General features: G+C 69.0%; 219 protein-coding genes, 2 tRNA genes, 1 pseudogene and 1 riboswitch (2 of these 223 only partly in view). Of the genes and pseudogenes, 117 read left to right on the top strand and 105 right to left on the bottom strand.

Features of this window, described 5'->3' with window-relative positions:
- On the bottom strand, positions 1–1,005 hold the 5' portion of the coding sequence (locus H6927_13460; GenBank protein MCP5219104.1) for a glutamine--tRNA ligase/YqeY domain fusion protein. It extends 819 nt beyond the left edge of the window; only the first 1,005 of its 1,824 coding nucleotides appear in the window; the start codon lies at positions 1,003–1,005; the stop codon falls past the left edge of the window.
- Positions 1,006–1,201: 196 nt separating this feature from the next.
- Between H6927_13460 and H6927_13455 the strand changes: the two genes are divergently transcribed.
- From H6927_13455 to H6927_13445, 3 genes are all read left to right on the top strand, one after another.
- Positions 1,202–1,567 (top strand): hypothetical protein, encoded by a 366-nt coding sequence (locus H6927_13455; GenBank protein ID MCP5219103.1) that lies wholly within the window; start codon positions 1,202–1,204, stop codon positions 1,565–1,567.
- 207 nt (positions 1,568–1,774) lie between these two features.
- Complete coding sequence (aroC, locus tag H6927_13450; protein MCP5219102.1) at positions 1,775–2,857, top strand: chorismate synthase; 1,083 nt, start codon at positions 1,775–1,777, stop codon at positions 2,855–2,857.
- 6 nt (positions 2,858–2,863) lie between these two features.
- Complete coding sequence (locus H6927_13445; GenBank protein MCP5219101.1) at positions 2,864–3,547, top strand: HAMP domain-containing histidine kinase; 684 nt, start codon at positions 2,864–2,866, stop codon at positions 3,545–3,547.
- On the opposite strand, the gene H6927_13440 is transcribed toward H6927_13445, so the two are convergent.
- The 5 genes from H6927_13440 to H6927_13420 form a co-directional block, all read right to left on the bottom strand.
- On the bottom strand, positions 3,522–4,115 hold the full coding sequence (locus H6927_13440; GenBank protein ID MCP5219100.1) for a response regulator transcription factor: 594 nt from the start codon (positions 4,113–4,115) through the stop codon (positions 3,522–3,524). The genes H6927_13445 and H6927_13440 overlap by 26 nt on opposite strands.
- A gap of 157 nt (positions 4,116–4,272) precedes the next feature.
- A complete protein-coding gene (locus tag H6927_13435) occupies positions 4,273–5,577 on the bottom strand; it encodes a tryptophan--tRNA ligase (GenBank protein ID MCP5219099.1) in 1,305 nt (434 codons plus the stop codon).
- A gap of 174 nt (positions 5,578–5,751) precedes the next feature.
- Positions 5,752–6,420: a site-2 protease family protein gene (locus H6927_13430; protein ID MCP5219098.1), complete on the bottom strand. Its 669-nt coding sequence runs from the start codon at positions 6,418–6,420 to the stop codon at positions 5,752–5,754.
- Between the two features lie 35 nt (positions 6,421–6,455).
- Positions 6,456–7,079 (bottom strand): threonylcarbamoyl-AMP synthase, encoded by a 624-nt coding sequence (locus H6927_13425; protein ID MCP5219097.1) that lies wholly within the window; start codon positions 7,077–7,079, stop codon positions 6,456–6,458.
- Positions 7,080–7,158: 79 nt separating this feature from the next.
- Complete coding sequence (locus tag H6927_13420; protein ID MCP5219096.1) at positions 7,159–8,028, bottom strand: PHP domain-containing protein; 870 nt, start codon at positions 8,026–8,028, stop codon at positions 7,159–7,161.
- Between the two features lie 247 nt (positions 8,029–8,275).
- On the opposite strand from H6927_13420, the gene H6927_13415 reads away from it, so the two are divergent.
- The gene (locus tag H6927_13415; protein ID MCP5219095.1) at positions 8,276–8,824 is read left to right on the top strand and encodes a sterol desaturase family protein; all 549 of its coding nucleotides are present in this window, start codon (positions 8,276–8,278) and stop codon (positions 8,822–8,824) included.
- Here the strand turns inward: H6927_13415 and H6927_13410 are convergent.
- The 15 genes from H6927_13410 to H6927_13340 all read right to left on the bottom strand — a co-directional run bounded on the left by H6927_13410 (position 8,818) and on the right by H6927_13340 (position 22,324).
- Entirely contained in the window at positions 8,818–10,230 is a 1,413-nt protein-coding gene (locus H6927_13410) for an amidase (GenBank protein ID MCP5219094.1), read from the bottom strand. The two genes, H6927_13415 and H6927_13410, sit on opposite strands and share 7 nt — an antisense overlap.
- Positions 10,231–10,407: 177 nt before the next feature.
- Complete coding sequence (locus H6927_13405; protein ID MCP5219093.1) at positions 10,408–11,901, bottom strand: ABC transporter substrate-binding protein; 1,494 nt, start codon at positions 11,899–11,901, stop codon at positions 10,408–10,410.
- 51 nt (positions 11,902–11,952) lie between these two features.
- Positions 11,953–12,777 (bottom strand): ABC transporter ATP-binding protein, encoded by an 825-nt coding sequence (locus H6927_13400; GenBank protein ID MCP5219092.1) that lies wholly within the window; start codon positions 12,775–12,777, stop codon positions 11,953–11,955.
- The gene (locus tag H6927_13395; GenBank protein ID MCP5219091.1) at positions 12,774–13,787 is read right to left on the bottom strand and encodes an ABC transporter ATP-binding protein; all 1,014 of its coding nucleotides are present in this window, start codon (positions 13,785–13,787) and stop codon (positions 12,774–12,776) included. Before H6927_13395 ends, H6927_13400 begins: the two co-directional genes overlap by 4 nt.
- A gap of 1 nt (position 13,788) precedes the next feature.
- The gene (locus H6927_13390; GenBank protein ID MCP5219090.1) at positions 13,789–14,277 is read right to left on the bottom strand and encodes a PIN domain-containing protein; all 489 of its coding nucleotides are present in this window, start codon (positions 14,275–14,277) and stop codon (positions 13,789–13,791) included.
- A complete protein-coding gene (locus tag H6927_13385; protein MCP5219089.1) occupies positions 14,274–14,537 on the bottom strand; it encodes a CopG family transcriptional regulator in 264 nt (87 codons plus the stop codon). The genes H6927_13390 and H6927_13385 overlap by 4 nt, the downstream gene beginning before the upstream one ends.
- Before the next feature lie 66 nt (positions 14,538–14,603).
- Positions 14,604–15,449, bottom strand: coding sequence for an ABC transporter permease (locus H6927_13380; protein ID MCP5219088.1), 846 nt, complete (start codon positions 15,447–15,449; stop codon positions 14,604–14,606).
- Complete coding sequence (locus H6927_13375; protein MCP5219087.1) at positions 15,446–16,414, bottom strand: ABC transporter permease; 969 nt, start codon at positions 16,412–16,414, stop codon at positions 15,446–15,448. The genes H6927_13380 and H6927_13375 overlap by 4 nt, the downstream gene beginning before the upstream one ends.
- Before the next feature lie 40 nt (positions 16,415–16,454).
- Positions 16,455–17,090 (bottom strand): aminoacyl-tRNA hydrolase, encoded by a 636-nt coding sequence (gene pth, locus H6927_13370; GenBank protein ID MCP5219086.1) that lies wholly within the window; start codon positions 17,088–17,090, stop codon positions 16,455–16,457.
- 90 nt (positions 17,091–17,180) lie between these two features.
- Positions 17,181–17,822, bottom strand: a complete 642-nt coding sequence (locus H6927_13365) for a 50S ribosomal protein L25/general stress protein Ctc (GenBank protein ID MCP5219085.1) — start codon at positions 17,820–17,822, stop codon at positions 17,181–17,183.
- Between the two features lie 94 nt (positions 17,823–17,916).
- A complete protein-coding gene (locus H6927_13360) occupies positions 17,917–18,894 on the bottom strand; it encodes a ribose-phosphate pyrophosphokinase (GenBank protein ID MCP5219084.1) in 978 nt (325 codons plus the stop codon).
- Positions 18,895–18,974: 80 nt separating this feature from the next.
- A tRNA-Gln gene (locus tag H6927_13355) sits at positions 18,975–19,051 on the bottom strand.
- 37 nt (positions 19,052–19,088) lie between these two features.
- Positions 19,089–19,949 carry a 4-(cytidine 5'-diphospho)-2-C-methyl-D-erythritol kinase gene (gene ispE / locus H6927_13350; protein ID MCP5219083.1) on the bottom strand — a complete coding sequence of 287 codons (861 nt, stop codon included), beginning with the start codon at positions 19,947–19,949 and terminating at the stop codon, positions 19,089–19,091.
- Positions 19,950–19,961: 12 nt separating this feature from the next.
- The gene (locus H6927_13345) at positions 19,962–20,363 is read right to left on the bottom strand and encodes an outer membrane lipoprotein LolB (GenBank protein MCP5219082.1); all 402 of its coding nucleotides are present in this window, start codon (positions 20,361–20,363) and stop codon (positions 19,962–19,964) included.
- A gap of 125 nt (positions 20,364–20,488) precedes the next feature.
- Positions 20,489–22,324, bottom strand: coding sequence for a tetratricopeptide repeat protein (locus tag H6927_13340; protein ID MCP5219081.1), 1,836 nt, complete (start codon positions 22,322–22,324; stop codon positions 20,489–20,491).
- A 39-nt stretch (positions 22,325–22,363) separates the two neighbouring features.
- Here H6927_13340 and mutM point away from each other — a divergent pair, with 39 nt between their 5' ends.
- The 3 genes from mutM to mutY are packed head-to-tail and all read left to right on the top strand — an operon-like array spanning position 22,364 to position 26,285.
- Positions 22,364–23,179: a bifunctional DNA-formamidopyrimidine glycosylase/DNA-(apurinic or apyrimidinic site) lyase gene (gene mutM, locus H6927_13335; GenBank protein ID MCP5219080.1), complete on the top strand. Its 816-nt coding sequence runs from the start codon at positions 22,364–22,366 to the stop codon at positions 23,177–23,179.
- A 44-nt stretch (positions 23,180–23,223) separates the two neighbouring features.
- Positions 23,224–25,200, top strand: coding sequence for a dynamin family protein (locus tag H6927_13330; protein ID MCP5219079.1), 1,977 nt, complete (start codon positions 23,224–23,226; stop codon positions 25,198–25,200).
- A 38-nt stretch (positions 25,201–25,238) separates the two neighbouring features.
- Complete coding sequence (mutY, locus tag H6927_13325; GenBank protein ID MCP5219078.1) at positions 25,239–26,285, top strand: A/G-specific adenine glycosylase; 1,047 nt, start codon at positions 25,239–25,241, stop codon at positions 26,283–26,285.
- Here the strand turns inward: mutY and rapZ are convergent.
- From rapZ to H6927_13310, 3 genes are read right to left on the bottom strand one after another with little or no spacing between them, the layout of a single operon-like run.
- Complete coding sequence (gene rapZ, locus H6927_13320; GenBank protein MCP5219077.1) at positions 26,254–27,117, bottom strand: RNase adapter RapZ; 864 nt, start codon at positions 27,115–27,117, stop codon at positions 26,254–26,256. The genes mutY and rapZ overlap by 32 nt on opposite strands.
- The gene (gene recN, locus H6927_13315) at positions 27,114–28,850 is read right to left on the bottom strand and encodes a DNA repair protein RecN (GenBank protein ID MCP5219076.1); all 1,737 of its coding nucleotides are present in this window, start codon (positions 28,848–28,850) and stop codon (positions 27,114–27,116) included. The genes rapZ and recN overlap by 4 nt, the downstream gene beginning before the upstream one ends.
- A 1-nt stretch (position 28,851) precedes the next feature.
- Positions 28,852–29,748: an NAD kinase gene (locus tag H6927_13310; protein ID MCP5219075.1), complete on the bottom strand. Its 897-nt coding sequence runs from the start codon at positions 29,746–29,748 to the stop codon at positions 28,852–28,854.
- A gap of 76 nt (positions 29,749–29,824) precedes the next feature.
- Between H6927_13310 and hrcA the strand changes: the two genes are divergently transcribed.
- Together hrcA and H6927_13300 are read left to right on the top strand one after the other, a co-directional pair.
- On the top strand, positions 29,825–30,841 hold the full coding sequence (gene hrcA, locus H6927_13305; GenBank protein ID MCP5219074.1) for a heat-inducible transcriptional repressor HrcA: 1,017 nt from the start codon (positions 29,825–29,827) through the stop codon (positions 30,839–30,841).
- A gap of 403 nt (positions 30,842–31,244) precedes the next feature.
- Positions 31,245–31,871 (top strand): riboflavin synthase, encoded by a 627-nt coding sequence (locus H6927_13300; protein MCP5219073.1) that lies wholly within the window; start codon positions 31,245–31,247, stop codon positions 31,869–31,871.
- On the opposite strand, the gene H6927_13295 is transcribed toward H6927_13300, so the two are convergent.
- Positions 31,832–32,779 (bottom strand): DMT family transporter, encoded by a 948-nt coding sequence (locus H6927_13295; GenBank protein MCP5219072.1) that lies wholly within the window; start codon positions 32,777–32,779, stop codon positions 31,832–31,834. The genes H6927_13300 and H6927_13295 overlap by 40 nt on opposite strands.
- 118 nt (positions 32,780–32,897) lie before the next feature.
- On the opposite strand from H6927_13295, the gene H6927_13290 reads away from it, so the two are divergent.
- The 4 genes from H6927_13290 to H6927_13275 all read left to right on the top strand — a co-directional run bounded on the left by H6927_13290 (position 32,898) and on the right by H6927_13275 (position 36,957).
- Positions 32,898–34,367: a phosphomannomutase/phosphoglucomutase gene (locus tag H6927_13290; GenBank protein MCP5219071.1), complete on the top strand. Its 1,470-nt coding sequence runs from the start codon at positions 32,898–32,900 to the stop codon at positions 34,365–34,367.
- On the top strand, positions 34,364–35,707 hold the full coding sequence (locus H6927_13285; protein ID MCP5219070.1) for a 3-deoxy-D-manno-octulosonic acid transferase: 1,344 nt from the start codon (positions 34,364–34,366) through the stop codon (positions 35,705–35,707). The genes H6927_13290 and H6927_13285 overlap by 4 nt, the downstream gene beginning before the upstream one ends.
- Positions 35,708–35,795: 88 nt before the next feature.
- On the top strand, positions 35,796–36,308 hold the full coding sequence (xrtH, locus tag H6927_13280; protein MCP5219069.1) for an exosortase H: 513 nt from the start codon (positions 35,796–35,798) through the stop codon (positions 36,306–36,308).
- Between the two features lie 13 nt (positions 36,309–36,321).
- A complete protein-coding gene (locus H6927_13275; protein MCP5219068.1) occupies positions 36,322–36,957 on the top strand; it encodes a hypothetical protein in 636 nt (211 codons plus the stop codon).
- Positions 36,958–37,013: 56 nt separating this feature from the next.
- Here the strand turns inward: H6927_13275 and H6927_13270 are convergent, their stop codons facing one another.
- The 7 genes from H6927_13270 to H6927_13240 form a co-directional block, all read right to left on the bottom strand.
- Positions 37,014–38,396: a TolC family outer membrane protein gene (locus tag H6927_13270; GenBank protein MCP5219067.1), complete on the bottom strand. Its 1,383-nt coding sequence runs from the start codon at positions 38,394–38,396 to the stop codon at positions 37,014–37,016.
- 19 nt (positions 38,397–38,415) lie between these two features.
- On the bottom strand, positions 38,416–38,757 hold the full coding sequence (locus H6927_13265) for a sulfurtransferase (protein ID MCP5219066.1): 342 nt from the start codon (positions 38,755–38,757) through the stop codon (positions 38,416–38,418).
- Positions 38,758–38,801: 44 nt separating this feature from the next.
- Positions 38,802–39,476, bottom strand: a complete 675-nt coding sequence (locus H6927_13260) for a protein-L-isoaspartate O-methyltransferase (protein MCP5219065.1) — start codon at positions 39,474–39,476, stop codon at positions 38,802–38,804.
- 39 nt (positions 39,477–39,515) lie between these two features.
- Positions 39,516–42,707, bottom strand: a complete 3,192-nt coding sequence (locus tag H6927_13255; protein MCP5219064.1) for an efflux RND transporter permease subunit — start codon at positions 42,705–42,707, stop codon at positions 39,516–39,518.
- Positions 42,708–42,805: 98 nt separating this feature from the next.
- On the bottom strand, positions 42,806–43,945 hold the full coding sequence (locus H6927_13250; GenBank protein MCP5219063.1) for an efflux RND transporter periplasmic adaptor subunit: 1,140 nt from the start codon (positions 43,943–43,945) through the stop codon (positions 42,806–42,808).
- Entirely contained in the window at positions 43,942–44,598 is a 657-nt protein-coding gene (locus tag H6927_13245) for a TetR/AcrR family transcriptional regulator (protein ID MCP5219062.1), read from the bottom strand. The genes H6927_13250 and H6927_13245 overlap by 4 nt, the downstream gene beginning before the upstream one ends.
- 52 nt (positions 44,599–44,650) lie before the next feature.
- Positions 44,651–45,691 (bottom strand): serine/threonine protein kinase, encoded by a 1,041-nt coding sequence (locus H6927_13240; protein ID MCP5219061.1) that lies wholly within the window; start codon positions 45,689–45,691, stop codon positions 44,651–44,653.
- 86 nt (positions 45,692–45,777) lie between these two features.
- On the opposite strand from H6927_13240, the gene msrA reads away from it, so the two are divergent.
- From msrA to H6927_13130, 22 genes are all read left to right on the top strand, one after another.
- Entirely contained in the window at positions 45,778–46,314 is a 537-nt protein-coding gene (msrA, locus tag H6927_13235; protein MCP5219060.1) for a peptide-methionine (S)-S-oxide reductase MsrA, read from the top strand.
- A 6-nt stretch (positions 46,315–46,320) separates the two neighbouring features.
- Complete coding sequence (locus tag H6927_13230) at positions 46,321–48,192, top strand: hypothetical protein (GenBank protein MCP5219059.1); 1,872 nt, start codon at positions 46,321–46,323, stop codon at positions 48,190–48,192.
- 169 nt (positions 48,193–48,361) lie between these two features.
- Positions 48,362–48,544 (top strand): 50S ribosomal protein L32, encoded by a 183-nt coding sequence (gene rpmF / locus H6927_13225; protein MCP5219058.1) that lies wholly within the window; start codon positions 48,362–48,364, stop codon positions 48,542–48,544.
- 156 nt (positions 48,545–48,700) lie between these two features.
- Positions 48,701–49,732 carry a phosphate acyltransferase PlsX gene (plsX, locus tag H6927_13220; protein ID MCP5219057.1) on the top strand — a complete coding sequence of 344 codons (1,032 nt, stop codon included), beginning with the start codon at positions 48,701–48,703 and terminating at the stop codon, positions 49,730–49,732.
- A 21-nt stretch (positions 49,733–49,753) separates the two neighbouring features.
- Positions 49,754–50,734 carry a ketoacyl-ACP synthase III gene (locus H6927_13215; protein ID MCP5219056.1) on the top strand — a complete coding sequence of 327 codons (981 nt, stop codon included), beginning with the start codon at positions 49,754–49,756 and terminating at the stop codon, positions 50,732–50,734.
- Between the two features lie 62 nt (positions 50,735–50,796).
- On the top strand, positions 50,797–51,747 hold the full coding sequence (fabD, locus tag H6927_13210) for an ACP S-malonyltransferase (protein MCP5219055.1): 951 nt from the start codon (positions 50,797–50,799) through the stop codon (positions 51,745–51,747).
- Between the two features lie 15 nt (positions 51,748–51,762).
- Positions 51,763–52,515: a 3-oxoacyl-ACP reductase FabG gene (gene fabG, locus H6927_13205; GenBank protein MCP5219054.1), complete on the top strand. Its 753-nt coding sequence runs from the start codon at positions 51,763–51,765 to the stop codon at positions 52,513–52,515.
- A 102-nt stretch (positions 52,516–52,617) separates the two neighbouring features.
- On the top strand, positions 52,618–52,854 hold the full coding sequence (gene acpP, locus H6927_13200; GenBank protein MCP5219053.1) for an acyl carrier protein: 237 nt from the start codon (positions 52,618–52,620) through the stop codon (positions 52,852–52,854).
- A 6-nt stretch (positions 52,855–52,860) separates the two neighbouring features.
- A complete protein-coding gene (gene fabF / locus H6927_13195) occupies positions 52,861–54,105 on the top strand; it encodes a beta-ketoacyl-ACP synthase II (protein MCP5219052.1) in 1,245 nt (414 codons plus the stop codon).
- A gap of 45 nt (positions 54,106–54,150) precedes the next feature.
- On the top strand, positions 54,151–54,639 hold the full coding sequence (locus H6927_13190; protein MCP5219051.1) for a hypothetical protein: 489 nt from the start codon (positions 54,151–54,153) through the stop codon (positions 54,637–54,639).
- 30 nt (positions 54,640–54,669) lie between these two features.
- The gene (rpoE, locus tag H6927_13185) at positions 54,670–55,296 is read left to right on the top strand and encodes an RNA polymerase sigma factor RpoE (protein MCP5219050.1); all 627 of its coding nucleotides are present in this window, start codon (positions 54,670–54,672) and stop codon (positions 55,294–55,296) included.
- A gap of 18 nt (positions 55,297–55,314) precedes the next feature.
- Positions 55,315–55,941, top strand: a complete 627-nt coding sequence (locus H6927_13180; protein MCP5219049.1) for a sigma-E factor negative regulatory protein — start codon at positions 55,315–55,317, stop codon at positions 55,939–55,941.
- A 38-nt stretch (positions 55,942–55,979) separates the two neighbouring features.
- Positions 55,980–57,032, top strand: coding sequence for a MucB/RseB C-terminal domain-containing protein (locus tag H6927_13175; protein ID MCP5219048.1), 1,053 nt, complete (start codon positions 55,980–55,982; stop codon positions 57,030–57,032).
- A 209-nt stretch (positions 57,033–57,241) separates the two neighbouring features.
- Positions 57,242–58,759 carry a DegQ family serine endoprotease gene (locus H6927_13170; GenBank protein ID MCP5219047.1) on the top strand — a complete coding sequence of 506 codons (1,518 nt, stop codon included), beginning with the start codon at positions 57,242–57,244 and terminating at the stop codon, positions 58,757–58,759.
- Between the two features lie 494 nt (positions 58,760–59,253).
- On the top strand, positions 59,254–61,062 hold the full coding sequence (gene lepA, locus H6927_13165) for an elongation factor 4 (GenBank protein MCP5219046.1): 1,809 nt from the start codon (positions 59,254–59,256) through the stop codon (positions 61,060–61,062).
- The gene (gene lepB, locus H6927_13160) at positions 61,062–62,030 is read left to right on the top strand and encodes a signal peptidase I (GenBank protein MCP5219045.1); all 969 of its coding nucleotides are present in this window, start codon (positions 61,062–61,064) and stop codon (positions 62,028–62,030) included. Before lepA ends, lepB begins: the two co-directional genes overlap by 1 nt.
- 14 nt (positions 62,031–62,044) lie before the next feature.
- Positions 62,045–62,413: a DUF4845 domain-containing protein gene (locus H6927_13155; protein MCP5219044.1), complete on the top strand. Its 369-nt coding sequence runs from the start codon at positions 62,045–62,047 to the stop codon at positions 62,411–62,413.
- A 22-nt stretch (positions 62,414–62,435) separates the two neighbouring features.
- Positions 62,436–63,119, top strand: coding sequence for a ribonuclease III (gene rnc, locus H6927_13150; protein MCP5219043.1), 684 nt, complete (start codon positions 62,436–62,438; stop codon positions 63,117–63,119).
- Positions 63,116–64,111: a GTPase Era gene (gene era, locus H6927_13145; GenBank protein MCP5219042.1), complete on the top strand. Its 996-nt coding sequence runs from the start codon at positions 63,116–63,118 to the stop codon at positions 64,109–64,111. Before rnc ends, era begins: the two co-directional genes overlap by 4 nt.
- A gap of 308 nt (positions 64,112–64,419) precedes the next feature.
- On the top strand, positions 64,420–65,331 hold the full coding sequence (locus H6927_13140; GenBank protein ID MCP5219041.1) for a DNA repair protein RecO: 912 nt from the start codon (positions 64,420–64,422) through the stop codon (positions 65,329–65,331).
- Positions 65,328–66,065 carry a pyridoxine 5'-phosphate synthase gene (locus tag H6927_13135; protein MCP5219040.1) on the top strand — a complete coding sequence of 246 codons (738 nt, stop codon included), beginning with the start codon at positions 65,328–65,330 and terminating at the stop codon, positions 66,063–66,065. The genes H6927_13140 and H6927_13135 overlap by 4 nt, the downstream gene beginning before the upstream one ends.
- Before the next feature lie 57 nt (positions 66,066–66,122).
- Positions 66,123–66,518, top strand: coding sequence for a holo-ACP synthase (locus H6927_13130; GenBank protein MCP5219039.1), 396 nt, complete (start codon positions 66,123–66,125; stop codon positions 66,516–66,518).
- On the opposite strand, the gene H6927_13125 is transcribed toward H6927_13130, so the two are convergent.
- The 13 genes from H6927_13125 to fdnG all read right to left on the bottom strand — a co-directional run bounded on the left by H6927_13125 (position 66,515) and on the right by fdnG (position 79,189).
- A complete protein-coding gene (locus H6927_13125; GenBank protein MCP5219038.1) occupies positions 66,515–66,820 on the bottom strand; it encodes a DsrE family protein in 306 nt (101 codons plus the stop codon). The genes H6927_13130 and H6927_13125 overlap by 4 nt on opposite strands.
- Positions 66,783–68,198 carry an ISL3 family transposase gene (locus H6927_13120; protein MCP5219037.1) on the bottom strand — a complete coding sequence of 472 codons (1,416 nt, stop codon included), beginning with the start codon at positions 68,196–68,198 and terminating at the stop codon, positions 66,783–66,785. Before H6927_13120 ends, H6927_13125 begins: the two co-directional genes overlap by 38 nt.
- A 24-nt stretch (positions 68,199–68,222) precedes the next feature.
- Positions 68,223–68,618: a hypothetical protein gene (locus H6927_13115; protein MCP5219036.1), complete on the bottom strand. Its 396-nt coding sequence runs from the start codon at positions 68,616–68,618 to the stop codon at positions 68,223–68,225.
- Positions 68,619–68,684: 66 nt separating this feature from the next.
- Positions 68,685–69,107, bottom strand: coding sequence for a hypothetical protein (locus tag H6927_13110; GenBank protein ID MCP5219035.1), 423 nt, complete (start codon positions 69,105–69,107; stop codon positions 68,685–68,687).
- 64 nt (positions 69,108–69,171) lie between these two features.
- Positions 69,172–69,321 carry a hypothetical protein gene (locus H6927_13105; protein MCP5219034.1) on the bottom strand — a complete coding sequence of 50 codons (150 nt, stop codon included), beginning with the start codon at positions 69,319–69,321 and terminating at the stop codon, positions 69,172–69,174.
- The gene (locus H6927_13100; GenBank protein ID MCP5219033.1) at positions 69,318–69,785 is read right to left on the bottom strand and encodes a glycine cleavage system protein H; all 468 of its coding nucleotides are present in this window, start codon (positions 69,783–69,785) and stop codon (positions 69,318–69,320) included. Before H6927_13100 ends, H6927_13105 begins: the two co-directional genes overlap by 4 nt.
- A 194-nt stretch (positions 69,786–69,979) precedes the next feature.
- A tRNA-Sec gene (locus H6927_13095) sits at positions 69,980–70,072 on the bottom strand.
- 7 nt (positions 70,073–70,079) lie between these two features.
- Positions 70,080–71,993 (bottom strand): selenocysteine-specific translation elongation factor, encoded by a 1,914-nt coding sequence (selB, locus tag H6927_13090; GenBank protein MCP5219032.1) that lies wholly within the window; start codon positions 71,991–71,993, stop codon positions 70,080–70,082.
- Between the two features lie 7 nt (positions 71,994–72,000).
- Positions 72,001–73,485 carry an L-seryl-tRNA(Sec) selenium transferase gene (locus H6927_13085; GenBank protein MCP5219031.1) on the bottom strand — a complete coding sequence of 495 codons (1,485 nt, stop codon included), beginning with the start codon at positions 73,483–73,485 and terminating at the stop codon, positions 72,001–72,003.
- On the bottom strand, positions 73,485–74,483 hold the full coding sequence (fdhE, locus tag H6927_13080; GenBank protein ID MCP5219030.1) for a formate dehydrogenase accessory protein FdhE: 999 nt from the start codon (positions 74,481–74,483) through the stop codon (positions 73,485–73,487). Before fdhE ends, H6927_13085 begins: the two co-directional genes overlap by 1 nt.
- Before the next feature lie 63 nt (positions 74,484–74,546).
- A complete protein-coding gene (locus H6927_13075; protein MCP5219029.1) occupies positions 74,547–75,194 on the bottom strand; it encodes a formate dehydrogenase subunit gamma in 648 nt (215 codons plus the stop codon).
- Complete coding sequence (fdxH, locus tag H6927_13070; GenBank protein ID MCP5219028.1) at positions 75,191–76,105, bottom strand: formate dehydrogenase subunit beta; 915 nt, start codon at positions 76,103–76,105, stop codon at positions 75,191–75,193. Before fdxH ends, H6927_13075 begins: the two co-directional genes overlap by 4 nt.
- Before the next feature lie 3 nt (positions 76,106–76,108).
- Positions 76,109–79,189, bottom strand: coding sequence for a formate dehydrogenase-N subunit alpha (gene fdnG / locus H6927_13065; GenBank protein ID MCP5219027.1), 3,081 nt, complete (start codon positions 79,187–79,189; stop codon positions 76,109–76,111).
- A gap of 229 nt (positions 79,190–79,418) precedes the next feature.
- Between fdnG and H6927_13060 the strand changes: the two genes are divergently transcribed.
- The 5 genes from H6927_13060 (at position 79,419) to H6927_13040 (ending at position 85,444) form a co-directional block, all read left to right on the top strand.
- Entirely contained in the window at positions 79,419–80,177 is a 759-nt protein-coding gene (locus H6927_13060; GenBank protein MCP5219026.1) for a 3-hydroxyacyl-CoA dehydrogenase, read from the top strand.
- Between the two features lie 309 nt (positions 80,178–80,486).
- A complete protein-coding gene (locus tag H6927_13055; protein ID MCP5219025.1) occupies positions 80,487–81,851 on the top strand; it encodes a substrate-binding protein in 1,365 nt (454 codons plus the stop codon).
- 173 nt (positions 81,852–82,024) lie between these two features.
- Complete coding sequence (locus H6927_13050) at positions 82,025–82,900, top strand: branched-chain amino acid ABC transporter permease (protein ID MCP5219024.1); 876 nt, start codon at positions 82,025–82,027, stop codon at positions 82,898–82,900.
- 19 nt (positions 82,901–82,919) lie between these two features.
- Positions 82,920–84,746: a branched-chain amino acid ABC transporter ATP-binding protein/permease gene (locus H6927_13045; protein ID MCP5219023.1), complete on the top strand. Its 1,827-nt coding sequence runs from the start codon at positions 82,920–82,922 to the stop codon at positions 84,744–84,746.
- Complete coding sequence (locus tag H6927_13040; GenBank protein MCP5219022.1) at positions 84,746–85,444, top strand: ABC transporter ATP-binding protein; 699 nt, start codon at positions 84,746–84,748, stop codon at positions 85,442–85,444. The genes H6927_13045 and H6927_13040 overlap by 1 nt, the downstream gene beginning before the upstream one ends.
- 42 nt (positions 85,445–85,486) lie before the next feature.
- Here the strand turns inward: H6927_13040 and H6927_13035 are convergent, their stop codons facing one another.
- The 3 genes from H6927_13035 to H6927_13025 all read right to left on the bottom strand — a co-directional run bounded on the left by H6927_13035 (position 85,487) and on the right by H6927_13025 (position 88,338).
- Positions 85,487–87,166 carry a PhoH family protein gene (locus H6927_13035; protein MCP5219021.1) on the bottom strand — a complete coding sequence of 560 codons (1,680 nt, stop codon included), beginning with the start codon at positions 87,164–87,166 and terminating at the stop codon, positions 85,487–85,489.
- A 147-nt stretch (positions 87,167–87,313) separates the two neighbouring features.
- The gene (locus tag H6927_13030) at positions 87,314–87,790 is read right to left on the bottom strand and encodes a peroxiredoxin (protein MCP5219020.1); all 477 of its coding nucleotides are present in this window, start codon (positions 87,788–87,790) and stop codon (positions 87,314–87,316) included.
- A gap of 149 nt (positions 87,791–87,939) precedes the next feature.
- Positions 87,940–88,338 carry an Mth938-like domain-containing protein gene (locus tag H6927_13025; protein MCP5219019.1) on the bottom strand — a complete coding sequence of 133 codons (399 nt, stop codon included), beginning with the start codon at positions 88,336–88,338 and terminating at the stop codon, positions 87,940–87,942.
- A gap of 79 nt (positions 88,339–88,417) precedes the next feature.
- Between H6927_13025 and H6927_13020 the strand changes: the two genes are divergently transcribed.
- The 6 genes from H6927_13020 (at position 88,418) to H6927_12995 (ending at position 94,669) form a co-directional block, all read left to right on the top strand.
- On the top strand, positions 88,418–89,692 hold the full coding sequence (locus H6927_13020; protein ID MCP5219018.1) for a pyridoxal phosphate-dependent aminotransferase: 1,275 nt from the start codon (positions 88,418–88,420) through the stop codon (positions 89,690–89,692).
- A 46-nt stretch (positions 89,693–89,738) separates the two neighbouring features.
- Positions 89,739–91,064 carry a homoserine dehydrogenase gene (locus tag H6927_13015; protein ID MCP5219017.1) on the top strand — a complete coding sequence of 442 codons (1,326 nt, stop codon included), beginning with the start codon at positions 89,739–89,741 and terminating at the stop codon, positions 91,062–91,064.
- A 42-nt stretch (positions 91,065–91,106) separates the two neighbouring features.
- Positions 91,107–92,534, top strand: a complete 1,428-nt coding sequence (locus H6927_13010; protein ID MCP5219016.1) for a threonine synthase — start codon at positions 91,107–91,109, stop codon at positions 92,532–92,534.
- 69 nt (positions 92,535–92,603) lie between these two features.
- Complete coding sequence (gene mobB / locus H6927_13005) at positions 92,604–93,134, top strand: molybdopterin-guanine dinucleotide biosynthesis protein B (protein MCP5219015.1); 531 nt, start codon at positions 92,604–92,606, stop codon at positions 93,132–93,134.
- Positions 93,135–93,191: 57 nt separating this feature from the next.
- Positions 93,192–94,415 (top strand): molybdopterin molybdotransferase MoeA, encoded by a 1,224-nt coding sequence (locus H6927_13000; GenBank protein MCP5219014.1) that lies wholly within the window; start codon positions 93,192–93,194, stop codon positions 94,413–94,415.
- A 2-nt stretch (positions 94,416–94,417) separates the two neighbouring features.
- Positions 94,418–94,669, top strand: coding sequence for a MoaD/ThiS family protein (locus tag H6927_12995; protein ID MCP5219013.1), 252 nt, complete (start codon positions 94,418–94,420; stop codon positions 94,667–94,669).
- A 37-nt stretch (positions 94,670–94,706) separates the two neighbouring features.
- Here H6927_12995 and H6927_12990 read toward each other — a convergent pair whose 3' ends face one another.
- The gene (locus tag H6927_12990) at positions 94,707–95,483 is read right to left on the bottom strand and encodes a transporter substrate-binding domain-containing protein (protein ID MCP5219012.1); all 777 of its coding nucleotides are present in this window, start codon (positions 95,481–95,483) and stop codon (positions 94,707–94,709) included.
- Positions 95,484–95,552: 69 nt separating this feature from the next.
- On the opposite strand from H6927_12990, the gene H6927_12985 reads away from it, so the two are divergent.
- Positions 95,553–96,056 (top strand): molybdenum cofactor biosynthesis protein MoaE, encoded by a 504-nt coding sequence (locus H6927_12985; GenBank protein ID MCP5219011.1) that lies wholly within the window; start codon positions 95,553–95,555, stop codon positions 96,054–96,056.
- 36 nt (positions 96,057–96,092) lie between these two features.
- On the opposite strand, the gene H6927_12980 is transcribed toward H6927_12985, so the two are convergent.
- Positions 96,093–97,019 (bottom strand): LysR family transcriptional regulator, encoded by a 927-nt coding sequence (locus H6927_12980; protein MCP5219010.1) that lies wholly within the window; start codon positions 97,017–97,019, stop codon positions 96,093–96,095.
- A 198-nt stretch (positions 97,020–97,217) separates the two neighbouring features.
- Here H6927_12980 and dmpE point away from each other — a divergent pair, with 198 nt between their 5' ends.
- The 5 genes from dmpE (at position 97,218) to H6927_12955 (ending at position 101,154) form a co-directional block, all read left to right on the top strand.
- Positions 97,218–98,000, top strand: coding sequence for a 2-oxopent-4-enoate hydratase (dmpE, locus tag H6927_12975; GenBank protein MCP5219009.1), 783 nt, complete (start codon positions 97,218–97,220; stop codon positions 97,998–98,000).
- A 14-nt stretch (positions 98,001–98,014) separates the two neighbouring features.
- A complete protein-coding gene (locus H6927_12970; GenBank protein MCP5219008.1) occupies positions 98,015–98,929 on the top strand; it encodes an acetaldehyde dehydrogenase (acetylating) in 915 nt (304 codons plus the stop codon).
- Positions 98,930–99,064: 135 nt separating this feature from the next.
- Complete coding sequence (gene dmpG / locus H6927_12965; protein ID MCP5219007.1) at positions 99,065–100,099, top strand: 4-hydroxy-2-oxovalerate aldolase; 1,035 nt, start codon at positions 99,065–99,067, stop codon at positions 100,097–100,099.
- 12 nt (positions 100,100–100,111) lie between these two features.
- Positions 100,112–100,900 (top strand): 2-oxo-3-hexenedioate decarboxylase, encoded by a 789-nt coding sequence (gene dmpH, locus H6927_12960; protein MCP5219006.1) that lies wholly within the window; start codon positions 100,112–100,114, stop codon positions 100,898–100,900.
- A 20-nt stretch (positions 100,901–100,920) separates the two neighbouring features.
- Positions 100,921–101,154 (top strand): hypothetical protein, encoded by a 234-nt coding sequence (locus H6927_12955; GenBank protein MCP5219005.1) that lies wholly within the window; start codon positions 100,921–100,923, stop codon positions 101,152–101,154.
- Positions 101,155–101,200: 46 nt separating this feature from the next.
- On the opposite strand, the gene H6927_12950 is transcribed toward H6927_12955, so the two are convergent.
- On the bottom strand, positions 101,201–102,052 hold the full coding sequence (locus H6927_12950) for a phosphatase PAP2 family protein (GenBank protein ID MCP5219004.1): 852 nt from the start codon (positions 102,050–102,052) through the stop codon (positions 101,201–101,203).
- A 161-nt stretch (positions 102,053–102,213) separates the two neighbouring features.
- Between H6927_12950 and clpB the strand changes: the two genes are divergently transcribed.
- The 4 genes from clpB to H6927_12930 all read left to right on the top strand — a co-directional run bounded on the left by clpB (position 102,214) and on the right by H6927_12930 (position 108,624).
- Positions 102,214–104,817, top strand: a complete 2,604-nt coding sequence (gene clpB, locus H6927_12945; GenBank protein MCP5219003.1) for an ATP-dependent chaperone ClpB — start codon at positions 102,214–102,216, stop codon at positions 104,815–104,817.
- 144 nt (positions 104,818–104,961) lie between these two features.
- Positions 104,962–105,783: a DUF169 domain-containing protein gene (locus H6927_12940; GenBank protein ID MCP5219002.1), complete on the top strand. Its 822-nt coding sequence runs from the start codon at positions 104,962–104,964 to the stop codon at positions 105,781–105,783.
- Positions 105,780–107,240, top strand: a complete 1,461-nt coding sequence (locus H6927_12935) for a coniferyl aldehyde dehydrogenase (GenBank protein MCP5219001.1) — start codon at positions 105,780–105,782, stop codon at positions 107,238–107,240. The genes H6927_12940 and H6927_12935 overlap by 4 nt, the downstream gene beginning before the upstream one ends.
- Positions 107,241–107,370: 130 nt before the next feature.
- Complete coding sequence (locus tag H6927_12930; GenBank protein MCP5219000.1) at positions 107,371–108,624, top strand: MFS transporter; 1,254 nt, start codon at positions 107,371–107,373, stop codon at positions 108,622–108,624.
- A 6-nt stretch (positions 108,625–108,630) separates the two neighbouring features.
- Here H6927_12930 and H6927_12925 read toward each other — a convergent pair whose 3' ends face one another.
- The 11 genes from H6927_12925 to H6927_12875 all read right to left on the bottom strand — a co-directional run bounded on the left by H6927_12925 (position 108,631) and on the right by H6927_12875 (position 120,285).
- Positions 108,631–109,509 carry a sugar phosphate isomerase/epimerase gene (locus H6927_12925; protein MCP5218999.1) on the bottom strand — a complete coding sequence of 293 codons (879 nt, stop codon included), beginning with the start codon at positions 109,507–109,509 and terminating at the stop codon, positions 108,631–108,633.
- Positions 109,510–109,531: 22 nt separating this feature from the next.
- Positions 109,532–110,590, bottom strand: a complete 1,059-nt coding sequence (locus H6927_12920) for a dihydrodipicolinate synthase family protein (GenBank protein ID MCP5218998.1) — start codon at positions 110,588–110,590, stop codon at positions 109,532–109,534.
- A complete protein-coding gene (locus H6927_12915) occupies positions 110,577–111,596 on the bottom strand; it encodes an NAD(P)-dependent oxidoreductase (GenBank protein MCP5218997.1) in 1,020 nt (339 codons plus the stop codon). The genes H6927_12920 and H6927_12915 overlap by 14 nt, the downstream gene beginning before the upstream one ends.
- 4 nt (positions 111,597–111,600) lie before the next feature.
- A complete protein-coding gene (locus tag H6927_12910; GenBank protein MCP5218996.1) occupies positions 111,601–112,788 on the bottom strand; it encodes a dihydrodipicolinate synthase family protein in 1,188 nt (395 codons plus the stop codon).
- Between the two features lie 67 nt (positions 112,789–112,855).
- A complete protein-coding gene (locus tag H6927_12905; protein MCP5218995.1) occupies positions 112,856–114,031 on the bottom strand; it encodes a Gfo/Idh/MocA family oxidoreductase in 1,176 nt (391 codons plus the stop codon).
- 52 nt (positions 114,032–114,083) lie between these two features.
- Positions 114,084–115,523 (bottom strand): mandelate racemase, encoded by a 1,440-nt coding sequence (locus tag H6927_12900; GenBank protein MCP5218994.1) that lies wholly within the window; start codon positions 115,521–115,523, stop codon positions 114,084–114,086.
- Positions 115,513–116,364: a sugar phosphate isomerase/epimerase gene (locus H6927_12895; GenBank protein MCP5218993.1), complete on the bottom strand. Its 852-nt coding sequence runs from the start codon at positions 116,362–116,364 to the stop codon at positions 115,513–115,515. The genes H6927_12900 and H6927_12895 overlap by 11 nt, the downstream gene beginning before the upstream one ends.
- 19 nt (positions 116,365–116,383) lie before the next feature.
- Entirely contained in the window at positions 116,384–117,922 is a 1,539-nt protein-coding gene (locus H6927_12890) for a tripartite tricarboxylate transporter permease (protein MCP5218992.1), read from the bottom strand.
- Positions 117,923–117,965: 43 nt separating this feature from the next.
- Complete coding sequence (locus tag H6927_12885) at positions 117,966–118,520, bottom strand: tripartite tricarboxylate transporter TctB family protein (protein MCP5218991.1); 555 nt, start codon at positions 118,518–118,520, stop codon at positions 117,966–117,968.
- A gap of 30 nt (positions 118,521–118,550) precedes the next feature.
- Positions 118,551–119,561 (bottom strand): tripartite tricarboxylate transporter substrate binding protein, encoded by a 1,011-nt coding sequence (locus H6927_12880; GenBank protein ID MCP5218990.1) that lies wholly within the window; start codon positions 119,559–119,561, stop codon positions 118,551–118,553.
- 76 nt (positions 119,562–119,637) lie between these two features.
- Entirely contained in the window at positions 119,638–120,285 is a 648-nt protein-coding gene (locus H6927_12875; protein MCP5218989.1) for a TetR family transcriptional regulator, read from the bottom strand.
- A gap of 189 nt (positions 120,286–120,474) precedes the next feature.
- Here H6927_12875 and H6927_12870 point away from each other — a divergent pair, with 189 nt between their 5' ends.
- Positions 120,475–122,187, top strand: a complete 1,713-nt coding sequence (locus H6927_12870) for a thiamine pyrophosphate-binding protein (protein MCP5218988.1) — start codon at positions 120,475–120,477, stop codon at positions 122,185–122,187.
- A 101-nt stretch (positions 122,188–122,288) separates the two neighbouring features.
- Here the strand turns inward: H6927_12870 and H6927_12865 are convergent, their stop codons facing one another.
- Positions 122,289–122,642, bottom strand: coding sequence for a hypothetical protein (locus H6927_12865; protein MCP5218987.1), 354 nt, complete (start codon positions 122,640–122,642; stop codon positions 122,289–122,291).
- Between the two features lie 220 nt (positions 122,643–122,862).
- Between H6927_12865 and rraA the strand changes: the two genes are divergently transcribed.
- Positions 122,863–123,363 (top strand): ribonuclease E activity regulator RraA, encoded by a 501-nt coding sequence (rraA, locus tag H6927_12860; protein ID MCP5218986.1) that lies wholly within the window; start codon positions 122,863–122,865, stop codon positions 123,361–123,363.
- A 7-nt stretch (positions 123,364–123,370) separates the two neighbouring features.
- On the opposite strand, the gene H6927_12855 is transcribed toward rraA, so the two are convergent.
- Positions 123,371–124,270, bottom strand: a complete 900-nt coding sequence (locus H6927_12855) for a DMT family transporter (GenBank protein MCP5218985.1) — start codon at positions 124,268–124,270, stop codon at positions 123,371–123,373.
- Between the two features lie 408 nt (positions 124,271–124,678).
- On the opposite strand from H6927_12855, the gene aceA reads away from it, so the two are divergent.
- Positions 124,679–126,007 (top strand): isocitrate lyase, encoded by a 1,329-nt coding sequence (aceA, locus tag H6927_12850; GenBank protein ID MCP5218984.1) that lies wholly within the window; start codon positions 124,679–124,681, stop codon positions 126,005–126,007.
- Between the two features lie 85 nt (positions 126,008–126,092).
- Here the strand turns inward: aceA and H6927_12845 are convergent, their stop codons facing one another.
- Positions 126,093–126,986 carry an EamA family transporter gene (locus H6927_12845; protein MCP5218983.1) on the bottom strand — a complete coding sequence of 298 codons (894 nt, stop codon included), beginning with the start codon at positions 126,984–126,986 and terminating at the stop codon, positions 126,093–126,095.
- Positions 126,987–127,220: 234 nt separating this feature from the next.
- On the opposite strand from H6927_12845, the gene ipdC reads away from it, so the two are divergent.
- Positions 127,221–128,870: an indolepyruvate/phenylpyruvate decarboxylase gene (gene ipdC / locus H6927_12840; protein MCP5218982.1), complete on the top strand. Its 1,650-nt coding sequence runs from the start codon at positions 127,221–127,223 to the stop codon at positions 128,868–128,870.
- Here ipdC and H6927_12835 read toward each other — a convergent pair whose 3' ends face one another.
- Both H6927_12835 and H6927_12830 read right to left on the bottom strand, forming a co-directional pair.
- A complete protein-coding gene (locus H6927_12835) occupies positions 128,871–129,890 on the bottom strand; it encodes an AI-2E family transporter (GenBank protein MCP5218981.1) in 1,020 nt (339 codons plus the stop codon).
- Between the two features lie 33 nt (positions 129,891–129,923).
- The gene (locus H6927_12830) at positions 129,924–130,997 is read right to left on the bottom strand and encodes a phosphoribosylformylglycinamidine cyclo-ligase (GenBank protein ID MCP5218980.1); all 1,074 of its coding nucleotides are present in this window, start codon (positions 130,995–130,997) and stop codon (positions 129,924–129,926) included.
- A gap of 144 nt (positions 130,998–131,141) precedes the next feature.
- Between H6927_12830 and hda the strand changes: the two genes are divergently transcribed.
- From hda to H6927_12795, 7 genes are all read left to right on the top strand, one after another.
- Positions 131,142–131,828: a DnaA regulatory inactivator Hda gene (gene hda / locus H6927_12825; protein MCP5218979.1), complete on the top strand. Its 687-nt coding sequence runs from the start codon at positions 131,142–131,144 to the stop codon at positions 131,826–131,828.
- 54 nt (positions 131,829–131,882) lie between these two features.
- The gene (locus H6927_12820) at positions 131,883–132,560 is read left to right on the top strand and encodes an HAD family phosphatase (GenBank protein ID MCP5218978.1); all 678 of its coding nucleotides are present in this window, start codon (positions 131,883–131,885) and stop codon (positions 132,558–132,560) included.
- Positions 132,557–134,128 (top strand): polynucleotide adenylyltransferase PcnB, encoded by a 1,572-nt coding sequence (gene pcnB, locus H6927_12815; GenBank protein MCP5218977.1) that lies wholly within the window; start codon positions 132,557–132,559, stop codon positions 134,126–134,128. The genes H6927_12820 and pcnB overlap by 4 nt, the downstream gene beginning before the upstream one ends.
- 4 nt (positions 134,129–134,132) lie before the next feature.
- Positions 134,133–134,624, top strand: a complete 492-nt coding sequence (folK, locus tag H6927_12810; protein ID MCP5218976.1) for a 2-amino-4-hydroxy-6-hydroxymethyldihydropteridine diphosphokinase — start codon at positions 134,133–134,135, stop codon at positions 134,622–134,624.
- Positions 134,621–134,983 (top strand): DMT family protein, encoded by a 363-nt coding sequence (locus H6927_12805; GenBank protein ID MCP5218975.1) that lies wholly within the window; start codon positions 134,621–134,623, stop codon positions 134,981–134,983. Before folK ends, H6927_12805 begins: the two co-directional genes overlap by 4 nt.
- Positions 134,984–135,071: 88 nt before the next feature.
- Positions 135,072–135,719 carry a DUF47 domain-containing protein gene (locus H6927_12800; protein MCP5218974.1) on the top strand — a complete coding sequence of 216 codons (648 nt, stop codon included), beginning with the start codon at positions 135,072–135,074 and terminating at the stop codon, positions 135,717–135,719.
- Entirely contained in the window at positions 135,719–136,729 is a 1,011-nt protein-coding gene (locus H6927_12795; protein ID MCP5218973.1) for an inorganic phosphate transporter, read from the top strand. The genes H6927_12800 and H6927_12795 overlap by 1 nt, the downstream gene beginning before the upstream one ends.
- Positions 136,730–136,734: 5 nt before the next feature.
- Here the strand turns inward: H6927_12795 and H6927_12790 are convergent, their stop codons facing one another.
- Complete coding sequence (locus H6927_12790) at positions 136,735–137,193, bottom strand: hypothetical protein (protein ID MCP5218972.1); 459 nt, start codon at positions 137,191–137,193, stop codon at positions 136,735–136,737.
- Between the two features lie 187 nt (positions 137,194–137,380).
- Between H6927_12790 and rpsP the strand changes: the two genes are divergently transcribed.
- Positions 137,381–137,641, top strand: coding sequence for a 30S ribosomal protein S16 (rpsP, locus tag H6927_12785; GenBank protein ID MCP5218971.1), 261 nt, complete (start codon positions 137,381–137,383; stop codon positions 137,639–137,641).
- 10 nt (positions 137,642–137,651) lie between these two features.
- The gene (rimM, locus tag H6927_12780) at positions 137,652–138,221 is read left to right on the top strand and encodes a ribosome maturation factor RimM (GenBank protein ID MCP5218970.1); all 570 of its coding nucleotides are present in this window, start codon (positions 137,652–137,654) and stop codon (positions 138,219–138,221) included.
- On the opposite strand, the gene H6927_12775 is transcribed toward rimM, so the two are convergent.
- The 5 genes from H6927_12775 to H6927_12755 form a co-directional block, all read right to left on the bottom strand.
- Positions 138,215–138,514, bottom strand: coding sequence for a septum formation initiator family protein (locus tag H6927_12775; protein ID MCP5218969.1), 300 nt, complete (start codon positions 138,512–138,514; stop codon positions 138,215–138,217). The genes rimM and H6927_12775 overlap by 7 nt on opposite strands.
- Positions 138,515–138,557: 43 nt before the next feature.
- Positions 138,558–139,844, bottom strand: coding sequence for a phosphopyruvate hydratase (eno, locus tag H6927_12770; GenBank protein ID MCP5218968.1), 1,287 nt, complete (start codon positions 139,842–139,844; stop codon positions 138,558–138,560).
- A gap of 101 nt (positions 139,845–139,945) precedes the next feature.
- Complete coding sequence (locus H6927_12765; GenBank protein ID MCP5218967.1) at positions 139,946–140,236, bottom strand: DUF1330 domain-containing protein; 291 nt, start codon at positions 140,234–140,236, stop codon at positions 139,946–139,948.
- A gap of 10 nt (positions 140,237–140,246) precedes the next feature.
- Positions 140,247–141,104, bottom strand: coding sequence for a 3-deoxy-8-phosphooctulonate synthase (kdsA, locus tag H6927_12760; protein ID MCP5218966.1), 858 nt, complete (start codon positions 141,102–141,104; stop codon positions 140,247–140,249).
- On the bottom strand, positions 141,101–142,786 hold the full coding sequence (locus tag H6927_12755; GenBank protein MCP5218965.1) for a CTP synthase: 1,686 nt from the start codon (positions 142,784–142,786) through the stop codon (positions 141,101–141,103). Before H6927_12755 ends, kdsA begins: the two co-directional genes overlap by 4 nt.
- Positions 142,787–142,877: 91 nt before the next feature.
- Between H6927_12755 and coaBC the strand changes: the two genes are divergently transcribed.
- The 3 genes from coaBC (at position 142,878) to H6927_12740 (ending at position 145,175) form a co-directional block, all read left to right on the top strand.
- Positions 142,878–144,119 carry a bifunctional phosphopantothenoylcysteine decarboxylase/phosphopantothenate--cysteine ligase CoaBC gene (gene coaBC, locus H6927_12750; protein ID MCP5218964.1) on the top strand — a complete coding sequence of 414 codons (1,242 nt, stop codon included), beginning with the start codon at positions 142,878–142,880 and terminating at the stop codon, positions 144,117–144,119.
- Positions 144,116–144,562 carry a dUTP diphosphatase gene (dut, locus tag H6927_12745; protein ID MCP5218963.1) on the top strand — a complete coding sequence of 149 codons (447 nt, stop codon included), beginning with the start codon at positions 144,116–144,118 and terminating at the stop codon, positions 144,560–144,562. Before coaBC ends, dut begins: the two co-directional genes overlap by 4 nt.
- A gap of 139 nt (positions 144,563–144,701) precedes the next feature.
- Positions 144,702–145,175, top strand: coding sequence for a glycine zipper 2TM domain-containing protein (locus H6927_12740; protein ID MCP5218962.1), 474 nt, complete (start codon positions 144,702–144,704; stop codon positions 145,173–145,175).
- Positions 145,176–145,237: 62 nt separating this feature from the next.
- Here the strand turns inward: H6927_12740 and H6927_12735 are convergent, their stop codons facing one another.
- A complete protein-coding gene (locus H6927_12735; GenBank protein MCP5218961.1) occupies positions 145,238–145,762 on the bottom strand; it encodes an FKBP-type peptidyl-prolyl cis-trans isomerase in 525 nt (174 codons plus the stop codon).
- Positions 145,763–145,818: 56 nt separating this feature from the next.
- Here H6927_12735 and H6927_12730 point away from each other — a divergent pair, with 56 nt between their 5' ends.
- From H6927_12730 to H6927_12720, 3 genes are all read left to right on the top strand, one after another.
- Complete coding sequence (locus H6927_12730) at positions 145,819–146,946, top strand: cupin domain-containing protein (protein ID MCP5218960.1); 1,128 nt, start codon at positions 145,819–145,821, stop codon at positions 146,944–146,946.
- On the top strand, positions 146,933–147,442 hold the full coding sequence (locus H6927_12725) for a hypothetical protein (protein MCP5218959.1): 510 nt from the start codon (positions 146,933–146,935) through the stop codon (positions 147,440–147,442). The genes H6927_12730 and H6927_12725 overlap by 14 nt, the downstream gene beginning before the upstream one ends.
- 184 nt (positions 147,443–147,626) lie before the next feature.
- Positions 147,627–147,974, top strand: coding sequence for a hypothetical protein (locus H6927_12720; protein MCP5218958.1), 348 nt, complete (start codon positions 147,627–147,629; stop codon positions 147,972–147,974).
- A gap of 79 nt (positions 147,975–148,053) precedes the next feature.
- Here the strand turns inward: H6927_12720 and H6927_12715 are convergent, their stop codons facing one another.
- The 4 genes from H6927_12715 to H6927_12700 all read right to left on the bottom strand — a co-directional run bounded on the left by H6927_12715 (position 148,054) and on the right by H6927_12700 (position 151,572).
- Entirely contained in the window at positions 148,054–148,830 is a 777-nt protein-coding gene (locus H6927_12715) for an MBL fold metallo-hydrolase (GenBank protein MCP5218957.1), read from the bottom strand.
- Between the two features lie 24 nt (positions 148,831–148,854).
- Positions 148,855–149,949 carry an outer membrane protein assembly factor BamC gene (gene bamC / locus H6927_12710; GenBank protein MCP5218956.1) on the bottom strand — a complete coding sequence of 365 codons (1,095 nt, stop codon included), beginning with the start codon at positions 149,947–149,949 and terminating at the stop codon, positions 148,855–148,857.
- Positions 149,950–150,046: 97 nt separating this feature from the next.
- Positions 150,047–150,943, bottom strand: coding sequence for a 4-hydroxy-tetrahydrodipicolinate synthase (locus tag H6927_12705; GenBank protein ID MCP5218955.1), 897 nt, complete (start codon positions 150,941–150,943; stop codon positions 150,047–150,049).
- Positions 150,944–150,999: 56 nt separating this feature from the next.
- Positions 151,000–151,572 (bottom strand): class I SAM-dependent methyltransferase, encoded by a 573-nt coding sequence (locus H6927_12700; protein ID MCP5218954.1) that lies wholly within the window; start codon positions 151,570–151,572, stop codon positions 151,000–151,002.
- A 96-nt stretch (positions 151,573–151,668) separates the two neighbouring features.
- On the opposite strand from H6927_12700, the gene H6927_12695 reads away from it, so the two are divergent.
- From H6927_12695 to H6927_12670, 6 genes and pseudogenes are all read left to right on the top strand, one after another.
- Complete coding sequence (locus H6927_12695) at positions 151,669–153,633, top strand: type IIA DNA topoisomerase subunit B (GenBank protein ID MCP5218953.1); 1,965 nt, start codon at positions 151,669–151,671, stop codon at positions 153,631–153,633.
- 36 nt (positions 153,634–153,669) lie between these two features.
- Positions 153,670–153,987 (top strand): BrnT family toxin, encoded by a 318-nt coding sequence (locus tag H6927_12690; GenBank protein MCP5218952.1) that lies wholly within the window; start codon positions 153,670–153,672, stop codon positions 153,985–153,987.
- On the top strand, positions 153,953–154,216 hold the full coding sequence (locus H6927_12685; protein ID MCP5218951.1) for a BrnA antitoxin family protein: 264 nt from the start codon (positions 153,953–153,955) through the stop codon (positions 154,214–154,216). Before H6927_12690 ends, H6927_12685 begins: the two co-directional genes overlap by 35 nt.
- A gap of 10 nt (positions 154,217–154,226) precedes the next feature.
- Positions 154,227–155,265 (top strand): annotated as a pseudogene (locus H6927_12680) (DUF1016 domain-containing protein).
- Between the two features lie 57 nt (positions 155,266–155,322).
- Complete coding sequence (parC, locus tag H6927_12675; GenBank protein MCP5218950.1) at positions 155,323–157,716, top strand: DNA topoisomerase IV subunit A; 2,394 nt, start codon at positions 155,323–155,325, stop codon at positions 157,714–157,716.
- Positions 157,716–157,910 (top strand): hypothetical protein, encoded by a 195-nt coding sequence (locus H6927_12670; GenBank protein ID MCP5218949.1) that lies wholly within the window; start codon positions 157,716–157,718, stop codon positions 157,908–157,910. The genes parC and H6927_12670 overlap by 1 nt, the downstream gene beginning before the upstream one ends.
- 10 nt (positions 157,911–157,920) lie before the next feature.
- Here H6927_12670 and H6927_12665 read toward each other — a convergent pair whose 3' ends face one another.
- Genes H6927_12665 through H6927_12655 form a run of 3 tightly spaced genes read right to left on the bottom strand, consistent with a single transcriptional unit; the run spans position 157,921 to position 159,171 of the window.
- Positions 157,921–158,268 carry a carboxymuconolactone decarboxylase family protein gene (locus H6927_12665; protein MCP5218948.1) on the bottom strand — a complete coding sequence of 116 codons (348 nt, stop codon included), beginning with the start codon at positions 158,266–158,268 and terminating at the stop codon, positions 157,921–157,923.
- Between the two features lie 20 nt (positions 158,269–158,288).
- Positions 158,289–158,759 carry a carboxymuconolactone decarboxylase family protein gene (locus H6927_12660; GenBank protein ID MCP5218947.1) on the bottom strand — a complete coding sequence of 157 codons (471 nt, stop codon included), beginning with the start codon at positions 158,757–158,759 and terminating at the stop codon, positions 158,289–158,291.
- Positions 158,760–158,781: 22 nt separating this feature from the next.
- The gene (locus H6927_12655) at positions 158,782–159,171 is read right to left on the bottom strand and encodes a DUF488 family protein (protein ID MCP5218946.1); all 390 of its coding nucleotides are present in this window, start codon (positions 159,169–159,171) and stop codon (positions 158,782–158,784) included.
- 125 nt (positions 159,172–159,296) lie between these two features.
- A riboswitch (TPP riboswitch) is annotated at positions 159,297–159,406 on the top strand.
- 74 nt (positions 159,407–159,480) lie between these two features.
- Between H6927_12655 and thiC the strand changes: the two genes are divergently transcribed.
- Genes thiC through H6927_12615 form a run of 8 tightly spaced genes read left to right on the top strand, consistent with a single transcriptional unit; the run spans position 159,481 to position 168,525 of the window.
- Positions 159,481–161,361, top strand: a complete 1,881-nt coding sequence (thiC, locus tag H6927_12650) for a phosphomethylpyrimidine synthase ThiC (protein ID MCP5218945.1) — start codon at positions 159,481–159,483, stop codon at positions 161,359–161,361.
- A gap of 1 nt (position 161,362) precedes the next feature.
- Positions 161,363–162,511, top strand: a complete 1,149-nt coding sequence (locus tag H6927_12645; protein MCP5218944.1) for an FAD-dependent oxidoreductase — start codon at positions 161,363–161,365, stop codon at positions 162,509–162,511.
- Positions 162,508–162,738, top strand: coding sequence for a sulfur carrier protein ThiS (gene thiS / locus H6927_12640; GenBank protein ID MCP5218943.1), 231 nt, complete (start codon positions 162,508–162,510; stop codon positions 162,736–162,738). The genes H6927_12645 and thiS overlap by 4 nt, the downstream gene beginning before the upstream one ends.
- Positions 162,739–162,743: 5 nt before the next feature.
- On the top strand, positions 162,744–164,174 hold the full coding sequence (gene arcD, locus H6927_12635) for an arginine-ornithine antiporter (protein MCP5218942.1): 1,431 nt from the start codon (positions 162,744–162,746) through the stop codon (positions 164,172–164,174).
- 15 nt (positions 164,175–164,189) lie between these two features.
- Positions 164,190–164,990: a thiazole synthase gene (locus tag H6927_12630; protein ID MCP5218941.1), complete on the top strand. Its 801-nt coding sequence runs from the start codon at positions 164,190–164,192 to the stop codon at positions 164,988–164,990.
- 13 nt (positions 164,991–165,003) lie between these two features.
- Positions 165,004–166,596, top strand: coding sequence for a bifunctional hydroxymethylpyrimidine kinase/phosphomethylpyrimidine kinase (locus tag H6927_12625; GenBank protein ID MCP5218940.1), 1,593 nt, complete (start codon positions 165,004–165,006; stop codon positions 166,594–166,596).
- A 42-nt stretch (positions 166,597–166,638) separates the two neighbouring features.
- Positions 166,639–167,481, top strand: coding sequence for a bifunctional hydroxymethylpyrimidine kinase/phosphomethylpyrimidine kinase (thiD, locus tag H6927_12620; protein MCP5218939.1), 843 nt, complete (start codon positions 166,639–166,641; stop codon positions 167,479–167,481).
- 9 nt (positions 167,482–167,490) lie between these two features.
- Positions 167,491–168,525 carry a histone deacetylase family protein gene (locus tag H6927_12615; protein MCP5218938.1) on the top strand — a complete coding sequence of 345 codons (1,035 nt, stop codon included), beginning with the start codon at positions 167,491–167,493 and terminating at the stop codon, positions 168,523–168,525.
- Positions 168,526–168,824: 299 nt separating this feature from the next.
- Here H6927_12615 and H6927_12610 read toward each other — a convergent pair whose 3' ends face one another.
- On the bottom strand, positions 168,825–169,697 hold the full coding sequence (locus tag H6927_12610) for a hypothetical protein (GenBank protein MCP5218937.1): 873 nt from the start codon (positions 169,695–169,697) through the stop codon (positions 168,825–168,827).
- Between the two features lie 209 nt (positions 169,698–169,906).
- Here H6927_12610 and H6927_12605 point away from each other — a divergent pair, with 209 nt between their 5' ends.
- The 6 genes from H6927_12605 to H6927_12580 all read left to right on the top strand — a co-directional run bounded on the left by H6927_12605 (position 169,907) and on the right by H6927_12580 (position 174,147).
- Positions 169,907–170,329: a hypothetical protein gene (locus tag H6927_12605; GenBank protein ID MCP5218936.1), complete on the top strand. Its 423-nt coding sequence runs from the start codon at positions 169,907–169,909 to the stop codon at positions 170,327–170,329.
- Positions 170,330–170,395: 66 nt separating this feature from the next.
- Complete coding sequence (locus H6927_12600; GenBank protein ID MCP5218935.1) at positions 170,396–170,791, top strand: hypothetical protein; 396 nt, start codon at positions 170,396–170,398, stop codon at positions 170,789–170,791.
- A gap of 24 nt (positions 170,792–170,815) precedes the next feature.
- Positions 170,816–172,231, top strand: coding sequence for an ISL3 family transposase (locus H6927_12595; protein MCP5218934.1), 1,416 nt, complete (start codon positions 170,816–170,818; stop codon positions 172,229–172,231).
- 107 nt (positions 172,232–172,338) lie between these two features.
- Complete coding sequence (locus tag H6927_12590) at positions 172,339–173,472, top strand: NAD(P)/FAD-dependent oxidoreductase (GenBank protein MCP5218933.1); 1,134 nt, start codon at positions 172,339–172,341, stop codon at positions 173,470–173,472.
- 55 nt (positions 173,473–173,527) lie between these two features.
- Positions 173,528–173,743, top strand: a complete 216-nt coding sequence (locus tag H6927_12585) for a type II toxin-antitoxin system VapB family antitoxin (protein MCP5218932.1) — start codon at positions 173,528–173,530, stop codon at positions 173,741–173,743.
- A complete protein-coding gene (locus tag H6927_12580) occupies positions 173,740–174,147 on the top strand; it encodes a PIN domain-containing protein (protein MCP5218931.1) in 408 nt (135 codons plus the stop codon). The genes H6927_12585 and H6927_12580 overlap by 4 nt, the downstream gene beginning before the upstream one ends.
- An 8-nt stretch (positions 174,148–174,155) precedes the next feature.
- On the opposite strand, the gene H6927_12575 is transcribed toward H6927_12580, so the two are convergent.
- On the bottom strand, positions 174,156–175,508 hold the full coding sequence (locus tag H6927_12575) for a D-serine ammonia-lyase (protein MCP5218930.1): 1,353 nt from the start codon (positions 175,506–175,508) through the stop codon (positions 174,156–174,158).
- Between the two features lie 143 nt (positions 175,509–175,651).
- Here H6927_12575 and H6927_12570 point away from each other — a divergent pair, with 143 nt between their 5' ends.
- From H6927_12570 to ubiD, 5 genes are all read left to right on the top strand, one after another.
- The gene (locus H6927_12570; GenBank protein MCP5218929.1) at positions 175,652–176,695 is read left to right on the top strand and encodes a U32 family peptidase; all 1,044 of its coding nucleotides are present in this window, start codon (positions 175,652–175,654) and stop codon (positions 176,693–176,695) included.
- Between the two features lie 181 nt (positions 176,696–176,876).
- Positions 176,877–177,776 (top strand): U32 family peptidase, encoded by a 900-nt coding sequence (locus tag H6927_12565; GenBank protein ID MCP5218928.1) that lies wholly within the window; start codon positions 176,877–176,879, stop codon positions 177,774–177,776.
- Positions 177,777–177,797: 21 nt separating this feature from the next.
- Positions 177,798–178,292 (top strand): SCP2 sterol-binding domain-containing protein, encoded by a 495-nt coding sequence (locus H6927_12560; GenBank protein ID MCP5218927.1) that lies wholly within the window; start codon positions 177,798–177,800, stop codon positions 178,290–178,292.
- Entirely contained in the window at positions 178,289–178,864 is a 576-nt protein-coding gene (locus tag H6927_12555) for a UbiX family flavin prenyltransferase (GenBank protein MCP5218926.1), read from the top strand. Before H6927_12560 ends, H6927_12555 begins: the two co-directional genes overlap by 4 nt.
- 5 nt (positions 178,865–178,869) lie before the next feature.
- Positions 178,870–180,354, top strand: a complete 1,485-nt coding sequence (ubiD, locus tag H6927_12550; GenBank protein MCP5218925.1) for a 4-hydroxy-3-polyprenylbenzoate decarboxylase — start codon at positions 178,870–178,872, stop codon at positions 180,352–180,354.
- Positions 180,355–180,357: 3 nt separating this feature from the next.
- Here the strand turns inward: ubiD and H6927_12545 are convergent, their stop codons facing one another.
- Positions 180,358–181,428, bottom strand: a complete 1,071-nt coding sequence (locus H6927_12545; protein ID MCP5218924.1) for a quinone-dependent dihydroorotate dehydrogenase — start codon at positions 181,426–181,428, stop codon at positions 180,358–180,360.
- Between the two features lie 43 nt (positions 181,429–181,471).
- On the opposite strand from H6927_12545, the gene rpiA reads away from it, so the two are divergent.
- Together rpiA and H6927_12535 are read left to right on the top strand one after the other, a co-directional pair.
- Positions 181,472–182,161 carry a ribose-5-phosphate isomerase RpiA gene (rpiA, locus tag H6927_12540; GenBank protein ID MCP5218923.1) on the top strand — a complete coding sequence of 230 codons (690 nt, stop codon included), beginning with the start codon at positions 181,472–181,474 and terminating at the stop codon, positions 182,159–182,161.
- Between the two features lie 249 nt (positions 182,162–182,410).
- The gene (locus H6927_12535) at positions 182,411–183,532 is read left to right on the top strand and encodes a hypothetical protein (protein ID MCP5218922.1); all 1,122 of its coding nucleotides are present in this window, start codon (positions 182,411–182,413) and stop codon (positions 183,530–183,532) included.
- A gap of 19 nt (positions 183,533–183,551) precedes the next feature.
- Here the strand turns inward: H6927_12535 and H6927_12530 are convergent, their stop codons facing one another.
- Positions 183,552–184,316: a zinc ribbon domain-containing protein gene (locus H6927_12530; protein ID MCP5218921.1), complete on the bottom strand. Its 765-nt coding sequence runs from the start codon at positions 184,314–184,316 to the stop codon at positions 183,552–183,554.
- Between the two features lie 139 nt (positions 184,317–184,455).
- On the opposite strand from H6927_12530, the gene H6927_12525 reads away from it, so the two are divergent.
- Positions 184,456–185,727 (top strand): Nramp family divalent metal transporter, encoded by a 1,272-nt coding sequence (locus tag H6927_12525; protein ID MCP5218920.1) that lies wholly within the window; start codon positions 184,456–184,458, stop codon positions 185,725–185,727.
- A 6-nt stretch (positions 185,728–185,733) separates the two neighbouring features.
- Here H6927_12525 and H6927_12520 read toward each other — a convergent pair whose 3' ends face one another.
- The gene (locus H6927_12520; GenBank protein MCP5218919.1) at positions 185,734–187,116 is read right to left on the bottom strand and encodes a tRNA 5-hydroxyuridine modification protein YegQ; all 1,383 of its coding nucleotides are present in this window, start codon (positions 187,114–187,116) and stop codon (positions 185,734–185,736) included.
- A gap of 138 nt (positions 187,117–187,254) precedes the next feature.
- Between H6927_12520 and H6927_12515 the strand changes: the two genes are divergently transcribed.
- The 5 genes from H6927_12515 to H6927_12495 all read left to right on the top strand — a co-directional run bounded on the left by H6927_12515 (position 187,255) and on the right by H6927_12495 (position 193,792).
- The gene (locus H6927_12515) at positions 187,255–187,764 is read left to right on the top strand and encodes a macro domain-containing protein (protein ID MCP5218918.1); all 510 of its coding nucleotides are present in this window, start codon (positions 187,255–187,257) and stop codon (positions 187,762–187,764) included.
- A gap of 64 nt (positions 187,765–187,828) precedes the next feature.
- Complete coding sequence (locus tag H6927_12510) at positions 187,829–188,443, top strand: DUF3617 domain-containing protein (protein MCP5218917.1); 615 nt, start codon at positions 187,829–187,831, stop codon at positions 188,441–188,443.
- A gap of 191 nt (positions 188,444–188,634) precedes the next feature.
- Entirely contained in the window at positions 188,635–191,502 is a 2,868-nt protein-coding gene (locus H6927_12505; protein ID MCP5218916.1) for an aconitate hydratase, read from the top strand.
- A gap of 39 nt (positions 191,503–191,541) precedes the next feature.
- Positions 191,542–192,753, top strand: coding sequence for an FAD-dependent monooxygenase (locus H6927_12500; protein MCP5218915.1), 1,212 nt, complete (start codon positions 191,542–191,544; stop codon positions 192,751–192,753).
- Between the two features lie 40 nt (positions 192,754–192,793).
- The gene (locus tag H6927_12495; protein ID MCP5218914.1) at positions 192,794–193,792 is read left to right on the top strand and encodes a D-glycerate dehydrogenase; all 999 of its coding nucleotides are present in this window, start codon (positions 192,794–192,796) and stop codon (positions 193,790–193,792) included.
- A 7-nt stretch (positions 193,793–193,799) separates the two neighbouring features.
- Here the strand turns inward: H6927_12495 and lysS are convergent, their stop codons facing one another.
- Positions 193,800–195,359, bottom strand: coding sequence for a lysine--tRNA ligase (gene lysS, locus H6927_12490; GenBank protein ID MCP5218913.1), 1,560 nt, complete (start codon positions 195,357–195,359; stop codon positions 193,800–193,802).
- 264 nt (positions 195,360–195,623) lie between these two features.
- Between lysS and H6927_12485 the strand changes: the two genes are divergently transcribed.
- Positions 195,624–196,193, top strand: a complete 570-nt coding sequence (locus H6927_12485; protein ID MCP5218912.1) for a YggT family protein — start codon at positions 195,624–195,626, stop codon at positions 196,191–196,193.
- Positions 196,194–196,220: 27 nt separating this feature from the next.
- On the opposite strand, the gene H6927_12480 is transcribed toward H6927_12485, so the two are convergent.
- From H6927_12480 to H6927_12425, 12 genes are all read right to left on the bottom strand, one after another.
- Positions 196,221–197,093 (bottom strand): acetyl-CoA carboxylase carboxyltransferase subunit beta, encoded by an 873-nt coding sequence (locus tag H6927_12480; protein MCP5218911.1) that lies wholly within the window; start codon positions 197,091–197,093, stop codon positions 196,221–196,223.
- Positions 197,094–197,125: 32 nt separating this feature from the next.
- On the bottom strand, positions 197,126–197,935 hold the full coding sequence (locus H6927_12475; protein MCP5218910.1) for a tryptophan synthase subunit alpha: 810 nt from the start codon (positions 197,933–197,935) through the stop codon (positions 197,126–197,128).
- Complete coding sequence (gene trpB, locus H6927_12470; protein MCP5218909.1) at positions 197,932–199,179, bottom strand: tryptophan synthase subunit beta; 1,248 nt, start codon at positions 199,177–199,179, stop codon at positions 197,932–197,934. Before trpB ends, H6927_12475 begins: the two co-directional genes overlap by 4 nt.
- Entirely contained in the window at positions 199,176–199,979 is an 804-nt protein-coding gene (locus tag H6927_12465) for a phosphoribosylanthranilate isomerase (GenBank protein MCP5218908.1), read from the bottom strand. The genes trpB and H6927_12465 overlap by 4 nt, the downstream gene beginning before the upstream one ends.
- On the bottom strand, positions 199,976–200,761 hold the full coding sequence (gene truA / locus H6927_12460; protein ID MCP5218907.1) for a tRNA pseudouridine(38-40) synthase TruA: 786 nt from the start codon (positions 200,759–200,761) through the stop codon (positions 199,976–199,978). Before truA ends, H6927_12465 begins: the two co-directional genes overlap by 4 nt.
- A 93-nt stretch (positions 200,762–200,854) precedes the next feature.
- Positions 200,855–203,536, bottom strand: coding sequence for a fimbrial protein FimV (locus tag H6927_12455; protein ID MCP5218906.1), 2,682 nt, complete (start codon positions 203,534–203,536; stop codon positions 200,855–200,857).
- Between the two features lie 197 nt (positions 203,537–203,733).
- Positions 203,734–204,864 (bottom strand): aspartate-semialdehyde dehydrogenase, encoded by a 1,131-nt coding sequence (asd, locus tag H6927_12450; GenBank protein MCP5218905.1) that lies wholly within the window; start codon positions 204,862–204,864, stop codon positions 203,734–203,736.
- A gap of 206 nt (positions 204,865–205,070) precedes the next feature.
- Complete coding sequence (leuB, locus tag H6927_12445; GenBank protein MCP5218904.1) at positions 205,071–206,141, bottom strand: 3-isopropylmalate dehydrogenase; 1,071 nt, start codon at positions 206,139–206,141, stop codon at positions 205,071–205,073.
- Positions 206,142–206,205: 64 nt separating this feature from the next.
- A complete protein-coding gene (leuD, locus tag H6927_12440) occupies positions 206,206–206,859 on the bottom strand; it encodes a 3-isopropylmalate dehydratase small subunit (protein ID MCP5218903.1) in 654 nt (217 codons plus the stop codon).
- 20 nt (positions 206,860–206,879) lie between these two features.
- On the bottom strand, positions 206,880–207,005 hold the full coding sequence (locus H6927_12435) for an entericidin A/B family lipoprotein (GenBank protein ID MCP5218902.1): 126 nt from the start codon (positions 207,003–207,005) through the stop codon (positions 206,880–206,882).
- 24 nt (positions 207,006–207,029) lie between these two features.
- On the bottom strand, positions 207,030–208,484 hold the full coding sequence (leuC, locus tag H6927_12430; GenBank protein ID MCP5218901.1) for a 3-isopropylmalate dehydratase large subunit: 1,455 nt from the start codon (positions 208,482–208,484) through the stop codon (positions 207,030–207,032).
- A gap of 33 nt (positions 208,485–208,517) precedes the next feature.
- Entirely contained in the window at positions 208,518–209,438 is a 921-nt protein-coding gene (locus H6927_12425; protein ID MCP5218900.1) for a LysR family transcriptional regulator, read from the bottom strand.
- 346 nt (positions 209,439–209,784) lie between these two features.
- Here H6927_12425 and H6927_12420 point away from each other — a divergent pair, with 346 nt between their 5' ends.
- On the top strand, positions 209,785–210,216 hold the full coding sequence (locus H6927_12420) for a thermonuclease family protein (protein ID MCP5218899.1): 432 nt from the start codon (positions 209,785–209,787) through the stop codon (positions 210,214–210,216).
- 18 nt (positions 210,217–210,234) lie between these two features.
- Here H6927_12420 and speE read toward each other — a convergent pair whose 3' ends face one another.
- The 5 genes from speE to H6927_12395 form a co-directional block, all read right to left on the bottom strand.
- Positions 210,235–211,488: a polyamine aminopropyltransferase gene (gene speE, locus H6927_12415; GenBank protein MCP5218898.1), complete on the bottom strand. Its 1,254-nt coding sequence runs from the start codon at positions 211,486–211,488 to the stop codon at positions 210,235–210,237.
- Between the two features lie 220 nt (positions 211,489–211,708).
- On the bottom strand, positions 211,709–214,300 hold the full coding sequence (gene acnB / locus H6927_12410) for a bifunctional aconitate hydratase 2/2-methylisocitrate dehydratase (GenBank protein MCP5218897.1): 2,592 nt from the start codon (positions 214,298–214,300) through the stop codon (positions 211,709–211,711).
- A 74-nt stretch (positions 214,301–214,374) separates the two neighbouring features.
- Positions 214,375–214,932, bottom strand: coding sequence for a hypothetical protein (locus tag H6927_12405; protein ID MCP5218896.1), 558 nt, complete (start codon positions 214,930–214,932; stop codon positions 214,375–214,377).
- 54 nt (positions 214,933–214,986) lie between these two features.
- The gene (locus H6927_12400; GenBank protein MCP5218895.1) at positions 214,987–215,964 is read right to left on the bottom strand and encodes a CoA ester lyase; all 978 of its coding nucleotides are present in this window, start codon (positions 215,962–215,964) and stop codon (positions 214,987–214,989) included.
- A gap of 31 nt (positions 215,965–215,995) precedes the next feature.
- Positions 215,996–216,982, bottom strand: coding sequence for a malate dehydrogenase (locus H6927_12395; protein MCP5218894.1), 987 nt, complete (start codon positions 216,980–216,982; stop codon positions 215,996–215,998).
- A 205-nt stretch (positions 216,983–217,187) separates the two neighbouring features.
- On the opposite strand from H6927_12395, the gene H6927_12390 reads away from it, so the two are divergent.
- The 7 genes from H6927_12390 (at position 217,188) to gltA (ending at position 223,189) form a co-directional block, all read left to right on the top strand.
- Positions 217,188–217,994: a GntR family transcriptional regulator gene (locus tag H6927_12390; protein ID MCP5218893.1), complete on the top strand. Its 807-nt coding sequence runs from the start codon at positions 217,188–217,190 to the stop codon at positions 217,992–217,994.
- Positions 217,995–218,137: 143 nt separating this feature from the next.
- Positions 218,138–218,569, top strand: a complete 432-nt coding sequence (sdhC, locus tag H6927_12385; protein ID MCP5218892.1) for a succinate dehydrogenase, cytochrome b556 subunit — start codon at positions 218,138–218,140, stop codon at positions 218,567–218,569.
- Positions 218,570–218,591: 22 nt separating this feature from the next.
- On the top strand, positions 218,592–218,957 hold the full coding sequence (gene sdhD, locus H6927_12380; protein ID MCP5218891.1) for a succinate dehydrogenase, hydrophobic membrane anchor protein: 366 nt from the start codon (positions 218,592–218,594) through the stop codon (positions 218,955–218,957).
- A 56-nt stretch (positions 218,958–219,013) separates the two neighbouring features.
- On the top strand, positions 219,014–220,822 hold the full coding sequence (locus H6927_12375) for a succinate dehydrogenase flavoprotein subunit (GenBank protein MCP5218890.1): 1,809 nt from the start codon (positions 219,014–219,016) through the stop codon (positions 220,820–220,822).
- Positions 220,823–220,850: 28 nt separating this feature from the next.
- Positions 220,851–221,555, top strand: a complete 705-nt coding sequence (locus tag H6927_12370; GenBank protein ID MCP5218889.1) for a succinate dehydrogenase iron-sulfur subunit — start codon at positions 220,851–220,853, stop codon at positions 221,553–221,555.
- 25 nt (positions 221,556–221,580) lie between these two features.
- Positions 221,581–221,850, top strand: a complete 270-nt coding sequence (locus H6927_12365) for a succinate dehydrogenase assembly factor 2 (protein MCP5218888.1) — start codon at positions 221,581–221,583, stop codon at positions 221,848–221,850.
- Positions 221,851–221,893: 43 nt separating this feature from the next.
- The gene (gene gltA / locus H6927_12360; protein MCP5218887.1) at positions 221,894–223,189 is read left to right on the top strand and encodes a citrate (Si)-synthase; all 1,296 of its coding nucleotides are present in this window, start codon (positions 221,894–221,896) and stop codon (positions 223,187–223,189) included.
- Positions 223,190–223,293: 104 nt separating this feature from the next.
- Here the strand turns inward: gltA and H6927_12355 are convergent, their stop codons facing one another.
- On the bottom strand, positions 223,294–223,313 hold the 3' end of the coding sequence (locus H6927_12355; protein MCP5218886.1) for a glutaredoxin family protein. Its footprint extends 631 nt past the window's final position; only the last 20 of its 651 coding nucleotides appear in the window; its start codon lies off the right edge, out of view; its stop codon occupies positions 223,294–223,296.

Genomic DNA, 223,313 nt, shown 5'->3' with positions numbered 1-223,313 from the left:
CGGGTCGTCCCAGCCGCTGACGTGGCGCTCTTCGACCAGCTGGCGCAGCTTGCGCTTGCTGGTGATGACGTGGCCGACGTTCAGGCGCGCAAACTCGTACTGGCGCGGCGGCGGGGCGGTGAGCAGGCCGGCTTCGCACAAACGTTCGAGCAGCCAGTCGTAGAAGGGGCGCTGGTCTTCGAACTCCAGCGTGCAGATGCTGTGGGTGATCTGCTCCAGCGCATCCTCGATCGGATGCGCGAAGGTGTACATGGGGTAGATGCACCAGCGGTCGCCCGTGCGGTGGTGCGTGGCGTGGCGGATGCGGTAGATGGCCGGGTCGCGCAGGTTGATGTTGGGGCTGGCCATGTCGATCCTGGCGCGCAGCACCATGGCGCCGTCGGGGTGCTGGCCACCCCGCATCTCGCGAAAGCGCGCCAGGTTCTCGGCCGGCGTGCGGCTGCGGTACGGGCTGTCGGTGCCGGGCGTGCCGAAGTCGCCGCGGCCGGCGCGCATCTGCTCGGGCGTTTGCTCGTCGACGTAGGCGTGGCCGGCCTCGATCAGGGCTTCGGCCGCGCGGTACATGAAGTCGAAGTCGTCGCTGGCGAAGTATTCGTGCGGCTGCGGCACGCCGGGCTGCGCGGGGTTGTCGGCAAAGGCGTGGCTCCAGCCCAGCCAGTGCACCATCTCGCGGATGGAGTCGACGTATTCCTGCTCTTCCTTCTCGGGGTTGGTGTCGTCGAAGCGCAGGTGGCACACGCCGCCGTATTCCTGCGCCAGGCTGAAGTTCAGCCAGATGCTCTTGGCGTGGCCGATGTGCAGGTAGCCATTGGGCTCGGGCGGAAAGCGGGTGCGGATGCGGGCCGGATCGGGTGCGCCGGCCTGGTGGCTGGCGCCGTCGCCGGGGCCGCCGCCCCAGCGGCGCTGGGCGTAGGTGCCGGCCTGTAGGTCGTGCTCGATGGCCTGGCGGATGAAGTGGCTGGGCTTGGCGGCGTCGGCCGGCGCTGCCGATTTGGGGTTTGACATGCCTGGATTCTAGGTGTAGGCGGCCGGTGTGCCCGCACTGGGTGACGGGCGCGCGCGTGGCCATCATGGCGGCTATGTGCGTGGTCTTTCGGGTTACGCGTCGATACGGGTTTCACGTTCGCTTGGTGCTCCGCGGGGCCCATTGGCGCGTTTAATCGATACGCGGCTGCCGATGGTGCAGCCAGACTTTCATTCGATGGAGAGAACCATGAGATCCATGCAAGCTCTGGCCGTTGTCGGCACCCTGGTCATCGGCGCGCTCGGCTTTGCCGGCACGGCGCAGGCGCGCGACGACGTGTACTGGTCGCTGGGCGTGGGCGCGCCGGGCGTGGCCGTGGGCGTGGGCAACGTGCCGCCGGTGGTCTACGCGCCGCCGCCGGTGTACGTGGCGCCGCAGCCGGTCTACGTGCGCCCGCGTCCGGTCTACGTCGCGCCGCCGCCGGCCTACTATGCGCCGCCGGTGGTCTATCGCCCGGCGCCGGGCTACTACTACGGCCCGCGGGGCGAGCACGGGCGCCGCGGATGGCATCGCCGCCATCACCACGACCGCGACTGGGATTGATTGCCGGCTGAGAGGCTGAGAGTCTTTTGTTCATGCCCGCTGCTCACGCCCCAACGCGCCCACTCGGCGTTGCAAATGCTCGCCGTAGCCCGAGCTACGGCTGTGCTTTGCGCCTTGATTGGGCGCGTTGGGACGCGCTCCTCGGGCACGCCCAAAAAACTCTCAGCCTCTGAGGCCGCGCCGGGCGCTCTGGAATAATCGGGCGCCATGAGCGGCAACACCCTCGGCAAGCTGTTTGCCGTCACCAACTTCGGCGAATCGCACGGGCCGGCCATCGGTTGCGTGATCGACGGCTGCCCGCCGGGCATGGCTCTGTCGGAGGCCGACATCCAGCCCGAGCTGGACCGGCGCCGGCCCGGCACCAGCAGGTTCGTCACCCAGCGCAACGAGGCTGACCAGGTCGAGATCCTGTCGGGCGTGTACCAGGGCCAGACCACGGGAACGCCCATCTGCCTGCTGATCCGCAACCAGGATCAACGCAGCAAGGACTATGGCGAGATCGCGCAGCGCTTTCGGCCCGGCCACGCCGACTACACCTACTGGCGCAAGTTCGGCATTCGCGACCCGCGCGGCGGCGGGCGCTCGTCGGCGCGGCTGACGGCGCCCACGGTGGCGGCCGGCGCGGTGGCGCGCAAGTGGCTGCGCGAGAAGTACGGCACCACGTTTCGCGGCTGCATGACGCAGGTGGGCGAGCTGGCCATCGGCTTCGAGGGCTGGGAGCACGTGGACCGCAACCCCTTCTTCGCCCCCGTGGCCGACGTGTCGGCCATCGAGGATTACATGGGCGCGCTGCGCAAGTCGGGCGACTCCTGCGGCGCGCGCCTGCGCGTGACGGCGCAGCACGTGCCCGTGGGCCTGGGCGAGCCCATTTACGACCGGCTGGACGCCGACATCGCCCATGCGTTGATGGGGCTCAATGCCGTCAAGGGCGTGGAGATCGGCGACGGCTTTGCCAGCGTGGCGCACCGGGGCAGCATGCACGGCGATTCGCTGCGGCCGGGCGGCGGCTTTGCCAGCAACCACGACGGCGGCGTGCTGGGCGGCATCAGCAGCGGGCAGGACCTGGAGGTGGCCATTGCCATCAAGCCCACCAGCTCGATCCTGGTGCCGCGCCAATCGGTCGACGTAACGGGCGCACCCGTCGAGCTGGTCACCAAGGGCCGGCACGACCCCTGCGTGGGCATTCGCGCCACGCCAATCGTCGAGGCGCTGCTGGCGCTGGTGGTGATGGAGCATGCGCTGCGCTGGCGCGCGCAGTGCGCCGACGTGCCGGTGCCCGACGGGTTTTGAGCGCCGGTGGCCGAGCCCGACCTGAGCCATTCCGACGAGGCCCGCCGACTGGCCGGCGTGGCGCACGACCTGCGCCAGCCGCTGGATGCCCTGGCCATCTACGCCGAGCTGCTGGTGCAGGACCCGGCGCAGGCCGCCGAGCTGGCGCCGCGCATGGCGCGCGCCATCGCTCTGGCGCAGGGCCTGGCGCAGTCGCTGCAGGACTTTGCCGCGTGGCGCGGGCAGGCTGCAGCGCCGGTTCGCGTGGGCGTTCATGTCCCCACGCTGCTGGCCGAGCTGGCGGCCGTCTACGAGCCGCAGGCACGCCGCAAGGGCCTGCGCTGGCGCGTGCGCGGCATCGACGCCACGTTCAGCAGCGACCCGGTCTGGCTGCGCCGCATGCTGGGCAATCTGCTGGCCAACGCCATCCGCTACACCGCGCACGGCGGCGTGCTGCTGGCGGTGCGCCGCCGCGCGGCGGGGCTGGTGTTGGAGGTGTGGGACACCGGGCCCGGCCTGGCGGCGGCCGACCGGCAGCGCGTTTTCGAGCCCTTTGTCCGCCTGTCCGCGGCGGGCGAGGGCACCGGCCTGGGCCTAGCCGTGGTGCGCGAGGGCGCACGGCGGCTGGGCTGCGAGGTGACGCTGCGCTCACGCCCGGGGCGCGGCAGCGTGTTCGGGTTGGTTTTCAGTACGTCGTCAGCAGGCCGTTGACGCGGGCGTAGTGCAGCGTCTGCGTGCGGCTTTTGACGCCCAGGCGGCGGAACAGCCGCCACAGGTGCACCTTGACGGTGTGCTCGCTGATGCCCAGGCGCTCGGCGATGTCGCGGTTGGACAGGCCCTCGTCCAGCATCAGCAGCAGCTGCTTCTGGCGCTTGGACAGGCGGGTGACGTCGTCCAGCCCGCCCATCTCGCTGTCGCCTTGCAGCATCAGGCGCAGGGTGTTGACGATCTCGGCCGCGCCGGCGGACTTTTCGATGTAGACGTCGGCGCCGGCCTCGCGGCACCATTCCTCGACGTCGCTGGCCGGGGTGGCGGAGATGACGGCCAGGGGCACGCCGGGATATTGGGCCGACACCAGGCGCACGCCGGACAGGCCCAGGGTGTCGGGCAGCTTCAGGTCCAGGCAGAACAGTTCGGGCTGGCCGCGCGTGGCGATGGCCGGTTCGAGCTCGGACAACTGGCTCAGCTCCACCAACTCGGTGCCCGGGCGCAGGCGGCGCAGCAGCATGACGATGGCCTCGCGCATCAGCGGATGATCGTCAATCACGTAAATGGCCAAAATCAGTCTCCCCGGTTGGTTCAACTCGATTATTGGCTGGAATACCGTTCTTGTTACACCGAAATGATTAAGACGCCACGGTCAGCGTGAGAATTCGGTACAAGTTCACGAAAGCCCTCGGCGCGGCCGGTGCGCGAGTGCGAATCGGGCGCGGTCTTCACGCCTGGCTGGCGGCGCTCAGTAACTGATCCAGTGCCTGCCGCAGCGCCGGCGCCGCAGGGTCGGGCGTGGCCTGCAGCTGCGGCGCCAGCGCCTGCAGCGCGGCGGCGCCTTCGGCCTGCAGGCGCTTGACGGCCTGGCCGGCCTCGCGCGGCGACGCGAAGCCCTGGCTTTGCAGCAGCACGGCGCCGTGCGCGTCGGTCAGCTTGAAGTAAAAGCGCCCGTCGGCCTCGCGGTATTGCTTGAAGCCGGGCAGGCCGGCGGCGGCCTTCCTGCTGGCGGTGGGCGAGGCCTGCGCCGTCAGCGCGCGCAGGCCGACGGCCTGGCGCAGGTTCTGCATGAAGGGCGTGGCCAGGGCGCGCGCCTTGCGGGCGCCGGCCTGCAGGATGACCTCGACCTCCTCGGGGTGCGCCATCAGGTGCTCGTAGCGCGCGCGCATGGGGCCGATCTCGCGCTCGATGCGCTCGAACAGCTGCTGCTTGGCGTCGCCCCAGGCGATGCCGTCCTTGAAGGCCTGGGCAAAGGCGGCGGCCTCGGCATCGTCGGCAAAGGCGCGGTAGACGGCGTACAGCGCCGAGCCTTCGGTGTCCTTGGGCTCGCCGGGCGCGCGCGAATCGGTCACGATGGACATGATCTGCTTGCGCAGCTGCTCGCGCGGGCCGAACAGGGCGATGGTGTTGTCGTAGCTCTTGCTCATCTTGCGCCCGTCCAGGCCGGGCAGCAGGGCCACGTTGTCGTCGATCAGCGCCGCCGGCGGCACAAGGTGCTCGCCGTACAGGTGGTTGAAGCTGGCGGCCATGTCGCGCGCCATCTCGATGTGCTGGATCTGGTCGCGCCCCACCGGCACCTGGTGGGCGCTGAACATCAGGATGTCGGCGCCCATCAGCACCGGGTACATGAACAGGCCCGCGCTGACGTCGGCGTCGGCGTCCTGGCCGGCCGCCTGGTTCTTGTCCAGCATGGCCTTGTAGGCGTGGGCGCGGTTGAGCAGGCCCTTGCCGGTGACGCAGGTGAGCAGCCAGGTCAGCTCGGGGATCTCGGGGATGTCGGACTGGCGGTAGAAGGTGACGTGCTCCGGGTCCAGTCCGGCGGCCAGCCAGCTGGCGGCGATCTCCAGCGTGCTGCGCTGCACGCGCGCCGGCTCCTGGCACTTGATGAGCGCGTGGTAGTCGGCCAGAAAGTAGAAGCTTTGCATGCCCGGCTGGCGGCTGGCGCGCACCGAGGCGCGGATCGAGCCGACGTAGTTGCCCAGGTGCGGCGTGCCGCTGGGGGTGATGCCGGTGAGGACGCGGATGGAGGACATTTCAGTGATTCGTGGTGTTGCACGCCGCCGACATCGCATGAAATGCAAGGAGTCGAAGGGCCGCGGAGCAGGCCGCGCCAGCGATCGTCGTGGCCGGGGTTTCCCCGGCCACTGGCGATGCCCCCTTGAGGGGGGAGGCGCAACAACGCGCAGCGTGTGGAGACTGGGGGTGTTTCATGACAGCAGGAGCTTGAGCGGCGTGAGCGCCGCGTCCAGGAAGGCGAAGGTGAGTTGCATCAGCGGGCGCATCCACAGGTTGCTGATGACGCCGGCGACGATGAGCGCCATGACGATGAAGAAGCCCCAGGGCTCGATGCGGCTGACGGCCATGGCCTGGCGCGCCGGCAGCAGGCCCACCAGCACGCGCCCGCCGTCCAGCGGGGGCAGGGGAAACAGGTTGAAGACGAACATCACCACGTTGACCAGCACGCCGCCGCGGCACATCTCGAGGAAGAAGCGCTCGTCCACGCCGGCGGCGATCAGCACGTACAGCAGGATGCCCCAGCCCAGCGCCATCAGCAGGTTGGACAGCGGGCCGGCCAGCGCCACCCAGACCATGTCGCGCTTGGGGTTGCGCAGCTGCCCGAAGTTGACCGGCACCGGCTTGGCGTAGCCGAAGATGAAGGCGCCGCCCGTCATCAGGTACAGCGCCAGCGGCATGACGATGGTGCCGATGGGGTCGATGTGCTTGAGCGGGTTGAGCGTGACGCGCCCCAGGAAGGACGCGGTGCCGTCGCCGAAGTGGCGCGCCACGTAGCCATGGGCCGCCTCGTGCACGGTGATGGAAAACAGCACCGGCAGGGCGTAGGTGGCGATGGTCTGGATGATGTCGTTGAAGTCCACGGCGCGGATTGTCTCAGAGGCCGGTCACAGGCCCATCACAGGCCCAGCCGCGCCGGATCGCCCCGGCCGCGGCGCAGCAGCGCAGGCGCGTCGCCGCTCAGGTCCACCACCGTGGTGGGTACCAGTGGGCAGGCGCCGGCGTCGATGACGGCGGCAATGTCGTGCTCCAGCCGCTCGCGGATGGCGGCGGGCTCGTTCAGCGGGGTGTCGTCGTCCGGCAGGATCAGGGTGGTGGCCAGCAGCGGCGCGCCGTGCAGCGCGATCAGGCCCTGCACCACCGGGTGCTCGGGCACGCGCAGGCCGATGGTCTTGCGCTGCGGGTGGCTGACGCGCCGGGGTACTTCCTTGCTGGCCTCCAGGATGAAGGTGAAGGGTCCCGGCGTGCCCAGCTTGAGCAGGCGAAACTGCGCGTTGTCCACCCGCGCGTAGCTGGCCAGCTCGCCCAGGTCGCGGCACAGCAGGGACAGCAGCTGCTTGTCGTCCAGCTGGCGGATGCGGCGCAGGCGGTCGGCCGCGGCCTTGTCGTCCAGCTGGCACACCAGGGCGTAGCTGGAGTCGGTGGGCACGGCCAGCACCTCGCCGCGCCGCAGCAGATCGGCCGCCTGCTTGAGCAGGCGCGGCTGCGGGTTGTCGGGGTGCACGGTGAAAAGCTGGGCCATGGGGTAGGGTCGAAAACTATGAAAACGATAGCTGCTGGCGCTTGTTCGATGGGCGCCAGAGGCTTGTTTGGCTTGAAAATCAGGCCACGCTGGCGGCGTGGATGCGCTCGGCCAGCCGGCTCCAGACCGTGGGCAGGTCGGCCGGCAGCGGCGGCAGGTGGCCCAGGTCGATGTGGCTCTCGACGGGGCTATGAAAGTCGCTGCCGCGCGAGGCGAGCAGGTCGAACTCGCGCGCTACGTCGGCGTAGCGCAGTGCCTCGGCGGTCGAGTGGCTGCCGGTGACCACCTCGACCCCCTGGCCGCCATGCTGCTTGAACTCGGAGAACAGCGCGTATTCCTCGGTCGGGCTGAAGTGGTAGCGCGCCGGATGCGCCACCACGGCCACGCCGCCGGCCTGCGTGATCCAGCGCACCGCGTCGCCCAGGCGGGCCCAGCGATGCGGCACGTAGCCGGGCTTGCCCTCGGTGAGGTACTTGCGAAACACCTCCTGCGTGTCGCGGCACACGCCGGCCTCGACCAGAAAGCGCGCGAAGTGCGTGCGCGAGATCAGCGCCGGGTTGCCCACGTACCTGAGCGCGCCCTCGTAGGCGCCGGCAATGCCGGCCTGCGCCAGCTGCGCCGCCATGTCGCGCGCGCGCGGCGCGCGGCCGTCGCGCGTGTCCGCCAGGCCCTGCACCAGCTGCTCATCGGCAGGATCGAACCCCAGCCCGACGATGTGCACCGTGGTGTCGGCGAAGGTGACCGAGATTTCGACGCCGCTCAGGTAGTCCATCCCCTGGGCCTGGGCCGCCGCCAGCGCGCGTGGCTGGCCGCCCACCTCGTCGTGGTCCGTCAGCGCCCACAGGTCCACGCCGCCGCTGCGCGCGCGCGCGGCCAGGTCTTCGGGTGTCAGGGTGCCGTCGGAGACGACGGAGTGGCAGTGCAGGTCGGGGTTGGTGTAGGCGCTCACCGGGCCATTTTACGAAGCACCTCGATTGCGCGCTGACGGCCCGCGGCACGGCGCGCAAGGGGCGTGGCGACTATACTTTTCATTGGCACCGGGAGCCGTTCGCCCAACCCTGGCGGCGGTCTCAGCATCGGTGCCCACAAGAAGGGGCTTGGCCATGGTGCGCAGACCCGAATCGCCGGCGAGACACAGGCGTTTCGCCGGCCTGGCCCGCTGGGCCTTGGCGCCGTTTCAAGGGCTCGCCCGCCCGTTGGCGCAGCTGTCGACCACGCGCCTGAACCTGCGCCTGGGCCTGGCGGCCGACAGCCTGACCGCCGCCGCGCTGATCCTGGCGGCGATCGCCGATGGCGGCCTGCGCTGGCCGTGGGCGCTGCTGACGGTGCTGCTGGGCCTGGCGGTGTTCAGCTTCATCGAATACGCCGCGCATCGCTGGCTGTTTCATGGCCGCCACACCGGGCCGTTCAAGCGCGGGCATGCCCATCACCACCGCAACCCGCTGGGCTACGACGCGCTGCCGTTCTTTTTGCCGCCGCTGTTGATGGGCGCGCTGGCGGGCCTGCTCATGCTGGCGCTGCCGGCCGACTACGCGCTGTTGCTGGCGGGCATGGTGGCGGCCGGCTACGCGGCCTACGGCATCGGCCACCTGCTGATGCACGTGCACCCCTTCAAGAGCGCGCTGGCGCGGCGCTGGGTGGCGTTTCACGACGAGCACCACCGGCATGCCGACACCAACTTCGGCGTGACCAGCGGGCTGTGGGACGTGATCCTGGGCACGCGCCACCGGCCGCGGCCTCATTGAGGCTGGGGCCAGGGCCGCTGGGCGCCGCGAATCTGCTCGAACGCACGCGCCACCTTCATCACCCCCACGTCGTCGAAGCGGCGCCCGGCGATCTGCAGGCCGATGGGCAGGCCGCTGGCCGAATAGCCGCAGTTGATGGATGCGGCCGGCTGCTCGCTCATGTTCCAGGGCACGGTGAAGGCGATGTGCTCCAGCGGGCGCAGCGGGTCGTTGGTGGGTGCGGGGTCTTGCGCGGATGCGGGCAGGTTGGGCGCGACGGGCGAGAGCACGTAGTCGAACGGCGCGCTGGCGGCCACGGTGGCGACGCGGGTGGCGTGGGTCTGGCTGTAGGCCTTGAAGACGTGCGGGCCGTCGAAGGCGGCGGCGCTTTCGGCCCACTGGCGGATGAAGGGCAGCACTTTGTTTTTCCGCTCGGGCGGCAGTGCCTGCAGATCGAGCCAGGAGCGCATGCGCCAGAAGTGGTCCATGCCGTTGAGCATCTCGCGCGTGAGAAAGGGCTGCATGGGCGTGACGTGGGCGCCGGCGGCCTCGAACCGTCGGGCGGCGGCCTGCACGGCGGCGGTGATCTCGGGCTCCACCGGCAGGCCGCAGCCGGCATCCAGCAGCAGGCCGATGCGCAGGCCCTTCAAGTACTCGGGCGGCGTGGCCGCCACGCCGGCCCAGTCCAGCGCCTGCGCGGGCAGGCTCATGCTGTCGCGCGCGTCGGGCTGGCTGAGCACCTGCAGCATCAGCGCGGCATCGCTCACGCTGCGCGTCATGGGGCCGGCGGCGCGGCCCATGTAGGGCGGGTCGATGGGCACGCGGCCCAGGCTGGGCTTGAGGGTGAAGATGCCGCACCAGCTGGCCGGCAGGCGCAGCGACCCGCCGATGTCGGTGCCCACGTGCAGCGGGCCGTAGCCGGCAGCGGCTGCGGCGCCGGCGCCGGCGCTGCTGCCGCCGGGGGTGCGCGCCAGGTCCCAGGGGTTGCGCGCCAGGCGGTGAAAGCTGGACAGGCCCGAGCTGAGCATGCCCCAGTCGGGCATGGTGGTCTTGCTGAGCCGCACCATGCCGGCCTCGCGCAGGCGGGCGGTGGGCGGGGCGTCCTGCGCGGCCAGCGGCGCCAGCGAGGCGGCGGTGCCGGCGGGCATGGGATCGCCCGCGGTGGCGATGTTTTCCTTCAGCGTGCCGGGCACGCCGTCGAGCGGGCCGCAGGGCGCATTTTTTTGCCAGCGCGCTTCGCTTTGGCGCGCCTGCTCCAGCGCCTGCTCGGGCCGATAAAGGTAGGTGGCCTGCAGGCGCGGCTCCCAGCGCTCGACGTGGGCGATGACGGCCTGGGTGACTTCGACCGGGGAGAAGGCGCGGCTTTGGTAGCCGGCCAGCAGCTCATGGGCACTCAGTTCGTGCAGTTCGGCGTGCAGTTCGGGCATGGAATTCAATGGCGCTTGCTTGTCATCGGCGGCGCATCACATTCAAAGAGTCAAAAGGCCGCGGGGCAGGCCGCGCCAGCGATCGCCGTGGCCGGGGTCTCCCCGGCCACTGGCGATGCCCCCTGATGGGGGGAGGCGAAACAACGCGAAGCGTGTGGAGACTGGGGGTGAGTCATTTCACGACCAGCTGAGTGTCGACAGGTCGTTGACGAAGATGGGAAAGTCCTTCCACAGCCCATGCACGCGCTTGTTGGCCACCGTCACCCACTGCGGGGCGTACAGCCAGGCCAGCACGGCGTCGTTGGCCAGCATCTTTTGCGCCTCGCCCAGCAGCTTGGTGCGCTCGGCGGGGCTGGGGTTGGTCTTGATGCGCGTGAACAGCTCGTTGAACTTGGGATTGTTGTAGCCCCAGTAGTAGTCGGGCTTGGTGAAGTTGCCCAGGTCGAACGGCTCGACGTGGCTGATGATGGTCAGGTCGTAGTTGTGCGCGCCGCCGTACACGTTGGCCAGCCACTGCGCCCACTCCACGTTCTGCACCTTGGCGGTGATGCCGATCTTGGCCAGCTCGGCCACGATGACCTCGCCGCCCTGGCGCGCGTAGGGCGGGGGCGGCAGCACCAGCGACAGCTCCAGCGGGGTGGTGACGCCGGCCTCCTTGAGCAGGGCCTTGGCCTTTTCGGGGTCGTAGGGGTTGATGCCGGTGGTGTCGACGTAGCCGGGCGCGCTGGGCACGTAGTGGCTGCCGATGGGCTGGCCCAGGCCGTCGCCGGCGCCCTGGATGACGGCCTTGCGGTCGATGGCCATGCTGATGGCGCGGCGCACGCGCACGTCGTTCAGGGGCTTCTTGGCGTTGTTCATCGCCAGGATGGTCTTGGCGCGCGAGCCGCAGATCAGCGTCTGCAGGCGGGGGTCGCGCTTGAACTGGGCCAGTCCGCGCGGGGTGACGCGGGGGAAGGCGTCCACGTCGCCCGAGAGCACGGCGGCCACCTGCGCGGCTGGGTCGGTGATGAAGCGGAAGGTGACGCGCTTGATCTTGATGGCGGCGGCGTTGCGGTAGCCCGGCCAGGCCTTGAGCGTGATGGACGAGCCCTTGGCCCAGCTGTCGAGCAGGTAGGGGCCGGTGCCGGTGGGCTTGGCGTTGTTGTCCGCGGCGCTCTTGGGCTCGACGATGGCGGCGGTGGCCTGGCCCAGGTAGAACAAGAAGTCCGGGTCGGGCTCCTTGTTGATGATGACGACGGTGTGCTCATCGATGGCGCTCACGCTTTCCATGGCGGCGAAGGTGCGCTTGTCCTTGTTGGTGCTTTTCTCGCCCGCCGCGCGCTCGAAGCTGAACTTGACGGTCTGCGCGTTGAAAGGCTCGCCGTTGCTGAACTTGACGCCCTTGCGCAGGTAGAAAGTGGTGGTGCGCAGGTCGGGCGAGACCTCCCAGCGCTCGGCCAGCATGGGCGTGACGCTGCCGTCGGCGTTGATCTTGGTCAGCGTCTCGAAGACGTTGTCCTGCACCACCTCGGCGATGGCGGCGGCCGCGCCCGCCGTGGGGTCCAGGCCCGGCGGTTCCAGCGTCATGCCCAGCACCATGCTGCTCTTGCCCGACTGCGCCAGCACGGGCAGGTGGGCCGCGGCGGCCAGGGTGGGCAGCGACAGGGCGAAGTGGCGGCGTTTCATGGGCATGGTTCTCCTCGGTTGAAAACGGTGGCGAGCATGGTAGCGCAGGGGCCCGGTTCAGGGGCTTGGCTCGGGCACGGCCATTTCGGGCACCGCGTCCAGCAGCGTGCGGGTGTAGGGGTGGCTGGGCGCGCCCAGCACCTGGCGCACAGGCCCGTGCTCGACGACCAGGCCGCCCTGCATCACGGCCACGTCCTGGCACAGGTGGCTGACCACGGCCAGGTCGTGGCTGATGAACAGGAAGGTGACGCCGTGCGCGTCGCGTAGGTCGGCCATCAGGTTGAGCACCTGCGCCTGCACCGAGACGTCGAGCGCGCTGACGGCCTCGTCGGCCACGATCAGCTTGGGCCGCGTGATGAGCGCGCGCGCGATGGCGATGCGCTGGCGCTGGCCGCCGGAAAACTCGTGCGGGTACTTGTCCAGCGCATCCAGGCGCAGGCCGACGGCGGTGAGCATCTCGGCGGCGCGCTCGCGCTGCTGGGCGCGGCTGGCGCCTTCGAGCGCGGCCGCTGGCTCGGCCACGGTGCGCCAGACCGGGCGGCGCGGGTCGAGCGAGCCATAGGGGTCCTGGAACACCATCTGGAAGTCGCGCCGGGCGCGGCGCAGCTCGTCGGGCGCCAGCGCATGCAGGTCGCGCCCCTCCAGCAGCACCTGGCCGCTGGTGGGCCGCTCCAGCGCCATCACCAGCCGCGCCAGCGTGCTCTTGCCCGAGCCCGATTCGCCGACGATGCCCATGCTGCGCCCGGCCGTGACCTGCAGCGACACGCCCTTGAGCGCCCGCAGCACGGCGGGCGGCGCCAGCAGCGACTCGCGCGGCAGCGCGTAGTCGCGCGTGACGTTGCGAACCTCAAGCAAAAAGTTGCTGTAGCCGGCGTCCATCATGCGTGGGTAGCTATTGAATTGGAAGCATCAAGCACCACCTCGGCGCGCCGGCACTTGAAGGCGTGGGTGGGCGAGAGCTCGACCCGGGGCGGCGCGTCGCGGCTGCAGGCCGGCTCCTCGGTGAAGGGGCAGCGCCCGGCAAAGGGGCAGCCGGACGGCAGGCCGAACAGGTCGGGCACGGTGCCGGCAATGGTGGGCAGGCGGTCGCTGCGGTGGGCGTGCAGGCGCTGCGCCAGGTTGGGGCGTGCCGCCAGCAGGCCGCGCGTGTAGGGGTGGGCCGGGTGCTTGAAGACCTCGTCGGCGCTGCCCGATTCAACCACGCTGCCACCGTACATCACCAGCATGCGCCGCACGTTCTGCGCCACCAGGCCCAGGTCGTGCGAGATCAGCACCAGGGCCATGCCGCGCTCGGTGACCAGCTCGCCGATGAGGGCCAGGATCTGCTTTTGCACCGTGACGTCGAGCGCGGTGGTGGGCTCGTCGGCGATCAGCACGTCGGGCTTGCAGGCCAGCGCCATGGCGATCATCAGGCGCTGGCGCTGGCCGCCGGAGAACTGGTGCGGGTAGGCGTCCACGCGCCGCGCCGGGTCGGGGATGCCCACGCGCTCCATCAGGGCGATGGCCTGCTGGCGCGCCTCGGCGGCCGACAGGCCCTGGTGCAGGCGCAGCGGCTCGGCAATCTGCGCGCCGACGCGGTGCACCGGGTTGAGCGCCGTCATCGGCTCCTGAAAGATCATGGCGATGCGGTTGCCGCGCAGCGCGCGCCAGCCGCGGTCGGGCAGGCCCACCAGCTCCTGCCCGTGCAGGCGCACGCTGCCGCTCACGCTGGCGTTGTCGGGCGCCAGGCCCATCAGCGCCAGCGCCGTCATCGACTTGCCGCAACCCGACTCTCCGATCAGGCCCACGGTGTCGCCGCGCTCGAGCGCGAAGCCCACGTCGCGCACGGCGGTGGCGCTGCCGCGGTGGGTGCGCAGATCGACGCGCAGGTTCTGGACTTCGAGCAGGGGCATGTCAGGGGTGCAGCAGATTGACCAAAGGGCGACCCCGCGCATCGCGGTACACGTCGAAGTCGGCGTCCACGCTCAGGATGCGGCGCAGGCCCAGGCGCTCGGCGGCTTCGGCGATGGAGGCGTCGGCCAGGTCCAGCGGCAGGCTGGCAAAGCGCTGGGCCGTGCGGCGCATGGCGGGCAGGCTGGTGTCGTTGGGCGTGTCCACCCGCAGGCCGCCGCGCTCGATCCACAGCAGAAAATCCAGCGCCGCCTGGTTGTGGATGCGCCGCGCCAGCAGGGCGCAGACTTCGGTCAGCACGGGCCAGGTGCTGATCAGGCCGACGTCGGGGTTGTGCTGCAGCCAGGCCAGTACGCGCGCGTGCCAGCTGTCGGCGGCGTTGAACAGGGCCAGCAGGGGGCCGCTGTCGACCAGCACCGGGCCCTGGGGCAGGGCATGCCACGGCGGCGGGGGCTCGGCCACGTGCTGCGGTGCGGGGGCCGATGAGCTCATGGCGGGCTGCGGCGGCTGTGCTTTTGCTCCCAGACCTCGGCGGCGTGCGCGTGGCGCGCCGCGGCCAGGTCGGCCGGGCCGGCGTGGCGGCCGAACAGGTCGGCCCCCAGCGACCAGGCCGAGGGCGGCGCCGTGGGCACCTGGGCCAGGTAGGCGGTGAGGGCGTCGCGCATGACCTCGCTGATGCTGCGGCCCTCTGCCGCGCACTGCCGGCGCAGCGACTGCTCGAGGCCCGGCGGGAGTTTGACGGTGGTGGTCATGGCGTGGTTCGGATGAGTAATAAATAAAATATTACCAACGAAGTGCCGGCTTGGCAAGAGGGCTGTTCAGCGTTTTTGCAGGCGCGGGTCGAGCACGTCGCGCAGCCCGTCGCCCAGCAGGTTCAGGCCCAGCACCGACAGCATGATCGCCAGGCCGGGCCACACGGCCAGCAGCGGCGCGTCGAACATCAGCGTCTGCGCCTCGCTCAGCATGCGCCCCCAGCTGGGTTGCGGCGGCTGCGTGCCCAGGCCCAGGTACGACAGCGCGGCCTCGGCCAGGATGGCGACGGCAAAGCGGATGGTGGCCTGCACGATCAGCACCGCCGCGATGTTGGGCAGCACGTGCTGGGTGGTGATGCTGAGCGCGCCCTTGCCGCAGCTGCGCGCGGCCAGCACGTAGTCGCGGCTCCACACCGCGTTGCCGGCGGCGCGGGTGATGCGCGCGAAGGTGGGGATGTTGTACAGGCCGATGGCGACGATGGCGTTGACGATGCCCGGCCCGTACACCGCCGTCAGCATGATGGCCGACAGGATGGCCGGAAAGGCAAAGCCGAAGTCGCAGGCGCGCATGATGGCTTCCTCGACCCAGCCGCGCCGCGCCGAGGCCAGCAGGCCCAGGGCGGTGCCCGCGACCAGGCCGATGCCGACCGCAATCACGCCCACCAGGATGGAGGCGCGCGCGCCCACCAGCAGCAGCGAGACCACGTCGCGCCCGAAGGCGTCGGTGCCCAGCCAATTGAGCGTGCTGGGCGGCAGCAGCTTGGCGTCCATGGCCACGTCGTAGACCGAATGCGGCGTCCACACATAGGACAGCGCCGCCGCCAGCAGCAGCAGCGCGGTCAGCACGCCGCCGATCATGAAGCCCGGATGGCGCCGCGCGCGCTGCCAGAAGCCAGGGGCGGCGGCGTTCATATCTCGCTGGCCTTCACGCGGGGGTCGATGACCGCATACAGCACGTCGACGATGAAGTTGACCACCACCACCATGCCCGCCAGCAGCATCACGCAGTTGCGCACCACGATCAGGTCGCGGTTGGCGATGCTCTGGAAGATCAGGCGGCCCAGGCCGGGCAGGTAGAACACGCTCTCGACCACGATGGTGCCGGCCAGCAGCTCGGCAAACTGCAGGCCCATGACGGTGATGACCGGGATCATGGCGTTGCGCAGCACGTGGCCCCACAGCGTGGCGCGGCGGCTCAGGCCCTTGGCGCGCGCGGTGCGCACAAAATCTTCGCGCAGCACCTCCAGCACCGCCGAGCGCGTAAAGCGCGCCAGGATGGCCGCCTGCACCACGGCCAGCGCCACGGCCGGCAGGATCAGCGCCTTCAGGCCGTCCCACAGGCCGGCCCACACGCCGTCGTCGAAAACCCAGCCGTCGAAGCCGCCGGCCGAAAACCACTGCAGCTTGACCGAAAACAGCAGGATCAAGAGGATGGCGAACCAGAAGTTGGGCACCGCGATGCCCAGCTGCGCCAGCGCCATCAGGCCGGTGTCGCCGGCCTTGTTGTGCTGCGAGGCGGCGTACACGCCCACCGCCAGCGCCAGCAGCGCCGTCAGCGCCATGGCCAGCACCGCCAGCGGCACCGTGAGCTGCAGGCGCTCGCCGATCAGCTCGGCGACCGAGGAGCCGTAGGCGTAGGACAGGCCCATGTCGCCGCGCAGCAGCCCGCCGATCCAGTGCAGGTAGCGGGACAGGGCGGGCTGATCCAGCCCCAGCTCGACGGCCTTGGCGGCGACGGCGGCCGGGTCGGCATCAGGGCCCATCAGCACCTGGGCGGCGTTGCCGGGCAGGATCTCGAGGACGGCAAACACGATCACGCTGGTCGCCACCAGCGTGATGATCAGCGTGAGCAGGCGCTTGACGAGGAAGAAGCCCATGGGTGGCCGGCATTATCACCACGAAAGCCGGCCCCCTGGCTCAGCCTTCCTGTCGCGTGCCGGACTCGGCGGGCGGTGGCTTGCGCTCGGGCTTGGGCCGCGGCGGTTTGCTGGTGTGGATGCGCTGAGTGGCGGCGTTCATGTCGCCGGCGGCCAGCAGCTCGAAGGCGGCGGCGGCGCGGTCGATGGCCTGCTCGATGGCGATCTGCTCGTCCAGCGGGGGTTTTTTGAGCACCCAGCCCACCACCTCGTGGCGCGCGCCGGGGTGGCCGATGCCCAGGCGCAGGCGCCAGTAGTCGGCCGTGCCCAGCTGCGCGTGGATGTCGCGCAGGCCGTTGTGGCCGGCGTGGCCGCCGCCGAACTTGAGCTTGGCCTCGCCCGCGGGCAGGTCCAGCTCGTCGTGCGCCACCAGAATTTCGGCGGGCGCGATCTTGAAGAAGCGCGCCAGCGCCGCCACCGACTGGCCCGACAGGTTCATGAAGGTCTGCGGCTGCAGCAGCCACACGCTCTGGCCCGCCACGCTGGCGCGCGCCACCCGGCCCTTGTAGGCCCGCTCGAGGACGAGATTCGCGTTCAGGCGCCGGGCGAGCTCGTCGATCCACCAGAAGCCCGCGTTGTGGCGCGTGGCGGCGTACTCGGGGCCCGGGTTGCCCAGGCCGACAAACAGCTTGATCATGGAAGGCGATTATCGAGCGCCACAAAGGCTGACGGCCCGCGCGAGGCGAGCCGTCGGGCAGGGCAGGCGGCCGTCAAAGGGCCGCGGCCATCACTTCTTGTCGCCAGCCGGGGCGGGCGCGGCGGCAGGCGCTGCCGCGGCATCGGCTGCGGGCTCGGCTTCCTCGGCGACCGGGTTGGCCACCGACACCAGCACGAAGCCCTCGGCCGTGTGGCCGCGCAGCACGGGCTCGACGCCCTTGGGCAGCGGCACGTCCTTGAGCGTCAGCGTCGTGCCTTGCTCCAGCTTGGACAGGTCGACCGTGATCGACTCGGGCAGGTCGGCCGGCAGACAGCTGATCTCGAGCTCGGTCTGCACATGGTTGATCAGGCACTTGCCCAGCTTGACCGCGGGCGACTCTTCCTCGCCCTGGTAGTGCAGCGGTACCTTCATGTGGATCTTGTGCGTGGCCGACACGCGCAGGAAGTCCACGTGCAGGATCTGCTGGCGGTAGGGGTGCACCTGCACGTCGCGCAGCAGCACCTGGCTTTCCTTGCCGGCCAGTTCCATGGTCAGCACGCTGGAGTGGAAGGCCTCTTTCTTGAGGGCCTGCCACAGGGCGTTGTGATCGAGCTCGATCAGCTGGGGCTGGCCTTCGCCCCCGTAGACGATGCCGGGCGCCTTGCCGGCGTTGCGCAGACGGCGGCTCGCACCCGTACCCTGCTTGTTGCGCTCGAAAGCGACGAATTTCATGTTGAACTCCTGAATGGGACCGACCGCGACCAGTGCGACCCCGTTTGAAAAGGATGGCTCGCCCGACAGGCTGGCGCCACCCGCGAAATGCTCCTCAGAACAGGTTCTCCTGCTCGCGGAACAAACTCATGACCGACTGCCCGTGCGCGATGCGCTGGATGGTTTGCGCAAACAGCGGCGCCACGGACAGCTGGCGAATCTTGGGGCACTGTGCGGCGGCCGGGCTGAGCGGGATGGTGTTGGTCACCACCACCTCGTCCAGCGCCTGGCCCTGCGTGATGCGATCGACCGCGGGCCCCGAGAAGATGGGGTGCGTGCAGTAGGCGTACACCTTCTTGGCGCCGCGCTCCTTGAGCACCTCGGCCGCCTTCACCAGCGTGCCGGCGGTGTCGATCATGTCGTCCATGATCACGCAGTTGCGCCCGTCGATGTCGCCGATGACGTGCATCACCTCGCTCACGTTGGCCTTGGGCCGGCGCTTGTCGATGATGGCCAGGTCGCACCCCAGCTGCTTGGCCAGCGCGCGCGCGCGCACCACGCCGCCCACGTCGGGGCTGACGACCAGTAGGTCGTGGTAGTTCTTTTGCCGCAGGTCGGCCAGCAGCACGGGCGAGGCGTAGATGTTGTCGACCGGGATGTCGAAGAAGCCCTGGATCTGGTCGGCGTGCAGGTCCATGGTGAGCACGCTGTTGACGCCCACCGCCTGCAGCATGTTGGCCACCACCTTGGCCGAGATCGGCACGCGGGTGGAGCGCGGGCGGCGGTCCTGGCGGGCGTAGCCGAAGTAGGGGATGACGGCGCAGATGCGCTCGACCGAGGCGCGCTTGAGCGCATCGACCATCACCAGCAACTCCATCAGGTTGTCGTTGGTGGGCGCGCAGGTGGGCTGCACCACGAAGATGTCGCGCGCGCGCACGTTCTGCTTGAGCTCGACCGTGACCTCGCCGTCGGAGAAGCGCCCCACGTCGGCGGCGCCCAGGCTGATGTCCAGGTTGCGGGCGATCTCGGCGGCCAGCGCGGGGTTGGCGTTGCCGGTGAAAACCAGGAAGTCGGGGGGTTGCGACGGGTGCATGGGGTTTGCGGCAGATCGGAAGATCAGAGGATCGTGAGATCCAGTTGCGGCCCACGGGCTACCCGCCCGGGATGGGGTTTTGGCAGGGGAGGAAGGACTCGAACCCTCGCATGCCGGAATCAAAATCCGGTGCCTTAACCAACTTGGCGACTCCCCTACGCAGGAGCCCGGTCAACACCGCCGACCAAGCACCTTCAATCGTCGCTGGAGGCCCAGCCGCAAAGCGGATGAACCTCCATATTGCTGCACAGACGCATCGACCAGCCGGGCGGCACACTGGACGCGAGGCGAACGATGACGTCTGCCTCTTGCGCCAGCGGTGCGAACACCGCACTGCCCGACCCGGTCATCCTGCCCCTGAGACCGTGCCGCGCCAGCAGCAAGATCGCCTGGGCCACCGGCGGACAAAGCCGCTCGGCAACCGGTTGCAGATCATTTCGGCCATAGGCCAATGGGTCTGCAGCAAAGCCCAAGATTATAGCAGGTTCTGAATCGCGTTTCAGCTCAGGCGCGCGAAAAATCGCGCTGGTGTCGAGCCCGGCCTGTGGCTTGATGACGACGAAGCGCGCCGCCGGCACGCTCAAGGGGCGGATTTGCTCGCCGATGCCCTCGACCCAGGCGTTGCCGCCGTGGATGAAAAAGGGCACGTCGGCGCCCAGTTGCAGCCCGATGGCCGCCAGTTGCGCGCGCATCAGGCCCAGGCCCCACAGGCGGTTGAGCGCCAGCAGCGTGCTGGCGGCGTCCGACGAGCCGCCGCCCATGCCAGCCTGGGCCGGGATGCGCTTTTGCACGGCGACGTGCACGCCCAGGGCGCAGCCCGTGGCCTGCTGCAGGGCCCGCGCCGCGCGCACGATCAGGTCGTCGGCCGGCAGCGGCTCGCCCAGGTCCTCGCGCGAGACCTGGCCGTCGGTGCGCCGCTCGAAATGCAGGGTGTCGCACCAGTCGATCAGCATGAAGGCCGATTGCAGCAGGTGGTAGCCGTCGGCGCGCCGTCCCGTGATGTGCAGAAACAGGTTGAGCTTGGCCGGCGCCGGCACGTCGTACAGGGCTTGCACGGATCGATGCTCTTAGGCTGGGTCCAGGATGACGCGCAACTCGGCGCTGGGCAGCGGGCTCAGGCGCCGTGCCAGCAGGCGGCCGTCCGGCAGGCCGCTCAGGTCGGCCCGCCAGCCCGGCACCTCCTCGGGCACGCCGCGCAGCCAGGCAAACAGCGCCCGCAGCGGCACGGCCGTGCCGGTGACGGCGGCCGACAGGGCATCGACGGAAGGGTAGGCGCGCGTCTGGTCGTTTTGCACCAGCAGCGCCTCGCCGGGGCGCCATTTCAGTTCAGCCAGGACGCTGCCCAGCGGGGTGCTGAGGCGCAACTCGCCGTGCTGCGCGTCGCCCGTGAGTTCGAAGCCGGCGTGAAACTGCTGCGGCGGCTCGCTGGCGATGACCAGGCCCAGGCGGCCGCTCCAGCTGGAGGCCATGTTGTCGGGCGGTGATGGCTGCGGCGGGCGGGTGGCGCAGCCCGTCAGTGCCAGCACGGACAGGCCGAGCGTGCTCAGGGCGAGCAGCACGGTGCGGCGCCGCGCCCGCGCCCTGGGCGTGGCGCTCACGGCGTGACCTGCAGGCGCTTGAGGGTCTTGTTCAGCGTCGGGTTGCGCGGGTCCAGGCGCAGGCCTTCGCGCCAGGTGGACAGCGCAGAGTCGCGCTCGCCCAGGGCCCACAGCACCTCGCCCAGATGGGCGGCGATCTCGGGGTCCGGGCGCTTGTCGAAGGCGGCTTGAAGCGTGCGCTGCGCGCGCCCGAGCTGGCCCTGGCGGAATTCGGCCCAGCCCAGGCTGTCCTGGATGTAGGCGTCGTCGGGCGCCAGCTGCACGGCCTTCTCGATCAGGGTCCTGGCCTCGGGCAGGCGCACGCCGCGATCGGCCAGCGAATAGCCCAGCGCGTTGTAGGCCTGGGCCGAGTCGGGCTTGAGCTTGATGACGCGGCGCAGCAGGCGCTCCATCTCGTCCGTGCGGTCCAGCCGCTCGGCCGCCATGGCGGCGTCGTACAGCAGGGCGTCGTCGTCGGGACTTTGCTTGAGCGCCACGTTCAGCAGGCGCAAGGCCTGCTGGGCCTGCCCGTTCTCGCGCAGCAGCTGGGTTTCGGCCAGCAGCTTTGAGCGGGCATCGTCGGGCTCGCGCTCGGGCACGGCCTGGATGGCCTGCCGGGCCTCGTCCAGGCGCCCCTGGCGGGCCAGCAGGTTGGCGCGCTCGACCTGCGCGGCCAGGAGCTGCTCGGGCGAGTCGATCCGGTCGAGCCACTTCTTGGCCCCTGCGTCGTCCCCGCGCCGCGCCGCGATGCGGGCCAGGGTCAGCTCGGCCTGGTTGCGGCCGGCGGCGCGCACGTCACCGGGTTGCTCGGCCTCCTTGTCCAGCAGGTCCAGATAGTGCTTGAGCGACTGCTCGGCCGGGTTGTCGTGCCGGTCGTCGGCGGCCAGCAGGCCTTGCAGCAGCCAGCCATCGGGGTACTGCGGCCAGCGCGCCACCAGCGACGTGAGTTCGGTTTTCGCATCGGCGCGGCGACCACGCTCGAGCAGGGCGCGCACGTAGTCGAGCTGGATTTCGGGCTTGGCCTGGGCGCCCGCCAGGTAGCGCTTGATCAGGGGCTCGGCCTGGTTTTCGCCGGTGCCGGAAAACAGCTGCAGCGCCAGCAGGGCCGGCCACTGCGATTCGGGCCCGGCGTCCAGGCCCAGCGTGGCCGCCACCAGGGCGCCCGTGCGGTCGCCCTGCTGCAGGCGCAGGCGCCCGACGGTGGTCCAGGCCGCGGGCGCCAGCGCCGGGTCCTTCAGTGCGTCGGCCAGCGCGGTTTCGACCGCCTGCAGCGCTTCGTCCTTGCTGGCCACGCGTTGATAGAGGGCGGGCAGCGCCGCGATGAAGCTGACTTTCTCGGCCGCAGGCAGCGCGTCCAGCAGGGTCTTCACGGGCTTGGCGGTTTCGCTCACGCGGCCCAGCGCCAGCAGCACCTGCAGTTCGTAGCGGGTGGCCTGCAGCGATTGCGGAAAGGCCTGGCGCCAGGCACGCACCGCCTCCAGCGCGGCCGGACCGGCGCGCGACTGGATGGCCATGTCGGTGGCCCGCTGGTACACCGTCTCGTCGTCGGCGCGCCGGGCGGCATCCAGCAGGTAGGCCGTGCCTTGCTGCGGATCGCCCAGGTCGAACGACATCTCGCCCACCAGCAGCTCATACATCAGCCGGGCCGTCAGGCCCGACTGCACCGGGGCGCCAGCCACCGCCTTGGGCGTGGCCTCGGCCTGGGGCGGCGCGCTGGCCGGCGATGCGGGGGGGCTGCTCGACGTCGCGACCTGGGCGGCTGCAGGGGCCGCGGCGGGCGCCTGCGGCGCGCACCCGATCAGGGCGGCCAGGGCGAGCGTCGAACAGACCAGGACGGGTGCAGGGTAAGGCATCGAATCATAATAATCCATGCCCGAACCTTGTTTGCCCCCATGCCCGAGTTGCCCGAAGTCGAAGTGACGCGCCGCAGTTTTGCGGACCGTATCCGGGGCGCCCGCATCGAACGCGTGCAAATGGGCAAGCCCCTGCGCTGGCCGCTGGGCGTGTCGCCCGAGGCCCTGGCGGGGCGCCTGATCCACGGCGTGCGCCGGCGCGGCAAGTACCTGCTGATGGATCTGGACGAGGGCCTGTTGCTGCTGCACCTGGGCATGTCGGGCCGGCTGCAGTTCGCGCCTGCCTTGCCGCCGCCGGGCGTGCACGACCACATGGACATGCGGACCGACCATGGGGTGCTGCGCCTGCACGATCCACGCCGTTTCGGCGCCGTGGTGTGGGCCGCGGGCGAGGCGCTGGCGCCGGCGCGCAAGCTGCTGGCCGGCCTGGGCGCCGAGCCGCTGGACGAGGGGTTCGACCCCGCCGTCTTCCACGCCGCCCTCAAGCGGCGCCGCGCGCCCATCAAGCAGGTGCTGCTGGCCGGCGACGTGGTGGTGGGCGTGGGCAACATCTATGCCTCGGAGGCCTTGTTCATGGCCGGCATTCGCCCCACGGTGCGCGCCGATCGCCTGTCGCGTGCGCGCTCCGACCGTTTGCATGCCGCCGTGCGCGCCGTGCTGGGGCGGGCGGTCGAGCGTGGCGGCACCACGCTGCGCGACTTTGCCAACGCCATGGGCGAGACGGGGCACTTCCAGCTCGACGTGGCGGTCTACGGCCGCGCGGGCCAGCCCTGCGTGGTCTGCGCGACGCCGATCCGGCTGCTGCGCCAGGGGCAGCGCTCCACCTTTTATTGCCCGGTGTGCCAGCGCGCGTGAGGCCGTGCCGGCGCCGCCGCGCAAGGCGATAAGATGGCGCGATCATGCAAACGGGCGCGGCGCTGGCCGGATTCAACGAGCAGTACGACCGTCACGGAGCGTGGCGGCGCGAGACGGCGCTGCGCCTGAAGGCGCTGGGCGACTGGCTGCGCGAGCATCAGTTGCTGGACGGCGGCGCCAGCGAGGGCTTGCAGCGGCTCACGGAGCAGTTGCAGTCCGACAAGCTGATGGTGGCCTTCGTGGCCGAGTTCTCGCGTGGCAAGTCCGAGCTCATCAACGCGGTGTTCTTCGCGGGCTATGGGCGGCGCATCATGCCGGCCAGCGCGGGGCGCACCACCATGTGCCCGACCGAGCTGGGCCATGACGCCAGCGTGCCGCCGTGCCTGCGCCTGCTGCCGATCGAGACGCGCCTGCAGCCGCAGGCGCTGATGGAGTGGCGCCTGGCGCCCGAGCGGTGGACGCGAGTGGACCTGGACGTGAACGATCCGGCACAGCTGGCGGGCGCGATGGAGATGGTCTCCGAGGTCAACCATGTGCCGGTCGAGCAGGCGCGGGCGCTGGGCTTCTGGCACGACGAGCATCCGCAGGACAACCCGCCCGTCGATGCGCAGGGCCTGGTCGAGGTGCCGCGCTGGCGCCATGCGCTGATCAACATGGCGCACCCCTTGCTCAAGCAGGGCCTGGTGGTGCTGGACACGCCGGGCCTGAACGCGATCGGCGCCGAGCCCGAGCTGACGGTGAACCTGATCGCGCAGGCCCAGGCCGTGGTGTTCGTGCTGGGCGCCGACACCGGCGTGACGCGCTCCGACCTGGCCATCTGGCAGGAGCACCTGGCGCCGGCGCGCAGCGGCATCGGCTCGCAGCTGGTGGTGCTCAACAAGATCGACACGCTGTGGGACGAGCTGCGCACGCCGGCGCAGATCGAGGCGGAGATCGCGCGGCAATGCGCCTCGACCGCGCAGACGCTGGAGGTCGACGCGCGGCAGGTGATGGCCTTGTCGGCGCAAAAGGGCCTGCTGGCCAAGGTGCGCGGCGACGCCGCCTTGCTGCAGCTCAGCCGCTTGCCGTCCTTCGAGGCCCTGCTGGCGCGCATGGTGCTGGGCGAGCGCCAGCAAGCGCTGGAGCGGGCGGTGGGCCACGGATTGGAGCGCCTCCAGGCCGATGCGCTGCGCGTCATTGGCGTGCAGCGGCGCGAGTGGGTCGAGCAGGTGCAGGAACTCAAGGGCCTGCGCGGCAAGAACCACGCCGTCATTCGGCACATGCGCCGGCGCGTCGAGAGCGAGAAGCAGGCCTTCGATCGCAGCGCCGCCGGCGTGCTGGCGGTGCGTTCGGTGCACGTCAAGCTGCTGCGCGAGGTGTTTGCCCTGCTGGGCAGCGCCAGCATCAAGCGGGAGCTGGCAGGCCTGAACGAGGCCTTGCGTGAGCCGGGGCTGAAGCTGGGCGTGCGCAAGGTGTATGCCGAGGGCTTCGACCGCCTGCGCGCGGTGGTGCGCCACGTGGTCGTGCAGGTGGCGGAGATCGACGCCATGCTGGGCAGCGCCTTTCGCAAGCTCAACACCGAGCACGGTTTTTCGTTGCAGGTGCCGCCAGCGCCCGACCTGCACCGGCTCGAGCGCGACCTGGCGGCGGTGGAGCAGAGCCACGTGCAGTACCTGGGCGTGGGCAACCTGATCCACCTGGTGCGCGCCGAGTTCACCGACAAGCTGATCCGCTCGCTGTTCGCCCGCGTGCGAGCGATTTTCGAGACCGCCGTGGGCGAGATCGAGCTGTGGAACAAGGCGGCCTCCGGCCAGCTGGACGTGGAACTGCGCGAGCGGCGCCGGGCCTTCAGCCGCCGCATCGAGGCCATCCAGCGCATTCAGGACGCGGCCAGCGGCCTGGACACCCGGCTGGAGGAGCTGGACCAGCAGTTGCAGGCCTTGCAGGCCCGCGAGCTCCAGCTGGGGCACAGGGTGCGCGAGCTGCGGGAGTCGGCGGCGCCGACCCACGGCGCCTTGCCGGCCGAGACCGTCCTCGCGTGAGTACACCGGCGCCGGAACACGGCGACTTCGCCGCGCTCATCGTTGCCTGGCAACGTCGGCACGGTCGCCACGACCTGCCCTGGCAGGGCACGCGCGATCCGTACCGGGTGTGGCTGTCGGAGATCATGCTGCAGCAGACGCAGGTGGCGACGGTGCTGGCCTATTACCCGCGCTTCGTGCAGCGCTTCGGCGACGTGGCCGCCCTGGCGCAAGCCAGCGAGGACGAGGTGCTGGCCCTGTGGAGCGGCCTGGGCTACTACCGCCGCGCGCGGCTGCTGCACCGCTGCGCGCAGCGCGTGATGGCCGATTTCGGCGGGCGGTTTCCGACGCAGGCTGCCGTGCTGGCGACCTTGCCCGGCATCGGCCGCTCGACGGCGGCCGCCATTGCCGCCTTTTGCTTCGGCGAGCGCAGCGCGATCCTGGACGGCAACGTCAAGCGCGTGCTGGCGCGCGTGTTCGCCATTGGGGACGACCTGGCGCAAGCCACTGCCGTGCGGGCCCTGTGGGAGCGCGCCGAGGCCCTGCTGCCGACCACGCGACTGCACAGCCGCATGCCGGCTTACACCCAGGGCCTGATGGACCTGGGCGCCACCGTGTGCCTGCCGCGGCAGCCGCAATGCGGGCACTGCCCCGTGGCCGGCCTGTGCCGTGCCCATGCCCAGGGCCAGCCGCAGGACTACCCCGTCAAGACGCGCAAGGCGGCGCCGCGGCCGGTCGTTCCCTTGTGGCTGGTGCATGCGGTGGACGGCCGGGGGCGCGTCTGGCTGGAGCGTCGGCCGCCGCGCGGTATCTGGGCCGGCCTGCACGGCCTGCCGGCGTTCGAGACCCGCGCGCAGGCCCTGGCGTGCCTGCCCGAGGCCGCGCGCGCTCAGGTGGTGGAGCACCCATCCTTCACCCACATGCTGACGCACCGCGAGCTGCACCTGCACGTGCTGGCGGTGGCCGTGGACGCCGCCACCGCATGGGGCGAGGCGGGCGCCTGGTTCGCCGAGCCGCAATGGTCGCAACTGGGCCTTCCGGCGCCGGTACGCCGGATCCTGTCCGGGCCGGGTGTCAGCTCTCGTCCAGCTCGCGGTGGCGCTTGAGCGCCAGCCACCGGTCGCTGAAATGCGCCGCCAGGCGCTCGACGAGATAGACCGAGCGGTGCTGCCCGCCCGTGCAGCCGATGGCGACCGTGACGTAGCTGCGGTGGTCGCGCGCCATCGCGGGCAGCCAGGTTTGCAGAAAGTGGGCGATCTGCTCGAACATCAGCGTCACCTCGGCCTGCTGCTCCAGAAAGGCGGTCACCGGTGCATCGCGCCCGGTCAGCGCGCGCAGGGCCGGGTCGTAGTGGGGGTTGGGCAGCATGCGCACGTCGAACACGTAGTCGGCGTCCAGCGTGATGCCGCGCTTGAACGCGAAGGACTCGAACACCAGGGTCAGCTGGGCCGACGGCGCGGCGATGAGCGTCTTGACGTAGTCGAGCAGTTGCGCCGGCCGCAGCTGGCTGGTGTCGATCCGGTGCGAGCGCTCGCGCAAGTCGGCCAGCAGCACGCGCTCGCGCGCGATGGCCTGCATCAGCCCCGCCTGGGCGCCGGCGTCGCCCGGCTTGGACAAGGGGTGGCGCCGGCGCGTTTCGGAAAAGCGCCGCACCAGCGTCTGGTCGCTGGCGTCCAGGAAGATCAGGCGCAGGTCGATCCCGCCGTCGCGCAGACTGTGCAGCAGCAGGGGCAGCTGGGGCAGGGCGTGGCTGCTGCGCACGTCGATGGCGATGGCCAGCTTGTTGGCGTTCAGGCCATCCTCGATGGAGACGAAGGGCTTGAGCAGCTCGGGCGGCAGGTTGTCCACGCAGTAGTAGCCGGCGTCCTCGAGCGCGTGCAGGGCCACCGACTTGCCGGAGCCCGACATGCCGGTGATCACCACCAGTTCGGTGCTCATCGGCTCGATCCCAGGCTCGCGCGCCGCGGCGGCCTGTGAGGCGGTCGGTCGTGGGTGGCGTTGGCGGGCGCGGGCGTTGCCTGGCCCAGCAGCTCCCGCGCGTGCGCCAGGGTGGCGGGGGTGATCTGCTCGCCGCCCAGCATGCGGGCCAGCTCCTGCGTGCGTGCGGCGCCGGTGATGGGGGCGACCCGGCTTTGCGGGCTGCCGTCGCCGGCCGTGGCCTTGCTGACGTGCAGGTGATGGTCGGCGCAGGCGGCCACCTGCGGCAGGTGCGTGACGCACAGCACCTGGCGGTCGCGCCCCAGGCGCTGCAGCAGGCGCCCCACGGTGGCGGCCACGGCGCCGCCCACGCCGGCGTCGACCTCGTCGAAGATCAACGTGGCAGCCGGGCCCAGCGTGCTGGTGGTGACGGCAATGGCCAGCGACAGGCGCGACAGCTCGCCGCCCGAGGCCACGCGGTCGATGGCGCGGGGCGTCACGCCGGCGTGCGCGGCCACCAGGAACTGCGTGCTTTCCAGTCCGTGCGCGGCCGGCGCCGACAGGCGCTCCAGCTGCACCTGGAAGACGCCACCGGCCATGCCCAGCTCCTGCATGGCCGCCGTGACCGCGGCCGACAGGCGCGGCGCGGCCTGCGCGCGGGCGCGGCCGACCTGCCCGGCCAGCCTGTCGTAGGCGGATCGGGTCTGGTCGAGCTGTGCTTGCAACTGCTCCAGATCGCCGGCCGACTCCAGGCGATCCAGCTCGGCGCGCCAGCTCGCCAGCAGGGCGGGCAGCTCGGCTGGCGGACGGCGGTGGCGGCGCGCCAGCGCGTGCCACTGGCCGATGCGCTCGTCCAGCGCGGCCAACTGCTCGGGGTCGGGGTTGGCGCGGCGCAGATAGGCGTGCAGGCTGCGCGCGGCGTCGCGCAGCTGCGATTCGGCGGCCTGCAAGGGCTCGAGCAGGGCGCTGAACTCGGGCTCGATCGCGGCCGAGGCCTGCAGGGCCTCCTGGGCCTGCGCCAGGGCGGGCAGCGCGCCGCCGTCGTCCTCGTCGCTCTCCAGCGCGCGGCTGGCGGCCAGTGCGGCGTCGATCAGGCTTTGCGCGTTGGACAGGCGCGCGTGCTGCTGGCTCAGCTCGTCCCATTCGCCCTCGCGCGGTGCCAGCTTGTCCAGCTCGCTGATCTGCCACAGCAGGCGCTCGCGTTCCTGGGCCAGGCTGTCCTGCGCGCTGCGTGCCGCGTCCAGCACCGCCTGCGCTTGCTGCCAGGCGTGCCATGCCGCCAGCAGCGGCGTGCCGTCGACGCCGGCGTAGGCGTCCAGCAGGGTGCGCACGGCGGCCGGGCGGGTGAGGCTTTGCCAGGCGTGCTGGCCGTGGATGTCCAGCAGCTGCTCGCTCAGCTCGCGCAGCTGCGCCACCGTGGCGGCCGAGCCGTTGATCCAGGCGCGGCTGCGGCCGGCGCGGTCGATGCTGCGGCGCAGCAGCAGGGCGCCGTCGCCACTGTCCATGCCGTTGGCCTGCAGCCAGGAGGCGCTGGCGGGCGGGGCGTCGAACTCGGCGCTGATCTCGCAGCGCGCCTGGCCCTCGCGCACCCACAGCGCGTCGCCGCGCCCACCCAGCACCAGCTGCAGCGCGTCGATCAGGATGGATTTGCCGGCGCCGGTCTCGCCCGTCAGCACCGAGAAGCCGGCCTGCAGCTCCAGCTCGAGGGCGGGCACGATGACGAAGTCGCGCAGGCTGAGGTGACGCAGAGCCATCTCAGGTGCTTCCCTTGTTCCAGTGCAGCTTCTCGCGCAGGGTGTCGAAGTAGCTCCAGCCCTCGGGATGCAGGAAGCGCGCGCGGTGCTCGCTGCGGCGCACGATGATGCGGTCGCCCCGGTGCAGCGAGGTGAGCGTCTGCATGTCGAAGCTGGCGCTGGCGTCGCGCGCGGCCACGATCTCGATGGCGATCTCGCCCGGGTCGGCCAGCACGATGGGCCGGTTGGACAGCGCGTGCGGCGAGATGGGCACCAGCGCCAGGCCCGGCAGCAGGGGGTGCAGCAGCGGCCCGCCGGCCGACAGCGAGTAGGCCGTCGAGCCCGTGGGCGTGGCGATGATGATGCCGTCGGCGCGGTAGTTGGCCACGAAGTGCCCGTCCACCTCCACGCTCAGCTCGACCATGCCCGAGGCCGCGCCGCGGCTGACCACCACGTCGTTCATGGCCAGGGCCTCGAACACGCAGACGCCGTCTCGCCTGACCCAGCCCTGCATCAGCGCGCGATGGTCGTCCTCGAAGGCGCCCGCCAGCATGGCCGGCAGCAGCCGCGCGTAGTCGCCCAGGGGAATGTCGGTGATGAAGCCCAGGCGCCCCTGGTTGATGCCGATCAGCGGCGTGCCGTGGCGCGCCAGCTCGCGGCCCACGCCCAGCATGGTGCCGTCGCCGCCCACCACCACGCACAGCTCGCAATGGCGGCCGATGCCCGCCAGGTCGAGTGTCTGAAACTGCGTCAGCCCGGTGCTTTCCGCGGTGCGCTTTTCCAGGCTGACCTGGCAGCCCTGCTGCTGCAGGAAGGTGCCGATCTCGGTCATCAGCTCGCGCGCCGGCTGCGCCGCCGAAGCGCTGGCAGCGTCTTGGTATTTGCCCACCAGGGCAACGCGCGTGAACTTCAGGGCCATGAGGAAATTACATCATAATGGGCTGCGATGACGGCCTCTTTTTGGTGCGATTGAACTGGTGAAATCCCCCGGCTCCATGCTCGATGACCGGTCGCGGCGCTTGCTCAAGATCCTGATCGAGCGCTACATCGCCGACGGCCAGCCGGTGGGCTCGCGCACGTTGTCGCGGGCCTCGGGGCTGGAGCTGTCGCCCGCCACCATCCGCAACGTGATGTCGGACCTGGAAGAGCTGGGCCTGATCGCCTCGCCCCACACCTCGGCCGGGCGCGTGCCCACGGCGCGCGGCTACCGCTTGTTCGTCGACACCATGCTGACGGCGCAGCGCGCGCAGCTGAGGGCGCCCGAGCTGCCCGCCGAGCAGCCGCAAAAGGTCATCGCCAGCGCGGCGCAGCTGCTGTCCAATCTGTCGCAGTTCGTCGGCGTGGTGATGGCGCCGCGGCGCAGCACGGTGTTCCACCACATCGAGTTTTTGCGCCTGTCGGAGCGGCGCCTGCTGCTCATCATGGTGGCGCCCGATGGCGACGTGCAGAACCGCGTGCTGTTCACCGAGGCGGACTATTCGGCGTCGGAGCTGACGCAGGCGTCCAACTACCTCAACGCCCATTTCTCCGGCATGACCTTCGAGCAGGTGCGCGCGCGCCTGACGCAGGAGGTCGACCGCCTGCGCGCCGAGATCGCCACGCTGATGCAGGCGGCGGTGCAGGTGGGCTCCGAGGCGGCCAGCCAGGCGCAGGGCGAGGTGGTGATCTCGGGCGAGCGCAACCTGCTGGCGGTGAGCGATTTTTCCAGCGACATGGGCCAGCTGCGCCGCGCCTTCGATCTGTTCGAGCAGAAGGCGCAGCTGATGCGGCTGCTGGACGTGTCCATGCAGGCCGAGGGCGTGCGCATCTTCATCGGCGGCGAAAGCCAGACCGTGCCGGTGGAGGAGCTGTCGGTGGTCAGCGCGCCCTACGAGGTCGACGGCCAGGTGGTGGGCACGCTGGGCGTGATCGGCCCCACGCGCATGCACTACGACCGCATGATCCAGATCGTGGACATCACCTCGCGGCTGGTGAGCAATGCCTTGAGCCAGGGCAAGCCGGCCAGCCCCTAGAATCCACGGTTGGCGGGCCTTGGCCCGTGTGAATGGGCCGTTAGCTCAGTTGGTCAGAGCAGAGGACTCATCAAACAGGTGACCTTGCCGTGAGAGCGGCAATGGAAAAACCGGGTGAATTCAGGGAAACCGTCAGCCAGTCGATGGCCCGGCAATCCTGAGCCAAGCTCGCCGAAGGCAGGTCGCACGACCGGTAGGCGGGAAGGTGCAGAGACTAGGGTGCGAGGAGCCGATCCGATAAGCACCCCCAGAGCGCCCGGCACCCCAACGCGCGGAGCGATCCGCGGCGCGGGTGATGAGATAGTCCAGGGAGTGGGGAAACCCACGCCAACCTGAATCCTTTGGTCGTTGGTTCAAGTCCAACACGGCCTACCATTCACAACCGCGAAAGAATCTCCCCCTCATGTTCACAGGCATCATCACCGCCGTCGGCCGCATCGCCCAGGTGCGCGACCTGGGCGCCAGCAGCGCGCATGGCAAGCAGCTCGCCATCGAGGCGCCCCAGGGCTACCTGGACGACGTGGGCCTGGGCGACAGCATCGCCATCAACGGCGCGTGCATGACGGCCACCGCCATCGACGCGGCGGCCGGGCGCTTTGGCATCGACATTTCGGCCGAGTCGCTGGCGCGCACCGCGGGGCTGGACCAGGCCGGCCCGGTCAACCTGGAAAAGGCCTTGCGCGCGCAGGACCGGCTGGGCGGTCACATCGTCTCCGGCCACGTGGATGGCATCGGCCGCGTGACGCAGTTCGAGCCGGTGGGCGAAAGCTGGGCGCTGCGCGTGCTGGCGCCGCCCGAGCTGGGCAAGTACCTGGCCTACAAGGGCTCGATCACCGTCAACGGCGTAAGCCTGACGGTCAACCAGGTGCAGGACGGGGCCACGGGCTGCGAGGTCAGCATCAACCTGATTCCGCACACGGTGCAGAACACCGCGCTGCACACGCTGGCGGTGGGCCGCGCGGTCAACCTGGAGATCGACCTGATCGCGCGCTATGTGGAGCGAATGCTGTCGGGCATCGAGCGCCGCTGAAGCGGCAGCCTGACCACGCCGGTGGCCAGCGCCGTGCCGCACAGCACCACGGCGCCGCAGCCTAGCATCCAGGGCGTGACGGCCTCGCCCAGCAGCGAGGCGCCGTACAGAATGGCGAACACCGGCACCGTGAAGGTGACCGTGAGCGCGCGCGCCGGGCCCAGGTTCTCGATCAGGCGAAAGTACAGCACGTAGGCCACGCCGGTGCACAGCACGCCCAGCGCGACGACCGAGGCCCAGGCCTTGGGGCCTGGCATGTGCGCCGGCCACAGATACAGCGCGGGCAGCGCCAGGCCCAGCGTGGCGCCGATCTGGCTGCCGGTGGCGGTCATCAGGGGGTTCAGGCCGCTCAGGTATTTGTGGGTGAAGCTGGCCGCCAGCGCGTAGCACAGCGTGGCGCCCAGGCAGGCCAGCACGGCCCAGGCGGCCATGGGGCCGCCGCCGTGGCCCGCGCCCACCTTGTCCCAGGCCAGCAGCGCCACGCCGACGAAGCCCACCAGCAGTCCCACGCTGCGCGAGGCGCCCGGGTTCTGCCCCAGCCAGGCCCAGGCCACCAGCGCGCCGAACAGCGGCACGGTGGCGTTCAGGATGGACGACAGGCCGGTGTTGATGTACTGCAGCGCAAAGCTGAACAGCGCAAACGGAATGCCCGAGTTGAGCAGCCCGCAAAACAGCACCGGGCGCCAGTGGCGGCGCAGCTGCGGGCCCAGGCCCCGCGCGATCAGCAGCGGCAGCAGGAACAGCGAGGCCACCGCCACGCGCACGGCGGCGGTGGGCAGGGGGCCGAACTCGTGCACCGCCTGCTGCATGAACAGAAAGGAGGCGCCCCAAGTCATGGACAGCAGCAGGAAGGGCCAGGCCTCGCGCATGGGCGAGGCCTTGGCGGGTGCAAGGGCGGCGGGGGGCATGCGGGCGAGTATCGCCCAGCCCGGGCCCCGGTCGCGGCGGCATTGATGACGAATGGGCGGTGCATTGATGCGCGCCGTGGATTGGGCGGCGATCGGGCGCTGCCTACAATCCCCGGCCATGCAAGTGACACCCAGCATCTTCAAGGCCTACGACATCCGCGGCACCACGCCCACCACCCTGAACGAGGCCGTGGCCGAGGGCCTGGGCCTGGCCTTCGGCACCCAGGCGCTGGCGCTGGGCGAGCGCGTGGTGGCCGTGGGGCGCGACGGGCGCCTGTCCGGCCCCGCGCTGGCGGCGGCGCTGGTGCGCGGGCTGGTGGCCGCCGGCGTGCAGGTGTTCGACATCGGCATGGTCACCACGCCCATGCTGTACTTTGCCGCGCACACGCTGTGCAGCAGCGGCATCCAGGTGACGGGCAGCCACAACCCGCGCGACGACAACGGCTTCAAGATGGTGCTGGCCGGCCGCGCGATCTACGGCGAGGACATCCAGGCCCTGCGCCGCATGATGGAGGCCGAAAGCTGGCAGCGCCGCGCCGGCGGCTCGGTGCGCGCGCACGACGTCTATCCGGCGTACCGCGATCGCATCGCCCGCGACATCCACCTGGCACGCCCGATGAAGCTGGTGGTGGACTGCGGCAACGGCGTGGCCGGCGCGTCGGCGCCCGCCGTCCTGCGCGCCATCGGCTGCGAGGTGCTGGAGCTGTTCACCGAGGTGGATGGGCGCTTTCCCAACCACCACCCCGATCCGTCCAAGCCCGAGAACCTGCGCGATGTCGTCGCAGCCCTGCAAGGCACCGACGCCGAGCTGGGCCTGGCCTTCGACGGCGACGGCGACCGGCTGGGCATCGTCACCAAGGACGGGCAGACCATCTTTCCCGACCGGCAGATGCAGCTGTTCGCGCAAGACGTGCTTTCGCGCGCGCCCGGCGGCACCATCGTCTACGACGTCAAGTGCACGCAGCGCCTGGGCCCGGCCATCGCCGCGGCCGGCGGCGTGCCGCTGATGTACAAGACCGGCCACTCGCTCATCAAGGCGCGCATGAAGGAGCTCGACGCGCCCCTGGGCGGCGAGATGAGCGGCCACATCTTCTTCAAGGAGCGCTGGTACGGCTTCGACGACGGCACCTACGCCGGGGCCCGCCTGCTGGAGATCCTCAGCCGCTCGCCCGACGCCAGCGCGGTGCTGAACGCGCTGCCCACCAGCTTCTCCACCCCCGAGCTGAACGTGGCCTGCGCCGAGGGCGAGCCGCACCGCCTGGCGGCCGAGCTGCAGGCGCTGGCGGCCAGCGTGTTCGCGGCCCCCGCGCTGAGCGCCGCCGGGCCGCCCCAAGGCGCGAACGCCCCCTCGGGGGGCAGCGAACCACGCGAAGCGGGGAGCGTGGGGGCCGTTGTTAGCACGATTGACGGCCTGCGCGTGGACTGGCCCGACGGCTTTGGCCTGATCCGTGCCAGCAACACCACGCCTGTGCTGGTGCTGCGCTTCGAGGGGCAGACGCCCGAGGCGCTGGCGCGCATCCAGGCCGACATGATGGCCTTGCTCCAGCGCGTCAAGCCCGATGCGCGGGTGGGCGCCGCAAGCCATTGATCCACGCGCTCTACGACCTGGCCACCCGGCTGGCGCAGCCGCTGCTGCGGCGCAAGCTGCGCCGCCGCGCCCTGGCCGAGCCGGGCTACGGGCAGGCCGTGCCCGAGCGCTTCGGCCGCTACGGCGCCGCGCCCGCGCGCCCCGTGCCGCAGGCGGGCGCGCCCCTGGTGTGGATCCACGCCGTCTCGCTGGGCGAGACGCGCGCCGCCGCCATCGTGCTGCCTCATCTGCGCGCGCAGTGGCCCGGCATGCGCCTGCTGCTGACGCACGGCACGGCCACCGGCCGGGCCGAGGGTGCCAGGCTGCTGGCGCCGGGCGACGTGCAGCTGTGGCAGCCCTGGGACACGCGCGCGGCCACGCGCCGTTTCGTGCAGGCCTACCGGCCCGACATCGGCGTGCTGATGGAGACCGAGGTCTGGCCCAACCTCGTGCGTGCCTGCACCGACGCCGGCATGCCCCTGGTGCTGGCCAACGCGCGCCTGTCCGACAAGTCCCTGCGCGGCGCCCGGCGCACCGCCGGCCTGTTGCCGGCGGCCTACCGCGCGCTGACGGCCGTGTACGCGCAGACCGAGCCCGACGCCGCGCGCTTTCGCGCCCTGGGCGCGCCGGTGGCTGGCGTGCTGGGCAACCTCAAGTTCGACGCCCGGCCGGCCGAGCCGCTGCTGGCGCTGGGGCGACGCTGGCGCGATGCGGCGGCCGGGCGGCCGGTGCTGATGCTGGCCAGCTCGCGCGAGGGGGAGGAGCTCGAGTTTTTCAAGCAAATTAGGGCTGCAGCCCGCGCCGAATCTGCGCAAGCAGCTACAAATAACGCAGTTCACCGGCCGCAATGGCTGGTCGTGCCGCGCCACCCCCAGCGCTTCGACGCCGTGGCCGCCCTGGCCGCGCAGCAGGGCCTGAGTGTGAGCCGGCGCAGCCAATGGGGCGCCGGCGCGCCACCGGGTGCCGACGTCTGGCTGGGCGACAGCTTGGGCGAGATGGCCGCCTACTACGCGCTGGCCGATGTGGCCCTGCTGGGCGGCAGCTTCGAGCCGCTGGGCGGGCAGAACCTGATCGAGGCCGCCGCCTGCGGCTGCCCGGTGGTGATGGGGCCGCACACCTTCAACTTCAGCCAGGCGGCCGAGCAGGCGCTGGCCGCCGGCGCGGCGTGGCGCGTGGCCGATCTGCAGGAAGGCGTGCGCGCGGCGCAGGCGCTGGCGGCTGACACAGCGGCTCGCGCGGCCATGGCACGCGCCGGGCAGGCCTTTGCCAGCCGGCACCAGGGCGCGGCGCAGCGCACGGCGGATGCCTTGCGGGGGCTGTGGTCGCCTGGCCCGCGGCACGGCGGTGCAACCACGGGATGACCCACCCCGTTACACTTGGCATCAAGAGAGGCGGCACGTGGTTTGCCGACTCGTGTGATTCGCTTGGCCTGGCCGATGGGTGGATGCCATGAAACGTTTTTTCCTGATTTTCCTGACCGTGCAGGCGCTGCTGTTCGGCATCGAGATGCTCAACCCCGTGCAGGCCGCCGTGGTGCACCCGTGGACGGGCTGGCTGGCTCGGGCCAGCGCGGCCATCGTGCACGTCATCGACCCCTCGGTGATTTCGTACGACCGCGTGCTGCAAAGCGCCAAGACCGGCTTTGGCGTGTCGATCGAGGCCGGCTGCAACGGGGTGGAGGCCACCATCGTGCTGGTGGCGGCGATGCTGGCCTTTCCGTCCAGCTGGGCGATGAAGTTCTGGGGCATCGCGCTGGGCTTTCTGGCGGTGCAGGGCGTCAACCTGCTGCGCATCGTCAGCCTGTTCTTCATCGGGCAGTGGAACTTCAAGGTGTTCGAGTTCGCGCACCTGTACATGTGGCAGGCGCTGATCATGCTGGACGTGCTGGTGGTGTGGCTGCTGTGGATGCGCGTGGTGGCCAAGCGCGACAAGCCCACGCCGCCGCCGGGCGCGGCCGCCTGACGGAGACGCTGGCATGCGCAACACGCTGATCGGCCGCTTCCTGCTGCTGTCCATCCTGTGGCTGGTCGTGCTGCTGCCGCTGTGGTACGTGCTGGCGCGCTGGTTCGCGGCGCCGGCCATCTGGCTGGCGGGCGCGGTGATGAAGGCGTGCTTTGCCTGGGTGGACGGCTGGCACCAGGAGGGCGTGACGGCAGTGCTGCACACCCTGGTGCAGGTGCGCATGAAGGGCCCGCAGGGCGACGTGCTGGGCGAGCTGGCGCCCGAGGCCAGCTACCCCACCTACGGCTACGGCCTGGTGCTGCTGTGGGCCATGCTGCTGGCCTCGCGCACCGAGCGCTGGTGGCTCAAGGGCCTGATCGGCAGCCTGATTCTGATCCCCGTGCAGGCCTGGGGCATCGGCTTTCAGTGGCTGCGCGACGTGGTGCTGCTGTCGGGCCCCTACGGCGCGGCCTACCTGAAGTATTCGCCGCTGGCGGCCAACGCCGTGGCCTACGGCTACCAGTTCGGCTTTCTGATGCTGCCGCCGGTCACGCCCATCCTGCTGTGGCTGGCGTTCAACAAGCGCTTCGTGGCGGCGCTGTGGCTGGAGGCGGCGCTGGAGGCCACGCCCGAGCAGCGGCGCGAGGCGCCGACCAAGGCGGTCGACTAGACAGCTATTGATTCAAGAGCTGCCTGCGCTTGATCGGCGCGGGCCAGCGCCCGATTTTATTGGGTTTTCTCGGCCGCGGGCGCGGCCTTGGCCAGCAGCGCGTCGACGCCCGCCAGGTCGTCCACCGACAGCGCGCCGGCCGCCTGCTTGAGGCGCAGCAGGCCCACCAGCACGTCGTAGCGCGCGCGCGCCAGGTCGCGCTGCGTCTGGTAGAGCTGGCTTTGCGCGTTCAGCACGTCGATGTTGATGCGCACGCCCACCTGGTAGCCGATCAGGTTGGCCTGCAGCGCGGTCTGGCTGGAGTGCTCGGCCGCTTCCAGCGCCTTGACCTGGCTCAGGCCCGACTGCACGCCGAAGAAGGCCGCGCGGGCCGACTGCGACACCGTGCGCTGCAGGCTGTCCAGGTCGGCGCGCGCCTTGTCCTGCAGGGCCAGGGTTTCCTTGACGCGGTTTTCGATCGCGTAGCCGGCGAACAGCGGCCAGTTCAGCACCACGCCGATGCTGGCGTTGTTGGTGCGCGCGCCGGTGGTGGGCGCAAGGGTGATGCTGGGGTTGCCGTTGGGGTAGCGGCTCGTGCCCACGCTGGCCTGCAGGTCGACCGTGGGCTGGCCGGCGGCGCGCGCGCGGTCGGTTTCCAGCCGGGCGATGTCCAGCGCCATGCGCGCCTGCACCACGCCGGGATGCTGCTCGGTGGCCTGGGCGACCCAGGCGTTCACGTCGGCCGGCTGGGGCGCCGGCAGCACGATGGGCTGGGCCAGCGCCAGCGGGTGGATGCCGGCCTGGCCCACCAACTGCTCCAGCGCCAGGGTCTTGACGCGCAGGTCGTTCTCGCTGGCGATCTCCTGCGCGCTGGCCAGGTCGAACCGCGCCTGCGCCTCGCGGCTGTCGGTGATGGTGGCGTTGCCGACCTCGAAGTTGCGCTGCGCGGCGGCCAGCTGCTGGCTGACGGCGGTCTTGAGCGCGCGCACCGAGGCCAGCGCGTCCTGCGCGGCCAGCACGTCGAAGTAGGCCTGCGCCAGGCGCACGATCAGGTCCTGCCCAGCGCCGGCCAGGTTGACGCGCGCCGACTCGTAGGCGCGCTGGCCCTGGTCCCAGGCGATGCGGTTGGCGGGGCGGTACAAGGGCTGGCTGCCCACCAGGCCGGCCGTCAGCACGTTGAACGAGCTGTTGCTGCCCAGGCTGCCGACGCTGGTGTCGACCCAGTTGTGCTGCGCGCCGGCCTGCAGGCCCAGCTGCGGCAGCAGGCCGGCGCGCGCCTGCTCGGCCCGCGCCTGGCTGGCCTGCAGCTGCGCGCTGGCCGACTGCACGGCGGCGTCGTAGCCCTGGGCCTGCGGGTACAGCTGCAGCAGGGACTGGGCATGCGCGCCGCCGCCGGCCAGGGCCAGCAACGCCGCCAACGTCAACGATATCCGGCGTGGGGGGCGGGCGGGCAGGCGCATGAAGGGCAATGGGGGAGGGTCAGTAACGCGGAACGCTGGGGTCGAGCTGCAGGGCCCAGGCGTCGATGCCGCCGGCCACGTTGGCCAGGCGGTCGAACCCCTGCTGCTGCAGGAACAGCGCCACCTGCATGCTGCGCCCGCCGTGGTGGCACAGCACGGCGATCGGCCGGGCGCGGTCCAGCTCGGCCAGGCGCGCCGGAATGGTGTGCATGGGCCACTGGCGCAGCTCGGCGCCCTGGGGGTGGACGCTGGCGGCGTGCCATTCGGCCGGCTCGCGCACGTCCAGCAGCAGGGGCTGGCCGGCACTGGCGGCGGCGGCCAGCCAGGCCTGCAGATCGATGGGGGGCACTTGCTCGATCATGATGAAAGGGGGCTGCGGCGCTTGGCGGTCGTGCGCGGCGTGCTTCAGAAACGAAAGCGCTCGGGCTCGGGAAAGTGCAGCAGGCGCGGCGCGTTGCAGTCCCAGGGCTGGGTGACGACCATGCCGTTGCCGGCGTGCTGCACCAGCGTGGCGCGCATCACCGGCTCGTCGCCGACGATGCCCATCAGGCGCCCGCCGGGCTTGAGCAGGGCCAGCAGCGACTCGGGCAGCTCGGCCACCGAGCCCGACAGCACGATGACGTCGAACGGGCCGTGGGCCGACAGGTCGGCGCGGGCGGCGTCCTGCTGGCGCACCTCCACGTTCAGCACGCCGGCGCGCTGCAGGTTGGCGCGGGCGGTGGCGGCCAGCTCGGTGTCGATCTCCAGCGTCAGCACGCGCTGGGCGCGGTGGCCCAGCAGCGCCGCCATGAAGCCCGAGCCGGTGCCCACCTCCAGCACTTTCTCGTGCTTGGCCACCTGCAGGTCCTGCAGCATGCGCGCCTCCACGCGCGGGGGCAGCATGACCTGGCCGGCGGCCACCGCGGCCTCGCCGGGCTTGAGCGGCAGCTCCAGGTCGGCGAAGGCCAGGGCGCGGTGGGCCGGCGGCACGAAGTCCTCGCGCCGCACCACGGCCAGCAGCTCCAGCACGCGGGCGTCCAGCACGTCCCAGGGACGGATCTGCTGCTCGATCATGTTGAAGCGCGCTTGCTCGACGTTCATCTCAAAGGCTCCGGTAGGCGTATTCAAATCAACCCTGGATTATCGGTCAGGCGCCGGCGTCTCCACCGGCGTGGCATGGCGCAGGCGCCGCTTGAGCCAGCCGGCCAGGTCGTCCAGGTAGCAATAGACCACGGGCACCACCACCAGCGTCAGCAGCGAGGAGGTGATGACCCCGCCGATGACGGCCTGGCCCATGGGCGCGCGCTGCTCCGAGCCCTCGGACACGGCAAAGGCCAGCGGCACCATGCCGAACACCATGGCCAGCGTGGTCATCAGGATGGGGCGCAGGCGTACACGCGCGGCCGCCAGCAGCGCCTGCTCGCGCGGCAGCGGCTCGGTCACGCCGCCTTCGCTGGCGCGGCCCTCGCGCGCGCGGATGGCGAAGTCCACCAGCAGGATGGCGTTCTTGGTCACCAGGCCCATCAGCATGACCACGCCGATGATGGAGAACATGGACATGGCCGAGCCGAACATCAGCAGCGCCAGCACCACGCCGATCAGCGTCAGCGGCAGCGAGGTCATCAGCGCCATGGGCTGCAGGAAGCTCTTGAACTGGCTGGCCAGGATCATGTAGATGAAGATGACCGCCATGGCCAGCGCCTGCAGCGCGTAGGCAAACGATTCCTGCATGTTCTTGGTGGCGCCGCCGAAGCTGAAGCTGTAGCCGGGCGGAAAGGCGATCTGCTGCAGCTGCGCGCGGATGTCGCCCGACACCTCGCCGGTGGCGCGGCCGTAGGTGTTGGCGGTGATCTGGATCTCGCGCAGCATGGCGCGGCGGTTGATCTGGTTGGTGCCGGTGCTCTCGCGCAGGCTGGCGAGCTGGTTCAGGCGCACGATGCGCGGCGTGCCGTCGGCATTCAGGCCGGCGGTGAGCGGCAGGCGCTCGAGCTCGCCGGGCGTGCGGCGCAGCTCGGGCGGCAGGCGCACCACCACGTCGTAGGTCTCGTCGTCGGGCGCGCGCCAGTTGCCCACCGTGGTGCCGGCCAGCAGGGTGCGCAGCGGGGTGGCGATCTGCGCCGTGGACAGGCCCAGCTCGGAGGCGGCCTGGCGCTTGACGACGATGTCCAGCGTGGGCTTGTCGGGCTTGCTGCTGGTGTCCAGGTCGACCAGGCCGGGGATGGCGCGCAGGCGCTCCATCAGCGGCGCGGCCAGGCGCTCCAGCTCGGCCTGGTCGGGCCCCTGCAGCGAGAACTCGATCTGCTTTTGCCCGCCCACCGGCTCCAGCAGGCCGGCCTGGGTGACGGTGATGCCCGGCACCTGGCGCAGGCGCTCGCGCAGCTCGGCCGACAGCGCCTCGGCGCTGCGCGCGCGCTGCTCGCGCTCGGTCAGGCGGATGTAGATGCTGGCGTTGGTCTTGCCCTGCGCCGCGCCGGTGTTGAGCGTGGTCAGGGTGTAGCGCACCTCGGGGTAGCCGCGGATGATCTCGTCCACCACGCGCGCCTTGGCCTCGGTGGCCTCCAGCGAGGAGCCCTGCGGGGTGTAGAAGGCGACGTTGGTCTCCGAGAAGTCGGCCTTGGGCACGAACTCGGTGCCCAGCAGCGGCACCATCACGATGCTGGCGGCGAAGATGGCGGCGGCGATGACGAGCGTGAGCAGCTTGTGCCCCAGCGCCCAGCCCAGGATGAGCTGGTAGGCGGCGGCCAGCCGGTCGGTGGCGTGGTCGAACCAGCCCGTGATGCGGCCGATGGTGCGCTCGTAGAGCGTGCGCGGCGGCCCCTGCCGGCCGTGGGCGTGCATGGCCGGGTCGTGCCAGACCGAGGACAGCATGGGGTCGAGCGTGAAGCTGACGAACATCGAGATCAGCACCGCCGCCACGATGGTCAGGCCGAACTCGTGGAAGAACTTGCCGACGATGCCCTGCATGAAGCCGATGGGCAGGAACACCGCCACGATCGACAGCGTGGTGGCCAGCACCGCCAGGCCGATTTCCTTCGTGCCCTCCATGGCGGCCAGGAAGGCGTTCTTGCCCATCTGCGCGTGCCGCACGATGTTCTCGCGCACCACGATGGCGTCGTCGATCAGCAGGCCCACGCACAGGGAGAGCGCCATCAGCGTGATCATGTTGATGGTGAAGCCCAGCAACTGCATGAAGAAGAAGGTGCCGATGATGGAGATCGGCAGCGTCAGCCCGGTGATGACGGTGGAGCGCCAGGAGTTGAGGAACAGGAAGACGATCAGCACCGTCAGCAGGGCGCCCTCGACGAGGGTCTGGCGCACGTTGGTGACCGCCACGCGGATCGGGCGCGAGGTGTCCTGGATGGGCACCAGCCGCACGCCCTCGGGCAGCTCGGCCTGCAGCGCGCGGGTGGCCTGCTCCAGGCCGTCGACCACCTCGATGGTGTTCTCGTCCTGCGCCTTCTGCACCGTCAGCAGCAGGGTGCGCTGGCCGTTGTACAGTGCGCTCGAGTCGAGCTCCTGCGCGCCATCGCGCACGCTCGCCACCTGCTCCAGGAACACGGGCGCGCCGCCGCGGCGCGCGACGATGATGCGGCCGAACTCGCGCGGGCGCTCGATGCGCCCGTCCAGCTGCACCACCAGCTCCTGGGTGGCGGTGCGCAGGGTGCCCAGCGGCAGGTCCTGGTTGTCGCCGCGCACGGCGTTCATCACCTGGTCGGGCGTCACGCCCTGCGCCTCCATGGCGGCGGGGTTCAACTCGATGTGGATCTCGCGCCGGGTGCCGCCCACCAGGTTGACGGCGCCCACGCCGCGCACGTTCTCCAGGCGCTTCTTCAATACCTGGTCCGCCCAGTTGGTCAGCTCCACGGAGGAGGGCGCCGTCTGCCCCGCCTTGGCGTCCGGCAAAACGGCCAGCGACCAGACGGCGCGGCTGGCCGGATCGAAGCGCAGCACGCGCGGCTCCTTGACCTCGTCGCGCAGCAGCGGGCGCACCTGGCCGATCTTCTCGCGCACGTCGTCGGCGGCCTTGCGCCCATCGATCTGCAGCTGGAACTCGACGATGACCACCGACTGGCCTTCGTAGCTGCGCGAGTACAGCGCGTTGATGCCGGCGATCGAGTTGACGGCTTCCTCGATCTTCTTGGTGACCTCGCTCTCGACGATGGCGGGTGCCGCGCCGGGGTATTCGGTGGTGATCACCACCACCGGGAAGTCCACGTTGGGGAACTGGTCGACCTTGAGCTGCGCCAGCGAGAACAGGCCCAGCACCACGAAGGCCAGCATCACCATGGTGGCGAACACGGGATTGCGCAGGCTGACCTGGGTGAACCACATGGCAGGGCGGGCGCTTCAGCGGGGTTTTGAAGAAAAAAGGCCGGTGGCGGGCGTCAAGCAATCCCGGCAAGCTATCAAAACGATAGTTTTTGGCCGGCTCATGACGCCGCCCCGGCGGACAGCCGCACGCGGGTGCCGGCGCGCAGCGCACCGGCGGCGGCGCGCAGCACGCGGTCGCCCTCGGCCAGGCCGGTGACGGCGACCCAGGTCTCGCCCTCGTCCGTGGCGCGCGCGCCGGGCGTCACCGTGCGGTGCGCGATGCGCGCCTGCTCGCCCGTGCCCTCGACGATCTGCACGTAGGGCTGGGGCTTGTCGGTGCGCACGGCCGCCAGCGGCACGGCCAGCGCGCGCTCCTGGCCCACGGCCAGCCGGCCCTGGGCGAACAGGCCCTGGCGCAGGCCGGGCGCGGGCTGCACCGCCAGGTAGACCGTCACGCTGCGGCTGCCGGCCTGCGTGCTGGGGTTGATGCGCGCCACCGTGGCCGCGATGGGCGCGCTGGCGCCTTCCACCTGCAGCGTGGCGCGCTGGCCCACGCGCACGGCGACCGAGTCGGCGGGGCTGAGCGCGGCCTCCAGCTCGAGCTGGCTGGCGTCGACGATCTCGACGATGCGGGTGTCGGGCGCCACGCGCTCGCCCGGCTGCGCCAGGCGCTGGGCGATCTGGCCGCCGATGGGCGCGCGCAGCACCGTGTCGGCGACCGCCTTGCCCGCCACCCCGGCGCCGGCCTGCGCGGCGCGCAGGTTGGCGCGCGCGGCGCTCAGGTTGGCGGCCGAGGTGTCCAGCGCGGTGCGCGAGATGAAGCCCTGGTCCACCAGCGCGCGGTTGTTGTCGTACTGGCGCTGGGCGATGTCCACCTGCGCCTGCGCGGCGCTGGCCTGCTGCTGGGCCTGGCGCAGGCGGTCGTCGTACTCGCTGGACTCGACGCGCGCGATCACCTGGCCGGCCTGCACGCGGTCGCCCTCGCGCAGCGTCAGGCCCTGCAGCTCGCCCGGCACGCGCGCCTTGACCATGGCCGAGCGCACGGCGCGCAGCGTGCCCGACAGCGGCACCTCCAGCGCCAGCTCGCGCGACTGCACGGTCACCACGTCCAGCGCGCGCAGCTCGATCACCGGCGCCGGTGCCGACGCGGCCTGCGCCTGCTGCACCGCCTGGCGCGCGCGGATGCCGCGCCAGGCCAGCGCGCCGGCGGCCAGCAGCGCCAGCAGCACCACCAGCGCGGTGAGCGTGCGGCGCGTCATGGCGCGCCCTCCACGCGCAGGGCGCGAATCAAGAGGTCGGCATGCAGCTCGATCAGGGCCATGGGTTGCTCGTCTTTCAGCCAGGGGCCGTGGCCCGGGGTGTGGCGCCAGGTCACCATCTGCACCAGCGGGGCCATCGCCAGCAGGACCAGGCGCGACAGGTCGACGGCCCGGAACTCGCCGCGGTCGATGCCGCGCTGCAGCACGCGGCGCAGCAGCGCGTGGCTGGGCTGGACCACCTCGGCCTCGAACCAGCGCGCCAGCTCGGGAAAGTGCGCCGCCTCGCTCAGCATCAGCTTGGTCAGGCCGGCGGCGGGCGTGCCGCCGTACAGCCGCCACCAGCGGCGCAGGTACTCGCGCAGCAGCTCGGCGCTGGGGCCGGCGAAGTCGTCCACCTCGCGCACGGCCTCGTGCAGGTGGCGGCTGGCGTTCTCGCGCACCACGGCCTTGAACAGCTCGTCCTTGCTGGCGAAGTACAGGAACAGGGTGCCCTTGGCGACGCCGGCGCGCGCGGCCACGTCCTCCACGCGGGTGGCGGCAAAGCCCTTTTCGACGAACAGGGCCAGCGCCGCGTCCAGCAGCTCGCCCGGGCGCGCGGCCTTGCGGCGCGTGCGGCCGGGGTGGGCGCGTGCGGGGGAGGCGGCGAGTGGCATGGGTGGGTTAATAACCCGTAGGTCATTAACTATACCGCGAAGTCGGCCGGGTTCAGGCCACGAGCGGCGGCTCCTGCATGGCCTCCAGCTGCGCGTGCAGCACGTCGATCTGCTCGCGCCAGTAGGCCGGGGTACCGAAGTGCGGAAACGCGGCGGGAAAGGCCGGGTCGTCCCAGCGCCGCGCGATCCAGGCGCTGTAGTGGATCAGGCGCAGCGTGCGCAGCGGCTCGATCAGCGCCAGCTCGCGCCGGTCGAAGTCGCGCACCTGCTCGTAGCCGTCCAGCAGCGCGCCCAGGGCCTGCTGGCGCTCGGCGCGCTCGCCCGGCAGCAGCATCCACAGGTCCTGCACCGCCGGGCCGCTGCGGCAGTCGTCCAGGTCGACGAAGTGCGGGCCGCCGCCGGGGCGGTCGGTGGGCGTCCACAGGATGTTGCCGGGGTGGCAGTCGGCGTGCAGGCGTAGCGTGGCGATCGAACCGGGGTCATTCTGGCCTGCAGCCCCCATGGGTAATGCGCTGGCAGCTACTGTTTCAATAGCTTTCTGGCTTGCTTCGGCCCACGCGCGCTCCACCTCCAGCGGCAGCGCGCCGTGCGCCAGCAGCCACTGGCGCGGCTCGCGGCCGTAGCTGTCCAGGTCCACCGCGGGCCGGTGCGCAAACCGTGCCTGCGCGCCCACCGTGTGCAGGCGCGCGATGAAGCGGCCGATCCACTCCAGCGCCTCGGCGTCGCCCAGCTCGGGCGTGCGCCCGCCGCGCCGCGGGCTGACGCTGAAGGCAAAGCCGCCGTGGCTGTGCAGGGTGCGGCCGGCCAGCTGCAGCGGCGCGACCACCGGCACCTCGGCCGCGGCCAGCTCCAGCGCGAAGGCGTGCTCCTCCTCGATCTGCGCCGTGCTCCAGCGCCCCGGCCGGTAGAACTTGAGCACCACCGCCGGGTGCGCGTCGGCCAGCGCCGTGCCGGGCTCCAGGTGCGCCAGGTAGACCCGGTTCTCGTACGAATTGAGCGCGCTCAGGCGTCCGTCGCCCATCAGGCCGATGCCCGCCAGCGCGTCCAGCACGTCGTCGGGGGTGAGGGTGGCAAAGGCGGCGGCGTCGGTCATGCCGCCGATTGTCCGCGCAGTCCGGCGCTGCCGAGGAAGCCGCCCGGTGGCATGATCGGCGGTGACCCGATCGATTGGAGTTGGAGATGAGTGCAAGCGAAACCATCGTGCTGGCCGGCGGCTGCTTCTGGTGCACCGAGGCGGTGTTCAAGGAAGTGCGCGGGGTGCTGGACATCGAGTCCGGCTACAGCAACGGCCAGGCCGAGCGCCCGACCTACGAGGAGGTCTGCACCGGCCGCACCGGCTGCGCCGAGGTGATCAAGCTGACCTTCGATTCGGCGCAGATCGGCCTGCGCCAGGTGCTGGAAATCTTCTTTCTGGTGCACGATCCGACGCAGGTGGACGGGCAGGGCAACGACCGCGGCACGCAGTACCGCAGCGGCATCTATTTTTCGACGCCCGCGCAGCAGGCCCTGGCCGAGGGCATGATCGAGGAGATGGCGCGCGAGAAGCTGTACGCGCGCCCCATCGTCACCCAGGTGCAGCCGCTGGCCCACTATTGGCCGGCCGAGGACTACCACCAGGACTTCTTCGAGCGCAACCCCGAGCAGGGCTACTGCATGGCGGTGGCGGCGCCCAAGGTGGCCAAGTTCCGCAAGACCTTTCGCGAGTGGGCGCGCTGAGCACGCATGCCTGAGCTCGATCCCGCGGCGCCGCCGGCCGGCCGAGGGCGCCTGATCGGCGCGCTGTGCGTGCTGCTGGCCGGCGCCATCGTGCTGGCGCTGGCCGCGCTGACCGTGGCGCTGTGGCAGGGCGGGCGCCAGCCCCTGCTGCTGGCGCCCGCCATCGGCGGCCTCAATCCCTGCCTGGACGTGGCCGCGCCCACCCCCGGCGCGCCGCTGCCCGACGCCGCCTGCGCCGGTGCCCAGGGCTCGGCCGCCGGGCAGGTGGAGTCCATCCTGTCGGCGCTGGGGCCGCGCCAGAGCCCCGACGGGCGCCTGCAGGTGGGCTACACCCTGGTGGTGCCGCTGCTCAACCTGTTTCGCCCCGACGCGGCCGTGGCGGGCGGCTGGCGCATCGACGACGAAGCCGTGCAGCGCGTGGCGCGCACGGTGCAGGGCGTCGACCGGCCGGTGGTGCTGTACCTCTTTTCGTCGCACTTCTCGGAGGGCGCGCCGATCGAGCCGGTGCTGGCCGGCGACCCGGCCAACCTGGCGCAAACCCCGCAAGGCCCGCTGCCGGTGGACCGCTACATGGGCCTGCCCATGTACCCCTGGAGCGTGGCGCGGCTGGACAACGGCATCACCCGGCGGCGCGACGAGGCCATGCGCGCGGTCAGCGGCGCGCTGTGTCGCCTGCCCGCGGCCACGCGCCAGCGCCTGGCGGGCATCAACCTGCTGGGCGAGACGCATCAGCTGTATCCCGCCTTCGAGACCGGCATGGGCACCGACCAGCCCTACGTCGTCACCGACTATTCGCCCACCTCGCGCGCCGGCTTTGCCGCCGCGCTGCGCCAGCGCTTCGGCACGGTGGCGGCGCTCAATCGCTACCTGGGCTCCTCGTTTGCCAGCTTCGACGCGGTGCAGCCGCCTTCGCGCGACATCCGCCGCGAGCGGCTGGACAACTTCTGGCAGCACATCGACGACGCCGCCGCCGGCCGCGTGGCCGTGAGCGGCTGGGTGCACGACGGCGCGCAGCCGCCGGGGCGCTCGTCCTGGGTGCGTATCTACCTGGACGGCCAGTGGGTGGGCCGCGCGGCGGCACGTTTCGAACGGCAGGACGTAGCGCAGGCGCGCCCCGACCTGGGCACGTCTCGGCTGGGCTGGCGTTACGACCTGCGCTTTGCCGAGCTGCCGCCGGGCCGCCACCGGCTGGACGTGGCGCTGGAAGGCGCGGGCGGCGGCCTACAGCACCTGGGCACGCGCCACATCAACGTCATGGGGCGCGAGCAGCGCCCGCCCGTGGCTCTGCCCATGCGCATGGACCTGCCGCCGATGCGCCCGGCCGACCCGCGCGTGGCGTTCTGGATCGACGCGCCGGCCGACGAGCGCGCGCTGTTCTACAACCCGCTGGTGCCGCTGTGGGACGACTTTCGCGCCCGCCAGGTGGTGCGCTACCTGGAGCATTTCGACCGCCTGCTGGCGGCCACCTGCCTGGCCGACGTGCCGCGGCGCACGCAGCAGATCTACCCGGCCGAGAAGGCCGGCTGGGACGCCAGCCGCTTTGCCGCCGGCCAGTCCCTGCTGCCCTTCGGCCAGGTGCAGCTGGGCATCAACCTGTACGGCGAGGCCACCGACGACGCCAGCTTCTTCGACTGGCTGGCGCGCTCGCGCCAGCCCGGCTACAGCGTGACCGAGTTCCACCCCCTGCGGGGCCTGAGCGCCGCCGAGCTGGGCGCCGTGTTCGAGGAGCACCGCCGCCACGGCGCGCGCACGCTGTCCTTCTTCCTGCACCCCGTGGCGCCCGGCGAGGCGCCGGCCAACCCGTTCGCCTTCGATCCGAACAACCCGCGTTTCGGCTCCGACCGCCTCTACGCTGCCACGCAGGCGCTGCTGCGCTGACATGGCTTGGCGCGCTCTCAATTTCGCACTATAATCAAAGGCTTTTCGCGCAATGCGTGCGGGTGAAATGCCTGCGGCGCGCGATGCATTCAACCATTCATGGGTCTTCGGGCGGCGGGTCGGCATCTGACTTGCGTGCGCGGATCCCGCCAACGAAGAAGGAGCCATCATGGCTGTTCAGCAAAACAAGAAGTCGCCGTCCAAGCGCGGCATGCACCGTTCGCACAACGCGCTGGCCGTGCCCGGCATCGCGCTGGAGCCCACCACGGGCGAGACGCACCTGCGCCACCACATCAGCCCCAACGGCTACTACCGTGGCCGCCAGGTGATCAAGCCCAAGGCCGAAGCCTGACCGGCTGATCGGGCCGCCGGCTCGCGGGCCGGCGGCCTGGCCTTCTATACTTTCCAGGCCCGGTGCTACACCTGTAGCCTCGGGCCTGTGTCGTTGGTGGCGCATATTTCCTGACCGAATCAGCGGGTGCCCGCGCAGGCATTCGCGGGAGCTTGCATGATCGTTCTGGCTGTCGATTGCATGGGCGGTGACCATGGGCCCCAGGTCACCCTGCCAGCCTGCCGCCAGTTTCTCGATCGCCATGCCGACGCCCGCGTGCTGCTGGTCGGCCAGCCCGAGGCCCTGGGCGCCTTTCGCCACGAGCGCGCCAGCGTGGTCGCCGCCAGCGAGGTGGTGGGCATGGACGACGCCATCGAGGTGGCGCTGCGCAAGAAGAAGGACTCGTCCACCCGCGTGGCGATCCAGCAGGTCAAGGACGGCGTGGCGCAGGCGGCGGTGTCGGCCGGCAACACCGGCGCGCTGATGGCCATCGCGCGCTACCTGCTCAAGACGCTGGACGGCATCGACCGGCCCGCCATCGCCACCCAGATTCCCAACGCCAAGGGCGGCGCCACCACCGTGCTGGACCTGGGCGCCAACGTGGACTGCACGGCCGAGCACCTGCTGCAGTTCGCCGTCATGGGCTCGGCCCTGGTGTCGGTGCTCAACAACGATCCGCAGCCCACGGTGGGCCTGCTCAACATCGGCGAGGAGGCCATCAAGGGCAGCGAGGAGATCAAGCGCGCCGGCGAGCTGCTGCGCGCCGCCGCCACCACGGGCGACCTGAATTTCGTCGGCAACGTCGAGGGCAACGACATCTTCAAGGGCACGGCCGACATCGTGGTGTGCGATGGCTTTGTCGGCAACGTGGCGCTCAAGACCATCGAGGGCCTGGCCTCGATGATTGGCGGCTTCATGAAGGAGGAGTTCTCGCGCAACCTCCTGACCAAGGCCTCCGCCCTGGTGGCCTACCCGGTGCTGCGCGCGCTCAAGCGCCGCATGGACCACCGCCGCTACAACGGCGCGGCCCTGCTGGGCCTGCGCGGGCTGGTGTTCAAGAGCCACGGCTCGGCCGACGCGCTGGCCTTCGAGCAGGCCATGGCCCGCGCGTATGATGCAGCGCGCAACCAGTTGCTGGAGCGCGTGCAGGGCCGCATCGCCCATGCGCTGCCCCTGCTGCAACCCCGGGCCGCTGGCGCCGGGGCCTGATCAAGATTTCAAGCAAGACCGATGACGCGACGCTTTTCCCGCATCACGGGCACCGGCAGCCACCTGCCCGCGCGCCGCGTGACCAACGACGATCTGGTGGCCGAGCTGGCCCAGCGTGGCGTCGAGACCTCCGACGAATGGATCGTCGAGCGCACCGGCATCCACGCCCGCCACTTTGCCGCGCCCGGCGAGGGCGCCAGCGACTTGGCCGTGCCGGCCGCGCAGGCCGCGCTGCAGGCGGCGGGCCGCCAGGCGTCGGACATCGACCTCATCATCGTCGCCACGTCCACGCCGGACATGGTGTTTCCGTCCACCGCCGCCATCGTGCAGCACAAGTTGGGCATCGCCGGCTGCCCGGTGTTCGACGTGCAGGCGGTGTGCAGCGGCTTCATCTACGCGCTGACGGTGGCCGACGCGATGATCGCCAACGGCACCGCCACGCGCGCGCTGGTGATCGGCGCCGAGGTGTTCTCGCGCCTGCTCGACTTCAACGACCGCGGCACCTGCGTGCTGTTCGGCGACGGCGCCGGCGCCGTGGTGCTGGAGGCCAGCGACGCGCCCGGCATCCTGGCCACCGACCTGCACGCCGACGGCAAGCACGTGGGCATCCTGTGCGTGCCCGGCCATGTGTCGGGCGGGCAGGTGCTGGGCGATCCGCTGCTCAAGATGGACGGGCAGGCGGTGTTCAAGCTGGCCGTGGGCGTGCTGGACAAGGCCGCGCGCGCGGTGCTGGACAAGGCCGGCGTGCAGGCGAGCGACATCGACTGGCTGATTCCGCACCAGGCCAACATCCGCATCATGCTGGGCACGGCCAAGAAATTGCACCTGCCGCCCGAGAAGGTGGTGGTGACGGTGCACGAGCACGGCAACACCTCGGCCGCCTCGATCCCGCTGGCGCTGGACCACGGCGTGCGCGCCGGCCAGGTCAAGCCGGGCCAGACGGTGCTGCTGGAGGGCGTAGGCGGCGGCTTCACCTGGGGTGCAGTACTCCTTAAAATGTAGCTGACTGCGCTTGATCGATGCGGGCTGAAGCCCTGTTTGATTCATATTTGGTATCCGAAGCCATGACTTCCTTTGCTTTTGTCTTCCCCGGCCAGGGCTCGCAGTCCGTGGGCATGCTGGACGCCTGGGGCGACCACCCCGCCGTGCGCCAGACGCTGGCTGAGGCTTCCAGCGCGCTGGGCGAGGACGTGGGCGCGCTGATCGCCGCCGGCCCCAAGGAGGCGCTGGCGCTCACCACCAACACCCAGCCGGTGATGCTGGTGGCCGGCGTGGCCTGCTGGCGCGCCTGGCGCGCCGAGGGCGGGGCGCTGCCGGCGGCCGTGGCCGGGCATTCGCTGGGCGAGTATTCGGCCCTGGTCGCCGCCGAGGTGCTGAGCCTGGCGCAGGCAGTGCCCCTGGTGCGCCTGCGCGCCGCCGCCATGCAGCAGGCGGTGCCGGTGGGCACGGGGGCCATGGCCGCCATCCTGGGTCTCGATGCTTCTAAAGTGATAGCTGGTTGCGCGGATGTGACGCAGGCCATGGGGCAAAACAGTGCCGAAGTGGTGGAGGCCGTCAACTTCAACGACCCGGTGCAGACCGTGATCGCTGGCAGCAAGGCCGCCGTGGACAAGGCCTGCGAAGTGCTCAAGGGCCTGGGCGCCAAGCGCGCGCTGCCGCTGCCGGTGTCGGCGCCGTTCCACTCCAGCCTGATGAAGCCGGCGGCCGAGCAGCTGAAGGCCGCGCTGGAAAAGATCGAGCTGGCCGCGCCGAGCATGCCGGTCATCAACAACGTGGACGTGGCGGTGGAAAATGACCCGGCCCGCATCCGCGACGCGCTGGTGCGCCAGGCCGCCGCCCCCGTGCGCTGGGTCGAGTGCGTGCAGGCCATCAAGGCGCGCGGCATCACCCACGTCGTCGAATGCGGCCCCGGCAAGGTGCTGGCCGGCATGACCAAGCGCATCGACGCCGAACTGGTGGGCGCCAGCCTGTACGATCCGGCGACGCTGGCCGAAGTCAAGACGCTTCTGGCCTGAAGGAGAACCATCGACATGGCAGACACGACCCCCATGGCCGGCCAGGTGGCCCTGGTGACCGGCGCCTCGCGCGGCATCGGTGCCGCCGTGGCGCAAGAATTGGCCGCGCGCGGCCTGAAGGTGATCGGCACCGCCACCACCGACGAGGGCGCGGCGCGCATCGGCGCGGCGCTGGCCGCTTACCCCGGCTGCCGCGGCGCGGCGCTGAACGTGAACGACCTGGGCGCCGCCGAGGCCCTGATCGACGGCATCGTCAAGGACCACGGCGCGCTGCACGTGCTGGTCAACAACGCCGGCATCACGCGCGACATGCTGGCCATGCGCCTGAAGGACGAGGACTGGGACGCGGTGATCGACACCAACCTGAAGGCGGTGTTCCGCCTCTCGCGCGCCGTCATGCGCCCGATGATGAAGCAGCGCTACGGCCGCATCGTCAACATCACCAGCGTGGTCGGCGCATCGGGCAACCCGGGGCAGGCCAACTACGCGGCGGCCAAGGCCGGCGTGGCGGGCATGACGCGGGCGCTGGCGCGCGAGCTGGGCAGCCGCGGCATCACCGTCAACTGCGTGGCGCCGGGCTTCATCGCCACCGACATGACGGCGGCGCTGTCCGACGAGCAGAAGACGGCGCTGACGACGACGATCCCGCTGGGCCGCCTGGGCCAGCCGGCCGACATCGCGCACGCCGTGGCCTACCTGGCCAGCCCCGACGCCGGCTACGTGACGGGGCAGGAGCTGCACGTCAACGGCGGCATGTTCATGGCGTGAGCATCAACCCAGGCCAGCCCTTTTCTTCATCCGGTACAACCGGCCGTTTCGGGCGCAAGCCCGGGTAAAATCCGCATCTTTTACAACCCTCAGAGGGAACCCATGAGCGATATCGAAGCACGTGTCAAGAAAATCATCGCCGAGCAGCTCGGCGTGGAAGAGTCCCAGGTGACCAACGAGAAGGCCTTCGTGGCCGACTTGGGCGCCGACTCGCTCGACACCGTCGAATTGGTGATGGCGCTGGAGGACGAATTCGGCATCGAGATTCCCGACGAGGACGCCGAGAAGATCACCACGGTGCAGGCCGCGATCGATTACGCCAACAGCAAGAAAGCCTGATCGCCCATGAGCCGGCGCCGAGTCGTCGTCACCGGATTGGGTTGCGTCAGCCCCGTGGGCAACACGGTGGCCGAATCCTGGGCCAGCCTGCTGGCCGGGCGTTCGGGCATCGACGCGATCACGCAGTTCGACGCTGCGGCGTTTGCCTGCCGCTTCGCGGGCGAGGTCAAGGACTTCAAGGTCGGGGACTACATCCCTGAAAAAGAAGCCCGCCACATGGACCGCTTCATCCACCTGGGCCTGGCCGCCGCGGCGCAGGCGGTGGCCGATTCGGGCCTGCCCACGGGCGATGCCCTCAGGCCCGAGCAGGCCGAGCGCATCGGCTGCAACATCGGCTCGGGCATCGGCGGCTTGCCCTTGATCGAGGCGACGGCGGGCGAATACGCGGCCCGCGGTCCGCGCCGCATCTCGCCCTTCTTCGTGCCGGCCTCGATCATCAACATGATCTCGGGCCACGCGTCGATCCGCTTCGGCTTCAAGGGCCCCAACATCGCCACCGTGACGGCCTGCACCACGGGCCTGCACGCCATCGGCCTGTCGGCGCGCATGATCCAGTACGGCGATGCCGACGCCATGGTGGCCGGCGGGGCCGAATCCACCGTCTCGCCGCTGGGCGTGGGCGGCTTTGCCGCGGCGCGCGCGCTGTCCACCCGCAACGACGACCCCAAGACGGCCTCGCGCCCCTGGGACAAGGACCGCGACGGCTTCGTGCTGGGCGAGGGCGCGGGCGTGGTGGTGCTCGAGGAATACGAGCACGCCAGGGCCCGCGGCGCGCGCATCTACGCCGAGCTGATCGGCTTCGGCATGAGCGGCGACGCCTACCACATGACCGCGCCCGACGTGGACGGGCCGCGCCGCTCCATGGTCAATGCCCTGCGCGACGCCGGCGTCAACGCCGACCAGGTGAACTACCTCAACGCCCACGGCACCAGCACCCCGCTGGGCGACGTCAACGAGACCAACGCCATCAAGGCGGCGCTGGGCGACGCGGCGCGCCGTGTGGTGGTCAACTCCACCAAGTCGATGACCGGCCACCTGCTGGGCGGCGCCGGCGGCATCGAGAGCGTGTTCACCGTGCTGGCCATTCACCACCAGAAGAGCCCGCCCACCATCAACATCTTCAGCCAGGACCCCGAGTGCGACCTGGACTACTGCGCCAACACGGCGCGCGACCTGAAGATCGACGTGGCGCTGAAAAACAACTTCGGCTTCGGCGGCACCAACGGAAGCCTGGTGTTCCAGCGCATCTGACGGCGTGGGCGGCGCTGGCCTGGCGCTGCCTGCGCGGCGAACCTCATGCACGCTGCCCCTGCCGTCACCCATCCCACCGGTCGCACACCGCAGCTGGCAGCCCTGCTGCTGGGCCTGTGGGCCCTGGGCTTGGCGGCCGAGGTGGTAGCGCTGATGCTGCAGCCGAGCCTGGCCGCCCCGGGCTGGCAGGCGGCCGCGCTGCTGGGCGCGCCGCTGCTGGCGGGCGCCGCCTTGGCCCGCTGGTGGCGGACCCAGCGCCCGCGGCGCTTGAGCTGGGACGGCGCGCAGTGGCGGCTGGACCCCGGCGCCGCGGATGCATGGGGCGACCTCGCCGTTCAGCGGGTGGAGGTGCGCCTGGACCTGCAATGGGCCCTGCTGTTGCGCGCGAGCGGCCCTGAGCTGGGGCGCGGCCGCTGGCTGTGGGCGCAGGCCGGACGCGATGCGGCCGGCTGGCACCTGCTGCGCTGCGCCGTGCATGCTGGCACGCCGGCACCGGCCTCGGCCGCCGATCTGGGGGAGGGCGCGCGGGCCTGAGCGCTTGTAGCGCCGGGCTGCGGGCCGACCGTGTCGGTGTCATCCTCCACTCCACCCCCCGAAAACGAAGCGCTGCTGGTGCAGCGCGCCGCCGCGGGCGACGCCCGGGCCTACGAGTTGCTGGTCATCAAGTACCAGCGCCGGATCACGCGCCTGATCGGGCGCCTGGTGCGCGACGTCGACCTGGTGGACGACATCGCGCAGGAGACCTTCATCCGCGCCTGGCGGGCGCTGCCGAAGTTTCGGGGCGACGCGCAGTTCTACACCTGGCTGTACCGGATCGCCGTCAACACCGCCAAGAAGGCGCTGCTGGAGCTCAAGCGCGACCCGATCGTCACCGAGGCGGCGCTGCGTTCGGTCGACGACGACGATGAAACTTCGCGCCGCGAGAACGAACTAATTTCCGAGTCCACGCCGGAATCCGAGCTGGCGGCCCGGGAAATCGCCGCCGCCGTGAATGCCGCCATGGAAGCCCTGCCCGAGGATTTGCGCCAGGCCATCACCTTGCGCGAGATCGAAGGCCTGAGTTACGAAGAGATTGCCGAGACCATGAACTGTCCCATCGGAACCGTACGCAGCCGGATCTTCCGGGCGCGTGAGGCGATCTCGGCCAAGGTCAAACCCTTGCTCAGTCACCAGTCCGGCAAACGCTGGTGACGCTGGAGGTGTGTCGTCATGAACTGCGATCGTGAACAGATTTCTGCCCTGATGGATGGCGAGCTGACGCCCGCGCAGGCCGCGGCCGTGCTGGCGTCGGCCGACGACGTGCAGGCCCGCGAGAGCTGGCACCTGTACCACCTGATCGGCGACGTGCTGCGCGCGCCCGACTTGGGCGACGGGCGGGGCGACGCGGCCTTCGTGGCGCGCCTGCGCCAGCACCTGCCGCCGCAGGAGGCGCCGCAAGGGCTGGCCATCGCCCCGGCGGTGAGCGTGGTGGCCGAAACGCGGCACGATGCGGCCAACGACGGCGTGTTTCGCTGGAAGATGGCGGCCGGCTTCGCCTCGCTGGCGGCCGTGGCGGCCATCGGCTGGGGCGTGCTCGGCGGCATCGGCCCGCAGGCGCCGGCGGGCGGGGCGAAGCTGGCCCTGAGCACGAGTCCGGCGGTGCCCGCCGCGGCCGTGGTGCCGGTGGCCGACCAGAGCCTGGCGGCCGCGACACCGGCCCCCGCCGCGCCCGTGATGCTGCGCGACCCCGAACTCGACCAGTTGCTGGCCGCGCACCGCCAGGCGGCCGGGGTGTCGGCGTTCGGCAACACGGCGGGCTTCCTGCGCGCCGCCACGTTCGAAGGGTCCGCGCGTTGAACCGGCTGGCCGGGGAGGGCGCCGAGCGCCTGGCAAGCTTGGCCGACGCGCCGTGGCGCCGCGGCTGGATGCGCCGCATGAGCGCGCTGGCGCTGCTGTGGTGCGCCGGCGGCGTGCTGAGCGCGGCCGCCGCGCAAGGCGCGTTCGGCGGCGGCTCCGGCCGGCCCGTGGGGCCGCCCCAGCGCAGCGTGGACGAATGGCTGGTGCGCCTGCAGCAGGGCTCCAGCGTGCCGTCCTTCGTCGGCACCTACGTGGTCAGCGCATCCAACGGCGCCATGGCCAGCGCGCGCATCTGGCACCTGTGCCAGGGCGACGTGCAGCTCGAGCGGGTCGATGCGCTGTCCGGCCCGCCGCGCTCGAGCTTCCGGCGCAACGACGAGGTCAGCCTGCTGCTGCCCGACGCCCACGTGCTGCGCTCCGAACAGCGCGCGCCCGGCGGGCGCTTTCCCAACCTGCTGCGCCCCGGCGCCGACCAGGCCGCGGCCCAGCACTACACGGCCGAGGAGACGGGCCAGGACCGCGTGGCCGGCATGGTCACCGACGTCGTGGTGCTGAAGCCGGTCGATCCGTGGCGCTTTGGCTACCGCATCTGGAGCGAGCGCCGCACGGGCCTGGTGTTGAAGACCCAGACGCTGGACGCCGCCGGCAAGGTGCTGGAGCAGTCGGCGTTTTCGGAGGTGCAGCTCGATCCGCCGCAGCAGGCCGTCAAGACCCAGCTGGCGATGCCCAGCACCGAGGGCTGGCGCAACGTGCGCATCGAGCGCGTGCGCATCGACGCCGCGCGCGAAGGCTGGCGCCTGGAGCAGCCGGTGCCCGGTTTCGAGCCGCAGGGGTGCTTCCGGCAGTCGATGGGTGCGTCCAGCTCGGTCGTGCAGTGGGTGTTTTCGGACGGCCTGGCGACGGTGTCGGTGTTCATTGAGCCGTTCGACGCCAAGCGCCACGTGCATGCCGGGGTGTCCAGCCTGGGCGCCACGCATGCCATGAGCCGCCGCTGGCCCGGCGCCCAGGGGCCCTGGTGGGTCACCCTGATCGGCGAGGTGCCGCGCCAGACCCTGACCGCGCTGCTGGACAACCTCCGGCATGACAAATGAAACACCCCCAGTCTCCACACGCTGCGCGTTGTTGCGCCCGGTGCTCGCCGCCAGAGGCGGCGGCCCTTCGGTCTGTCCAGACCTGCGCAGGCAGGTCTGGAGCCGCAGACCTCAGCCCCCTCAAGGGGCATCGCCTCTGGTCGGGGAAACCCCGACCACGGCGCTCGCTGGCGTGGCCTGCTCCGCGGCTCTTTGGCTCTTTGCGTTTCATGCGCAAATGGATCATTGACATGATGAAAACCGCTGTCTCCAGTCGAACCCGGCTCGCGGGCCTGATCGTGCCGCTGCTGATGAGCGCTGGCGCCTGGACCGCCGCGCTGCCCGCGTTGGCCCAGCCGGCGCCCGTGGTGCGCACCCTGCCGGACTTCACCGACCTGGTCGACCAGGTCGGCCCGGCGGTGGTCAACATCCGCACCATGGAGCGGGCGAGCGCCAAGGGCAGCGAGGACGGGGCGATGGACCCCGAGATGCAGGAGTTCTTCCGGCGCTTCTTCGGCGTGCCCATGCCCAACCTGCCGCGCCCCGGCCGGCCCAACCGGCCGGCGCCGCAAATGCCCGACGAAGAGGTGCCGCGCGGCGTGGGCTCGGGCTTCATCCTGTCGGCCGACGGCTATGTCATGACCAATGCGCACGTGGTCGATGGCGCCGACGAGGTCATCGTCACCCTGACCGACAAGCGCGAGTTCAAGGCCCGCATCGTGGGGGCCGACAAGCGCACCGACGTGGCGCTGGTCAAGATCGCTGCCACCGGCCTGCCGTTCGTCAAGGTGGGCGACGTGGGCCGCCTGCGCGTGGGCGAGTGGGTGATGGCCATCGGCTCGCCCTTCGGGCTGGAGAACACCGTCACCGCCGGCATCGTCAGCGCCAAGCAGCGCGACACGGGCGACTACCTGCCCTTCATCCAGACCGACGTGGCCGTCAACCCCGGCAACTCGGGCGGGCCGCTGATCAACATGCGCGGCGAGGTGGTGGGCATCAACAGCCAGATCTACTCGCGCTCGGGCGGCTTCATGGGCATCTCGTTCGCCATTCCCATCGACGAGGCCATGCGCGTGAGCGATCAGCTGCGCGCCAGCGGCCACGTCACGCGCGGGCGCATCGGCGTGCGCATCGACCAGGTCACGCGCGAGGTGGCCGAGTCCATCGGCCTGGGCAAGCCGCAGGGGGCGCTGGTGCGCAACGTCGAGAGCGGTTCGCCCGCCGAGAAGGCCGGGGTCGAGGCAGGCGACATCATCGTTCGCTTCGACGGCAAGACCATCGACAAGGCGAGCGACCTGCCGCGCCTGGTGGGCAACACCAAGCCGGGCACGCGCAGCACCTTGACGGTGTTTCGCCGTGGCCAGAACCGCGACCTGAGCATCACCATCGCCGAGCTGGAGCCCGATACGGTGGCGGCTGCCGGCGGCAAGCCGGCCGCGCGCGGCAGCGAGCCGGCCAAGGCCGCCGGCACGGTGCAGGCCCTGGGCGTGACGGTGGCCGAGCTGAGCGACGCGCAGCGCAAGGAGCTCAAGGCCAGGCACGGCGTGCGCGTGACGGCGGTGGCCGACGCCGCCGCGCGCGCCGGGCTGCGCGAGGGCGACGTGATCCTGGCCGTGGGCAACACCGAGGTCGCGAATGTGCGCGAGTTCGAGGCCGCCGTGGCCAAGGCCGATCGCGGCAAGCCGGTCAACATGCTGGTGCAGCGTGGCGACATGGTGCAGTTCGTGCTGGTTCGGGCGGCGCGCTGAAGGGAGGCCGGATCGGCGCCGAAAAACCCCAGGAAAGAGTCGAGTTTGACGGGTTTGCCACGGCCGGCGAGCCGGCCAGGCGGCTGGCAAGGGGTTCGAAGGGCGCCGGCCCATGTGGATCAAGCGCCGGGCGCTCAGATGAAGTTCGGTAAAATCGAGCCCGACGTTCTACGCATTTCGGCATATCACGGCGGGTTGAGCCCACGATGCGCAAAGCGCCGTGCTTTTTCACAAGGTGTGCACGTTCAAATCACAGCTTGTTCACGGCACTTGATGCGAAAACTGTGGATAAGTTGTTGATGAATTTTCCGTTGTGACCTCGCAACGCCCTCGCCATTTGTATTTTCGATCTTGGCACCCGCGGTTTTTGCCTACAATGAAGCTCCAACCATCGCAGTTGCCATAGATTGTTGGTTGAGGGCGCGTCACATTCAGGACGCGCCCTTTTTTCATGCGCGATCAAAGCGCAATCAATTACTTGCCCTCGTTCGTTGATGGATCACATCAGAAATTTTTCAATCATCGCGCACATCGACCACGGCAAATCGACGCTGGCCGACCGCCTGATTCAGCGCTGCGGTGGACTGGCCGAGCGCGACATGCAGGCGCAGGTGCTCGACTCGATGGACATCGAGAAGGAGCGGGGGATAACCATCAAGGCACAGACCGCGGCGCTGCAATACACGGCGCGCAACGGGCAGGTCTACAACCTCAATCTGATCGACACGCCGGGCCACGTGGACTTCTCGTACGAGGTCTCGCGCTCGCTGTCGGCGTGCGAGGGCGCGCTGCTGGTGGTCGATGCCTCGCAGGGCGTGGAGGCGCAGACGGTGGCCAACTGCTACACCGCGCTCGAGCTGGGCGTGGAGGTGCTGCCGGTGCTCAACAAGATGGATCTGCCGCAGGCCGATCCGGAAGGCGCCAAGGCCGAGATCGAGGATGTGATCGGCATCGACGCCAGCGAGGCGATCGCCATCTCGGCCAAGACCGGCATGGGCATCGACGACGTGCTCGAGCAGATCGTGGCCAAGGTGCCGGCGCCGCGCGGCAAGCCCGATGCGCCGCTGCGTGCCATGATCATCGACAGCTGGTTCGACGCCTACGTGGGCGTGGTGATGCTGGTGCGCGTGGTCGATGGCGAGCTGAAGAAGGGCGAGCGCTTTCGCATGATGGCCACCGGCGCCGCCTACGAGGCCAACCAACTGGGCGTGTTCACCCCCGCCAACGTGCAGCGCGAGCAGCTCAAGGCCGGCGAGGTGGGCTACATCATTGCCGGCATCAAGGAGTTGAAAGCCGCCAAGGTAGGTGACACCATCACCATCGACAAGAAGCTGCCCAACAACCTGGGCCCGGCAAGCCAGGCGCTGCCCGGCTTCAAGGAGGTGCAGCCGCAGGTGTTTGCCGGCCTGTATCCGACCGAGGCCAACCAGTACGACCAGCTGCGCGACAGCCTGGAAAAATTGCAGCTCAACGACTCGTCACTGCGCTTCGAGCCCGAGGTCAGCCAGGCGCTGGGCTTCGGCTTTCGCTGCGGCTTTCTGGGCCTGCTGCACATGGAGATCGTGCAGGAGCGCCTGGAGCGCGAGTTCGACCAGGACCTGATCACCACCGCGCCCAGCGTGGTCTATCAGGTGGAGAAGGGTGACGGCGAGGTGATCCTGGTGGAGAACCCGGCGAAGATGCCCGACCAGGCGCGCATCCAGGAAATCCGCGAGCCCATCGTCACCGTGCACCTGTTCATGCCGCAGGACTACGTGGGCCCGGTGATGACGCTGTGCAACCAGAAGCGCGGCGTGCAGCTGAACATGCAGTACCACGGCCGCCAGGTGATGCTGACCTACGAGCTGCCGCTGGGCGAGATCGTGCTGGACTTCTTCGACAAGCTCAAGTCCGTCAGCCGCGGCTATGCGTCGATGGACTACGAGTTCAAGGAGTACCGCGCCTCCGACGTGGTGAAGGTCGACATCCTGCTCAACGGCGAGCGCGTGGACGCGCTGTCCATCATCGTGCACCGCAGCCAGGCGCAGTACCGCGGGCGGGCGGTGGCCGCCAAGATGCGCGAGATCATCAGCCGCCAGCAGTTCGACGTGGCGATCCAGGCGGCCATTGGCGCCAACATCATCGCGCGCGAGAACATCAAGGCGCTGCGCAAGAACGTGCTGGCAAAATGCTACGGCGGCGACATCACGCGCAAGCGCAAGTTGCTCGAGAAACAAAAAGCAGGCAAGAAACGCATGAAGCAGATCGGTTCGGTCGAGGTGCCCCAAGAGGCATTTCTGGCCATTTTGCAGGTGGAGGAATGATGCCCATCCTCACCGCCATCATTCTGGCTGCCTTCGTGGGCTACGCCGCGGCCTGGTACACCGGGTCGATCGAGGGCAACTTTGCCCTGCTGCTGTTTCTGGCCACCGTCGTCACCGGCCTGTACTGGCTGGCCGACCGCTTCATCTTTCTGCCGCGCCGCCGCGCCGCCGCCCAGGCGCTGACCGAGCAGCGCGCGCGCCGGCGCGCCGAGCTGGCGGCGCAGGGCATCAGCAAGGTCGACGACGAGGACCTGGACGGCGCGCGCGAGCGCCTGCTGGCCCAGCCCTGGTGGCTGGACTGGACGGCGGGGCTGTTCCCGGTCATCCTGATCGTGTTCATGCTGCGCTCCTTCGTGGTCGAGCCGTTCAAGATTCCGTCCGGCTCGATGATCCCGACGCTGCTGGTGGGCGACCTGATCCTGGTGAACAAATTCACCTACGGCTTGCGCCTGCCGGTGGTCAACACCCAGGTGACGCAGGGCAGCCCCATCCAGCGGGGCGACGTGGTGGTGTTCCGCTACCCGCCCAAGCCCAGCGTGGACTACATCAAGCGCGTAATCGGCTTGCCGGGCGACGAGGTGTCTTACCTCAACAAGCGCCTGACCATCAACGGCAAGGAAGTGCCCCAGGCGGCGGTGTCGGACTTCTTCGACGAGTCCAGCATGGAGTACTTCAAGCAGTTCAACGAGCAGCTCGGCGACGTGCACCACGACATCATCGTCGACACGCGCCGCGCCGCCTTCATCGGCAACCCGGACCAGTTCCCGTACCGCGACCAGTGCCGCTACAGCATCGAGGGCGTGACCTGCAAGGTGCCGGAGGGGCACTACTTCATGATGGGCGACAACCGCGACAATTCGCTCGACTCGCGTTACTGGGGTTTCGTGCCCAACGGCAACATCGTCGGCAAGGCCTTCTTCGTCTGGATGAATTTCGGCAACCTGGGCCGCATCGGGCCCTTCAAATAATGGGGAGAGCACACATGAAGCACACGTCACCCGCGTCGCAGCGCGGCATCTCGTTCATCGGCCTGCTGTTTCTGGGCGTGGTGCTGGCCTTCGTGGCCATCGTCGGCGCCAAGGTGGTGCCGACCGCGAGCGAGTACATGTCCATCGTCAAGGCGGCCAAGAAGGCCGCGGGCGACGGCGACACGGTGCCGGCGGTGCGGGCCTCCTTCGACCGCACGGCCTCGGTGGACTACATCACGTCCATCACGGGCAAGGACCTGGACGTCACCAAGGTGAACGACAAGGTGGTGGTGCGCTTTGCCTACGACAAGGAAATCCCCTTGTTCGGCCCGGCCTACCTGCTGATCAAATACCGGGGCTCTTCGGCCGGTGGTTACGACTAAGAAAAAAACCGCAGGGCCGGCGCTGCCCCCCGAGCTGCAGGCCCTGCAGCAGCGCTTGCACCATCGCTTCGCCAACCCGGCCTTGCTGCAGCGCGCGCTGACGCATCGCAGCCATTCGGCCGACCACAACGAGCGCCTGGAGTTCCTGGGCGACTCGGTGCTGGGGCTGGGCGTGGCCCACATGCTGTACGAGGCCCTGGGCGACGGCGCCGAGGGCGACCTGTCGCGCCTGCGCGCTCAGCTGGTGCGCCAGGACAGCCTGCATCGCCTGGCGCTCGAGCTGGGCCTGCCGCCTCTGCTGCGCCTGGGCGAGGGCGAGATGCGCTCGGGCGGCCAGCGCCGGCCCTCGATCCTGGCCGATGCACTGGAGGCCATCATCGGCGCCGTCTATCTGGACGGCGGACACCTTGCTGCCGACGCGCTGATCCGCCGCCTGTTCGAGCGGGTGGAGATCACGCCGGCCCTGTCGGCCGCCGCCAAGGACGCCAAGACCAGCTTGCAGGAATGGCTGCAAGGCCGCAAGATGCATTTGCCGCAGTACGAAGTGGCCCAGGTGCTGGGCGCGGCGCACCAGCAGACCTTCGAGGTGATGTGCCGCATCGCCGAGCTCGATCTGCAGGCCCTGGGCCAGGGCCCCTCGCGCCGCGCCGCCGAGCAGGACGCGGCAGCAGCCATGCTGCGGCAGCTGGAAACACGTTCATCATGATTGCTACTGAAAAAATAGCTGATGGCGCACATCCCGAGCGCGCCGAAGACCCATCGGGCTTGAAATCGCCCGAGGCCGCCACGGCCCAGCGCTGCGGCCTGATCGCCATCGTGGGCCGGCCCAACGTGGGCAAGTCCACGCTGCTCAACGCCCTGGTGGGCCAGAAGATCAGCATCACCAGCCGCAAGGCGCAGACCACGCGCCACCGCATCACCGGCATCCGCACCGTGGCCGATGCGCAGGGCGGCGGCACGCAGTACGTGTTCGTCGACACGCCCGGCTTTCAAACCCGCCACAGCAGCGCGCTCAACAAGTCGCTCAACAAGACGGTGCTGGGCGCCATCGACGGCGTGGACCTGGTGCTGTTCGTGGTCGAGGCCGGCAACTTCACCCTGGGTGACGCCAAGGTGCTGTCGCTGCTCAAGCCCGGCACGCCGACGCTCCTGGTGGCCAACAAGCTGGACACCGTGCACCGCCGCGCGGAGCTGGCGCCTTGGCTGAAGGGCATGCAGGAGCGCCACCCCTTTGCCGAGTTCGTGCCCCTGTCGGCCAAGAACCCGCGCGACGTGGCCCGGCTGCTGGAGGTGTGCGCGCCCTACCTGCCCCAGCAGCCCTGGTGGTACGGCGAGGACGAGCTGACCGACCGCAGCGAAAAGTTTTTGGCCAGCGAGGTGGTGCGCGAAAAGCTGTTTCGCCTGACGGGCGACGAGCTGCCCTACACCTCCACCGTGGTGATCGACCAGTTTGCCGAGGAAAAAAGCCGTGCGCACGGCCGCCTGGTGCGCATCGCCGCCACCATCGTGGTCGAGCGCGACGGCCACAAGGCCATGATCATCGGCGAGAAGGGCGAACGCCTCAAGCGCATCGGCACCGAAGCACGCCAGGAGCTGGAAAAGCTGATGGACTGCAAGGTGTTCATCGAGCTGTGGGTCAAGGTGCGCTCGGGCTGGGCCGACGACGAAGCGCGCGTGCGCAGCTTTGGCTACGAATAACGCGGGCGGCCCATGCGCCTGTGGACGCTGCATCCGGGTTATCTCGATCCCCAGGGCCTGGTGGCGCTCTGGCGCGAGGCGTTGCTGGCGCAGGCCGTGCTGGCCGGGCGCACGCAAGGCTACAGGCATCATCCCCAGCTGCAACGCTTTGCCGCGCAGCCCGACGCGCTGATGGCCGTCAACGCCTATCTGGCCGAGGTGCTGGCCGAATCGCAGCGCCGGGGCTACCGTTTCGATGCGAGCAAGGTTCCTCCGGTGCCTGCGCCAATGTCCTTGATCGCTGCCACGACGGGGCAGCGCGACCACGAATGGCGCCACCTGCGCGCCAAGCTGGCCGCGCGCAGCCCGGCCTGGCACGCCCGCTGGGACGGGGTGGACACGCCGCGCCTGCACCCGCTGTTTCGTCTGGAGCCCGGTGGCGTGGCCGACTGGGAGCGGCCTTGAAACGCGTCCTGCACGAGCCGGCCTACGTCCTGCACCACTACGACTGGAGCGAGTCCAGCCTGATCGTGGAGGCGTTCACGCGCAGCCACGGCCGCATGGCGCTGGTGGCCAAGGGTGCCAAGCGGCCCTCGTCCAACTTCCGTCCGGTGCTGCTGCCGCTGCAGCCCCTGCTGCTGTCCTGGGGCGGCGAGGGCGAGATCCGCACGCTCAAGGGCGCGGAGTGGGGCGGCGGGCTGGTGATGCCCACCGGCGACGCGCTGCTCTCGGGCTACTACGCCAACGAGTTGCTGATGAAGCTGCTGGCGCGCGAGGACGACCACCCCCGCCTGTTCGATGCCTACGCCGCCCTGGTGCACGTGCTGGCCGCGCCCGAGGCCGAGGCCCTGGGCGCGGCGGCCCTGCGTGCCTTCGAGCTGCTGCTGCTGCGCCACACCGGGCACCTGCCGGCGCTGGACGTGCAGACCCTGACCCTGGCGCCGCTGCAGGACGATGGGCGGTATCGCCTGGTGCTGGAAGGGGGCCTGCGCGCCGCGCACGGCGACGACGAGGCCTGGCTGGCTGGCGCGGACTGGAACGCCCTGTCTGCCGCACTGGACGAGCATGCCGCCTTCACCGCGGCCTTGCAGGCAGTGGCCAGCTGGCCCGCCGCCGAGCAGGCTCGCCTGCGCCAGCAACTGCGCGCGCTGCTGCACTACCATTGCGGCGGCAACACCTTGCGCACGCGCCAGCTCATGCTGGAGGTGCAGCGCCTGAAATCCCCGGTGGCTTTCTCATGACCGTCCAGCTGTCCGTCAACGTCAACAAGGTTGCCCTGGTGCGCAACACGCGCCACCTGGGCATTCCCAGCGTCACCCGCGCCGCCGAGCTGTGCCTGCAGGCCGGCGCGCAGGGCATCACCGTGCACCCGCGGCCCGACCAGCGCCACATCCGCCCGCAGGACGTTTATGAGCTGGCCGAGTTGATGAAACGCTGGCCGCGCGCCGAGTTCAACATCGAGGGCAACCCCACGCAGAACCTGCTGGAGTTCATCCGCCGCGTCCGTCCGCATCAGGCCACCTTCGTGCCCGACAGCGAGGCGCAGTTCACCAGCGACCACGGCTGGAGCTTTCCGCAGGACGCCGAGCGCCTGCGGCCCTTGATTGCCGAGTGCCGCGGCCTGGGCGCGCGCGTGAGCCTGTTCATGGATCCCATCCCCGGGCAGATGGCCGCCGCGCGCGCCGTCGGTGCCGACCGCGTCGAGCTGTACACCGAGCCCTACGCGGCCGCCTGGGGCTCGCACGACCAGGCGGCGCAGCTGCAGCGCTACGCGGCGGCTGCGCAGGCCGCGCTGGACGTCGGCCTGGGCGTCAACGCCGGGCATGATTTGAACCAGGACAACCTGCCGGCCTTCGTGCGCGCCGTGCCGGGCCTGGCCGAAGTTTCCATCGGCCATGCCTTCGTGGCCGACGCGCTGGAGCTGGGTTATGCGGCCACCACGCAGGCGTATCTGCGTTGCTGCGAAAAGTCCTGATTTGATAGCTGCTTGCCCGCATTGCATGTGGACCCAAGGGCTTTTTGGTTTGAATCCATGATCCACGGCATCGGCACCGACATCTGCGACGTGCGCCGCATCCGCGCCAGCGTCGAGCGTCACGGCGAGCGCTTTGCGCAGAAGATTCTGAGCGAGGCCGAGCTGGCCGTGTGGCACCGGCGCAGCGCCCGCTGGCCCGAGCGCGGCCTGCGCTATCTGGCCACGCGCTTTTCGGCCAAGGAGGCGTTCAGCAAGGCCGTGGGCCTGGGCATGCACCTGCCCATGCACTGGCGCCGCTGCGAGATCGGCAACGCCCCCGGCGGTGCGCCCTGCATCGTGCTGCACGGCGAGCTGAAGACGTGGTTCGAGGCGCAGGGATTGACGGCGCACATCACCCTCAGCGACGAGAGCGACTACGCGGTGAGTTTTTGCGTGGTGGAGCGCCTGGCTTAAAACACCAGCACGCGCCAGTCGCGGTCGATGGCACGGGCCATGAACTGCACCGCGCCGCCTCGCTGCACGCCCGGCATCAACTGAGCTGCCTCGATGCCTTGGGCGTGCAGTGCGTCGCTGCAGGCAAACAGTTGCGCGCCCAGCGCCGTGGCCTCGCGCAGGTTGTCGGCGATGGTCTTGTCCACTCGGGGGCTGGCGCGCAGGCCGGCGGCCACGCCGGGCAGCAGCAGGCGTACGCTGGCGGCGCTGAAGTAGATCTCCAGGCTATCCGGATTTCTGTGTTGAAGGAGGCTTCCGGTGATTGAGTGCCTCCGTGTGGAAACCGACGTTGCACAGCCCGCAAATGAGCTGCTGCCGGCGGGTGTTGCCGCGCACCAGAACGACCACGTTCGCCTTGTCGTCCTTGGTCCGTCCCAGCTCGCAGCCGCAGCTCTGGCACCGGTTGCCCTGTTCCCGCTTCAGGAGCTGCAACTGGGTGGGGTTGGCAGGGTAGACGGTCGCCAGCCGCCACGGCTCCAGCGGCCCCTTGCCGTACAGGAGACGGGCGCGCAGCACCTCGAAGGTGTACCCCCGGCCCTGCCGGTTGATGGTCTTGGCGACCCCGTTCAGCGCCTCGGTGTAGGCGTTGGTGATGGGGTGGTCGAAGTACGCCAGAATCTCCGTCCGCCAGTTCTTCATGGCGGTCGTGAGAGTCTTGAAGTCCGCCTTCAGGCTGGCTGGGATGGTCCCCGGGAAGGCGTCGAAGGCCGCCACGGCCTGCGCCTTGGGCAGGTCGTAGATGTTGTAGAACGCCTCTTTCAGCCCGTAGGCGGCGGCCAGCTCGGGCTCGTTGGCCAGCCACATGTCCAGATTGAACCGGCCCTTCTCGGCCAGCTTGGCGTACCGCATGTTCAGCATCGCCTTGGACTGGAGCCACAGGCGCCGCTCGCCAGCCTTGCGCTGCTTCTGGAGCCGGATGCGGACCCGCTCCATGCAGTAGTTCGCCATGCGGACGACGTGGAACTTGTCGATGACCACCGGTCGGCCAGGGAACATCTGGTGCGACACGTCCCGGTACGGCCGCCACATGTCGATGGCCACGCCCTTGACCCAGTGCCGGTCCTTGAACCGGTGCAGCCACCCCGCCAAGGTCGCCTTGTCCCGGTCCGGCAGCATGTCGAGGATGCGGCGCTCCCCGATGTCCGTCAGGACGCAGCGCATCTTCCCGTCGATTTGGGTCTCGTCGATGCCCAGCCAGTCTGGCATCTCCGGCCGGTGGCTGGCCTCCAGTTCGGCCATGTACTCCGCCCCCAGCGTCCGGACCGTCTTGTCGTCGCACCCCACGTTCTCCGCGATGCGGGTGAAGGTGTCCCGCAGGCTGTGGGCCTTGATGTAGGTGGCGCAGCGCTCCGTCATGCGCCGGCCCTCCAAGATGCCGCCCAGCGGCTGCAGGAAGGTCTCCTTGCAGGAGGTGCACCGGTATCGCTGGACCTTCGCCCGCAGCTTGGCCGGCTTCCCGCGCATCGGAATGTCGACGTAAGTAGTAGCTTTGGTGCCGTGCCGGTAGATGCAGTCGAGGGTGCCGCACTTTGGGCAGGCGGTAGGCATGGGCAGCGGGTACTCCGCCTCCAGCACGTCCGCCCCGTCCTCCTCGGTGCGACCCAGCACCGTCCAGCCCTTCAGGTCGAGGATGTCCGTCATCCCCGGATTGTCGTGTGGATGGGGTCACCGCTTGTCAATGGCGGCGAGGTACTTGGCTCGGGCGGCGTTGGCTCCCGCTGCGTAGTCGGTATCACCGTCACAGCGGTCGGAAGCGATGACAGCCCGGATGCGAGACAGCTCGCGCACCAGCATTTGCTGGGTGAAGGTGGCAATCCACACCGGCACATCGTTCTCCAAGACCGTGCCCTTGATGTACTTGGGGAAGGCGGGCTTCTGCCGGACGAGCTGCTCGGCAGCGCCCAACACGTCCTGCCAAGCCGGCAGCGCCGGCCTCTGGGGCGTGTCGATGCCCATTGGCGGGTCGCACACCTCCTCTTTGCCATGCTTCGCCATCGTCTGCCGGGCCAGTTTCCTTGCAGCGTCAATCTTGGCCAGCGCGCCCTCGTAATTCTCGTTCATAGCAGGAACCTCAGGATGAACCACGCGCAGTACAGGGCTGCGCAGATGAAGAAAAAGGCAGTCAATTCACTTCTCTCGGACCAAGACTTGAGCCGCCCGGAGAACCTCGCGTGCGAAGGTGCTGGGCAGGATATTCCCCGCCGCATCGAACGACCGACCCAAGCAGTCGGCCACATCTTGGTCCGTCAGCCGAGGCATCCGGTCATCGCATCCGTTCGCGCAGGAGCCCGTCTCGTTGCAGTAGTCTGCGTGCGGACATGGGCCGGTGGTCGCCTCGCCGTGATGCCACAGGAATGCGCAGTAGGCCGCCACATCCAGTGGGTCCCCTTTTGCAACGTGCTTCCGCAGTTCCTTGCGACACTCGCCCATCCAGTCGTCAGTCGCCCACCCGTCGGAGTAGCCGTACTTCTCCTCTGCGGCGGCGAGTTTTTCCTTCAGAGCTGCGGCGAACCGGTCCACAAGGGCGGCGGTCTTAGGATGCAGTTTCACTTGGTTTCCTTTCCACACGAAAATCCGACTCAGGAGGATACTGCATGGTCACCTGTTCCACAAGTTATTCCGGAGAGCCGATCTCCACCGGTACGTCCATGGCAGCGGCGGCGGCGGCGTGAAAAAACGGCGTGGCCAGGCGCTCGGGCACGCTGGCGTCGGCTGCCCACAGCAGGATGGCGACGCCGGCAACGCTGTGTTCGGCAAAGCTCATGGCTGGGCTTTGGGTGCCGTGCTGGTGGCAGGAATCAGCTCGGACGCAAAGCGCCGCGCATGCTCGGCCATGGCTTCGCTGGCCGCCGCGCCATGCAGCAGTTGCGCCTGATCGGTGGCGAAGTCGTCCAGCCGCAGGCGCGCGATCCAGCCCGCGCCGTAGGGGTCGCGGTGCACCCAGTCGGGCCGGTCTTCCAGTGCGGGGTTCACCTCGACAATCGTGCCGGTGACGGGTGACTTGACGGCCACGATGGACTTGGACAACTCCACCACCGCCACCGTACTGCCTTGCACCACCGCGCTGCCCACGCGCCTGGGCCGGCACATGTAGATCTCGCCCGACAGCGCGATGCCCAACTGCGTGATGCCCACCGTGGCCGTGCCGTCGCCCTGCACCCGCGCCCAGACCTGATGCTCGATCAGCACGTGCAGATCGGCGGGCAGGGTGATGAGCGAGGAAGTCAAGGCGTTACTCATAGCCGTGACCCAGACCATATCTATCGTCAGCAGCGCAAACACCCAAAGAGCCAAAAGGCCGCGAAGCAGGCCATGCGCGTAAGACCCTGGCCGGGGTTTCCCCGGTCAGAGGGCGTGCCCCCTCCAAGGGGGGAGGCGCAACATCGCGAAGCGAGTGGAGTCTGGGGGTGGACACGTCCAGGCGGAAAGGCATGGGAGTCGAACCCACCCGGCGGCGCTTGGCGCCACCCACCGGGTTTGAAGCCCGGCCCACCCACCAGGATGGTTGCCTTTCCGTTTTGATCATTGCAGTAGTGCGCTGTCGGCCCGCAGGCGGTGCGTGTCGCCCACGCGCCGGGTCAGGCCGATGCGGTCGAAGTATTCCAGAACTTGAATGGCCCGCTTGCGCCCCAGGCTGGTGGCGTCGCGAAAGTCGGCGGCCTGCACCTCGTCGGCGTGGCTGGCGGCCACCTGGCGGGCCAGCGCGGCCAATTGCTGCATGGCGGCGGCCGGATAGAACAAATCCTTGACGACCTGGTGCAGTTCGCCGCGCCGCGCCAGCCGCGCCAGGGTGGTGCGCACCAGCGGCTCGGGCTCGTGGGCGTCGCGGGCCAGGTCGCGCGCCCAGGCGCCCTCGAAGCCGGCGGCGTGCAGCGCGGGGGCCACTTTTTGCGCGATGCGCGTTTCGGTGGCCGACAGCTCGGCCCCGTGCGTGGGCAGGTGCAGCACCGGGCCATGGCGCTGGATGCGGCCTTGCGCGGCCAACCGCGCCAGCAGCACCTGCCACAGCGGGGCGGGCAGGCGCGGCGCGGCCAGGCGGCGCAGGCGGGCGGCGTCGGGGCCCAGCTCGTCGGGCTGCTGGTCATGAAAGGCCTGCAGCGCGCCCAGCGTGGCGGTGGCGCATGCTTCGGTTTGGATAGCGCCCAGCGCAAACCCATCGTGCGCCAGCGTATCGGGGGGCAGATCGGCGTGCGGGGGCTGTGCCAGGCCTTGGGCGGCGGCAAAGCGGGTCAGATCAACACCATGAGGGGCGACGGCCAGCAGGGCGTGCAGGCGCTCACTGGTGCTGGGCTGGCGCAAGGCTTGCAGCTCGGCCAGGCGCTGCGGCGTGCGCCGGTAGCGCGTGGGGGCGAAGGGGTCGAGCACCATCGCGCCGGCCAGGGTGCGGCTGGCGGCGGCGTCGCGCAGCAGCACGCGCTCGCCGTGCCAGGCGCCCACCGGGGCGGCCAGCACCAGTTGGGCCAGCGCGGTGCCGCCGGGGGGCAGGGCGTCGGTATCCAGCAGGGCCACGGTGGCGTTGACGTGCGCCGCGCCAATGTGGGCCTGCACGTGCGCGCCCGAGCGCAGGGCCTTGGCTTCGCCCGGCCACAGGTGCAGGCGCACGTCCATGCGTGTGGTCGCGATCGCCACGGCGGGGTCGGTCAGCCATTGGCCGCGCGTGACGGCGTCGCGCTCGATGCCGGCCAGGGCCAGGGCGCAGCGCTGGCCGGCGTGGGCGCTGGTGACGGCCTGGTCCTGCGCGTGCAGGCTGCGCACGCGGGCGCGCAGGGGCTGGCCGCGCTCGCCGGGCAGCAGGGCCAGCTCGTCGCCCACGTTCACCGTGCCGGCGTGGATGGTGCCGGTGACCACGGTGCCGATGCCCGCCAGGGTGAAGGCGCGGTCGATGGCCAGGCGAAAGGCGTTTGGGTCTTTTGGGCCTGCAGCCGGCGCGGATGTTGCGCGATTCGCTTCAAAAAGAAGAGCGCGCAGGGCGTCGATGCCGGCGCCGGTGTGGGCCGACACGGCGACCATGGGCGCGTTGGCCAGCGGTGTGTCTTGCAACAACGCGGCCATCTCGGCCTGCACCGCCTGCACACGCTCGGGCGTGGTGCGGTCGCTCTTGGTGATGACGACGGTGCCGTGCGCGATGCCCAGCAGCGACAGCACGGCCAGGTGCTCCAGCGTCTGCGGCATGGGGCCGTCGTCGGCGGCCACCAGCAGCAGGGCGTGGGCTATGCCGCTGGCGCCGGCCACCATGGTGTGCACCAGGCGCTCGTGGCCGGGCACGTCGATGAAGCCGATGCGCTCGCCCGTGGGGGTGTCGAGGTAGGCGTAGCCGAGCTCGATGCTGATGCCGCGCTTTTTTTCCTCGGGCAGGCGGTCGGTGTCCACGCCGGTGAGGGCGCGCACCAAGGTGGTCTTGCCGTGGTCGATGTGGCCGGCGGTGCCGATGATCATGGCGCTATCAATCGGAGAGCTGCTTGCGCAGATTGGATGCCGGCAAGAGGCCGATTTGATCCAAAAACAGGCTGGCATCCTCGAGGCAGCGCAGGTCCAGCAGCAGGCGCTCGTCCTGGATGCGGCCAATCACCGGCGTGGGCAATTGGCGCAGCGCCTGGGTCAGTTGCAGCAGAGCACGGCCAGCGCCTTTTTTGTCGACCGGGGCAATGGCTAGGCCCGCCGAAGGCAGGCGCTCGACGGGCTGCGAGCCCGAGCCGATCTGGCTGTGCAGCGCCACGGTGCAGGCGGCAAAGCGCGGCGCCAGCGCGGCCAGCACGGCGGGCAGCACGGCCTGGGTGGTGGCCTGGATGTCGGCCAATGGGCGCGTGAGCAGGCGCAGCGTGGGCAAGTCTTGCGTCAGGCGCTCGGGCCGCAGGTACAGGCGCAGCGTGGCCTCCAGCGCGGCCAGGGGCAGTTTGCTCAGGCGCAGGGCGCGCTTGAGCGGGTGCTTGCGGATACGCTCAATGGCGGCGCGGGTGCCGACGATCAGGCCGGCTTGCGGGCCGCCCAGCAGCTTGTCGCCGCTGAAGGTGACCACGTCGCAGCCGGCTTCGATCATCTGGCGCGGCGTGGGCTCGCGCGGCAGGCCGTGCGCGCCCAGGTCGATCAGCGCGCCGCTGCCCAGGTCGGTCACCAGGGGCAGGCCGTGCGCGTGCGCCAGGGGGGCGAGCGTGGCCTCATCCACCGCGGCGGTGAAGCCCTGCACGGCGTAGTTGCTGGTGTGCACCTTCATCAGCAGCGCGGTGCGCGGGCCGATGGCACGCTCGTAGTCGGCCCGATGGGTGCGGTTGGTGGTGCCCACTTCCAGCAGGCGCGCACCGGCGCTTTTCATCACGTCGGGGATGCGAAAGGCGCCGCCGATTTCGACCAGCTCGCCGCGCGAGATGACCACCTCCTTGCGCGCGGCCAGCGCCGCCAGCACCAGCAGCACGGCGGCCGCGTTGTTGTTGACCACGGTCGCGGCTTCGGCGCCGGTCAGCTCGCACAGCAGGGGCTCGATGAGGTGGTCGCGCTCGCCGCGCCCGCCGCTGGCCAGCTCGTATTCGAGGTTGTTGGGCGCGGCCATCAGCGCCTGCACCTGCGCCAGCGCGTTGGCGGGCAAAAGGGCGCGGCCCAGGTTGGTGTGGATGACCGTGCCGGTGAGGTTGAGCACGGCCCGCATGCGCGGGGCCAGGTGGGCTTGTACCTGCTGCGCCAGGGCGGCGGCGAGGGCGTCGGGCGCGATGCGCGGTGCGGGCAGGGTGCCGGCCACGGCCTGCTCGCGCAGCTCGCCCAGCAACTGGCGCGCCTGCGCCGCCACCAGGGTGTGGCCATGTTCGGCGATGAGGACGGCAACTGAAGGCAGGCGCAGCAGCCTGTCGAGCGCGGGCAATTCGTGCGGCTGGGCTAGGGCCTGGGCACTGCGGGAGGCCTGCGAACCGTGGACCACGGATTCTTCGGGCCGGGGCATCAGGCAGGCTCCGGCGTAGCGGGTTCGCTGTCGCCAAACAGCAGCAGCAAGTTGGTGCCGTGGCGCTGGTAGCCGGCATCGGACACCAGCAGATCGAGCGTGAGTGTGGCCAGGTCATCGGCCACGGGCTCGACATGCGCGTTGCGCTCCTGGTGCACGATTTTCAGGTAGTGATGGCAGGCCTCGCAGGTTTCGGCTTCGACCGCGGCGCGTGTGGCGGGGGCGCCAGTTTCTTCGGCCGCCTGCAGCGCCTGGTACCGAATGTCCTTGTGCGTGCCGCAGTGGCTGCACTGCACCATTTCCAGGCGCCACTGCGAGCTGCACACTGAGCAATGCAGGTAACGTTGGCCTTTAAAGCCCTGGCCCGAGCGGGTGATGCTGGCCGTGGGCAGGCTGCCGCAGCAGGGGCAGCGTGAGCGGTCGGCGGGGGCATCGAAGGCCTTGGGGTGGGCGGCGGCGGTGGCTGCCGCCCACTGCGCCCAGTACAGCTGCAGTCCGGCGGCGATGAAGGGCGCAGCGGCCAGGTCCAGGCCCAGGGTGATGCCAGCCAGCAGGCGGTCGGCCTGCTGCTCCAGCGTCGCATCGGGCAGGGCGATGACGGCCTGCACGGCGGCGCGGGCCGGGCTGTCTGCGGGCAGCTTGTTCAGCACTTGGCTCAGCGCGGCACGCAGCCCGGTGCGCCAATGGGCCAGACGCGCCCCCTGTCGGGGCAACAGCAGCGGCTGGTCGCTGATCTGCGCAGCAGCCAAGGCGTTGGCATTGGGCGCTTCGGGGGTGGGCTGGGTCTGCGCGCGCTCATGCAGGGCCTCGCACACCACGGCCATCAGCAGCAGGTAGTCGCGCAGGGCGTGCCCGGCTGCAAGCTGGCGCAGGCGCAGCGCGCGTTCGGCAAACAGCGTGGCCGGCCTGGGTGCGATGAAGGGCGGAATGTCGATGCCCGCGCGCAGAACGATTTGCTCGGGGGAGGGCAGCTCGGGTGGGGTGCTTGGGGTGGTCAAGGCAATGAAAACGGCCGTCGATGCGGGGCACCGGCCGGCCGTGTCGAGAAGGTTAATACGAACTCACTTGGACGGGGCCTTGGCCGTGCGGCCCTGCACCTGCTCACGGTACCACAGCGGGTGGTGGTGCCGCGCCCAGCCGGCGCTGACGGTGCCGCGCGTCATGGCCTGCACGGTGCCTTTGACCCAGATGGCGGCATAGGCGTGCACGATGACCGTGAGCACCAGGCCGAAGGCGGCCAGCGCATGCAGCACCACCGCGATGCGTTGCAGCCAGATCGGCACGCTGGGCGCGAACCAGGCCTGCCAGAACAGCGCGCCGGTGACCAGCAGCACGATCAGGCACAGGGCGAACAGCCAGAACACCAGCTTTTGTCCGCCGTTGTACTTGCCCACCGCCGGCATCTGCGCCGCGTTGCCCTCGGACACCAGCTTGCCGGCCGAGCCCAGCCACTGCGAGTCTTCCTTGCGCCAGACGTTGGCGCCGGCAAAGGCGAAGAACAGGCCCAGGAACAGCACGAACATGGCAATGCCCAGGTAGGGGTGCAGGATGCGCGCCCATTGCGGGCCGCCCACCAGCGCCGTCAGCCAGAACAGCGCCGGGTGGAACAGCGCGAAGCCCGAGACCGCCGCCAGCACGAAGCAGGTGGCGACGGCCCAGTGGTTGGAGCGCTGGCCAGCGCTGTAGCGCTGCAGTTGGAGCTTTTTCATCGCGGCTCTCCTTGCGTGGGGTTGGCGGCGTCGGCGGCGGCCAGGGCCTCGTCTTCGTCGGAGACTTCCAGCGGGCCCTTGCGCAGGTAGTGGAACCAGCCGGCCAGCGCGGCGCCGGCCATGACGGCCAGGCCGACCGGCTTGGACAGGCCCTTCCACATCGACACCCAGGGGCTGATGCTGGGGTTGGCGGGCAGGCCCGTGAGCGCCGGCTGGTCGGCGTGCTTGAGCACGTACATCACGTGCGTGCCGCCCACGCCGGCCGGGTTGTACAGGCCGGCGCTCTTGAAGCCGCGCTCCTTCAGATCGGCCGCGCGCTGCTCGCCATAGGTCACCATGTCGTCCTTGGGGCCGAAGGTGATGGCGCCGGTGGGGCAGGCTTTGACGCAGGACGGCTCCAGGCCCACACCCACGCGGTCGGAGCACAGGGTGCACTTGTAGACCTTGTTGTCCACCGGGTTCATGCGCGGGATGTCGAACGGGCAGCCCTTGATGCAGTAGCCGCAGCCGATGCAGTGCTCGCTGATGAAGTCGACGATGCCGTTGGCGTACTTGACGATGGCGCCGGGCGAGGGGCAGGCCTTGAGGCAGCCCGGGTCGTCGCAGTGCATGCAGCCGTCCTTGCGGATCAGCCACTCGAGGTGATTGGGCTCGGGCTCGACCTCGTAGAAGCGCATCAAGGTCCACGACTGGGCCGACAGGTCCATCGGGTTGGTGTAGACGCCGACGTTGGTGCCGACGTCGTCGCGCAGGTCGTTCCACTCCATGCACGCCACCTGGCAGGCCTTGCAGCCGATGCACTTGGAGACGTCGATGAGCTTGGCGACCTCGGGCACGTGCGAGCGTGCCTGGGGCGGGGGCGTGGTGGTGGCCGAGCGGGCGACCACGTCTTGCGATTGCAGACTGGACATGGCTTACACCTTCTCGATGTTGACGAGGAACGCCTTGAACTCCGGCGTCTGCGAGTTGGCGTCGCCCACGAAGGGCGTGAGCGTGTTGGCGATGTAGCCGTTCTTGGTCTGCCCCTTGAAGCCCCAGTGGAACGGAATGCCTACCAGGTGCACCTTCTGGTCGTTCACGTTCCAGGGCTTGATGCGCTTGGTGACCACCGCCTTGGCGACGATGTGGCCGCGGTTGCTGCTGACCTTGACGTTGTCGCCGAGCTGGATGCCCTTTTCCTTGGCCAGCTCCTCGCTGATCTCGACGAAGGCCTCGGGCTGGACGATGGCGTTCAGCCGTGCATGCTTGGTCCAGAGGTGGAAGTGCTCGGTCAGGCGGTAGGTGGTGGCCGAGTAGGGGAACTCCTCCTTCTTGCCGAAGGCGTCCATGTCGCCCTTGAACACGCGGGCGCAGGGGTTGCTGAGCGCCTTGGGGTTGTCGGGGTGCAGGGGGTTGACGCCGATGGGGGTTTCGAACGGCTCGTAGTGCTCGGGGAAGGGCCCCTCGGCCATGCCGATGGCGTGCAGGCGCGCCACGCCCTCGGGGTTCATGATGAACGAGCCCATGCCCATCTCGGGCGCGGCCGTGGGCATCATGTCGGGCACGTCGGCGCCGGTCCAGGCCTTGCCGTTCCAGTACTCGTACTTCTTGTTGGGCGCCCAGGGCTTGCCGCTGGGGTCGGCGCTGGCGCGGTTGTACAGGATGCGGCGGTTGGCCGGCCACGAATAGCCGAAGCTGCCGTACACGCCCAGGCCGGTCGGGTCGTCCAGGCTGCGGCGCGCGGTCAGGTTGCCGGCCTCCGACCAGGCACCGCAGTACAGCCAGTTGCCGCAGGCGGTCGAGCCGTCGTCGCGCAGCATGGCAAAGCCCGGCAGCTGCTGCCCGGCCTTGACCAGCACCGCGCGCGGCGCCGTGGGGTTGGCCGGGTCGGCCGGGGCCTGCACGTCGGCCAGGGCCTTGCCGCTGATCTCGCGCAGCAGCTCGGCCGAGGAGGGCTGCCTGGGCTGCACGTAGTCCCAGGCCAGGTTGAGGATGGGCTCGGGGAAGGCGCCGCCGTCCTTGGCGTACATCTCGCGCAGCTTGACGAACAGCAGCGCCATGATCTCCGAGTCGACCTTGGCCTCGCCCGGCAGGCCGATGGAAGCTTCCTTCCAGATCGCCACGCGGCTGGAGTTGGTCAGGCTGCCTTCCTCCTCGGCAAAGCAGTTGCTGGGCAGGCGGAACACCTCGGTCTGGATGCTCTCGGGCTTGGCGTCGTTGAAGGGGCCGTGGTTCTGCCAGAACTCGGAGGTTTCGGTCTCCAGCGGGTCGATGATGACCAGGTACTTCAGCTTGGCCAGCGCCGCCGACAGCTTGTTCTTGTTGGGCACCGTGGCCAGGGGGTTGAAGCCCTGCGACAGAAAGCCGTTCATCTTGCCCTGGTGCATCAGCTCGAACAGGTGCATGGCGTCGAAGCCGCCCTCCAGCTTGGGTACCCAGTCGTAGCAGAAGTTGTTCTCTGGCGTGGCGGCCTTGCCGAAGTAGGACTTCATCAGGCTGTTGAAGAAGCGCGGGAAGTTGCTCCAGTAGTTGAACTGGTTGGGCCGCAGGGGCTTGGGCGTGCAGCGCTTGAGGTACTTCTCGTAGCTGTCGTCGTTGTCGGTGGGTGCGCTGAGGTAGCCCGAGAACACCTCGGCATAGGCGTTCATGTCGGTCACGCCCTGCACGTTGGAGTGCCCGCGCAGCGCATTCACCCCGCCGCCCGGTCGGCCGATGTTGCCCAGCAGCAGCTGGATCATGGCCATGGTGCGGATGTTCTGGCTGCCCACGGTGTGCTGCGTCCAGCCCAGCGCGTACAGGATGGTGCTGGTCTTGTCGGGCGCGGACATCTCGCCCAGCATCTCGCACACCTTCAGGAACTTGTCCTGCGGCGTGCCGCAGATCTTGCTGACCATCTCGGGCGTGTAGCGGCTGTAGTGCTTCTTGAGCTGCTGCAGCACGCACGCGGGGTCCTGCATGCTGTCGTCGACCTTGACGTACCCGTTCTCGTCCAGCTGGTAGCCCCAGGTGGACTTGTCGTACTTGCGCTTGGCCTCGTCGTAGCCGCTGAACAGGCCGTTTTCAATGCCGTAGCCGGGCTTGGTCAGGAAGGTGGCGTCGGTGTTGAACTTGACGTATTCGTGGTGAATCTTGTCGTGGCTCAGCAGCCAGTTGATCACGCCGCCCAGGAAGGCGATGTCGGTGCCGTTGCGGATCGGCGCATAGAAGTCGGCCACGGCCGAGGTGCGGTTGAAGCGCGGGTCGACCGAGATCAGCTTGGCCTTGCGCTTTTCCATCGCTTCCACCACCCACTTGAAGCCAACGGGGTGGGCTTCGGCGGCATTGCCGCCCATGACGAGAACGAGATCCGTGTTGCGGATGTCGGTCCACGAGTTGGTCATCGCTCCGCGACCGAAAGTCGGGCCCAGACTGGACACCGTCGGCGCGTGTCAGACGCGTGCTTGTGTATCGATCCCCACCATCCCCAAGCCGCGCGCCACCTTCACCGTGAGGTAGCTGGACTCGTTGGAGGATGAACTGCACATCAGGAAACCGGTGGTGGTCCAGCGGTTGACCGGGGTGCCGGCCGCGTTCTTGGCCTGGAAGTTGGCGTCACGGTCGTCCTTCATCCGCTTGGCGATGCGCGTGAGCGCCTCGTCCCAGCCGATGCGTTTCCACTCCTTGCTGCCGGGTTCGCGCACGGCGGGGTACTTGACCCGGGCGGGCGAGTTGATCATGTCCATGACGCCCGAGCCCTTGGGGCACAGCGAGCCGCGGCTGACGGGGTTGTCCGGGTCGCCCTCGATGTGGATCACCCGCTCGTGCACGTTCTTGGCCTCGTCGCCCAGCTTGTAGATCATCATGCCGCAGCTGACGGAGCAGTAGGGGCAGATGCTGCGCGAGAGGGTGGCGTGGGTCAGCTTGAAGGCGCGTGTTTCAGCCAGCGCGGCGGTGGGTGAAAAACCCAGGGCCACCAGGCTGGACGCCGCCAAGCCAGCCCCGCTCACGCGGAAAAACTGGCGTCGGTTCATGTCCATGGACGTTTTCTCCTCGTTGCCATGCACCGCCCAGAGCCCGAGATGCGCCCCTTTGGATGCATTGAGTGACAGTCTAGGTGCGGGGTGGGATTTCCACTACCTAAGGTAAACCCTCAATCGAACGTTCGTGCCGGTGCCGGGCTGGCGGCGCTGCAGGCGCGCCTGGCTCCGCTCGCTGCAGACCGGCCAATAATGAAGGTTTCGTGGCATCAACAGACAGGAGCATTCCATGCAGATCAAGGGCAACGTTTTCATCGTCACGGGCGGCGCATCGGGCCTGGGCGAGGGTACGGCGCGCATGCTGGCGGGCGAGGGCGGCAAGGTGGTCATCGCCGACATGCAGGCCGACAAGGGCGAGGCGGTGGCGCGCGAGATCGGCGGCGCCTTCGTCAAGTGCGACGTCGGCAGCGAGGCCGATGGCCAGGCCGTGGTGGCCAAGGCCACGTCGCTGGGCAAGCTGGCGGGCCTGGTCAACTGCGCCGGCATCGCCCCGGCCGAGAAGACCGTGGGCAAGAACGGGCCGCACCGGCTCGACGTCTACACCCGCACCATCATGGTCAACCTGGTGGGCAGCTTCAACATGATCCGGCTGGCGGCCGACGCCATGTGCAAGAACGAGCCCGAGGCCACGGGCGAGCGCGGCGTGCTGATCTCGACCGCCAGCGTGGCTGCCTACGACGGCCAGATCGGTCAGGCGGCCTACGCGGCCAGCAAGGGCGGGGTGGTGGGCATGACCTTGCCGATCGCGCGCGACTTGGCGCGCAGCGGCATCCGCAACATGACCATCGCGCCCGGCATCTTCGGCACGCCCATGCTGTTCGGCATGCCCAAGGAAGTGCAGGATGCGCTGGCTGCCGGCGTGCCCTTCCCCAGCCGCCTGGGCACGCCCCAGGACTACGCCAAACTGGTGCGCCACATCCTCGAAAACGACATGCTCAACGGCGAGGTGATTCGTCTGGATGGCGCGATCCGGATGGCGCCCAAGTGAGATCGGCCTTGGCGCCGGCCCCGATCGCTCCTGCCGCGCCTTGTCTTACAAGCGCCTGACAAATCGTTGGGCAAACAGCTGATTTTGTTCAGGGTTTTCGAGCTTTTGCCGTTGACTTGCACGGGCATACATTCAGCAATACATCATGACTTGACCTGGTCGGCGGGTATTCGATCCGCTCTCAAAGGGTTGCTGCAATGGTGCGGTTTCGGTTGGCTTGGCGGCCTTGTTGGGCGTGCCAGGCGTTCGGGGCGGCGTTGGGCGCTGCTCCGCAACCGGTTCAAGAAGTCACGAAAGGAGACTGTCGATATGTCCAAGCCTGAATTTGAACAAGAGGGTGTGTTTGCCCTGTCGCGCCGGGGCGCGCTGCAGCGGGGCGCGCAGGTGGCGGGCGCCACCGTGCTGGCCAGCGTGGGCGGGGTGCAGTGGGCGTTTGCCGCCGACAAGCCGGCCATGGGCACCTGGCCTGCCGGCTCGCAGGGCGACACGGTGTACGTGGGTGCGGCGGTGCCGCTGACCGGCACCTATGCGGTGCAGGGTGCCGACGAGCTCAAGGGTTGGGAACTGGCCGTGGAGCACATGAACACGGATCACCCGCTGATGAAGAAAATCGCGCCCAAGATCAACAAGGGCGTGCTCGGCAAGAAGGTGGCGCTGGTCTCGGCCGACTCGGCGGCCAAGCCCAACCAGGCGGTGCAATCGATTCAGACCTTCATCAACCAGAACAAGATCATCCTGGCCACCGGCTCGACCTCGTCGGCCGTGGCCGTGGCGCTGAACAAGTTCTGCGACCGCGAAAAACTCCTCTACATGCCCGGCATCTCGGGCTCGAACGACACCACCGGCAAGGACTGCGTGCGCTACGGCTTCCGCCAGGGCTACTTCGGCGAGATGGCGGCCAATTCCATCGGCCCGATCCTGCTGAAGACCTTCGGCAAGAACCGCAAGATGGCGTTCATGACGCCCGACTACACCTACGGCCACACCACCACCGAGTCAACCGAGCGTTTTCTGAAGGAAAAGGGCGGCTGGACCACGGTGACCAACCAGGTCTCGCCGCTGGGCACGCAGGACTTCAGCCAGTACCTGACCAACATCGCCAACTCGGGCGCCGAGTTCCTGATGAACGTCAACTGGGGCCGCGACGCCATCCTGTCGAGCCAGCAGGCCAAGCAGTTCGGCCTGCTGCCCAAGATGACCCTGGTGCTGCCCTACCAGATCCCGTTCTTCGCGAAGGAGGCAGGGGTGGACATCAGCGAGGGCGTGTTTGCCGCCACCGAATTCTGGTGGGAGCTGGAAGACAAGTACCCCATGGTCAAGGAGTTCGTCGATGCCTTCTACAAGAAGTACGGCTACCGTCCGGAGTGGGGGGCTGAAAACGCCTACGTCAGTTTCGCCCACTGGGCGCGGATGGTGACCGAAGCGGGCAGCTTCTACCCGCCCGACGTGATCAAGCAGTGGGAGAAGGGCGAGAAGATCCCGTCGCTGTTTGGCGACGTCTATTACCGGCCCCAGGATCACCAGTGCGTGCGTCCGGTGTTCGTCGTCCGCGGCAAGGCCAAGAAGGACATGAAGAACCCCGAGGACTTCTGGACGGTGGTCGACATGCAGAAGGGCGAGGACGTGATCCAGTCGCCCACGGCCTTCGGCTGCAAGCTCGGCAGCTACACCTGACTTCCAGCCGGATCCCATCGCCCGCACCGGCGCGGGCGATGGGCCTGGCCATGTCTGACCGTCATGTCGGGCGCCGGAGTTGCGCGCGATCGGTTGCTGTCGGACCGATCGCCGCGTCACATTCGGAGCCGACATGATAAACATTCCACCAACCAGCATCAGGGCGGTCGCGCGTGCTTAACTGGGCCAACTTCATTTCACAACTGTTCAACGGGCTGGTGCTCGGCGCCCTGCTGGCGCTGATCTCCTCCGGCCTGACGATCATCTACGGCACGCTGGGCGTGCTCAACCTGGCGCATGGCGCGATGTTCATGCTGGGCGGATATGCCGGCTGGATGGCGTTCACCTACACCAACTCCTTCGTCGTTGCCGTGATCTGCGGCGCGCTGTTCGTGATGGTGGTCGGCATCGTGATCGAACGCGTCATCATCCGTCACTTTTATTCCCGCCCTCCGGAAGACCAGTTGCTGGTGACGTTCGGCCTGAGCATCGTGATGGTGGAGCTGGTGCGCTTTGCCTTCGGCAGCATGTCCAAGGCGGTGCCGCCACCGGGGCCGTTGATGGGCATCACGAACCTGGGCTTCATGGTCTACCCGACCTACCGCATCGGCCTGCTGGCCATCGTCACCGTGGCCTTGCTGGCGCTTTATTTCGTGCTCTATCGCACGCGCATCGGCATGATCGTGCGCGCCGGCATCGAGGACGCCGTGATGGTCGATTCGCTGGGCATCAACGTCTATCGCGTGTTCATGCTGGTGTTCGGCATCGGCGCCATGGCCGCGGGCTTTGCCGGCATCGTGAATGCACCGGTGGTGTCGCTGGCGCCGGACGTGGGCGAATCGATCCTGGTGCAGACCTTCGTCGTGGTGGTGATCGGAGGCGTCGGCTCGTTCCCCGGCGCGGTGCTGGGGGGCTTGATCGCCGGCGAGCTGATCAGTCTGACCTCGATGGTGAACCCGGCGTATTCCTACGTCGTGCTGTTCGTGGTGATGACGCTGGTGCTGATGTTCCGTCCCCGCGGTCTGCTGGGCGCGGTCGGCCGTGAATAAGGACAGGGTGGATTTTTCGATGCGCAGACCATTTCCATACCGTGCAGAGGCGCTGACGCTCCTGGCCCTGATCGCGGCGCCGTTCATCCTGCCGCACCTGGGTTTCACACCGACGACGATCAACCGGATCCTGATCTGGGGCATGGTCGGCATCGGCTTCGACCTGTTGTTCGGCTACACCGGGTTGCTGTCGTTCGGCCAGTCGGCCTTCTTCGGCTCGGGCGGCATGTTCGCCGCCTACCTGCTGACGCAGTCGCCGCTGCAGAACACCCTGCTGGCGCTGCTGATCGGCACCGTCGCCGCCGGCGTGCTCGGCTACCTGGTGGGCATGGTGGCGCTGCGGCGCACCGGCATTTACTTTGCCATGATCACCGTGGCCATCGCCGAGGTGTTCTTCTACCTGGAGTTCAACCCGCTGTCCGATTTCACCGGCGGCGAGAACGGCCTGGCGGGCGTGCCCTCGCCCAGCGTCAACCTGGGCTTCACCTTGCTCAAGTTCGACAGCAACCTGTCGATGTACGCGTTCTTCGCGTTCTGGTATTTCGTCGCGCTGGCGCTGGCGTTGCGCATCGTACGTTCGCCCTTCGGCCTGGTGCTGCGCGCGATCCGCGAGAACCCGCTGCGGGCGGAGGCGCTGGGGCACGACATCCGGAAATACAAGCTGGCGGTGTTTGTCGTCGCTGCCATGTACGCCGGCTTTGCCGGCGGGCTGCTCGGCATGATGCAGGGCTTCATGCCGCCCGACGCCTTCATGTTCGCCACCTCGGGCGAGATCGTCATGCAGACGGCCATTGGCGGCGCCGGCACGCTGTTCGGCCCGCTGCTGGGCGCCGCCGTGTGGCTCTACCTGAGCGACTTCTTCCAGGTCACCCTGAAGCTGGGCGCCACCTGGAAGCTGATCCTGGGCGTGGTGTTCGTGCTGCTGGTGGTGTTCCTGCGCCGCGGCCTGGCGGGGGGCATCATCGACCTGTGGAACCTGGCGCGGCCCAGGCCGGCAAAGGTGGCCGCTGCTCCCCGGCCCACCCAGGCAAGCGGTGCCGAGACGGCCGAGATGCAGGTGGCGCGCAAGGGCACGCAGACGCACGAGGGCCCAATCCTGCAAGTGACCGGTCTGACCAAGCGCTACGGCGGCCTGCTGGCCAACAGCGACATCGACTTCAGCGTCGATCACGGCGAGATTCGCGGCATCATCGGCCCGAACGGCGCCGGCAAGAGCACCTTCTTCAAGATGCTCACCTGCGAGGTGCAGCCCACCAGCGGCAAGATCGTGTTCGATGGCCGCGACATCACCGGCATGGGCGTGATCGACGCCTGCCAGCAGGGCCTGACCAAGAGCTACCAGATCAACCAGCTGTTCGAGAAGCTCACGGTGCGCCAGAACCTCGAAATCGCCGCGCTCGGCGAGCTGCGTGGCAAGTTCAAGCTCGACCTGTTCAAGAACCTGCACAAGGTGGGCAAGCTGGATGCGCACGTGGGCGGCACGGCGGCGCTGGTGCACCTGACCGAGCGCCTGGACACGCAAGTCTCCGAACTGGCCTACGGCGAGAAGCGCCGGTTGGAAATCGGCCTGGCGCTGGCCACCACCCCAAGCCTGCTGCTGCTCGACGAGCCGCTGGCCGGCATGAGCGCGGAGGAACGCGTCGAGACGGTGGCCTTGCTCAAGTCCATCGCGCAAGGCCGCACGCTGGTCATCATCGACCACGACATGGACTCGCTGTTCGAGTTGGTGAGCAAGGTGACGGTGCTGCAGGAAGGACGCCTGCTGGTCGAAGGCACGCCGGACGAGATCAAGAGCAATGCTCAGGTCCAGGAAGCCTATCTCGGCGGCGTGATGGAGGAAGTGTGATGAGCCTGCTCGAAGTCAAGGACCTGAACAGTTACTACGGCGACAGCCACATCCTGTTCGATGTCTCGCTGCATGTGGACAAAAATGAAGTCGTGGCCCTGCTGGGGCGCAACGGCGCGGGCAAGTCCACCACCTTCAAGAGCCTGATGGGCGTGGTCACGCCGCGCTCGGGCAGCGTCAGGCTCGATGGGCAGGAGCTCGCCGGCAAGAAGGCGCACGAGATCGCCCGCGTGGGCATGCAGCTGGTGCACGAGGAGCGGCGTATCTTCGGCAGCCTCAACGTCGAGGAAAACATCGTTCTGGCAGGTCTGACGGCGGCCAAGAAATGGCCGCTGGAGCGGATCTACGAGATGTTCCCGCGGCTGAAGGAGCGACGCACCAGCCGCGGCACCGACCTGTCGGGCGGCGAGCAGCAGATGCTGGCGATCGCCCGCGCCCTGGTGCGCGATCCCAAGATCATCCTGCTGGATGAGCCTTTCGAAGGCTTGGCACCGGTGATCGTGCAGAACCTGGTGCGCGTGTGCCGCGAACTGGCGCGCTCGGGCCAGACCATCGTGTTGATCGAGCAGAACATTGCCGCCACACTGGCGCTGGCCACGCGGGTCTACATCCTCAACAATGGCCACATCGTGCACGAAGGGCCGGCGGCCGAACTCAAGAAGCAGCCCGAATTGCTGCAGCGCTACCTGTCGGTTTGACGGCTCGAGCGGGCATGGCGCGGCAGCGCCATGCCCGAGGCATCACAGCACTTCGCTGGCGAAATCGGCCAGCCTTGAGCGCTCGCCGCGCGCCAGCGTCACGTGGCCGCCGTGCGACCAGCCCTTGAAGCGGTCGACGGCGAAGGTCATGCCCGAGGAGCCCTCGGTGAGATAGGGCGTGTCGATCTGCGCCAGGTTGCCCATGCAGATGATCTTGGTGCCGGGGCCGGCGCGGGTGATGAGGGTCTTCATCTGCTTGGGCGTGAGGTTCTGCGCCTCGTCGATGATGATCCACTTGTTCATGAAGGTGCGCCCGCGCATGAAGTTCATGCTCTTGATCTTGATGCGGCTGCGGATCAGCTCGTTGGTGGCCGCGCGCCCCCATTCGCCGGCGTTGCCGCCGTCGCCCTTGGCCAGGAACTCCAGGTTGTCGTCCAGCGCGCCCATCCAGGGGCCCATCTTTTCTTCCTCGGTGCCGGGCAGAAAGCCGATGTCCTCGCCCACGCTCACGGTGGCGCGGGTCATGATGATCTCGGTGTAGCGCCGGTCGTCCAGCACCTGCGTCAGGCCCGAGGCCAGCGCCAGCAGCGTCTTGCCGGTGCCGGCCGTGCCGGCCAGGGTGACGAAGTCGATCTCCGGGTCCATCAGCAGGTTGAAGGCGAAGTTCTGCTCGCGGTTGCGCGCCGTCACGCCCCAGACGCCGTTTTTCAGGTGGGTGTAGTCCTTGAGCGTGCGCAGCACCGCGGTCTTGCCCTGGATCTCGGTCACGCGGGCGTACAGGCTGGGCTCGCCGGGCGCCTCGAAAAAGGCGAACTGGTTGATCTGCAGGCTGGCCACGATGGGCCCGCCGATGCGGTAGTAGGTGGCGCTGCCGCTTTGCCAGCTCTCGATGGTCTTGCTCTGGCGCGTCCAGAAATCGGGCGGCAGCTGCAGGGTGCCCGAGTACAGCAGGTCGCCGTCGTCCAGCGTCTTGTCGTTCTGGTAGTCCTCGGCGATCAGGCCCAGGGCGCGCGCCTTGACGCGCATGTTGATGTCCTTGGACACCAGCACCACGTCCACGCCGGCCTGCTGCTGCTTGAGCGCAGCCACCACGCCCAGGATCTGGTTGTCGGCCTTGCCCTGGGGCAGGGCGGCCAGCAGCTTGGATTCGAGCGGGGTGGTCTGCAGGTGCAGCTTGCCCATGGCCTCGGCGTGGCCGGTGGCGCTCAGCCGCAGGCCCTGTGCGATGTCGGCACCCTTGACGCCCGCCAGCGCGTCCAGCAGGCGGCTGGTCTGGCGGCCGTTGCGCGCCACCTCGGTCATGCCCTTCTTGTGGGCATCGAGCTCTTCCAGCACGATCATGGGCAGGAAGATGTCGTGCTCCTCGAAGCGAAACAGCGCCGTCGGGTCGTGCAGCAGGACGTTGGTGTCCAGCACGAACAGGCGCGGCGTGCCGTTGCCGGGGCGGGCCTTCGACGGGCGCGCGCCGGCCTTGGGCGCGCGTGCGCGTGGTGTTGCCGTGGGGGCGGCAGGGGCGGGGGCTGGCGCCAGCGGTGCGCGCGCCACGGCCGGGCTGGGCGCGAGCGCGACGGCGGGGCTGGTCAGGGCCGGTTTCTGGAGGCTGGGCTTGGGCGCCGGGACCGGCGCGGTGCTGCTGCCGGCGGGGGCGCGGCGGGCGGACAGGTCGATGACGTCGGACGACAGACGGGTGCCACGCTTGGCGGGAGGGGGCGGCAGGGGCATGGGGACGGGCTCAATACCAGGAACGGGGCAAAGAAAAAGCCGCCGGGCTGTGCCGGGCGGCTTGGCTTGACGCGGAGTCGGGTACAGCGGTGTGCTTGCACATTGCGGCCCATTATGCATGAGCCGGCGGCGCCGTCCGTGCGTCGATCAGGCGGCCTTCTTGAGGATCTTGACGGCCTTCAGGACTTCCTCGACGTGGCCCGGGACCTTCAGGCCGCGCCACTCCTGCACCAGGATGCCTTCGGGGTTGACCAGGAAGGTGCTGCGCTCGATGCCCTTGACCTTCTTGCCGTACATGATCTTGTTCTTGACCACGCCAAACATGTGGCACATCTTTTCCTCGGTGTCGGCGATCAGCTCGAAGGGCAGCTCCAGCTTGGCCTTGAAGTCGTCGTGCGACTTCATGTTGTCGCGGCTGACGCCGAACACGATGGCGCCGGCCTTGACGAAGTCCTTGTACTTGTCCCGAAACTGCATCGCCTCGGTGGTGCAGCCCGGCGTGTTGTCCTTGGGATAGAAGTACAGGATGAGCGCTTGCCCGAGATGGGTGGTGTTGGTGACCTTGACGCCGCCGGTGGCGTTGGCTTCGAATTCGGGCAGGGGCTTGTTGACAACAATCGCCATAGGAACGCTGATCTCCGGACGTGTTTTGGACAGAAAACGGCGGGGCGACGTGAAGGCACGGCCACCCACAACGCCGCGCCGGCGGGCAAGGCCTGCCGGCGGTTGCAGCGCTTGCGGGCCAACGGCCGCCGGCAACCGTTGCAAGGCTTTTATTTTAACCGATCCGGGGTTTCCTCGCCCGCGGGCAGCAGCAGCAGCGCGGCGATCACGCGGCGGCCTTCGCCGGCCAGGATGTTGTAGGTGCGGCAGGCGGCGGCCGTGTCCATGGTTTCGACGCCGATGCCGGCCTCGATCAGCGGGCGGATCCAGGCTGGCTGCGGAAAGCGCAGGCGCGCGCCGCTGCCGAACAGGACCAGCTCGGGGCGCTGCAGCGCCAGCGGCTCGAAGTGCTGGCTGTCCAGATCCTCGAAGCGCGTGCAGGGCCAGGCGCTGCGCTCGCCGCTGCTGTGCAGCAGCACGCTGTGCGTGATGCGCTCGCCGCGCACGGTGATCCAGCCCGGGCCGTAGCCGGTGATGGCCGTCTCGAAAAGGTCGGACTGGAATTTCATCGCGTTTGTGCAGTGCACCAAATGTGTTCCAATTCTATGTTTCGCGCGCGATCCCTGCCGCGTGTTCGAGGTTTTGCCCATGAAGACCATCGCCAAATCCAGCAAGCTGGCCAACGTGCTGTACGACGTGCGCGGGCCCATCGTCGACGCCGCGCGGCAGATGGAGGACGAGGGCCAGAAGATCATCAAGCTGAACATCGGCAACATGGCGCCGTTCGGCTTCGATCCGCCCGAGGAGGTGATGCAGGACATGATCCGCAACCTGCCCGAGTCGGCCGGCTACTCGGACAGCAAGGGCATCTTTGCCGCGCGCAAGGCGGTCATGCACTACACGCAGCAGCAGGGCATCGCTGGCGTGACGCTGGACGACATCTACCTGGGCAACGGCGCCAGCGAGCTGATCCAGATGGCCACCAACGCGCTGCTCAACGACGGCGACGAGCTGCTGGTGCCTGCCCCCGACTACCCGCTGTGGACGGCCGTGACCAGCCTGGCCGGCGGCCATCCGGTGCACTACATGTGCCGCGAGGACGACGGCTGGATGCCCGACCTGGCCGACATGCGCGCCAAGATCACGCCGCGCACGCGCGGCATCGTGGTCATCAACCCCAACAACCCCACTGGCGCGCTGTACAGCGACGAGCTGCTGCTGGGCATCGTGCAGCTGGCGCGCGAGCATGATCTGGTGCTGCTGGTCGACGAGGTGTACGACAAGGTGCTGTACGACGGCGTGAAGCACACGGCCATGGCCAGCCTGTCGACCGACGTGCTGACGCTCACCTTCAACTCGCTGTCCAAGGCCTACCGCTCCTGCGGCTACCGTGCCGGCTGGATGGTGGTGTCGGGCGACAAGGCGGCCGCGCGCGACTACATCGAGGGGCTGAACATGCTGGCCAACCTCAAGCTGGGCTCCAACGTGCCGGGCCAGTGGGCCATCCAGACCGCGCTGGGCGGCTACCAGAGCATCAAGGACCTGGTGGGCGAGGGCGGGCGCCTGCGCGAGCAGCGCGACCTGGCGTATGAGCTGATCACCCAGATTCCGGGCGTCAGCTGCGTGCGGCCGCAGGCGGCGCTGTACATGTTTCCGCGGCTGGACCCGGCGCTGTACCCGATCGACGACGACCGCCAGTTCTTCATGGAGGTGCTGCGCGCCACGCGCGTGATGCTGGTGCAGGGCTCGGGCTTCAACTACCCGGACAACCAGCACTTTCGCATCGTGTTCCTGCCGCACAAGTCGGACCTGCGCGAGGCCATCGGGCGGCTGGCGAAGTTTCTGGAGCAGTACCGCCAGCGCCGCGCCAAGCCCGCCAGCGTGCATGCCATTGCTGCAAAAAAAGAAGCTGCTCGCGCTTGATTGGCGCTGGCCAGAATGGGTTTTGTTTGGATTTTAGGTATTTGAGATGAAGCCAATCCAAGTCGGCCTGATGGGGCTGGGGACAGTCGGAGCCGGGGTGTTCGAGGTGCTGCGCCGCAATCGGGAGGAGATTTTCCGTCGTGCCGGGCGAGGCATCGAGTTGACCATGGCGTCGCGCCGCGACCTGGCCAAGGCACGTGCCATCGTGGGCGATGCGGTGGCCGTCACGGCCGATCCGCGGGACATCATTCGCAATCCCGACATCGACATCGTGGTCGAGCTGATTGGCGGCTATGACCTGGCGCGTGAACTGGTGCTGGAGGCCATTGCCGCTGGCAAGCACGTGGTCACGGCCAACAAGGCGCTGCTGGCGGTGCATGGCACCGAGATTTTCAATGCGGCGCAGCAGCGCGGCGTGATGGTTGCCTTCGAGGCCGCGGTGGCCGGCGGCATCCCCATCATCAAGGCGCTGCGCGAGGGCCTGACGGCCAACCGCATCCAGTGGATCGCCGGCATCATCAACGGCACCACCAACTTCATCCTGAGCGAGATGCGCGACAAGGGCCTGGACTTCGACGCCGCCCTGAAGGACGCGCAGCGCCTGGGCTACGCCGAGGCCGACCCCACCTTCGACATCGAGGGCGTGGACGCCGCGCACAAGGCCACGCTGATGAGCGCCATTGCCTTCGGCATCCCGGTGCAGTTCGACAAGGCCTACGTCGAGGGCATCACCAAGCTGGCCGCCACCGACATCAAATACGCCGAGCAGCTGGGCTACCGCATCAAGCTGCTGGGCCTGACGCGCCGGCGCGAGGGCGAGGGCGTGGAGCTGCGCGTGCACCCCACGCTGGTGCCGGCCAAGCGCCTGATCGCCAACGTCGAGGGCGCCATGAACGCCGTGGTCGTCAACGGCGACGCGGTGGGCACCACGCTGTACTACGGCAAGGGCGCCGGCAGCGAGCCCACGGCCAGCGCGGTGATTGCCGACCTGGTGGACGTGGCGCGCCTGGCCACCAGCGACCCCGAGCACCGTGTGCCGCACCTGGCGTTTCAGCCCGGCGCGGTGCGCGACGTCAGCGTGCTGCCGGTGGAAAAAATCATCACCAGCTACTACCTGCGCCTGCGCGTGGCCGACGAGGCCGGCGTGCTGGCGCGCGTGGCCACCATCCTGGCCGACGCGGGCATCAGCATCGACGCGCTGCTGCAGCGCGAGGCCGACGAGGTGGGCGGCGAGGGCTCCACGCAGACCGACCTGATCATCCTCACCCACGAGGCCCGCGAAGGCGCCATGAACGGCGCGCTGGCGCAGCTGCAGGCGCTGCCGACGGTGCTGGCGCCGATCGTGCGCATCCGCAAGGAAGAATTGAATTGAACGTGGTGGCGCCGCGTGCGCCCCTGGCTCGACACCGATCCCATGAGATACCTGTCCACACGCGGTGAAGGCGCATCACGCCGTTTTTGCGACATCCTGCTCGAAGGCCTGGCGCCCGATGGCGGGCTGTACCTGCCGGAGCATTACCCGCCCATCGACGCCGCCGGGCTGGCCCGCCTGCGCCGCGTGCACGCCGAGCAGGGCTATGCCGCGCTGGCCTTCGAGATCCTGTCGCTGTACATCGACGACATTCCGCCGGCCGACCTGCAAGCCCTGTGCGCCAGGACCTACACCGCCCAGGTCTTCGGCACACCGGCCATCGTGCCCCTCAAGCCACTGGAGCCGGGCCTGAGCCTGGAAGCGCTGTCCAACGGTCCCACGCTGGCCTTCAAGGACATGGCCATGCAGCTGCTGGGCAACCTGTTCGAGTACGAACTGGCGCGCCGCGGCGAGTCGCTCAACATCCTGGGCGCCACCAGCGGCGACACCGGCAGCGCGGCCGAATACGCCATGCGCGGCAAGAAGGGCATCCGTGTGTTCATGCTCAGCCCGCATGGGCGCATGAGCGCGTTCCAGCAGGCGCAGATGTTCAGTCTGCAAGACCCCAACATCCACAACATCGCCATCGAGGGTGTGTTCGACGACTGCCAGGACATCGTCAAGGCCGTCAGCAACGACCTGGCCTTCAAGCGCCAGTGGCGCATCGGCACCGTCAACTCCATCAACTGGGCGCGGCTGCTGGCGCAGGTGGTGTATTACTTTGCCGGGTATTTCCAGGCGACGACGGACAACGGCCAGCGCGTCAGCTTCACCGTGCCCAGCGGCAACTTCGGCAACGTCTGCGCCGGCCACGTGGCGCGCATGATGGGCCTGCCCATCGCGCAGCTGGTGGTGGCCACCAACGAAAACGACGTGCTCGACGAGTTCTTCCGCACCGGCGTGTACCGCGTGCGCGGCAGCGCTGACACGCACGAGACCAGCAGCCCCAGCATGGACATCAGCAAGGCCAGCAACTTCGAGCGCTTCGTGTTCGACCTGCTGGGCCGCGACGGCGCGCGCGTGAAGGCGCTGTTCGACGAGGGCCTGCGGCGCGACGGGCGCTTCGACCTGAGCGGCGACGCCGCCTTCCAGCAGGCGCGCGAGCGCTACGGTTTCGTCAGCGGCAAGAGCACGCATGCCGACCGCGTGGCCACCATCCGCGCCGTGCAGGCCGCGCATGGCCTGACGATCGATCCGCACACCGCCGACGCGGTGAAGGTGGCGCGCCAGCACCTGCAGCCCGGCGTACCCATGATCGCGCTGGAGACGGCCCTGCCCATCAAGTTTGCCGCCACCATCGAAGAGGCGCTGGGCCACTCGCCCGAGCGGCCGCCGGCCTTCGAGGGCATCGAGCAGCTGCCGCGCCGCGTGCGCGTGCTGCCGGCCGATGCGGCCCGGGTCAAGCAGCTGATTGCCCAGGAATGTGAATGAAAACGGATTCTTGCCCGCATGCAACAAGCGCGGGATGCTTTTGATTTTGTAGCATCTGGGGGTGATTGAATGAAGGTGGTGGGCTTTGCCGGTTATTCCGGCGCGGGCAAGACCACGCTGCTCGAGCAGGTCATTGCGCAGTTCAAGGCGCGCGGCCTGCGCGTGTCGGTGATCAAGCACGCGCACCACCGCTTCGACATCGACCGCCCCGGCAAGGACAGCTTTCGCCATCGCGAGGCCGGCGCCGTCGAGGTGCTCATCGCCTCGCGCCAGCGGCTGGCGCTGATGCGCGAGTTCGAGCGCGAGACCGAGCTGACCGCACAGCAGCTGATTGCCGAGCTGCAGGCCGACGTGGACTGGGTGCTGCTGGAAGGCTTTCGCGGCAGCGATCTGCCCAAGATCGAGGTCTGGCGCGCCGAGACCGGGCACCCGGCGCGCTACCCCGACGACGCATTCACCGTGGCGATTGCCACCGACGATGCGGCCAGGTTGCCCGTTCCTCCAGGGCGCCCCGTGCTCGATCTGAACCAGCCCGCCGTTGTGGCCCAGTGGCTGCTCGACCAGGGCGAGCGCTTCGCGTACGCCGCTGCGCGGTCTTAAGATCGGGTCATGATGACCGACGCTTCAGCCCCCACGCCGCCCGCACGCCAGCCCCTGATGCCGCTGGACGATGCCATGGCCCGCCTGCTGGCGCAGGCCGGCCCCGGGCTGGACGCCGAGTCCGTCTCCACCTTCGACGCCGACGGCCGCGTGCTGGCGCAGGACGTGGTGGCGGGCCTGACGGTGCCGCCGGCCGACAACAGCGCCATGGACGGCTATGCCGTGCGCAGCGCCGACTGCGCCGCCCCCGGCGCCGAGCTGCCGGTGAGCCAGCGCATCCCGGCCGGCAGCGTGGGCCGGCCGCTGGCGCCGGGCAGCGCCGCGCGCATCTTCACCGGCGCGCCCATGCCACCGGGCGCCGACGCGGTGGTGATGCAGGAAGACACCGAGGCCCTGCAGGAGGGCGCGCGCGTGCGCATCCGCGTCGCGCCGAAGGCCGGCCAGTCTATTCGCCGTGCCGGCGAGGACGTCATGCGCGGTGCCGTCGTGCTCTCGAAAGGAGAGCTTCTCACGCCCGCCAGCACCGGGCTGGCGGCCGGAATCGGCCTGGACCGCCTGAGCGTGGCGCGCCGCCCGCGGGTGGCCATGTTCTCCACCGGCGACGAGCTGGTGACCCCCGGCACGGTGGCCCCCGAGGCTCTGCCACCGGGCGCCATCTACAACAGCAACCGCTATTTTTTTCGTGCGCTGCTGCAGCGCCTGGGCTGCGAGGTGACCGACCTGGGCATCGTGCCCGACAGCCTGGACGCCACGGTCGATGCCCTGCGCGGCGCGGCGGCGGCGCACGACCTGATCCTGACCAGCGGCGGCGTGTCGGTGGGCGAGGAAGACCACGTCAAGCCCGCCGTCACGCGCCTGGGCGCGCTGGACCTGTGGCAGATCGCCATCAAGCCCGGCAAGCCCTTCGCCTATGGCCACGTCGAGCGTGCCGGTGGCGGCGCGGCGCACTTCATCGGCCTGCCGGGCAACCCGGTGTCCAGCTTCGTCACCTTCGTGCTGCTGGTGCGGCCCTTTGTGCGGGCGCTGCAGGGCGCCACCCGGCTGGATGCGCCGGCCTTTGCCTTGCGTGCCGACTTCGCCGTCGCCAAGGCCGACAAGCGCCGCGAGTTCCTGCGCGTGCGGCGCAACGCGCAGGGCGGGCTGGATTTGTTCGCCAACCAGAGCTCGGGCGTGCTCACCTCCATGCACTGGGCCGATGGCCTGGTGGACAAGCCGGCCGGCGGCACCATTGCCGTGGGCGACATGGTGCGCTTCATCCCCTTGACGGAGCTGATGGAATGAGCCTGCACGTCACCGTGCGTTACTTCGCTTCGCTGCGCGAGGCGCTGCAGCGCGGCAGCGAAGAGGTGGCTACCCGCGCCGCCACGCTGGGCGAGCTGCGCCGCGAGCTGGCCGCGCGCGGCGGCGCGTACGCCGAGGCGCTGGCGCCCGAGCGCGCCGTGCGCATGGCGCTGAACCAGGTGATGGCGGGCGAGGGCGAGGCCTTGGCGGCGGGGGCCGAGGTGGCTTTCTTCCCGCCCGTGACGGGCGGCTAGGCCTGGGCCTGCTCCCGCCAGCGGGCGGGGCAAGCGTTTACTTGAGCCACTTGTCGTCGATGGCCTTGAGCGTGCCGCGCTTGTCCAGCAGGTCCCACGCAAAGTTCATCTCGCGCAGGTAGTCCGCATCGTCCGTGGGCAGCAGGAAACCCAGGTAGTTGGTGGGCGTGAGCGGGGCGTTGACGAACAGGGCCGCCAGGCGCGGGTCGGCCTTGGCGTAGTGCAAAGCTTCATACGTCTCGGTGATCATCACGTCGCCTTTGCCCTCGGCAATCAGGGCCGGGATTTCGGCGTTCTTGTCGTGCGTGCCGATCTGTGCGGAACCCAGGTTTTGCAGCACGAAGGTTTCGTTGGTGCCGCCCGGATTCTTGATGACGCGCACGCCGGGTTGGTTCAGGTCCTGCACGCTCTTGAACTTGTCCTTGTCGGACGCGCGCACCAGCGCAACCTTGCCGAAAGGCGCGTAGCCCGGCAGCATGGCCGCCACGCGCATGCGCGCGGCGTTGCGCGTGATGCCGCCCACGGCCACGTCAAACCGGTTGGCCTGCAAGTCCTTGAGCAAATTCGGCCAGCTGGTCGGAACGTACTCGACCTTGGCGCCCAGTTCCTTGGCCAGTGCCTCGATGGTGTCGATGTCGTGGCCGGTATAGCCGGTGCCGTCCTTGATGGCAAAAGGACGGTAGTCGCCCGGCGTGCCCACGCGCAGGACCTTGGCGTCCATGATCTTGTCCAGGCGCTCGGCGGCGTTGGCGACCGGGCCGATGGCGCAGGCGCCCAGAAGGAGGGCGGGCAGCAGGTGCTTGAGTGGTGGCATGGCAGGGATTCCTGGTTGGTGTCGAGGGATCGGCAGCTTACCGCGCCAGGCGGTGCCACAATCGTCCGCATGAGCGAAAGCCCAACACCGCGCCTCACCCGGGTGCGCATTCAGTCCGCCGACTTCGACGTGGCGCAGGAGCTGGCGCAGTTGCGCGCCCTGGACGCCCGCGTGGGCGCCGTGTGCGCCTTCGTCGGCACCGTGCGCGACCGCCATGCCGATGCCGGCGCCGGCAGCGTGAGCGCCATGGAGCTGGAGCACTACCCGGGCATGACCGAGAAGGCCATCGAGGCCATGATCGATGCCGCGCAGCAGCGCTTTGCCATCCTGGGCGCGCGCGTGGTGCACCGCATCGGCCTGCTGCAGCCGCTCGAACAGATCGTGCTGGTGGCGGTCACGTCGATGAACCGGCGCGAGAGCTTTCAGGCCTGCGAATTCCTGATGGATTACCTCAAGACGCAGGCGCCGTTCTGGAAGAAGGAAAGCACCCCCGAAGGCGCGCGCTGGGTCGATGCGCGCGTGAGCGACGACGAGGCGCTGGCGCGCTGGGGACTGGATCTTGACAACGCCTGACATTGCTCGGCGGATTGGCTCACGCGCGCGGGCGCTTCAAATCTTGCGGGCGACCGAGCGGCGGGTCATTTTTTCCTGCTGGGCAGAAAATGCCCGCACCACGTCCAGAAAAGCCGCCAGCACGGGAGAGTGGTCGTCCGAGCGGTGCAGGCAGCACAACTCGATGTCCTGCAGGTGGCGCGAGCGCAGCGGCCGGTAGACCACCCCGGGCAGGCGCAGGCTCATGGCCGATCGGGTGGTGATGCAGCAGCCAAAGCCGCTGGCCACCAGTGCCACGCAGGTGAGCACGTCCTCCACCGTCTGCGCCACTTCCAGCCGGGCGCCCTCGTGCAAAAAGGCTGCAGTGACTTCCTCGGCCAGACCAGGCAGCGGCGTGTTGGGGTAGAGAATCATGGGAACGTTGCTGAGCTGGTGCAACTGGATGGCGGCCTGCGTGCACAGCGGGTGGCCGTCGGGGATGCCGACCATCAACGGCTCGCGCAGCACGGTCAGTACGCCCAGGCCGGGCTCGGCCGGCACCAGTCGGTTGAAACCCACGGTGATGCGGCGCTCGCGCAGGGCCTGCAGTTGCTCCACCTTGGTCATGTTGTGCAGCTCCAGCCGCACGTCCGGGCGCTGGCGGTGAAAGTCGGCCAGCAGGCGCGGAATGACGTCCAGCACACCCGAGCCGAAGATACCCACGTCCAACCGGCCAATCAAACCCTCTCCCGCCAACTGCGCCCGCTCGCGCGCACGCTGCGTCAGCGCCAGCACGTTGGGCACTTCGTCCAGCAACGCCTGGCCCGCGGCCGTCAGTTCGACCCCCTTGGGTGTGCGCCGAAACAGCACCGTGCCCAGCTCGTTTTCCAGCGCACGGATTTGCCGCGTGAGCGGCGGTTGCGCCATGTGCAGGCGTTGCGCCGCGCGACCAAAGTTCAACTCCTGTGCCAGGGCCAGGAAATACTTCATCTGCCGCAGATTCATTCGATTTCTCCATACCAATATGGTATTGATATTTCAAATTATGGTATTGGACAGTATGGAAATGAAAATATATCCTTGCCCCGTTCAATTTCATCGTCGGCCGCCAAACTCGGATTGAATGGCCGTGTTGCCCAGGGCCAGCCCGTGGTGGCCGGAGCGCGGCATGTGCCGCGCCACTTGCACAGGAAAGCCAAGCTCGTGAACACAACTCAGATCAAACAACTGGGCGAGGAGCTGTACCAGGCCCTCGTCAACGCCCAGACCGTGGCCCCGCTGACCGCGCGCTACCCCGACATCACCGTGAATGACGCCTACGCCATCCAGCAATGCTTGATGAAGCGGCGCCTGGCCGCCGGCGAAAAGGTCATCGGCAAGAAGATCGGCGTCACCAGCCAGGCGGTGATGGACATGCTGGGCGTGGGCCAGCCCGACTTCGGCTGGCTCACCGACGCCATGGTCTACAACGAGGGCGAGTCGATCCCGATGAGCCGCCTGATCCAGCCCAAGGCCGAGGGCGAGATCGCCTTCGTGCTCAAGAAGACGCTCAAGGGCCCGGGCGTCAGCGTGGCCGACGTGCTGGCCGCTACCGACGGCGTGATGGCGTGCTTCGAGATCGTCGATTCGCGCATCGAGAACTGGAAGATCAAGATCCAGGACACCGTGGCCGACAACGCCAGCTGCGGCGTGTTCGTGCTCGGCGACCGGCTGGTCGACGTGCGCGACGTCGACCTCACCACCTGCGGCATGGTGCTGGAGAAGAACGGCGAGATCGCCGCCACCGGCGCCGGCGCCGCCGCCATGGGCCATCCGGCCAATGCCGTGGCCTGGCTGGCCAACACGCTGGGCGCGCACGGCATTGCGCTGGAAGCGGGCGAGGTGGTGCTGTCGGGCTCCCTCGGCATCATGGTGCCGGTCAAGGCCGGCGACAACCTGCGCGTGACCATCGGCGGCATCGGCGGCTGCTCGGTGCGTTTTGTTTGATTGAAGGAAAGATGATGAGCAAGAAGATCAAATGCGCCCTGATCGGGCCCGGCAACATCGGCACCGACCTGCTCGCCAAGCTGCAGCGCAGCCCGGTGCTCGAGCCGGTCTGGATGGTCGGCATCGACCCCACGTCCGACGGCCTCAAGCGCGCGCGGGAGATGGGCATCAAGACCACCGACCAGGGCGTGGACGGCCTGGTGCCGCACATCCGGCAGGACGGCGTGCAGATCGTCTTCGACGCCACCAGCGCCTACGTGCATGCGGAAAACTCCCGCAAGGTGATCGAGCAGGGCGCGATGATGGTGGACCTCACCCCCGCCGCCATCGGCCCGTACTGCGTGCCGCCGGTCAACCTGAAGGCGCACGTCGGCAAGCGCGAGATGAACGTCAACATGGTCACCTGCGGCGGCCAGGCCACCATTCCCATGGTCGCGGCCGTCAGCCGCGTGCAGCCCGTGGCCTACGGCGAGATCGTCGCCACGGTGTCGAGCAAGTCCGCCGGCCCCGGCACGCGCAAGAACATCGACGAATTCACCCGCACCACCGCCGGCGCCATCGAGAAGGTGGGCGGCGCCAAGAAGGGCAAGGCCATCATCATCATCAACCCGGCCGAGCCGCCGCTGATCATGCGCGACACCGTGCACTGCCTGACCGAGACCGAGCCCGACCAGGCCGCGATCACCCAGAGCATCAAGGACATGATGGTCGAGGTGCAGAAATACGTGCCCGGCTACCGCCTGGTCAACGGCCCGGTGTTCGACGGCAAGCGCGTGTCGGTCTACCTGGAGGTCGAGGGCCTGGGCGACTACCTGCCCAAGTACTCCGGCAACCTGGACATCATGACCGCCGCCGCCGCGCGCACCGCCGAGATGTTCGCCGAGGAAATTCTCGCCGGGCGCCTCAAGCTGGAGCCCGTCGCCGCCTGATTTTTTCTTTTCTCCCTCCCCCGCTGGGGGAGGGCAGGGGTGGGGGCCTGCGGCGTTTCAGGCACCCGAGGGCGGCCCCCATCCCCACCTTCCCCCAGAGGGGGAAGGAGTTTGAAGACCGAAGAGGACATTGACATGAGCATCCAAGGCAAGAAAGTCACGCTGCACGAAATGGCGCTGCGCGACGGCATGCACCCCAAGCAGCACCAGATCAGCATCGAGCAGATGACGTCCATCGCCACCGCGCTGGACGCGGCCGGTATGCCGCTGATCGAAGTCACCCACGGCGACGGCCTGGGCGGCGACTCGGTCAACTACGGCTTTGCCGCGCACACCGACGAGCAATACCTCAAGGCCGTCATCCCGCTGATGAAGCACGCCAAGGTCTCGGCCCTGCTGCTGCCGGGCATCGGCACCGTGGACCACCTGAGGATGGCGCACGAGGTGGGCGTGCACACCATCCGCGTGGCGACGCACTGCACCGAGGCGGATGTGTCGGAGCAGCACATCACCCTGGCGCGCAAGCTCGGCATGGACACCGTGGGCTTTCTGATGATGAGCCACATGAACAGCCCCGAGGGCCTGGTCAAGCAGGCGAAATTGATGGAGGGCTACGGCGCCAACTGCATCTACGTCACCGACTCGGCCGGCCACATGCTGCCCGAGGACGTGCGCGCCAAGCTCGGCGCGGTGCGCGCCGCGCTCAAGCCCGAGACCGAGCTGGGCTTTCACGCGCACCACAACCTGGCGATGGGCGTGGCCAACTCCATCACCGCGATCGAGATGGGCGCCAACCGCGTGGATGCGGCATCAGCCGGCTTGGGCGCGGGCGCGGGCAACACGCCCATGGAAGTGCTGGTTGCGGTGCTCGACCTGATGGGCGTGCAGACCGGCGTGGACGTGTTCAAGATCCAGGACGTGGCCGAGGACCTGATCGTGCCGCTGATGGACTTCCCCATCCGCATCGATCGCGACGCGCTCACGCTGGGCTACGCCGGGGTGTACGGCTCCTTCCTGCTGTTCGCCAAGCGCGCCGAGAAGAAGTACGGCGTGCCGGCGCGCGAGATCCTGGTCGAGATGGGCCGGCGCGGCTGCGTCGGCGGCCAGGAGGACATGATCGAGGACACCGCGCTCACGCTGGCGCGCCAGCGCGGCCTGAAGGTCGCCTGAGAGGACAACGCCATGGCCCTGAACTCCAAGACCCTGGACAAGCTCGCCAAGCACCTGCACGCCTGCCAGCGCGAGGCGCGCGACACGCCCAAGATCACCGACGAGCATCCCGAGATGGACTTCGACGATGCGTACGCCATCCAGGACCGCATCCTCGCCGCCAAGCTCAAGGGCGGCGCGCGCATCGCCGGCTACAAGGCGGGCCTGACCTCGCACGCCAAGATGAAGCAGATGGGCGTGACCGACCCGGTGTTCGGCTTCCTGGTCGATGAATTCACCGTGCCCGACGGCGGCGAGGTGAAAGTCAGCGAGCTGATCCACCCCAAGGTCGAGCCCGAGATCTGCTTCGTCACCCGCACCGAGCTGAAAGGCCCGGGCTGCAGCATCGCCAGCGTGCTCGCCGCCAGCGACGTGGTGCTGCCCGGCATCGAGGTGATCGACAGCCGCTACCGCGACTTCAAGTTCGACCTGAAAAGCGTGGTGGCCGACAACACCTCGGCCTCGCGCTTCGTCGTCGGCGGGCGCGCGGTCGATGCGCGCAGCGTGGACCTGCGCACCACCGGCCTCGTGCTGGAGAAGAACGGCGTGCCCGTCGCGTTGGGCGCCGGCGCCGCCGTGCTGGGGCACCCGGCCGCGGCGGTGGCCATGCTGGTCAACCACCTGGGCCGGCGCGGCAAGGCGCTGCCGGCCGGCTCGCTGGTGCTCTCCGGCGGCGCCACCGAGGCGGTGGCGGTGCAAAAGGGCGACCACGTGACGCTGCGCATGCAGGGCATGGGCAGCGTGTCGGTCCGGTTCGGGTAGACGTCGAACCCAAGTCTCCCATTGAACGGCAGAGGCATCTTTTTTTGGGAGACTTCAATCATGAAGCGACGCGATGTGATGATCGCGTGGCAGCATGGGCGGCGGGCGCCGCCACCGCCGAGGCACGCACCGCCTTCGACAACATTCCCGCCAATCTGCGCGTCACCAAGCCGGCCGAGTTCGCGGCGTTCATCAAGAGCGAGGACCAGCGCTGGGGCGAGCTGATCCGCAAGCTGGGGATCAAGGCGGACTGAACCGAGGACCAGGCGCCGGGGCCTGGGTGGCTCCGACGTCGCGGCTTCAGGGCGCCAAGCGGGTCGATAAGGCCAGCGCTCGGGCCTCGGCCGCGCAATCGGCCGCGGGCGGCACGTGGCCGGTGGCGCGGGCTTGGGCGATCTCGGTTTTGGCGGCGGCCAGCTGCGCCTGAAACACGGGGTTGGCCTGCAGCCGCGCCACGGTGGCGGCGCCCATCAGCCAGCCGGCCTGGATGTCGCTCTTCCAATGCACGCCGCAGACGGCACGGCTTTGGCCGTAGGCGCGGCCGCGTTGAAGCAGGGCGTCGGCACGCTCGGGCGCGGCCTGGGTCAGCACCAGCGCCCAGGCCCAGCCCAGCGCGGCGTGTCCGGAGGGGTAGGAGCCATCCTTGCGCAGCGTGGCTTCCTCGGCCGGCGTGCAACTGGGCGCGTCGAAGACCACGAAGGGCCGGGTGCGCTTGTAGGTGTCCTTGGCCTTGTAGGTGGACAGGCCGGCATCGGCCAAGGTGCGCCGCAGCAGCATGTACGCGTTGGGCGTGACCTGCTCTGAAACCTGCACCCCAAGCGCGCAGGCAAAGTGCCCCGCGGCGGCCGGGAACTTCAGGTTGGCGTCCTGCGTGGCCAGCGTGCCGCGGGGTGTGCCCTGCAAGGCCGTCAGCTGCCTGAAGGCCTCGGTGTCTTCCGCCAGCGCAGCCGAGCTTTCGGCCGGGGGCGGCGGCACCAGTGCCAGGCTGTCGGGCAGTTCGTCGCGGCTCAGATAGCCTTTGGCGTAGCCCGAACCGGGGCGCAGCTCGCCCACTTCGGCCAGGGTGGTGGGTGCTGACGGGTGGCTGGCGCAGGCCGTCAGCAGCAAGCTGGCGGCGAGCGTCGTGGCGGACAGCAGCGAGGGGATGTGCATGGGGTGTCTCCAGGGGTCGGCTTGTTGTTGGCGCCAACTCCAGCCAGTTTATGTCCTGGGGCAGGGCTTGCCTGTTGGGTGCGTGACAGGACATGGGCGTCAGGCTGCCACTTGAATCCGCGCCACAATACCTCAACTGGGTGGCAATTCGGAGGTTTTTCATGCGTCTCGACAAACTCACCACCAAGTTCCAGGAAGCCCTGGCCGACGCGCAGTCGCTGGCCCTGGGGCACGACAACGCCTACATCCAGCCCGAGCACCTGCTGGCGGCCATGCTGCAGCAGGAGGACGGGCCCAAGGCCCTGCTGGCGCGCGCCGGCGTCAACACCGCCGCGCTGGCGCAGGCCGCGGGCGCGGCCATCGGGCGCCTGCCCAGCGTGCAGGGGCAGGAGCAGGTGCAGCCCGGCCCCGACCTGCTGAAGCTGCTGCAGGCCACCGAGAAGGAGAGCATCCAGCGCGGCGACCAGTTCGTCGCCAGCGAGATGTTCCTGCTGGCCCTGGCCGACGCCAAGGGCGAGGCGGGCCGCATCGCCAAGGAGGCGGGCCTGAGCCGCAAGGCGCTGGAGGCGGCCATCGAGGCGGTGCGCGGCGGGCAGGGCGTGGATTCGGCGGACGCCGAAGGCCAGCGCGAGGCGCTGAAGAAATACACGCTGGATCTGACCGAGCGCGCCCGCCAGGGCAAGCTGGACCCGGTGATCGGGCGCGACGACGAGATCCGCCGCACCATCCAGGTGCTGCAGCGGCGCAGCAAGAACAACCCGGTGCTGATCGGCGAGCCGGGCGTGGGCAAGACCGCCATCGTCGAGGGGCTGGCCCAGCGCATCGTGGCCGGCGAGGTGCCCGACACCCTCAAGAACAAGCAGGTGCTGGTGCTGGACATGGCGGGCCTGCTGGCCGGCGCCAAGTACCGTGGCGAATTCGAGGAGCGCCTGAAGGCGGTGCTCAAGGAAGTGGCGCACGAAGAGGGCCGCATCATCCTGTTCATCGACGAGCTGCACACCATGGTGGGCGCCGGCAAGGCCGAGGGCGCCATCGACGCCGGCAACATGCTCAAGCCCGCGCTGGCGCGCGGCGAGCTGCACTGCATCGGCGCCACCACGCTGGACGAATACCGCAAGTACATCGAGAAGGACGCGGCGCTGGAGCGGCGCTTTCAGAAGGTGCTGGTGGGCGAGCCCAGCGTGGAAGACACCATCGCCATCCTGCGCGGCCTGCAGGAGAAATACGAGGTGCACCACGGCGTGGACATCACCGACCCGGCCATCGTGGCCGCGGCCGAGCTCAGCCACCGCTACATCACCGACCGCTTCCTGCCCGACAAGGCGATCGACCTGATCGACGAGGCGGCGGCCAAGATCAAGATCGAGATCGACTCCAAGCCCGAGGTGATGGACAAGCTGGACCGCCGCATGATCCAGCTCAAGATCGAGCGCGAGGCGGTGAAGAAGGAGAAGGACGAGGCCTCGCAAAAACGCCTGGCCCTGATCGAGGAAGACTTGGCCAAGCTGGAGAAGGAATACGCCGACCTGGACGAAATCTGGAAGGCCGAGAAGGCCAGCGCGCAGGGCAGCGAGCAGGTGCGCAAGGAGATCGACCAGATCAAGTTCCAGATCCAGGAAGCCACGCGCAAGGGCGACTTCAACCATGTGGCCGAGCTGCAGTACGGCAAGCTGCCCGCGCTCGAAAAACAGCTGAAGGAGGCGCAGGCCAGCGAGCAGAGCGCCGACGCGCAGGCCAAGGCGCACAAGCTGCTGCGCACGCAGGTGGGCGCCGAGGAAATCGCCGAGGTCGTCAGCCGCGCCACCGGCATTCCGGTCAGCAAGATGATGCAGGGCGAGCGCGACAAGCTGCTGCACATGGAGGCCGCCCTGCACCAGCGCGTGGTGGGCCAGGACGAGGCCATTCAGGCGGTGGCCGACGCCATCCGCCGTTCGCGCTCGGGCCTGTCCGACCCCAACCGGCCGCTGGGCAGCTTTTTGTTCCTAGGCCCCACGGGCGTGGGCAAGACCGAGCTGACCAAGGCGCTGGCGGGCTTTCTGTTCGACAGCGACCAGCAGCTGGTGCGCATCGACATGAGCGAGTTCATGGAAAAGCACAGCGTCTCGCGCCTGATCGGCGCGCCGCCGGGCTACGTGGGCTACGACGAGGGCGGCTACCTGACCGAGGCCGTGCGCCGCAAGCCTTACAGCGTGGTGCTGTTCGACGAGATCGAGAAGGCGCACCCGGACGTGTTCAACGTGCTGCTGCAGGTGCTGGACGACGGCCGCCTGACCGACGGGCAGGGCCGCACGGTGGACTTCAAGAACACCGTCATCATCATGACCAGCAACATCGGCAGCCCCATGATCCAAAGCATGGCCGGGCAGCCCTACGAGGACGTGAAGGACGCGGTGTTCGGCGAGCTGAAGAACCACTTCCGCCCCGAGTTTTTGAACCGCATCGACGAGATCGTGGTGTTCCACGGCCTGGATGCGAGCCAGATCGGGGCGATTGCCAAGATCCAGCTCAAGGTGCTGGCCGATCGCCTGGCCAGGATGGAGCTCACGCTCGACGTGTCCGAGCAGGCGCTGGCCGAACTGGCCAAGGTCGGGTTCGACCCGGTGTTCGGCGCGCGCCCGCTCAAGCGCGCCATTCAGCAGCGCATCGAGAACCCGCTGTCCAAGCTGATCCTGGAGGGCAAGTTCCCGCCCAAGACGCGCATCCAGGTGGGGGTCGATCCGATCAACGCGCCGGGGATGTTCAAGTTCGAGGCGGTGCCGGCCTAAGAAGGTGTGAACGAACCGGCGATTTGCTCCTGTTGATGTAGCGCCTCGCGCCGTGCGGATGCCGGCGCGAGGCGTTTTTTGCTCTGAACCGGCTTTCCGCCACAATGGGGTGGACGCAGATTTTTCCCTGCGAGGAGAGCCCGCATGACAGACACAGCCACCCCTGACCTGGCCGAGCTGGCCCAACAGCTGGAACAGACGCTCAAGCTGCGCGTGCCGCCCATCGGCATGCGCCTGTTCGAATCGACCGACGTGCTGGAGCGCATCCCCAGGCTGCGCCGCCCGCAGGCGGTGCACACCACCGACCAGATCGTCGCACAGGCGGCCCGCCTGGGCTGGACGGTGGGCATCACGGGCGACGACCTGGTGGGCCCGCAGTGCCAGGCCGTGATCGGCCTGGGCGGGCAGGACGCGGCGTGGTACTCGGGCCAGCAGATGGCGGGCGTGTGGTACGCCACGGTGGAAGACTCGGCCCGGCACCAGGCGGCGATGAACGTGGTGCCCGTGGGCAGGTACAAGGCGCTCGTCGTCGCGCCGCTGGCCAAGTGGGCGGGCTTCGGGGCGGGGCTGGACCAGCCCGACATCGCGCTTTTCTATGCCACGCCGGGCGCCATGATCTATTTCATCAACGGCCTGCAGTGGGCGGGCTACCAGCGCTTCGACTGGAGCGTGGTGGGCGAGTCGTCCTGCGCCGACTCGTGGGGCCGGGCGCTGAAGACGCGCGAGCCCAGCCTGTCGATCCCGTGCTTTGCCGAGCGCCGCTACGGCGGCGTGCTGGACGACGAGATGCTGATGGCCCTGACCCCCGCCGACATGGCCAGGTCGCTGACTGGCATGGCTGCGCTGGCGAAAAATGGCCTGCGCTACCCCTTTGCCCAGTACGGCATCCAGCAGGATGTGCGGGCGGGGATGGGGGTAAGCTACCCGAAGGACGCAGCCGTAAGCCCGCACAGGAGCCCTCCATGAACGCCAGCACCCACGCCCTGGTCGCCGTCGCCGCCACCTCCAGCCTGGTGGACCTGTTCGAGCGCCAGCAGCAGGCCGCGCGGCGCGAGGTCGACGTGCCGCTGGCCCTGCGGCAGGGCCGCCTGCAGCGCCTGACGGCGATGTGGCGCCACAACGAAGGCCGGCTGGCGCAGGCCGTGGGGCAGGACTTCGGCCTGCGCGGCGCTCGCCTGACGCAGCTGGCCGACGCACTGGTGCTCGACAGCGTGCTGGCGGATTTGCGCCGCAACCTGGCGCGCTGGAGCCGCCCGCGCCGCGTGCGCACCCCCTTGCACCTGCTGCCCGCGCGCGCCCACGTGCTGCGCCAGCCGCTGGGCGTGGTGGGCGTCATCAGCCCCTGGAACTACCCGTTGCAGCTGGCCCTGGGGCCGGCGGCCACCGCGCTGGCGGCGGGCAACCGCGTGCTGCTCAAGCCCAGCGAGCACACGCCGCACACGGCGCAGCTGTTGGCCGAACTGGTGGCCCAGCACTTCGCGCCGGAGGAGTTTGCCGTCGTCACCGGCGGGGTGGACGTGGCCACGGCGTTTTCGGCGCTGCCTTTCGATCATCTGTTCTTCACCGGCTCCACGGCCGTGGGCCGGCAGGTGGCCGAGGCCGCCGCGCGCAACCTCACGCCCGTCACGCTGGAGCTGGGGGGCAAGTCGCCCTGCATCATCGACGCCTCATGCACCGACCTGGAAGGCGCTGCCCTGAAGATCGCCGTGGGCAAGCTGCTCAACGGCGGCCAGACCTGCATCGCGCCCGACTACCTGCTGCTGCCACGCGGGCGCGAGGCGGCCTTTGCCGACGCCTACCAAAAGGCCGTCGCGCGCCTGTTTCCGCGGCTGGTGGGCAATGCCGACTACGCCGCCATCATCAACGCGCGCCAGCACCAGCGGCTGCAGGCGCTGGTGGACGAGGCGCGGGCGTTGGGCGCGCGGGTGGACGACGTGGGACCGCCCGCGCTGGACACGCCCGGCAGCGAGGCCGAGGCGCGCCAGATGCGCCCGCTGCTGGTGTTCGACCTGCCGCCGCAGGCGCGGCTGCTGCAGGAAGAAATCTTCGGCCCCGTGCTGCCGGTGCTGCCCTACGACGAGCTGCAGACCGTCATCGCCTACATCAACGCCCGCCCGCGCCCGCTGGCGCTGTACTGGTTCGGCCAGGACGAGGCGGCGCGCGACCGCGTGCTGCAGGGCACGGTGAGTGGTGGCGTGACGGTCAACGACACCTTGATGCACATCGCGCACGACGGCCTGCCCTTCGGCGGCGTGGGCGAAAGCGGCCTGGGCGCCTACCACGGCGAGACCGGGTTTCTGCGCTTCACGCACGAGAAGGCGGTGTTCGTGCAGTCGCGCTTCGGCCGCGGCGACTTGCTGTATCCGCCGTTCGGCGCACGCTTCGATCGGGTGATGGGGCTGATTCGGCGGTTGTTGCGCTGAGACGGCTCCAGCCGCAAAGCCTGCTGCTGGGTCGTGGTGCAGAGCAACGCCATGCCTGTGTGGGCGAAATCGACGAAACTTGCTGCTTGATCGCGATGCGGACCACCGGTGCCGCTACGAGGAATGGTTCATGAGTCAAGCTGCGACAACCCCCTTGCCGACCCCACATCCGGCCGGGTCCCGTCAGGACGTCAAGCTAATCAGTTTGGTCGGTGGTGCACACCTGATCAGTCACTACAGCCAGTTGCTGTTGGCGCCGCTGTTTCCCTGGCTGAAGACGGCGTTTGGCGTCAGCTATGCCGAGCTGGGCTTTCTGATGACGGTGTTCTTCGTCGTCTCTTGCGCGGTTCAGGCGTTTTCAGGCTTTGTCGTCGACCGATACGGCCCGCGGCCCATCCTGTTTTCCGGCCTGGGCCTGCTGGCGCTGGCTGCGTTTGGTTTTGCGGCCAGCCAGAGCTACCCCATGCTGGCGCTGTTTTCGGTGGTGGCGGGCGTGGGCAACGGCGTGTTTCACCCCGTCGATTACACATTGCTCAACCGCAAAGTCACGCCCGAGCGCCTGGGCCATGCCTACAGCGTGCATGGCATTACCGGCAGCCTGGGCTGGTCGCTGGCGCCGGCCATGCTGGTGCCATTGACGGTGACTTATTCGTGGCGCGTGGCGCTGATTGCAGCCGGCGTGTTGATCTGTGCCGTGCTGGCGGTGTTGCTGCTCTATCGTGCGACGCTTGAGCTGCCTGTAGCCCACGAGCAGAAGACGCAGGGCAAGGAGCTGCCAGGCGACACCTACGGCTTTCTGGCCATCCCTGCGGTGTGGATGTGTTTTGCATTCTTTTTTTTCTACGCTGCCGCGCTGAGCGTGATTCAGACCTTTGCCCCCAGCGCGGCGGGGCACCTGCACGCGGTGGTGCCCGAGGTGGTGGCCATGTGTCTGTCGATATACATGGTGGCTGCGGCGGCCGGCATGTTGGCCGGCGGCTTCATGGTGCGCAACCCCGAACGGTGCGAGCGCATCGTTGGCATCGGTTTTGGCCTTGCCGCATGCGTGGCGCTGGCGGTTGGTTTTCTCGACATGCCGGGCGCGCTGGTTCCGGTCATGTTCGGTCTGATGGGCTTTGCGACCGGCACCGCCGGCCCCTCGCGCGACATGCTGGTGAAGCGCTCCACCCCCGCCAACGCCAGTGGGCGGGTGTACGGAGTGGTGTATTCGGGCCTGGACATCGGCCAGGCCCTGGCGCCCTTGCTGTTCGGCGCCTTGATGGATGGCGGCCAGTACCGCACGGTTTGGTTGGGCCTGGCCGTGGTGCAAGGCGTGTTGATCGTCAGCGCCTTCAACGTGCGCCGGGCGCGCCGAACGGCCGCATCGGCCGCTGTTGCAATCTGAAGGCGCTCAAACCACGCTGCGGTGGCGTTCGATGCAGGTAGCCAGCACTGCGTCACCGTCACGCTGCCACCAATCGAGCTGTGAGAAGATTTCGACCTCGGCGTGGCCGGTGTAGCCGGCGGCTTCCATCCAACTGCGGATTTTCTTCAGCTCGATCACGCCATCGCCCATCATGCCGCGGTCGGACAGCAGATCACGCGTGGGCGTGAGCCAGTCGCACACGTGATAGGCCAGCAGGCGCTGGCGGCCGGCGCGGGCGATTTGCTGCGCCAGCTTGGGATCCCACCAGACGTGGTAGACGTCCACCGCCACGCCCAGCATGCCGCTGCGGTCGTGGTCGAGTTCGTCGCACAGGTCAAGCGCTTGCTCCAGTGTGTTGATGCAGGCCCGCTCGGCTGCCTGCATGGGGTGCAGCGGCTCGATGGCCAGTGGCATGCCGACTTCACGCGCGTATTCCAGCGTGGCGGCGATGCCGTCATGAACCTCGCCCCGCACGCGTTCGATGCTCTTGTGCACCGGGCGCCCATCCAGCGCGCCAGGCAGCGAACCTACCACCAGCACCAGGCAGGATGCGCTCAATTCCTTGGCCTCATCCACCGCACGGCGATTGTCTTGCAACGCCGCTTGCAAGCCGACTGGGTCGGCGGCCGGATAGAAGCCGCCTCGGCAATAACCCGAAAGACTGATGCCCAGTGCACGCAACTGACGTGCCACGACGTCGATGCCGACCGCGGTTACCTGATCGCGCCAAGGGCTGATGGTGCGGATGCCTTGCGCCGCACACTGGTCGATGATGCGTGTGAGCGGTACTTCGGCTCCGCGCTGCTTGCGCACGGTGGCGGTATTGATCGACAGTGCGTCAAGGTCGGCAGAAAAATCACGCAGGCTCATGGCGGTTGGCTCCGGTTCAGGCCAGCCAGCGGTCGCGGTGAGCGGCCACGAAGTCGTCGTCGTGCAGGTGCGGGTAGGCGTCGTGCACGCGGCTCAACTCGTCCGCCTGGCCGGGGCTCAGGCCTTCTTCGGGGTCCAGGCACCAGGTGCCAGCCAGTAAGCCCTGGCGGCGCAGCACCTCGTGACAGCCTGCGATGCAGCCGTGAAAGTCGTTGGCGACGTCGAACAGGGCGGCATTGACATCGGTCACCTGGGCGTCCAGCGCCAGCAGCTCAGGCGTGATGGGGCCACCTGCGACGGCGGTGTGGATGCGCTCCACCAACTCGACCGCACGGCGCGTGCCTACGCTCCAGTGACCCAGCAGGCCGCCGCGGATGCGCACGCGGACCGTCTCGTCGCCACGGCGCATATCAAAGGGTGTCAACAGATCCAGCACGATGTGATCGTCGTTGCCGGTGTACAGGGCTATGCGCTGTTCGGCACGGGCTTCTACCACGCCGCGCAGCACGTCCAGTGTGCGGTAGCGGTTGAAAGGCGCCATCTTGATGGCCACGACGTTCTCGATGCCAGCAAAACGGCGCCAGAATGAGGCGGGCAAGTGCATGCCGCCCACGGCGGGCTGAAGGTAGAAGCCCACCAGGGGCAGCACCTCGGCCACAGCGCGGCAGTGCGCGATCAGCGCGTCTTCGTTCTGGCCACGCAGCGCGGCCAGACTCAGCAGGCCGGCGTGGTAGCCCAGTTCGTGCGCGGCGCCCGCTTCAGCCAGCGCCTGCGCCGTGAGGCCGGCCAGGCCAGCGATCATCGCCAACGGGCGCGGGCCACCAATGGGTTGCCAGTGTCGCGCCTCATGCATGGCAAGCTCCAGCACGGGGCGGTACAGGCCGTGCTCACGAATGGCGAACTGCGTGGAGTGCACGCCGACGGCCAGGCCACCCACTCCCGCGTCCAGGTAGTAGCGCGACAGTGCGCGCTGGCGCCGCTCGTCCAGTTGGCGTTGGGCATTCAGTGCCAGCAGGTGCGCGGGAATGGCAGTACCACGGTGCAGCAGGGCCAGGGCTTGCTCAGTAGTGGCCATCGCGCGCCTCGAAGTGGGTGGGTTTGTCCAAGCTGGCCTGACTGCGCTGCACCCAGTCGGCGGTCCAGTCGAGCATGCGATCGAGGCCGACCCGCGGCGGGCCGAACAGCTCGAAGGCACGGTGACAGTCAACCAGCCAGGCCGTGGGGGCCTCTTGCCCCTCGAAGCGAGCCGATACGCCGAGGCGATCGGCCAGGCCTTGGGCAGCGGTGCGGATGGAAACGGCCGGGCCGCTCAGGTTGAGCGGCGTGGTCGGCGTGGTGCAGTGTGCGAGCGAACGCAGGATCCAGTCGTTGGCTTCGCCCTGCCAGATGATGTTGGCGTGGCCCGTCGTCAGGTTAATCGCCTCGCCAGCCTTCAGCTTGCGCGCCAGATCGTGCAGCACGCCGTAGCGCATGTCGATGGCGTAGGACAGGCGGATCAGACGTCCCGGCGTACCCTGTTGATGCGAGAAGTGCTGCACCAGCCGTTCGCGCGCGACGCAGGAGTTGGCGTATTCGCCCAGCGGCGTGGGCGCCACGTCTTCAGCCGCACCGGGGCCGTGCACGTCGACGAAGGGATACACGCAGGCGGTGGAGAAGGCAACGATGCGTGCGCTGGGAAAGCGCTCGGCCACCAGCGCCGGCACGTAGGCGTTCATCGCCCAAGTGAGCCATTCGCTGCCGGCCGATCCGAACTTGCGCCCGGCCATGAAAACGATGTTGGGCGCATCGGGCAGGCTGGCCAGCGCTTCGCGCGACATCAGGTCGGCGGCGATGCATTCAATGCCGTGGGCTTCGAGCCGCTGGCGCAGGCCGGGCTCGGAAAAGCGCGCCACGCCGATCACGCGCCGCCCCGTGTCGGCACGCTTGGCCATGCGCGCCAGTGTGGGGCCCATCTTTCCACCCACGCCCAGCACCATCAAATCACCCGGTACGCGGGACAAGGTGTCGATCAGAGCCGACGAGGGGGTGGACATCAGCGCCTCCAGCGCTTGAACATCGGCAATCCGATCGGGCAGGGTCATGGTTTCATCCTTCGATGCCGTGAAGGGCCAGCAGGGTGTTCATGCGATGCACGGCCAGTTCGGGTTGCTCCAACAGGTTGGCGGCGTCGGCCAGGCTAAACAGTTCGGCCAAGTGCGGCAGCGAGCGTGTGCTTTGCTGGCCGCCGACCATGCAAAAGTGGGACTGGTGGCCATTGAGCCAGGCCATGAAGACGACGCCGGTCTTGTAGTAGCGTGTGGGTGCCTGGAAAATGTGGCGCGACAGTGGCACCGTGGGGCCGAGGATGGCGTGAAAGCGCTCCAGATTGCCGGCGGCCAAGGCGCCCAGGGCGGCGCTGGCGGCAGGGGCGATGGCGTCGAAGATACCCAGCAGCGCGTCGCTCTGGCGCTGGGTGGCGGGGCCGTTGAAGTCGTCGCCCGCGATCAGTTCGGCGTAGTTGAAGTCGTCGCCGGTGTACATGCGAACGCCCGGTGGCAGGCGTCGGCGCATGGCGATTTCCTTGTCCTTGTCGAGCAGCGAGATCTTGATGCCGTCCACCTTGTCGGCATGGGCGGCGATGATGCCCAGCGCCGTGTCCATTGCAGCGTTCATGTCCTGCGTGCCCCAGTAGCCGGCGAGGGCGGGATCGAACATGGCGCCCAACCAGTGCAGGATCACGGGCTGGCGCGCCTGGCTCAGCACGCGCGCGTACACGCGCTCGTAATCGGCCGGACCCCTGGCCACACGCACCAGCGCTCGGCTCGCCATCACGATGAGCTTGCCGCCGAGTTTCTCAATGGCCTCCATCTGCTCCTCGTAGCCGCGGATGACGTCGTCCACGCTGCGCACGCTTTCGAGGTCGAGATGGTCGGTGCCACAGCCGCTGGCCAACTGTGCGTCAGGTCGGTCGCGCGCAGCATCGAGCGAGCGGCGGATCAGCTCCAGCGAGGTTGGCCAGTCCAGGCCCATGCCACGCTGCGCCGTGTCCATGGCCTCCGCCACGCCCAGGCCCAGCGACCACAGGTGGCGGCGGTAGGCGAGGGTGGCGTCCCAGTCCACGGCGGTGCTGAGCCATGGGTCCACCTTGGCGAGCGGGTCGGCCACCACATGGGCGGCCGAGTAGGCGATGCGGTTGAAGCGCGCGCCGGTGGCAGGGCGTGCGGGTGGGGTGCCGCGCAGGGTGTAGGAGGCGAGCGTGCGCACCGCGGTGGGGAGCGTGAGCGTCAGAGCCATGGACATCCCAGAAAAAAATTCAAGTCAAGCCAGCCTTCAGCGCTTGATGGGAAAGCGCACAAAGTCATCAAATCGATAGTTTCGGAACATCGATCCAGCGCCGTTCCTTCCAGCTTTGCAGTGCTGCCTCGACCAGTTGCACGCCCTTGGCACCTTCGGTCAGGTTCCATTTGTAGGGCGCATCCTCGACCACGTGGCGGATGAAGCGTTCCCACTGGATCTTGAAGCCGTTGTCGTAGACCTCCGAATCTGGGATCTCCTGCCACTGGTCGAAGAAATTCATGCTCTGCTTGATGTCCGGGTTCCAGATCGGGCGCGGCGTGGCCACGCGCGACTGGGCGCGGCATTGCTGCAGGCCGGCAACCGCCGAGCCATCGGTGCCGTCGACGTGAAAGGTCACCAAGTCATCGCGGCGCACGCGTGTGGCCCAGCTCATGTTGATCTGCGCGATCACCGGCTCACCCTGGTGGCCGGTCAGTTCGACCGTGGCGTAGGCGGCATCGTCCGCGGTAGCCTCATAGGGCTCGCCGGCCTCGTCCCAGCGCCGGGGAATGTGGGTGGCACCCAGGCAACTGACCGCTCGGACCTCGCCGAACAGGTTGTCCAGCACATAGCGCCAGTGGCACATCATGTCCAGGATCATCCCACCGCCATCCTGCTGGCGGTAGTTCCAACTCGGACGCTGAATGGGCTGCAAGTCGCCCTCGAATACCCAGTAGCCAAACTCCAGCCGTACCGACAGCATGCGGCCGAAAAACCCCGCGCGGCGCAGCATGTCGAGCTTGCGCAGGCCGGGCAGAAACAGCTTGTCCTGCACGGCGCCGTTCTTCAGGCCCCTGGTTTTGCGCGCATCTTCAGCCAGACTGGCAACCTGCAGCGCTTCGTCCAGGTTGGTGGCGATGGGCTTTTCACAGTAGACGTGTTTGCCGGCCTGGATGGCCTTGGCCAGCAGCTGTGGGCGCATCTGGGTGGTGCCGGCGTCGAAAAACACCGTGTCGGCAGGGTTGGCCAGAGCGGCGTCCAAGTCGGTACCCCAGCGCGCGATGCCGTGCGCCTTGGCCAGCGCCTCGATTTTCTCGGCGTTGCGTCCGATCAGGATCGGGTCGGGCAGCACGCGCGCGCCGCTGGCGAGCAGAACCCCGCCCTCAGCGCGAATGGCGCAGATCGAGCGGATCAGGTGCTGGTTCATGCCCATGCGGCCGGTTACGCCGTGCATGATGATGCCGAGTCTTTGTGTGGTCATGGTGGGAATTCGATACGGTTGGAAAGCGAGGGTGAGCGGCGCGGTATGCCCGTCAAGGGATGGCGTCAGTGGGCTTGCGCAGGGTAGGCAGGCTGGCCCAGTCGGGCTGGGCGCTGGCGGCAAAACCGGGAGCCGCGAGCGAGCGCAAATCCAGCCGGCCGGCCTGCACGTGCAGACGGACGTTTCCGCCTTCGACCGGCTCGTACAGGCCGGGTTGCGCCTGTGCGAACGCCGCCGCCTCGGTAGGACTGGCACCCTGGCCGGCAAAACCGTTGACGTAGTGATGACCGTTGCGCTCGACGTGCGTGAGACCGATCAGGTTGACCAGGGCCAGGTCCTGCTGCACGGCCAGCCCGGCTTGGGTCGTCAAATCCTCCGCCGACATGAAGCAAACGGCCTTGCTCCCATTGCGCTGTCGGCAACGTGCGGCATTGAGCAGTGAGCGATAGATGCCCTTGCACTGCTTGCTGGATACCCCTGTGTACCCCAATTCCAGTGCGCGTGGAAAGGCTTGCAGCGTGTCGTCCGACTCGTCGATTAGCACCGGGCGCATGGCGGCGAGGGCGCCAACATCGCTGTCCAGGGCGATGGCGCGCGCCAGCGGCTGTTCGATGTATTTCACCTGTTCCGCGAGTTGGTGCAGTGCTGGCGTGGCCATCACACGCCGCCAGAATGCGGCCGCGGCCTGCGCATCGGTAAACTGCTCGTTGCCATCCAGCGTGATGCGCGCATCCGAAACGCGCCGCAGCACTGCGGCGATGCGCGTCAGGCGCTCCATATCGGCGTCGACCTGGCCGCTGACCTTGAGTTTGTACCAGCGGCAACCGGTGGCTGACACCACGTCCGCCAGCGTCTCGGGCAGGCCGTCGTTCACGGGTTCGCGCACGTCGACCGCGGTGATCGCATCGAGCAGACCGACTGTGTGGCGCACCTCGATGCTGGGGGCAGGTGACAGGCTGGCCAAAAAATCGCCGACATCGAAGCCGGCCAGATCCGGCGTGAGGCGAGCGTCGATTCCCACGGTGTTGCTCTTGACCGCGTCGTAGAAAGACAAGCCGAGCGCACGGCACAGCGCATCCAGAATGGCACGGTCGAGCAACGCCGGGCCGTAGCACGAAACCAGCGCGTTGCGCCCTTGCGCGGCTCCGAGGTCGATCAGAGCTTGGTGGTGGCGGGCGAAGTGGCCGAAGGCGGTGTCGGCCCGCATGTCGGACAGGTAGGCCTGCCTCGCGGCCAGCAAAGCATGGCGCAGCTGATCGAAGTTGTCCTCGTTGGTGAGCTGCAGGTTCTTGTCGAACCATTTGGGTGCCATCAATTCGCCCGCACCACCCCAGGCCGCGCGGCCGTTGGGCAACGCCACCTGGGCGCGTACGAAGGCTTGCGGGCAGTGCGTGAGCGTGACCACGCCAAAGCGAAACGGCAGACGCAGATGCACCGGCCGCTCGAACAACTCGACGGTCCGCACGATGAACCGAGGTCCCTCAATGGCCATGGTCCAATTCCTCCAGCACGCCGCGCAGATAGCCGATCGATCGAGCCGCGCAACCAGGTCCATCGGGCACATAGTCGAAGGGTTCGACCGCGATCCAGTCACCATAGTGGCCGCGGCGCTGCATGGCCTGAAGTCTGCGCAGAATGGGCGCGAAGGCCAGGGCGCCTTGTCCCGGCCCGCGGCGATTGGGGTCGTTTACCTGCACGTGGGCGATGTGCCCGGTGGGCAGCCAATGCTCGATCAAGTCCGGCAGCGAAAGGGTTTCGGCCTGGCCGGCGGCGCTGCAGTCGATCATCGTGCGCAGTGCGGGCGAGCCGACCTGCCCGATCATGTGCACTGCCTGCTCGATCGTGTTGATCAGATCGGTCTCGTTGGGGGCCAGTGGCTCGAGGCAGTACGTCACGCCACAAGCATGGGCGTGCCCCGCTGCGCGTTGCAGGCAGCCGTGCGCGCGGTCCCAGGCCTGCGCGGGCGTGGTGTCGGCCGGAACCGAGCGTTGCTTGGGCGAGCCGTGCACCAGATAGCGTCCGCCCAGTGCCGCGCACAATTCGATCAGGCGCTGCATCACCGACGTGGTGCGTTCGCGCACGTTGCGATCGCTGCTGACGATGGACAGGCCCACCGGTGCCACCAGCAACCAGTGCAGGCCGGAAATGACCAGTCCGTGATCCTGAGCGATGCGCGCGTACTGGCTGGCCTCGGCGTCGCTGATGCGGCAGGGATCGTCCTTGAGCGTGAATGGCGCCACCTCGAGACCGTCATAGCCCAAATCGGCCGCCAGCGCGCACTGCCGCTCGAACGGCAGCGGTTGCAGTACCTCGTTGCAAAGGGCGATCTTCATTGCAGAAAGTCCCCGCGCCTCAGTTCGCCGACCGGCCGATCAGGCCACGCATGCCCTGGGCAAGCGCCTTTTGTGCCCGGTTGATGGCGGCGCGAAACGGCGGCACGTACAGCAGGAAGGTGAAGATGGTGATGACGGCAAAGCCCAGCGAGATGGGGCGCGTGAAAAAGGGCACGAGGCTGCCGTCGGACAGCACCAGCCCGCGACGCAGGCTCTTGTCGAGCAGCGGACCCAGCACCAGGCCCAACACCAGGGGCGCCATCTCGTACCCGCGCCGGCGCAGGAAGTAGGCGCCAATGCCGATGGCCACCATCATGTAGACGTCGAACAGGCGTGATGCCACGGCAAACGCGCCCACGGTGCAAAGCAGAAAGACGATGGGCATCAGGATGTCGCGCGGCACCTTGAGCACCTGCAACATCGGCCGCACGCCGAACAGCCCAAACAACAAGATGGCGAGCGACGCCAGCGTGGTCATGGCCACCACGTGATAGATGAAGTGCGGGTGCTCCACCATCAGCATGGGCCCCGGCTGCACGCCGTGGATGATCATGGCCGCCATCAACACCGCCGATGGGGCAGAGCCCGGCACGCCCAGCGCGAGCACCGGGATCAGGTGGCCGGGCACCGAGGACATGTCACCGGTCTCGGCCGCCATCAACCCGTCGATGGAGCCCTTGCCGAACCGGTCCTTTTCTTTGCTGACGGCCTTCGCCGCGGCATACGACACCCAGGCGCCGGCGTCTTCTCCCACGCCGGGCAGAAGGCCCGTGAACACGCCGATCAAGCCTGAGCGCAGCACCGTCCAGCGATAGCGGATCAGGTCGCGCCAGCGCGGCAGTACCGAGTCGGTGAGGTCGTGGATCTTGCGTTCGACCGGGTCGGACAGTGCCATCAGAACCTCGGCCAGGCCAAAGGCGCCGACCAATGCCGGGATCAGGGCAACGCCGCCCGCCAACTCTTCCCAGCCGAAGGTGAAGCGGTCATAGGCATACAGGCTTTCCTCACCCACCTGCGCCAGCAGCAGTCCAAGAAGCCCCATCAACCAGCCCTTGAGTGGATCGCCACCGACGATGCTGCCCGACAGCGTGACGCCGAACAGCGCCAGCCAGAAGAACTCGAAGGCACCGAACTTGAGCGCCACGTTGGCCAGCAGAGGCGCGAACGTGGCCAGAAAGACCACGCCCAGCAAGGTGCTGGCGACTGCGCCCGAGGTCGCGATGCCGATGGCGCGACCGGCCTGGCCCTGCTGTGCCAGCGCAAAGCCGTCGGCACATGACGCTGCATTGGCCGCAGTGCCTGGGATGTTGAGCAGAATGGCCGTGCGCGAGCCGCCGTACAGGGCACCGACGTAAGAGCAGATCAGTACCAGGATGGCGTCGTTGCCCTGCAGGCCGATGGTGACGGTGGTCAACAGGGCGATGGCCAGCGTGGCGGACAGGCCGGGAAGGATGCCCATGATGAGCCCGACGAAGGCGCCACCCAGCCCGTACAGCAGCGTCATGGGGTTCATGAAGCTGAGGTAGGCCGAGCCCAGGTCCTGCAGTCCTTGCAACATGATGGATTTTTTGCAATTGATGCGGCGGCGTGCCGCGTGGCGGTCAGGGCAGGCGCACCAGGAACAGGCGCTCGAACACCAGCCAGACGATGATCGAGGTCGATACGCCGATCAGCAGGGCTTTGACGACTGCGTGCAGGTCGATTCGGCGTTTGGCGGGGTCGGGACTGATGCGGTCGAACGCGAGGATGGAGCCCGTCACGTAAGTGGAGGAGGCCAGCCAAAATGGCAGACCGTGGCCGATCAGTACCAGGCTGTAGAGGCAACACAGCGCCGTGGCCAGCAGCACGCGCTTGCGCCGTGCGCGCTGGTCCGGACCAAGCGGTACCGGTGTTTGGTGAAGCGCGCCGTGGCGCACGCTGCGCAAGCCGACAATGACGCCGAGAATCATCATTCCGACACCCAGCAGCCCAGGCACGAGGCCAGGCACCGTGAGCGGGTTGATGTGCTGGTCTTCCAGCCGATCCATGCGCCACGAGGCCAGGACGACCACCAGACCCAGCACGATCCAGCCGACCGCATCGTGCAAATCGGCGCGCGGTGAAGGTGCTGCCTCGGGCGCGGAGACGGCGAGGGGCCGTTCAGTCGACTCGGACATCGGTGGTGACTCGCTGTGGCGCTCCGGGACTCAGGGTCGCGGGATACCGACCGTGTCGGGCGACACCTTGGCCTTGCCGCTGTCGAAGATGTTCCAGGCGTTCAGCTGGATGGCCGGAAACACCGCCTTCTGCGCAGCTTCGCCATAGAGCGGGTCGTAGATGGCTCCGCGCGAGGTGGCGTACTTTTTCAATGCCTCGTCGGTTGGCATTTTCTCGGCCCAGATCTTTTCCATGGTCTTGATGACCTCGTCCGGCACGCCCTTGGGAATGAAGATGCCGAAGTAGTTGGGCGGCGCGCTGAGGCCGGGAACGTCCTTGGACAGCGGAGGAATCGTGCCGTAGCCTTCCAGGTCCAGTGGTTTGTCGCCCACGGTGGCCAGCGGGCGCAGGCGTTTGCCGCGGATCATGTCGGCCTGCTCCACCGCCAGTTGGGAGGTGAGATCGGTCTCGCCGGCCACCGCCGCCAGCACCGCCGGGTTGCCACCGTCGTACGACACTTCCTTGTATTTGATGCCGGTGGCCTTGACTATGCGGTCCATGGCCGCGTGCGCAGCCGAGGTGACACCAGCCGTGGCGACGCTGACTTTGCCCGGACGGGCCTTCATGTCGTCGATCAGCTCCTTGGCTGTTTTCCAGGGCCGGTCCGGGTTGACGCCCAGCACGGCGATGTTGGCGACGTTCAGAAACAGATGCCAGTCCTTGACGCTGGCATCCAGCGAACCCAGTGTCTGGTACGTGCCCAGATCCTGCGCCGCGCCGGCGGTCCAGGTGTAGCCATCCTTGGCGGCGGTCCAGGCGCTGCGCGTGCCGATGGCTCCCGAGGCGCCCGGCTGGTTGACGATGACGATGGTCTGGCCGAGGGCCTTTTCAATTTCGGCCGCCGCAATGCGCGTGACCTGGTCGGTGGAGCCGCCGGCGGCCCAGGGCACGATCAGGTTGATGGGGCGCGTGGGTTTCCATTGCGCCAGCGCGGGGCTGGCAGCAGCGGCCAGGACCGTGATCAGGAAGGCGCGGCGCGCCAGGGTCTTCGCGGCATGCATGAGCTGTCTCCTCTGTTTAATTCACCATTAAGTGAATTGTAGAAACCGCGTTTGCCGCGTCAACGAGAAATTGAAATCACGATCTCAGGACATACCCTAGGATGACGTCGCACATGTGCCCGAGCCTTTCCGCACGTGCCTTGGGGCTCATCAAGTCGCGCCCGAAGATGGCCGACAAGGTGTGCTTGTTCGAAAGGTAGAAGTAGGCGATACCGGCGATCGAAATGTAGAGTTGGACCGGGTCGACCCCGCCGCGGAACACGCCGCTCTTGCGGCCACGCTCCAGCACGTCGCCCAAGGTCTGGATCACGGGCGAGTTCATTTCCTGGACTCGGGATGAGCGCTGCAGATGGCGCGCCTGATGCAAGTTGGCACTGGCCAGCAGGGTGATGAACTCGGGGTGCTCAATGAAGTAGTTCCAGGTGAATTCGATCAGGCGGCGCACCGCTTCGGTCGGCTCCATGTCCAGCAGGTGCAGGCGTTGTTCGGCGCCACGAATTTCGGCATAGACATGCTCGAGTACGGCCAAAAATAGATCGTCCTTGCTCTTGAAGTAGTAGTAAATGAGACGCTTGTTTAGTTCGGCCCGCGCGGCGATTCGGTCGATTCGCGCTCCCGCGAGGCCATGGCCGGCGAACTCGTCGCGGGCCGCACTCAGGATCGCGGCCTTGGAACGCTCGGGATCGCGTCCCTTCGAGTCGAGTTCGGCTGAAATGGATGCCATGGTTTAGATTAACTGATTGGTTACTTAAACGTCTATGGGAGTTTCTCGGATTCACGCTTTCAAACGGTCGGGCACGGTGTCGGTGAGCCTGAGTTCATGGGCGATCTGCCGCGAGAGAAACGACATTTTGTGGTTTCGGGGCGTGTCATTTGAGCGTGGTAGCTTCACCTCGCGCGGCACAATCACGGCATGACACACGCAAGCGCCTCTCCCATCGCCGGCCATCTTTTGATCGAATGCCTGATCGAGCAGGGCGTCGAGCGCGCCTATGGCGTGCCGGGCGAAAGCTACCTGGCGGCGCTCGACGGCTTTCACGTGCACCGCGACCGCATCCGCTTCATCACCTGCCGGCAGGAGGGCGGGGCGGCCTTCATGGCCGAGGCCGAGGGCAAGCTCACGGGCCGCCCGGGCGTGCTGTTCGTCACCCGCGGGCCGGGCGCGGCCAATGCCACGGTGGGCATCCACACGGCTTTCCAGGACTCGACGCCGATGGTGGTCTTCATCGGCGACGTGGCCAGCGGCATGCGCGACCGCGAGGCCTTCCAGGAGGTGGACTTTCGCGTCTTTTTGGGCCCCAGCACGCAGGGCTTCGCCAAGCGGGTGGAGCGCATCGACGACGCACGGCGCATGCCCGAATACGTGGCGCGCGCCTTCGCCACCGCCATGAACGGCCGCCCCGGCCCGGTGGTGCTGGTGCTGCCCGAGGACATGCTGGTGCAGCCGGTGGACGCGCGCCCGCTGCCGCGCGTGGAGCCGGTTCAGTACCAAAACGACGGCCAGCGCGCAGCCGATCTGCGCGATCAGCTATTGAAAGCGAAGCAGCCGCTGGTGATTGCGGGCGGCCCCGGCTGGACGCCCGAGGCGGCGCAGGCGCTGCAGCGCTTTGCCGAGCGCTGGCAGCTGCCGGTGGCCAACGCCTTCCGCTTTCAGGACACCTTTGACAACCACCACCCCTTGTACGCGGGCGACGTGGGCATCGCCATCAGCCCCAGGCTGGCCGAGCGCGTGAAAAGCGCCGACCTGCTGCTGGTGGTCGGCCCGCGCCTGGGCGAGATGACCACCGGCGGCTACACCCTGATCGAGGCGCCACGGCCCGCGCAGACCCTGGTGCACATCCACCCCGACCCCCAGGAGCTGGGCCGCGTCTACCAGGCCGACCTGGCCTTGTGCGCCACCATGCCGGGCGCGGCGGCGATGCTCGATGCGCTGCCGGCGCCGGCCGACGTGCCCTGGCAGGGCTGGGCGCAGGCGGCGCACGCCGGCTACCTGGACAACCTGCAACCGCAGCCGCTGCCCGGGCCGATCGACATGCCGGCCATCGTGGCCACGCTGCAAAAGCACTTGCCGGCCGATGCGGTCGTCACCAACGGCGCGGGCAACTTTGCCAGTTGGGTGCACCGCTTCTGGCGTTATCACGGCATCGCCAAGGGCTGCAAGACCCAGCTGGCGCCCACCAGCGGTGCCATGGGCTACGGCGTGCCGGCGGGCATCGGCGCCTCGATCGCCACGGGGCGCACCGTGTTCACCATCGCGGGCGACGGCGACTTCCTGATGAACGGGCAGGAACTGGCCACCGCCGTGCAGCACGGCGGCAAGAGCATCATCGTGCTGCTCAACAACGGCAGCTACGGCACCATCCGCATGCACCAGGAGCGCGAATACCCCACCCATGTCAGCGGCACGCCGCTGGCCAACCCGGACTTCGTCGCCCTGGCGCGTGCCTACGGATGGGCGGGCGAGCGCGTGGCGCGCACGGCCGAGTTCGAACCGGCCTTGACGGCGGCGCTGGCGCGCGACGTCGGCACCTTGATCGAGGTGATGCTCAGCGAGGACGTCATCACCACCCGCGCGACGCTCGACAGCATTCGGCAGAAAGCCTTGGCCGCGCGGGATCGTTCCTGATTTGATAGCTTGTAGCGCAGATCGGGCGCGGGACAGAACCCGTTTGGACATCAAAAAACCGACTCGGGGAGTCGGTTTTTTTGATGGGGTGGCTGCTGCGCTCAGGACAGGTGCGCGTTGACCAGCTTGGTCATCTCGAACATCGTGACCTGCGGCTTCTTGAAGATTTCCTTCAGCTTGGCGTCGGCGTTGATGTTGCGCTTGTTGGCCGCGTCCTGCAGCTTGTGCTGCTTGATGTATTCCCAGATCTTCTTGGTCACCTCGGTGCGGGGCATCGGCTTGGCGCCGATCACGGCGGCCAGCGCGGGGCTGGGCGTCATGGCCTTCATGAAGGCGGGGTTGGCCACGCGCTTCTTGGCGGGGGCGGCCTTCTTGGCGGGCGCGGCGGCTTTTTTGGCCGGAGCAGCCTTCTTGGCGGGCGCCGCTTTCGCGGGGGCTTTCTTTGCAGTTGCCATGGTTGGAATCCTCTTTGTTGAACGAACCGATGCTGACGGGCCGGCACGCACGAATGCATCTGCCTGGCTGACAGGAATGCTACTGGATGCGGAGCACGTTTCCAAGCGGAAAGTGCGCCTGGCGCCCTTTCGGTGTTGCTTTGGTGTTGCTTTTTTCGCGGTGGACGCCGCACTTGGCTATGCTCGGCGCTGTTTCAGCCTTTGCCTGGTTTGTATCGACATGACTTCCACCTCGTTTTCCACCTGCGATTTGTGCGACGCCCACGAGGGCGATGCCAGCGGCGACTTTCGCGTCCTGCCGCCGGTGTTTCGCGTCTTCGGCGCCGAGCGGGCCTTCTGCGGCCCGGTGCACACGCTGCGTGCGCTGGAGGACAACTCGCGCGTGCGCGAGGCCGTGGGCAGCGCGGGCGAGGGCCGGGTGCTGGTGGTGGACGGCGGCGGCTCGCTGCGCCACGCGCTGGTGGGCGGCAACCTGGCGCAGGCCGCGGCGCGCAACGGCTGGGCCGGCATCGTGGTCGACGGCTGCGTGCGCGACCTGGCCGAGCTGCGCGCCGCCGGCATTCCGATCCGCGCGCTCGCGGCCATGCCGCTGCGCACCGCCAAGCGCGGCGAGGGCCAGGCCGGCGAGCCGGTGCGCATTCAGGGCGTGTGGGTGCGGCCCGGCGACTGGCTGTACGCCGACGAGGACGGTATCGTGCTGGCCGGGCGCTCGCTCGCCTGACGCCGCCTCAGGCCTGCCCGCCCGGTGAAATGGGCCTGCCCCGCAGCGCCGCGCGCGAGGGCAGCGTGGCCAGCAGCACGCCGGCCAGCGCCACGGCAAAGGCCAGTCCCTGCGCGCCGCTGAGGGGCTCGCGCAGGACGGCCACGCCCACCAGGGCGGCGCTGATGGGCAGCAGCACGGTGAACACCCCCGCCTGCGCGGCCGGCACGCTCTTCAGTCCCGTCATCCACAGCCACACCGTCCACATGCACGCCGCCAGCGCGTAGAACAGCAGCAGCACCCACATGCCGGGCGCCACGGCGGCAAAGTCGAAGTCCCGCGCCTGCCACAGGCCGAAGGGCGTGGTGAGCAGCAAGCCCCACAGGTTGATCAGCGCCGAGATGCGCCGCGGCCCCAGGGCGCCGGTCAGCTTCTTGCCGATGACGGCGTAGCTGGCCTCGCACAGCACCGCGCCGACCAGCAGCAGGTTGCCCAGCCAGCCGAGGTTGGGCGCGCCCGGCACGCCGGCCGTGGCGTGCGGCGCCTGCGCCAGCGACAGCAGGCCGATGCCCAGCACCGCGCAGGCCACGCCGGCCCACACGCGCGGGGCCACGCGTTCGCGCAGGAACAGCCAGGACAGCAGGGCCACCGCGGCGGGGATGGCTGCCATGATGACGCCGGCGGACACCGCCGTGGTCAGCTTCACGCCCGAGATCATGCACAGCGTGAACAGGAAGTTGCCCAGAAACGACTCCAGGAACAGCAGGCGCCGCGTCTGCGGCGTCAGCGCCGGCTCATCGGCGGGCTTGCGCAGCCAGTGCGCCATGGCGGCGGCTCCGATGCCGAAGCGCAGCCAGGCCAGCAGGAAGACCGGAAACACCAGCGCCAGCGGCTTGGTCAGCGCCACGTAACTGCCCACCAGGCTCATCGACAGGGCCAGGCAGCCGTAGGCGGCCAGGGAGGGACGGGTGGGGGCGGGGGACAAGAGCAGGCGGGGCGCGGACGGGTGGCTGAAATATAGCGGCAGGCGCCAGGTCGGCCGCGCGGTGGCCGGTGCATTTCAAGGTATGTTTTTTTCGTTTCGCCAAATGAAATATTGGATGCTGCACCGCCGCATTGATTTCTTGATATGAGATATACGATTTCAAATAAAGAAACGCATCATTCAAGATATTGATTTTAAAAGAGATAAATTTTGTCTTGTATAAGACATAAGAATCCTTCTCTGTCTTATACAAGAGTATGATTCATCCCAACGCCAGCAACCCGGGGCGCGGCCTTCGGGCCGCCGGGGCTGGCGCCCCAACCTGTCGCAACCTCACCACTGGAGCATTTCATGCCGAACACCAACGAGCAACTCAGCCGCGAGCAGCAGATCGCCGCCCTGGAGAAGGACTGGGCGAACAACCCGCGCTGGAAGACCGTCAAGCGCGGCTACAGCGCCGCCGACGTGGTGCGCCTGCGCGGCAGCCTGCCGATCGAGTACACGCTGGCCAAGCGCGGTGCCGAGAAGCTGTGGAGCCTGATCAACGGCGAATCCAAGAAGGGCTACGTCAACGCCTTCGGCGCCATCACCGCCGGCCAGGCCATGCAGCAGGCCAAGGCCGGCCTGGAGGCCGTGTACTTGTCGGGCTGGCAGGTGGCCGCCGACGGCAACACCAGCGAGACCATGTACCCCGACCAGTCGCTGTACGCCTACGACTCGGTGCCGACCATGGTGCGCCGCATCAACAACACCTTCAAGCGCGCCGACGAGATCCAGTGGGGCCGCGGCATCAATCCCGGCGACAAGGAGTTCATCGACTACTTCCTGCCCGTCGTGGCCGACGCCGAGGCCGGCTTCGGCGGCGTGCTCAACGCCTTCGAGCTGATGAAGAACATGATTGCCGCCGGCGCCTCGGGCGTGCACTTCGAGGACCAGCTGGCCGCCGTCAAGAAGTGCGGCCACATGGGCGGCAAGGTGCTGGTGCCGACGCAGGAAGCGGTCGAGAAGCTGATCGCCGCGCGCTTCGCCGCCGACGTGATGGGCGTGCCCACCATCGTGCTGGCGCGCACCGACGCCGAGGCCGCCAACCTGCTGACCAGCGACGTCGACGCCAACGACAAGCCCTTTGTGACCGGCGAGCGCACGCAAGAAGGTTTCTACCGCGTGAAGAACGGCCTGGAGCAGGCCATCAGCCGCGGCGTGGCCTACGCCCCCTATGCCGACCTGGTGTGGTGCGAGACCGGCGTGCCCGACATCGGCTTCGCCCGCGAGTTCGCCCAGGCCGTGCTGGCCAAGAACCCCGGCAAGCTGCTGTCCTACAACTGCTCGCCGTCCTTCAACTGGAAGAAGAACCTCAACGACAAGCAGATCGCCTCGTTCCAGGAAGACCTGTCCGCGCTGGGCTACAAGTTCCAGTTCATCACGCTGGCCGGCATCCACAGCAACTGGTACAACACCTTCAAGTTCGCCCACGCCTACGCCCGCGGCGAGGGCATGAAGCACTACGTCGAGATGGTGCAGGAGCCCGAGTTCGCGGCGCGCGAGCAGGGCTACACCTTCGTGTCGCACCAGCAGGAAGTGGGCGCGGGCTACTTCGACGACGTCACCACCGTCATCCAGGGCGGGTCGTCGTCGGTCAAGGCACTGACCGGCTCGACCGAGGAAGAGCAGTTCCACTGATCGACTGAAGAAGAGGGCCGGCCGCGAGGCCGGCGAGGAGACGAAAGCCACGGCCTGCGCCGTGGCTTTTTTTATCGCGGCGCCGTCAGGCCGCGGCCGGTGCGGCGCTGGCCGGCCACAGCACCGAGGCGATGGCCACGCACATCAGCGCCATCGCGCTCCAGTCCTGCCAATGGATGGGTTCGGCCAGCCACAGCGCGCCGATGAAAACGCCCAGCACCGGAATCATCATCACGCTGAGCGTGGAGGCCAGCGGCGGCAGCGCGCGCGCCAGCGAGAACCAGGCGATCTGCGCCAGGCTCAGCACCAGCAGGGCGTTGTAGGCCGTGGCCCACAGCGTGTTGGCGCCCGGGGCATGCCACCGCTCGCGCTCCAGCAGGGCGCTCAGCAAGACCATCAGTACGCCTGCCACCACCATCATCCAGAACGCCAGGGTCGGCGTGGACAGCGTGAGCGTCGAGCGGCGCAGCAGCTGCGTGCCATAGGCCCAGGACAGGGCCGCCAGCAGCATCAGCGCCACGCCCACCGGGCGTCCGCCCATGGCGCCCAGCTCGTTCCACAGCAGCAGCAACACGCCCAGCGCCGCGGCCGCCACGCCCAGCCAGCCGCGCGCACCCAGTCGGTCGCGCCACAGCCAGGCGCCCAGCAGGGCCGAGAAGATGGGCATGGTGTAGCCCAGGATGGCGGCGCGCCCGCTGGAGAGCATGGGGATCGCGACGATCATGGGCGCGTTCCACAGCGCCAGGTTGAACAGGCCCAGCCACAGCACGGGGCCCCAGGCCGCGCGCGGGATGGCCAGCGGCAGGCGCTTGACGCGCAGCCAGGCCCACAGCACGGGCAAGGCCAGCACCATCTGCAGCGCGCGAAAGGCCAGCGGCGGAAAACCCTGCACGCCGAACTTCATCACCGGCCAGTTGGCCCCCCAGACCACGGTGACGAAGAGCAGGGCGATCAGCTGTTTGCGGGTCAGGGCGGCCATGGCGCTCGATTGTGCCGGTGCGCGGTCTGGCGCGATGGCGCCGGTGGCGATGCCCGCTGCCGCTGCCAGGCCTTCGGTCACCGGTATTTCCGCTTGCATGAATGGAGCGTGGATTTTATTTTTTCGCATGAAACCGGCGTTTTGATCAACTTTATCGTCGATCTTGATGCGCATCATGGGCGCCATTCGCCGTTGTTCTCATCATGCGCTCCATTTCCTCCAAGGAGCTTTCCCATGACCCTCGGCCTGTCCCTGCTGCGCGCGCTCAAGAACCACGGCGCGCGCGAGATCTTCGGCATTCCCGGTGACTTCATCCTGCCGCTGTTCAAGCAGATCGAGGAAAGCGCCATCCTGCCCCTGGTCACGCTCAGCCACGAGCCCGGCCTGGGCTTTGCCGCCGATGCGGCCGCGCGCATGCACGGCGGCATCGGCGTGGTGGCCGTCACCTACGGCGCGGGCGCGCTCAACACCGTCAACGCCGTGGCCAGCGCCTACGCCGAGCGCGTGCCGCTGGTGGTGCTGGCCGGCTGCCCGGGCGAGGTGGAGGCGCACTCGGGCCTGCTGCTGCACCACCAGGTGCGGCACGTGGATTCGCAGTGGCGCATCTACGGCGAGATCACCTGCGACCGCGTGCGCCTGTCCGACCCGCAGACGGCGCCTGCCGCATTGGCCCGCGTGTTGCGCAGCTGCCGCGAGTATTCGCAGCCGGTGCTGATCGAGGTGCCGCGCGACATGACGCTGGCGCCCATGGCCGAGGTGCCGGTGCTGCCGCCCAGCGCCTTCAGCGCCGAGGCGGTGGCCGAGTGCGCCGACGAGTGGATGGCGCGCATCCAGGCCGCCCAGCGCCCGGTGCTGGTGCTGGACGTGGAGATTCGCCGCTTCGGCATCGAGGCGCGCGTGGCCGAGCTGGCGCGCCGCCTGCAACTGCCGGTGCTCACCACCTTCATGGGCCGCGGCCTGCTGACCGAGGCCGGCACGGCAGAAGGCGTGCGCCTGCACGGCACCTACCTGGGCGTGGCGGGCGATGCGGCCACCACGGCGCTGCTGGACGAATCCGACCTGCCGGTGATGCTGGGCGCGATCCTGTCGGACAACAACTTCGGCGTCAGCGCCCAGCGCATGGACTTTCGCCGCGCGTTGATTGCCGCGCACCGCGAGGCGCGCGTGGGCCACCACGTGTATCCCGACATTCCGCTGGCCGCCCTGGTCGAGGCCTTGCTGGCGCGCACGCCGGCCGTGCCGGCGCGGGCGGCCTATGCGCCACCCCCCAGCCCCGACCATCCGCGCGGCTTGGTGGCCGACGACACCCCGCTGTGCGCGGGCGATTTGAGCCGCGCGCTCAACGACTGCATCGCGCTGCACGGCCCCATCAACGTGGTGTCGGACATCGGCGACTGCCTGTTCGCTGCGCTGGAGCTGGTGCCCACGCCGCTGGTGGCGCCGGGCTACTACGCCACCATGGGCTTCGGCGTGCCGGCTGGCATCGGCGCGCAGGTGGCCACGGGCGAGCGCAGCCTGATCCTGGTGGGCGACGGCGCCTTCCAGATGACCGGCTGGGAGCTGGGCAATTGCCCGCGCCTGGGGCTGGACCCGATCGTCATCGTGCTGAACAACCAGACCTGGGAGATGATCCGCGCCTTCCAGACCGAGTCGCGCTGCGCCGCGCTGGGCGACTGGCGCCTGGCCGACTGTGCCGACGCCCTGGGCGGGCGCGGCCACCGCGTGCACACCCGTCGCCAGTTCAAGGCCGCTCTGGACGCCGCCTTTGCCGAGCGCGGACGCTTTCAGCTGATCGAGCTGATGGTGCCGCCAGGCGACAGCACGCCCATGCTGCAGCGTTTTTCGGAGGGCATCCGTGCGCTGCGGGCGCGGGCTGCGGGGTGATCAGACCCAGCCGCTTGCTTGCAGCTCCTGCTTGGCGTAGGCGTAAAACAGCGGCGCGGCCACCAGGCCGGCGGGGCCGAAGATGGCTTCCATCACGAACATCACGGTCAGCAGCTCCCACACGCCCATGTGGGTGCGGTGGCCGATGACCTTGGCGTTGATGAAGTACTCGGCCTTGTGGATCAGGACGAGAAAGGCCAGGCAGGCCAGGGCCACGCTGGGCGACACCGAGACGCCGACCAGGGTGAGCACCGTGTTGCAGATCAGGTTGCCCACGATGGGGACCAGTCCGGTCACGAAGGTCAGCGCGATCAGCGCGGTGGTGTAGGGCAGGCGGCTGTCGGCCAGCGGCAGGATGACCAGCAGGAAGATGGCCGTCAGGCTGGTGTTGAACAGCGAGATCCAGAACTGCGCCACGATGATGCGGCGAAAGCTCTGGCCAAAGCGCAGCACGCGCTGGTGCAGTTGCGCGGCCAGGGGCTTCAGGCTTGCGGCGCTGGGGCGCACGGCGGCCAGGGCGCCGATCAGCAGGCCCACGTAGGAAAACAGCAGGCCCGACAGCCAGGCACGCCCGGTGGTGGCCAGCGTGCCGGCCTTGCTGACCAGATAGCCCGCGATGGCGCTCTGGATCTCGGCCGAGCCTTCGGGCAGCTGGGCCGCCACGTCGTGCGGCAGGCGATTGCGCAAATCCAGCACGGTGCGCGCCAGAAAGCCCAGCAGCTCGCGGTACTGCGCCGGCGCGTCCAGCAGCAGGCCGCGCGTGCGCGGCAGTGCGACGGCCAGCAGGACGATGGGCAGCAGGGCCACCGCGGCGGCGGCCAGCGCGGGCGCGCGCCCGCGCTGGGTGTGCAGCAGCGGCGCCAGGCGCGGGCTGAGCCAGCGCGTGCTGAAAAACCCCACGCACACGCACAGCAGCCCGGGCAGCAGGCCCTGCCACATGACGATCAGCAGGGACGCCACCATGACCAGGTGGCTGGCCACCGTGGCGGCGCGCAGACGGGCGTCGGGGAGCGCGCTCATCGAGCCGTGGCGGGCTGCTGGCCGTGCGGGGGGTCAGGCCACCGTCACGGCGGGACCGCTGCCGCGCGGCGCGATGCGGCCGATCTCGAACACCCGCTCGCCCGCCGCGCGCAGCGTTTGCGCGCAGGCGGCGGCCTGCTCGGGCGCCAGCACCAGCACCATGCCGATGCCGTTGTTGAAGGTGCGGTTCATCTCGGTGTCGTCGATGCCGGCGGTTTGCTGCAGCCAGGCGAACAGCTCGCTCTGGGGCCAGCCGCCCTTGGCCAGCTGCGCGGCCAGCGCGTCGGGCAGCACGCGCGGGATGTTCTCCAGCAGGCCGCCGCCGGTGATGTGGGCCAGGGCCTTGATGCCGCCGGGCGAGGCGGCATTTTCCGAATGCGGGTGGGCGGCCAGCGCGGCCAGCACGCTCTTGACGTACAGACGCGTGGGCGCCATCACAGCCTGGCGAAAGGGCTGGCCGTCCAGCGTGGCGGGCAGCTGGGCGCCGGCGCGCTCGATGCACTTGCGCACCAGCGAAAAGCCGTTGCTGTGCACGCCGCTGGAGCCCAGGCCCAGCACCACGTCGCCCTCAGCCACGCTCTGGCCGGTGAGGATTTTGGACTTTTCGACCACGCCGACGGCAAAGCCCGCCAGGTCGTATTCGCCGGCCGGGTACATGCCGGGCATCTCGGCCGTCTCGCCGCCGATCAGCGCGCAGCCCGACAGCTCGCAGCCCTTGGCGATGCCGCCCACCACGGCGGCGGCGGTGTCCACGTCGAGCTTGCCGCAGGCGAAGTAGTCCAGGAAGAACAGCGGCTCGGCGCCCTGCACCAGCACGTCGTTCACGCTCATGGCCACCAGGTCGATGCCCACGGTGTCGTGCATGTTCCACTCGAAGGCCAGCTTCAGCTTGGTGCCCACGCCGTCGGTGCCGCTGACCAGCACCGGCTCCCGGTAGCGTTTGGGCACCTCGAACAGCGCGCCAAAGCCGCCGATGCCCGCCAGCACGCCCTCGCGCAAGGTCTTCTTGGCCAGCGGCTTGATGCGCTCGACCAGCGCGTCGCCGGCGTCGATGTCGACGCCGGCATCCTTGTAGCTCAGGGGAGGTTTGGCAGCGGTGGGGCTCATGGGCAGGGCGCGGGCGGCGCGATGCTTAAAATCGAAGGCTCGATTCTAGGCGTTGGCCCGCAGGCACCCCAGGCCGCGCTCCCAACCCGATCACGGCGCCATGCCCCGCTGCCCCCCATTTCTTTCCTGTCCGGTTCGCATTCGATGAAGCAGATGGCCCTGGACATCGCGCTGGCGCCCGAGCCCACGCTGGCCGCCTTCGTGCCGGCCGGCAACGACCAGGCGCTGGCGCATCTGCGGCTGTGGTGCGAGGGCCCGGCGCGCTCGCCGCTGCCGATCTATCTGTGGGGCCCGGCGGGCGCCGGCAAGACGCACCTGCTGCGCGCGGCGCGCCAGGCGCTGGCCGGGCAGGGCGCCGCCACTGGCTGGCTGGACGCGCAGGCGTCGCCCCACGCCGCGTTCGACGCGGCCTGGGACGTGGTGCTGCTCGACGACGTGCAGCGCTACGGCCCGGAGCTGCAGCAGACCGCGTTCAACTGGTTCATCAACGCCGCCACGCCCGCCGACGGCCGCCCGCGCGCCGTGCTGGCCGCCGGCAGCCTGCCGCCGGCCGACCTGCCGCTGCGCGAGGATCTGCGCACGCGCCTGGGCTGGGGCCACGTGTTCGAGCTGCACCCGCTGCCCGACGAACAGGGCCGCGCCGCGCTGCGTCAGGCGGCGGCGACGCGCGGCCTGGCGCTGGGCGACGAGGTGATCGACTACGTGCTGGCGCGCTTTTCGCGCGACCTGGGCAGCCTGATGCAGCTGCTGGACCACCTGGACCGCTACGCTCTGCAGACGCAGCGGCCCATCACCATCCCGCTGATTCGCGCGATGCTTCAAAATGAGTAGCTGCTCGCGCTTGATCAATGGGCGCTGGAGGTCTTTTTGACTTACAAACTGACGCTGTTCGACCTGGACTACACCCTGTTGCCGCTGGACTCGGACCACGCCTGGGGCGAGTTCACCACCACCCTGGGCTGGACCGATGCGCAGCAGTTCAGGCAGCGCAACGACGCCTTCTACGCCGCCTACCAGGCCGGCACGCTGGACATCCACGACTACGTGCGCTTTGCCACTGCGGCGGTGCGCGCGCATGGCCCGCAGGCGGCGCGCCAGGCCCAGGCGCGCTTTCTGCGCGAGGTGATCGAGCCGGCCATCACCCCGCAGGCGCTGGCGCTGGTGCAGGCCCACCAGCGGGCGGACGATGCGGTGGTGGTCGTCACCGCCACCAATGCGTTCGTCACCCGCCCGATCGCGCAGCGCCTGGGGGTGGATGAGCTGATCGCGGTGGAGCTGGCGTTCGGCCCGGACGGCTGGATCACCGGCGAGATCCAGGGCACGCCTTCGTTTCGCGAGGGCAAGGTGCAGCGCGTGGCCGACTGGCTGCGCGCGCGCGGGCTGGACTGGGACGACGCCGAGGTCACTTTCTATTCCGATTCGATGAACGACCTGCCGCTGCTCGAGCGCGCGGCGCACCCGGTGGCCACCAACCCCGACGAGCGCCTGCGCGCGCTGGCCACTGCGCGCGGCTGGCGCATCCTTGACCTTTTCACGCAAGAACACAAAGAAGAAACCGCATGATCAAGAACTTTCTCGACAAGCTGATCGACAAGGCCACCGGCGGCCACGGCCGCAAGCACCTGGGCAAGCGGGTGGAGCTGGGCCCGCAGGCGCACGGCATCAACCCGGCGCTGGTGGACGAGCGTGCCGCCACGGTGGTGCGCACGCTCAAGGAGGCGGGCTATCAGGCCTACATCGTCGGCGGCGCGGTGCGCGACCTGCTGCTGGGGCTCAAGCCCAAGGACTTCGACGTCGCCACCAACGCCACGCCCGAGCAGGTCAAGGGCCTGTTCCGGCGCGCCTTCATCATCGGGCGGCGCTTTCGCATCGTGCACGTGGTGTTCGGGCGCGGGCGCGAGCACGAGGTGATCGAGGTCTCCACCTTCCGCGCCAACGTCGACAGCACCCATGCCGAGCACGTGAGTGGCAACGAGCGCACGGCCAAGAGCCAGCTGGCGGGCATGAAGCACGCGGTGGACGCCAGCGGGCGCGTGCTGCGCGACAACGTGTGGGGCTCGCAGGAGGACGACGCCGCGCGGCGCGACTTCACCGTCAACGCCATGTACTACGACCCCGAGACCCGCGTGCTGGTGGACTACCACGGCGGCATGCAGGACGCGCAGAAAAAGCGCATCCGCATGATCGGCGATGCCGCCACCCGCTACCGCGAGGACCCGGTGCGCATCATCCGCGCGGTGCGCTTCGGCGCCAAGCTCTCGCGCCTGGGCTTCACGCTCGAGCCCAAGACCGCCAAGCCGCTGCAGGAGGGCCGGGCGCTGCTGGCCGAGGTGCCGCAAAGCCGCCTGTTCGACGAGATGCTCAAGCTGCTGCAGACCGGCCACGCGCTGGCCAGCGTCGAGCAGCTCAGGAAGCTGGGGCTGGCCAGCGGCATCTACCCGCTGCTGGACGTGGTGGTCGAGCGCGCCGAGCAGCCCTTCGTCAAGGCCGCGCTGCTGGACACCGACCGCCGCGTGGACGAGGGCAAGCCGGTGGCGCCGTCGTTTTTGCTGGCCTGCGTGCTGTGGCAGGACGTGCTGGCCGGCTGGCAGCAGCGCCTGGCGCGCAAGGCGCACCCGTTTCCGGCGCTGCAGGAGGCCATCGACGAGGTGTTCGACGCCCGCATCGGCGACGTGTCCGGCCGCGGCAAGCTGGGCGGCGACATGCGCGAGATCTGGATGATGCAGCCGCGCTTTGAAAAGCGCGCCGGCCACTCGCCCTTCAGCCTGGCCGAGCAGCCGCGCTTTCGCGCCGGCTTCGACTTCATGCGCCTGCGCGCCGACGTGGGCGAGGTGGACGAGACCCTGGTCGATTGGTGGCAGGCCTTCAGCCAGGCCGACGAATCGGCGCGCGAGGACCTGGTGCAGCAGCTGCGCGCCGAGCAGCAAAAGGCCAAGAAGGCGCCGCGCGTTCATCAAGTGAAAAAAGGGGCTGTGGCCCCCACCGATCCAGCGCAAGAAGCTCCTGAATCGGTAGCATCCGACACCTTTTCCGAGGCGGCCGACGCGGCACCCGCCGCCCCGCGCCGCCGCCGTCGCCGGCGCAAGCCCGCCGGCGGCGCCGGTTCCGCAGCGCCCGAAGCACAACCGTAAGCCCATGGAGCGCGCGCCGGTCACCGCCTTCATCGGGCTGGGCGCCAACCTGGGTGACGCGGCGGCCAGCGTGCGGCAGGCCGTGCAGGCCCTGGCGGGCTGGCCCGGCACGCTGGCCTGCACCGCCTCGCGCCTGTACCGCAGCGCGCCGGTCGAGGCCACGGGGCCCGAGTACATCAACGCCGTCGTGCGCCTGGACACCACCTTGACCGCGCCCGCGCTGCTGCAGGCCCTGCAGGCCATCGAGGCGGCGGCCGGGCGCCAGCGCCCGTACCGCAACGCCCCGCGCACGCTCGACCTGGACCTGCTGCTGTACGGCGCGGCTCGCATCGACAGCGCGCGGCTCACCGTGCCGCACCCGCGCTGGCGCGAGCGCGCCTTCGTGCTGCGGCCGCTGGCCGAACTGGCGCCGCGGCTCGTCCCGGCGGCCATGCTGCAGGCCGTGGCCGACCAGCCCTGCGAGCCGCTGGGGCCCACGTTGGAGCAACACGCATGAGTGGGTTCACCTCGCTTCCCATCGCGGCGCAGACCGTGCTGCTCCTGATCGCCAGCAACGCCTTCATGACCATGGCCTGGTACGGCCACCTGAAGAACCTGAGCTCGGCGCCGTGGTACGTGGCCGCCCTGCTGAGCTGGGGCATCGCGCTGTTCGAGTACCTGCTGCAGGTGCCGGCCAACCGCATCGGCCATCAGCAGTTCAGCGTGGCGCAGCTCAAGATCATGCAGGAGGTGGTCACGCTCACCGTGTTCGTGCCCTTCGCCTGGCTGTACCTGGACCAGCCGCCCAAGCTGGACTACCTGTGGGCCGCGCTGTGTCTGGTGGGCGCAGTCTATTTCGTGTTTCGCGGCCATTGAGCCCGAACGCGGGCGTTAAACTTCGAAACCAGCACCGACACGACATCCTCGGACGCGCACGCGTCATCCGCCGAGAAAGAAACCCATCATGCTGTTCAGCAAGCTCTTGCCCAGGGAGGGCAATTTTTTTGAGCTCTTCAATCAGCACGCCGATTGCATCGTCCAGGCGGCGCAGGCCTTCGAGAAGCTGGTCGCCAACTACGCCGACCCGCTGCTGCGCGAGAAGTACAACCACGAGGTGGACCGCGCCGAGCGCGCCGCCGACAAGGTGACGCACGAGGTCAGCCGGCTGATCCACACCACCTTCATCACGCCGATCGACCGCGAGCAGATTCACGCGCTGATCAACATCATGGACGACGTGGCCGACCTGCTGCAGGACTCGGCCGAGACCATGGCGCTGTACGACGTGCATCACATGACCAGCGAGATGATTCGGCTGACCGATCTGTCGGTCAAGTGCTGCGAGCGCGTGCAGGCCGCCGTCAGGCTGCTGGGGCGCATCGGCGACCAGGCCGTGGCCGAGCAGGCACTGAAGGTGTGCGCCGAGATCGACGAGCTCGAGTCCGACGCCGACCGCGTGATGCGCAGCGCCATGAGCCAGCTGTTTCGCCACGAGCCCGACGTGCGCGAGCTGATCAAGCTGCGCGCCATCTACGAGCTGCTCGAGACCGTCACCGACCGCTGCGAGGACGTGGCCAACCAGATCGAAGGCATCGTCCTCGAAAACTCCTGATGGAAGTTGCTCAAGTCGCCCTGTGGGTGGTCGTGCTGCTGGTGGTGTTGGCGCTGGCGTTCGACTTCATGAACGGCTTTCACGACGCCGCCAACTCGATCGCCACCGTGGTCTCCACCGGCGTGCTGCGGCCGACGCAGGCGGTGGTGTTTGCCGGCTTCTTCAACATCGTCGCCATCTTCGTGTTCCACCTGAGCGTGGCCGCCACGGTGGGCAAGGGCATCGTCCATCCGGGCGTGGTCGACGTGCACGTGGTGTTCGGCGCGCTGATCGGCGCCATCGTCTGGAACCTCGTGACCTGGTACTACGGCATTCCCAGCAGCTCATCGCACGCGCTGATCGGCGGCATCGTGGGGGCGGTGATGGCCAAGTCGGGCTCCGGCGCGCTGGTGGTGGGCGGCATCCTGAAGATCGTGGCCTTCATCTTTGTCTCCCCGCTGCTGGGCTTCCTGCTGGGCTCGCTGATGATGGTGCTGGTGGCCTGGATCTTCCGGCGCGTGCGGCCCAAGCGCGTGGACCGCTGGTTCCGGCGCCTGCAGCTGCTGTCGGCCGGCGCCTACAGCCTGGGCCATGGCGGCAACGACGCGCAAAAGACCATCGGCATCATCTGGATGCTCCTGATCGCCACCGGCTACAGCAGCGCCACGGCGGCCGAGCCGCCGATCTGGACCATCGCCGGCTGCTACCTGGCCATCGGCATGGGCACCATGTTCGGCGGCTGGCGCATCGTCAAGACCATGGGCCAGAAGATCACCAAGCTCAAGCCGGTGGGTGGTTTTTGCGCCGAGACGGGCGGGGCCTTGACCTTGTTCCTGGCCACCGCGCTGGGCATCCCGGTGTCGACCACGCACACCATCACCGGCGCCATCGTCGGCGTGGGCTCCACCGAGCGGGCCTCGGCGGTGCGCTGGGGCGTGGCCGGCAACATCGTCTGGGCCTGGATCCTGACCATTCCGGCCAGCGCCTTCGTGGCCGCCGTGGCGTACTGGCTGAGCTGGCAGTTGTTCTGACGGTCCTAGTCGGCGGGCTGCTGCGACATCTTGCGCGCCTCGTCGATCTGGTACTCGTAGAAGTGCTGCAGGCTGAAGGCGATCGACGCCATCAGCACCCCGGTGCCCACCAGCAGCGACGTGGCCACGCCCAGCACCGTCAGCCAGTTGGTGCGGCCGGCCGCTGCGGCGGGCTCGGCCCGCGGGTTGTGGCGGGCGTTCCATTTTTCGGGCGCCATCAGGCCGTAGACGATGGCCGTGAGCGAGCAGGCGGCAAAGGTGAAGCCCAGGCATGGAATCAGCAGCCAGCTCCAGCGGTCGTCCAGGCCGTACTGCTGCACGCGTTCGATGCCGTACAGGCCCAGTGCCGTCGGGATGGGCAGCAGCCAGCCCAGCCAGTCGCCCAGGCCCTTGAGATAAAAGCGGTGCAGGCCCAGCGGGCCACCGACAAAGGCCAGCCAGGTGGCGAGGGTTTTGTTCTTCATGGAGCGGACGCAACGGCGAAGTCCGTTGGGGTGACGACGAAAAAGCTATAATCATAGGCTCTTCGATGTGTCGCTGGCCGGGTGGCCATGTCGCGTGTCTCAGCATCGGGGAAAGCCTGCAGGCAGGCGCCGGCCCATCAAGGCCGGGGCGGTGTGCAGGTCAACCACCCACAGGATTCAAACCAACATGGTCGTGATTCGTCTTTCCCGCGGCGGCGCCAAGGCCCGCCCGTTCTTCAACATCGTCGTCGCCGACAAGCGCGTGCGCCGCGATGGCCGCTTCATCGAGCGCATCGGCTTCTACAACCCCGGCGCCGTCGAGGGCGAGGAAGGCCTGCGCATCGCGCAGGACCGCCTGAGCCACTGGCGTGGCGTCGGCGCGCAGCCTTCGCCCACGGTCGAGCGCCTGATCAAGCAGGCCGCCAAGGCCGCTCCCGCGGCCGCCTGACCGCCGCCGCATGAACCCCGGGCTGGAGCCGGCCACGCTGCCGGCCGATGCGGTCGAAGTGGGCCGCATCCTGGATGCCTGGGGGGTCCAGGGCTGGTTCAAGGTCCAGCCCTACAGCGCCTCGCCCGAGGCGCTTTTTTCGTGCCGGCAGTGGTTCCTGCTGCCACCCGAGCGCGGTGCCAGGGGCGTGGTGACCGCGCCCGTCCAGCTGTCCATCCGCCAGGCGCGCGGCCACGGTGATGGCGTGGTGGCCAGCGCGCAGGGGTTCGGCGACCGCAGCGCCGCCGAGGGCCTGAAGGGCGCGCGCATCTTCATCGCGCGCTCGGACTTTCCGCCCTTGCCCGAGGGCGAGTACTACTGGGTCGACCTGATCGGCCTGCCGGTGCGCAACCGCGAGGGCGTGGCGCTGGGCGAGGTGGTCGATCTGATGTCCACCGGCCCGCAGCAGGTGCTGGTGGTGCACCAGGCGCAGGGCGCGGCGCGTCCCATCGAGCGCCTGATTCCCTTCGTGGACGCCTACGTGGACGAGGTCGATCTGCCGGCGCGGCGGGTGCTGGTCGACTGGCAGCCGGACTACTGACGTTTGGGGGGCGAGGGCGCCCCGTTGACCTGCACGAAGATTTCGTTGGGCCGCACCATGCCCAGTTCGGTGCGTGCCTTTTCCTCGACCGTGCCCAGGCCCGCCCGCAGGTCGGCGACCTCGGAGGCGAGCTGGTCGTTGAGCAGCTTGGCCTTGGCGTTGGCGGCGGTCTGCTCGTCGAGCGTGCGCTGCAGCCCCGCCACCTCGGGCAGGCTGCCGCGGCCGAACCACAGCTGCCCGTGCACCACCCCCAGCAGCGCCACCAGCACGACCGGAACGATGCGTTGCGCCATGTCTGCCTGTGCTGTGGGGTGCGACGCGCGGCGGGCCGGTGCCTCAGCGCAGGTTGTAGAAGGCCGCGCGGCCGGGGTACTGGGCCATGTCGCCCAGGTCTTCCTCGATGCGCAGCAACTGGTTGTACTTGGCCATGCGGTCCGAGCGGCTGAGCGAGCCGGTCTTGATCTGGCCGGCGTTGGTGCCCACGGCGATGTCGGCGATGGTGCTGTCCTCGGTCTCGCCCGAGCGGTGGCTGATGACGGCCGTGTAGCCCGCGCGCTTGGCCATTTCGATGGCCTGGAAGGTCTCGGTCAGCGTGCCGATCTGGTTGATCTTGATGAGGATCGAGTTGGCGATGTGCTTGTCGATGCCTTCCTTCAGGATCTTGGTGTTGGTGACGAACAGGTCGTCGCCCACCAGCTGCACCTTGTCGCCCAGGCGCTCGGTGAGCGTCTTCCAGCCGTCCCAGTCGCCCTCGGCCATGCCGTCCTCGATGCTGATGATGGGGTACTTGTCGACCCAGGTGGCCAGCATGTCGGTCCACTGCTGGGCGCCGAGCTTCAGGCCGCCTTCGCCCTCCAGCACGTACTGGCCGTCCTTGAAAAACTCGCTGGCGGCGCAGTCCAGGCCGATGGCGATCTGCTCGCCGGCCGTGTAGCCGGCGGCCTCGATGGCCTGCAGGATGAGCTGGATGGCGGCCTCGTGGTTTTCGACGCTGGGGGCAAAGCCGCCTTCGTCGCCCACTGCCGTGCTCATGCCCTTGCCGTCGATGATCTTCTTGAGCGCGTGGAACACCTCGGCGCCCCAGCGCAGCGCCTCGCGGAAGGAGGGGGCGCCCACCGGGATGATCATGAACTCCTGCAGGTCCAGGCTGTTGTTGGCGTGCGCGCCGCCGTTGATGACGTTCATCATGGGCACGGGCAGCTGGCAGCCGTTCATGCCGCCGAAGTAGCGGTACAGCGGCAGGCCGGACTCCTCGGCCGCCGCGCGGGCCACGGCCATGGACACGGCCAGCATGGCGTTGGCGCCCAGGCGGCTCTTGTTCTCGGTGCCGTCCAGCTCCAGCAGGGTCTTGTCGAGGAAGGCCTGCTCGGAGGCGTCCAGGCCCAGCACGGCCTCGGAGATCTCGGTGTTGATGTGCTCCACGGCCTTGAGCACGCCCTTGCCGCCGTAGCGCTTGGCGTCGCCGTCGCGCAGCTCGATGGCCTCGCGCGAGCCGGTGGAGGCGCCGCTGGGCACGGCGGCGCGGCCCATGATGCCCGACTCGAGCAGCACGTCGCACTCGACGGTGGGGTTGCCGCGGCTGTCCAGCACTTCGCGGCCGACGATGTCAACGATGGCACTCATGGGTTCCAATCCTCGGGATCAACGATTTTGATGGTAAATGGCTGCAGCGCTTGTTCCATAAGCGCCATCAACTATGAAATATATAGTATTTGCGGGGTTTTTCAAGCACCTTCGACCACCACCAGCCGCATGATGGCGGCGCCTTCGCGAGCCTGGCGCGCGCGGGTGTACTCGGGCGAGTCGTGAAAGGCCTTGGCCGCCTCGAAGCTGGGAAATTTGAGGATCACCGTGCGCCCCGGGTTCCAGTCGCCTTCCAGCACCTCGACCTTGCCGCCGCGCACGCACACCTCGGCGCCGTGCACGCGCATGGCCTCAGTGCTCCATTTGCGGTATTCCTCGTACTGCACGGGGTTGGTGACGGTGACGGAGGCGATGATGTAGCCGCTGGGCATGGATGATCCTTCAGGCGGAAAAGTCGTTTTCGAGCAAGGGCTGGCGTTTGGTCACGCCGTCGAGCGCGACCAGGGTCTCCAGCAGCGCCTTCATGCGGCCCAGCGGCACGGCGTTGGGGCCGTCCGACAGGGCGTGCGCCGGGTCGGGGTGGGTTTCCATGAACAGGCCGGCCACGCCCACGGCCACGGCGGCGCGGGCCAGCACCGGCACGAACTCGCGCTGGCCGCCGCTGCTGGTGCCTTGCCCGCCGGGCAGCTGCACCGAGTGCGTGGCGTCGAACACCACCGGCGCGCCGGTCTCGCGCATGATGGCCAGGCTGCGCATGTCGCTCACCAGGTTGTTGTAGCCAAAGCTGGCGCCGCGCTCGCAGGCCATGAAATTGTCCGTTGGCAGGCCTTTTTCGGCCGCCGCCGCGCGCGCCTTGTCGATCACGTTCTTCATGTCGTGCGGCGCCAGGAACTGCCCCTTCTTGATGTTGACCGGCTTGCCCGACTGCGCCACGGCGCGGATGAAGTCGGTCTGGCGGCACAGGAAGGCGGGGGTTTGCAGCACGTCGCAGACCTGGGCCGCGGCGGCGATGTCGTCCTCGGTGTGCACGTCGGTCAGCACCGGCACGCCCAGCTCCTTCTTGATCTTGGCGAGGATGGCCAGGCCTTTGTCGCGGCCCGGACCGCGAAAGCTGGTGCCGCTGGAGCGATTGGCCTTGTCGAAGCTGCTCTTGAAGATGAAGGGCACGCCCAGGCTGGCGGTCATTTCCTTCAGCTGTCCGGCCACGTCCATCTGCAGCTGCTCGGACTCGATCACGCAGGGGCCGGCGATCAGGAAGAAGGGCTTGTCCAGGCCGGCCTCGAAGCCGCAGAGTTTCATGCCGCCACCTTTGGCGGGTTGGTCTTGGCCGCGGGCGCGCGCAGGTCCTGGTGCGCCAGCGCGGCCTTGACGAAGGCGTTGAACAGCGGGTGGCCGTCCCAGGGCGTGCTCTTGAACTCGGGGTGGAACTGCACGCCGATGAACCAGGGGTGCACGGCCTGCGGCAGCTCGACGATTTCGGTCAGGTGCTCGCGCTGGGTCAGCGCCGAGATCACCAGGCCGGCCTGGCGCAGCTGGTCGAGGTACTGCACGTTGGCCTCGTAGCGGTGGCGGTGGCGCTCGGTCACCACGTCGCCGTAGATCTGGTGCGCCAGCGTGCCGGGCTGCACGTCGGAGCTTTGCGCGCCCAGGCGCATGGTGCCGCCCAGGTCGGAGCTGGCGCTGCGCGTCTTGATGGTGCCGTCGGCATCCTTCCACTCCGTGATCAGCGCGATCACGGGGTGCTGGCACTGCGGGTCGAACTCGGTGCTGTTGGCGCCGGCCAGGCCGGCCACGTCGCGCGCGTATTCGATGGTGGCCACCTGCATGCCCAGGCAGATGCCCAGGTACGGCACCTTGTTCTCGCGGGCGTAGCGGGCGGTGGCGATCTTGCCCTCGATGCCGCGTGCGCCGAAGCCGCCGGGCACCAGGATGGCGTCGTACTTGGCCAACTGGGCCGCGCTGGCGGCGGTGATGGTTTCGGAGTCGACGTGCTCGATGCGCACGCGGGCGTGGTTTTGCATGCCGGCGTGGCGCAGCGCCTCGTTGACCGACTTGTAGCTGTCCGACAGGTCGACGTACTTGCCCACCATGGCAATCGTCACCTCGCGCTGCGGGTGCTCCACCTCGTGCACCAGCGCGTCCCAGCGCGCCAGGTTGGCGGGCGGTGTGTTCAGGCGCAGCTTGTCGCAGATCAGGCCGTCCAGGCCCTGCTCGTGCAGCATGCGCGGCACCTTGTAGATGGTGTCCACGTCCCACATGCTGATCACGCCCCATTCGGCCACGTTGGTGAACAGGCTGATCTTCTCGCGCTCGTCCTGCGGAATGCGGCGGTCGGCGCGGCACAGCAGGGCGTCGGGCTGGATGCCGATCTCGCGCAGCTTCTGCACCGTGTGCTGGGTGGGCTTGGTCTTCAGCTCGCCGGCTGCTGCTATCCAGGGCAGGTAGGTCAGGTGGACGAAGGCGCTGTGGTTGGGCCCCATCTTCAGGCTGAGCTGGCGCACCGCCTCCAGAAAGGGCAGCGACTCGATGTCGCCCACGGTGCCGCCGATCTCGACGATGGCCACATCCACGGCAGTGGGCGTGCCCACGCCGGCGCCGCGCTTGATAAAGTCCTGGATCTCGTTGGTGACGTGCGGAATCACCTGCACCGTCTTGCCCAGGTAGTCGCCGCGGCGCTCTTTCTCGAGCACGCTCTGGTAGATCTGCCCGGTGGTGAAGTTGTTGCTGCGCTTCATGCGCGTGGTCACGAAGCGCTCGTAGTGGCCCAGGTCCAGGTCGGTCTCGGCGCCGTCGTCGGTGACGAACACCTCGCCGTGCTGGAACGGGCTCATCGTGCCCGGATCGACGTTGATGTAGGGGTCGAGCTTGATGAGGGTGACGTTCAGGCCGCGCGACTCGAGGATCGCGGCCAGGGAGGCCGAGGCGATTCCCTTGCCCAGGGAAGACACCACACCGCCGGTGACGAAGACGAATTTGGTCATGTCAGAGGCGCAAGGCGTGCGCCTGCGCTCGGTGGGAAATTCCAATTATAGGAGCGCACCGCCGCGCCCGCGGTTTGCTACATTGCGCGCCATGAATGCAAACCCCAATGCCGGCGAGCTGGCCGGCCGCCGCATCGTGCTGGGCCTGTCCGGCGGCGCGGCCTGCTTCAAGGCGGCCGAACTGTGCCGCGGGATGGTCAAGGCCGGCGCCCTGGTGCAGGTGGTGATGACCGAGGCCGCCTGCCAGTTCATTACCCCCGTGGCCATGCAGGCGCTGTCGGGCCAGCCCGTATATACCTCGCAGTGGGATGCGCGGCCCGACAACAACATGGCGCACATCAACCTCACCCGCGCGGCCGACGCCGTGCTGGTGGCGCCGGCCAGCGCCGACTTCATCGCGCAGCTGGCGCAGGGGCGGGCGGGCGAGCTGCTGGCGCTGCTGTGCCTGGCGCGGCCCATCGAGCGCGTGCCGCTGCTGCTGGCGCCGTCGATGAACCGCGAGATGTGGGCGCACCCGGCCACGCAGCGCAACGTGGCGCAGGTGCAGCGCGACGGCGCGCAGATGCTGGGCGTGGCCTGGGGCGAGCAGGCCTGCGGCGAGACCGGCGACGGCCGCATGCTGGAGGCCGACGAACTGCTGCAGGAGCTGATTGCCGCCCTGGCGCCCAAGGCGCTGGCGGGCCAGCAGGTGCTGATCACCGCCGGGCCCACCTTCGAGGCGATCGACCCGGTGCGCGGCATCACCAACCGCTCCAGCGGCAAGATGGGTTTTGCCATTGCGCGGGCCGCGCGCGAGGCCGGCGCGCAGGTCACGCTGGTGGCCGGCCCGGTGGCCCTGCCCACGCCGCGCGGCGTTCGCCGCGTCGACGTGGTTTCGGCGCGCGATATGCACCTGGCCGCGATGGAACATGCGCAGGATGCTAATATTTTCATAGCAACGGCGGCGGTGGCCGACTGGCGCCCGGCCACGCAGGCGGAGCAGAAAATCAAGAAGGACGGCTCGGGCGTGGTGCCGCAAATGGACTTCGTGGAGAACCCCGACATCCTGGCCGAGGTGGCGCATTCGGCGCGCGCGCAGGCGGGCGATCTGTTTTGCGTCGGCTTTGCCGCCGAGAGCGAAAACCTGCTGGCCAACGCCCAGGCCAAGCGCGCGCGCAAGGGCGTGCCGCTCTTGGTGGGCAACATCGGCCCGGCCACCTTCGGCCAGGACGACAACGCGCTGCTGCTGGTCGATGACGAAGGTGCCATCGAACTGCCGCGCGCCAGCAAGCGCGTGCTGGCGCAGCAGCTGGTGGCCGAGATTGCGCGGCGCGTGTCGGGGTGGTCGGCATGAAGATCGATGTGCGCATGCTGGACGAGCGCCTGCGCGCGCAGCCACCGGCCTATGCCACGCCGGGCAGTGCGGGGCTGGATCTGCGCGCCTGCCTGCAAGCGCCGCTGGTGCTGGCGCCCGGCGCCTGCCAGCTGGTGCCCACTGGCCTGGCCGTGCATCTGGCCGACCCGGGCTATGCCGCGCTGATCCTGCCGCGCTCGGGCCTGGGGCACAAGCACGGCATCGTGCTGGGCAACGGGGTGGGCCTGATCGACAGCGACTACCAGGGCGAGCTGATGGTGAGCGCCTGGAACCGCGGAGCAGCGGCCTTCACCATCGAGCCGATGGAGCGCATTGCGCAACTGGTCATCGTGCCGGTGCTGCAGGCCGAGTTCAACTGGGTCGATGGTTTCGAGCCCTCCGCGCGCGGGCAGGGCGGCTATGGCTCCACCGGCCGCGGTTGAGTCCATTACGATTTGAAGCGATTGCGCCGACTTCTTCATGCGGCCTTGGTCGCCGCCACACGCTGTTCGTGCGTTAATCCATCAGACGCCGCGCCCGTGGTGGCTGTGCGGCAGGTGCAACAAAAATAGGAGCATGGACATGGTCTTTCAACAACGCTGGGTTGCGCTCGTGGGCGCGGCGGTGGCAGCAGCGGCCCTGGCCGGCTGCGCGGCGCCGGGCTACTACCAGCCGGTGCAGGGCGGCTATCCGGCCGGCCAGCCCGCCAACGCCGGCTATGGCTCGTCGTTCGGCCGCGTGGCCGACGTGCGCTTTCTGCAGAGCCAGGGCTCGTCGGGCGTGGCTGGCACGGTGATCGGCGGCGCGGTGGGTGGCCTGGCCGGCCATCAGATCGGTGGCGGCAGCGGGCGCACCGCGGCCACCATCATCGGCGCGGTGGGCGGCGCGCTGGTCGGCAACGCCATCGAGCGCAACAACAGCCGCGGCGGGCAGGGCGTGTACCGCGTCACGGTGCAGATGGACAACGGCGGCACGCGCACCTTCGACTACGTCGATCCGCCCAACGTGCGGGTGGGCGATCCGGTGCGGGTGGAGGGCAACCAGCTGTATCGCTGAGCCCCATCGGTTTCTCCAAGCTCCGGCGCCTTCGGGCGCCGCTTTTTTGGCTGGCGCCTGGGTCAGTGCAGGCGCGGGCTGGCCGGCGCGCTGGCCTGCAGCCGGAAAAAGCCGGTGCCGGCGCTGCCGCGGCCCACTTCGTCCACCGTGGCCTCGCGCACCCGCTCGACCTTCAGGTGCAGGCGCAGGGCAATGCCGGCCAGTGGGTGGTTGCCGTCGATCACCACGTGCTCGGGGTAGATCTCGGTGATGGTGAACAGCGCATCGGGCGATGCGTCGGACACGCTGCCGGCGGGCAGCGAACCGGCCTCCAGCAGCATGCCTTCCTCGATGCCCGGGGGCAGGGCCGCGCGTGCCAGCCAATGCACGCGGGTTTCGTCGTAGTCGCCGAACGCGTTCTCGGGCTCCAGGTTCAGGTGCAAGCGGGCGCCGGCTGCGTGGCCCTGCAGGGCCGTTTCGATGGCGGGCAGCAGGTCATGGCCGCCGACCAGGAATTCGACCGGTTCGGCCAGTTCATCCAGGGTCTCGCCCAGGCTGTCCTTCAGCACCCAGGTGAGCGCCACCACGCATTGAGGGGAAATTTCCATCGCCGGATTGTCGCATCGCAGAACCGGCCGCCCCGATTTCCGTATGCTCGCCACCCATGAACGTCGACCAAGCCCTTGACTTGCTGGGTGGCCTCTCGCCTGCCCAGTTCATGCGCCGCCACTGGCAAAAGAAGCCCTTGCTGGTGCGCCAGGCCATGCCGGGCTTCAAGCCCCTGCTGTCGCGCGCCGAGCTGTTCGCCCTGGCGGCACGCGAGGGCGTGGAGTTGCGCCTGCTGCGCCACGGCGGCGGCCGCTGGGCCCTGCGGCGCGGGCCGCTGCCGCGCCGTGCGCTGCCGCCGCTGGGCCAGCGCGAGTGGACGCTGCTGGTGCAGGGGGTCGATCTGCACCACGCCGGAGTGCATGCGCTGATGCAGCGGTTTCGCTTCGTGCCCGATGCGCGGCTGGACGACGTGATGATCAGCTACGCCACCGATGGCGGCGGCGTGGGGCCGCACACCGACCGCTACGACGTGTTCCTGCTGCAGGCGCATGGCCGGCGGCGCTGGCGCATCGGGCGGCAGAAGGACCAGCGGTTGGTCGAGGGGCTGCCGCTCAAGATCCTGGCCCACTTCGAGCCCGAACAGGAATGGGTGCTGGAGCCCGGCGACATGCTCTACCTGCCCCCGGGCTGGGCGCACGACGGCGTGGCGCTGGGCGAGTGCATGACGTATTCGGTCGGCTTTCGCCAGCCGGCCCGCGGCGAGCTGGCACGCGAGCTGCTGCAGCGGCTGGCCGACGAGGCCAGCGATGCGCTGGGCGACGCGCCCTACCGCGACCCGGGGCAGGGCGCCACCGCCACACCGGGCGCCGTGCCCGAGGCCATGCTGGACTTCGCGCGCGCGGCGGTGCAGCGGCTGGCCGGCGACGAGGACATGCTGGCGATGCTGCTGGGCGAGTGGCTGACCGAGCCCAAGCCCGACGTGTGGTTCGAGGCCGCGCCCGACGCCGGCACCGACCCTGCCCGCGGCCTGCGGCTGGACCGCCGCACCCGCATGATGTACGACGGGCAGCACGTGTTCATCAACGGCGAGGGCTTTCGCGCCAGCGGGCGGGACGCCGAGCTGATGTGCCGCCTGGCCGACGCTCACGTGCTGCCGGCGGCGCAGCGGCGGCGCCTGAGCGCGCCGGCGCGCGGGCTGCTTGCGGAGTGGTTGCAGGCGGGGTGGTTGCATGAGCACGACTGAAGACGGGGGCGTACCGCTGCCGGCCGGGCCTTTCATCGGCCGCGAGAGCTTTCGCACGCGGGTGCGCGAGGGTCTGTCCGCTGCCGGCCGGGCCGGCTGGCGCGAGCTGATCCTGTGCGACGCCAGCTTCGAGGACTGGCCCCTGGGCGAGCGCGCGGTGGTGGATGCGCTGGAGGCCTGGGCGCGCGGCGGCGGCCAGCGCCTGACGCTGCTGGCGCGCCGCTACGACGGGCTGGAGCGGCGCCATCCGCTGTTCGTGCACTGGCGGCGCCAGTGCGCGCACCTGATCGAGTGCCGCGGCGTCCCCACGGCCGACGCGCTGGCCATGCCCAGCGTGCTGTGGTCGCCCGAGTGGGCCTTGGAGCGGCACGAGGTGCTGCGCTCCAGCGGGGTGTGCGGCGACGAGGCGGCGCGGCGGCTGCGCCTGCGCGAACTGCTGGACGGCTGGCTGGAGCGCAGCAGCCCGGCATTTGCTGCAAGCACGTTAGGGTTGTGAAACATTGTCACTTTGTCGTGCCGGCGCATCAGGGTAAGCCATGATTGCCGAGCGTCGTCACTATAATTTTGGGTGCAGGGAAAAGGCTTGGGAGGCTTTTCCCTTCGGCCGATGTGTCCGGCAACCCACCGGGCCGCGCCTTTCAAAATTCCCAGTCATCGATTTCTAGCAAGGAATTCCCAAAATGAACAAGTCGCTCGTTCTGGCCGCCCTGGTGGCCGCCGTTGCCCTGTCTGCCTGCGGCAAGAAGGAAGAAGCCGCGCCCGCGCCGGCTCCGGCTGCTGAAGCGCCTGCCGCTGCTGCCGCCAGCGAAGCGGCCGCCGCTGCCGTCAACGCAGCCTCGGCTGCCGGCGCTGCCGTGACCGAGGCCGCTTCGGCCGCCGGCGCTGCGGTGGACCAGGCCGCCGACAAGGCCAAGGAAGCCGGTGCCGCTGCCGCCTCGGCCGCCGATAAGGCTGCCGACGCCGTCGGCGCCGCCGCTTCGGCTGCCGCCACGGCCGCTGCTGACGCTGCCAGCGCTGCCAAGAACTGATTGGCGCCTGCCGTGGGTGGCCTGCCGGGCCACTCCCATGAAAAAGCCACCCCAGGAGGGTGGCTTTTTCATGGGGGGCTCAAACCGTCAGCCAGTCCAGCCCGGCACGTGTGGCCACGTGCACCTCGTGGGCGGCGCGGCCCAGCGCCTGGGCAAAGCCGGCGCGGGCCCGCTCGGGCTGGTTGTTGCGCTCGCTCAGGTGGGCGGCCACCACGCAGTGCAGCTCGGCGTGGCGCAGCTGCGCCAGGGCCTGCGCCGCCTGTTCGTTGCTCAGGTGGCCCAGCTGGCCGGCGATGCGGCGCTTGAGGAAGTCGGGGTAGCTCGAGCGCGCCAGCAGCGCCGGGTCGTGGTTGCTCTCCAGTTGCAGGGCGTGGCAGCCGGCCAGCTGGGCCAGCGCATGCGGCGTGACGTGGCCCAGGTCGGTCAGGATGCCCAGGCGGCGCGCGCCGTCGCTGCAGCGCAGTTGCAGCGGCTCGCGCGCGTCGTGCGGCACGGTGAAGGGGCTGATCTGCAGGGCGCCGACGGCGACGTCCTGGCCGTCGGCGGCCAGGTGGACGATCGGCTCGAAGCGCGGGTCCTGAATCGCCGCCCAGGTGCCGGCACTGGTCCAGAGGGGAATGCGGTGGCGGCTGGACAGGCCGAGCGCGCAGCCCACGTGGTCGCCGTGCTCGTGGGTGATGAAGATGGCGTCGATGTCGTCCAGCGCCAGGCCGGCGGCGGCCAGGCGCGCCGCGAGCTGGCGCAGGCCCAGCCCGCAATCGACCAGCACCCGGGTGGGGGCGCCGTGGCCGGCGCGGGCCTCGACGAGGGTCGCGTTGCCGGAGCTGCCGCTGGCCAGGCTGCGAAAGCGCAGCATTGCCTTCGATCCGCGCGCCGGGGCCTACTTCAGGTCGTCGGCCAGCACCTTGATGATGCGCTGCGCGTCGCGCTCGGGCACGGCCGCGCCCTGGTTGCCCTGCACCGTCACCAGGCTGCCGCCGCCTTGCGCATGCACGCCGATCTGGTACTGGGCGGCCGGCAGCTGGGTGCTGGCGCCGCCGAACAGCTTGCTGAAGAAGCCGGGCTCCTTCTTCTCGATCGTCGGATCGACGTAGCGCACGTAGTAGATGCCCTTGGCGCGGTCGCGGTCCTCGACGGTGAAACCGGTGCGGTCCAGCGTCAGGCCGACGCGGCGCCAGGCGCGGTCGAAGTCGTCGCTGAGCGCGATGGCGGGAGCGCCGTCCTGGCTGACCAGGCGTGCCTGCGGGCCGGTGGCCGCGGCGGCGGCCGTGGCGCTGGCCAGCGCGGCCTTGGACTGCTCTTGCGTCACGCCCAGGGCCACCATCAGGCGGCGCAGGAACTCGTCTTCCAGGCCGGGGTCGCGCGCGCGCGGCTGCCACACGGTGCTGTCGCGGCGGGCGGAGTTGTAGACCTCCTCCATGCCGCGGTGGGTGATGTAGATGTCGGTGCCGCCCTTGGCGTCGCGCTCGACGCGGACGCGGAACTTGTCGCGCTCGCCGGTGGAGTAGAGCGAGTCGAACACCTTGCCCAGGGTGTTGCGGATGATGTCCTGCGGGATCTTGGCGCGGTTCTCGGCCCAGTCGGTCTCGAGGATGCCGGTGGTCGGGTTGTCGACGGCGATCAGAAAGCCGTTGTCGAGCCAGAAGTCGCGCACCAGGGGCCAGACCTTTTCGGGCGGGCGGTCCACCTGCAGCCAGCGCTCATCGCCGTTGCGCATGTAGTGCACGTCGGCGATGGTGTTGGGCACGGTGGTCTTGGTGGCGCCGGCCGTGGCCGCCTGGCCGGCTTGGTAGCCGCTGGCCGTGACGGTGGCGGGCACGCTGTAGCGCGACTGGCCGGGCAGCTGCGTCAGGTCGGGCGGCACCTCCAGCGGCACGCCGCGGCCGGAGCTGCGGTAGTCGATCTTGTCCGGCTCCAGGCTCGAACAGCCGGCCAGGGCCAGCACCAGCGTGGCCACGATCGGGGCCGCGTGCAGAGGGCGTTGAGCGAACGTCACGTGGAGTGATCCTTTGAGTGAAACCAGGCGTTTGCGCTTGTCTGGCAGGCGCAAGGAGCTATGAAAATGATATCGATCAGAGCAGACCGGCGCTCTTGAGCGCCTGTTCCACCACGGCCCGGTGCTCGGTGGCCAACTCGGTCATGGGCAGGCGCAGCGTGGGGCCGCACAGGCCCATGCGGGCCATGGCCCACTTGACGGGGATGGGGTTGGCCTCGACGAACAGGTGCCGGTGCAGCGGCATCAGCTTGAACTGGATGTCTATGGCGGTGCGGCGGTCGCCGGCGATCGCGGCCATGCACAGCTCGTGCATCAGGCGCGGCGCCACGTTGGCGGTGACGCTGATGTTGCCCTGGCCGCCGCACAGCATCAGCGCCACGGCGGTGGGGTCGTCGCCCGAATACACGGCAAAGCCCTTGGGCACGTCGCGGATCAGCCACTGCGCGCGCTCGATGTTGCCGGTGGCCTCCTTGATGCCGATGATGCCGGGCACCTGGGCGCAGCGCAGCACGGTGTCGTGGTGCATGTCCGCCACCGAGCGGCCGGGCACGTTGTACAGCACCATGGGCAAATCGCCCACGGCCTCGGCGATGGCCTTGAAGTGGCGGTACTGGCCCTCTTGCGTGGGCTTGTTGTAGTAGGGCACCACCTGCAGCTGGCAGTCGGCGCCCACCTTCTTGGCGTAGCGCGCCAGCTCGATCGCCTCGGCGGTGGAGTTGGCGCCGCAGCCGGCCATGATGGGCACGTGGCGCGCGGTGTGCTTGCGCGTCTGCTCGACCGACACGCGGATGATCTCCTGGTGCTCCTCGACGTCGACGGTGGGCGACTCGCCCGTGGTGCCGACCACGCCGATGCAGTCGGTACCCTGCTCGATGTGCCAGTCGATCAGCTTGCGCAGGGTGGGGTAGTCGACGCTGCCGTCTTCGTGCATGGGGGTGACGAGGGCGACGGTGCTGCCGGTGATGGGGGTCATGGGGTCCGGTGGGGTCTGGTCGGATGAAACAAGCATTCTAGGGCCTGCCGGCGGCTTCAGGCGGCGGCCAACGGATGGCGCGGCGGCGGCTTGGCGGCCGGCGCGCGGCCTGGCTCGCGCACCGCCGCGACGCGCTGCACGAAGCGCGCGGGCGCATCGAGAAAGCCGTCCTCATAGGCCACGATGCGCAGACCCTGGCAGGCCTGCAGCAGTTCCCCCGGCTGCAGCAGAAAGTCGGGCCGCGAGGGCTTGCCGACGGTCTCGTTGCCGGCGGCGAAGGTCTCGTAGAGCAGCACGCCGCCCGGCGCGACGCTGCCCACGAGGGTGGGTAGCAGGGGGCGCCACAGGTAGTGGGTGACGACCACGGCGCCGAAGCGGCGGCCGGGCAAGGGCCAGGGGCCGCTTTCGATGTCAGCCTCGATCACCTCGCCCCAGGCGCGCGCGGCGGCCAGGGCGTGCGCATCCCGATCGACCCCCGTGACCGGGTGCCCCAGCTGCGCAAACCAGCGCATGTGACGGCCGCTGCCGCAGGCCACGTCGAGCACCGGCGCGCCGGGTGCAACCAGGGCGGAGAAGCGCCGCACCCAGGGCGAGGGCGGTGCGGCGGAGGCCGAAGGCGAGGGCGTCATGCGAGCGATTGTGCAGGGCCCAAGCCCGTGCAGGATGACACGCAAGACTGTGATTAAAACCAGTAACCGGCCTGGCCGTCGCTAGAATCGCCGCCCATGGCAACCGCATCAACGTATTCCGAAGGCACGATCCGCGTCCTCAAGGGCCTGGAGCCCGTCAAGCAGCGCCCGGGCATGTACACCCGCACCGACAACCCGCTGCACGTCATCCAGGAAGTGATCGACAACGCCGCCGACGAGGCGCTGGCCGGCTTCGGCAAGAAGATCCGTGTGACGCTGCATGCCGACGGCTCGGTCAGCGTCGAGGACGACGGCCGCGGCATCCCGCACGGCCTGCACCCCGAGGAGGGCGCTCCGGTGCTGGAGCTGGTCTTCACCCGCCTGCACGTGGGCGGCAAGTTCGACAAGGGCGCGGGCGGCGCCTACAGCTTCTCGGGCGGCCTGCACGGCGTGGGCGTGTCGGTCACCAACGCCCTGGGCAAGCGCATGGAAGTGGCCAGCCACCGGGAGGGCCAGGTGGCGGCCATGGCCTTCGAGGGCGGCGACGTGGTGCAGGCCCTGCAACTGCGCCCGCAGGGCGAGGGCGACCGCAGGCAGGGCACCACGGTGCGCGTCTGGCCCGACCCGAAGTATTTCGAATCGCCCCAGATCCCCATGGCCGAGCTGGTGCACCTGCTGCGCAGCAAGGCCGTGCTGTTGCCGGGCGTGACGGTGCAGCTGATCGACGAGAAGAAGAAGGACACGCAAACCTGGCAATACAAGGGCGGCCTGCGCGACTACCTGGAGCAGAGCCTGCCGGCCGACGCGGTGATCCCGCTGTTCGAGGGCGAGGGCTATGCCGGCAAGGACGACGACAGCTTTGCCGAAGGCGAGGGCGCCCAGTGGGTGCTGGCCTTCACCGAAGACGGCCACCCGGTGCGCGAGAGCTACGTCAACCTGATCGCCACCACGGCCGGCGGCACGCACGACAGCGGTCTGCGCGATGGCCTGTTCCAGGCCGTCAAGGGCTTCATCGAGCTGCATGCGCTCTTGCCCAAGGGCGTCAAGCTGATGCCCGAGGACGTGTTCGCCCGCGCCAGCTACGTGCTGAGCGCCAAGGTGCTCGACCCGCAGTTCCAGGGCCAGATCAAGGAGCGGCTGAACTCGCGCGACGCGCTGCGGCTGGTGTCCAGCTTCGTCAAGCCGGCGCTGGAGCTGTGGCTGAACGCCAACGTCGAATGGGGCAAGAAGCTGGCCGAGCTGGCCATCAAGGCCGCACAAACGCGCCAGCGCGCCGGCCAGAAGGTGGAAAAGCGCAAGAGCAGCGGCGTGGCCGTGCTGCCCGGCAAGCTGACCGACTGCGAAAGCCGCGACATCGGCTTGAATGAGGTGTTTCTGGTCGAAGGCGACAGCGCCGGCGGCAGCGCCAAGATGGGCCGCGACAAGGAAACCCAGGCCGTGCTGCCGCTGCGCGGCAAGGTGCTCAACACCTGGGAGGTGGAGCGCGACCGCCTGTTTGCCAACACCGAAATCCACGACATCTCGGTGGCCATCGGCATCGACCCGCACGGGCCGGACGACGAGGTGGATTTGGGCAACCTGCGCTACGGCAAGATCTGCATCCTGTCGGACGCCGACGTGGATGGCGCGCACATCCAGGTACTGCTGCTGACGCTCTTCTTCCGCCACTTCCCGCGCCTGATCGACGCCGGCCACGTGTACGTGGCGCGCCCGCCGCTGTTTCGCGTCGATGCCCCCGCGCGCGGCAAAAAGCCCGCCGCCAAGCTGTACGCGCTGGACGAGGCCGAGCTAACGGCCATCCTCGACAAACTGCGCAAGGACGGCGTGCCCGAAGGCAAGTGGAGCGTGAGCCGTTTCAAGGGCCTGGGCGAGATGAACGCCGAGCAGTTGTGGGAAACCACCCTCAGCCCCGACACCCGCCGCCTGCTGCCGGTGCAGGTGGGCGCTTTGGGCCTGGCGCCCACGCAGGAACTGATGACCCGCCTGATGGGCAAGGGCGAAGCCGCCGCCCGGCGCGAGCTGATGGAGCTGCATGGGGATGCGGTGGAGGTGGATGTCTGAACTTCTTTGTTTGTATGTGTTCATAATATACAAACCATGATCGATCTGGCTGCCATCACGGGTTTTGACTGGGACAGTGGCAACGCGCGCAAGAACGACAAACATGGCGTGTCCATGGCGCAGGCGGAGCAGGTTTTTTTCAATGCGCCGCTGCTGTTGCTCAGCGATGAGAGGCACAGCCAGCAAGAGATGCGCTATCACACGCTGGGGCATTGCGATGAAGGCCGGTTGTTGCACCTGACCTTCACGCTGCGCGAGCCAGGCAGCCTGATCCGCGTGATATCCGCCAGAGCCATGCACCGCAAGGAGCGAACCGTTTATGAACAAGCCCGGCAAGAAGATTCCGCGCTTTGACAGCGAGGCCCAGGAGCGTGCCTTCTGGGAAAGCTACGATTCCACCGACTACCTGGATTGGTCGCAGGCCCGGCGCGCAGTGTTGCCCAACCTCAAGCCCACCACCAAGACCATTTCGCTGCGCCTGCCCCAGCACCTGCTCGACTCCATCAAGGCCGCGGCCAACGCGCGCGACGTGCCTTACCAGTCCTTGATCAAGGTGTGGCTGCAAGAGAAGCTGCAGGGATGAGCGCGCGGGCATGAATGACCAACCTGCCTCCCTCATACCCCTGCCGCAGGGTTACGCCGACTGGCTGCTGGAGCTCAAAACCCGCATCCACAGCGCCCAGCAGCGTGCCACGCTGGCGGTTAACCGCGAACTGGTGCTGCTGTACTGGCAGATCGGACGGGACATCTTGGCGCGGCAGGCGGATCAGGGCTGGGGCGCGAAGGTGATCGAGCGGCTGGAGCACGATTTGCGTTTGGCCTTTCCTGCGATGAAAGGGTTTTCGCGGGCCAACCTGATGTACATGCGCGCTTTTGCCCAGGCGTGGCCGGATGCCGAATTTGTCCAACAGGCTGTTGGACAATTGCCGTGGGGGCATAACCTGGTGCTGCTGTCCAAGTTGAAGACCGAACTGGAGCGCCGCTGGTACGCCGCCAAGGCCATCGAGCACAACTGGTCGCGCAATGTGCTGGTGATGCAGATCGAAACCCGCCTGCGCGAGCGCAGCGGCAGCGCCGTCACCAACTTCGACGAGCGCTTGCCCAAGCCGCAATCCGACTTGGCACGCGAGTCGCTCAAAGACCCCTATCGCTTCGACTTTCTCGGCCTGACGGATGAGGCCGAGGAGCGCGAGATCGAGCACGCTCTGGTCAAGCATGTCACCGAGTTTTTGCTGGAGCTGCGCGGGCTTTGCCTTTGTCGGCCGGCAGGTGCTGCTGGACGTGGGCGGGGAGGAATTCTTTATCGACCTGCTGTTCTATCACCTCAAGCTGCGCTGCTATGTGGTGATCGAGCTCAAGGCGGGCAAGTTCAAGCCCGAGCATCTGGGCCAACTGGGTTTTTATCTCACGGCGGTGGACCGGCAGGTCAAGACCGAGCAGGACAAGCCCACCATCGGCCTGTTGCTGTGCAAAAGCAAGAACAAGGTCGTGGCCGAATATGCCCTGGGTGACAAGTCGCAGCCGATGGGCGTGGCGGAGTACAAGCTGATCGAATCCCTGCCCGACGAACTGCAAACCAGCCTGCCCAGCATCGAGGCCATCGAGCAGGAGCTGGGTGGCATTAAAGATTGAAACGTATTCGCTTGCAGCGCTTGCCAATCAAGCGCAAGAAGCTATTGAATTTGAAGCATGAATGACCTGACGACCCCCGACCTGCTCACCCCCGAAGAAGAAGGCGACCAACTGGCCCTGGGCCAATACGCCCAGCGCGCTTATCTCGAATACGCGCTCAGCGTGGTCAAGGGCCGGGCGCTGCCCGACGTGGCCGATGGGCAAAAGCCCGTGCAGCGGCGCATCCTGTACGCGATGGAGCGTATGGGCCTGGGCTGGGGCGGGGCGGGGGGCAACGTGCCGGCGCGGCCGGTGAAGAGCGCGCGCGTGGTGGGCGATGTGCTGGGGCGCTTTCACCCGCACGGCGACAGCGCGGCGTATGACGCGCTGGTGCGCATGGCGCAGGACTTTTCGCAGCGCTATCCGCTGATCGACGGGCAGGGCAACTTCGGCAGCCGCGATGGCGATGGCGCCGCCGCCATGCGCTACACCGAGGCGCGCTTGGCCAAGATCACGCGCCTGCTGCTGGCCGAGATCGACCAGGGCACGGTGGACTTCGTGCCCAACTACGACGGCAGCACGGAGGAGCCGCGCCAACTGCCGGCGCGCCTGCCGTTCGCGCTGCTCAACGGCGCCAGCGGCATTGCCGTGGGCCTGGCCACCGAGATCCCCAGCCACAACCTGCGCGAGGTGGCCGATGCCTGCGTGGCGCTGGTCAAGAACGCCAGGCTCAGCGACGACGAGTTGTTCGCGCTGCTGCCGGGGCCGGACTATCCGGGCGGCGGGCAGATCATCAGCAGCGAGAGCGACATCCGCGCCGCCTACGAGAGCGGGCGCGGCAGCCTGAAGGTGCGCGCGCGCTGGCAGGTGGAGGACCTGGCCCGCGGGCAGTGGCAGATGGTGGTGACCGAGCTGCCGCCCGGCACCTCGGCGCAGAAGGTGCTGGAAGAGATCGAGGAGCTGACCAACCCCAAGGTCAAGGCCGGCAAGAAGGCGGTAACGCAGGAGCAGAACCAGCTCAAGGCCACGGTGCTGGCGGTGCTCGACGGCGTGCGCGACGAGTCGAGCAAGGACGCACCGGTGCGCCTGGTGTTCGAGCCCAAGAGCCGCACCATCGCCCCCGACGAGCTGGCCAACACGCTGCTGGTGCACACCAGCCTGGAAACGTCCAGCCCCATCAACCTGACCAGCATCGGCCTGGACGGGCGGCCGGTGCAGAAGTCGCTGCGGCAGATGCTGGTGGAGTGGGTCGATTTCCGCCAGCAGACCATCACGCGGCGCAGCCAGCACCGGCTGGCCAAGGTGCTCGACCGCATCCACATCCTCGAAGGGCGGCAACTGGTGCTGCTCAACATCGACGAGGTGATTGCCATCATCCGCCAGGCCGATGAGCCCAAGGCGGCGCTGATCGCGCGCTTCAACTTGAGCGAGCGCCAGGCTGACGACATCCTCGACATCCGCCTGCGGCAGCTGGCGCGGCTGGAGGCGATCAAGATCGAGCAGGAGCTGAGTGAGCTGCGCAAGGAGCAGGGCGGCCTGGAAGAGGTGCTGGGCAGCCCGGCCACGCTGCGCCGCTTGATGATCAAGGAGATCGAGCAGGATGCGAAGGAGTTTGCGGATGCGCGCCGCACGCTGATCCAGGCCGAGAAGAAGGCCGTGGCCGAGGTCAAGGTGCTGGACGAGCCGGTGACGGTGGTCGTCAGCGAAAAAGGCTGGGTGCGCGCGCGCCAAGGCCATGGGCACGATGCGGCGGGCTTTGCCTTCAAGTCGGGCGACGCGCTGTACGGCACCTTCGAGTGCCGCACCGTCGACCAACTGCTGGTCTTCGGCAGCAACGGCCGCGTGTACAGCGTGCCGGTGGCCAGCCTGCCGGGCGGGCGCGGCGACGGCCAGCCCATCACCACGCTGATCGAGCTGGAGGCGGGCACCGAGGTGCGGCATTACTTTGCCGGGCCCGAAAGCGCCGTGCTGCTGCTCTCGGGCTCGGGCGGCTACGGCTTTCTGGCGTCCGTGGCGCAGATGTGCGGGCGCAACCGGGGTGGCAAGGCGTTCCTCAGCCTGGGCGGCGACGAGCAGGTGTGCCGCCCCTCGCTGGTGGTGCTGGATTCCGAGTCAAAACCGGTGCTGGCCCTGGATGGACAAGCGCCAGCAGCTATCGGTGCGATAGCGGCCACGCATGTGGCCTGCGTCTCCGTGGGCGGGCGCCTCCTGAGTTTCGAGATCGGCGAGCTGCGCCAGATGGACAAGGGCGGCCGCGGCCTGATGCTGATGCAGCTGGACGCCAAGGACAGCCTGGCCGGCGCGGCCGCCTATGTGCGCAGCGTGCGCATCACCGGCGTGGGGCGCGGCGGCAAGCCGCGCGAGGAGGTGCTGGAAATCCGCAGCCTGAACAACGCCCGCGCCGCGCGTGGGCGCAAGGGCAAGGAAGGCAGCTTCGGCTTCAAGCCAAGCGACATCGTGCGGGTGCTGTGATGTGGGGCCAGGACGTTTCCGCGCTGGGCATGGCGATCATGGTCGTCACGGGGGCGGGTGCCTTCTGGCTGGGGCGCACGCTGTCGCGCCGCTGGCAGCAGCGCCGGCGCCGGCGCGAGGATGCCGCCGCGCGGGCGCAGGAAAGCCGCCAGGCACGGCGGGCGCGCGAGCGCGGCGAAAAGCGCGGGCGCTGAAGCCGCCTGCTCAGCCGCCGTGGGCCTGCGCGTGCGCGGCCATGGTGTCGATCGCCAGCGCCGAATGCGCGTAGGCGCCGCCGGCACGCATTTCGGCAGCCACCCAGATGGCTTCCATGATCTCGGCCTCGCTGGCGCCGGCCTTGAGCGCAGCCTCGGTGTGGCCGCGGATGCAGTAGGGGCACTGCGTGACGTGCGCCACGGCCACGGCGATCAGCTGCTTCATCTTGCCCGGCAGCGCGCCGTCGGCAAAGCACGCGGCGCTGAAGGCGCGGAAGGCTTCGAGTTGCTTGGGCGCCAGCTCGCGGCGCTTGCGTGCGATGTCGGCGTCGGCTTGCGGGTACATGCGGTTGCTCATGGCGGTGGGTCCGGGTGTTGTCAGGCCTTGGAGCGCTGCGCCGGCTGGTAATGGCCCGCCTCCACGCGGAAGGGGATCGACAGGCGGTTCCAGCCGTTGATGGCGATGACGGCCAGCGTCAGGTCGACCAGCTCCTTCTCGCTGAACTGCTGGCGTGCCTCGTCGTAGACCGCGTCGCTCACTTCCTGGTTCGTCAGCCGGGTCACGGCCTCGGCCCAGCCCAGGGCGGCGCGCTCGCGCGGGGTGTACATCCTGCCGGCCTCGCGCCAGGCGCCCAGCATGTACAGGCGCTGCTCGGTCTCGCCGGCGGCGCGCGCGTCCTTGGTGTGCATGTCCAGGCAAAAGGCGCAGCCGTTGATTTGCGACACGCGGGTCTTGACCAGCTCCAGCAGCGAATGCTCCAGGCCGCTGTTGCGGGCGTAGTTCTCCAGCCCCAGCATGGCCTTCAGGCCATCGGGGGCAGCTTGCTGGTAATTCAGCCGTTGGGTCATGGGTTTGTCCTTTCGCAGAATGTCAGCGCACGTCGCCCAGGCCGCCGGGATGCAGCAGGAATTCGCGCAGCGCGGCGGCGTTGTTCAGCCTTTCTTCATGCGACGAAAAGACCAGGGTGACCACGCCCTGGCGCGCGCGTTCGCGCAGCGCCTCGAAGCGCTCGGCATGGGGGCGCAGCTCGGCCGCGTAGCGGCGGCGAAACTCGTCCCAGCGCGTGGGCTCGTGGCCGTACCACTGGCGCAGCTCGGTGCTGGGCGACAGGTCTTTCTCCCACTCGGCCAGCGCCAGGTTTTCCTTCTTGATGCCGCGCGGCCACAGGCGGTCGATCAGGATGCGCGCGCCGTCCTCGGGCGCGGGCGCCTCGTAGGCGCGTTTGATGCGGACGTTGTGGGCGGGAATGGCCTTGGTCATGGCGTCGTCGATGGCTTCATCGCGAAGCGGTCAGGATACGCTGCGCCCGCGCCGTCAAGCGCTGTAGGGGTATTGGCGCGATCGGGCGGCGGGGCTGTGCTTGTATCGCCCGCTGCGCTATGATCGCGGCCACTCCGGGGTGCCCGCCGCAAGGCGAGCTGAGATGGCCATCGTGGCCGAACCCGTCAACTTGATCCGGTTAGTACCGGCGTAAGGATGAGCAGCGCACCCGGCGCCCGGCCCCCTCGACGAGGCCCGGCGCGGCAGGCGACCCGGAGCCCCCACCGAGGCAACCACCGGAGACCTGCCATGAACGCCCCTGAAAAGCTCGACCAACTGCTTGCCGTCACGCGCGCGCCCCTGCCCGCGTCCACCAAGGGCGCCATCGCCGGCAGCCGGCCGGACATCCGCGTGCCGGTGCGCGACGTGCGGCTCACCAACGGGCGCACCGTGTCTCTGTACGACACCTCGGGGCCTTACACCGACCCCATGGCCGACATCGACGTGCGCCGCGGCCTGGGCAGCGTGCGCGCGCCCTGGATCGCCGAGCGCGGCGACACCAAAAGCTACGCAGGCCGCCTGGCCCGCATCCTGGACGACGGCGGCAAGCGCGAAGGGCGCGATGCCGAGCGCATCGCGCAGCTGCGTGCCGAGGCCGCCGGCCTGCAGCGCCAGCCGCGCCGCGCAAGAAGCGGCGCCAACGTCACGCAGATGCACTACGCCCGGCGCGGCATCGTCACGCCCGAGATGGAATACGTCGCGCTGCGCGAAAACGGCCGCCGCGAATGGCTGGCCGACTACCTGAGCGATGCGCGGCGCGAGGCGCGCCGCCGCGGCAACCCGCTGGGCGCCACCATTCCCCAAGCCATCACCCCCGAGTTCGTGCGCGACGAGGTGGCGCGCGGCCGCGCCATCATCCCTGCCAACATCAACCACCCCGAGATCGAGCCGATGGCCATCGGGCGCAATTTCCGCGTCAAGATCAACGCCAACATCGGCAACAGCGCCGTCACCAGCAGCATCGAGGAGGAGGTGGAAAAGCTGGTGTGGTCGATCCGCTGGGGCGCGGACACGGTGATGGATCTGAGCACCGGCAAGAACATCCACACCACGCGCGACTGGATCGTGCGCAACTCGCCCGTGCCCATCGGCACCGTGCCGATCTACCAGGCGCTGGAAAAGGTGGGCGGCATTGCCGAAGACCTGACGTGGGACATCTTCCGCGACACGCTGATCGAGCAGGCCGAGCAGGGCGTGGACTACTTCACCATCCACGCCGGCGTGCGCCTGCCCTTCATCCACCTGACGGCCGAGCGCGTGACGGGCATCGTCAGCCGCGGTGGCTCGATCATGGCCAAATGGTGCATGGCGCACCACCAGGAGAGCTTTCTGTACACGCACTTCGAAGACATTTGCGAGATCATGAAGGCGTATGACGTGAGCTTCAGCCTGGGCGATGGCCTGCGCCCCGGCTGCGCGGCCGACGCCAACGACGAGGCGCAGTTTGCCGAGCTGCGCACCCTGGGCGAGCTGACGCAGCTGGCCTGGAAGCACGACGTGCAGACCATGATCGAAGGCCCCGGCCACGTGCCCCTGCACATGATCCAGGCCAACATGGACGAGCAGCTCAAGCACTGCCACGAGGCGCCGTTCTACACCCTGGGCCCGCTCACCATCGACATCGCGCCGGGCTACGACCACATCGCGTCGGCCATCGGCGCGGCCATGATCGGTTGGATGGGAACGGCCATGCTGTGCTACGTCACGCCCAAGGAGCACCTGGGCCTGCCCGACCGCGACGACGTCAAGCAGGGCATCATTGCCTACAAGATCGCCGCGCACGCGGCCGACGTGGCCAAGGGACACCCGGCGGCGCGGGCGCGCGACGACGCGATCAGCCACGCGCGCTTCGAGTTCCGCTGGGAAGACCAGTTCAACCTGGGGCTGGACCCGGAGACCGCGCGCGAATTTCACGACGAGACCCTGCCTAAGGACGCCGCCAAGACGGCGCACTTCTGCAGCATGTGCGGGCCCAAGTTCTGCTCGATGAAGATCACGCAGGAGGTGCGCGACTTTGCCGCCGCCAAGGGCTTGAACGAGGCCGACGCGCTGAAGGCGGGCATGGATGAAAAGGCCGGCGAGTTCGCCCGGCAGGGCGGCGAGTTGTACATCCCCATTCAGCCGGTGTGACATGGGGCCCGCCGTTCAATCCATCGGCATTGCCGGCGCCGGCCTGCTTGGCCGCCTGCTGGCCTGGCGCCTGGCCCGCGCCGGGCACGCGGTGCAGGTGTTCGACGCCGCCACCGGTCCGCAGCCGGTGTTTCGCAGCCAGGCGCCGGACGAAGGCTATGTGCCGACAGCGGCCGGCTTCACGGCCGCGGGCATGCTCAGCCCGATGGCCGAGCTGGACAACGCCGAGCCGGCCGTTGCCGCCCTGGGCTGGCGCTCGATCGTGCTGTGGCGGCAGATCGCGGCCGCGCTGCCCACGCCGCAGCCGCTGCTGTCGGTGCAGGGCAGCGTGCTGCTGGCGCACCGTGGCGACGCGGGGGCGGCGCAGCGCGTGCTGGACCGCCTGATGCACGCGGCGCAGTCGCCGCAATGGCCGCGCGAACATGGCGCGATCGAGCCCTTGTCGATGCAGGCGCTGCGTGAGCTGGAGCCGTCCATTCAGGGCCCCGCGCAGGCCTGGCTGCTTCCGGGCGAGGGCCACATCGACACCGTGGCGACCATGTTGGCCCTACAGGCCACGGCGCCGGGTGTGCGCTGGCATTGGGGCGCGCCGGTGGCGGGCGTGCAGGCGGATGAGGGCACAGGCGTGCTGCATCTGGCCGATGGGCGGGCCTTGAAGTTCGATGCCGTGATCGACGTGCGCGGGGTCGGCGCCCGGGGCTCTGCTTCCTTGCCCGAGGCTGCCATGCCCGTGCGCGGCGTGCGCGGCGAAGTCATCGGGCTGCACTGCCCGGGCCACGGCCTGACGCGCCAGCTGCGCCTGCTGCACCCACGCCACCGCGTCTACATCGTGCCGCGCTCGGCCGACCTGCTGATGGTGGGCGCCAGCGAGATCGAGAGCGAAGACCGTTCGCCCGTCAGCCTGCGCAGCGCGGTGGAGCTGATGGCCGCCGCGCACAGCGTGCTGCCTGTGCTGGCCGAGGCGCGCATCGTGCGCCTGGACGTGAACCTGCGCCCGGCCTTGCCCGACAACAACCCGCGCATCGAGCACGCGGGCCGCAGGCTGGCCATCAACGGGCTGTTCCGCCACGGCTGGCTGCTGGCGCCCGCGCTGGTGGAGCAGGCGCTGGCGCAGGCCGGCTGGGCGGCGCCAACCGGGGCGATGGCATGAGCGACGGTGCATCGCCTGCGCCGCCCGTGCAGATCACGCTGGATGGCGCGCCGCACGCCGTCACCCCGGGCACCACGCTGGCGCAGCTGGTCGAGGCGCTGGGCCACGCGCCGCAGGCCGTGGGCACGGCGGTCAACGCCGAATTCGTGCCGCGCGCGGCACGGCAAAATTGCGTGCTTCAGGCTGGCGATCAGGTGCTGCTGTTTCAGCCCATCGTCGGCGGGTAGGCACGATGGCAAGCAACTCAAAAAAACTCGGGGTGGGCGCGCTGACGGCGCTGGTGGTCGGCTCTATGGTGGGCGGGGGCATCTTCTCCATCCCGCAGAACACGGCGGCCAGCGCGGGCGTGGGGGCCACGGCGCTGGCCTGGCTGATCACCGGCATCGGCATGCTGGCGCTGGCCTTCGTGTTCCTCAGCCTGGCGCTGCGCCAGCCGCAGCTGGACTCGGGCATCTACGCCTATGCGCGCGCCAGCTTCGGGCCCTTCACCGGCTTCAGCTCGGCCTGGGGCTACTGGTTCATGGCGGTGCTGGGCAACGTGGGCTACTACGTGCTGCTGTTTTCCACCCTGGGCCACTACTGGCCGGTGTTTGGCGATGGCAACACCCGCACGGCGGTGGCCTGCGCCTCGGTCATGCTGTGGGGCACGCACGCGCTGGTGCTGCGCGGCGTGCGCGAGGCGGCGCGGATCAACCAGGTGACGACGGTGGCCAAGCTGGTGCCGCTGCTTTTGTTCGTGCTGCTGGTGGCGCTGGCGTTTCAGCCGCTGGTGTTCGGCGCCGACGTGTGGGGCCGCGCCAACCCCGCGCTGGGCGGCGTGCTGGAGCAGGTGCGCGGCATGATGCTGGTGACGGTGTGGGTGTTCATCGGCGTGGAGGGCGCCAGCGTGTATTCGGCCCACGCGGTGCGGCGGGTGGACGTGGGGCGCGCCACGCTGGCGGGTTTTCTGTTCGTGCTGGCGCTGCTGGTGGCGGTCAGCCTGCTGTCGATGGGCGTGATGGCGCAGCCCGAGCTGGCCGCGCTGAAAAACCCGTCCATGGCCCACGTGCTGGAGCGCGCGGTGGGCCCCTGGGGCGGCGTGTTGATCAGCGTGGGGCTGTTCATCTCGCTGTCGGGGGCGCTGCTGTCGTGGCTGATGCTGTCGGCCGAGACGCTGTACTCGGCGGCGCGCGACGGCTCGGCGCCCGCCTGGCTGGCGCGCGAGAACGCGCACGGCGCGCCGGCCGCCTCGCTGTGGCTGACCAGCGGCTCGGTGCAGTTCTTTTTGCTGGTGACCCTGGTCAGTGAATCGACCTATCTGTCGCTGGTCAACCTGGGCACGGCCATGATCCTGCTGCCCTACACCTGGGCGGCGGGGCACGCGCTGAACGTGGCGCTGCGCGGCGAATGCTACGCCCGGCACGAGAATGGGCACCGGCGGCGCGACGCCGCCATTTCGGTGCTGGCGCTGCTGTATGCGCTGTGGCTGGTGTATGCCGGCGGCATCAAATATTTGCTGCTGGGCTCGCTTTTGTACGCGCCGGGCGCGCTGCTGTATGCCTGGGCCCGGCGCGGGCACGGGCGGGCGGTGTTCTCGCCGCGCGAATGGGTGGGCTTCGGCCTGCTGGTGCTGGCCGCCGGGGTGGCGGCGCTGGGCCTGCGCGGCGGCTGGCTGAGCTTGTGATGGAGAGGGCGCGCCATGCTTGATACCGATTCCTGGGCGGTGGGCGACGTGCGCCTGTCCAGCCGCTTTCTGCTGGGCACGGCGGGCTATCCGTCGCCCCAGGTGCTGGCCGATGCGATGGCTGCGTCGGGCGCGCAGGTGGTCACCGTGGGCCTCAGGCGCCAGTTGGCCGCGGGCGGCGACAACGGCTTTGTCGACATCATCCGCCACGCCATGCGGCAGCACGGCGCGCGCCTGCTGCCCAACACCGCCGGCTGCACCAGCGCGCGCGAGGCGGTGCAACTGGCCCACATGGCGCGCGAGCTGTACGGCACGCCCTGGGTCAAGCTGGAGGTGGTGGGCGACGAATACACGCTGCAGCCCGACCCGCTGGAGCTGGTGCAGGCGGCGCGGCAACTGGCGCGCGACGGCTTCACGGTGTTCCCGTACTGCACCGACGACCTGGTCACGTGCAAGCGCCTGCTGGACGCCGGCTGCCCGCTGCTGATGCCCTGGGGCGCACCCATCGGCTCGGGCCAGGGCCTGCTCAACCCCTTTGCGCTGCGTTTGCTGCGCGAGCGTTTGCCGGACGTGGTGCTGATCGTGGACGCCGGCATCGGCGCGCCCAGCCACGCGGCGCAGGCGCTGGAGATGGGCTTTGACGCGGTGCTGCTCAACAGCGCCGTCAGCCAGTCGCCCGACCCGGTGCGCATGGCCGGCGCCTTCAGGCAGGCCATCGAGGCCGGGCGCGCCGCGTACCGCGCCGGGGTGATGGCGCGGCAGGATTTTGCCGTCGCCACCACGCCGGTGACGGGCAACCCGCTGTTGATCGGATAAGGCCGTGGCCAGCATGAAGCAAGCGCAGGATGCTCCTGAAAAAGAAGCGATGCCGATCGTCTGGAGCATTGCCGGCAACGACAGTGGCGGCGGCGCCGGCCTGAGCGCCGATGCGCGCGCCGCGCAGGCCTTTGGCGTGCACCTGTGCCCGGTGGTGGCCGCCGTCACGGCGCAGAACTCGCGGGCGGTGACGCGCATCGAGCCGGTGCCGCCGGACGTGCTGGACGCGCAACTGGCCGCGCTGGCCGACGACATGCCGCCCGCGGCCATCAAGACCGGGCTGCTGGGTAGCGCCGGCAACATCGCCGTGCTGGCGCGCTGGGTGGACCGCCTGCGCCAGCGCGCGCCGCTGGCCCTAGTGATCGACTCGGTGCTGGGCGCCAGCACCGGCGCGGCGTTTGCCGGCGATGCGGTGGTGCAGGCGTATCGCGATCTGCTGCTGCCACGCGCCACGGTGCTGACGCCCAACGAGCGCGAGGCGCGGCGGCTGGTGGGCAGCGGTGCATCCATCCCCATGCTGGCCCAGGCCCTGCAGGCGGCAGGCGCCGGTGCCATCGCCATCACCGGCGGCGACAGCACGCACGCACCGGGTTGGGCGCTGGACTGGATCGACACCCCCCACGCCCGCGGCTGGCTGGCCCTGCCGCGCATCGCCACGCCGCATACCCACGGGACAGGCTGCACCTTTGCCAGCAGCGCGGCCTGCGCGCTGGCGCTGGGCTTCGTGCCGGCCGACGCGCTGGTGCTGGCCAAGATGGCGACGGCGCATGCCATTGCCCACGGCCATGCGGCCGGGCAGGGCGCGGGGCCGGTGCTGGCGCAGGCCGGCTTTGGCGCGCGGCCCGAGCGGCTGCCCCTGATGTCCTGGGGTGAGAACTTCGATTTTGATAGCTGTTCGCGCTTGCTGGATGCTGGCGATAGACCTAATTCGTTTGAAAAAAGCGGCATCGGCCTGTACGCCATCGTGGACAGCGCCGAGCGCGTGCGCCAGGCGGTGCAGGCTGGTGTGAAGACGGTGCAGTTGCGCATCAAGGCGCCCGGCGCGCCCGACGCCGCGTTGCGCGCATCGATCGCGCAGGCCCTGGATGCCTGCCGGGAAGCGGGCGCCACCCTGGTCGTCAACGACCACTGGCGCTTGGCGGCCGAGCTGGGCGCCCCCGCCGCGCACCTGGGCCAGGAAGACCTGTTGGCGCTGGGCGACGCGGGCCGCGCCGCGCTGGCCGCCAGCGGCCTGCGGCTGGGCATCAGCAGCCACAGCCTGTGGGAGCTGTGCCGCGCGCGCGCGCTGGCGCCGTGGTACGCGGCCTGCGGGCCGGTCTGGCCCACGCTGACCAAGGCCATGCCCTGGCGGCCACAGGGCCTGGACAACCTGGCCTGGTGGGTGCGCATGGCCGGCGCGCCGGTGGTGGCCATCGGCGGCATCCTGCGGCCCGATCAGGCCACGCAGGCGGCGCAATGCGGTGCGGCGGGCGTGTGCGTGGTGCGCGGCCTGGGGGCCCAGCCCGCGCAAAGCGTGCCCGGCTGGCAGGCGGCGCTGGCGGCAGGCCACGGTTTGCCGCGCCTGCCCGTGCCGGCGCTGCCCCATCCATCACTCTTGAGTCGATAGCATGGCGCGCTTGCTGCATGGGCGCCAGAGCCTTTTTTGATCATGAAAACCATTGAATTCACCCACCAGTACGTGCGCGTGCTCACCATCGCCGGCAGCGACAGCGGCGGCGGCGCGGGCATCCAGGCCGACCTGAAAACCTTCGCCGCGCTGGGCTGCTACGGCATGAGCGCCATCACCGCGCTGACGGCGCAGAACACCCGGGGCGTCACCGCCATTCACGCCGCGCCGGCGGATTTTCTGGCCGCGCAGATCGACGCCGTGCTGGGCGACATCGGCGCGCACGCGGTCAAGATCGGCATGCTGCACGCGAGCGAAACCGTGCGCACGGTGGCCGCCGCCATCGACCGCCACGCGCTGCGCGCCGTGGTGCTCGACCCGGTGATGGTGTCGGCCACCGGCGCGCCGCTGATCGAGCCGCCCGCCGTGCAGGCGCTGGTCAATGATCTGTTTCCCCGCGCCAGCATCGTCACCCCCAACCTGGACGAGGCCGCGCTGCTGCTGGGCCGTCCCATCGCCAGCGCCGCCGACCTGGAGCCCGCCGCCCAGGCCTTGCTGGGGCAGGGCGCGCGCGCCGTGCTGCTCAAGGGCGGGCACCTGCCGGGCGACGAGGTGCTGGACGTGCTGGCCATCGCCGGCCAGCCGCCGCAGCGCCTGACGGATGCGCGCATCGCCACGCGCAACCTGCACGGCGCGGGCTGCACGCTGTCGTCGGCCATCGCCGCGCACTTGGCGCTGGGGCTGGACCTGGGCGCCGCCGTGCGCGCCGCCCGCGCCTACGTGCGGCAGGCGCTGCAAGAAGGAGCAAAGGTGCGCACCGGCCACGGCGTGGGGCCGCTGGACCATGGTTTTGCGCCGGTGGCGGCGCGCCGTCTGCCTTTGTGAGCTTTCGCCATGCTGTGCTTTCACACCTCCGAGCAGGCCCTGCATGCGCCCGAGAGCGAGTTCTTTCGCGGCCAGCGCGTGCCTTGCTTCGAGAATCCCAGCCGCGCGCGCTTCGTCGAAGACGCGCTGCGCGCCGCCGGCCACCCGCTGCGCCCGCCCGGCGTCGACAGCCGCGCCGTGCTGAGCCAGGTGCACGCGCCGCGCTACCTCGATTTTTTGCGCACCGCCTGGGCGCAGTGGCTGGCGCTGGACGGTGCCAACGCCGCCGTGCAGCCCTTTCCCAGCGTGTGGCCGGTGCGCACGCTGCGCAGCGACGTGGAGCCGGCCAACTTCATTGCCCGCCTGGGCCTGTATTCGATGGACAACGGCAGCCCGCTGGCCGCGGGCACCTGGGCGGCGGCCAAGGCCGCGGCCGATGCCGCCGCCAGCGCCGCGCAGGCCCTGCAGGCGGGCGAGCGCGCCGCCTTCTGCGCCACCCGCCCGCCCGGCCACCACGCGGGGCCTGACTTCATGGGCGGCTACTGCTTCATCAACAACGCCGCCGTCTGCGCGCAGGCCCTGCGCCACGGCGGCGCGGCGCGCGTGGCCGTGCTGGACGTGGACTACCACCACGGCAACGGCACGCAGGCCATTTTTTACGACCGCGCCGACGTGCTGTTTTGCAGCATCCACGGCGACCCGCGCACCGAATACCCCTTCTACCTGGGCCATGCCGACGAGACTGGCGCGGCGGCGGGGCAGGGCTTCAACCTCAACCTGCCGCTGCCGGCCCGCGCGGGCGTGGCCGACTGGTTTGCCGCGCTGGAGCAGGCCTTGGCGCGCATCGCCCGCCACGGCGCCGACGCGCTGGTGGTGTCGCTGGGCCTGGACACCTTCGCGGGCGACCCCATCAGCACCTTCCAACTGCAAACGCCGGACTTCACCCGCCTGGGCCAGCGCCTGGCGCGCGCGGGCCTGCCCACCGCCTTCATCCTGGAGGGCGGCTACGCGGCAGCCGAGCTGGGGTGCAACGCCGCCGCCGTGCTAGCCGGCTTCGAGTTGTGAGCAACATCGAGCAGGTCGACACGGTCGTCATTGGCGCCGGAGTCGTTGGCCTGGCCCTGGGCGCCGGCCGGGCGCGAGGTACCAGTGCGCGCAACAGCGAGGTCATCCATGCCGGCATCTATTGCCCGGCCGGCTTGTTCAAGGCGCGGCTGTGCGTGCAGGGAGCGGCATGCCCTACCACGATGTGGCTGAGCCATGCGGAAGGGCGCGCCGGTGGTCACCGGCCACGGCGTGGGAGCGCTGAACCACGGCTTTGCGCCGTATGCGCCGCGCTGGTGTGCGTCTTCGCTGGTGCCGGCTCACCGCGAGCGTGACCAGCTGGTCGGCTGGCGCCGCATCGCCCATGCCGCAGCACCCCCCAGGGCGGCCAGAAGCAGCGCCAGCCCACCCATTCCGAGCGTCGGCACGGCCTGGGCCACGGAAACGGCGGCAGGCCGAGGCACCAGAATGGCGATGCCGTTGTAGTCGGCCCGCTGGTTGGTGTTGGTGTACACCCGCTCCGAGCCGTCCGTATCCAGGCGGTTGGAAGTGACCGAGAAGTTCCCGATGCCCGCCGGGTTGGTGATGCGCACCAGCGCCATGGCCACGTTGTTGTCGCTGCCGAAGGTGCGCCAGGACAAGGCCGGGCTGCCCGATCCCGATACCGTCAGGCTGGGCGTGTGGGCCAGCACCTCGAACCGCGTGCCCGGCTGCGCGGAAGCCCAGGCCCAGCGCACGTATTTGAGACCGCTGTTGGCCGTGCCCAGTGCCTCGCCGCCGACGTAGAGCATCAACTCCTTCGGCAACTGGGCCGCGGTGACGGTGTAGGTGGTGACGATATCGCTGCCGTCCGGCTCGGACTGGCCGTTGTTGACCCGGAACAAAGGGGTGCCCGTGATGCCGTAGCCCGCGTTGGCGTACACCGGGGCGCTGTAGAAATCGCCGACCGTCGAGGGCGCGGACTCCAGGCCGCCCGGGCTCCCCACGGCGATGGTGCCGGCGCCGAACTCGGACGACCAGGGGTCGCTGGAAATGCTGTCGGTTCCGGTCGCGGCAGAGGGCCAGGCGACCAGTTCGTAATCGGTGCCCGACAGGGTGTAGCGCGTCTGCGCGGCGGCGCCGAGGCTGGCCAAGGCCAACACCGCGCCACCCAGTGCCCGGGCCCAACGCGGTGAGAATGAAAAAAGTGTCATGGCGCGATATCTCCCTCCAGAAAATTTTCAACTTGCAATTGATTATTACCATTATTTCATATCCCGATTCCGGGACGTCATGACTTGCGCTTTTTCACGGGGCTCGTTTACTGTGGAATCATGAAAAATTGGCTCTCCGGAATAACTTGTGGAACAGGTGACCATGCAGTATCCTCCTGAGTCGGATTTTCGTGTGGAAAGGAAACCAAGTGAAACTGCATCCTAAGACCGCCGCCCTTGTGGACCGGTTCGCCGCAGCTCTGAAGGAAAAACTCGCCGCCGCAGAGGAGAAGTACGGCTACTCCGACGGGTGGGCGACTGACGACTGGATGGGCGAGTGTCGCAAGGAACTGCGGAAGCACGTTGCAAAAGGGGACCCACTGGATGTGGCGGCCTACTGCGCATTCCTGTGGCATCACGGCGAGGCGACCACCGGCCCATGTCCGCACGCAGACTACTGCAACGAGACGGGCTCCTGCGCGAACGGATGCGATGACCGGATGCCTCGGCTGACGGACCAAGATGTGGCCGACTGCTTGGGTCGGTCGTTCGATGCGGCGGGGAATATCCTGCCCAGCACCTTCGCACGCGAGGTTCTCCGGGCGGCTCAAGTCTTGGTCCGAGAGAAGTGAATTGACTGCCTTTTTCTTCATCTGCGCAGCCCTGTACTGCGCGTGGTTCATCCTGAGGTTCCTGCTATGAACGAGAATTACGAGGGCGCGCTGGCCAAGATTGACGCTGCAAGGAAACTGGCCCGGCAGACGATGGCGAAGCATGGCAAAGAGGAGGTGTGCGACCCGCCAATGGGCATCGACACGCCCCAGAGGCCGGCGCTGCCGGCTTGGCAGGACGTGTTGGGCGCTGCCGAGCAGCTCGTCCGGCAGAAGCCCGCCTTCCCCAAGTACATCAAGGGCACGGTCTTGGAGAACGATGTGCCGGTGTGGATTGCCACCTTCACCCAGCAAATGCTGGTGCGCGAGCTGTCTCGCATCCGGGCTGTCATCGCTTCCGACCGCTGTGACGGTGATACCGACTACGCAGCGGGAGCCAACGCCGCCCGAGCCAAGTACCTCGCCGCCATTGACAAGCGGTGACCCCATCCACACGACAATCCGGGGATGACGGACATCCTCGACCTGAAGGGCTGGACGGTGCTGGGTCGCACCGAGGAGGACGGGGCGGACGTGCTGGAGGCGGAGTACCCGCTGCCCATGCCTACCGCCTGCCCAAAGTGCGGCACCCTCGACTGCATCTACCGGCACGGCACCAAAGCTACTACTTACGTCGACATTCCGATGCGCGGGAAGCCGGCCAAGCTGCGGGCGAAGGTCCAGCGATACCGGTGCACCTCCTGCAAGGAGACCTTCCTGCAGCCGCTGGGCGGCATCTTGGAGGGCCGGCGCATGACGGAGCGCTGCGCCACCTACATCAAGGCCCACAGCCTGCGGGACACCTTCACCCGCATCGCGGAGAACGTGGGGTGCGACGACAAGACGGTCCGGACGCTGGGGGCGGAGTACATGGCCGAACTGGAGGCCAGCCACCGGCCGGAGATGCCAGACTGGCTGGGCATCGACGAGACCCAAATCGACGGGAAGATGCGCTGCGTCCTGACGGACATCGGGGAGCGCCGCATCCTCGACATGCTGCCGGACCGGGACAAGGCGACCTTGGCGGGGTGGCTGCACCGGTTCAAGGACCGGCACTGGGTCAAGGGCGTGGCCATCGACATGTGGCGGCCGTACCGGGACGTGTCGCACCAGATGTTCCCTGGCCGACCGGTGGTCATCGACAAGTTCCACGTCGTCCGCATGGCGAACTACTGCATGGAGCGGGTCCGCATCCGGCTCCAGAAGCAGCGCAAGGCTGGCGAGCGGCGCCTGTGGCTCCAGTCCAAGGCGATGCTGAACATGCGGTACGCCAAGCTGGCCGAGAAGGGCCGGTTCAATCTGGACATGTGGCTGGCCAACGAGCCCGAGCTGGCCGCCGCCTACGGGCTGAAAGAGGCGTTCTACAACATCTACGACCTGCCCAAGGCGCAGGCCGTGGCGGCCTTCGACGCCTTCCCGGGGACCATCCCAGCCAGCCTGAAGGCGGACTTCAAGACTCTCACGACCGCCATGAAGAACTGGCGGACGGAGATTCTGGCGTACTTCGACCACCCCATCACCAACGCCTACACCGAGGCGCTGAACGGGGTCGCCAAGACCATCAACCGGCAGGGCCGGGGGTACACCTTCGAGGTGCTGCGCGCCCGTCTCCTGTACGGCAAGGGGCCGCTGGAGCCGTGGCGGCTGGCGACCGTCTACCCTGCCAACCCCACCCAGTTGCAGCTCCTGAAGCGGGAACAGGGCAACCGGTGCCAGAGCTGCGGCTGCGAGCTGGGACGGACCAAGGACGACAAGGCGAACGTGGTCGTTCTGGTGCGCGGCAACACCCGCCGGCAGCAGCTCATTTGCGGGCTGTGCAACGTCGGTTTCCACACGGAGGCACTCAATCACCGGAAGCCTCCTTCAACACAGAAATCCGGATAGCCGAAAAATTTTGCAGCTCCTGAACGGTTCGCGCCGAAAAAAGCCGGCCGCGGGCGCGGGCCGGTGTTGGGGCGGGCAAACCAATTGCGCGAAAGACGGGCGGGGTGATGATCGAACGAGTCGATTGCGTCGTTGTCGGCGCCGGAGTCGTCGGCCTGGCGGTGGCCCGCGCCCTGGCGCTGGCCGGGCGCGAGGTGCTGGTGCTGGAGGCCGAGGACAGCTTCGGCACCCAGACCAGCGCGCGCAACAGTGAGGTCATCCATGCCGGCATCTACTACCCGGCCGGCTCGCTCAAGGCGCGGCTGTGCGTGCAGGGGCGCGACCTGCTTTACGCCTACTGCGCCGAGCGCGGCATCGCCCACCGGCGCTGCGGCAAGCTCATCGTGGCCGCCAGCGCGGCGCAAGAGCAGGAGCTGCGCGCCATCCAGGCGCGCGCCGCCGCCAACGGCGTGGCCGACCTGCAATGGCTGGGCGGCGATCAGGCCCGCGCCCTGGAGCCGCAACTGCAATGCCAGGCGGCTCTGCATTCGCCCTCCACCGGCATCATCGACAGCCACGGCCTGATGCTGGCGCTGCTGGGCGACGTGCAGAACGCGGGCGGCCTGCTGGTTACGCATTCAAAGGTAAAAAGCCTTGTTGCCCGCGACAAACATGCGCAAGGCACTATCATTATTGAAGTTGCCGGCGCCGATGGCGACACCACCCTGGCGGCGCGCCAGGTGGTCAATGCCGCCGGCCTGGGCGCCATCGCGCTCACGCACCGCACGCAGGGCCTACCCGCAGCCTGCCGCCCGCCGCTGCCCACGCGCTGGGCCAGGGGCAGCTACTTCACCCTGGCGGGCCGGGCGCCGTTTGCGCGCCTGATCTACCCCGTGGTCGAGCGCGACTCGGCCAGCCTGGGCGTGCACCTCACGCTGGATCTGGGCGAGCAGGCCCGGTTCGGCCCCGACGTGCAGTGGGTGGCTTCGCCCGACGATCTGCAGGTCGACCCCGCGCGCGCCGCCGCGTTTGCCGCCGAGGTACGCCGCTACTGGCCCGGCCTGCCCGACGGCGCCCTGCAAGCGGGCTACGCCGGCATGCGCCCCAAGCTGACGGGCCCCGGCGAGCCGGCGGCGGACTTCGTCATCCAGGGCCCGCGCGAGCATGGCGTGCCGGGCCTGGTCAACCTGCTGGGCATCGAGTCGCCGGGCCTCACCAGTTGTCTGGCCATTGCCGATGAGGTGTTGATGCGGCTGGACTGAACCGTCCTTGAAGTTGGCCGTCGGAATGACTAGACTTGTGTGTAAGGAGCTACACATGGCAACCAACCTCGCCCTCGATCCCGATCTGCTGGAGCAGGCTTTCCGCGTCAGTGGCGAGCCGTCCAAGAAGGCGGCCGTCACGCGCGCCTTGCACGAGTTCATCGCCCGGCGCGAGCAGCGGCGCGTGGCCGAGCTGTTCGGCACGCTGCTCTGGGACGATGCGTTCGACTACAAGGCCGAGCGCACCCGCAAGCCGGCCGCAAAGAGATGAGCCTGCTGGTGGACACCAGCGTCTGGTCGCTGGCGCTGCGGCGCGACGCCGAGCAGGGCGAGCCGCAGGTGGCGGTCTTGCGCGCCGCCCTGTTGGGCGCGCAACAGGTGTTCACCACGGGGCTGGTCCTGCAGGAGTTGCTGCAAGGCTTTTCGGGCCCCAAGGCGCGTGATGCCTTGATCGAACGCTTCGCCGCGTTGGCGCTGCTGCAGCCCGACCGCGGCGACCACATCGACGCCGCCGACCTGCGCAACCGCTGCCGGCGCAAAGGCGTGCAGGTCGGCACCATCGACGCGCTGCTGATCCAGCTGTGCCGCCGGTACGAGCTGACCCTGCTGACGACCGACCGCGATTTCGAGGCGGCCCGGCGCCACGTCGATTTCGGGCTCTGGCAGGCAGCCTAGGACGCCGCTCACCCGCGCAGCGCAGCGCCCCGGGCGATGTAGGCCGCCATCTCCTCGCGCGGCACCATGCTGCCGCCGGTGGCCCAGGCGATGTGGGTGGCGCCGGCCAGTCGGTCCGCGTCAAGGCCGGCGTGGCGCAAGCCGTCCGCGTGGGCCAGCACCCGGACCGGGCCCACGAAGCCCGCCGCCGCCGACGGCTCGATGTCGATCGCCTCGCTGTCGTGCAGCATCGAGAGGGCGCGAAACAGCGTGTCGTCGTCCACCGTGAAGCAGCCGTCGATCAGGTGCGCCATGCGCCGGCCGACGAAGCCCGAGGCTCGCCCCACGGCCAGCCCGTCGGCGGCGGTGACGTTGTCGATGCCGAAGTCCTGCACGCTCAATGCGTCGTGGCGCCCGGTGTAAAGGCCCAGCAGCATGCACGGCGCGTGCGTGGGCTCGGCAAAAAAGCAGTGCACGTGGTCGCCAAACACCGTCTTTAGGCCAAAGGCCACGCCGCCCGGCCCGCCGCCCACGCCGCAGGGCAGGTACACCAGCAGCGGGTGATCGGCGTCCACGCGTACGTCCAGCGCCTGCAACTGCCCGGCCAGGCGCCGGCCAGCCACCGCGTAGCCCAGAAACAGGCTGACCGAGTTCTCGTCGTCGACGAAGTAGGTGGATGGGTCGCCCGCCGCCTCGGCGCGGCCCTGGGCCACGGCCACCGAATAGTCGCTGTCGTACTCGAACACCCGCACGCCGTGGGCGCGCAGGCGCTCCTTCTTCCAGGGCCGCGCGTCGCTGGACATGTGCACGCTGGCCTGAAAACCCAGCTGCGCGCTCATGATGCCGATCGACAGGCCCAGGTTGCCGGTGGAGCCGACGGCCACCTTGTGGCGGCCGAGAAACGCGCGCACGCGCGGCGAGGCGAACTGCCGGTAGTCGCCCTGCGGATCGATCAGGCCGGCGGCCAGCGCCAGGTCCTCGGCGTGCTTGAGCACCTCGTAGATGCCGCCGCGCGCCTTGATCGATCCGCTGACCGGCAGCTCGCTGTCGAGCTTGACCCACAGTTGCCCCGGGATGGGGGCGCCGCCGGCCTGCCCCAGCAGCCGCTGCATGGCGGGCACGGCCACCAGGGGCGATTCGATGATGCCGCCGCTGGAGCGCGTGGCCGGGAACACCTCGGCCAGATAGGGCGCGAAGCGGCGCAGCCGGTCGGCCGCGGCGTCGATGTCGGCCACCGTCAGCCCTACCCCGGGCAGGGCCTGGGCGGCGGGCTGCACGGTGGGGTTGAACCAGCTCAGCTCCTTCAGCGCCCGTAGCTCGCGCAGCAGCGGAAATTCGTGCAGCCAGGTGTTCAGGCTCTTGCCGGCGATCAGATGGGTCATGGTGGTGGCGGGTGAGGCAGGGGGCAAAAGCCTCGATTTTGAACGCGCTGAGGCCAATGCGCGTTCCGTTGATCGAAGTCAGATTGTGGTCTTTCACGCTTGCCTAAGGTACCCGGTTTGCGCCCGTCCCCGAGACCGTTGCCGTGACCGCCACTGCCAGCCCGCCTGCCGAATCCCCCCGCACCGCCCCCGAACTGGTCTGCCCGGCAGGCAGCCTGCCGGCGCTCAAGACCGCCATCGACCACGGTGCCGACTGCGTCTACCTGGGCCTGCGCGACGCCACCAACGCGCGCAACTTCGCCGGCCTGAACTTCGACGAGGCCGCCATCCAGACCGGCATCGCCTACGCCCACCAGCGCGGGCGCAAGGTGCTGATGGCGCTCAACACCTACCCGCAGGCCAGCAACCCGGCGCCCTGGCGCTCGGCGCTGGACCGCGCCAGCGCCTGGGGCGTGGACGCGGTGATCCTGGCCGACCCCGGGCTGATGCGCTACGCGGTGGACAAGCACCCCGCGCTGCGCCTGCACCTGTCGGTGCAGGGCTCGGCCACCAACGCCGACGCCATCAACCTGTACCACGCGCAGTTCAACATCCAGCGCGCCGTGCTGCCGCGCGTGCTGTCGCTGGAGCAGGTCAAGCAGGTGGTGCAGCGCACCCCGGTGGAGATCGAAGTCTTTGGCTTCGGCAGCCTGTGCGTGATGGTGGAGGGGCGCTGCGCGCTGTCGTCCTACGCCACGGGCGAGTCGCCCAACACGCACGGCGTGTGTTCGCCGGCCAAACACGTGCGCTGGCAGGAAACGCCGCAGGGGCTGGAATCGCGCCTGAACGGTGTGCTGATCGACCGCTACGGCCCGGGCGAAAACGCCGGTTATCCCACGCTGTGCAAAGGCCGCTTCGACGTGGGCGCCGAGAGCCAGTACTACGCGCTGGAAGAACCCACCAGCCTGAACACGCTGGAGCTGCTGCCCCAACTGGTGAAGATGGGCGTGCGCGCCTTCAAGATCGAGGGCCGCCAGCGCAGCCCGGCCTACGTGGGTCAGGTGACCCAGGTGTGGCGCGAGGCCATCGACCACTGCATGGCGCAGGGCCATCTGTACGCCCCCAAGACCGCCTGGATGGCCAGCCTGGACCAGGTGGCCGAAGGCCAGCAGCACACGCTGGGGGCCTACCACCGTCCCTGGAAATGACGTGCAACCCCCTGAGCCGCTGCGCGGCTTCCCCCTTCTCTCTACGCGCTTCGCGCTATGGGAAGGGGGACGACGCCAGCGCGGCGGGGCGGCCCTTGCGCGGCGTCCGCTGGCCTGTGGCGCGCCCCTTTCATGCGGTTTGGGTGGCGCGTAGCGCAATGAAATATCAGAGAGCAGCATGATGAAATTAGCCTTGGGTCCGCTGCAGTACTACTGGCACCGCGACACCGTTTTCGAGTTCTACCAGGCCATGGCCGAAAGCGCCGTGGACATCGTCTACCTGGGCGAGGCCGTGTGCTCGCGCCGCCACGAGCTGCGCCAGAGCGACTGGCTGGACATCGCGCGCATGTTGCAGGGCGCCGGCAAGCAGGCCGTGATGTCCACCATGGTGCTGCTCGAATCCACCAGCGACGTGGCCGACATGCACAAGATCGTGCGCGATGAAGAATTCCTCGTCGAGGCGGGCGACATGGGCGCCGTGCACAACCTGGCCGGCAAGCGGCCCTTCGTGGCCGGCCCGCAGCTCAACATCTTCAACGCCGACACCCTGGCCTGGATGCATGGCCTGGGCGCCAGCCGCTGGGTCATGCCGCTGGAGATGCGCCAGTCCGACCTGGCCGTGCTGCTGCAAAGCAAGCCCGCGGGCCTGCAGACCGAGGTGTTTGCCTACGGCCGCATGCCGCTGGCGTTCTCGGCGCGGTGCTTCACGGCGCGCCACTACAACCTGCCCAAGGACGACTGCGGCTTTCGCTGCATCGAGCACCCCGACGGCCAGCTGCTGCAAACGCGCGAGAAGGAGTCCTTTCTCGTCATCAACGGCATCCAGACCCAGTCGGCGCGCGTGCACAACCTGATTGGCGACATCCCCGCGCTGCGCGCCGCGGGCGTGGACATCCTGCGCCTGTCGCCGCAGTCGCAGCACATGGACCAGATCGTTGCCGCCTTCGACACCGCTCGCCGCGCCGAGCAGCCCGACCCCGCCGCGCTGGCCGCCATGCGCCTCTTCATGCCCGAGGCCCCGTGCAACGGCTACTGGCACGGCAAACCGGGGCTGGACCTGATCGAAACGGCCGCTGCCTGAACCCCGAGGAAAACAACCCATATGACCGCCACCGCTCCCGCCCCCATCACCGTGCCGCGCCCCGTGGGCGCCGTGCTGGCGCGCCTGCCGGCCTATCCCGGCTCGATGCTGCTGGTGGCCGCCCTCAACCTGGCGCTGGCCAGGCAGTTGCCGCAGGATGTGAAAGACATTCTGCAAGGCAAGCGTCTGGCGATTCGCGTGCGCGACGCGCGCGTGGCGTTCGACTTCCGTTGGAACGGCCAGCGCTTCACGCCCAGCGCGCCGCAGGCCCAGACCGACCTGGCCATCAGCGCCAACGCGCAGGACTTTTTGTTGCTGGCCCAGCGCAGGCAAGACCCGGACACGCTGTTCTTCAACCGCCGCCTGGTGATGGAGGGTGACACCGAGCTCGGCCTGGTGGTGAAGAACGCGCTGGATGCGCTGGAGCTGCCCGTGCTCGACCCGCGTGAATGGTCGCCGCGTGCGGTGCTGGGCCGCTGGGCGCCGGGGTTGTTTGCGCGCTTCGCTCGCCCATGAGCGCCGCACCGCGCCGCATCATCGTCGGCATCTCGGGCGCCAGCGGCGCGGTGTACGGCGTCGAGCTGCTGCGCGCGCTGCGCGGCCTGCCGCAGATCGAGTCGCACCTGGTGGTCACGGGCAGCGGCTGGCTCACGCTGCAGCACGAGCTGGGCCTGGGCCGCGCCGACGTGCACGCGCTGGCCGACGTGGCGCACGATATCGGCAGTGTGGGCGCCTCCATCGCCAGCGGCTCGTTCGGCGCGCAGGCCATGGTGGTGGCGCCGTGCTCCATGCATACGCTGGCGGCCGTGGCCCACGGCCTGGCCGACAACCTGCTCACCCGCGCCGCCGACGTGATGCTGAAAGAGCGCCGCCCGCTGGTGCTGCTGGCGCGCGAGACACCGCTGCACCTGGGGCACCTGCGCAACATGGTGGCCGCCACCGAGATGGGCGCCATCGTCTGCCCTCCTGTGCCCGCCTTCTACCAGCGCCCGCAAAGCGTGCAAGACATCGTGCGGCACAGCGTGGCGCGTGCACTCGATCTGCTGGGCATTGACAACGATCTGGCTCCGCGTTGGCAAGGTCTGTGACAGCCATGCCCGACCGCGACCTGCGCGACTTTCTGACCCGACTGGAGGACGCGGGCGAGCTGCGCCGCATCCGGCACGCCGTCTCTCCGCACCTGGAAATGACGGCCCTCAGCGACCGCGTGCTGCGCGCCGGCGGCCCGGCGCTGCTGTTCGAAAACCCCACGGGCCACACCATGCCTGTGCTGACCAACCTGTTCGGCACGCCCGGGCGCGTGGCGCGGGCGCTGGGCGTGGCGGGGCTGGCCGACATCCGCGCCTTTGGCGAGGTGCTGGCGCAACTGAAAGAGCCCGAGCCCCCGCGCGGCATGAAAGAGCTGTGGGGCCGGCGCGATCTCATCAAGACCCTGTGGAGCATGGCGCCCGCCGTGCTGCGCCATCCGCCGTGCCAGCAGATCGTGGAGGAGGGCGGCGACGTGGACCTGAGCCGCCTGCCCATCCAGCATTGCTGGCCCGGCGACGTGGCGCCGCTCGTCACCTGGGGCTTGACCATCACGCGCGGCCTCCAAATGACGCGGCAAAACCTGGGCATCTATCGCCAGCAGGTCATCGGCAAGAACCAGCTCATCATGCGCTGGCTGGCGCACCGCGGCGGCGCGCTGGACTTTGCCGAGCATGGCCGGCAAAACCCCGGCCAGCCCTATCCGGTGGCCGTTGCCATCGGGGCCGACCCGGCCACCCTTCTGGGCGCTGTGACGCCCGTGCCCGACAGCCTGTCTGAGTATCAATTTGCCGGCCTGCTGCGCGGCGCGCGCACCGAAGTGGCCCCCGCCATCGGCGTGCCGCTGCAGGTGCCGGCCCACGCCGAGATCGTGCTCGAAGGCCACATCCAGCCCGATGCCGCGCACCCCAGCGGCTGGCAGCACGCGCTGGAAGGGCCGTATGGCGACCACACCGGCTACTACAACGAGCGCGCCGAGTTCCCGGTGTTCACCGTCGAGCGCATCACGCGGCGCGAAGGCGCCATCTACCACAGTACCTACACCGGCAAGCCGCCCGACGAGCCCGCCATGCTGGGCCTGGCGCTCAACGAGCTGTTCGTGCCGCTGCTGCAGCGCGCCTTCCCCGAAATCATCGACTTCTACCTGCCGCCCGAGGCCTGCAGCTACCGCATGGCCGTGGTGCGCATCCGCAAGGCCTACGCCGGCCACGCGCGGCGTGTGATGATGGGCGTGTGGAGCCACCTGCGACAGTTCCTGTACACCAAGTTCATCGTGGTGGTGGACGAGGACGTGGACGCGCGCGATTGGAAGGAAGTGATCTGGGCCATGAGCACGCGAATGGACCCGGCGCGCGACACCCTGCTGATCGAGCACACGCCCATCGACTACCTGGACTTTGCCTCGCCCGTGGCCGGCCTGGGCAGCAAGATGGGGTTGGACGCCACCAACAAGTGGCCCGGCGAAACCCAGCGCGAATGGGGGCGTCCCATGGCCATGGACGGTGACGTCAGCACCCGCATGAATGCGCTGGCGGATGCGCTGGGCTTGTAGGCATCAAGTCCGTGCGTGCCCGCGCAGCGCCTGTGCCACCTCATGCACCAGCGCCGGGCCTTTGTAGATCAGGCCGGTGTAGATCTGCACAGCATCGGCGCCGGCCTCGATCTTGGCCACGGCGTCGGCGCCACTCAGAATGCCGCCCACGCCGATGATCGGGAAGTCCTTGCCCAGCGCGGCGCGCAACTGGCGGATCACGCGGTTGCTGGCTTCGCGCACCGGCGCGCCCGACAGGCCGCCGGCTTCGCCCGCGTGCGGCAGGCCCTGCACCGCATCGCGCGCCAGCGTGGTGTTGGTGGCGATCACGCCTTCGATGGCGTGCTGGCGCAGCGCGTCGGCAATGGCCTGCACCTGCGATTCATCCAGGTCGGGCGCGATCTTCAAGAACAGCGGCACGTGCTTGCCGTGCTCGGCGGCCAGCTCGCCCTGGCGGGACTTGAGCGCGGCCAGCAGCGCGTGCAGCGCGGCGTCGCTCTGCAGCTCGCGCAGGTTCTTGGTGTTGGGGCTGGAGATGTTGACCGTGACGTAGTCGGCCCAGGGGTATACGCCGGCCAGGCCCGTCAGGTAGTCGTCGGTGGCGCGCTCGATGGGCGTGGCCGCGTTCTTGCCGATGTTCAGGCCAAGAATCAGGCGCTGGCCCGCATCAGATGTGCGCGAGGTGCTATTGAAACGAGAGTTATTGACGTTGGCGACGAAGGCCTGCAGGCCCTCGTTGTTGAAGCCCATGCGGTTGATCAGCGCCTGGCGCGCCGGCAGGCGGAACATGCGCGGTTTGGGGTTGCCCGGCTGCGCCAGCGGGGTGACGGTGCCCACCTCGACAAAGCCAAAGCCCATGGCGGCCAGGCCGTCGATGGCACGGGCGTTCTTGTCCAGCCCGGCGGCCAGGCCCACGCGGTTGGGCAGGCGCAGGCCGGCCAGCGTGACGGGGTCGCTCATGCGCGGGTTGCACCAGGCCCATTGCAGGGGCGTGCCGGCGCCGCGCGCCAGCAGGGCGATGGTGTGCTCGTGTGCGGTCTCGGGGTCGAGGCTGAACAAGAAGGGCCGGGTCAGGCCGTAGGGCAGCAGGGCCATTGGATAATTTGGGTCGATTCAAAACAGCCGGAAATTGTCGCAAATGACGCAGGACGAACTCAAAGCCATGGTGGGGCGCGCCGCGCTGCAGTACGTGGAGGCGGGCCAGATCGTGGGTGTGGGCACGGGCTCCACGGTCAATCACTTCATCGATGCGCTGGCGACGATGAAGGAGCGCATCCCTGGCGCGGTGTCGTCGTCCGAGGTATCCACCGCCCGGCTGAAGGCCGCCGGCATCCCCGTGTTCGACTGCAATGCCGTGGGCGAGCTGGCGGTGTACATCGACGGCGCCGACGAGATCGACGGCCAGGGCTGCATGATCAAGGGTGGCGGCGCGGCGCTCACGCGCGAGAAGATCGTGGCGGCGCAGGCGCGGCGCTTCGTCTGCATCGCCGACGAGAGCAAGCAGGTCCAGGTGCTGGGGCGCTTTCCGCTGCCGGTGGAGGTGATCCCCATGGCCGCGCAGCGCATCGTGCGCCAGTTCGCGGCCATGAAAGGGCAGGCCGCGCTGCGCCTGAAGGACGGCGTGCCGCTGGTGACCGACAACGGCCAGCACATCCTGGACGTGCGCGGCCTGCAGATCACCGACCCGCTGGGTTTCGAGAGCGAAGTCAACCAGTGGCCCGGCGTGGTCACCGTGGGCGTGTTCGCGCACCAGCGGGCGCAGGTGTGCCTGCTGGGCACGGCGCAGGGCGTGCAGACCCTGCGGTTCACGTCCCGAACAGGCGGATGACCCCATAGACGCCGATCAGCCTCTGCACCGCGAAGGCCGTCAAGCGCAGCAGGGATGACGGCATGAGGGAGTCTCCTTGGGTGATGTGGGGCGGGTGGCCCGAAGACCATCGCCAGACGGGCAGGCGGCAGGTGTGACATTTGGTTGCCATTGGCACGCGCGCTTCATCGGCCCGAAACGGGGCCCCTCTACTGTCGGGCCTGGCACCCAGGAGCGTGCCATACGAAAACAAGCAACAGGAGACTCATCATGCGAACGATCCACGGAAGACTCGACCGCCTGCCGCTTGCCGGGCGATCTGCCACGTGCGCTGCCGGCGCGCTGCTGCTGACGCTGGGCCTGGGCGCCTGTGGCGGGGGCTCGGACGATACCCCGGCGCCGGCCCCATCGCCTGCGCCTGCGCCGGCTCCAGCGCCTGCACCGGCTCCGGCTCCAGTTCCAGCAGGCCCCGACCTGGCCACGCGCACTAGCGCCGCGTCGGCCACGGCGCAAGGCAGCGCCAACGCCTGCGCGCCGATCCAGCCTTTCTACTGGGAGATCGGTGACGTGGGCGGGCGCCTGGCGTCGGGCTCGGTGCCTGCGGCGGGCGGCCAACCGGCCTACACCGGTTCGACCGTGATGGCCATCGCCTCGGCCTCCAAGTGGCTGTACGGCGCCTACGTGGTGCAGCTGCGGCAGGGGCAGCTTACGGACAGCGACATCAAGTTCCTGACGTTCCGCAGCGGCTACACCAGCTTCTCGCGCTGCCTGCCGGGGCAGACGGTGGATGCCTGCGTGGCCTATCAGAACAACGGCGTGTATTCGGCCCGCACGGACGGCTATTTCTCCTATGGCGGCGGCCACATGGAAAAGCACGCCAGCCTGACCGGCCTGGGCCCGGCCGACAACACGGGCCTGGCGGCGGCGCTGCAGGGTCAGCTGGGCAGCGACATCGCGCTCACCTACACCCAGCCGCAGCTGGCCGGCGGCGTGGCCACCAGCGCTGACAACTACGCGGTCTTCCTGCGCAAGATCCTGGTGGGCCAGTTGCTGATGCAGGCGGCGCTGGGCACGCACGCGGTATGCACCAACCCCAGCACCTGCGCGCAGGCGCTGAACGCGCCGGTGCCGGCCAGCGAGAGCTATCACTACTCGATCGGCCACTGGGTGGAGGACGACCCCGCCAACGGCGACGGTGCGTTCAGCAGCGCGGGGGCCTTCGGCTTCTACCCCTGGATCGACGCCAGCAAGAGCTGGTACGGCATCGTGGCGCGCAAGGACAGCAGCCGCATCACCGACCCGGACAACCCCGATGCGGCGGGGCACGGCTTCGACTCGCTGCAGTGCGGGCGGCTGATCCGCGCCGCGTGGATGGATGGCGTGGCGCGTTGAGCGCGCCAGTGCGGGGCGATCAGCCCTCGCCCGAGCCGTGCCGCATGGCGTCCTGCTGCTCGCGCATGCGCACGCACTGCGGGTGGCTGCCCATGCCGGGCTTGTCGCACTCGGTCTGCATGCAGTAGCCCTTGGCCACGAAGCTCTTGTCCGCGCACAGCTCGCGTGGCGGGGCGGGCCGGGGCGCAAGCACCGGCGCCGGGGCAGGGGGCTCGGGCGCTTGCTGCACCACCACCGGGGCCGGCGGCGGTGCGGGCGCGGGTTCGGGGCTGGCCTTGGCGGGCCGCCGGCGCGGCGGCGGCTTGGCGGTGGGGACGGCATCGGCCGTGCCGGCCGCGTGGGCCGAGCTGGCGGAACTGGCCACGGACATGGCACTGGACTGGGTTTGCAACTGCTCCAGGGCCGCGGCAGCCTGAGCGAGCGCGGCCGATTCGGGGGCTGGGGCAAGCTCGGGCGCCGATGCGCTGGGCATGGCCTGGGCTGCGGCCAGCGCGGGCGCCGGGGTGGCGGCGGGCGCGGATGGATCGGCGCGGCCGCCCCACGGCCTCAGAAAGAGGCCCAGGCCGGCCAGCACGGCGATCAGCACGGCGGCACCCAGCAGCACCCGCCGGCCGCGCGGGGCTTCGGGCTGGGCCTTGGGGCGGTGCTTGCGCCGACGCTTGCGGGGTTCCAGGGCGGCGGGCTCGGTCATGGCGCTCAAGGGCACCATCTGGTGCGCGCACTTGAGGCAGAACTTGGCGGAGTCGCGATTTTCAGCGCCGCACTGGGGGCAGATCCGGGACATGCGTGCAGGGGGCGGCGACGGTGGCGGTGCCGGGCGTGGGTGATTTGATTCAAAGTGTAAAGGTTTTGCGGATTGGAGCAAGGGCGGCGTGCAAACGGGCGCCCGGCCTGCACCGACTCGCGGATACTCGCGTCCCATCATGAGTGCCCCCAAGCCCGAGTCCCTCGATCGCGTGCAACGCGGCCTGCGCCAGCTCGGCCCGGGCCTGATCACCGGCGCGGCGGACGACGACCCCAGCGGCATCGCCACCTATTCGCAGGCCGGCGCGCAGTACGGCATGAACATGCTGTGGACGGTGGTACTGGCGCTGCCGCTGATGGTGGCCATCCAGATGGTGAGCGCGCGCATCGGCTACGTCACGGGGCGCGGCCTGTCGGAGAACATGCGCGCCGCCTACCCGCGCTGGGTGGTGCAGGTGTGCGTGGGCCTGCTGGTGATGGCCAACACGCTCAACCTGTCGGCCGACATCGCCGCCATGGGCGAGGCGCTGCGCCTGCTGGTGGGCGGCTCGGCGCACATCTACGCCGTCACCTTCGGGCTGCTGTGCCTGGTGCTGCAGGTGTTCCTGCCGTATGAGCGCTACGTGCGCTGGCTCAAGTGGCTCACGCTGTCGCTGTTCGCCTACGTGGCGGTGGTGCTCACCCTGCGCATCGACTGGGTGGCGGTGGCGCGGGCCGTGGTGTGGCCGCAACTGACGACGGACCATCAGGTGTTCCTGACCGTGGTGGCGGTGCTGGGCACCACCATCAGCCCCTACCTGTTCTTCTGGCAGGCCAGCCAGGAGGTGGAGGACAAGAAGCCCGGCGTGCACAGCGCCGAGGAGGTGCGGTTTCACCTGCGGCGCATCCGCACCGACACGGTGATCGGCATGGGCTTCTCGGAGCTGGTGGCGTTCTGCATCATGCTGGGCACCGCCGCCACGCTGTACGCCGCCGGCGTGCGCGACGTCGAGACCGCCGCGCAGGCGGCCGAGGCGCTGCGGCCGGTGGCGGGCGACTTCGCCTTCCTGGTGTTCGGCCTGGGCATCATCGGCACCGGCATGCTGGCGGTGCCGGTGCTGGCGGGCTCGGCCGCCTATGCCGTGGCGGGCGCCGCGGGCTGGCATGGCAGCCTGTCGCAAACGCTGCGGCGCGGCGAGGGACGGGGCTTCTACAGCGTGATCGCGGCGTCCACCGTGGGCGGGGTGATCCTGTGCTTCACGCCCACCACGGCGATCGAGGAGCTGTTCTGGTCGGCCGTCATCAACGGCGTGGTGGCCGTGCCCATCATGGCGGTGCTGATGCGCCTGGCCAGCCGCCCCGACGTGATGGGCGAGCACGTCATCGGCCGGCGCGTGCGCTGGCTGGGCTGGCTGGCCACCGCGTGCATGGCGCTGCCGGTGATCGGGCTGGCGCTGACCTGGAAATCCTGAGCCCGCTCAGGCGGGCACGCCGGGCGGGGCCTGCAGGCGCGCAATCAGCGCGTGCTCGGCCGGGCCCTCCACCGGAATCCACACGTGCAGCGGGTTGCCCGGCGCCACGGCGATGGCCTGGCCTTCGGCGTTTTTCATGGTCGTGAGCTGCACGGTTCGGTTGCCGGCGGGGTGGATGATCTCGATCCAGTCGCCCACGGCAAAGCGGTTCTTGGTCTCCACCTCGGCCCAGCCGTCCGCCACTGCCTTCACCTCGCCGACGAACTGGCTGCGCGTGGCCACCGAGTGCCCGGTTTCGTAGTTCTGGTAGTTCTGCGCCGGGCGGCGCTCCAGAAAGCCGCTGGTGTAGCCGCGGTTGGCCAGGCCTTCCAGCTCGGTGATCAGCTCGGGGTTGAAGGGGCGGCCGGCCACCGCATCGTCGATGGCGCGGCGGTACACCTGCGCGGTGCGCGCCACGTAGTACTGGCTCTTGGTGCGGCCCTCGATCTTCAGCGAATCCACGCCGATCCGGGCGAGCTTTTCCACCAGCTCGACCGCGCGCAGGTCCTTGCTGTTCATGATGTAGGTGCCGTGCTCGTCCTCCATGATGGGCATCAGCTGGCCGGGGCGGCCTTCTTCCTCGATCAGGTACACCTTGTCGGCGGCGGGGTGGCGTGTGGGTCTTCCCGATCCGGCCTCGTCGGCGCGCTCCTGCTCGGCGCCGAAGGAAAAGCCCTGCAACTGCTCGCCGCGCGCCAGCGCCTCGCCGGTGTTGGGGTCCACGTCCGCGTCTTGCGTCTTGTAGTTCCAGCGGCAGGCGTTGGTGCAGGTGCCCTGGTTGGGGTCGCGCCGGTTGAAGTAGCCCGACAGCAGGCAGCGCCCCGAGTAGGCGATGCACAGCGCGCCGTGCACGAACACCTCCAGCTCCATATCGGGGCACTCCTGGCGGATCTGCTCCACCTCGGCCAGGCTCAGCTCGCGCGAGAGAATGATGCGCGCCACGCCCACGCGCTGCCAGAACTTCACCGCCGCCCAGTTGGTGGTGTTGGCCTGCACGCTGAGGTGGATCGGCACGTGCGGCCACTTCTCGCGCACCTGCATGATCAGGCCTGCGTCGGCCATGATCAGCGCGTCGGGCGCAAGCGCGATCACCGGCTCCAGGTCGCGCAGGTAGGTGCGCAGCTTGTCGTTGTGCGCCAGCAGGTTGCTGGTGACGAAGAACTTTTTGCCGCGCGCATGCGCCTCGGCAATGCCCTGCTGCAGGGCCTCCAGTCGAAACTCGTTGTTGCGCGCGCGCAGGCTGTAGCGCGGCTGGCCGGCGTACACCGCGTCGGCGCCGAAGTCGTAGGCGGCGCGCATCTTGTCCAGGCTGCCGGCGGGCAGCAGCAATTCGGGGGCTCGGGCTGTCATGGCGGCGTATTGTCCCTGCTTCGTGGTTTTTTCGCCGCAGACGGCGGCTGCGCTTGACTCGCCTCAAGCCGCGCGGCCCAGGGCGGGGCTATGGTGAAAGCAAGCCGAATTTCCAACTGTGATGCAAGGAGAAGCACCATGATCCGTGATGTCGAAGGCGACATTCTTTTGAGCGACGCGCAACTGATCGCGCACGGCATTGCCACGCACGAGCCGTTCGATTCGGGGCTGGCGCTGGCGCTGCGCGAGCGCTTTCCCTCCCTGGTGCGCGACTACCGCCACGCCATGCACGCCAAGGAGCCCCGCACGGGCGAAATATGGCTTTGGCGCGGCATCAATGAAGACGGCAGCACGCGCGCCATCGTCAACCTGCTCACGCAGGGCATGCAAAGCCAGGCCAAGTCGGCGCGGCCCACCAAGGCCAGCACCGAGGACGTCAACCAGGTGCTGCGGGCGCTGGCCAAACTGGTGCAGGAGGAGGGCATCCGCAGCATCGCGCTGCCGCGCCTGGCCACGGGTGTGGGCGGGCTCAACTGGGCCGACGTCAAGCCGCTGATTCGCCAGCATCTGGGCGAGCTGGGCGTCCCGGTGCTGGTCTACGAGGTCTACCGCAAGGACCAGAAAGCCGACGAGAGGCTGGCCGCCTGACACCCGGCAGCACGCCGCGCGCCGCTGTACCATCGCGGCCTTTCATTCACATCGAACGAACGACATGAAAAAGGCTGCGATTGCGCTCATTGCCCTCGGCGCGCTGGGCGCCGCCCAGGCGGCCGGCGGCCTCAAGGCGGGCCTGTGGGAAACGCGCCCCATCCGCATGACGATGGACGGCAAGGACATGCTGCCGCAAATGCGCCAGGCCGACGAGCAGATGCGCGCCATGCTGGCCAAGATGACGCCCGAGCAGCGCAGGCAGGTGGGCGGGGCGCTGGCCAACCGGGGCACCGAGCCGCTGACGCAACGCCTGTGCATCAGCCCCGAGATGGCGGCGCGCGAGCAGCCCCTGGTGCCGCGCCCGGCCGGCGCCGACTGCGAGCCGCCCAGGATCGAGCGCGAGGGCAACCGCACCCGCTTCGAGCTGGCCTGCAAGCCGCGCGGCGGCGGCACAATGACGGGCAAGGGCGAAACCACGGTGGCCGGCGATCGGGTCACCACCCGCCTGGACACCACCCGCACCGACAAGGCCGGCGCGCGCCAGACGTCGGCCACCGAAACCCAGATGAAGTGGCTGGGCGCCGATTGCGGCGCCGTCAAGCCGCTCGATCAGCTCGCACGCCAGGCGGCGGCCGCGGCCGCCAGCGCGCCGCGCGCGCCCGCAGCGCGCAAGTGAACGGCGCGCGCGGCACCCGCCGATAACTATCTTTATCATAGCTGCTGGCGCTTGATCCATGCGGGCTATGGTCCCATTTGATTCCGAAATGACCGGAGTTTGACCTTTCCGCCGGCAAGCGCAATCGGGCGCTGCCACAATGGTGCAATACCTCCGCTGCCGCGGTCCGTCCACCCCCGAAGGAGCAAACCATGGCCCATACTCCAAGCCCGCACGCCTTCGCCGCCACCCGCAAGTCGTTCAAGACCGCCTCCGGCAAGACCGGGCAGTTCTACTCGCTGCCGGCGCTGGCGCGCGAGTTTCCCAACGTCAAGCGGCTGCCGCACTCGATCCGCATCGTGCTGGAGTCGGTGCTGCGCCACTGCGACGGCCGCAAGATCACGCGCGAGCACGTCGAGCAGCTGGCCAACTGGCGGCCCAACGCCGCGCGCACCGAGGAGATTCCCTTCACCGTGGCGCGCGTGCTGCTGCAGGACTTCACCGGCGTGCCGCTGCTGGTGGACCTGGCGGCCATGCGCGCGGCAGCCCGGCAGGTGGGCAAGGACCCGGCCAGGGTCGAGCCGCTGGTGCCGGTCGACCTGGTGGTGGACCACTCGGTGATGGTGGACTACTACGGCGTCAAGAACGCGCTGCAGCAGAACATGAAGCTGGAGTTCCAGCGCAACCACGAGCGCTACCAGTTCATGAAGTGGGGCATGCAGGCCTTCGACACCTTCCGCGTGGTGCCGCCGGGCTTCGGCATCTGCCACCAGGTCAACCTGGAGTATCTGACCAAGGGCGTGCACAGGACGGCGGACGGCCTGGTCTACCCCGACTCGCTGGTGGGCACCGACAGCCACACCACCATGATCAACGGCGTGGGCGTGGTGGGCTGGGGCGTGGGCGGCATCGAGGCCGAGGCCGCCATGCTGGGCCAGCCGATGTACTTCCTGACGCCGGACGTGGTGGGCTTCGAGCTGAAGGGCCGCCTGCGCGAGGGCTGCACCGCCACCGACCTGGTGCTGACGGTGACCGAAATCCTGCGCCAGCACAAGGTGGTGGGCAAGTTCGTCGAATACTTCGGCGAAGGCACGGCCTCGCTGTCGGTGCCCGACCGCGCCACCCTCGGCAACATGTCGCCCGAGTACGGCGCCACCATGGGGCTGTTTCCGGTCGACGAGCGCACCATCGAATACTTCGAGGGCACGGGCCGCACCAAGGCCGAGCGCGAGGTGTTCGAGGCCTACTTCCGCGCCCAGGGCCTGTTCGGCGCCGCGCGCGCGGGCGAGGTCGATTACTCGCAGGTCATCACGCTGGATTTGGGCGACGTCACGCCCAGCATCGCCGGCCCGCGCCGCCCGCAGGACCGCATCGAGCTGGGCCGCGCGGCCGAGCGCTTCCAGGCGCTGTTCAGCACGCCGATGGAGCAGGGCGGCTTCAGCCGGCCCGCGCAGGCGCTGGACGAGCGCGTGCGCCTGCACGCCGGCGACGCGGGGCCCGACGCCGTCGAGGCCGAGGCGGCCTCTGCCGGCTGCGCCCGCAACGTGGTCGAGATGAGCGGCAACAAGCCGGTCGGCCAGACGCACGCGACGCGCAACCGCGACAGCGACTATTCCATCGGCAACGGCGACGTGCTGATCGCCGCCATCACCAGCTGCACCAACACCAGCAACCCCAGCGTGATGCTGGCCGCCGGCCTGCTGGCCAAGAAGGCGGTTCAGGCGGGGCTGAAGGTGTCGCGCCACATCAAGACCTCGCTGGCGCCGGGTTCGCGCATCGTCACCGAATACCTGACCGAAACCGGCCTGCTGCCCTACCTCGAGAAACTGGGCTTCACCGTGGCCGCCTACGGCTGCACCACCTGCATCGGCAACGCGGGCGACCTGGCGCCGGAGATCAACCAGGCCATCCTGGACCATGAGCTGGTGTGCGCATCCGTGCTGTCGGGCAACCGCAACTTCGAGGCGCGCATCCACCCCAACCTGAAGGCCAATTTCCTGATGAGCCCGCCGCTGGTGGTCGCCTACGCCATTGCCGGCAGCGTGCGCGTCGACCTGATGACGCAGCCCGTGGGCAAGGGCAAGGGCGGCCGCGACGTGTACCTGGGCGACATCTGGCCCACCAGCGACGAGGTGCAAAAGCTGCTGAAGTACGCCATGAAGGGCAAGGCCTTCCGCGAGAACTACGCCAAGATCGCCACCGAGCCGGGCAAGCTGTGGCAGGCCATTGCGGGCGTCACGGGGCAGGTCTACGACTGGCCGACCAGCACCTACATCGCCCAGCCGCCGTTCTTCGAGGACTTCGTGCGCAACCAGGGGCGCACCGACGCCGGCGCGGCGGGGGCGGGCGAGCGCTTTTCGGTGCGCGGCGCGCGCATCATGGCGCTGTTCGGCGACTCGGTCACCACCGACCACATCTCGCCGGCCGGCCGCATCAAGGACAGCTCGCCCGCCGGGCAGTGGCTGCAGGCGCACGGCGTGGCCAAGCAGGACTTCAACAGCTACGGCTCGCGCCGCGGCCAGCACGAGGTGATGATGCGCGGCACCTTCGCCAACGTGCGCATCAAGAACCTGATGATCCCGCCCAAGGCCGACGGCAGCCGCGAGGAGGGCGGCCTGACGCTGGCGCAACCCTCGGGCCAAAAGAAATACATCTTCGACGCCGCCATGGACTACATGCAGGCCGGCACGCCCACGGTCATCTTCGCGGGCGAGGAATACGGCACCGGCTCGAGCCGCGACTGGGCCGCCAAGGGCACGCAGCTGCTGGGCATCAAGGCCGTGGTGGCGCGCAGCTTCGAGCGCATCCACCGCAGCAACCTGGTCGGCATGGGCGTGCTGCCGCTGCAGTTCAAGAGCGGCCAGTCGTGGGGCAGCCTGGGCCTGAAGGGCGACGAGCGGGTCGACATCGAGCTGCCGGCCGAGCTGAGGCCCCAGGGCGAGGCGCGCCTGCTCATCCAGCGGGCCGACGGGTCGCGCCAGGAGGCCAGGTTGACGCTGCGCATCGACACCCCGATCGAAGTCGACTACTTCCGCGCCGGCGGCATCCTGCCCTACGTGCTGGAGCAGTTGCTGGCCTGAGCGCCTGAAAAGTCTGTCCGGCATGGGAGGGGATCGGCCTTGAGCGCACCGCAGCAATTGCTGGTGGCCGGCGGCGGCATCGGTGCCATGGCTGCCGCCTGCGCCGTGGCGCGCGCCGGCTGGCAGGTGCGCGTGTTCGAGCGCACGCCGGTGTTCGCCGAGGTGGGCGCCGGGCTGCAACTGGGCCCCAACGTCACGCGCATCCTGCATGCCTGGGGCCAGCAGGACGCCTTGCGCGCCGTGGCGGCCTACCCGCGGCGCTTGGTGGTGCGCAACGCCGAGTCCGGCGCCGAGCTGGGCGAGCTGCCGCTGGGCGAACGCGCTCTGCAGCGCTACGGCGCGCCCTACGTCACGGTGCACCGGGCCGACCTGCATGCCCTGCTGCTGGCCCTGGCCCAGGCCACGGGCGAGGTGCAGATCCGCCTGGGCCAGACCTTGACGCGCTTTCAGGACGACGGCGCCGCGGTGTGCGTGCGCACCGGCGGCGGCAGCGAGGTGGAGGGTGACGCGCTGCTGGGCGCCGATGGCCTGCTGAGCGCCGTGCGCCAGCAGCTGCTGGGCGACGGCCCGCCCCAGCCCGTGGGCGACCTGGCCTATCGCGCCATGCTGCGCATGGACGCGCTGCCGCCCGCCTGGCATGCCAACGAGGTGACGGTGTGGATGGGCACCGACCTGCACCTGGTGCACTACCCGGTGCGCGCCGGCGCGGCCCTGAACGTGGTGGCCATCCTGCGCCACGCGGCGCCCCGGGCGCCGGCCGGGCGCGACGACGACGCCGTGCCGTCCGGCGAGCTGGCCCGCGCGCTGGGCAGCCTGGGCGTCGTCTGCGCGCCGCTGCGCGAGCTGGTGGAGGCGGCCACGGGGGCCAGCCTCAACCCGCAGACCTGGCGCCGCTGGGTGCTGGCCGCGCGCGCGCCGGTCGATGGGGCCGACGAGCTGGCGCGTGGGCGCGTGGCGCTGCTGGGCGACGCGGCCCACCCCATGCGCCCCTACATGGCGCAGGGCGCCGGCATGGCGATCGAGGACGCGGCCGAGCTGGCGCGGTCGCTGGCCATGACGGCGGTGGACGTGCCCACCCGCCTGCGCCGCTATGCGCAGGCGCGCTGGCAGCGCGTGGCGCGGGTGCAGGCGCGCTCCATGCGCAACGGCGAGATCTTTCATGCCCGCGGGCTGGTGCGGGTGGGGCGCGACGCCTCGATCCGCCTGCTGGGCGAGCGCGTGCTGGACGTGCCCTGGCTGTATTCGCGCTGAGCCGCGCACGGCCGCCTGGAGCAGCGCCTAAACTCGGCGCATGAGCTCGACCACACCCGCCAAACCCGCCATCTTCGTTGCGCGCCGCATCTTCCCCGAGGTGATCGAGAAGCTGTCCGCGCAACTGGACGTCAGCACCAACCAGGCCGACGACACGCTTTCACCCGACGAGCTGATCGCCCGCCTGCAGGGCAAGCGCGGCGTCTTCACCGCGGGCGGCGATCGCATCGACGCGCGCCTGCTGGCCGCCTGCCCCGACCTGCGCATCTGCGCCAACATGGCCGTGGGCTACAACAACTTCGACCTGCCGGCCATGACGGCGGCCGGCGTGCTGGCCACCAACGCCCCCGACGTGCTGACCGAAACCACCGCCGATGGCGGCTTTGCGCTGCTGATGGCCGCCGCGCGCCGCATCACCGAGGGCGAGCATTACCTGCGCGCCGGCCGCTGGCAGCGCTGGTCCTACGACATGCTGGTGGGCCAGGACGTGCATGGCGCCACCCTGGGCATCCTGGGCATGGGCCGCATCGGCCAGGCCATTGCGCGGCGCGGCGCGCTGGGCTTCGGCATGAAGGTGCTCTATCACAACCGCACCCGCCTGCCGACCGCGGAAGAAGCGGCCGTGCAGGCCGAATACGTCGGCAAGGACGATTTGCTGCGCCGCGCCGACCACGTGATGGTGGTGCTGCCCCTGACAGCCGAGACGCGCCACTGCATCGGCGCGGCCGAGCTGGCGCTGATGAAGCCCACGGCCACCCTGGTCAACATCGGCCGCGGCGGCGTGGTGGACGACGCCGCGCTGGCGCAGGCGCTGCGTGCCGGGCGCATCGCGGCGGCCGGGCTGGACGTGTTCGAGGGCGAGCCCCAGGTCCACCCCGAGCTGCTGGCCTGCACCAACGTGGCCCTCACGCCGCACATCGCCAGCGCCAGCCTGCCCACGCGCCTAGCCATGGCCCACCTGGCGGCCGACAACCTGATCGGCTATCTGACGCAGGGCAGGGCGCTGACGCCGCTGAACCCCGAGGTGATGAAGGGCTGACCTAGCCTCAACCCGCCTCGCGCCGCAGCGCCGGGAACAGGATCACGTCGCGGATGCTGGCGCTGTCGGTCAGCAGCATCATCAGGCGGTCGATGCCCACGCCGCAGCCGCCGGTGGGCGGCATGCCGTATTCGAGCGCGCGCACGAAGTCGTGGTCGTAGAACATGGCTTCCTCGTCGCCCGCATCCTTGGCGCTGGCCTGCGCGGCGAAGCGCGCGGCCTGGTCCTCGGCGTCGTTCAGCTCGCTGAAGCCGTTGGCCATCTCGCGTCCGGTGATGTACAGCTCGAAGCGCTCGGTCACCTCGGGGCGCGTGTCGTTGGCGCGCGCCAGCGGGCTGATCTCGGTGGGGTGCTCCATGATGAAGGTGGGCTGCCACAGCTTTTCCTCCACCACCTCCTCGAAGTACAGCACCTGCAGGCTGGCCAGGCTGCGAGCACTCAGCTTGTCCTTGGCTTCCGAGAGGCCCAGCTTCTTCAGCCGCTCGATCAGCGCGGCGGCGTCATCCACGCCGGCGCCGATGTCGGTGTGCGCGGCAATCGCCTCGCGGATGGTCAGGCGCGCGAAGGGCTGGGCCAGGTCGACCGGCTTGCCCTGGTACCTGAGCTGCAGCGAGCCGGTGGCGCGCTGGGCGCTGTCGCGCAGCAGCGCTTCGGTGAAGTCCATCAGGTCCTGGTAGTTCCAGTATGCGGCGTAGAACTCCATCATGGTGAACTCGGGGTTGTGCCGCACGCTGATGCCTTCGTTGCGAAAGCTGCGGTTGATCTCGAACACGCGCTCGAAGCCGCCGACGATCAGGCGCTTCAGGTACAGCTCGGGCGCGATGCGCAGGAACATCTGCTGGTCGAGCGCGTTGTGGTGCGTGACGAAGGGCTTGGCGTTGGCCCCGCCCGGAATGGGGTGAAGCATGGGCGTTTCCACCTCCATGAAGCCGGCGCCGGTCATGAAGGCGCGCATGGCCGCCAGGGTCTGGCTGCGCAGGGCAAAGCGGGCGCGGGCGGCCTCGTCCATGATCAGGTCGACGTAGCGCTGGCGGTACTTCAGCTCCTGGTCCTGCATGCCGTGGAACTTGTCGGGCAGCGGGCGCAGGCTCTTGGTCAGCAGGCGCACCGACGTGGCGTGGATCGACAGCTCGCCGGTCTTGGTCTTGAACAGATGGCCCTCGGCGGCCACGATGTCGCCCAGGTCCCAGTGCTTGAAGGCCGCGTAGGCGTCCTCGCCCACGTCGTCACGCACCACGTAGATCTGGATGCGCCCCGTGGTGTCCTGCAGCGTGGCGAAGCTGGCCTTGCCCATCACGCGCTTGAGCATCATGCGGCCGGCCACGCTCACGGCGATCTTCGCGCCGGCGGCCAGGTCGGCCTCGAATGCCTCTTTTTCAGTAGCGCCGTGCGCTTGGTGCAAGCCGGCTGCGCGGTCTTTTGGCTTGAAATCGTTGGGAAAGGCGACGGCACCGCCCGCCGCCTGCGCGGCGCGCAAGGCCTTGAGCTTGTCGCGCCGCTCGGCGACCAGCTTGTTTTCGTCTTGTTCGGGGGCGGCCGGGGCGGCGGAGGTGGAGGCTTGGTTCATGACGTCGCGGTGAGGGCGGGGCGCGGTGGCGGTGGGGTGCCGCCGGGTTCGTTGCGGCGAAGCGCCCGAGCGGGAGGCCCCAGAAAAAAGGCAACCCGGTATTTTAATGACCAGCCCGGCGCGGCCATGGCCAGGCGGTGAAATGGAACATCAGCGTTCATGTCGCCGGGCCGTTGCCGATCGTCCAGCACGCGCCGCAGGGCCTGGGCCACGGGCCGCTATCATCCTACGCATCTTCCAACCCGATCTGTTGTCCGCACCTGCATGCTGTTCGAGATCCTGACGTTCCTGGTCGAAGTGGCTGTCACCCTGGTCGGCGCGGCCTGCCTGCTGCGGCTGGCCATGCGCTGGCGCCGCATGTCGCTGGCCAACCCGGTGGGGCGCTTCGTGCAGGCGCTGTCGGACTGGCTGGTGCTGCCGCTGCAGCGCCTGCTGCCCGCGGGGGGGCACCTGGACGTGCCCAGCCTGCTGGGCGTGTGGCTGCTCAAGCTGGTGCAATACGCCATGCTGATGAGCCTGCTGGCCAGCCAGCGCTGGAGCGTGCTGCCGCTGCTGGCGCTGCTGGGGGTGGGCAAGCTGGCGGTGTCGGTGGGCACGGCCATCGTCATCGTCGCGGCCGTGATGTCGTGGATGCAGAACCGCACGCTGCTGACCGACGTGCTGGAGCGCCTGGCAGAGCCCATGCTGGCGCCGCTGCGCCGCGTGATCCCGCTGGTCGGCGGCATCGATCTGTCGCCCCTGCTGGCCGTCGTCGTGCTGCAGGTGCTGGGCATCGTCATCGGCTCGCTGCAGGCGGGGCTGCTGGGCAATGCGGTGATGATGGGCGCGGCGTGACGTTTCGCGCGCTGGCGGCGGCGCGGGTTATTCCACCGCATCCGCCGGCTGCCGCTGCAGCATGGCCAGGATGCTGGCCACCTTGTCGCGCAGCTCGCGCCGGTCGCAGATGAAGTCGACGGCGCCCTTGTCCTGTAGGAACTCGGCGCGCTGAAAGCCCTCGGGCAGCTTCACGCGCACGGTGTTCTCGATCACGCGCGGGCCGGCAAAGCCGATCAGGGCCTTGGGCTCGGCGATCACCACGTCGCCCACGAAGGCAAAGCCGGCCGAGACGCCGCCCATGGTGGGGTCGGTCAGCACGCTGATGTAGGGCAGGCCCTTCTTGGCCAGGCGGGTGAGGGCGGCGTTGGTCTTGGCCATCTGCATGAGGCTGAACAAACCTTCTTGCATGCGCGCGCCGCCGGTGGCGGTAAAGCAGATGAAGGGTACCTTCTGCTCGATGGCGGTGTGCACGCCGCGCGCAAAGCGCTCGCCCACCACGCTGCCCATGCTGCCGCCCATGAAGTCGAACTCGAAGGCGGCGGCCACCACGCTGATGCTCTTGACGGCGCCGCCCATCACCACCAGCGCGTCGGTCTCGCCGGTGTTTTCCATCGCTTCCTTGATGCGCTCGGGGTACTTGCGGCTGTCCTTGAACTTGAGCGCGTCGACGGGCACCACCTCCTGCCCGATCTCGTAGCGGCCTTCGCCGTCGAGGAACACGTTGAGCCGCTCGCGCGCGCCGATGCGGTGGTGGTGGCCGCAGTGCGGGCAGACGTTCTGGTTCTGCTCCAAGTCGGTCTTGTACAGCACGGTGTCGCACTCGGGGCACTTGATCCACAGGCCCTCGGGCATCTGCCGGCGCTCGGCGGCGTCGGTGGGTTGGATCTTGGGGGGCAGCAGTTTTTCAAGCCAGCTCATGGTGGGTTCCTTGTCAGATCGTAAACACGTTCTCAAGCGTCGAGGGCGGCGCGGATCGGGCGCAGGAAGTCGGCGGCGGCGGCGGCCACGCGTTCGTGCGGCTGCTGCTCGATCTGCTGGATCAGCCGGCTGCCGATGACCACGGCGTCGGCCACCTGTCCGATGGCGCGGGCGGTCTCGGCGTCGCGGATGCCGAAGCCCACGCCGACCGGGATGTGCACGTGCCGGCGAATGCGCGGCAGCATGGCCTCCACCTCGGCGGTGTCGAGCGCGCCCGAGCCGGTGACGCCTCTGAGCGAGACGTAGTACACGTAGCCGCTGGCCACCTGGGCCACCTGCTGCATGCGCTCGTCGGTGGAGGTGGGGGCCAGCAGAAAGATCAGGTCCATGCCGGCGGCCTTGAGCGCGGCGGAGAACTCGGCGCATTCCTCGGGCGGGTAGTCCACCACCAGCACGCCGTCCACGCCGGCGGCAGCCGCGTCGCGCACGAAGGCGCCGGCGCCATGCTGCTGCTCGTAGCGCTCGATCGGGTTGGCGTAGCCCATCAGCACCACGGGCGTCGTCTTGTCCTTGGCGCGGAAGGCGTGGACCATGGCCAGCACCTGCGCCAGGCCGATGCCCAGGGCCAGGGCGCGGTCGCCGGCTTTCTGGATCACCGGGCCGTCGGCGCTGGGGTCGGAGAAGGGCACGCCCAGCTCGATCACGTCGGCGCCGGCGGCCACCATGCCGTGCATCAGCGCGGGGGTGATGTCGGCGTAGGGGAAGCCGGCCGTGACGTAGGGGATCAGCGCCTTGCGGTTTTTGGCTTTCAGCGCGGCAAAGGTGGCGGCGATACGGCTCATGCCTTGGCTCCTTTCACCACGTGGCCGCGCATCGAGGGGCGGTCGTAGAAGTCGGCGCCATCGAGGTCGGCCACGGTGCCGATGTCCTTGTCGCCGCGGCCCGACAGGCACACCAGGATGGACTGGTCGGGCCGCATGGTGGGGGCGAGCTTGAGCGCATGGGCAAAGGCATGGCTGGATTCCAGCGCGGGGATGATGCCCTCCACGCGGCACAGGTGATGGAAGGCCGCCAGTGCCTCGGCGTCGGTGGCGCCCACGTATTCGGCGCGGCCGGTGTCCTTCAGCCAGGCGTGTTCGGGGCCGACGCCGGGGTAGTCCAGCCCGGCGCTGATGCTGTGCGTCTCGGTGATCTGGCCGTTGGCGTCCTGCAGGATGTAGGTGCGGTTGCCGTGCAGCACGCCCGGACTGCCGCGCTCGAGGCTGGCCGAGTGCTTGCCGCTGTCCAGGCCCTCGCCCGCAGCCTCGACACCGATCAGGCGCACCTTGTCGTGGGTGATGTAGGGATGGAAGATGCCCATGGCGTTGCTGCCGCCGCCCACGCAGGCCAGCACCGCGTCGGGCTGCCGGCCGGCCAGCTCGGGCATCTGCGTCAGGCACTCCTGGCCGATCACGCTCTGGAAGTCGCGCACCATCATGGGGTAGGGGTGGGGGCCGGCCACGGTGCCGATGATGTAGAAGGTGTTGTCCACGTTGGCCACCCAGTCGCGCATGGCCTCGTTCAGCGCGTCCTTCAGGGTCTTGCTGCCCGATTCGACCGGCACCACGGTGGCGCCCAGCAGCTTCATGCGGTAGACGTTGGGGCTTTGGCGCTTGATGTCCTCGCTGCCCATGTAGACCACGCATTCGAGTCCGTAGCGCGCGCAGATGGTGGCCGTGGCCACGCCGTGCTGGCCGGCGCCGGTCTCGGCAATAATGCGCGGCTTGCCCATGCGCCGCGCCAGCATGGCCTGGCCGATGACATTGTTGATCTTGTGCGCGCCGGTGTGGTTGAGGTCTTCGCGCTTGAGGTAGATCTGCGCGCCTTTCAACTCGCGGCTGGTGCGCGCGGCGTGGTAGACGGGCGAGGGGCGGCCCACGTAGTGCTTGAGTTCGGCGTGGAATTCGGCCAGGAAATCGGGGTCGTGCTGGTATCGGGCGTAGGCGGCCTTGAGCTCGTTGATGGCGTAGGTGAGCGTCTCGCTCACGAAGCTGCCGCCGTAGCGGCCGAAGTGCCCGCTGGCGTCGGGCTGGTGGTAGTCGGTCATGGGGTGTTCAATCCTGCAAGGTGCGCGTCGCTCGCGCGCACGGCGGCGACAAAGCGCATGATTTTTTCGGCGTCCTTGATGCCCTTGAGCGGCTTGCCGCCGGGGCCATCGGCTTCGACGCCGGACGAGACGTCAACCGCGAGCGAATGCCCGCGGCCGCGCAGCGCCGACAGGCCAGCGCCCACGTTTGCAGGTGTGAGCCCACCAGACAAGACGAGGTGAGCGGGAACGTTTGTTGGCAGGCGTGACCAATCGAATGTCTTTCCGCCGCCGCCGTAGCCATCGACCTGGGCATCCAGCAAGAGGGCCTGGGCGGCGCTGTAATCGTAGGCAAATTCTAGCAAGTCGAAGCCGCTGGCGATGTCGGACGGAATGCGCGCGGCGCGCCAGAAGGGGCAATGCGCCTGCTGCGCGGCGGCCATGCACGCCTGGGGCGATTCATCACCATGAAATTGCAGGATGGCCGGCGTGACGATTGCCGCAGCAGCTTCGATTTCTGTAGCGCTGGCGTTGACGAACAGCAGCACCGGCGTAACCAGCGGCGGCAGGCGCCGCGCCAGTTCGGCCGCGCGCTGGGGCGTGACGAAACGCGGGCTCTTGGGGTAGAGCACGAAGCCCACGGCATCCACGCCCGCCGCCACGGCGGCGTCCACATCGGGCTCGCGGGTCAGGCCGCAGATCTTGATGCGGGTGCGCGGTGCCATCGTGGCCGCTCCGCCGCCGGGCCGCCCCAAGGCGGAGCGAGCCCCCTCGGGGGGCAGCGAAGCATGCGAAGCAGCGAGCGTGGGGGCATGATTCATGGCAACCAATCATAGGCGGCGGTGCGATCCGGCAGGCCCCAGTGCGCGGCGTAAACGGGGCCACGAAAGTACAGCCCGTCGGGCGCGAAGGTGGGCGCCGCCGCGTCGCGGTCGCGCGCCAGCAGCACCTCCCGCACCCAGCCGGGCGGGTGCAGGCCCTGGCCGACCTGGATCAGGCAGCCCATGATGTTGCGGATCATGTGGTGCAGGAAGGCGTTGGCCTCGAAATCGAAGCGCCAGTAGGCGCCGCGCTGCTCGATGACGATGGGGGCGAGTTGCTTGACGGGCGACAGGGCCTGGCACAGGCTGGCGCGAAAGGAGGTGAAGTCGTGTTCACCCTGCAGGTGCGCGGCGGCAGCGCGCATGGCCGCGCCGTCGAGCGGGCGAAAGCTCCAGCCCACGCGCGTGGCGTCCAGGCTGGGGCGTACCGGCGACTGCAGGACGATGTAGGTGTAGCGGCGGGCCAGGGCGCTGGCGCGGGCATGGAATGGGTCGGGTACCGCCTGCGCCCACTGCACGGCGATGTCGGGCGGCAGGTAGCGGTTGGTGCCGCGCACCCACGAAAACGGCTCGCGCTGCAGCGTGGTGTCGAAGTGCACCACCTGCATCAGGCCATGCACCCCGGCGTCGGTGCGGCCGGCGCACAGGGTGTGCAGGGGCTGGGTGGCGAATTGCCGCAGGGCGCGTTCCAACTGGTCCTGCACGGTTTGGCCGGACGGCTGGCTTTGCCAGCCTTGGTAGCGGGTGCCGGCAAAGCTCAGCCCCAGTGCGATTCGCGTCATGGGTGGATTGTGGCGTGCCAGCGGGCGCCCAAAAAGAACCGGCGCCTCGCGGGCGCCGGCTGGCGAAGACTCGGGGTGCCTGGCGCCTGCGGATCAGAGCTCGGTCAGGAAGCGCTCGGCGCGAACCTTGAGCGCGCCCACGGCCTCGGCCGCGACCTCGGCTGCCAGGGTGCGCGCGCCGTCGATGTCGCCGATGGCGCGGAATTCCTGTGCCAGCGACAGCTTGGTGGACAGCGGATCCTCGTCAACATCGGGCTGCTCGGTCTTGATGTCGCCCGAGCGCGAGTCCGGGTCGATGGACAGGGCATCCATGTCGAACTCGATCATCCCGGAGTTCGAGGCTGGAGGAACGGTCGAAGCGGCCTGCGCGGGTGCGGGAGGGGCCGCGGCGGTCAGTTCGGATGGCGGGGCAAAGTCCATGCCCCCCAGGTCCAGATCGACAAACTCGCTGTCGGCCTTGACTGGAGCGGACGTTTCAATGGCCTGGCGGACCGAAGTCGATGCCGTGCTGGCGGCGGCTGCCGCAGTCCCGACGGCTGCCGCCGCGATGCCCGCGGTGGCGGGCAGCGTGCTGGGTGTGGGCACGGCCTGGCGCACGGAATCACCCACGTCGAGTTTCAGATCCAGCGGCGGGCGCCCGGTGGAGGCCGTGCCGTCCTTGCTCAGGATGACCTGCGCGGTCTGCGGCTCGGTGTCGGCGCCGAACTGGCGCCGCGTGCCGGTGGACGCCACCTTGGGTATCGGCTTGCCGCCGGGCTTGTACATCGGGTTGTTGGGATCCAGTTCGGCGCCCAGGCTGACGATGGCTTGCCAGTCGGGGCCGTCACCTTGGGTCAGTGCATGCGCTTCGGTGGCGATGGCATCGAGCGCGCGGGCGTCGCGCCGCTTGGCATAGATTTCGGCCAGCTTGCGGTGCACCGAGATGCGGCCGGGGTGGGTCAGCAGGGCCTCCTTGAGGATTTCCTCGGCCTGCATGTCGCGGCCGTACGCCAGGTAGACGTCGGCCTCGGCCACCGGGTCCACGTCGCCCGCGGCGTCGAGCTGGCTGGGCGAATAAGCCATGGAGGAAGAGCTGCCGCTGGGGCGCTCCTTGGTGTTGACCTGCTGGCCGCCGCTGCCGCCGAAGAACGAGTCCGGCTGCAGGCGGCTTTCGATGAACTCGCTGTCCCGCTCGACGTCTTTTTGCTTGCGCTGGCGGGCGCGGTAGATGCCCAGGCCGGCCAGCAGCGCGATCAGGCCGGCGCCGGCCGCGGGCAGCAGCGGGTTGTCCATCAGGCCGTCGAGGAAGGAGGGTTCGGCCACCGGGGCTGGCGCGGGTGCGGCGGCCTTGGGCTTGGGGGCCTCGACGCTGGCCGATGCCGCTTCAGCCGGAGCGGCCGTCGATGCCGCCGCCGCCGGCGCCTCTGCCGAGGCAGCCGAACTGGCGCTGGGCGCTGGCGCCACGGTGCTGGCTTCGGTGGGAGTGTCAGCCGCAGCGGTCGTCGCGGCGGAAGCGGCTGACGCAGCCGCCGTGGTGGCGGCACCGGCGGCCAGCGGAACGTTCATGCCGGCTGGCTCACTGCTTGCCGCCGCCGCCGCCGCCGCCGCCGCCGTCGCCGGTGCGGGGCTGGTTGTCGCCGGAGCGCTGGCTGCGCCCTTGAGGCCTTCGAGGGCGCTGATGTTGCGCTTGAGCTCGGCCTCGCGATCGGCTTGCTCCTGCGCCTGGCGCGAGCGCGCCACGGTGGTTTCGGCCCCGCTGGCCGCGCCGCCCTTGCTGATCTTGAGCTGGTCGGGGGCAGGCGCCGGCGCCTGGCGCTCGCTCACCTGTGCCTGCACGCTGCCGCTGGCGGTCTGGCTGCCGCCGGCGTCCTGGGGTTGCGCGGGCGCCGCCTTGGCCACGGAGCGGCGGTAGGCCTGGAAGTCCCTGCTTTGCGCCACGACAGCCCGCCGCGCAGCCTGACGCGAGGTGGTCAGGGCCTGCTCGGCACTGGGCATTTGCAGCACGGCACCGGCCTTGATCAGGTTGACGTTGCCACGAATGAAGGCCTGGGGGTTGGCCTGCAGCAGGGCCACCATCATCTGGTCGAGTGAAACGCCATCGATGGCGTGGGCGCCGGCGATGCGCGAGAGGGTGTCGCCACGCTGGATGGCGACCTGCTCGCCGCCGCCCGATGCCGCTGCGCGCTCGGGGCGCGGCGATGCCTTGGGCGCCGGCGCGGCGCCGCTACGCGGCGTGACCTGCTCGGCGACGGCGGGACGCGCGGGCGCGGCGGAGGGTTCGGGCGCCGGGGCCTGGGGTTGGGTGGCCACCACCGCGGGCAAGGCCTCGCGGCCCGGCGGATCGAGCAGCAGGGTGTAGTCGCGCACGACGCGGCCGTTGGCCCAGTTGGCCTCGATCACGACACCCACGTAGGGTTCGTTGACCGGCCGGTTGCCGACGATGCGCAGGTAGGCCTGGCCGTTGGCGCGGCGCTGCAGCGTGACATGGGTGCCGGCGAGCGCGGGGCTGTAGTTGATCCCGGCGGCGCGAAACGCCTGCGGCGTGCCCATGCTGGCCTGCAGGGTGGACGCTTCCTCGGATGAAAGCTGGGGAATCTCGATCTCGGCCCGCAAGGGCTCGCCCAGTGCCGAACGCACGGAGATGGCCCCGAGGGCCAGTGCCTGGGCATCCAGGCTGACGCCGAGGAGGGCCAGCGCGACGGCCGAGGCCAGAGCGGCTTTTCTGATGATCGGCTGGGCGGCGGTGGCGGCCAGCGCGGGCCAACCCTCATGGCTCTGGACGGTGTTCTTGTGCATGGCGTCTGGTGATGGGGCAGGGGTCTTCTGCCGATACGGACTTGGAAATCGACGTTAACATCAACGTATTGGACTGACAAGCTGAGACGCCTGTTAAGCCCCGACACATGTACAAAGTTTGGCCGCACTTGCGGCCAATGTTGTCTGCTGACAACGACCCCGTTCCCAGCGCAGGGGGCGGAGGCGCCGTTGGACGTTCAACGTTCCAGCAGGATACGCAGCATGCGGCGCAGCGGCTCGGCGGCGCCCCACAGCAACTGGTCGCCCACGGTGAAGGCGCCCAGGTATTCCGGGCCCATGGCCAGCTTGCGGATGCGCCCCACCGGGATGCTCATGGTGCCGGTGACGGCCACGGGGGTGAGGTCCTTCATGGTGGCCTCGCGGGTGTTGGGCACCACCTTCACCCAGGCGTTATCGGCGGCGATCATGGCCTCGATGTCGGCCACGGGCACGTTCTTCCTGAGCTTGAAGGTCAGTGCCTGGCTGTGGCAGCGCATGGCGCCCACGCGCACGCAAAAGCCGTCCACCGGCACGGCTGGAGAGCCAAAGCCCTCGCCCATGCCCATGATCTTGTTGGTCTCGGCCATGCCCTTCCACTCTTCGCGCGACATGCCGTCGCCCAGATCCTTGTCGATCCAGGGGATCAGGCTGCCGCCCAGCGGCACGCCGAAGTTGGCGGTCTCGTCGGCCGACAGCGCGCGCTGCTTGCCGATCACCTTGCGGTCGATTTCGAGGATGGCGCTCTTGGGGTCATCCAGCAGGCTGCGCACTTCGGCATTCAGCGTGCCGTATTGCGTCAGCAGCTCGCGCATGTGCTGCGCGCCGCCACCGCTGGCCGCCTGGTAGGTCTGGGTGCTCATCCACTCGACCAGGCCCGCCTTGTACAGCGCGCCCACGCCCATCAGCATGCAGGACACCGTGCAGTTGCCGCCGATCCAGTTGTTGCCGCCCTTGGCCAGGGCGTTCTTGATGACCGGCATGTTGACCGGGTCCAAGATGATGACGGCGTCATCCTTCATGCGCAGGGCCGAGGCGGCGTCGATCCAGTGGCCCTTCCAGCCGGCGGCGCGCAGCTTGGGGAACACCTCGTTGGTGTAGTCGCCGCCCTGGCAGGTGATGACGATATCGCAGCGCTTCAGGGCCTCGATGTCGTGCGCGTCCTTCAGCGTTTTCTCGTTCTTGGCCATGGCGGGTGCCGCACCGCCGGCGTTGGACGTTGAGAAGAACAGGGGCTCGAACAGATCGAAGTCCTTCTCCTCGCGCATGCGGTCCATCAGCACCGAGCCGACCATGCCGCGCCAGCCGACCAAACCAACCAAACTGCTCATTTTCTAGCCCTTTACAAGTGAAAATCCGTTGAACGGCCCCACTGCCTGCCCGGCTCGCCTGGCCGGAAAGGGCGCACGACGAGCCAGGGCTGGATCAGCCGGTCGTCTTTTTGGTGATGACTGCGCGCGCGGCCACGTCCGCCATGAAGGCAGAGGTGGTGTCCAGGACGAACGAATGGGCGACAGACATGGCCGGCGATTGTAGCTCAGCCCAGCGCCTTCACCACCGCATCGCCCATCTGCACGGTGCCGACTTTGGTCGTGCCTTCGCTGTAAATGTCGGGCGTGCGCAGGCCCTGCGCCAGCACCTTCTTGACGGCCGCCTCGATGCGATCGGCCGCCTGGGCCTGGCCCAGCGAGAAGCGCAGCATCATCGCCGCCGACAGGATGGTGGCCAGCGGGTTGGCCACGCCCTTGCCGGCGATGTCGGGCGCGCTGCCGTGGCTGGGTTCGTACAGGCCTTGTTTTTTGTCGTTGAGCGATGCCGAGGGCAGCATGCCGATGGAGCCGGTGAGCATGGCCGCCTCGTCGCTCAGGATGTCGCCGAACATGTTGCCGGTGACGATGACGTCGAAGGCCTTGGGCGCCTTGACGAGCTGCATGGCGGCGTTGTCCACGTACATGTGTTGCAGCTCGACGTCGGGGTAGTCCTTGTGCGTCTCGATCACCACGTCCTTCCAGAACTGGAAGGTTTCCAGCACGTTGGCCTTGTCCACGCTGGTGACCTTTTTGCCGCGCTGGCGGGCGGCCTCAAACGCCACGCGGGCGATGCGCTCGATCTCGGGGCGGCTGTAGCGCATGGTGTCGAAGGCTTCTTGCGCGCCCGGAAAATGCCCGTCCACGGCGGTGCGCCGCCCGCGCGGCTGGCCGAAGTAGATGTCGCCGGTCAGCTCGCGGATGATCAGGATGTCCAGGCCCGCCACCAGTTCGGGCTTGAGGCTGGAGGCGTGCGTGAGCTGCTCGTAGCAGATGGCGGGGCGGAAGTTGGCGAACAGGCCCAGCGCCTTGCGCAGGCCCAGGATGGCCTGCTCGGGGCGCAGGGCGCGCTCGAGCGTGTCGTACTTCCAGTCGCCGACGGCGCCGAACAGGATGGCGTCGGCGGCCTTGGCCAGCTTGAGCGTGGATTCGGGCAACGGGTGGCCCGCGGCCTCGTAGGCGGCGCCGCCCACGGGGGCTTGCTCCAGCTCGAGCTTCAGGTCCAGGGCTTTCAGGACCTTCACGGCCTCGGCGACGATTTCGGTGCCGATGCCGTCACCGGGGAGAACTGCGATCTTCATGATTCAATGCTATGGATAAGGTAGCTGCTTGGGCTTTGTATATGCGGGCTGCAGTCTTGTTTGGTTAAATATTGCCGAGCGTGTGCGCCAGCCAGGGCTTGCTGGCCAGGCGGCGGGCTTCGAAGGCCTTGATCTCGTCCTGGTGGCGCAGGGTCAGGCCGATGTCGTCCAGCCCGCCCAGCAGGCAGTGCTTGCGAAACGGCTGCACGTCGAAGGCGATCTCGGCGCCATCGGGCTTGACGACGAGCTGGCGCTCCAGATCGACGGTGAGCTGGTAGCCGACGAAGGCCTGTACCTCGTCGAACAGCTTGCCGATGACCGACTCGGGCAGCACGATGGGCAGCAGGCCGTTCTTGAAGCAGTTGTTGAAGAAGATGTCGGCAAAGCTGGGCGCCAGGATGGCGCGAAAGCCGTACTGCTGCAGCGCCCAGGGGGCGTGCTCGCGGCTGGAGCCGCAGCCGAAGTTCTTGCGCGCCAGCAGGATGGAGGCGCCGGCATAGCGCGGCTGGTTGAGCACGAAGTCGGGGTTGGGCCGGCGCGTGGCCGGGTCCATGCCCGGCTCGCCGTGGTCCAGGTAGCGCCACTCGTCGAACAGGTTGGGGCCGAAGCCGGTCTTCTTGATCGACTTGAGGAACTGCTTGGGGATGATGGCATCGGTGTCGACGTTCTCGCGGTCGAGCGGGGCCACCAGGCCCTTGTGGATGGTGAATTTTTCCATGATGGGCGGATGCAGGAACCTTATTTGGCGGCGCGCTCGATGGCGTCGCCGGCCTTTTGCACGTCCTGGCCCACGCCCTTGACGGTGTTGCAGCCGGCCAGGATGAAGGTCAGCGCAAGGGCGAGGAGGGTGGCGGTCTTGGTCATGGTGGGCTCCTTGGGGTGTGGGGGTCAGGCAAATTGGCGGATGTCGACGAAGTGGCCATGCACGGCCGCCGCGGCGGCCATGGCGGGGCTGACCAGGTGGGTGCGCCCGCCGGCGCCCTGGCGGCCTTCGAAGTTGCGGTTGCTGGTGGAGGCGCAGCGCTCGCCGGGCTCCAGCCGGTCGGCGTTCATGGCCAGGCACATGCTGCAGCCGGGCTCGCGCCACTCGAAGCCGGCGGCGGTGAAGATGGTGTCCAGCCCCTCGGCCTCGGCCTGCTTCTTGACCAGGCCCGAGCCGGGTACCACCATGGCCAGCTTGACGTTGGCCGCCACCTTGCGCCCCAGCTTCTTGACCACGGCCGCGGCGGCGCGCAGGTCTTCGATGCGGCTGTTGGTGCAGCTGCCGATGAATACCTTGTCGATGGTGATGTCGCTCATGGCCTTGTTGGGCTGCAGGCCCATGTAGGTCAGGGCGCGCTCGATGGCCTGGCGCTTGCTGGCGTCTTTCTCTTTGTCGGGGTCGGGCACGCGGGCGTCGATGCCGGTGACCATCTCGGGGCTGGTGCCCCAGCTGACCTGCGGCACGATGGCGCGCGCGTCCAGCTCGACCACGGCGTCGAACTTGGCGTCCGCGTCGCTGCGCAGCGTGCGCCAGTAGGCCACGGCCTGGTCCCACTCGGGGCCACCCACGAAGCGGCCGGTGACCGGGTCGGTGCCGGGCGCCATGGCGCGGCCCTTGACGTAGTCGATGGTCTTGTCGTCCACCGCCACCAGGCCGGCGCGCGCGCCCGCCTCGATGGCCATGTTGCACACCGTCATGCGGCCTTCCATGCTCAGGTCGGCGATGGCCTCGCCGCCGAACTCGATGGTGTAGCCGGTGCCGCCGGCGGTGCCGATCTTGCCGATGATGGCCAGCACGATGTCCTTGGCGGTGATGCCGGGGGCCACGTGGCCGTTCACGCGCACCAGCATGTTCTTGGCCTTCTTGGCCAGCAGGGTCTGCGTGGCCAGCACGTGCTCGACCTCGCTGGTGCCGATGCCGTGCGCCAGCGCGCCAAAGGCGCCGTGGGTGCTGGTGTGGCTGTCGCCGCACACCACGGTCATGCCGGGCAGGGTGGCGCCGTTTTCGGGGCCGATCACGTGCACGATGCCCTGGCGCTGGCTGAGGAAGGGAAAGTACGCCGCCGCGCCCAGGCCCTTGAGGTTGGCGTCCAGCGTGGTGACCTGCTCCTTGCTGATCGGGTCCTCGATGCCGTCGTAGCCGCGCTCCCAGCCGGTGGTGGGCGTGTTGTGGTCGGCCGTGGCCACCACGCTGCTGGTGCGCCACACCTTGCGCTGGGCCTGGCGCAGGCCCTCGAAGGCCTGCGGGCTGGTGACCTCGTGCACCAGGTGGCGGTCGATGTAGAGGATGGCGGTGCCATCTTCCTCGGTGCGGACGACGTGCTCGTCCCAGATCTTGTCGTACAGCGTGCGGGCGGTCATGGCGTGGAGAACTTCCTTGGGGTGATTGAAATTTTAGGCGTTGCTTGCGGCCGTCAGGTGCTCGACCAGGGCGCGGGCGGTGACTGGCAGGCTGGCGAAGTCGCGCGCCACCAGGCTGATCCGGCGTCGTGCCCAGTCGTCCTGCAGGGGGATGCAGCGCAGCGGGCTGGCGCCGTGGACAAGCTCGAAGGCTCGCCGTGGCATCACGCCCACGCCCAGGCCGTTGGCAATCATGCGGCACATGGCGTCCAGTCCGGTCACGCGGATGCGCAGGCGCACGCTGCGGCCGGCCTGCGCTGCGGCCTGGTGCATGGCCAGGGCGATCGAGCTGCCGGCGTGCAGGCCGACGTGGTCGTAGTCCAGGGTATCTACAAAATCAATAGCTGCTGGCGCTTTGCGGACCAGGGCTGGCGGCGCAATCAAGGCCAAATGATCCTCGCGGTAGGGGCGCACCTGCAGCGCGCTCATCCCGCGGCTGGTGTTGCAGATGCCCAGGTCGGCGGCGCCCTCCAGCACGGCGCGCTCCACCTCGGAGGACAGGTGCTCCTCCAGGTCGATCTTGACCTGCGGGTGGTTCTGGACGAAGCGCCCCAGGTCTTCCGGCAGGAACTGCACGATGGCCGACATGCTGGCGTGCATGCGCACGTGGCCGCGCACGCCGCTGGCGTACTCGCTCAGGTCGCCGTGCAGCTTGTCCAGGCCGTACAGCAGCTTGCGGGCGTGGTGCAGCAGGCTCTGGCCGGCCGGGGTGAGGGTGACGCCGCGTGCCTGGCGGTAGAGCAGGGCGGTGCCCAGCGCGCTTTCCAGCTCGGCCACGCGCTTGCTGACGGCGGAGGCGGCAATGCTTTCGCGCTGCGCCGCCTGCGCGATGCTGCCGGCCTCGGCCACGGCCACGAAGAGCTGCAGCGAGGTTAGGTCCAGGCGGCGATCGGACGAACGGGCGAGAGCGGTCATGGGCGCGTCAGGGCGGATCGGGAGGTGGCAGGCGGTCAAGGTATCGCAGAACGAGTCGCCTTTAGCCATTATCACCCATATTTTTGCTTTTGGCATCTCCTAACGAGATGCTTAAGGCCAAATGACGGCGCCGGGAGCCCGTCGGCGATTTGTCCCCGCCCACTGTGGGCGGACTTGTGGAAAAGTGCCTGAACAAGCCGCGCAAGCCGCGTCCCGCCTGGCTTTGCGGGTGCTGCCTCAATTTTGAGCAGCGATTTTTTGGGCTCTCGGGATGCTCGCTCGCCGCCATGGCACAGCGGTCGGACCGTTACCATGAGCGCCCCGAACGGATGGAGAAACAGGCGTGTTGGCGTCGGTCTTGTTGTGCTGGGTTCTGAGCGTCGGCGATGGCGATTCGCTCAAGGTGCGCTGCCCGCAGACGCAGGATGCGCGCACGCTGAGGCTGCGCGTGGCCGAGATCGACGCGCCCGAGTTGCGCCAGGCGTTCGGGCGCCAGTCGCGGCAGGCGCTGGTCGCGCTGTGCCGGCGCCAGCGTGCCCAGGTGGAGATCAGGGCAAGGGATGCCTATGGCCGCTCGGTGGCTCGCGTGCGCTGCCAGGGCGTGGACGTGGCCCAGGCCCAGGTGCGCACCGGCCTGGCGTGGGTGGCGCCCGGTTACGCGCGCGGCGATGGCGACCTGCAGGCCCTGGAGCGCCAGGCCCGCCAGCGCCGCACGGGCCTCTGGGCGCAGCAGCGGCCCACACCCCCCTGGGTGTACCGCCACCGCCATGCGCGCTGACGATCCGCTCAGGCCAGCTCAGGCCAGCATGGCGCGGTAGTAGTTGGGCAGGGCGAACAGCGCGCCGTGCACCTCGGCGTTGTAGTGCTGCAGCCGCGCGATGGCGCGCTGGTCGATGCGCTCCTGCACCGCCGGGGTGGCCAGGCCGGAGGGGCGCAGCGTGTCGGACGCTACGGCCAGCCCCCAGTAGGCGCCGTACAGCGGGATGTACAGGCCATAGGGGCTGACGTGGGCAAAGCGCCCGTTCAGGTAACCCAGCAGCGTGCGCACCTGGGCCGGGTGGAACACGGGGCTGCCCAGGTGCAGCACCAGCGCGCCGCCAGGCGCCAGCGCCCGCTGCATGCGGGCCAGCGCGGCCGGCTCGTAAAGCGCGCCGGCGGGGGTGTCCGGGTCGGTCAGGTCCATCAGGATCAGGTCGAACTGGCCGGGCGAGCGGTCCACGTAGGCCATGCCGTCGCCGATCTCGATGCGCACGCGCGCATCGTCCAGCGCGCCGCGGTGCACGGCACGCAATTGCCGGCGTGCCAGCGCGACGACCTGCTCGTCGAGCTCGGCAATCACCACCTCGCGCACGCTCGGGTGCTTGAGCAGCTCCTCGGCGGCCCCGCCATCGCCGCCGCCGATGATCAGGCAGCGCGCGGGCGCGGGATGGGCGATGGCCGCGGGGTGCACCAGCGCCTCGTGGTAGAAGAATTCTTCCTTCTCGGACGTCATGAAGCGGCCATCGAGCCGCAGCACGCGCCCGAAGCGGGGCGTTTGCAGCAGCTCCATCGACTGGTGCGGCGTGCTCTGGCGCTCCAGCACCGTGCCGCGGTAGCTGAAGGCCGCCGAGGACGACAGCGTCTCGACGATCCAGCCTTCCTCCTCGGGCGCGGGCGAGGCTTGGGGCGACGTCGTGCCGATGTCGCCGCGCAGCAGGCGGTTGCGCACCACGCGCCGCGGCCGATAGGCCTGCACGACGTCTTCCAGCAATTGGCTGGCCTTGGTGGAGTTGTCGGTGGAGAAGTTGCAGACGTACACGTCGAGCGTGACGTTGCCGGTCTCGGGCCAGGTGTGGATCGCCAGGTGCGATTCGGCCAGCAGCAGGGTGCCGGTCACGCCACCGGGCTGGCCTTGCCATTCTGGAAACTGCACCCAGCGGTCATCCACGCGGGTCAGGCCAGCCGCCTCGGTCCGTGTCCGGCACAGATGGGCAATGGCTTCGGGGTCGGTCATCAATTGCGGTGCGCATTGGCACGCATACAGATCAGCGGTCAGGTGCAAACCTTGCAAACCCTTCACCTCCTTGGAGTTCAAGCGCATCGGGTGGCCCGATCGCGCCCGGTGTTGCGAGACAAAGCATGGGATTGTAGGAGGCATGCAAGGGCGTTCCGCGCGCAGCGCGCGAACGCGCCTGGCTGCGCGGACCGGGCGACGAAAAAGCCGCCGCGGGCACAGGTCCCGGGGCGGCTGGGTGCAGGGCACTTGCCGAGGCCAGTGGCCTCGGCGCCGATCAGGCGGGAACGCCCTTGGCCACCTCGGCGTACTCCTCGATCTGGTCGAAGTTCATGTAGCGGTACACGCTGGCCTTGTCGGCGTCGATCACGCCCATCTCCTTGAGGTACTCGGCCGGCGTGGGCAGCTTGCCCAGGCGCGAGGCGATGGCGGTGAGCTCGGCCGAGCCCAGGAACACGTTGGTGTTCTTGCCCAGGCGGTTGGGGAAGTTGCGCGTGCTGGTGCTGATGACCGTGGCGCCCTCGTGCACCTGCGCCTGGTTGCCCATGCACAGGCTGCAGCCGGGCATCTCGGTGCGCGCGCCCGAGGTGCCGAACGCCGCGTAGTGCCCTTCCTTGATCAGCTCGTTCTGGTCCATCTTGGTGGGCGGCGCCACCCACAGCTTGGTCGGGATGTCGCGCTGGCCGCCCAGCAGCTTGGCTGCCGCGCGGAAGTGGCCGATGTTGGTCATGCACGAGCCGATGAAGGCCTCGTCGATCTTGGTGCCCGCCACTTCGGACAGGAACTTGGCGTCGTCCGGGTCGTTGGGGCAGCAGACGATGGGCTCCTTGATCTCGTTCATGTCGATCTCGATCACGGCGGCGTACTCGGCATTCTTGTCGGCCTCGAGCAACTCGGGCCTGGCCAGCCAGGCCTCGACCTTCTCGATGCGGCGCTGCAGGGTCTTGGCGTCCTGGTAGCCGTCGGCGATCATGTTCTTCATGAGCACGACGTTGGAGCGCAGGTACTCCTTGATCGGCTCGGGGTTGAGCTTGATGGTGCAGCCGGCGGCGCTGCGCTCGGCCGAGGCGTCGGACAGCTCGAAGGCTTGCTCCACCTTCAGGTCGGGCAGGCCTTCGATTTCCAGGATGCGGCCGGAGAAGATGTTCTTCTTGCCGGCCTTGGCCACGGTCAGCAGGCCCGCCTTGATGGCGTACAGCGGAATGGCGTGCACCAGGTCGCGCAGGGTCACGCCCGGCTGCAACTGGCCCTTGAAGCGCACCAGCACCGACTCGGGCATGTCCAGCGGCATCACGCCGGTGGCGGCGCCGAAGGCCACCAGGCCCGAGCCGGCCGGAAAGCTGATGCCGATCGGAAAGCGCGTGTGCGAGTCGCCGCCGGTGCCCACGGTGTCGGGCAGCAGCAGGCGGTTGAGCCAGCTGTGGATCACGCCGTCGCCCGGGCGCAGCGCCACGCCGCCACGGTTGCTGATGAACTGGGGCAGCTCGCGGTGCGTCTTCACGTCCACCGGCTTGGGGTAGGCGGCGGTATGGCAGAAGGACTGCATCACCATGTCGGCACTGAAGCCCAGGCAGGCCAGGTCCTTCAGCTCGTCGCGCGTCATGGGGCCGGTGGTGTCCTGGCTGCCCACGGTGGTCATCTTGGGCTCGCAGTAGGTGCCGGGGCGAATGCCCTGGCCTTCGGGCAGGCCGCAGGCGCGGCCGACCATTTTCTGCGCCAGCGTGAAGCCGGCCTTGGATTCGGCGGGCGCCTGCGGCAGGCGGAAGGCGGTGGAGGCGGGCAGGCCCAGGAACTCGCGCGCCTTGGCCGTCAGCGCGCGGCCGATGATCAGGTTGATGCGCCCGCCGGCCTGCACTTCGTCCAGCAGAACTTCGCTTTTGAGAGCAAAGTCGGCAATCGGGGTGCCAGCCTTCTCGATTTTTCCTGCATAGGGGTAGATGTCGATGACGTCGCCCATCTCCATCTTGGAGACGTCCACCTCGATCGGCAGCGAGCCCGAATCCTCCTGCGTGTTGAAGAAGATGGGGGCGATCTTGCCGCCCAGCGTCACGCCGCCAAAGCGCTTGTTGGGCACGTAGGGAATGTCGTTGCCCGTGGCCCAGATGACCGAGTTGGTGGCCGACTTGCGGCTGGAGCCGGTGCCCACCACGTCGCCCACGTAGGCCACGACGTGCCCCTTCTTCTTCAGGTCGTCGATGAACTGCATGGGGCCGCGCACGCCGTCCTGCTCGGGCTTGAAGGCCGCGTCGGGGCGCGTGTTCTTCAGCATCGCCAGGTAGTGCATGGGGATGTCGGGGCGCGTGGTGGCATCGGGCGCGGGCGAGAGGTCGTCGGTGTTGGTCTCGCCCGGCACCTTGAACACGGTGACGGTGATCTTTTCAGCCACCTTGGGGCGGCTGGTGAACCACTCGGCGTCGGCCCAGCTCTGCATCACCTCCTTGGCCTTGGCATTGCCGGCCTTGGCCTTGGCCGCCACGTCGTTGAAGTAGTCGAACATCAGCAGCGTTTTTTTCAGCGCCTCGGCGGCCACGCCGGACACCTCAGCGTCGTCCAGCAGCTCGATCAGCGGGTGCACGTTGTAGCCGCCCACCATGGTGCCCAGCAGCTCGGTGGCGCGCGCCTTGCTGATCAAACCCACCTGGATGTCGCCATGCGCCACGGCGGCCAGGAAGCTGGCCTTGACCTTGGCGGCATCGTCCACGCCCGGGGGCACGCGGTGCGTGAGCAGGTCGAGCAGGAACTCGGCCTCGCCGGCGGGCGGGTTCTTGATCAGCTCGATGACGTCGGCCACCTGCTTGGCATCCAGGGGCAGGGGCGGGATGCCCAGGGCGGCGCGTTCGGCGGCGTGGGCGCGGTAGGCTTGCAGCATGAGTGGGTCCTGAAAAAAGCAAAAGAAGGCAACGCTCCGTCATCGTCGGCGGAGCAGCGCACGGGGAAAAATCGTCAGGGCTTGGGCGCGTCGAACAACGCGGGCTGGGGATGGGTCTCCAGTTGCGCCGCGACGGCACGCTGGGCTGGCGTGGTGCACGCGTCGGCCACGCGCTGGCCCAGCTTCTGGTTCATCAGCATCGACTTGTTGCCCAGTTGCAGCCACAGGGCGCCGGCGCGGTTGTCTTCCATGCGCACGGCGCCGGTGCGGCTTTCGACCGGGTGCATGTAGTAGCGCTGCTTGCCCGAGCTGACGTAGAAGAAGCCCGGGTTCTTCTCGTCCGCCGTCACGGTCACGTGGGCGCCCAGCTCGCAGGGGATGGTGCCGGTCTGGATGGTCTTGGCGATCGCCAGCTCGCCATCGGTGAGGCGCTGGCTGAGCGATTCCACGGGCGTGTTCGCCTCGACGGCCTTGGCGGTCTTGGCCGGCACGCCCTTCTTGGTGACGGCTTTCTTGGCATGCGCCTTCTGGGTGGCCACCGGCTTTTTGGCTACGCTGGCGGTCTGCGCCTGGACGGCGCCGACCGACAGGCCCAGGGCGGCAGCGACGAATGCAAGGGCGGGGAGTTTCATACCGTGGTCACTCTCGAAAAAGATGGAAATGCGGATGATGGCACGCAGGCCGTGTCAGAACCATGCCGCCACTTGGGCGGGCAGCGCGCGTCCGGTCGCGTGCGCCCGTTGCAGGACCAGCCAGAACAGGCGATAGCTGGCCCGGTCGTGCAGCACGCCGCCGTGGTTGATGGGCGCCCAGTCGGCCTGGGCGGCCGCCAGCAGGATGGCGCTGGCCTGGTCGATCTGCTGCTCGTCGGGCGAGAAGGCCTCGACAATGGGGCGGATCTGGTTGGGGTGGATGCTCCACATGCGCGTGTAGCCCAGCTCGCGCGCCGCCCGCCGCGCGGCGGTGCGCAACGCGGCGGTGTCGTTGAACTCGGTGACCACGCCATGCGAAGGCACCTTGCCCGATGCGTGGGCGGCCGAGGCGATTTCGAGCTTGGCGCGCAGCACCAGCGGATGGCTGAACTGCCCCTCGATGCCCATGCCCTCGGAGGGAATGGCGCCTGCGTGCGCGGACACGAAATCCATCAGGCCGAAGCTGAGCGACTGCACGCGCGGATGCGCGGCGATGTCGAACGCCCGGTGCACGGCGGCGGGCGACTCGATCAGCGCGTGCAGGGGCAAGCCGGGCGCGAAGTGGCGCAGCAGCGTGCGCTCGGCGTGGACGACGTCGTCCACCGACTCCACCTTGGGAATCATGATGTGGCGCAGGCGATGGCCCGCGTGGCCCGCGACCTGGGCCATGTCGGCTTCGAAGGCGGGGTGGTCGACCGGGTGCACCCGGACGCCGACGCGGGCTTCGGGTGCCGCCGCCAGCGCCAGGTCGGTCACCAGCCTGGCGTGCGCGGCCTCGCCCCCCACGGGGGCGCCGTCCTCGCAGTCCAGCGTCACGTCGAACACGCAGGTGCCGAACTCGGCCGTCATCTCCGCCTGCAATTGCAGGCTCTTGCGCATGCGCGACTCGACGCCGCTGTAGTGGTCGCACACCGGCAGCGCCACGATGCCCGCCTGCGCGGTGCTGAGGACATCACGGGGATGTGCGGGCATGGTGGTGTTGGCGTGGGCCGCTGGGTCCGGTTCAGAGCAGGTGCTTCACGCCGTCCTTCTCGCCCTCGAGCTCGGCCAGCGTCTTGTCGATGCACTTCTGGCTGAAGGCGTCGATCGGCAGGCCCTCGACGACCTTGTACTCGCCGTTCTCGCAGGTGACGGGAAAGCCGAAGATCGTGTCCTTGGGGATGCCGTACCAGCCCTGGGACGGAATGCCCATGGTGACCCACTCGCCACCCGTGCCCAGCGCCCAGTCGTGCATGTGGTCGATGGCCGCATTGGCGGCGGACGCGGCCGAGGACAGGCCGCGCGCCTCGATGATGGCGGCGCCGCGCTTGCCCACCGTGGGCAGGAACACGTTCTCGTTCCAGTCCTGGTCGTTGATCATGTCCTTGACGTTCTGCCCGCCGATGGTGGCGAAGCGGTAGTCGGCGTACATGGTGGGCGAGTGGTTGCCCCACACGCACAGCTTGCGGATGTCGGCCACGGCCTTGCCGGTCTTCTCGGCCACCTGGCTGAGCGCGCGGTTGTGGTCCAGGCGCAGCATGGCGGTGAAGTTCTTGGCCGGCAGGTCGGGCGCCGACTTCATGGCGATGTAGGCGTTGGTGTTGGCCGGGTTGCCCACCACCAGCACCTTGACGTTGCGCGAGGCCACGGCGTTGAGCGCCTTGCCCTGGGCGGTGAAGATCTGCGCGTTGGCGGCCAGCAGGTCGGCGCGCTCCATGCCGGGGCCGCGAGGGCGCGCGCCCACCAGCAGGGCGTAGTCGATGTCCTTGAAGCCCGTCATCGGATCGCTGTGCGCCTGCATGCCCACCAGCAGCGGAAAGGCGCAGTCCTGCAGTTCCATCATCACGCCCTTGAGCGCCTTTTGCGCTTTCTCGTCCGGGATTTCGAGCAGTTGCAGGATGACGGGCTGGTCCTTGCCCAGCATTTCGCCGGAGGCGATGCGAAACAGCAGGGCGTAGCCAATCTGACCTGCGGCGCCGGTGACGGCCACGCGAACGGGTTTCTTGCTCATGGAAGGTTCTCCAGACGGTTGCGATGAAAAAAATGCCTGTGCAGGCGGCGTTGGCATGGGCGCTCGACCCCTTGAAACGCACGATGCAGACAACCCACGAGTGTAGCGGTGAATGGCGCCGAAGGTCAATTGATCTTATGTCTTATATAAGATATGATTGTTTCGATTTCACGCAGGCATCCGCAAGCGTCTTTTCGTTGCCACCATGGTTACAGCCACTCATTCCTTCACGTCGGCGGAGCGCGATCCGCATGACCCGCCGGGGCTCGCGGCGGCGGGCGGATCGACGCCGGCGTTCAGTCCGCTGTATCAGCAGATCAAGGCCTTGATCCTGAACGGACTGCAGCAGGGCGAATGGAAGCCGGGCGAGGTGATTCCCAGCGAGTTTGAGCTGGCCGCGCGCTACAAGGTCAGCCAGGGCACCGTTCGCAAGGCCATCGACGAGTTGGCCGCCGGACACCTGCTGGTGCGCCGCCAGGGGCGCGGCACCTTCGTGGCCACGCACGCCGAGCAACAGGTGCAATACCGCTTCTTGCGCCTGCACCCCGATCAGGGCACGGCCGACAGCGAAGGGCCGGCGCAGCGCGATTTCGTCGACTGCCGGCGCGGCCGCGCGCCGGCCGACGTGGCGCGCGCCCTGGGCCTGCGCACGGGCGACGCCGTCCTGCAGTCGCGGCGCCTGCTGCGCTTTGGCGGGGTGCCCACGATCCTGGAGGACTTGTGGCTGCCCGGCGGGCCGTTCAAGGGCCTGACGGCGGAACGCCTGATGGACTATCACGGCCCCATGTACGCGCTGTTCGAGTCCGAGTTCGGCGTGCGCATGGTGCGTGCCGACGAGAAGATCCGCGCCGTGGCGCCCGACGCAGCGCAGGCGCGGCTGCTTCAGGTGCCCGCGGCGACGCCCTTGCTCAGCGTCGAGCGCATCGCCTACACCTACAACGACGTGCCGATGGAGCTGCGCCGCGGCCTGTACCGCACCGACACCCATCACTATCGAAACCAGCTCAACTGAGGTGCCGTCGCGCCGGCGTTCGGCGGGCGCCGCGACACGCCAGAGACAGCAAGCCGCGAAGTGGTCTGCTGCATTGCAATAGAATTTGCGTACCTCATCGCCAGAAATTACAAGGCAGTTACACCATTCGCACGAGGGCACCCATGAGTGAAGTCACCAAGCCGCGGCCGCAGTACCGCAATCTCAACCTCTTCCACGACATTCGCACCTACCGCCTGCCCCTGGCCGGCTGGGTGTCCATCCTGCACCGCGCCAGCGGGGCGTTGATGTTCGTGTTGTTGCCGTTTCTCATCTGGCTGTTCGACAAGTCGATTTCGTCCGAGATCTCGTTCGGCGAATTCAGCGCCGCCTTCACGGCAGGCTTGTGGGTCTTTCCGGGCTGGTTCGTCAAGCTGGTGGTGCTGGCCCTGATCTGGGCCTACCTGCACCACCTGCTGGCCGGCGTGCGCCACCTGTACCTCGACGTCTCGCATCGCACCACCAAGGAATTCGGCCGCCAGTCCGCCGTCGCGGTGCTGGTCGTCAGCATCGCGCTGACGCTGATCCTGGGCGCCAAGCTGTTTGGCCTGTATTGATTCGAAAGCGAGGAGCGCAACAATGTCCGCAACCTATGGCTACAAGCGCACCGTGGTGGGCGCGCACTACGGCTGGCGCGATTTTCTGGTGCAACGCATCAGCGCCGCCCTGATGGCGGTGTTCACCCTGGTGGTGCTGCTGCAACTGCTGCTGACCAAGGGCCCGATCGGCTACGACACCTGGTCCGGCATCTTCGCTGCGCAGTGGATGAAGGCGCTCACCTTCGCCGTGATCGTCGCCTTGTTGTGGCACGCCTGGGTCGGCATGTGCAGCATCTGGTACGACTATGGCAAGCCGGCCGGGCTGCGTTTGCTGCTGCAGGCGCTCACCGTGATCTGGTTGGTGGCCTGCGGGGGCTGGGCCGTGCAGGTGCTCTGGCGTCTGTAAGGCGCCGAGCGCACCCCCTCACAGCCCCATCCCACCCCTTCATCCCATCAACGATCATGAGTTACACCAAGGAAAACACTGCCGTTCGCAAGTTCGACGTCGTCATCGTCGGCGCGGGCGGCTCGGGCATGCGCGCCTCGCTGCAGCTGGCGCGCGCCGGCCTCAACGTCGCCGTCCTCTCCAAGGTCTTTCCCACGCGCTCGCACACCGTGGCCGCGCAGGGCGGCATCGGCGCCTCGCTGGGCAACATGAGCGAGGACAACTGGCACTTCCACTTCTACGACACCGTCAAGGGCGGCGACTGGCTGGGCGACCAGGACGTGATCGAGTTCATGTGCCGCGAGGCGCCGCACGTGGTGTACGACCTCGAGCACATGGGCATGCCGTTCGATCGCAACGCCGACGGCACGATCTACCAGCGTCCGTTTGGCGGCCACACCGCCAACTACGGCGAAAAGCCGGTGCAGCGCGCCTGCGCCGCGGCCGACCGCACCGGCCACGCCATGCTGCACACGCTGTACCAGCAGAACGTGGCGTCCAACACCACCTTCTTCGTCGAGTGGATGGCGCTGGACCTGATCCGCGACGCCGACGGCGACGTGGTGGGCGTCACGGCGCTCGAGATGGAAACCGGCGACGTCTACGCGCTGCAGGCCAAGGCCGTGATGCTGGCCACCGGCGGGGCCGGGCGCATCTTTGCCGCCAGCACCAATGCCTTCATCAACACCGGCGACGGCCTGGGCATGGCCGCGCGCGCCGGCATTCCGCTGCAGGACATGGAGTTCTGGCAGTTCCACCCCACCGGCGTGGCCGGCGCCGGCGTGCTGCTGACCGAAGGCTGCCGCGGCGAGGGCGCCATCCTGATCAACAGCGAGGGCGAGCGCTTCATGGAGCGCTACGCCCCGACGCTGAAAGACCTGGCGCCGCGCGACTTCGTCTCGCGCTCGATGGACCAGGAGATCAAGGAAGGGCGCGGCTGCGGTCCCAACAAGGACTACATCCTGCTCAAGCTCGACCACCTGGGGGCAGACACCATCCACAAGCGCCTGCCCTCGGTGTACGAGATCGGCCACAACTTCGCCAACGTGGACATCACCAAGGAGCCGATCCCGGTGGTGCCCACCATCCACTACCAGATGGGCGGCATTCCCACCAACATCCACGGCCAGGTCGTGGTGCAGGCCGGTGGCGACGACAACCGTGTGGTCAACGGCCTGTACGCGGTGGGCGAATGCTCCTGCGTGAGCGTGCACGGCGCCAACCGCCTGGGCACCAACTCGCTGCTGGACCTGCTGGTGTTCGGCAAGGCCGCGGGCGACCACATCGTCGAGTTCAACAAGCAGACGCCGCACCACAAGCCGCTGCCGGCCAATGCGCTGGACGCGACGCTGGCGCGCCTGAATCGCCTGGAAGAGGCCAGCGACGGCGAATACGCCCAAACCATCGCCAACGACATCCGCAGCACCATGCAAACGCACGCCGGCGTGTTCCGCACCCAGGCCGTCATGGACGAGGGCGTGGTCAAGGTGGCCGAGCTGCGCCAGCGGGTCAAGAACGTGGGCCTGCAGGACCACTCCAAGATCTTCAACACCGCGCGCGTGGAGGCGCTCGAGGTGGAGAACCTGATCGAGGTGGCGCAGGCCACCATGATGTCGGCCGCCGCCCGCAAGGAGTGCCGTGGCGCGCACACCGTGGAGGACTACGAGCACCCGGCCGACCACCCCACGGCGCCGCTGGGGCGCGACGACGTCAACTGGCTCAAGCACACGCTGTGGCATTCCCAGACCAACAGCCTGAGCTACAAGCCGGTGCGGCTGAAGCCGCTTTCCGTCGAGACCATTCCGCCCAAGGTTCGCACGTTCTGATCGCCCGGGTTTGAAGGACCACCACACCATGCAAAAGCGCACTTTCCAGATCTACCGCTACGACCCGGACAAGGACGAGAAGCCCTACATGCAGACCATCGAGCTGGAGCTCGAAGGCCACGAGCGCATGCTGCTGGACGCCCTGATCAAGCTCAAGGCGCTGGACCCGACCATCGCCTTTCGCCGCTCGTGCCGCGAGGGCGTGTGCGGCTCGGACGCCATGAACATCAACGGCAAGAACGGCCTGGCGTGCCTGACCAACCTGCGCACGCTGAAGGACCCGATCGTGCTCAAGCCGCTGCCGGGCCTGCCGGTGGTGCGCGATCTGTTCGTCGACATGACGGACTTCTTCAAGCAGTATCACTCGATCAAGCCCTACCTGATCAACCACACTCCCCCTCCCGAGACCGAGCGCCTGCAGTCGCCGGAGGAGCGCGAGGAGCTCAACGGGCTGTACGAGTGCATCCTGTGCGCCTGCTGCTCGACCGCGTGCCCCAGTTTCTGGTGGAACCCGGACAAGTTCGTCGGCCCCGCCGGCCTGCTGCAGGCCTATCGCTTCATCGCCGACAGCCGCGACGAGGCCACGAGCGAGCGCCTGGACAACCTGGACGACCCGTACCGGCTGTTCCGCTGCCACACCATCATGAACTGCGTCGATGTCTGCCCCAAGGGCCTCAAGCCTGCGGCCGCCATCAGCAAGATCAAGGAATTGATGGTGCGCCGCGCCATCTGAGCGGGGCGTCGACCGGTTCACGCGCATGGTGGACGATCGTATTGACGAGCGCGCCTTGAGCAAGCTCAGATGGCGCTGCCGTCGTGGGTTGCTGGAAAACGACTTGCTCATCGAGCGGTTCTTCGACCGCCATGGTGAGCGGCTGACGGTCGGGCAGGGGCAAGCCCTGACGCGCTTGATGGACTTGCCCGACAATGATCTGCTTGACTTGTTGCTGCGGCGCGCCGAACCCAGCGGTACGCTGGCCACCCCCGACATCGCCCAATTACTTGATTTGATGCGGCCCCCGGCGTGATCGGCCGTGCCCCGAACATTCATCAAACCCCAGGAAATCCGTTATGAACCTCTCTGATACCAAAGCAACGCTATCGTTTTCCAACGGAACGCCCGACATGACCCTGCCTGTCTACAAGGGCAGCATCGGCCCCGACGTCATCGACATTCGCAAGCTCTACGGGCAGACGGGGATGTTCACGTACGACCCCGGCTTCATGTCCACTGCGGCCTGCGAGTCGGCCATCACCTACATCGACGGCGACAAGGGCGAGTTGCTGTATCGCGGCTACCCCATCGAGCAGATCGCCACCCAGTGCGACTACCTGGACACCTGCTACCTGCTGCTGAACGGCGAGCTGCCCACGGAAACCCAGCGCGGCGACTTCCACAAGCTGGTGATCAACCACACCATGGTGCACGAGCAGATGCAGTTCTTCCTGCGCGGGTTCCGCCGCGATGCGCATCCCATGGCCGTGCTCACCGGCTTGGTCGGCGCGCTGTCGGCCTTCTACCATGACAGCACCGACATCAACAACCCCGAGCATCGCCACATCGCCGCGATCCGCCTGATCGCCAAGATGCCGACGCTGGTGGCCATGGCCTACAAGTACGGCATGGGCCAGCCCTTCATGTATCCGCGCAACGACCTGTCCTATGCGGGCAACTTCCTGCGCATGATGTTCGGCACGCCCTGCGAGGACTACAAGGTCAGCCCGGTGCTCGAGAAGGCGATGGACCGCATCTTCATCCTGCACGCCGACCACGAGCAGAACGCCTCCACCTCCACCGTGCGCCTGTGCGGCAGCTCGGGCACCAACCCGTTCGCCGCCATCGCCGCCGGCGTGGCCTGCCTGTGGGGCCCGGCGCACGGCGGCGCCAACGAAGCGGCGCTGAACATGCTGGAGGGCATCCAGCGCGACGGCGGCGTGGCCAAGATCGGCGAGTTCGTCGCCAAGGTCAAGGACAAGAACAGCAGCGTCAAGCTGATGGGCTTCGGCCACCGCGTCTACAAGAACTACGACCCGCGCGCCAAGCTGATGCAGCAGACCTGCAACGAGGTGCTGGACGAGCTGGGCCTGCACAACGATCCGCTGTTCGCGCTGGCCAAGGCGCTGGAGAAGATCGCGCTGGAGGACGACTACTTCGTGCAGCGCAAGCTCTATCCCAACGTCGACTTCTACTCCGGCATCGTGCAGCGCGCCATCGGCATTCCGGTCAAGCTGTTCACCGGTATCTTCGCGCTGGCCCGCACGGTGGGCTGGATCGCCCAGCTCAACGAGATGATCGGCGATCCCGAGTACAAGATCGGCCGTCCGCGCCAGCTCTACACCGGCTCCGTGCGTCGCGACGTTCCCTGATGGGGGGCCGGCGGCCCGGCCGCCGTCGACCGAAAAAAGAGCCACCGCGAGGTGGCTTTTTTCGTGGTGGCTCGCTCACGGCGTCAAAGCCGCTGCTTGCAAGCTCAAAAACGGATGCCGGCGG

The organism is Burkholderiaceae bacterium (assembly GCA_024235995.1).
Lineage (GTDB): Bacteria > Pseudomonadota > Gammaproteobacteria > Burkholderiales > Burkholderiaceae_C > Ottowia.
Note: the sequence above shows the minus strand (reverse complement) of the source record. Positions and strands in the feature narration are given on the sequence as shown.

Coding starts and splice junctions, on each gene's coding strand:
- H6927_13290 (MCP5219071.1), top strand. CDS start 32,898: ATGCAAGTGACACCCAGCATCTTCAAGGCCTACGACATCCGCGGCACC.
- H6927_12730 (MCP5218960.1), top strand. CDS start 145,819: ATGAACGTCGACCAAGCCCTTGACTTGCTGGGTGGCCTCTCGCCTGCC.
- H6927_12560 (MCP5218927.1), top strand. CDS start 177,798: ATGACCGCCACCGCTCCCGCCCCCATCACCGTGCCGCGCCCCGTGGGC.
- xrtH (MCP5219069.1), top strand. CDS start 35,796: ATGAAACGTTTTTTCCTGATTTTCCTGACCGTGCAGGCGCTGCTGTTC.
- H6927_12950 (MCP5219004.1), bottom strand. CDS start 102,052: ATGCACATCCCCTCGCTGCTGTCCGCCACGACGCTCGCCGCCAGCTTG.
- H6927_12700 (MCP5218954.1), bottom strand. CDS start 151,572: ATGACGCCCTCGCCTTCGGCCTCCGCCGCACCGCCCTCGCCCTGGGTG.
- ipdC (MCP5218982.1), top strand. CDS start 127,221: ATGACCCTCGGCCTGTCCCTGCTGCGCGCGCTCAAGAACCACGGCGCG.
- H6927_12685 (MCP5218951.1), top strand. CDS start 153,953: ATGAACAAGCCCGGCAAGAAGATTCCGCGCTTTGACAGCGAGGCCCAG.
- H6927_12695 (MCP5218953.1), top strand. CDS start 151,669: ATGGCAACCGCATCAACGTATTCCGAAGGCACGATCCGCGTCCTCAAG.
- H6927_12375 (MCP5218890.1), top strand. CDS start 219,014: ATGAGTTACACCAAGGAAAACACTGCCGTTCGCAAGTTCGACGTCGTC.
- rapZ (MCP5219077.1), bottom strand. CDS start 27,117: ATGAGCACCGAACTGGTGGTGATCACCGGCATGTCGGGCTCCGGCAAG.
- lysS (MCP5218913.1), bottom strand. CDS start 195,359: ATGAACCAAGCCTCCACCTCCGCCGCCCCGGCCGCCCCCGAACAAGAC.
- H6927_13045 (MCP5219023.1), top strand. CDS start 82,920: ATGCGCAGACCATTTCCATACCGTGCAGAGGCGCTGACGCTCCTGGCC.
- trpB (MCP5218909.1), bottom strand. CDS start 199,179: ATGACCGACTACCACCAGCCCGACGCCAGCGGGCACTTCGGCCGCTAC.
- H6927_12515 (MCP5218918.1), top strand. CDS start 187,255: ATGATCCGTGATGTCGAAGGCGACATTCTTTTGAGCGACGCGCAACTG.
- H6927_12660 (MCP5218947.1), bottom strand. CDS start 158,759: ATGACCCAACGGCTGAATTACCAGCAAGCTGCCCCCGATGGCCTGAAG.
- msrA (MCP5219060.1), top strand. CDS start 45,778: ATGAGTGCAAGCGAAACCATCGTGCTGGCCGGCGGCTGCTTCTGGTGC.
- H6927_13055 (MCP5219025.1), top strand. CDS start 80,487: ATGTCCAAGCCTGAATTTGAACAAGAGGGTGTGTTTGCCCTGTCGCGC.
- leuD (MCP5218903.1), bottom strand. CDS start 206,859: ATGGAAAAATTCACCATCCACAAGGGCCTGGTGGCCCCGCTCGACCGC.
- sdhC (MCP5218892.1), top strand. CDS start 218,138: ATGAGTGAAGTCACCAAGCCGCGGCCGCAGTACCGCAATCTCAACCTC.
- thiC (MCP5218945.1), top strand. CDS start 159,481: ATGAACGCCCCTGAAAAGCTCGACCAACTGCTTGCCGTCACGCGCGCG.
- H6927_12900 (MCP5218994.1), bottom strand. CDS start 115,523: ATGGCCATTGAGGGACCTCGGTTCATCGTGCGGACCGTCGAGTTGTTC.
- mobB (MCP5219015.1), top strand. CDS start 92,604: ATGAAGGTGGTGGGCTTTGCCGGTTATTCCGGCGCGGGCAAGACCACG.
- H6927_12585 (MCP5218932.1), top strand. CDS start 173,528: ATGGCAACCAACCTCGCCCTCGATCCCGATCTGCTGGAGCAGGCTTTC.
- asd (MCP5218905.1), bottom strand. CDS start 204,864: ATGAGCAGTTTGGTTGGTTTGGTCGGCTGGCGCGGCATGGTCGGCTCG.
- H6927_13245 (MCP5219062.1), bottom strand. CDS start 44,598: ATGCCACTCGCCGCCTCCCCCGCACGCGCCCACCCCGGCCGCACGCGC.
- H6927_12480 (MCP5218911.1), bottom strand. CDS start 197,093: ATGAGCTGGCTTGAAAAACTGCTGCCCCCCAAGATCCAACCCACCGAC.
- H6927_12895 (MCP5218993.1), bottom strand. CDS start 116,364: ATGAAGATCGCCCTTTGCAACGAGGTACTGCAACCGCTGCCGTTCGAG.
- H6927_12590 (MCP5218933.1), top strand. CDS start 172,339: ATGATCGAACGAGTCGATTGCGTCGTTGTCGGCGCCGGAGTCGTCGGC.
- H6927_13330 (MCP5219079.1), top strand. CDS start 23,224: ATGCAAACGGGCGCGGCGCTGGCCGGATTCAACGAGCAGTACGACCGT.
- leuB (MCP5218904.1), bottom strand. CDS start 206,141: ATGAAGATCGCAGTTCTCCCCGGTGACGGCATCGGCACCGAAATCGTC.
- H6927_12545 (MCP5218924.1), bottom strand. CDS start 181,428: ATGGCCCTGCTGCCCTACGGCCTGACCCGGCCCTTCTTGTTCAGCCTC.
- lepA (MCP5219046.1), top strand. CDS start 59,254: ATGGATCACATCAGAAATTTTTCAATCATCGCGCACATCGACCACGGC.
- H6927_12395 (MCP5218894.1), bottom strand. CDS start 216,982: ATGAGCAAGAAACCCGTTCGCGTGGCCGTCACCGGCGCCGCAGGTCAG.
- H6927_13385 (MCP5219089.1), bottom strand. CDS start 14,537: ATGACCACCACCGTCAAACTCCCGCCGGGCCTCGAGCAGTCGCTGCGC.
- H6927_13240 (MCP5219061.1), bottom strand. CDS start 45,691: ATGACCGACGCCGCCGCCTTTGCCACCCTCACCCCCGACGACGTGCTG.
- H6927_12930 (MCP5219000.1), top strand. CDS start 107,371: ATGAGTCAAGCTGCGACAACCCCCTTGCCGACCCCACATCCGGCCGGG.
- H6927_13170 (MCP5219047.1), top strand. CDS start 57,242: ATGCGCAAATGGATCATTGACATGATGAAAACCGCTGTCTCCAGTCGA.
- H6927_13400 (MCP5219092.1), bottom strand. CDS start 12,777: ATGATGGACGCCGGCTACAGCAACTTTTTGCTTGAGGTTCGCAACGTC.
- H6927_12875 (MCP5218989.1), bottom strand. CDS start 120,285: ATGGCATCCATTTCAGCCGAACTCGACTCGAAGGGACGCGATCCCGAG.
- H6927_13390 (MCP5219090.1), bottom strand. CDS start 14,277: ATGAGCTCATCGGCCCCCGCACCGCAGCACGTGGCCGAGCCCCCGCCG.
- H6927_13435 (MCP5219099.1), bottom strand. CDS start 5,577: ATGTCCTCCATCCGCGTCCTCACCGGCATCACCCCCAGCGGCACGCCG.
- H6927_12485 (MCP5218912.1), top strand. CDS start 195,624: ATGCTGTTCGAGATCCTGACGTTCCTGGTCGAAGTGGCTGTCACCCTG.
- H6927_12725 (MCP5218959.1), top strand. CDS start 146,933: ATGAGCACGACTGAAGACGGGGGCGTACCGCTGCCGGCCGGGCCTTTC.
- hda (MCP5218979.1), top strand. CDS start 131,142: ATGAAGCAGATGGCCCTGGACATCGCGCTGGCGCCCGAGCCCACGCTG.
- H6927_13040 (MCP5219022.1), top strand. CDS start 84,746: ATGAGCCTGCTCGAAGTCAAGGACCTGAACAGTTACTACGGCGACAGC.
- H6927_13020 (MCP5219018.1), top strand. CDS start 88,418: ATGAAGACCATCGCCAAATCCAGCAAGCTGGCCAACGTGCTGTACGAC.
- era (MCP5219042.1), top strand. CDS start 63,116: ATGATTGCTACTGAAAAAATAGCTGATGGCGCACATCCCGAGCGCGCC.
- plsX (MCP5219057.1), top strand. CDS start 48,701: ATGATCGTTCTGGCTGTCGATTGCATGGGCGGTGACCATGGGCCCCAG.
- H6927_12630 (MCP5218941.1), top strand. CDS start 164,190: ATGCTTGATACCGATTCCTGGGCGGTGGGCGACGTGCGCCTGTCCAGC.
- H6927_12565 (MCP5218928.1), top strand. CDS start 176,877: ATGAAATTAGCCTTGGGTCCGCTGCAGTACTACTGGCACCGCGACACC.
- kdsA (MCP5218966.1), bottom strand. CDS start 141,104: ATGAAACTCTGCGGCTTCGAGGCCGGCCTGGACAAGCCCTTCTTCCTG.
- H6927_13010 (MCP5219016.1), top strand. CDS start 91,107: ATGAGATACCTGTCCACACGCGGTGAAGGCGCATCACGCCGTTTTTGC.
- leuC (MCP5218901.1), bottom strand. CDS start 208,484: ATGACCGCCCGCACGCTGTACGACAAGATCTGGGACGAGCACGTCGTC.
- aceA (MCP5218984.1), top strand. CDS start 124,679: ATGCCGAACACCAACGAGCAACTCAGCCGCGAGCAGCAGATCGCCGCC.
- hrcA (MCP5219074.1), top strand. CDS start 29,825: ATGCTCGATGACCGGTCGCGGCGCTTGCTCAAGATCCTGATCGAGCGC.
- H6927_12575 (MCP5218930.1), bottom strand. CDS start 175,508: ATGACCCATCTGATCGCCGGCAAGAGCCTGAACACCTGGCTGCACGAA.
- H6927_13120 (MCP5219037.1), bottom strand. CDS start 68,198: ATGACGGACATCCTCGACCTGAAGGGCTGGACGGTGCTGGGTCGCACC.
- H6927_13135 (MCP5219040.1), top strand. CDS start 65,328: ATGACCGTCCAGCTGTCCGTCAACGTCAACAAGGTTGCCCTGGTGCGC.
- H6927_12830 (MCP5218980.1), bottom strand. CDS start 130,997: ATGAGCCCCACCGCTGCCAAACCTCCCCTGAGCTACAAGGATGCCGGC.
- H6927_13300 (MCP5219073.1), top strand. CDS start 31,245: ATGTTCACAGGCATCATCACCGCCGTCGGCCGCATCGCCCAGGTGCGC.
- H6927_13375 (MCP5219087.1), bottom strand. CDS start 16,414: ATGGGCTTCTTCCTCGTCAAGCGCCTGCTCACGCTGATCATCACGCTG.
- pcnB (MCP5218977.1), top strand. CDS start 132,557: ATGATCAAGAACTTTCTCGACAAGCTGATCGACAAGGCCACCGGCGGC.
- fdxH (MCP5219028.1), bottom strand. CDS start 76,105: ATGTCCAGTCTGCAATCGCAAGACGTGGTCGCCCGCTCGGCCACCACC.
- H6927_13275 (MCP5219068.1), top strand. CDS start 36,322: ATGCGCAACACGCTGATCGGCCGCTTCCTGCTGCTGTCCATCCTGTGG.
- H6927_13030 (MCP5219020.1), bottom strand. CDS start 87,790: ATGGCGATTGTTGTCAACAAGCCCCTGCCCGAATTCGAAGCCAACGCC.
- rpmF (MCP5219058.1), top strand. CDS start 48,362: ATGGCTGTTCAGCAAAACAAGAAGTCGCCGTCCAAGCGCGGCATGCAC.
- H6927_13455 (MCP5219103.1), top strand. CDS start 1,202: ATGGAGAGAACCATGAGATCCATGCAAGCTCTGGCCGTTGTCGGCACC.
- H6927_13255 (MCP5219064.1), bottom strand. CDS start 42,707: ATGTGGTTCACCCAGGTCAGCCTGCGCAATCCCGTGTTCGCCACCATG.
- H6927_12595 (MCP5218934.1), top strand. CDS start 170,816: ATGACGGACATCCTCGACCTGAAGGGCTGGACGGTGCTGGGTCGCACC.
- H6927_12525 (MCP5218920.1), top strand. CDS start 184,456: ATGAGTGCCCCCAAGCCCGAGTCCCTCGATCGCGTGCAACGCGGCCTG.
- H6927_13000 (MCP5219014.1), top strand. CDS start 93,192: ATGCCGCTGGACGATGCCATGGCCCGCCTGCTGGCGCAGGCCGGCCCC.
- H6927_13265 (MCP5219066.1), bottom strand. CDS start 38,757: ATGATCGAGCAAGTGCCCCCCATCGATCTGCAGGCCTGGCTGGCCGCC.
- H6927_12870 (MCP5218988.1), top strand. CDS start 120,475: ATGACACACGCAAGCGCCTCTCCCATCGCCGGCCATCTTTTGATCGAA.
- H6927_12645 (MCP5218944.1), top strand. CDS start 161,363: ATGGGGCCCGCCGTTCAATCCATCGGCATTGCCGGCGCCGGCCTGCTT.
- rimM (MCP5218970.1), top strand. CDS start 137,652: ATGAACCCCGGGCTGGAGCCGGCCACGCTGCCGGCCGATGCGGTCGAA.
- acnB (MCP5218897.1), bottom strand. CDS start 214,300: ATGCTGCAAGCCTACCGCGCCCACGCCGCCGAACGCGCCGCCCTGGGC.
- H6927_13015 (MCP5219017.1), top strand. CDS start 89,739: ATGAAGCCAATCCAAGTCGGCCTGATGGGGCTGGGGACAGTCGGAGCC.
- H6927_12510 (MCP5218917.1), top strand. CDS start 187,829: ATGAAAAAGGCTGCGATTGCGCTCATTGCCCTCGGCGCGCTGGGCGCC.
- H6927_12985 (MCP5219011.1), top strand. CDS start 95,553: ATGAGCGAAAGCCCAACACCGCGCCTCACCCGGGTGCGCATTCAGTCC.
- H6927_12615 (MCP5218938.1), top strand. CDS start 167,491: ATGCTGTGCTTTCACACCTCCGAGCAGGCCCTGCATGCGCCCGAGAGC.
- H6927_12740 (MCP5218962.1), top strand. CDS start 144,702: ATGGTCTTTCAACAACGCTGGGTTGCGCTCGTGGGCGCGGCGGTGGCA.
- H6927_12940 (MCP5219002.1), top strand. CDS start 104,962: ATGACAGACACAGCCACCCCTGACCTGGCCGAGCTGGCCCAACAGCTG.
- H6927_13075 (MCP5219029.1), bottom strand. CDS start 75,194: ATGAAAAAGCTCCAACTGCAGCGCTACAGCGCTGGCCAGCGCTCCAAC.
- parC (MCP5218950.1), top strand. CDS start 155,323: ATGAATGACCTGACGACCCCCGACCTGCTCACCCCCGAAGAAGAAGGC.
- H6927_12705 (MCP5218955.1), bottom strand. CDS start 150,943: ATGACCCCCATCACCGGCAGCACCGTCGCCCTCGTCACCCCCATGCAC.
- H6927_12920 (MCP5218998.1), bottom strand. CDS start 110,590: ATGGCCACTACTGAGCAAGCCCTGGCCCTGCTGCACCGTGGTACTGCC.
- H6927_13215 (MCP5219056.1), top strand. CDS start 49,754: ATGACGCGACGCTTTTCCCGCATCACGGGCACCGGCAGCCACCTGCCC.
- gltA (MCP5218887.1), top strand. CDS start 221,894: ATGAACCTCTCTGATACCAAAGCAACGCTATCGTTTTCCAACGGAACG.
- H6927_12805 (MCP5218975.1), top strand. CDS start 134,621: ATGAGTGGGTTCACCTCGCTTCCCATCGCGGCGCAGACCGTGCTGCTC.
- H6927_12865 (MCP5218987.1), bottom strand. CDS start 122,642: ATGGCAACTGCAAAGAAAGCCCCCGCGAAAGCGGCGCCCGCCAAGAAG.
- H6927_13410 (MCP5219094.1), bottom strand. CDS start 10,230: ATGCCCGAACTGCACGCCGAACTGCACGAACTGAGTGCCCATGAGCTG.
- recN (MCP5219076.1), bottom strand. CDS start 28,850: ATGGCTCTGCGTCACCTCAGCCTGCGCGACTTCGTCATCGTGCCCGCC.
- H6927_13085 (MCP5219031.1), bottom strand. CDS start 73,485: ATGCCCCGGCCCGAAGAATCCGTGGTCCACGGTTCGCAGGCCTCCCGC.
- H6927_12970 (MCP5219008.1), top strand. CDS start 98,015: ATGAGCAAGAAGATCAAATGCGCCCTGATCGGGCCCGGCAACATCGGC.
- thiS (MCP5218943.1), top strand. CDS start 162,508: ATGAGCGACGGTGCATCGCCTGCGCCGCCCGTGCAGATCACGCTGGAT.
- H6927_12670 (MCP5218949.1), top strand. CDS start 157,716: ATGTGGGGCCAGGACGTTTCCGCGCTGGGCATGGCGATCATGGTCGTC.
- H6927_13155 (MCP5219044.1), top strand. CDS start 62,045: ATGAAGCACACGTCACCCGCGTCGCAGCGCGGCATCTCGTTCATCGGC.
- H6927_13230 (MCP5219059.1), top strand. CDS start 46,321: ATGCCTGAGCTCGATCCCGCGGCGCCGCCGGCCGGCCGAGGGCGCCTG.
- H6927_13295 (MCP5219072.1), bottom strand. CDS start 32,779: ATGCCCCCCGCCGCCCTTGCACCCGCCAAGGCCTCGCCCATGCGCGAG.
- H6927_13360 (MCP5219084.1), bottom strand. CDS start 18,894: ATGCACCCGTCGCAACCCCCCGACTTCCTGGTTTTCACCGGCAACGCC.
- H6927_13365 (MCP5219085.1), bottom strand. CDS start 17,822: ATGAAATTCGTCGCTTTCGAGCGCAACAAGCAGGGTACGGGTGCGAGC.
- H6927_13035 (MCP5219021.1), bottom strand. CDS start 87,166: ATGCCCCTGCCGCCCCCTCCCGCCAAGCGTGGCACCCGTCTGTCGTCC.
- H6927_13025 (MCP5219019.1), bottom strand. CDS start 88,338: ATGAAATTCCAGTCCGACCTTTTCGAGACGGCCATCACCGGCTACGGC.
- H6927_12555 (MCP5218926.1), top strand. CDS start 178,289: ATGAGCGCCGCACCGCGCCGCATCATCGTCGGCATCTCGGGCGCCAGC.
- H6927_12610 (MCP5218937.1), bottom strand. CDS start 169,697: ATGACACTTTTTTCATTCTCACCGCGTTGGGCCCGGGCACTGGGTGGC.
- arcD (MCP5218942.1), top strand. CDS start 162,744: ATGGCAAGCAACTCAAAAAAACTCGGGGTGGGCGCGCTGACGGCGCTG.
- truA (MCP5218907.1), bottom strand. CDS start 200,761: ATGACGCGAATCGCACTGGGGCTGAGCTTTGCCGGCACCCGCTACCAA.
- H6927_12935 (MCP5219001.1), top strand. CDS start 105,780: ATGAACGCCAGCACCCACGCCCTGGTCGCCGTCGCCGCCACCTCCAGC.
- H6927_12655 (MCP5218946.1), bottom strand. CDS start 159,171: ATGACCAAGGCCATTCCCGCCCACAACGTCCGCATCAAACGCGCCTAC.
- dmpH (MCP5219006.1), top strand. CDS start 100,112: ATGGCCCTGAACTCCAAGACCCTGGACAAGCTCGCCAAGCACCTGCAC.
- H6927_12990 (MCP5219012.1), bottom strand. CDS start 95,483: ATGCCACCACTCAAGCACCTGCTGCCCGCCCTCCTTCTGGGCGCCTGC.
- dut (MCP5218963.1), top strand. CDS start 144,116: ATGAAGATCGATGTGCGCATGCTGGACGAGCGCCTGCGCGCGCAGCCA.
- H6927_12845 (MCP5218983.1), bottom strand. CDS start 126,986: ATGGCCGCCCTGACCCGCAAACAGCTGATCGCCCTGCTCTTCGTCACC.
- H6927_12365 (MCP5218888.1), top strand. CDS start 221,581: ATGGTGGACGATCGTATTGACGAGCGCGCCTTGAGCAAGCTCAGATGG.
- H6927_13060 (MCP5219026.1), top strand. CDS start 79,419: ATGCAGATCAAGGGCAACGTTTTCATCGTCACGGGCGGCGCATCGGGC.
- rraA (MCP5218986.1), top strand. CDS start 122,863: ATGACTTCCACCTCGTTTTCCACCTGCGATTTGTGCGACGCCCACGAG.
- eno (MCP5218968.1), bottom strand. CDS start 139,844: ATGAGTGCCATCGTTGACATCGTCGGCCGCGAAGTGCTGGACAGCCGC.
- aroC (MCP5219102.1), top strand. CDS start 1,775: ATGAGCGGCAACACCCTCGGCAAGCTGTTTGCCGTCACCAACTTCGGC.
- H6927_12880 (MCP5218990.1), bottom strand. CDS start 119,561: ATGCATGCCGCGAAGACCCTGGCGCGCCGCGCCTTCCTGATCACGGTC.
- lepB (MCP5219045.1), top strand. CDS start 61,062: ATGCCCATCCTCACCGCCATCATTCTGGCTGCCTTCGTGGGCTACGCC.
- H6927_12855 (MCP5218985.1), bottom strand. CDS start 124,270: ATGAGCCTGGTGGGCAGTTACGTGGCGCTGACCAAGCCGCTGGCGCTG.
- folK (MCP5218976.1), top strand. CDS start 134,133: ATGGAGCGCGCGCCGGTCACCGCCTTCATCGGGCTGGGCGCCAACCTG.
- H6927_12455 (MCP5218906.1), bottom strand. CDS start 203,536: ATGCACAAGAACACCGTCCAGAGCCATGAGGGTTGGCCCGCGCTGGCC.
- fabG (MCP5219054.1), top strand. CDS start 51,763: ATGGCAGACACGACCCCCATGGCCGGCCAGGTGGCCCTGGTGACCGGC.
- H6927_12715 (MCP5218957.1), bottom strand. CDS start 148,830: ATGCTGCGCTTTCGCAGCCTGGCCAGCGGCAGCTCCGGCAACGCGACC.
- H6927_12530 (MCP5218921.1), bottom strand. CDS start 184,316: ATGTCCCGGATCTGCCCCCAGTGCGGCGCTGAAAATCGCGACTCCGCC.
- dmpG (MCP5219007.1), top strand. CDS start 99,065: ATGAGCATCCAAGGCAAGAAAGTCACGCTGCACGAAATGGCGCTGCGC.
- H6927_13140 (MCP5219041.1), top strand. CDS start 64,420: ATGGCGCCACCTGCGCGCCAAGCTGGCCGCGCGCAGCCCGGCCTGGCA.
- H6927_12905 (MCP5218995.1), bottom strand. CDS start 114,031: ATGACCACACAAAGACTCGGCATCATCATGCACGGCGTAACCGGCCGC.
- coaBC (MCP5218964.1), top strand. CDS start 142,878: ATGAATGCAAACCCCAATGCCGGCGAGCTGGCCGGCCGCCGCATCGTG.
- fabF (MCP5219052.1), top strand. CDS start 52,861: ATGAGCCGGCGCCGAGTCGTCGTCACCGGATTGGGTTGCGTCAGCCCC.
- H6927_12390 (MCP5218893.1), top strand. CDS start 217,188: ATGGTTACAGCCACTCATTCCTTCACGTCGGCGGAGCGCGATCCGCAT.
- H6927_13380 (MCP5219088.1), bottom strand. CDS start 15,449: ATGAACGCCGCCGCCCCTGGCTTCTGGCAGCGCGCGCGGCGCCATCCG.
- H6927_13260 (MCP5219065.1), bottom strand. CDS start 39,476: ATGAACGTCGAGCAAGCGCGCTTCAACATGATCGAGCAGCAGATCCGT.
- fabD (MCP5219055.1), top strand. CDS start 50,797: ATGACTTCCTTTGCTTTTGTCTTCCCCGGCCAGGGCTCGCAGTCCGTG.
- H6927_13425 (MCP5219097.1), bottom strand. CDS start 7,079: ATGGCCCAGCTTTTCACCGTGCACCCCGACAACCCGCAGCCGCGCCTG.
- H6927_12765 (MCP5218967.1), bottom strand. CDS start 140,236: ATGCCCAGCGGCTACATCATCGCCTCCGTCACCGTCACCAACCCCGTG.
- H6927_12915 (MCP5218997.1), bottom strand. CDS start 111,596: ATGACCCTGCCCGATCGGATTGCCGATGTTCAAGCGCTGGAGGCGCTG.
- H6927_12505 (MCP5218916.1), top strand. CDS start 188,635: ATGGCCCATACTCCAAGCCCGCACGCCTTCGCCGCCACCCGCAAGTCG.
- clpB (MCP5219003.1), top strand. CDS start 102,214: ATGCGTCTCGACAAACTCACCACCAAGTTCCAGGAAGCCCTGGCCGAC.
- H6927_12625 (MCP5218940.1), top strand. CDS start 165,004: ATGAAGCAAGCGCAGGATGCTCCTGAAAAAGAAGCGATGCCGATCGTC.
- H6927_13190 (MCP5219051.1), top strand. CDS start 54,151: ATGCACGCTGCCCCTGCCGTCACCCATCCCACCGGTCGCACACCGCAG.
- H6927_13310 (MCP5219075.1), bottom strand. CDS start 29,748: ATGGCCCTGAAGTTCACGCGCGTTGCCCTGGTGGGCAAATACCAAGAC.
- H6927_12465 (MCP5218908.1), bottom strand. CDS start 199,979: ATGAATCATGCCCCCACGCTCGCTGCTTCGCATGCTTCGCTGCCCCCC.
- H6927_13340 (MCP5219081.1), bottom strand. CDS start 22,324: ATGCCTTACCCTGCACCCGTCCTGGTCTGTTCGACGCTCGCCCTGGCC.
- H6927_12520 (MCP5218919.1), bottom strand. CDS start 187,116: ATGACAGCCCGAGCCCCCGAATTGCTGCTGCCCGCCGGCAGCCTGGAC.
- rpsP (MCP5218971.1), top strand. CDS start 137,381: ATGGTCGTGATTCGTCTTTCCCGCGGCGGCGCCAAGGCCCGCCCGTTC.
- H6927_13115 (MCP5219036.1), bottom strand. CDS start 68,618: ATGAACGAGAATTACGAGGGCGCGCTGGCCAAGATTGACGCTGCAAGG.
- H6927_13180 (MCP5219049.1), top strand. CDS start 55,315: ATGAACTGCGATCGTGAACAGATTTCTGCCCTGATGGATGGCGAGCTG.
- H6927_12735 (MCP5218961.1), bottom strand. CDS start 145,762: ATGGAAATTTCCCCTCAATGCGTGGTGGCGCTCACCTGGGTGCTGAAG.
- H6927_12835 (MCP5218981.1), bottom strand. CDS start 129,890: ATGAGCGCGCTCCCCGACGCCCGTCTGCGCGCCGCCACGGTGGCCAGC.
- H6927_12580 (MCP5218931.1), top strand. CDS start 173,740: ATGAGCCTGCTGGTGGACACCAGCGTCTGGTCGCTGGCGCTGCGGCGC.
- acpP (MCP5219053.1), top strand. CDS start 52,618: ATGAGCGATATCGAAGCACGTGTCAAGAAAATCATCGCCGAGCAGCTC.
- thiD (MCP5218939.1), top strand. CDS start 166,639: ATGAAAACCATTGAATTCACCCACCAGTACGTGCGCGTGCTCACCATC.
- H6927_12370 (MCP5218889.1), top strand. CDS start 220,851: ATGCAAAAGCGCACTTTCCAGATCTACCGCTACGACCCGGACAAGGAC.
- H6927_12885 (MCP5218991.1), bottom strand. CDS start 118,520: ATGTCCGAGTCGACTGAACGGCCCCTCGCCGTCTCCGCGCCCGAGGCA.
- H6927_12980 (MCP5219010.1), bottom strand. CDS start 97,019: ATGAATCTGCGGCAGATGAAGTATTTCCTGGCCCTGGCACAGGAGTTG.
- H6927_12495 (MCP5218914.1), top strand. CDS start 192,794: ATGAGCTCGACCACACCCGCCAAACCCGCCATCTTCGTTGCGCGCCGC.
- sdhD (MCP5218891.1), top strand. CDS start 218,592: ATGTCCGCAACCTATGGCTACAAGCGCACCGTGGTGGGCGCGCACTAC.
- H6927_12435 (MCP5218902.1), bottom strand. CDS start 207,005: ATGACCAAGACCGCCACCCTCCTCGCCCTTGCGCTGACCTTCATCCTG.
- rpiA (MCP5218923.1), top strand. CDS start 181,472: ATGACGCAGGACGAACTCAAAGCCATGGTGGGGCGCGCCGCGCTGCAG.
- H6927_12690 (MCP5218952.1), top strand. CDS start 153,670: ATGATCGATCTGGCTGCCATCACGGGTTTTGACTGGGACAGTGGCAAC.
- mutM (MCP5219080.1), top strand. CDS start 22,364: ATGCCCGAGTTGCCCGAAGTCGAAGTGACGCGCCGCAGTTTTGCGGAC.
- H6927_13250 (MCP5219063.1), bottom strand. CDS start 43,945: ATGACGCGCCGCACGCTCACCGCGCTGGTGGTGCTGCTGGCGCTGCTG.
- H6927_12600 (MCP5218935.1), top strand. CDS start 170,396: ATGAACGAGAATTACGAGGGCGCGCTGGCCAAGATTGACGCTGCAAGG.
- H6927_13105 (MCP5219034.1), bottom strand. CDS start 69,321: ATGAGCTTTGCCGAACACAGCGTTGCCGGCGTCGCCATCCTGCTGTGG.
- H6927_12405 (MCP5218896.1), bottom strand. CDS start 214,932: ATGAAACTCCCCGCCCTTGCATTCGTCGCTGCCGCCCTGGGCCTGTCG.
- H6927_12800 (MCP5218974.1), top strand. CDS start 135,072: ATGCTGTTCAGCAAGCTCTTGCCCAGGGAGGGCAATTTTTTTGAGCTC.
- H6927_13395 (MCP5219091.1), bottom strand. CDS start 13,787: ATGCCCCTGCTCGAAGTCCAGAACCTGCGCGTCGATCTGCGCACCCAC.
- H6927_12400 (MCP5218895.1), bottom strand. CDS start 215,964: ATGCCCGCACATCCCCGTGATGTCCTCAGCACCGCGCAGGCGGGCATC.
- pth (MCP5219086.1), bottom strand. CDS start 17,090: ATGATCAAGCTGTTTGTCGGCCTGGGCAACCCGGGCCCCGAGTACGCC.
- H6927_12755 (MCP5218965.1), bottom strand. CDS start 142,786: ATGACCAAATTCGTCTTCGTCACCGGCGGTGTGGTGTCTTCCCTGGGC.
- H6927_13405 (MCP5219093.1), bottom strand. CDS start 11,901: ATGCCCATGAAACGCCGCCACTTCGCCCTGTCGCTGCCCACCCTGGCC.
- H6927_12425 (MCP5218900.1), bottom strand. CDS start 209,438: ATGACCGCTCTCGCCCGTTCGTCCGATCGCCGCCTGGACCTAACCTCG.
- H6927_12720 (MCP5218958.1), top strand. CDS start 147,627: ATGAACAAGTCGCTCGTTCTGGCCGCCCTGGTGGCCGCCGTTGCCCTG.
- H6927_12475 (MCP5218910.1), bottom strand. CDS start 197,935: ATGAGCCGTATCGCCGCCACCTTTGCCGCGCTGAAAGCCAAAAACCGC.
- H6927_12775 (MCP5218969.1), bottom strand. CDS start 138,514: ATGGCGCAACGCATCGTTCCGGTCGTGCTGGTGGCGCTGCTGGGGGTG.
- H6927_13345 (MCP5219082.1), bottom strand. CDS start 20,363: ATGGCCTCCAGCTGGAGCGGCCGCCTGGGCCTGGTCATCGCCAGCGAG.
- H6927_12790 (MCP5218972.1), bottom strand. CDS start 137,193: ATGAAGAACAAAACCCTCGCCACCTGGCTGGCCTTTGTCGGTGGCCCG.
- H6927_12910 (MCP5218996.1), bottom strand. CDS start 112,788: ATGGCTCTGACGCTCACGCTCCCCACCGCGGTGCGCACGCTCGCCTCC.
- H6927_13270 (MCP5219067.1), bottom strand. CDS start 38,396: ATGCGCCTGCCCGCCCGCCCCCCACGCCGGATATCGTTGACGTTGGCG.
- H6927_12890 (MCP5218992.1), bottom strand. CDS start 117,922: ATGTTGCAAGGACTGCAGGACCTGGGCTCGGCCTACCTCAGCTTCATG.
- ubiD (MCP5218925.1), top strand. CDS start 178,870: ATGCCCGACCGCGACCTGCGCGACTTTCTGACCCGACTGGAGGACGCG.
- H6927_12535 (MCP5218922.1), top strand. CDS start 182,411: ATGCGAACGATCCACGGAAGACTCGACCGCCTGCCGCTTGCCGGGCGA.
- selB (MCP5219032.1), bottom strand. CDS start 71,993: ATGATCATCGGCACCGCCGGCCACATCGACCACGGCAAGACCACCTTG.
- H6927_12795 (MCP5218973.1), top strand. CDS start 135,719: ATGGAAGTTGCTCAAGTCGCCCTGTGGGTGGTCGTGCTGCTGGTGGTG.
- H6927_12665 (MCP5218948.1), bottom strand. CDS start 158,268: ATGAGCAACCGCATGTACCCGCAAGCCGACGCCGACATCGCACGCAAG.
- H6927_13130 (MCP5219039.1), top strand. CDS start 66,123: ATGATCCACGGCATCGGCACCGACATCTGCGACGTGCGCCGCATCCGC.